Origin of the sequence: Pseudoalteromonas rubra (assembly GCF_005886805.2) — a bacterium.
Classification (GTDB): Bacteria; Pseudomonadota; Gammaproteobacteria; order Enterobacterales; family Alteromonadaceae; genus Pseudoalteromonas; species Pseudoalteromonas rubra_D.
The window spans coordinates 4,091,148-4,321,833 of sequence record NZ_CP045429.1; the positions used below are offsets into that span (position 1 = coordinate 4,091,148).

Genomic DNA, 230,686 nt, shown 5'->3' on the forward strand with positions numbered 1-230,686 from the left:
ATCCGCCTCGGGATTTTCCCCATAGGTAATTGCAGGTCTGGCGAACCGTGGCAATAGCTCTTTGGCTACCTCCGAGTCAGTACACACCACCGCCAGGCCATAGAACGGCAAGTTATGTATAAATTCGACATAGGTGTCTTTCATCTTTTCGAAATCACCATCATACGTATCCATATGATCCGCTTCGATGTTCGTGATCACCGAGACCATGGGCTGCAAATGCAGGAATGATGCATCACTTTCGTCCGCCTCTGCGATTAGGTAATCGCTACTCCCAACCTTCGCATTACTCCCAGCACTGTTAAGCAAGCCGCCAATAATAAAGGTTGGATCTAACCTGGCTTCAGCAAAAATACTGGCAATTAAACTGGTCGTTGTGGTTTTACCATGTGTGCCCGCCACCGCAATACCATGACGAAAACGCATCAATTCAGCCAACATCTCCGCACGGCGAACAACTGGCACCCGGGCACGCTTGGCTGCCTGGATCTCAGGGTTGCTGGTATCGATAGCACTGGAGACCACCACGACATCAGCATCCTTAATATTATTCTCATCATGGCCAATAAAGACTTCAGCCCCAGCACGAATAAGACGCTCCGTCATCGCATTCTGAGCAATGTCAGAACCCGTAATTCGGTACCCTTCAAAGGCCAATACCTCCGCAATACCGCCCATACCAGCGCCACCAATTCCGATGAAGTGGATGGTATTAATGCGCCTCATGGCTCTGCGTCTGTTAATTTCTTTCACTGTTATCTCTTTTAATTCGTTACTTCTTCGCAAATCGCTGCGACTGACTGAGTTGCAGACAGCTGAGCGCAGGCTTTTGCTTTATTCGCTTTTTCCCAGATCAGGGCATGGTCACGACAATAAGGTACCAAAGTGTCACATAAATGCTGTGCAGATAAGTCAGACTGCGGGATCAACAAGGCCGCCGACTCATCCACTAAGAAACGCGCATTAGCAGTCTGATGGTCATCAACGGCATGAGGCAAAGGCACAAACACCGCCATTTTGCCCGCGGCCGCGATCTCACTGACAGTCAAAGCACCTGCGCGACACACCACCACATCGGCCCAATCATAGGCCTGGTCCATGTCATCAATAAACTCTGCTACTTTGGCCTGCAGGCCACAGCGCTGATAGTCAGCCTCAAGGCCGGTATCATTCCCCCTGCCACTTTGATGCCAGACTTGTAAATCACACGATGTCGCCTCAATAAGCAGCGCCATAGCCTCAGGCACTGTATCATTCAACACCTTAGCCCCCAAAGAGCCGCCCACCACTAACACGTTGACAGCCTGACCTGGTCGCTTTGGACTTATCTGAGCCACGCCTGAGCGTACAGGATTACCGACAACCTCATGGCTGCGCTCGGCAAAAGCGTGGGGAAATGCAGCCAATACTCTGCTTGCAATACGTGCCAGCAATTTATTGCTCAGTCCGGCCACTGCATTTTGCTCATGGATCACCAAAGGGACCCCAGCCAACTTGGCAGCAAGGCCAACAGGTCCGGTCACATAGCCTCCCATTGCAAGAATCACATCCGGGCGGCGGTTGCGAATAATCGCCTTAGCTGCAAACACAGCTTTAAGCACCATTAACGGGGCAGTGAGCAAACGTTTAATGCCATTACCACGCACGCCTTTGACATTAACAAAATCGATGTCAATCCCATGCGCAGGTACCACTTGCGCCTCCATCCGATCTGCGGTGCCGATCCAGGATACTTGCCAGCCCTGTGCCTCAAGAGCTTTGGCCACCGCAATTCCCGGGAAAATATGTCCGCCAGTTCCACCAGCGACCACCAGTAATCGTTTGGTCATTTTTTACCTCCGCGCGAGGTTGCCTGACGCGTCGACAGCTTAGTCTCAAAGTCAATGCGCTGTAACAAACCAGCTGCAATGGTCATGATCAATAAGCTCGAGCCTCCATAGGAGATGAAGGGCAAAGTCAGCCCTTTGGTTGGTAGCATACCCGCACTGGCACCGACATTAACCACGGTCTGGAACGCAAACCAGATCCCAATACCAAGCGCTAAATAGCCTTCGTATTCTTTACCTGCTTTGAGTGCTTTTTGCCCGATGAGCAGAGCTCTGAAGACCAGTGTGGCCAGCGTCATCAAAACACAAAATACGCCGATAAACCCGAGTTCTTCAGCGACCACGGCAAAGATAAAGTCGTTATGTGCTTCCGGTAAATACTGTAACTTCTGAACGCTGTTACCCAACCCCTGACCAAACCAGCCCCCCTGGCCATAGGCCATCAGTGATTGCACTAACTGATAGCCTTTACCAAAGGGGTCTTCCCAGGGTTCAAGGAAACCAACCACACGCGCCATACGATAGGGTTCAAAAATGATCAACATCACCACCAGTAACACACCGGTCAGCATCAGAGCAAAAAACTGCCAAAGTTTTGCACCGGCCAAAAACAACAGCCCGACGGTGGTGACAAACATCACCACAACAGTCCCCAGGTCGGGCTGCATCAGGATCAAAAAAGCATACACAGCAAACACAATAATGGGTTTTGCAAACCCTTTGAGGTTTTCCTGTACTTCATCCCGTTTACGGACCAAATAGCCGGCAATATAACTAAAGAAAAACAGTTTCGCGGCTTCAGCAACCTGAAAACCGATTGGGCCAACGGGCAACCAGCGCTTTGATCCATTCACTTCGCGTCCCACAACCAGCACAACGGCCAACAGTACCAAACCCAGTAAGAGTAAATATGGATTAAATCGCTTCCACCAGGTCATGGGCACTGTGGTGCTCAGCCAGAACAACACCATTGCCATTACCAGGAACATGCTGTGGCGCGTAACAATGTGGTACGGATTATCATACAAGCGCTCAGCCACCGGCATAGATGCACTGGTCACCATTACAAACCCAATCCCAACCAGGCACAACATGGCGTACAGCAACGGTACATCGAACAACGAATCCGAAGAGGTTGGGGTGAAGTTGTGTCGCAGTGCGGTCATACTCAGCATGTCTGCCCCTCAACTAATCGACAGAACTCTTCACCACGGGCCATATAGTTGGCATACATGTCAATGCTGGCACAAGCTGGTGCCAGTAATACCAGATCTCCGGCCGTTGCCTGCTGAGCAGCCAGCGCCACCGCTTCACTCAGATTGCTGACCATTTGGCTGCGAGGGTGTAATGGCATAAAGTCAGCGCCATCCTTACCAAAACAAAAAATCGTTTTACAGTAGTGCTGTAGGGGGGCTTTGAGTGGCGACAGATCAGCCCCTTTAGCGTCCCCCCCCACAATCAACAGTATCTGGCCTTGTTCACCAGCCAAACTTTCCAGGGCCGCGACAGTCGCACCCACATTGGTTGCTTTGGAATCATTAAAATAACGTACGCCCTGTACATCAGCAACCAGCTGGCAGCGATGTGGCAGCCCTTTGAAAGTACCAAAGGCTGAAGTGAACGCGCTATCAGGTAGCCCCAGAGGAGATAATAATGCGATCACAGCCAATGCATTAAACTGGTTGTGTCTGCCTGGCATTGCCAGCACCTCTGTCGGACAAAGCTTTTTGCCATGTAATGCAAAGTAAGTCTGCCCACCTTCTTGTATTAAACAACAGTCAGCCTGCTCAAGCGCGACACTCAACGCGTTGTCATGGGGCACAAACGTCCGCGAATCTTCAGCGTTATAGACCAGACAATCGACCTGCTGATAGATACGCAACTTTGCTTTGCAATACGCAGCAAAGTCCGGGTATCTGTCCATGTGATCTTCGGTAATATTAAGGATCATTGCACTCAGACAGTGCAAACTGTGCGTCGTTTCCAGCTGAAAGCTCGACAGCTCCAATACAAATACATCAAAGTCCTGCTCCAGCAGGTCAAGCACAGATGTACCAATATTGCCACCTAACCCGACCTTCAGACCAGCTTGCTGACACACTTCAGCAGCCAGACTCACAACGGTAGATTTACCATTTGAGCCAGTCACGGCAATCACTGGCTTTTCATTCAGCCGTGCAAATAACTCCACGTCGCCGATCACTTCGACGCCAGCGGCGATAGCGTGAGCAACGCAGGTCTCGTATAACGGCACACCAGGACTGATCACAACCAGATCGGTGGCACTCAGTGCAGCCTCAGCAAGCGGGCCAAATACCGCTTCACATTCTGGCAGATTATGGTTCATCCAGTCTGCCCCTGGCGGCACAGGTCGAGAGTCAACAACTTTAGGCGTAATACCGTGGCGCACCAAAAAGCGCACAATGCCCAGACCGGTTACACCCAGTCCGAGCACAGTAATGTGTTTATTTTTTAAGGTTTCTAAATAACCCATATCAACACCTTAGTGTACTGCTTTAGCGGATCTTTAAGGTTGCCAGCCCCGCCAGCACTAATATGATTGAGATAATCCAAAATCGCACAATCACCCTGGGCTCCGGCCAGCCTTTTAGTTCATAATGATGGTGGATCGGGGCCATTCGGAAAATCCGCTGTCCACGCAGCTTGTAGGAGCCCACTTGTAAAATCACCGACAAGGCTTCCATCACAAATACACCACCCATAATGACCAGCACCAACTCCTGACGCACCAAAATGGCGATGATACCTAGTGCGCCACCTAACGCCAGCGAGCCGACATCACCCATAAAGACTTGTGCCGGGTAGGTGTTGAACCACAAAAACCCTAGCCCAGCGCCAACAATCGCCGTACAGACCACCACCAGTTCACTGGCAGAGGCTATATGAGGAATGTGGAGATAATTTGCAAACACGGCATTACCGGTGACATAAGCGATAATGGCAAGGGCGGATGCCACTAAAATGGTCGGCACAATGGCCAGACCATCGAGCCCATCGGTCAAGTTCACCGCATTGGACGTTCCCACCAGCACGAAATAGCTCATCACCAGATAAAACAGCCCAAGCTGAGGGAGTACATCTTTGAAAAAGGGCACCACCAGCACCGTTTCAGACGGGTCCGTAGAAGTGAAATAAATGAACGCAGCTACGGAAATCGCAATCACGGACTGCCAGAAATACTTCCATCTGGCTATCAGGCCCTTACTGTCTTTGCGTATCACTTTACGATAATCGTCAACAAACCCAACGACACCCAATGAACCAATCACAAATAAGGTGACCCAGACGTATTTGTTGCCTAAGTCGCCCCACAGGAGCGTACTGGCAAAAATAGCACCTAAAATCAATAACCCACCCATGGTGGGAGTACCTGACTTAGATAAATGTGATTCCGGACCGTCGTCTCTAACAGTCTGGCCAATTTGCATTCTCTGTAAGCTTCGGATCAATTTAGGTCCGAAATACAAAGAGATCATTAACGCAGTCAGGATCCCCAGGATCGCGCGTAATGTCAGATAAGAGAAAACGTTAAAGCCGCTATAGTACTGCGTCAGATATTCTGCTAACCAGGCTAACATGGTTTTTCCTCTTCACTATCAGCATCGTTGTTTTTCACTTTTGAAGCCTCAACCAGATCAGCGACCAGTAGCTCCATACGTGCACTGCGCGACCCCTTCACCACCACAGTGCAGATGTCATCGCGCTGCGCCAGTAATTGCTGAATTGCCAGTAGCATATGCTCTCGCTGAGAAAAGTGACGATTCGCAGTTTCAAACACATCGCTGGCATAGCGGCTCAACACCCCTAAAGAAAACAGCGCTTCAATGCCTTTTTCTTTAGCATATTCGCCCACTTCTTCATGATATTGCCGCGCCTCTTCGCCCAGCTCGCTCATATCACCCAGCGCAAACACCCGATAGCCTGGCATACTTGCTAGCAAGTCTATGGCAGCCTTTACCGATCGAACATTAGCGTTGTAGCTATCATCTATTACCCGCAGCGTATCTGACACTTCGATCAGATTAACCCGACCTTTGACCTCTGCCATATTTTCCAATGCCACTTTGACATCTTCCAGCGTCGCACCCAACTGCAGGGTACAAGATGCCGCAATCAAGGCATTCATCACATTGTGTTCACCAGGTAATGGGAGTGTGATAGTAACGTGTTGCGTCCCCTGACACAGTGAAAAGGTAGCGCGGCCCAATGTATCCAGATTGATATCCTCTACCCACAGATCAAGCTGTTGTTCCATTGAGAAACGACTGATACGCTGAGTGGTCAGAGTTTGTTCCCACATTGGCGCAAAGCGACAGTCGCAGTTCAACACAGCGACGCCGTTGTCTTTGAGCCCGGAGAAAATTTCCCCTTTCGCCTGACCAACCCCTTCTATTGAGCCGAAACCTTCGATATGTGCTGGTGCAACATTACACACCACAGCCACATCAGGATTGACCAGATCGCTGGTATAAGCTATCTCACCTATATGGTTTGCACCCAATTCAATGACCGCAAACTCATCGTCTTCACTGAGTCGTAATAAGGTCAATGGTACGCCAATGTCATTGTTGAAATTTCCGGCCGTGGCCAGCACTTTGCCCAGACGGGAAAGAATAGCCGCCGACATTTCTTTAACCGTGGTCTTGCCCACACTGCCAGTAATCGCCAGAGTTTTTGGCGACACTTGGCGTATAACAGCCTGGCCAAGTTGTCCCAGCGCAAGCCTGGTATCTTTTACAACCAGCTGAGGAATATCAACGTCGACTGGATGGTCCACAATGGCGGCAATCGCGCCTTTTTGTTGCGCTTGAGCAACAAACTTATGGCCATCAAAATTTGGCCCTTTGAGTGCCAGAAACACTTCGTTTTCGCTAATTGTACGTGTATCTGTATTTACATTTGAAACACTGCGGTTTTGCCCGTCAAAAGGGGCGTTCAGTACATCCGCAAGCCAAGAGAGATCCATCTTGATCATGCACTTTCCCCTGATAATATTGTCTGAGCCCAGCTAATATCACTAAAAGCCAGGCGTTGGTTACCTATGATCTGATAGTCCTCATGCCCTTTGCCGGCAATCAGGATCACGCTGTGTTGATCAGCCCCCTGAATTGCCTCGCGTATGGCAGTTGCCCTATCAGGCTGACAAAGAGCATACTCAGGCTTACTGAGCCCAGCCTTAATGTCGTTAATAATGGCGAGAGGATCTTCCCCCCGTGGGTTATCACTGGTGATCACCACGGTATCCGCATACCGTTCAGCCGCCTGCGCCATCAGCGCGCGCTTACCTTTATCACGCTCACCACCACAGCCAAACACACAGGTCACTTTGCCTGGAACATGCTGTTGCAGTGCCTGCAGCGCCAGTGCCAGTGCATCTGGTGTATGGGCATAATCCACCACACACGTTGGCTTTCCAGCCACTTCAATAGCTTGCATGCGGCCAGTCACGGGCTGCAATTTCGCCGCCCCCTCAATCAACTGCGTTAAAGGGATCCCCTGAGTCAGTAAAACTGCAAATGCTGCGCTCAGGTTATACAGGTTAAATTCACCAAACAGGGGAGTTCTGATCTCAGCGTCACCCCAGCTGGTATGAAATCGGCAGTGGATCCCCTGACTGTTAAATTGCGCCTCACTAAAATATACAAACTGGTGTAACGTTTCATGTAATTGATCATCAGCCGGCTTGCGACCAAAACCCACCGGATTGGCGATTTTACTCGCTTGTAGCCAGCGTTGTGCCCAGGGATCATCAATATTAACCACCCCAAAATTCGGCTCACAGTGACTAAATAGTTGTAGTTTCGCCTCGGCATAATTTTCCATTGTGCCGTGGTAATCAAGATGGTCGCGACTGAGATTGGTAAACACTGCCACATCAAACTGACACTGGGCCACCCTCCCCTGCACGAGCCCATGGGACGATACCTCCATAGCAGCCAGCTGATAACTGTGACGCAACTCATTTAAAATACGTTGCAAATCCACATGAGACGGAGTGGTATTATTCAGCGGCGTGAGCAAATCAGGTGCACCATAACCTAGGGTGCCAATCACGGCACCTGGCAAACCACATACACTGGCCAGGTGCGCTATCATCGCCGTTGTGGTGGACTTACCATTTGTCCCCGTCACACCCACCAAAGTCATGGCATGACTGGGCTCACCATAAAATAGCGCAGCCAGCTTAGCCACTTTGGCTGCCAGCCCGGAGATCTGCAATACACGCGTATCTTCTACATCAACAACACAGTTTGCATCCGCCAACACCAATGCAGCACCACGACTCAGCGCCGCTGCAACAAAGTAGCCGCCATCTTGCTGATGACCGCGAAGTGCAATAAAGCAATCGCCCGGACCCACTTCACGGCTGTCCAGGCGCAATTCATTAATCACTGTCGCTGGGTATGAAACCCCGATGTAAGCCAGTGCCTGGCTCAGGTCACGTGTCATTGTCAGGCCTCGATAAATAAGCAACGCGGTCTTTGTCCGGCGCCACATTTAAAATTCTCAGTGCATTAGAGACTATCTCAGCAAACACAGGTCCTGCCGTATGACCTCCGTAATAAACATCGCCACCTGGTTCATTGATCATAACCACCACCGCAAGACGAGGGTCACTGACCGGTGCAACACCGGCAAAATAACCCACGTACTCGTCACCATACCCGCCGGCAATCGCCTTTTCCGACGTACCAGTTTTAGCAGCAGCCCGATAACCATCAACAATCACATTGGATGCAGTGCCCCCTTTTTCAAAGACCGACTCCATCATCTCAACAACTGCCAGTGCGTCTTCTTCACGGAACAGCCGCTCGCCAGGCACCGGTCCGTCCTGCTTCATAATGGTCAGCGGCCGGGAGATCCCCCCCGCGCCAAACGTCGCATAGAGCCTGGCCACTTGTGCGGTACTGACAGAAACAGCGTAGCCATAAGACAGGGTCGCAATCTCAAAGTCTGACCACCGGCGATTAGGATAGAACAAGCCTGAACTCTCGCCAATCATCATAGTACCGGTGTCTTCACCAAAGCCAACCTGTTGATATAGTCCAACAAAATACTCTTTTGGGAGCATCTGGCTGATTTTAGCTACTCCCATGTTACTGGAAATTTTAAGAATTTCGCGCAGTGTCATTTCACCGTGATTGCGCTCGTCCTTAACCAGGCCTCCGTTGAGGCGCATCCAGCCTGGATAGGTATCTATGGTGTCGTCTGCCTGGATAACACCATGGTCCAGGCCCGCCAATACAGCCAGAGGTTTAAGTGTCGACCCCGGTTCAAACAGGTCGGTAATGGCCCGGTTGCGACGTTTATAGGGCGCTGCATCGCTCATATCATTGGGATTAAAGCTCGGACTGTTGACCATCGCCAGGATCTCACCGCTATGCACATCGACCACCATGGCCGATCCCGATGTTGCCTGATAGGTCAATACCGCCGATTTCAATGCCTGATACGCGATAGCCTGGATCCGCAGATCGATACTCAGGTGCACATCTTCCGGCTCTACCCGTTCTTCTTCTGCCAGTACCTGGACCTCACGCCCCTGCGCATCCTTACGAATGGTGCGGCGCCCTTCGGTGCCCGTCATCGCTTTATCATAGAGCTTTTCAATACCTTCGATGCCAATACCATCAATGTTGGTTACACCCAGCACATGCGCTGTCACTTCACCATTGGGGTAATAACGCTTAGATTCATCAAGCAAATGGATCCCAGGCAGGCGCATCTGACGAATATAATTGGCAACCGCGGGCGTCACCTGGCGCTTTAAATAAACAAAACGACGCTTGGGATTATCGCGCAGGCGTTTGTCTATTTTTTCTTGTTTAATCTGCAGCACATCTGCCAGCTCGCGCCAGCGTACTTCATCTTGATAAAATGCCTGTTTACGGGCACTCAGTTCGGCCGCATTATCGGCCAAAGCTTGCGTATCTTCACCGTTGCGCCGGGCTTTTCTCAGCACTTTTTTCGACAATGCCTTATCCAGCGCTTTAGGATCGGCATAGACGCTGACCACAGGCACACTGACTGCCAGCTCTTTCCCGTTACGGTCGAAGATCATACCGCGCTGCACCCGCACGGTTTCAACCCGGACCGTCCGTTTAGCATTCTCCGAGCGGGCTTTATCGGGCTCAATCACCTGTAAATAGGCAGCACGAGCGATCAGCGCGGCAAACACCAGCACAAGCATCACGCTGACCAGCGCAAAGCGCCAGCTGATTAAATTGACTGAGGTCTTTTTCGCCGGGCTCATGGTAATACGATCACCTGCTCTTCTTTACTGGTTGGCCGCTTCATTTGTAACTGAGTTCTGGCCACTTCTTCAATGCGCGCGTGCTGTGAGTAAAACTCTTCCTCAACCAGCAAATAACGCCACTCCAGATCCAGCTCGTCGCGTTTTTGTAATAACCTGTCCTGTTCTATCAGCTGTTGGCGAGTCAGGTGAGTTACCTGCACCACCGCAAGCGCCGACCCTAAGGTCACAGCCAGCAGAACAAACGTCAGCTTGTTGGCCAGTAACAACTGGCACATCTCTAAGAACAACTTCGGCTGACGCTGATGCTTTTTCATTACAGTTTCTCGGCAATTCTCAGTACCGAGCTACGTGCTCGCGGATTGGCATCAATTTCGGCCTGACTGGGTTTAATGGCTTTACCTATGGCCTTCAACGTCAGGTTTTGTTTTAACTGCGCGTCTGTCAGTGGCAAACCGCGCGGCACAGCCTCCCCTTTGCTTTGTTTCTTGATAAACTGCTTAACAATGCGATCTTCCAAAGAATGGAACGAGATCACAACCAAGCGACCCCCAGGTTTCAGTACCGCCAGTGCGGCTTGCAATGCCGTCTGGATTTCTTCCAGCTCACTGTTGATGTAAATACGGATGGCCTGAAAGGTACGTGTTGCCGGATGCTTATACTTGTCTTTTACCGGCACCGCTTCATCGATTAACTCTGCCAGCTGTTTGGTGGAAGTGATCTCAGTATGCTCACGGGTTTCAATGATCTTGGTCGCAATCCGGCGGGCAAATTTTTCTTCGCCATATTTTTTGATCACAAACACCATATCTTCCAGCTCAGCTTCCGCCAGCCACTGCGCAGCACTGCGGCCAGCCATCGGGTTCATCCGCATGTCCAGCGGACCATCTTTCATAAAGCTAAAACCACGTTCAGCGTCATCCAGCTGAGGGGACGACACACCAATATCCAGCAAAATACCATCGACCTGACCCAACAGGCCGGCCTCACGGGCAACGCTCTCAATGTGCGAGAACCGATTATGGGCAATACTAAAACGCGGATCGTCGGCAAATTTCTGAGCGGCCGCAATCGCTTGCGGATCCTGATCGATGGCCTGTAACTTACCCTGCTCGTTCAGCCGCTTCAGTATTTCACCCGAGTGACCCCCGCGGCCAAATGTGCCGTCGATATAGGTACCATCGGGTTGGATATTCAATGCATCCAGCGTTTCAGCCATCAGCACTGAAATATGTTGCCATTCTGTCGCCATAAAATTTGGTTTTCACCCCAGTTATAAAGAAAAGTCGTCCAGCTCAGGGCACGCTTCCACGTCACCACTGCGCTCTATCTCGGTATCGGCCTGCATTTGCTCATACCAGCGAGCTTCGTCCCAAATCTCAAATTTGTTAAGCAATCCCACCAGCATTAGCTTTTTGCCAAGACCAGCATGAGCACGCAACGTGGGCGCCAGCAGAATACGGCCATTTTTGTCCAGCTGATACTCTTCCGCATGTCCTAATAACATGCGCTGCCAGCGTCTGACTCTGGGGTTAGTATTGGATAGTCGTTGTAATCGGGATTCAATTTCGCGCCACTCCGACAACGGATAAAGCCACAGGCATGGTTCATTGATCGCAATAGTACAGATCACGGCTCCCTGTTCTTCAGACAACAGCGGTTGGCGATACCGGGTAGGTATCGAAAAGCGCCCTTTGTCATCGAGACTCAGAGAGTTTGCGCCGCGGAACATAATTACCCGCTTGGCCTGTTACGATAAGCTAATCTTTGATCCAATTTGATCCACTCTAACCCACATTTTCCCACAGGATGACAGTCTAGGGCTTGACAAGCCTTTTTGTCAAGTTGGATCACACGGCTTAACTCGTCTACAGGCCAGAAAAATCGCGGGTTTTGCGGAACTCCATGAAATCGGTGGGAAAATGTGGGCAGACAAATAATCTGGGATCATTGCACACAAAAACGTCCCTTTTTTGATTACTGGAGAATATTTCATTCATGAAATTTTTAGCCACTGTGGTGTTACCAAAAGGCCGAAAAATTAATAACTCTCGACTAGTATTTAGCTTAAACGGGTTGGTTAAAGCGCCCTGCGCTTGTATCATGCCGCCACCTCAAACCCAGGCGAGCGTTTATTATTAAAGAAATATCAATAAAACAGCGATTTTACCGATTGATGCTAGTACTCAGTCTGCCTGGTCTTTTGCTGATCCTGGCGTTGCTGTTCGCACAGCGCAGCAATATGCTGCAGCTACAAGAGCAGCAAGCCCTGATGTATGCCAATCAGGTTGCCACCCTGCAACACGCTGAAATCGCCGCTACACGCCGGCTGCTGCAACAATTGGCCTACCAGCCCAAAAATCTGCAACATCAAAGCGGTCATTGCCCTCAGTTGTTGTCGAGTGCACAGCACCTGTCTCCCAGCTTCGCCAATTTTGGCCTGGCAACACCCGATGGCACGGTAACCTGCTCTTTGTCTAAGATATCTGGTCCCATCTCCATCGCCGATCGACCCTATTTTCAACAAGCGATAGATGAAGGCACCTTTAGTATCGGTGAATATCAACATGACAGGAGCATTAACACCGCCACACTGAACTTTGCCCACCCGGTTTATCAGGATGGCCAGCTCGCGATGGTGATCATTGCGGTAAAACGTCTATCGCACTGGAGCCGTTCCCTGTCCCGGTTGACGCTGCCACAGGGCACACGCGTGATGGTTGCTGATCACACTCGCGCCATTGTCGCCGAATACCCATACAGCAATGAGCCGCTAGGCAGAGCCGTTGCCGAAGATTGGCCTGATGGTCTGAATGAACAGGCAGCATTGCTGAGTGATGCCAATGGTCATCACTATGTTTATATTCGCCTGCCGTTACTTGCCGCACGCGGCGAACTGACCATCTACTTTGCTTTCCCGTTCGAAGCCGCATGGCAACAAACACAGCGTCACTTTGCGCTGGTCCTGAGCAGCTTTTTTGTTTTGTTATGCCTGCTTATTTGGCTGGCACGTCATCGCCTGCACAAAACCCTGTTACACCCATTGACCCAGTTCAAACAGGCCATCGCAGCACTGGCACAGGGGCGCTCAGTAGACCTCACCAGTCACACCATGCCGCAGGAACTGGCAAAGCTGGGTGAACATTTTGAAAGCATGGCCAATGTGCGCCTGCAAACCGAGCAACAGTTAAGCCATAAACACACCGAACTACAAACGCTACTCTCGGCATTACCCGACAGTTATTTGCGCGTTAGTGCACAGGGCCAAGTACTTGCTAAACACGGCTCCTTGGTACAACAGGGCAATACTCTGAGCGAGTTGTTTCCAAACCACATCCATAAACGGATCCGGGTTGCGCTGACACTCCTTAAAGATCAACCACACCTGTTGCTGGAATACACCCAGGGTGACACCCAGCAAGGGTATGAAGTGCGCGTTCAGGGTATGAACCATGGTGAAGAGGCCGTTATCGTGATCCGAGATATCAGCCACCGTAAACGTCAGGAAGAGGCGCTCAACCTGGCTGCACTGGTGTATAACAACTCCAGTGAAGGCATGGTCATCACCGATGCTCATGGCTACATCCTGGATGTGAATCTGGCATTTGAGACCGTGACCGGATTCTCCGCACAGGAAGCAATTGGAAAAACCACTGCGATCCTCAACTCAGGTAAACATGATCGCGCTTTTTATCGCCAGATGTGGCATGCCCTCAACGAGACAGGTCGTTGGCAAGGTGAGATAGTCAACCAACGCAAAAATGGCGAACTGTATACTGAGTGGCTCACCATAGATACGGTCTATGATGAACAAGGTTCGTCTTATCGCAGAGTGGCCATTTTTACGGATATTACCGACAACAAACTGAAAGATGAGCAACTTTGGCGACAAAGTCACTATGATTCACTGACCGATCTACCCAATCGAAATAGCCTTAAAAAGCACCTTAATACTTTGCTTGCAACACCTGATACCTCGCTGGCCATCCTGCTGCTCGACCTCGATCACTTTAAGGATATAAACGACACTTTAGGGCACTATTATGGCGATCAGTTACTGGCCCAGGTTGCCAAAGTATTGCAGTCACTGGAGCAACCTGGCGTGACCTTGTCGCGGATCGGTGGCGATGAATTTGTCATTATCTGTGAACACTGCCGCACTGAAAGCGATGCCATTTCGCTGGCAGAGCGCGTGCTCAACTTGTTTAAGCAAGACTTTACCCTCGACGGAGAGCATTGTCACATAGGTGCCAGTATAGGTATTGCGCTCAGCCCCAGAGACGGCGATAGCAGTGAGCTGCTGCTGAAGGCCGCAGATCAGGCCATGTATCGGGCGAAAGCTCTGGGTCGCAATGGTTATGCCTGTTTCGACTCTGCCTTACGCCAACAGAGCGAACAACGCTTGCTGATGCTCAGAGACATGCGCCAGGCCTTATCCGACGAGCAGTTTGTGATGTACTATCAGCCAATTGTAACGATGCATAATCAGCAAATTCATAAGGCCGAAGCACTGATCCGCTGGCAACACCCCAACAAGGGCATGATCAGCCCCGGACATTTTATTCCGCTGGCAGAAGAGACCCAGCTGATCCACCAATTGGGTGAATTTGCCTTCCAGCAAACCCTGCAAACACTCAGCCACCTGCAGCAGCAACATGGTGCCTTTCAGGTCAGCCTGAACGTATCGCCGGTTCAATTCAATGCCAAACATACCGGCTTGCTGAAGTGGCAAGATCAGCTTAACAACGCTGATTTGAAGCCTGAAGATGTTGTCATTGAGATCACAGAGGGCCTGATGATGCAGGGGGAAGGCCGCAGTCAGGCACGCCTTGCCCAGCTGATCCAGCAAGGCTTTTCAATTGCGCTGGACGACTTTGGTACCGGTTACTCCTCCCTTGCTTATCTTAAGCAGATGGACACCGACTTTATCAAGATAGACAAACGCTTTGTTGACGGTATAGAGCATAATGAAGACGACCTGGTACTGTGTGAAACCATGATCATGATGGCACACCAGTTGGGGCTCAAAGTGATTGCTGAGGGAATAGAAACCGCTACGCAACATGAGCTACTCAAACAGGCTGGCTGTGACTTTGGCCAGGGGTACTTTTACGCCAAACCTATGAGTCAGGCTGATTTAGAGGCTTTGCTGTCAGAAAAATTACGGTAGCGGCAATTAAGAGACACCACTGTGACCCTCTTTAAAGCATATCCGTGAGAACTAATGGCGAAAGAACATGGGTGGTGTCAGGTGGCGCAACACAGCCAAAGCATGGGGTTTAATTGACAGAAGACCCAGCAAAGTACAGCCACTGCGCAGGATCTTACCGACAAAATATTGTGGACTGCTCACCGTCATGAAGCACTGTCCACAATCTGACGACAGGGCACACCCACTCTGTAAAAACAGTCAGTGACTGACTTATCTTGTAGCCATCTTGTCCGTTTCTAATTCCCTTAAGAAGGGGCCCATATACATCACTCAATAGCGCATTATCAATAAAGTGGTTATAACCAATATTTCCACTCAGTTTATCCCCTCTTTCTTCCAGTATGCACTCGACAGTTTTTCACTCTTTTTATAAATCCCTTTTTCAATGAAGTAGGCAATTAAGTAGGTGGCCTGAGCAGAACCCGCTTTCCAGGCATCCACCAGATTTTTAAGCGCTAGTTTTCTGTTTTTCTTTTCAAATTTTCCCTGCAATAATGCCAGCGCACGAAGAACATGGTATCGATTCATCACCTGAGCACTACGCTCAGCTGTTTGGCGCAACAAGGCTAAACCTGCATGCATCTGAAGCGCATTTTCCGCACGTACAATTAAAAACACGCCACCAAGCTCTCCACCCGAAATCGAGCCATAAGAAGACGCCAGCAGCCAAAACTCTATCGCAAGTTTAGAACGACCCCTTTTATACAAACAGCGTGCAACAGTATCTAGCTGACTTACAAAAAGCGAATCTGCATAAGGTCTGGATAAGTCGGGCTCTCTTTGCTTAACTCCCTCTTCAATAAACTTATCACACACCTCTTTTGTGGGTGTAAAAATATCCCCCTCGAAACTGGTCGCATTAACTACTTTCGATGTAAGGACAACGAATAAAAGCAAAACAGCATAAATAAGCTTCATATCTCAATTCCTAATAACTTCTTCAGTAAGCTCCTTCGGGGTTCCAAAACATATCAGTTCTTCAGGCACAGTCGTAATATATCTAACACAAACTTCGATAAGGACATAAACGTGCTCCATTCAGATACTGACTTTTAGCTGTTCTGTTTGAACTTTTTAAATTTTGATTGCAAATAGATGAAAAAAGGTAAGATAAGTATCAACTTAACAAACTGACCTGAGAAAAAGTATATCCCGAAAAAACTCACCGAAATCAATATACCGGCAATTTGGATACCTTCAAAGCTGTGCTGAATTAAGTGAAAGCGTGTGACATCCACAAACCAGAGTGTTGTACAAATGAGTAAGTACAAAAAGATAAAAACATCTAACATCATTTCACCGCTTTTAGCTACTCGGCTCCCGCTTTCACTTTATATACAGAAAATAGTGGTCAGAATCTTTGTAAATTCCCCACTCAACAAAAAAGGCCACAGCAATGCTGTGGCCCAATAAGATCTGACGATCTTTTATGTTTGTTATTATGGATTATCCTTAAAAACCGGTGCTTACTCAGCGTCAGCCAAGCCCAGTGCTTTAATCATCTTAGTGCCGATGTCAACATGGTGCTGTAATGTTGAGAACTGCTCAGTAACACCTTGCGGACCAAAGGCATAGACAGGTACTGGTGCAGCTGTGTGAGTACCAGTGCCCCATACTACGTTTTGCTGCTTCGCCACAACACGACCAATTTTTGCTGTAAAGTCTTCAGTGTCATAGACATAGAAGTCAGAGAAGTCTTCAAATTTAGGCAATGGGTAGTTGCTGCTATTCAGAGTGTCAGACGCATTCACTTTTGCCGCTTCTTCTAATGTCACTGTGTATGGCGTGTACTTCTCAATGGCTGTTTTCCATTGCTGATCTGTCGCATCACTATAGTTATAGTCACCATTCACTTCACCCAGTACATCGTAGAAAGTGCCCGCTTGCGCATACAAAGTATCCAGGATGCCTAATCCACCAAAGTTAAACTTCGGCTTATATTCAGCGCCTTGCATGCCATCACCAGGCAACATAACGCCCTCTGGCTTGTTATGGCTTGAGTAACTAAAACCAAAGCTACCAGTTTCATGGTCAGCGGTGACCAATACCAGCGTATCGGTGCGTTCTTTCGCCCACTCATGAACAGCTTCAACCGCTTCATCGAACTTCAGTAGTTCATTCAGCATCCAGCCGGCATCATTTGCATGGCCTGCCCAGTCAATCTGGCCGCCTTCAATCATCAGGAAGAAGCCGTCTTCATCTTTGGACAGAATATCCAGCGCTTTAACCGTCATCTCTTTTAGAGACGGCTGTGTACAGCTGTCATCTGCTTTACAGTCTCTGTAAGCAATACCATCCGCCATACCTGAGTTGGCAAACAAACCAAGCAGTTTGTTGGTATCCGTTTTCGCTAATTGCGCCTTATCAAATGCTAGCGCATAGCCATGCTTGTCTTTCGCTTCAACAACAACATTACGGTCATCACTGCGCTTAGATTTTTTATAGACACTGGCAGGCATGCCCAGATCCGCCAGTATTTGCTGATCAGCAGCATCTTCTTTGATATCAGAAGGGATAAAGACACGTGCACCACCAGACAACATAACATCAACCATGCCACTTTCTACCATTTCAACAGCAATTTCAGGCTCTAATGAACGGTGTGGCTGGTGCGCGGCAAACGCCGCTGGCGTTGCGTGTGTTAAGCGGGTATCAGATACCAAACCTGTCGCTTTGCCAGCTTTTTTCGCTTTTTCAAGGATTGTTTCAATAACGTAACCCTGGTCATCCAGGCCAATCATCTCTGAGCCCGATGCTTTACCAGTTGCCAGCTGAGTTGCAGAACACGCCGAGTCTACAACCAGGCTGCCATTTTCACCATGAGGTGCGTTAAGAGATAAGCCCAGATGGCCACCGGCAGCAAGTTTGGACAGAGCAGTTTGGTTGTTTTTGTTATTATATGTTGAGTTAGGTGCGCGACGAGCATACTCTTCAAGTAAACCCACCTGCTGAGCACCCATACCATCGCCAATCATCAAGATAACATTCTTAACCTGAGTGACAGGCGTCGGAGGCACTTCTACCTCTTTCTCAACTTCTTTAACTACTTCAACTTCCTGAACGACTTCGACTTCTTTAACCACTTCTTTTGCAACTTCGACTTCCTTTACGACTTCGACCGTTCTGGTATCGTCATCGTTACATGCGGTCAATAAGACGGCAGATACCGCCACTGCTAATAGCTTTTTATTCATTGTAGTGTTCCTAAAACGTAATCATCTGAGCCGCGGCACAGTCTAGGGACACTTAATGACTTTTTTATTTCACCTGAGTGACATTTTTTGTTTCGGCACTATTGTTTTTTAATCAAAAAAGCACCAGCAAGGTGACCGCTCACACCGAAAATAAAGATACTCAGCAACACAGTGGCAATCGTAATTTTAGTGATGAAAAGGCTGTGAGGGAGGTCTGAGCCTAGCAGCATCAGGCTTAATACAACAGAAGCCAGCCCTTTCGGCCCGAACCAGGCAAGCACCACGCGCTCGCGCCAGCCCAGCCTGGAAGCCAATAATAACAAAATTACGGGAAAGAACCGAAATACGGCCACAGCCAGCGTAGCATATGCCCATATCCGCCAGTCAAACGTCGTAAACAGCAAAATACTGGCACTGATCCCAAAGATAACCCACAAAACATAAGCGGCCAGCTCAGCTATCTGTTCGCTTTCTTCTATCAGTTTGTCTTTAAGATCATCACGAAAGCCATAATCAAACAACAAACCACTGATAAACACCGCGATAAACCCGCTCCCACCGAGTAATTGCGTGACAGAAAACACCGCTATAGCAATGCCAATAAATAAAAATGGACTGCTTTTAGCAGCAAAGAAATGATGACGATAGGTCAACTTTATCAGGTAAACAGCCACAAATGTTAACAATAATGCAACAACAAAAGCAAGACCCACCTCGTGGAAAAATAACGCTGCCAGTGAGCGCTCGGCGGGTTGCTGGGTATACAGGCTGCTACCCAGTAAAAACAGAAAAACCGGTACACATAGGCCATCATTCAGGCCGCTTTCAACATTAATGGCCTCACGAAGTTGAGCCGGTACTCGCTTTTCCTGAATGAAGCTCTGGCACAAGGCCGCATCAGTGGGAGTCAGCATAATCGCCAGAATAAAACAGCTCAACCAGGGCAAAGACAACAACGCATAAGCGCCGAGCGCCGCAACCCCCATAGTCAACGGCAGCGCAAGCAGCAGTAACAAGGGCAGTTGATAGGAATGTAATAAGACCCTGAGCCGAGTTTTTGCCGCATCAGAAAACAAAAAAATAGCCAGGATCAATTCAACCAAAAGCAAAAACTCGCGCAACGTGCCCACCTTCAGAGCCAGCGAGTCCTGAAAATACCAACCCAGGGCACAACCAAACAGCACGAACCACATTGGTCCGGTAAATTCAGCCCGTTGCAACTGACGAATGATAATGGAGTAGAGAAAAATGGCCAGCCCCAGCCAGGCCAGCACCAGATAGGTTGTTTCCACTCAACGCCTCCTTGGCAATGTTATAATCACGAGTAGATAATAGGTTTACTTATCACCTATTACACAGGCGGACTTGCAACTTAGCCTCATTTTGGCTCAAACTTGCGATACCACAAATCAACGGGTTGGCCATCTTGCTCACGAAAATGCAACACCGGTAAACCGAACTCATCAAACATAAAGAGTTCTTTATCTCCTCGCTCATCAATCCGGGTCCAAACCCCATCGTCATAACTGATATGATACGGTCCGCCAGCAGGCGCGTGTTGCTGAAGCTTGACCAGTTCAATCTGTTCATTCAGGTACAATTTCCCCTGAGGGTTTTCAGGTGATAACTGAAGTAAGCTGTTTGTCAGTACATCTGCCGTCACCAATGGAGTTATCTCCTGTTCACACTTTCCTAATTTATAGAGACACTTGCCAGGCGTATACTGATAACTAAAGGCGGCACTTAATTTCATCTCTGAGTCACTCAATACCTTACCGTCACGAGAGCGTTTCTCAAAAAGCGCTCCCCTCAAGTTGTTTGAGTGCAATGCAAAAGTAGCGATGTCATTCTCCATACTGCGTAGCTCATACATCACGCTCCGGTCAGCCAAAGAAGTATCAATCCATCTAAAATGGAAACCTATGGGGAGTTTACTCAAGTCTATATCATTCACATTACCCGGGGTTAGATAGCGATGATTCAGGGCCAGTTTCAGATCTTGAATACGCGCAGGCAGCTCTTTTGCATTCTCCGCCAAAGACTTATTTTGTATCTCAAGAAACCGCTTGAGTCCGTTTTCCTGACGCTCCTGCTGTGACAATGACTCATCCTTTTTTTCGCACTCTGTACGCTTTCCTTTGTGGTAACAGTATGATTTGTCCTTGGCCATCACCCCAAAATAATACACTCTGAACGTGTCAGGATCGGCCCCCTGCAAAATATTCCCCTGGTAAAAGACGTGTTGATCATTTTTCGCGTATGCACCATCAAACGTCTTGAATCCTTCCGGTGAAATAGTAGTCAGCTGCTCGTGAAAATAAATGTGCTTTTTGTCTTTCGCATACTCAGCGCTTAATTTACGAAAGTCTTTTACATTAAGCCCTTTAACTCTTTTAGTTTGGTAATATACGTGCTGGTGATCGGCCCCATAGTCAATGTACAACCCTCGAAATGATTTTGCTGACGCACCTGTCACGCGCTCCCCTTCGAAAAAGACGCATTCTCGGTCTTTAGCAAATCCACCGACGTCGAAGACCTTAAACGTATCTATATCACAAGGGGTAAAGACTTTGTCTGTTCCCAGATAAACCTTATTATCACTGAGCAAATAGCCCCGATAGCTCCACTTGTCGTCGATTACCTGCACATTATCGGGATTCGCACCACGGACAATTTCCCCCTTGAAATACACATACCGTTTATCTGCCGCATAATACTGTGAGAGTTTACGAAAAGTAGCGGGATCTGCGAACGGGATAGAACCCCCGGATTTAAACACCAGATGCTTGTCTTTGGCATAGCCAAAACGATCGATCACCTCAAAAGTGGCCGGATCAACATTGTTGAGCGACCGAGTAACCGAGGTTTGCCCACCCGGTCCTATCCTGTCTCCATATAGAACCTGATTGGTCTTAGTATTGACGATATAGCCCCGTTCAGGTGCCGTGGTGTTACAACCCACAAGCATAAGGGCTGTCAGCAAGAGTAGCAGTCGATTAGTCATGTCAGGTACCCTGAGCGTCACGAGATGATGTCAGTTTACTCATGGTTTCTCCCAAACGAAACAACATTCCCTTTTAAGGTCCACTGTATAAAGGCCTCTCTATTCACAATCGACTATCACACACCACTTCCCTTCCAGGTCTGACTTGAAAAAGCTGCGATTAGCCCAGCTTATACTGTTATCTTGTGGTTAATTTTTGCTAGAATGGCGACAAATTTTTTTGGAGAACCGTCAATGGCAATGTTTGTAGTGGGACACAAGATCCCAGACTCAGATTCAATTTGTGGTGCAATTGCACTGGCTTACCTGAAGAATCAAATCGGTGAAGAAGCGATCCCAACACGTTTGGGCGATGTCTCTCCTGAGACGCAATTTATCCTTGACCGCTTTGGCTTTGAAGCCCCTGAATTAAAGCTTAGCTACGCTGGCGAAGAAGTGTATATCGTTGACCATACAGAGAAAACACAAGCGCCAGACGACATCGATGAAGCCACAGTAGTGGGTGTGGTTGATCACCACAAACTGGGTGATCTGACTACCTCAACCCCACTTGAGTGCTGGATCCGTCCGGTCGGTTGTAGTAATACCATCATAAAAATGATGTACGACTTCTATGGCGTTGAAATCCCACAGGGGATCGCTGGCCTGATGATGTGTGCGATCCTGAGCGATACCGTGATCTTCAAATCACCAACGTGCACCACCGCAGACATTAAATGTGTGGAAGCACTCGCGGAAATCGCGGGCATCGAAGATTTTAAAGCTCTGGGCATGGAAATGTTCAAAGTAAAATCAGCAGTAGAAGGCACACCGGCGCGCGATTTGGTCATGCGTGACTTTAAAGACTTCAACATGAATGGCAACCTGGTTGGTATTGGTCAGCTGGAGGTCATTGACCTGTCAGTATTCGATGACATCAAAGCCGATCTGGAAGCTGATATTGCCAAGCTAAAAGAAGAAGGTGGCCGTCACTCAGTATTACTGCTATTAACCGACATTATGAAAGAAGGCTCACAAATGCTGATCGCCTCTGACGACGAAAGCATTGTGGCAACTGCCTACCAGGTCACACCTGAAAATAGCCGAGTATGGCTGGATGGTGTGCTGAGCCGTAAAAAGCAGGTCGTTCCACCACTGCAAGATGCATTCGCATAAACCTTGCTAAACAAATCCCAAAAAAGCCCTGATCCAGTCAGGGCTTTTTTTGCCTGGTTGCTGTGCGCAGCAGGCGATGTATGCCCTTCCGTATTGCTAAACTTCCCCTGACACTGATAGACAAAAATTGCACACATGGTGTTGGCCAGGCTTCTCAGGGTCCACGAGTCAAATTTCTGAGCGCTGATCAGATAAGACACTGCACCCCACCAGTTGGCACAAGAGAATTGCGGAGCAAAGCTAGCAACCACATAACGGACCACAACCACAGACTGCAAATGTGTGAGTTTGCTAACCAGTATTAAACTCAGTGCAAAGCTCAAAGCAGCGACAAAAATTGCGACTGAGCTGGAACCACCAGCAGGATATATTGGCAGGCATAAAAGACAGGCAATAAAAAACCCAGCCTGAGCTGGGTTTTTCAAATCTGAAAGCGAATTACTTGATTTTCGCTTCTTTGAAGATCACGTGCTTACGTACTTTAGGATCGTACTTTTTGATCTCCATTTTTTCAGGCATGTTACGCTTGTTCTTGTCGGTAGTGTAGAAATAACCAGTACCAGCAGTAGAAACTAGACGGATCTTATCACGCATGATTTAAGCTCCTTATACTTTTTCGCCGCGAGCACGGATATCAGTCAATACCGCGTCGATGCCTTTTTTATCGATGATACGCATACCTTTAGTAGTAGTGCGTAGAGTAACAAAGCGCTTTTCGCTTTCAACCCAGAAACGGTGTGTTTGCAGGTTAGGTAGGAAACGACGCTTAGTTGCGTTGCGCGCGTGTGAACGGTTGTTACCAACAACCGGGCGCTTACCTGTAACTTGACAGACTTTAGACATGTCTATATATCTCCAATAACTTCGCTCGAGCTTAATTTCCCCTTAGGCCTTCAAACTGTGTGCCCTGGGTAAAATCAAAGGGCGCTCTTTATACAGTATTTACAGGCAGAGTTCAAGGATCTGATGATATCCTAATCAGCTCATTGGTAAATTTGATAGCGGCCAATTATAATGATCCATGGCCGCTTAGGAAAGTAAAAACTGCATTTAAATTAAACTATTTTTAATTTATGCTGGGAAAGCGCGCTGAAACACACCAAATACGGCTCCTCCCCTTGCTACAACAGCCCTCTTTGCGCAAATGAAAGACAACAGCTACCAGCCACAATTAAGTGATCATGTACCTGAATATCCACCAGCGCCAACGCTCGCTGCAATTTATTGGTGATCAATCTGTCAGCTTCACTGGGTTCGGCGACCCCGGAGGGATGGTTGTGGGCAAAAATCAAAGCAGCAGCATTGTACTTCAGCGCCGCCTTCACGACTTCTCTCGGATAGACACTGGCAGCATTAATGGTGCCGGAAAACAACACTTCATCACGGATCAGACGATTCTGGTTATCTAAAAACAGTGCCATGAAAACCTCATGATGCAGCCCTTTAAGCTGTATTTTAAGATAATCGCTGACTGCCTGAGGTGAACCAAACTGCGCATCACGTACCACGTCTTCCAATAAATAACGCCGGCTAAGCTCCAGTACCGCCTGCAACTGCACATATTTGGCTTCGCCAACACCTTTGTATTGGCAAAACTCACTGCACGTTACGTTCATTAACTCCTGCAAAGAGCCGCTTTGATCAATCAGCGACTGAGCCAGCTCAATTGCATTCATCCCCGCAACCCCGGTGCGTAAGAAAATAGCCAGTAGTTCAGCATCACTGAGTGCACTGGCACCACTGCTTAGCAGGCGCTCTCTGGGCCGCTGCATTTTAGGCATTGCCATCAACTGCATGTTTCCTCCTTGTTGGTATCCGTCACGTCACTGTGACTTTCTGAGTGTAGACAGCTGGCAGAATAATTCAAAACCCGGGGTAGGCTATGTTATCTTAGCGCTAGTTTTCATTTGCAGGGGCCGAGCATGAGCCAAACACACAAGCGTATTCTTCTGGGGATCAGCGGTGGGATCGCCGCCTATAAATGTGCCGAACTGGTACGACGATTAAAAGACCATCACTGTGACGTCAAAGTCGTCATGACTGAATCTGCAAAACAGTTCATTACTCCCCTGACCATGCAAGCGGTATCGGGCGAACCCGTCGCAGATTCTCTGCTTGATCCGGCAGCCGAAGCCGCCATGGGCCATATCGAGCTGGCCAAGTGGGCCGATCTGGTTTTAGTCGCACCAGCCAGCAGCAATATCATCGCCAAAATGGCCGCAGGCATTGCCGATGATCTGCTCACAACCTTGTTACTGGCAACCCCCGCACCGGTTGCCATTGCACCGGCCATGAATCAGCAAATGTATGCTCACCTTGCCACGCAAGCGAATCTCTCCACACTAGCAGCTCGGGGCGTAACTATTTGGGGACCAGGCCAGGGCGAGCAGGCCTGTGGAGATGTCGGTAAAGGCCGGATGCTGGAACCCCATCAACTGGTGTCACTGGCGCTGGATGCACTCACCCCTGAAGCTCCCATACTGGCAGGCAAAACGGTGACCATCACAGCAGGCCCAACTCGCGAGGCGCTCGACCCGGTTAGATATATCAGTAATCACAGCTCAGGCAAAATGGGCTATGCACTGGCCGAAGCCGCTGTTGCACTGGGCGCTGACGTGCATCTCATCTCAGGCCCAGTCGCGCTCACACCACCACATGGCTGTATAGTGCACGCTGTAAATAGTGCACAAGATATGCACCAAGCTGCGATGTCACTGGCACCCGATTCAGATGTCTTCATTGGCTGTGCAGCCGTTGCGGATTATCGTGCCGCAGATATCGCCGAGCAAAAAATTAAAAAGCAGGGCGATGAAATGACTCTGACACTGGTGAAAAATCCGGACATCATTGCTGACGTTGCTGCACTAAAAGCACACCGGCCCTATACCGTAGGCTTTGCCGCAGAAACGCAAGATGTGGCCCAATACGCACAAGGCAAACTGAAAAACAAAGGGTTAGATATGATCTGCGCCAATGATGTCAGCCAGGAAGGGATTGGCTTTAATGCTAATAACAATGCGCTGACCCTGTTTTGGGATAATGCGCAACAATCTTTACCACTGGCAAGTAAGTCAGAGTTAGCACTTACTGTCGTCAAAGCAATTGCCGGTAAACTTAATTAAGTTCATGTTAAAAGACTGGAAAGAAGCTGAATAAAGCATTAACATGGCCAGATAATTGAGTTTAGGGCTCTGTAAGTAGTCGCTCAGGCGAGCACAGCGACAGGCCACTATTGAGCCCGCTCCTACTAAAATAACGATAATCATAAAGGAAACCTCATGCCAGCGACTAAACGCAGTAATCGCAAAGAGCAAATACTTCAATCCCTTGCGCAAATGCTTGAAACCAGTCCAGGGCAGCGTATTACCACCGCCAAACTGGCGACAGAAGTCGGCGTATCTGAAGCCGCACTGTATCGTCACTTTCCAAGTAAAGCCCGCATGTTCGAGGGGCTGATCGAGTTTATTGAAGACACTTTGCTGTCACGGATCAATTTAATCCTGGAAAACGAAAAAGAAACCCAAAGTCGTATCTACAATATCCTGATGCTGTTACTCACTTTCTCAGAAAAGAACCCTGGGATCACCCGTATTCTGACCGGAGATGCGCTTCAGGGTGAGCAGGAAAGGTTGCGCGAACGTGTTCAGGGATTGTTCGAAAAACTCGAAACTCAATTCAAACAAGTGCTCCGTGAGCGTAAGTTGCGCGAAGGCAAAACCTTTGCCAGTGATGAAGCGGCTTTGGCGAACTTTTTCTTAGCCTATGTTGAAGGTAAAATGAACCAGTTTGTGCGCAGTGACTTTAAAGCCAAGCCAGCGGCCAACTTTGCCAGCCACTGGCAAGAGTTACAGCGTATCTGGCTGGCGTAACCCGCTTGCTGCAGATTATTGCAAACCTTGTCAGGTGGGCACAGCCCGCCTGGCTTTATCCAGTTTTTTCTCACACCCAACGCAGCACAGTTTAGTCTCTCAGATAAAAGTGTTACAAAGTTACAATTCCTATCGAACAAGAATCATATTATGACGTTTGCCAAATCTTTACTCACGGCCGCCCTGTTTTCAGCAACCAGCCTCGCAGCCAAACCCAGCCTGGAATTCAATGATGTATTTGACTTTAAATACGCCCAGGGCCGGGTCTTGTCAGAAGACGGGCGATTTGTCGCACTAAGCGCGCAACCCTATCGGGGAGACAGCACAGGACAGGTGTATGACCTCAGTAGCAAGAAATTAATTGCCAGTGTCGAACGCGGCACCAAAGCCCACCTCAATCGTGCGGGCAACTGGGCTGCTTTCACTCAAGTTCCAAACCTGCTGACGTCAGAAACCACAGACAAAAAAGCGCGTAAAAAGCTTAAGCGCGCGCTGGTGCTGGTCAATACACACAGTGGTGAACAACGCACTTTTGACGCTGTTAAAGACTATCAACTGAGCGACGATGGCCGCTGGCTGGCCTATCGACAGGATGTGGAAGCCGATAAATCAGATAAAGCAGAGAAAAACACCGACAGTGCGATCCCGGCAGACAAGAAAGACAAAACCTATCCTCTGGTGATTGTGGATTTAACCTCACAGCAGCAGTATCAGTTTGAGCAGGTTGGCCGCTATGCCTTGAGCCCCGCGGAATATGGCGTACTCATGAGCCAGCATAGCGAAGACGGTGCTGATAACCAAATTCAGTATTTTGATTTGAGTCGGGCACAGGCCAGCGTATTAATAGAAGAGCCTGGCATCACTTTGTCCGCGATCGCCTGGCACCCCTACTCATCACTGGTGGCCTTTACCGAAGGCAATTATGTCAATGACGATACACGCCGCCGTGCTTATCAAGTGCGGCTATGGGATGCCAAAGTAGATCGCTTCACACAAGTGCCTCAGCCGCAGGGCTGGTATAGTGCAAAATCTGCCGCATTAAGCTGGTCGGAGCAAGGAGAGCGGCTCTATTTTGAGAACCGCCCGTTACTTTCCACAAAACCTGACGAGAAAAAATATCAGGATCAGGCATCACTGACCGACCTTGATACTATTATGGCTCAATCAGGCCTGAAGGTCTGGCATAATGAGGATGCCCAGATTAAACCCCGGGAGATTAATACCTGGGAGGAAACTAACCGGGAACGCAACTATCAGGCAGTTTATCACCTGGGAAGCCAGCGTGTTGCCCAGCTAAGTGATGACACAGCCCGTGATATAACCTTAAATCCTGAAGCCGACTTCCTGCTGGCCAGCAATGATCAGCCATACCTGAAACAGATCATGTATAAAGGCTTCTATGCGGATTATTATGCCGTACAGGTTGCCACTGGTGCACGCAGCTTTATCGTCAAAGAGACCTCGAATCGTCCAACGCTATCGCCAACCGGTCAGCACGCAGCCTATTTCCTGAATGATCAGCTTTGGCTTAAAGATCTGCATGCACAAAAAGAAACCGCCATTAGCAAGGCCGTTCGCGACGCACTGTTTGCAGATGACCGTCACGACTATCCAGAACCCAATCCAGGATACGGATTTGCAGGCTGGCAACGAGATGGCAGTACACTGTATGCCTACAGTAAATTCGATATCTGGGCCTTTGATAGCAAAACGGCTCAGGCAAAACGTCTGACACGAGGCAAGGAAACCCAGACACAATACCGGGTGATCAAACTGGATAAAGACTTTGTCGGCTTCGCTGCTGATGAACAGGTCTACCTGTCGGCACATAGCCTTGCCAACAAACAAACACACATTGCCAGGCTCAACTTGGCCACAGGCAAACTGACCACCCTGACTTCAGGTGAAGCAAAATACAGCTTACTAGAAAAAGCCAAACAAACGGATACGCTGCTGTTTACCAGACAGAGTTACCATGAATTTCCGGATCTGTGGCAAACCAACAGTACCTTTAGTCAGCGTCATCAAATCACCAACCTGAATCCTCAGCTCAGCACCTTTGCGTGGGGGCAAAAGCCGGAACTGGTACAGTATCAGGGTTATAATGGCGAGCCCTTGCAAGGGGTGCTGATCAAGCCTGCGGACTATCAGCCAGGTAAAAAAGTACCGGTAGTCTTCTACTTCTACCGTTATATGAGTCAGCGTATGTACGACTTCCCACATATGGTACTAAATCACAGGCCTAACTTGCCGATGTTTACCTCTAACGGCTATGCCATCTTCCTGCCAGACATTCGCTTCGAAATTGGTTATCCGGGCCGCTCATCCACCCAAACCTTAGTGAACGCGGCGCAAAAGCTCATTGATTTAGGGATTGCCGATCCAGATAAAATTGGCCTTCAGGGACACTCCTGGGCAGGCTACCAAAGCGCCTTTGCCGTCACTCAAACGGATATGTTTAAAGCCGTGGTGTCCGGTGCGCCGGTGTCGAATATGACCTCGGCCTACAGTGGCATTCGTCTGAAATCAGGTCTGGCACGTCAGTTCCAGTATGAAACCGGGCAAAGCCGCATCGGCAAGACACTGACCGAAGCACCTGAGCTGTATATTGAAAACTCGCCGGTGTTCTATGCTGACAGGGTTAACACACCCATTCTGTTGATGTTTGGTGACAAAGATGGCGCAGTACCATGGCAGGAGGGGATCCAATACTATCTTGCACTGCGCCGTCACAACAAAGATGCTATCTTCTTACAGTACGAAGGCGAGCCGCACCACCTGAAACAATTCCCGAATCAGGTGGACTACTCTGTTCGCATGAAAGACTACTTTGATCACTACCTGATGGGTAAACCTGCTGCCAACTGGATCAAGTCAGGGATCCCTTATCGCAAAGAGAGCAGTGATTAAATTAAAAAAGCCGCTACATAGCGGCTTTTTCTTTACTTTAGGCGCTAGCGTTTTGCTGCGCGGCCTGAGGGCTTGTTCTTGCCCACTCTGGGCTTGGTATTGGCCTGATTAAACTGACCAAAGCCGCTGTGGCGCGTCAGCGCTTTCGTGCCCGGTTTGCGTCGGGTACTCCCTTTGCCTTCGCTGCGACCGGCCTCAGGTACCAAGCACTGTGGCCCGCGACCAATGAGATTCGCCTTGCCCATTTTCTTCAGGGCCTCGCGGATCATCGGCCAGCCAGCCGGATCGTGGTAACGCAAAATGGCTTTATGCAGACGGCGTTGCTTCGCCCCTTTAGGCACAGCCACCACTTCTTTGTTGTTTTTGATGTTACGCAACGAGTTCATCTCGGTATGATAGATGGTGGTTGCATTTGCCATCGGTGACGGATAGAAGTTTTGCACCTGATCCAATTTAAAGTCATGGGCTTTTAGCCATAGCGCCATGTTGACCATGTCTTCATCTTTGGTGCCCGGGTGTGCTGAGATAAAATAAGGGATCAGATACTGCTTTTTACCCGCTTCTTTAGAGTATTTATCAAATAACTCTTTGAACTTGTCATAGGTGCCCATGCCAGGCTTCATCATTTTAGACAAAGGTCCCTGCTCAGTGTGCTCAGGCGCAATTTTTAAATAACCGCCAACATGGTGGGTTACCAGCTCTTTGACATAACGCGGATCTTCAATGGCCAGGTCGTAACGCACACCCGAGGCGATGAGGATCTTTTTCACCCCTTCAACGTCACGTGCCTTGCGATATAGTTCTATGGTCGGAGTATGATCTGTGTCCATGTGCTTACAGATATCCGGATACACACACGACAGCCGACGGCAGGTGCTTTCCGCCTTTTTACTCTTACAGCGCAACTTATACATGTTGGCCGTCGGGCCACCCAAATCTGAAATCACGCCGGTAAATCCAGGCACTTTATCGCGGATCTGCTCAATTTCATCAATGATCGACTGCTCAGATCGGCTCTGAATAATGCGCCCTTCATGCTCAGTAATAGAGCAGAAACTACACCCACCAAAACACCCGCGCATGATGTTCACCGATGTTTTGATCATGTCGTAGGCCGGGATCTTTTCTTCCCCGTAGCTTGGGTGAGGAATGCGCTGATATGGTAAACCAAAGACCTCATCCATTTCGTCCGTTTCAAGCGGATAAGCAGGAGGGTTGACCCACACACTGCGATCGCCATGACGCTGGAACAAGGCCCGGGCACAACCCGGATTGGTTTCCTGGTGCAAAATCCTGGATGCATGTGCATATAGCGGTTTATTGACACTCACTTGCTCGTAAGCAGGCAACTTAACATAGACTTTTTCCCAGGGTTTCAGGCGGGGAGGTTGCACCATAATAGGTTGAGCCTGAGCTGCATCCTGCGCTTTTTCAGCCTGTACAAATTCCGACTTACTACAACCAACATCATCAGCGCCGTAAGGGTTTGGGATAGGATCAATTTTGCCTATTTTATCGATTGCCGTTGAGTCGCTACCGCGCCACTCAGGCAACGGCTCCTTACGGATCACCGCAGTACCGCGCACATCCTGTATGGTGTCAATCGATTCACCATTCGCGATACGATGCGCCACCTCAACCAACGGGCGCTCGGCATTGCCGTAGATCAGTAAGTCTGCTTTGGCATCAAAGATGATACTGCGGCGCACTTTTTCCTGCCAATAATCATAGTGTGCAATCCGACGCAAACTGGCTTCAATCCCCCCAATCACCAAAGGTACGTCTTTGTAAGCCTCGCGACAGCGTTGACTGTATACCACAACAGCACGATCCGGACGTTTACCACCGACATTGCCCGGCGTGTAAGCATCATCGTGACGAATGCGCTTTTCCGCTGTATAGCGGTTTATCATCGAGTCCATGTTGCCCGCAGTCACACCAAAGAACAGGTTCGGTTTGCCCAGACTCATAAAGGCGTCTTTGCTGGACCAGTCTGGCTGCGCGATGATCCCGACACGAAAGCCCTGCGCCTCTAACACCCGGCCTATCACTGCCATACCAAAACTGGGGTGATCCACATAGGCATCACCGGTCACTATGATGATATCGCAGCTATCCCAGCCCAGCGCATCCATCTCGGCGCGGCTGGTAGGAAGAAACGGGGCTGGACCATAACATTCGGCCCAGTACTTGGGGTAAGAAAAAAGCGGGCGCTCGGCCTGTAACGCATTCATGATGACGGCTCAATGCTGAAAAAAGAAGCGGATTATACTAAAAAGCACCATAGCTTCCCAGTACTAGCTTTTCAAATACGCCAGTAAATCGGCTTCAGCCATAGGTCTGGCAAAGAAAAACCCTTGTACTTCATTACATCCCAATGTACGCAAAATATCGGCTTGTTCTTGCGTTTCCACACCCTCAGCAATGGTTTTAAGGCCCAAATGGCGGCCTAAGGAGATCACCAGCTCGGCAATTGCGCCTGAGTCTTCGTGCGGGATCCCTTTCACAAATGCCCGATCAATTTTAAGTCTGGCAAGTGGCAGCTTTTGTAAATAACTCAACGAAGAGAAGCCAGTGCCAAAATCATCAATAGCGACTTCCACCCCAAAGGACTTCAGCTCACTCAAAGTATGTACCACAGTATTAATTTCATCCATCACCACGCTTTCCGTGACTTCAAGCTCAATTTTTTGTGGCTCAACATCATGATCCAGAATGGTTTGTTTAACCTGCTGTGCATAATTGGAGACCTTAAACTGCGGCACAGAGACATTGACGGCCACACTGATATCATGCCCCAGTGAACTCAGCTGCTTCTGCATCATACATGCCTGCTCCAGCACCCACTGGCCAATTTCGACAATCAGCCCGGCATCTTCTGCCAAGGGCACAAATACCGCAGGCGAAATGTAATCCCCCTTGCCGGTGGGCCACCTCAATAAGGCCTCACACCCAATTACCGTCATGGTTTGTAAACACAACTGAGGTTGATACCAGACCTCTAGTTTTCTTTGTTCAAAATCTTGTCGAAGCTGGCGGATCAAACCTAATCGCCAGGCCATTTTTTCTTCCAGATCAGAGCTATACCAGTTGAGCGTTTGGCGCCCTTGCTTTGCCTGGTTCAGAGCAATATAGGCCAGTTTCAAGGTTTCCAGGCCTTGTGGTGAAAAGTCAATTTGACAACATACGCCAATATGAAAATGCATTGTCAGTACATGCTCACCAACCTGGTAGGGCACAGTGAGCGCGTCTAAAAACAGGGTTTCGTCGAAACTTTGCTTGGGTAACAGTACCCCAAATACATCAGCACCAATACGCGACAATAATTCTCCCTGTGGGCATTCCTGCTGCAAGCGCTCTTTAACAGCCAATAGCAGCAAATTGCCCACTTCCTGGCCTAAGCCATTGTTGATATCCGAAAACTGCGCAATATCAATCAACACGAATACCAGCTGATCTTGCTCTGGTTTATAATACTGGGCTATCTGATCGACAAAGTTTGCCCGGTTCGGCAGACGGGTCAGCGCATCTTTATAGGCAACATCGCGCAGTTCATTGATCAGCTTAATATTATCCAGGCCCACACTGACATTGGTTAAAAAGATTTCTGCAAACTGCATCTGCGCCGCATTGGGTGGCTCTGCCAGTTCAAGATAAATAGCGGCACGGCGATTTTTACCTTGTAGTAAAAAGGTCACGTCGTGATCGGTTTGCTGATGAGCATCCATATCAAAGCAGTTTTGTACTTGCATGATCACTCTGCCGTTATCTATCTGCTCCAACCCCTGGCCAATGTGTGCTAAATAAGGTTGTGTACCGCCGAAGACCAGCACCTTTGCGTCTTTCTCTATCGCACCAGCCACCAGACCATGTGGCTCTGAGCCCAGGATCTTAGCCAACTGGTTGACCACAGACAGACCAAAAGAGGGCATATCCGTGTGGCCCAGGATCGCATGAGATGCCTCCAGAATATTGGTCAATGCCACACTTTGTTGTTCGAGCTCGCAGATTTGTTGATATGACCGAATGGCCGTCAATAAAGAGGTAACCAGCTTCCCACGGGTCAGCTCGGTTTTCATTTTGTAGTCATTGATGTCGTATTCACGAATGACTTTTTCTTCGGGGGCATAGCCCGGTTGCCCTGTACGCAAAATAATTCGCACGGCGTAGTTACCGAACTCATCACGCACTTTCTTTACCACCGACAGACCCGCATCATCACTTTCCATCACGACATCGAGTAACAAGATGCAAATTTCGGGATGCTGTGACAAAACCTCAAGTGCTTCTTTGCCCGAATAAGCATGATGAAATTTGAGCGCGCGCCCCCAGAACTCTACGCCGGATAAAGCCAGTTTTGTGACCGAATGGATCTCCGGATCGTCGTCCACAACCAGTACATCCCAATACGCGCTGACCGTTTCTTGTGAGTCATGCGTTGAGTCTTGATCCGCAAACAAAAACTCTTCTTGTTCTGACGCCATCATCAACCTTATGTTCAACTACTTAGTTTCTGCGCACATGGCATATTTGCCTATGTGTTATCTTTTAAATTATGATAGGTTTTTACTATCAAGATCCATACCCGTTAACACTCAAGTAATATTATAGTCGATGTTCAACAACTTGTGCTCGTTAACTAAATAATATAGCGGCTCTATGCAGGTTATGACAGCAACAATTTTTCGGACATTCACGTTCAGCATTGTTTTGATATTCGGCCTGGTTGTGGTCACCGCTTTACTTCCCTCTGACTACCGGGCGCAGACAACACAACGGATCACCATCAATGACCTGCAAACGGTAAAAACCTATTTAGATGCCAACCACTGGCAAGGATTATTGACGCCGCAAGCCGATTTACAGCTGCTCTTTCTGACTAACGCCAGCCAGGTCGGAGGGTATGGTGAATTGCAACACCCCTGGGGGCTGGCAGAAGTCACAGTACTGAGCCTGAGCCAACAGCACGTAACGGTACAACTCAGATTCAATGCTGAGCATGTCGCACATATCGAGCTATTACTCAAGCCACAAGCCGATATATTGGAGCTGCAGCTCAGCGCCCAAGGTGAGAACCACACACCGTTAATCGGAGGACTCTATGCGCGTTTTGCGGCCTATTATACAGAACAACAACTCAAATTAATGATGAACCAGCTGATCAGCCAGTTAAAACTGCGCGCACAAGGAGCGGTATGACAATAAAAAATGCCCAGGCCCGTTCCAGTTTAGCCCTTCTTATTGAAGAGAAACTGGGATATGCCATGATCAAACAGCCCAAAGCTGCGATTCAATCCGAAGACCGACGCTTTGCGCAAACGCCTAACCCCAATCAAAATCAATTTATTGTCCGCAGTGAACATGGGGTGCTCAAACGCGCACTGAAACGCAATCAATTGCAGCGTATTGCACAACAACGCAATATCGAGTCCATTATGGGGATGTCACTGACCTTGTGCCCGGATGTTACCAGCCGGGGGCGTCCGGACCCCGATTGGCTGGAGCATTTTATTGCCCTGGCAGAAGATATTGCCAATAGCGCCATGCAGAAACTCTGGGCGAAAATCCTGGTTGGTGAGTCAATCGCACCGGGCACCTTTTCAATCAAAAGCTTGCAAACATTGAAGCAGATGACACAGAAGGAAGCGGATGCCCTGCAGCGGTGTGCCTCCTTATGTGGCTACCTTGAGAAAGAAGACAGTTATTTAATTTTACTGGGCTTTTATAAAAAGCCTTCGCTGTTTGATTTACTTCGAAAAGGCACAAAAGAATCACTGAATCTGGCTCAGGCAGGGTTGAGCTTTCCTCATATTCTGACGCTAATGGACATTAACCTCATTTATCGACAAGAGATTGAATCTGCCAACCTGCAAAAGGGCCAGTCGCTGACGCTCGCCTATCAGGGTAAACACCTTGCCATCGAAGCCAACAGCAACGATCTGGTGCTGAGTTATTACAAACTGACGCAAACTGGCGATGAGCTGAAAAAGCTGATCAATACACCTGTCAATAAGACCTACAGGCAATTACTTTCAAAAGCTCTGGAAGAGGAGTTTACCCTGACCTGGGGTACCTGAAGAATGGGGAATGTATCAAAGCAACAAACAGCCCCTTGATACATTCCTGCTAAACGGTCTAGTTAGAAGTGCACCTGCAAGCCGGCAAATGGACCTGATGCATCGATATCTGTAGTGATGTCATCAACGTCATCCAATTCGACGACCATAGAGCGATAACCCGCACGAACTGCTACATCGACAGCCATATTATCGATGAACTCCCAGGCGACCCCAATCTGGAAGTCCTGGATCTTACTGTCATCAATTGCCAGCAAGCTGCCTTCAGCAAACACACTCAACCCGGTCAGTGGCAAACCCACTTCCCCTCTCAGATAACCCAGTGGGATAAAACCTGAAAAGTCGACAGTCTCTGTAGTGGTTTCACCATTGGCAAAACCCGTTACGCTGATCTCGCCATCAAAATGCTTAGCATTTAAACCAAAGTCGAACGAAATCAAATCGTTATCAAACAACTCGTAATACAAGATGTAATCCATGTGGTCTAAATCACCCACGGTATTTACCGTACCGCCCACGGTGAAGCTTTTATCACCGAAGTCGAAGGTTTCATTTAGTACCGCAGAACCATCTAGTTGTAACTCGGTATATTTGAGCTTAACGTTCGGGACGAGTGGTACCGGGTGCTCAAGCGCGGCGTAGAAGCTTGAGAAGTTTTTATCAGAAAAGTCAAAGTCTTGCTGATTACCCTTGTTCGCAAAGCTACCTTCAGGCTCTGCGCCCCACGCTTCACCACCTAGGTACAGACCTAACAGAGTGTCTGCTTGTGCTGCAGGTGCGAGGCAGGCCAGAGATAAGGCTGCCGCTAAACAGTACTTTTTCATTTATTTATCCTTGCGCTAAAAGTTCACTGAGTTCAATAAGAGCCGCATTGGCTCGGGAAATATAGTTCGCCATCACCAGTGAGTGATTGGCTACCAATCCAAAACCACTACCATTTAAAATCATCGGGCTCCACACGGTCTCCTGTGTGGCTTCAAGTTCCCGAATAATCTGTTGCAGGCTCACTTTTGCATTTTTCTTCTCGAGCACATCCGCAAAATCGTATTCTACCGCTCTTAAAAAGTGTAACAGGGCCCAGGTGGCACCGCGAGATTCATAAAATACATCATCAATCTTCCACCATGATGTTTTCACTTCATGGTGATTCGCCGCATAGGTTGCCTGATTAGCAGCACTGTCACCTGCCAGATCGGTGTTCAGCCTATCCTGACCGACACTGGCACTCAATCGTTGGCTTAAACTCCCCATCCGTTTTTCCGCTTCTTTTAGCCAGCCTCTGAGATTATCCGCACGGGCATAAAACTGACTAGTTTGATCGGCCGGGTTGGAAATTTGTAGCAGGTAATCATTAAGGTGAGCAATACCAGTACGATACTCCCCTTCTGCACTGGGCCATAACCACGCCGTGGAACTAATGTTAAATTGTGGCTGGGCTTTTTTCAGGCTGGGATGTTCAGTCGATTGCGACTGAGAGCGACTAAAATCTTTGCGCATAGACAAGGCCATATCGCGCACCATCTCAAGCGCACCATATTCCCATGCCGGCATGTTATCCATCATCACACTGGGTGGTAGTACGTCATTAGACAAATAACCACCGGGTTTATCGAGTAAAGTTTGCGATACTGTGATTAAAGTATGGGTCGTCACATAGCCCGTCACCAGCTGGGTATTTGATTGCTCAGCATGACGTTTAGCACTGCCGACCACATCGAACTGGTCGGGCTCAACACTCCAGTAAACTGCGAGGCCATACCCCAGCAGCAATACTGCGACCAGGCCGGCCCAAATCTTACCCATGTGATTGTGTGTGTTGTGATCCATCAATACTCCTAGTGATGCTGATGTCCATTTTTCGCGTTATGCATCTGCGCTTTAAGCGACACCACTTCAATCAAGCCATAGACGCGATTGCCATCAGCAAAATATAGTGTAAGTTTACGATTTTCGCCTACTTTTAATGGTTTGGTCGGCTCAAATGCCATCAGGTGATAGCCACCGGGCTTAAACTCAACTTGACTGTTAGGCGCAATCTCCAGTTTTTCTATCTTTTGCATGCGCATCATGCCATTAACATGTGCGTGTTCGTGGACCTCCACTCGCCCAAGCCCTTCAATTTCAGCTTTGACTAGTGTCACCGCTTGTTGGCTGCTATTGGCAAGTGTGAAGTAACCGGCAGTAGAGCTGGCCGCGGGCAAAAAGTCACGCAGTGTTGCGTGCGTCAGTTGCACTACGCCCTGTTCGGCGTGCGCATGGTGATGAGATTCGCCATGCGTGTGGTCCGGATGTGCCTGTGACATCCAAGGCAATGAACACAGCATAAAAAAGGCTAAATTTTTGATCATAAGCGCTTTCCTTGTTGAGTATAGTCCGTTTACTATACCACATTGCCCCTAGTTTAACGCGCTTTCATCACCATTTCTTTACAGCCGCACGCACTCGCAAAGGTGCTACACCTTAATACAGCACCTCTGGCCAGACGCCTTAACATAGCGCCTGCTTATCGCTCACCAACCAGCCTATTGCAACCAGAAACAATAGCGGAATGGCAATCAGCACCGAGTTAAATAGTAATGCTAACACTAGCCCAATGAGCACAACTAATATCACGCCAAACAACCCTATGCTCAGCAATGCCAGTAAGGCAAAAACGGCGATCATCGCGACAAACAGGCTAAGCATTTCAATCCCGACCCAACTCACATCCAAAATGACCTCTGGCACACTAAACCAGGCCAAGGGAGAGGACACCCAGGAAAACGCCGATAACACAACCAAACCAATCAATAAGATCAATGCCGCTTTCATAATGCCCCCTAAGTGCGCTCCGACAGCATTATCCAGGCGATAAAGTACGCCATCGCAACTAACACAGGTGCTTTTAATGCCAACAACACTGTGATTAGGCGAACCAACCAGGTTGGCATATCCAGTCTGTTTGCCAGCTTGCTACATACCCCACCCAGTTTTTTACGGGGTGGTTGCGAGCGTGTTGTATTGTAATAAGTATCATGTTCTGTCATCAGAGTTCTCCTCATTGCTGCTACACCGGGTACGCTTCAGTTACCTGTGTTGCAAATGCCTAAGCCGGTTGATTTCTTTGTTTCAATTCAGCCAATGCCTTGTCCACCTGCTCTTCTCGAGCGAGGGTTTCCAGTGCCTGCCACTGTGCTTGCTCGTTACTGACCAGTTCATAACTGTCTACCTCAGCTTCTACCCGTTCAACCTTACGCTCCAAATGCTCAAAGCGGGTGAGGGCTGCCGCTATCGACTGTTGACCAGCCACACTGCGCGCTTTCAGCTGAGTGGTGGCAGTGTGCTCCCGGCGAGCCAGCTGCGCCTCTTTTTGTCGCAATTGGGCTAGTTTATTACTCAGCGATTGTGCATCTTGCTCTAATTTGTCGTAGACCTGTTGCAGCTGTGCTGCCTCCTCTTCAATTTGTTGCAGCGCCTGTTGACATGCTTGTTTTTCCATCAGTGCAGCCCGGGCCAAATCTTCGCGGTCTTTTTGCAAGGCATACTCAGCCTGCTGCTGCCACTGTTCAGCTTTTTTATTCACCGCTTGCTCTCGGCGCACCAACGCTTTTTGTTCACAGATCACCTGTACCACAGTACTGCGACACTCTGTCAGTGCCTCTTCCAGCTCAGTCAGTATCTGACGCTGATTTTTCTTGGGATCATCTGCTTTGTCGAGCAACGCATTGAACTCGGCTTTGATTAAATCTTCAATTCGATCGATTAAGGCCATGACAGGCTCCTTGAATAAGCTAATGTTGATTAACTTATTCCAAGGTTTATGCCAGAATTCTCAATACCAAACAAATCAAAAGCTTAGCTAAAAAATTGAAAAGGTGGGAAGAGAAGTAAGAAAGAGAGGTTGGTCAAAAAAGCGCATAATTAGCTTTTTTGACCAAAACAAGAACTATAGTTCCGGAACAAAGGTCAGCGCTTTTTCCATGACACTGATATCGGCGCTTTTACCATGGCCATTTTCCGACAAGTGACGGCGGAAGCCGCGTGCCCCAGGTTGGTTCTGGAAAATCCCCAGCATATGGCGGGCAATATGCCAAAAGTTAGCCCCCTTCGACATCTCTGATTCAATATAGTCATACATACTACGGACCACCTGATGACGGGTCTGGGTAAACGCTGGAGCGCCATACAGAGCACAGTCAACTTCAGCGAGCATAAACGGGTTGCTGTAGGCTTCACGACCTATCATCACGCCATCCAGATGTGCCAGATGGTGCTGACATTCTTCAATGGTTTTAACGCCGCCATTGATACTGATGTGCAGATCCGAATAATCCTGCTTAAGTTTGTACACGCGCGGATAATCCAGCGGCGGAATCTCACGATTTTCCTTTGGACTTAAACCCTGTAGCCAGGCTTTACGAGCATGAATAATAAAGTCATCACAGCCCGCTGTTTTTGAGGCGTCAATCAGGCGAGTCAAAAACTCATACGAATCCTGCTCATCAATACCAATCCGGGTTTTCACCGTAACCGGTATGGAGACTTCACTTTTCATTGCAGCAACACACTCAGCCACCAGCTCAGGCTCTGCCATCAAACAGGCGCCAAAGCGACCATTTTGTACTCTGTCTGATGGACAACCCACATTGAGGTTCACTTCGTTATAGCCGTATTGCTCAGCACGCTTAGCACATTCAGCTAAGGCTTCGGGATCAGATCCACCCAGTTGCAGTGCCACTGGCATTTCGTGCTCACCAAAGTGCAAATAATCGCCTTTACCAAAGATGATGGCACCAGTGGTGATCATTTCGGTATACAGTACCGCATGCTTAGTTAGCTTACGATGAAAGGTCCGGCAATGGCGATCCGTCCAATCCAACATGGGTGCAACGGAAAAGCGACGAAACGCTGAATCGCCTGTATTTACTGCGCTTGTGCCTGAATTATCTGTATTTGTCATACTACCTCTGAAACGCCCGATTGAGCGGTTCCAAACCGCTACCAGCGTCAATAACCGAACCACATCCCAGCCCATGCTCTGCAAGTAAGGCGCAGCTTGTGGTCATCAAAATAGATAAGCCGAGAATTATACACGCTGTTGCGGGGAGTTTCATCCAGCGATGATGCCTTGAAAAGAGAAGCGGCCAAAACAGGCCGCTTTTTGAGGGTTACCCTTTATATCCGTGCGGGTTTTGGCTTTGCCAGCGCCAGGTGTCCTGCATCATTTCATCAATGCCGCGCTCAGCTCGCCATCCCAGCTCGTTAAACGCTTTTTCAGGTGCCGCATAACAGGCCGCGATGTCGCCATCACGACGCGGTTTAATTTCATAATTCACGGGTTTACCTGCCGCTTTTTCAAACGCTTTAACCATGTCAAGCACCGAATAACCATTACCTGTACCCAGATTAAAAATATGCGTCCCTACCTGAGCAGCAATCTTGTCCAACGCTTTGAGATGACCAATAGCAAGATCTACAACATGAATGTAATCACGGATCCCCGTGCCATCATGTGTGTCATAGTCATTCCCAAAAACACCCAGCGTGTCTAACTTGCCCACCGCAACCTGTGCAATATAAGGCAACAGGTTGTTCGGAATACCATTGGGATCTTCCCCTATTCGACCAGATATATGCGCTCCTACTGGGTTGAAATAACGCAAAATCGCAAATGCCCAGCGAGTATCTGACTTAGCTAAGTCTTGTAGGATCATCTCCACCATCAGCTTAGAGGTACCATACGGGTTAGTCGTCCCTCCCACCGGGAAATCTTCACGAATAGGTAAGCTGGCCGGATCGCCATACACTGTCGCAGAAGAACTAAATACCAACTGAAATACGCCAGCATCGCGCATCGCATCCAGCAAGGTTAACGTTCCCTGGACATTATTTTGGTAATATTCAACCGGCTTCTGCACCGACTCACCCACCGCCTTTAATCCCGCAAAGTGGATCACCTGCTTTATCTGGTGCTGTGCAAAAACTCGGTCGAGAAATGCTTTGTCACAAATATCGCCCTGGTAAAACGTCGCGGTACGCCCAGTTAATGCCTCTACACGCTGCAAAGACTGCTGGGAGGAATTACATAAGTTATCGACAACAATCACTTCCTTGCCTTCACTAAGCAACTCCAGCACGGTATGCGAACCAATATACCCGGCACCACCGGTAACTAAGACGGTCATAGTAATTTTCCTAAAAATATATCTGTGTCCATTGTAATTGATCCCAACCAGTGTGTCAGTGTTTTGCACTCAATGGCGACCCTAGCTATGCCTGGTCACACACAAATACCAATCGCGCTCCTTGCTTGCTCAAGCGTGAAATCGTCCCAGGGCAATAGGCTGACAAATTTCGCCAAAGCAAGACCTTATCAGGGTTATCCAGATGTCGGGTATATATACGACCGGCAATGGCATAGGCAATCGTATTGTCATCAAACCAAGTGTAATAATGTACGCTACTTGGTAATGCAAAATGCGGTGTCACCGCCTGAGTTTGTGCATCGAAGCTGGCAAACCATTGCTGACCTTGTGAAGTATAAGTAAAACTATATAGATTCCGCGTAGCATTATAGGCCAGTGTGCGACCGACGTCGCTGGCGACCAATTTGGGTAAATGCCCTTTTAAATCGGTGAATTGTAAAGTGTGCGGCTCACCAAGAATAAACATGACCAGTTGCTCATCCCTACCCCAAGCGTGATAACCGACCGGAGCAATATGCTCAAACACACGCCGTGGTGATTGTGTCTCCGAAAATGGATAAAACCATAGCTTTTGCGAACCATCGGCTTCGACGACCACAGCAGAGAGGCCATCGTCAAAGGGATATATCGTGGGCGAGTATTCCGACACCGGCGTATTGGTCAGGTTTCGAGCCTCATGCGTGGCAAAATCGTAAAAAAACAGGTCGGTCTGGCCCCCGTTCTGGCTCTTTACCTGTTGGGTAAAATACACTCCATTGTCGACAACCAAAGGTTGGTTGTGATAACCATCAGCCGCGCTGATTGGCTTCACCGACAATGAGCCGGATTGCTCTTCAGCCAACCACAACTGCGAGGCCGGCATCGCCTTGAGTGTCCCCATAATGCCCCATAGTAACCCAGTGGCGATGATCTTTTGCAACAGTGTCATTGTGTTATATTCCTTGTTTTTTCAACTATCATACCGAGCGACAGCAGGAACTCAATCATCACAATACAACTCACCGCGAAATGCCTTGCGAATTTTCCCTTATCGAGTAACATCGAAAGGTGTTAATCGGAAGTTACGCTCAGTCCGTCTGAGCCAGGTAAGGGGACAAAATGTCTGCAAAGCATCCAATCATCGCGATCACGGGAAGTTCCGGTGCCGGCACCACAACCACCACGGCCGCGATAAAGCACATTTTTCGCAGCCTGGACGCCAAAGCTGAGATCGTCGAAGGTGATAGCTTTCATCGTTATACTCGCCCTGAAATGGACAAGCTCAAACGCGAAGCCCTGCAAGAAGGTAAACACCTGAGCTACTTTGGTCAGGAGGCCAATGACTTTGCCGCGCTAGAAGCGTTATTTGCGACTTATGGTCAGACCGGAACCGGCCAGGTCCGGCGCTATTTGCATACCTTTGATGATGCCGTACCGTATAACCAGCTACCCGGCACCTTTACGCCTTACCAGGAACTCGATAGCAATAGTGATATGCTGTTTTATGAAGGCCTGCATGGCGGCATAGTGACCGAAGAACATGATGTCGCCCATCATGTCGACCTGCTGATTGGCATGGTGCCGATTATTAACCTGGAGTGGATCCAAAAACTGATCCGCGATACGCACGAAAGAGGTCATTCTCGTGAAGCCGTTATGACCTCAATCGTGCGCAGTATGGATGATTACATTAACCATATTACGCCCCAGTTTTCACGTACCCATATTAATTTTCAACGCGTCCCTACCGTTGATACTTCTAACCCCTTCAGTGCCAAAGACATCCCCTCGCTGGATGAGAGCTTCGTAGTGATCCGTTTCAGGGATATTAAAGATGTCGACTTCCCCTATTACCTGCAGATGATCCAGGGCAGCTTTATGTCTCGCGTTAACACCCTGGTCGTGCCTGGCGGTAAAATGGGCCTGGCCATGGAGCTGGTATTAACTCCATTGATCAAAGACTTACTTACAAAAAAACGAGCTCTGGAGCAGATTGTCCCGCTGGACTTGCCCGTTTAACGACTGCTTACACTTCACCGCTTGCGGGCTTTCCATGGGGTCGTTACACTAGCGATTTTTCAGGGCATCGCAAATGGCAGTTATTAAGATACTTGTCGGGTCTAAGAACCCGGTTAAAATCAATGCCGCAAGGCAGATATTCACGCAGTATTTTCCACAACACGATATTCAGTGTGAGGGCTTATCCGCGCCAAGCGGGGTTGCCGATCAGCCACTGGGTGAAGCCGATACGCTGCTGGGTGCCCAAAATCGTGTGCAATACCTGATTGACCAGCACGCCGCCGATTACTATTGTGCAATGGAAGGCGGTGCCCATCAGTTTTCCTATGGTCCTGCCACGTTTGCCTTTGTCGTCATATCCAATGGCCAGACTGAGAGCATTGGCCGCAGTGCTAACCTACCACTACCACAACGTATTTATGATGCGCTGCTGGCAGGAGAAGAATTAGGTCATGTCATGGACCGCATGTTCGATACCAACAACATTAAACAAAAAGGTGGCGCAATTGGGTTGCTGACCAATCATCTGGCAACCCGGGAAAGTGCCTACACCCAGGCTCTGTTGCTGGCGATGGCCCCCTTTAACCACGTAGAGCTATATTCATGAAATACTCCCATATTCTATTTGATGCCGATGAAACCCTATTCAGTTTCAACGCCTTTCTGGGCCTTAAGGCCCTCTTCGCACGTTATGATGTCACGTTTAGCGAAGCCGATAACGCCGAATACCAGCGCGTCAACAAGCCTTTGTGGGTGCAGTATCAGAACGGCGAAATAGATGCTAAAACCCTGCAAGTAACGCGCTTTCAGTTCTGGGCTGAACGTTTGAATGTATCCGCTGAAACCCTCAATTTGGGCTTTCTTGATGCCATGGCAGAATTGTGTGATCCGCTGCCTGGTGCCGCTGATCTGCTGCATGCCCTGCAAGGCAAAGCAACGCTGGCTATCATCACCAACGGGTTTACTGCCTTACAAGAGAAACGTCTGGCCCATACCGGGTTTAAAGACTACTTTCACAGCATCGTAATTTCTGAACAGGTGGGGGTGGCCAAACCCGATCCGAGCGTATTCGAGCATGCTTTATCACTGCTGGGAACGCCTGATAAGTCTCGGGTGCTAATGGTCGGGGATACCCCTACCAGTGATGTACTGGGAGCCAATCGCTTTGGCATCGACAGTTGCTGGTTACGCCACCCGGGCGCTGAGTGTCCGCCGGAGATCACACCTACTTACGTCATTGATAACCTGGCGCAGCTACAGGCGCTATTGCTGGACCCGGAAACACAAAAGGCAAGCTAAGCTTGCCTTTTTCACTCAATGTGTAGCCAGAAAGTTATTGTGCATTGCGCTGACGCAACACCTCAAACAAACAGATCCCGGTGGCCACAGACACGTTGAGACTGGATACAGTACCAACCATCGGAATTTTTACCAGCACATCACAGTGCTCGCGGGTCAGACGGCGCATGCCATCGCCTTCAGCCCCCATTACCACAGCAATAGGGCCGGTAAGACTGGCATCAAACAAGTCAGTGTCTGTCTCACCTGCGGTTCCAACTACCCAGACACCCGCTTCTTTGATATCCCTGAGCGTGCGGGCCAGATTCGTCACCTGGATCAACGGTACGGTTTCCGCTGCGCCACACGCCACTTTGCGGGCCGTGCCATTTAACTTGGCAGATTTATCTTTGGGTACAATCAGTGCGTGCGCACCAGCGGCATCGGCACTGCGCAAACAGGCACCGAGATTATGTGGATCTGTCACACCATCAAGGACTAAAAAGAACGGCGTCGATTCTCTGGCTAAGATCTCATCCAGGTCGCGCTCATTGAGTACACGGGCAGCTTTTACATTGGCAATGATCCCCTGATGCTGCTCACCATTGGCTTTATTATCCAACGCTTTCCGCTGCATAAATTGCACAGAAATACCAAACTTGCGTGCTTCATTGACGACCGCATTAAGACGTTTGTCGTCTCGTCCCTTAAGAGCATAGATCTCTAAAAAGCGCTCAGGGGTGGTGGATAGAATGGCTTCAATAGAATGGAAACCAAAAATTAATTCATTACTCAAAGTTATGCTCCCGCACTCGATTTGTTTCTTTTACGCGCGTTTTTACCAGGACGCTTTGCCTTAGTTTTGCTGGCACTTTTCTTGGTTTTCTTCTTACCGGTCAAAGTATCAGCTTGTTTGGCTTTTTTAGCCTTTCCTTTAGGTGTGGTCTTCTTAGCCTTTTTCGGTTTTTTGCCGTCGCTTTTAGCGGGTCTTGCGTCTTTGTCTGCTTTGCTGTCTTTTTTATCTTTGCTCGGGATCTTGCCGTCTTTCAACTGCGCACGCACACTTTTTCCGGCATTCTCTGTCGCCGCTTTACGACGCCGTCTGGCATACCGGTCTGGCACCGCCTCTTCGGCCAGCGCCAGATTAATACGTCGTTCATCCAGGCTCACGGAGTTGACGACCACACTCAGCTTATCACCGAGTCTAAAGACACTCCGGCTGTGCTCCCCAATCAGGCAGTGTTTCGCGCCATCAAAATGGAAATATTCGTGACCCAGGTTACTGACATGGATCATGCCATCGATTTGTAACTCATCGAGCCTAACAAACAAACCAAAATTGGTGACCGATGAAATCACGCCAGTGAACTCATCACCCACGTGATCTTGCATAAACTCACACTTGAGCCAGTCCGCTACCTCACGAGTCGCATCATCGGCGCGACGTTCTGTCATTGAACATTGCTCACCGAGCTGATCCGCTTCATCACTTTCATACACATAAGCACCGGACACTTGTTGTCCCTGCTCCGCCAGGATCCCTTTGATCGCGCGATGCACCACCAGATCCGGATAACGTCGAATGGGCGAGGTGAAGTGTGCATACGCCTTCAGCGCAAGACCATAGTGACCAATATTATCCGGTTGATATACAGCCTGTTTCATCGAGCGTAATAGCATGGTCTGGATCAGCTCCAGTTCCGGGCGCTCGCCCAGACCGGCCAGGGCTTCAGTGATCTCCAAAGGCGTTGGCTCATGGCCCAAGGTGCTTTCGATCCCTAAGTCTTGCAAGAATAATCTGAACTGGCTGAGCTTTTCCGGATCAGGCTGATCATGGACCCGGAACAGCGCACTGGCTTCGTGTTTTTCCAGCAACCGTGCCGCCGACACATTGGCCAGGATCATACACTCTTCGATCAGTTTATGGGCATCATTACGCACCACAGGTACGATGGACTCAATTTTACGATGTGCGTTGAAGACAAAACGCGTCTCCAGGGTTTCGAACTCGATGGCACCACGCGCCTGACGCTCAGACTTCAGGGCCATATACATCTGGTGTAACTCGCTAATGTGTGGGTACAGCGCGTTATATTGCTCGCGCAAGGCTTCATCGCCCTGCAACATCGCATGAACCTTAGTGTACGTCAGGCGTGCGTGAGAATTCATTACTGCTTCGTAAAAACGGTAACCTGACAAACGGCCGGCTTCGGACACCGTCATTTCGGCCACCATACAGAGACGGTCCACTTGCGGGTTCAAAGAACATAAGCCATTCGACAGGACTTTGGGCAGCATAGGCACCACTTGCTCAGGGAAGTACACTGAATTCCCCCGAGAGATGGCTTCTTTATCCAGTGCACTGCCTTTAGACACATAGTGCGATACATCGGCAATAGCGACCCATAAACGCCAGCCACCTGACTTTTTGCGTTCACAGTAAACCGCATCATCGAAATCTCGGGCGTCTTCCCCGTCGATGGTGAGCAGTGGCAGATCGCGTAAATCAACCCGGCCAAGTTTATCCGGCTCAGCGACAAATTCCCCGTGCTCTGCGACCTGATCAAGCACCGCCTGCGGCCACTCATAAGGGATTTCGTGGTTTCGTAACGCGACCTCAATCTCCATACCCGGCGCCATATGGTCACCCAGTACTTCCGTCACCTTACCCACCGCATTCATTTGCTTGCTGGGGCTTTGGGTGATCTGAACCTGAACCATCTGGTTATGACGGGCACCATTTTCGCTGCCCGGCAGCACAATAATGTCCTGCGTCAGGCGTGGATCTTCAGGTACGACTACCGCCATGCCATGTTCGACAAAGAAGCGCCCGACTATCGGTGCACGCTCTTTTTCGAGCACCCGCACAATGCGTGCATCCACTTTACCACCTGAGCCTCGGGAACCTGCTTTCGCCAGCACCCAATCACCGTGCAATACTCTGTCCATCTGATACTTAGTGATAAACCAGTCTTTGGCTTCGCCCTCCACCTCCAAAAAGCCAAAGCCATCACGATGTCCAATCACCCGACCTTTGACCAGGCCATCATCCGTTGGGATCACGTAACATTTGAACTTGTTGAAAAACAGCTGACCATCACGCTCCATGGCTCTAAGGCGCCGTTTAAAGGCAATTTGTCGTTCATCTTCGAAGACTTTAAGGTCCTGACAAAGCTGATTGAAATTGGTTTTATTATTGCTTTTTTGAATATGGTCAAGAATGAACTCACGGCTGGGCACCGGGTTATCGTATTTTTCTTGTTCTCGGCTGAGATAAGGATCCTGTTTAGACATTCACTGAGTATGTAGAGAAGTTATACCTGTATTCTAACGCAAATCCAGCCAATGGCCCACCTAACCTTACGCTTTTTCAAGCACTCTGGCATTCATACGTTGATGACAAGATTGCAGTGCCGAGGCACTTTGCTTCGCAAATTGATGCAATGCAGACCAGTCAATATCCCGCTCCTGTGCGGCACGACGGCGAGTCTGATGCAATGCCTGGCGCAATGCATATAACCCCAACTGCTCTACTTCATGCTCCAGTTGTAAAAGCTTTTCTCGCAATGAATCATCGGACTGAATATCAGCCAGTCCACGAAGCTGAGCAAACTCATAATCCAGACGATCGCTCAAATATACGAGCCGTGAGGCAAACTCAGCGCGCACAGAAGATTCACTCAACTGACGCTCGACAAAGGTCAAATCTACGTATGCAGCCTCCGTTGCTGCCAGGCCGCTGCTATTCTGTTTTACAATGCGCTCCAGCGCCTGTCTTAATGCAGTGACACGCAACGGCTTTTCCAGGCAGTCGAAAATTCCGGCTTGCTGATAAGCCTGCCGCGCTTGCTGATCTACATCGCCAGTCAGCGCCATCACAACAGGCGAGTGCGTCAGTGCAAGATCCGTAAAGCGTGTTTGATACCATTCTAAGCCATGGCCGTCCGATAAATGCATGTCTAACAGCACCACATCAAACTGAGCTTGCAATAGTAGCTGCTCCGCATCCGCCAGGGTTTCCGCCAGTTGATAATCCAGCCCTAAATTGTCGAGATAACCACGCACTACTTCCCGGTTCAGGAGATTGTCCTCAATGACGAGTACAGACATATCTCCGAGTGTCGTTGGCTTACTATCGAAAGTGTCTGGTTGCTCCCCGAGTTGCGAGTTAACCTGCATTTCAAAGAAGAATTCACTCCCCTGCCCAGACTCACTTTGCACTTCCAGATCGACCCCCATGTTTTCCAGTAGCTGCTTGCACAAGGCCAGGCCTACTCCGGCGCTATCTGCAATAGCGCGCGGCGCACCAAATGTGACAAAAGGTTCAAAGACCTGTTGTTGCTGAGCGCGACTCAGTCCTATACCTGTATCTTTCACGGCGACCCGCAGTTGATGACGATTGGCACTCAGGGCGTAACCAAAAACGATCAGCTCAACCGAGCCGTGTTCCGTATACTTAATGGCATTAGAAAGCAGGTTTTTAATCACCAAAGTGAAGGGGTCTTTGTCTATCATGACCAGCAGATTGGCATCAACGCCTTGTATTGTCAGGGTTAGTTTCAGGTGTTTTTTCTCCGCCAGAGGCCTAAAAAAGCGGATCTGCTCCTTCAGGTGTGTCGCGAGATTGACTGGCTCCACTATGGTATTGGGCACAGCCCCCCGCGCCTGCAGCAAAATTTGATTTGCCAGATCCGACATCGACATGGCGGTGGCAATAATCACATCACAAAACTGCCCATGCTGCTGCGGTTCCCTGGGTGCCCGTTTAAGTAACTCCGCATGACCAACGATGGCGTTTAAGGGCGTTCTGAGTTCGTGGCTGAGTAACGTCAAAGAGCGCTCTTTGTGCTGCGCAGCAAGTTCTGCGCGATGGCGCAATTCATGTAATTCCTGTTCACGTCGCCCGCTGCACAGTAAGCACAAGGAAAAACACAAAATCAGAGGCATAACGATAACGGACACGGAGAAAAACTGATTTACCCAGTTATTTGTAATCAGGCTGTCATGCTGCGTGTAATGATGGAGCATCAATAAACGCACCGTAAACACGATAAACAGACAGGCACAGGCCAGTGCAAATGCCCAGTGTGCTGGCGAAAAACTTTGCCACTGACGCCTTTGACCCAACCACAAAGCGCGCAGGCACAGAATCATGCTCAGCGCCCAGCCCATGTAATTTAAAATCACCCTGGCGATAAAATTAGCGTCAAGGTATGTGTAATACACGTAGCCCGGAAAAAAGATCCCTGCCAGCAGCCACCAGGGCCAGCTCAACCAGGGGACTGAGAAAAACTGTTCACTGCCGCGACTCAAACAATATAAGCCAATAAAGATCAGACAATTTGAGACAAAAATGGTCCAGGTCACGGACAAAGAAAATGAGGCGATGAAGATGCAACCAAATGCAGTACAGACTGAAAAGCTGGCCCATAAACGGGTTCCCAGCAAACGGCGATGAATAAACCAGTTAACCAGCATAAACAGCGCACACACGCATGACGTCAAAGCCAGGATCTGTAAAAGTTGTTTCGGATCGCCCATACCGCATCAAACATCGTCGTAAAGAACTACTAGTATAGTATTAATTTTATGCTAGCCGGAAGCAAAATCTAATCCATCTGACATTACACGGGATTACACCTCACCCTTTACTCTTAAAAAATCACACTAAAGCAAGCCGATCCAACGTATCGGATCATCTTTTCGGCTGTCATAAGGCTTTAGCGACAACCGCCTAACATGATAAGCTGATGAAAAACTTACCGAGTTCGCTATGCGTCCCGAACAATCCTCCCTCATTAATTTACATCTGGCAGTGCTGCTGTTTGGTGGTACCGCGTTATTTTCCAAGTTAATCTCTCTCTCTGCACTGGACATCACTGTGTATCGCACCGCCATCGCCTTTATCACTCTGGCGTGCATTCTTAAGTTTAAAGGCAGTGTATTCAAACTCAGGGAAACCAAAGACTACGCCATTGTCGTACTGTTGGGTGTCTGTGTAGGGCTACATTGGGTGACTTACTTTGCTGCGATGCAAATGGCCGGGATTGCTGTCGGGGTCATTGCCTTTTTTACATATCCGGTGATCACTGTGCTGCTTGAGCCCCTTTTTTTCAAAGGTAACATTAAACGCAAAGATATCTTTACAGCGGCGGTGGTAATGTGTGGTATTTATTTACTGGTGCCGGGCAGCGATCCAGGTAATCAAATCACTTTGGGCATAGCAACCGGAGTGATTTCCGGGGCACTCTTTGCACTTAGAAATTTACTTCAGAAGAAACTTTTTTCCAGTTACGGCGGGCCACACACCATGTTTTATCAGACCCTGGTTGCCAGCCTCATGCTATGTGCCTTTGTTGAAGTGCCCCCCTCCGATTTAAGTACTGAAAACCTGTTCCTGATTGTCCTGGCTGGGTGTATTTTTACTGCAATCCCCCATGCGCTATTTGCGTCCAGTTTGCGTTACTTATCAGCCACTACCGCGGGGCTGATTTCTTGCTTACAGCCCTTGTATGCGACCGTGTTGGCTTATATGCTGTTGGCAGAAACCATAACACTCTCCACGCTGGCAGGAGGCATACTGGTAGTCAGTGCTGCCTGCTATGAGACGTGGTCGATCACAAGGAATAAGCTATGATCCAGGTTTTTGCACACCGAGGTGCCAGTGGAAATTACCCCGAAAACTCTCTCAGCGCCATTCAGGCTGCACTGGAGGTGGGCGTCGACGGCATAGAACTCGATGTGCAAAGTTGTCTGGATGATTACGCCATCATTCATGATACCTGGCTGGATCGCACCACCAACGGCCGGGGCAAGGTTAACGAAACCAGTCGTGAGCAGCTGTCTCTGTTAAGACTCAGTAACAACGAGCCCGTACCGACACTACAACAAGTGCTGGATACAATCGGCCAACAAACCACTATTAACCTGGAACTCAAACATACCTTCAGCCTGGATAAGTTTGTTGCCACCATAGAAGACAATGTACAGCGTGGGGTGATAGCTCGCCATCAACTGCTCTTGTCCTCTTTTGATCACCATCAGTTGTTGTGGCTCAAGCAAAAGCTGCCCTGGGTCAGGATCGGGGCACTGACAGCCTCCATTCCACTTACATTTGCCCAGTTTGCCCAGCAACTTCATGCCGAAAGCATCCATATGGACAAAAACTTCATTAACCATGAATTTGTTCAGGATGCCAAACAACGCGGCCTTAAAGTCCTGGCTTACACTGTCGATAAAGCAAAAGACATTGAATTAATGTTAGATTATGGCGTAGACGGCATATTCAGTAACTACCCCTGTTACGCAAAAATGGTCGTGCAACAACAACTCAACCATACATCTGAGGTCGATTGACAGAGCTGACCATATGCTGGATTATGCCGCTTGCTAAAATAAATTGCTTAACCTGTAAACAGTTGCACCTGCCAGGTTTACTCTATACTGTATGCTAAACGGCACAGTGAAGAGCCTAATATGAGTTTGTACATGCGCATCTATAATTTGATCGAAGAATCTTTGTTCTTCACCCTGACCCGCAAGATTTTTGGCAATCTGGGGTTTTTGTTAGTTTTTCAAATCATCACATTAGTGTGGCTGCACAGTGAACTAGCTGAGCAAAGCGGCTCTACCGGGGTTTTCTGGTTACTGGCTTTGATATCGGTTGGCGCCTTTATCTTCACCTTTTTCTATATGCGCTACCTGATTGTCCGCCCAGTACAGGCTATGCGCGACACGCTAGAACAGATCAACCGTCAGGATGGCGATCTCACTGCCAGATTGCCACAATTCACGTATGACGAATTCCGTGACCTCAGCGAGCAATACAATACCTTTACGCAACATCTGAGCGAGTTGCTGGCTGCGACCTATCAAAGCGCTGAAGCGGCGAACCGCAGCAATCAGCAGGTCACCGACTCCATGAAGCAAACCGCTTTACTGGGTAGTCAACAAATAGATCAGGGCGACACCATTATCGCAGCCAGCGATCAGGTTACGCATAGCCTGCAAAGCATAGTGCACAACACCGATCAGGTTTATCAGGCCAATACAGAAAGTCTGCATTTTGTGCGTGGCTCTTCACAATCGTTGAGTACCCTGGTTAAAGAGGTTCAGCAAATTACCCACCTGTTGGGCAGCTTTTCATCCACCGTTGCCGGATTAAAAGAAAACAGTGAGAACATTCGCAGTATTTTGAAAATGGTCGAAGAGTTCTCCGATCAGACCAACTTGTTAGCACTCAATGCCGCCATTGAAGCAGCACGAGCTGGAGAAGCGGGTCGTGGTTTTGCCGTGGTGGCCGATGAAGTGCGCAATCTGTCGGTCAAAGTTAACGATGCCACCCGTCAGATCAGTGATTTTATTAACCAAATGGATGTGTTAGTGGGCGAGACTCATCAGGAATCAGAACAACTGATAGATCATTCCAGCTCTGCAGAACAGGCCATCCGCACCACCTCTCAGGGGTTTGCCGATATGTCTGAGGACTTTGAGCGCAACCAGTCCCAGTTGGAAGAAATTGTCAGTGCCGTCCATCAGCTTGAATCAACTCAGCAGCACACCCACGAGTCAGTACACCGCATTGTTGAGCTCGGCCAATCCGCCAAATCACAGATTGATGCAGCATTACAAGATTGTCAGGATGCACAGCAGCGCTCCACGCAAACCCAGCAGGAACTCAAACGCTTCGTCTGAGGGCCTGCTCAGGTCCCGGCTTACGCCCTGTCGACGTCAAATGCTATCACTTCTTTAAGCTGTTTCTTTCCGGTCGCCAGCATCACCAGGCGATCGACCCCTAATGCAACGCCGGCGCAGGCCGGTAATCCTTGTGTCAGCGCAGCCAAAAAGCGCGCATCTTTGGCCACAGGGGCCAGCCCCATCGCTATGCGCTGCGCATTATCTTCATCAAAGCGGGCACTTTGCTCAACGCCGTCGGTTAATTCGTTAAAGCCATTGGCCAACTCCATACCACGATAATAGAGTTCAAACCGACCAGCGACTCTGGGATCCTTATCATTGAGTTGCGCCAGCGCAGCCTGAGAAGCAGGAAAATGGTAGACAAAACAGGGCGCCTGCTGGCCAATCAAAGGTTCAATCTCCATACAAAACAGCAATTGCAGCAGCGTATCACGATGTTGCTCTTGCTCAGCAACGTGCGCATGGCCACGCTGGCTGGCCAGTTGCCTCAATTCCTCCATCGAGGCACTCAGCGGGTCCAGGCCCAGATGGGTAATAAAGGCCTGCTGATAGCTCAATGACTCGGCTTCAGGGCAACCCAGGATGGCCTGCATCAAGTCATTGACTTCCGTCATGAGCCTAAACTCATCGAACCCGGGTCGATACCATTCCAGCATCGTAAACTCAGGGTTGTGATGTCGGCCAGATTCTTCATTTCGAAAGGCTTTGCCAACCTGGTAAATTGCGCCACTGCCCGCCGCTAACAGGCGCTTCATGGCAAACTCAGGTGAGGTTTGCAGATATAACGGCGTGCCAGTGGCGTGACCCGGGCCTACAAAGGTGGTTGCGAACGACGCAAGATGTACATCCGTCACCGAAGCTTGTGACAGACTGGGGGTTTCGACTTCCAATACCTCACGCTCAGCGAAGAAAGTGCGAATTTTAGCGAGGATCCCGGCACGCTGACGCAAAGTATCAATACTGGCACTGGGTGCCCAAACAATATCAGAGACCGGATCAGGCGCTGAATGACTCATAATAACTCCAGACAAAAAATCCCGGCAAGGGCCGGGATCTGTAGGTGGCTTATAGGTCCCGGCCTGCTCGATTTAAGAGCAGCCAGGCCACAAAGTATATAAGCTTACTTTACACGACTCACGTATTCGCCGCTGCGCGTATCTACTTTGATCACTTCACCAATTTGTACAAACAGAGGTACACGTACCACAGCACCTGTGCTCAATGTCGCAGGCTTACCACCGGTACCGGCTGTATCGCCTTTCAGGCCAGGATCTGTTTCTGTGATTTCCAGCTCTACAAAGTTAGGTGGAGTAACGGCAATGGGGTTACCGTTCCAAAGCGTGATAGTACATACATCGTTTTCAACCAACCATTTTACCGCTTCGCCCAGTGCTTTTTCATCAGCTGCGATCTGCTCAAAGGTTTCGTTGTTCATAAAGTGCCAGAACTCACCATCTGTATACAGATAAGCCAGATCTGTGTCCATGACGTCCGCACCTTCAACCGATTCACCAGACTTAAAAGTTTTCTCTAAAACTTTACCTGAGATCAGCTTACGGATCTTAACGCGGTTAAACGCCTGGCCCTTACCGGGCTTGACCACTTCATTTTCCAGGATGGAGCAAGGCTCTCCATCGATCATAATTTTTAGGCCGCCCTTGAATTCGTTGGTGCTATAATTCGCCATCGTATCCTCTAATCTTTGTATTTCGAGTAATAAACCCGCTAATGATACAAATAAATGAAGTAAATTTGCAGACTAACTGGCAAAAAGAATTGGCGAATGTCGTCACCAGTGCGGATGAGTTGCTCAGGCAGGTTGGCCTGGAGAACCATTTTAGTGAACAGGATTTAGCCGCTAAACGTTTGTTTCCATTAAGAGTTCCGCGCCCTTTCATCGCTAAAATGCGTTATGGGGATGCGCAGGATCCCTTGCTGCTGCAAGTGCTCCCTCAGCATCAGGAATTCCTGGCCAAAGCCGGTTTTAACAAAGATCCGCTCGACGAACAGCAGGCTGCGCTGCCCGGGCTACTGCATAAATACCGTTCCAGAGTGCTGTTAATGCTAAAAACCGGTTGTGCAGTAAACTGCCGTTACTGCTTTCGTCGCCATTTTCCGTATCAGGATAATCAGCTCAACAAACGCGCTTTGCAGGCTGTTTTCGATTATCTGAATGCACACCCTGAGATCAATGAGGTCATTTTAAGTGGTGGCGATCCACTGATGGCCAAAGATGACATGCTTACCTGGCTGCTTGAGCAACTCAGTGATATTCCCCATCTGACACGCCTGAGAATACACACCCGATTACCTGTGGTGATCCCGGCCAGAGTGACAGATACACTGTGCGAAACCCTGAGTCATAGTCGCCTGAAACCCGTGCTGGTCAACCACATTAATCATGCCAACGAAATAGATGTGCACTTTTCAGCGGCCATGCAAAAGCTGCGACGCGCTGGGGTGATGTTGTTAAACCAGGCAGTCTTATTGAAAGGAATTAACGACACTCTGGATGCACAACAAGCACTGAGTGAGGCGCTATTTAGCGCGGATGTATTACCTTACTACCTGCATGTGCTGGATAAAGTGGAAGGTGCGAGTCACTTTGATGTGACTGAGCAAACCGCTATTTCGCTCATGCATGACTTGCTCGAAACGCTCCCCGGGTTTTTGGTACCCAAATTGGTAAGAGAAATCGGCGGCGAACCAAGTAAGACGCCGATTGATTTGGGACTGAGCCCAGCCTGATACTGCACATAAGCAAAATGCTTACATATTCAAGTCGGGCGCAATCTATCAGCGCCTACACGTAGACGTTGATATTGTTGCCCATAGTGGCCGTGGTTGATTTTGCTGGTGCGGAATTACCAGCAGACTCAATTAAGGCCAGGGCGGCTTGTCCATCTGCTTTTTGCTGCTTTTTGGCTAGCTGCGCGCTCATTACTTCGCCGCTTTGCCCCGTCCCAGACATAGCAGGTAGGTTACTTCCGGATATATTCATAAGCTTATACCTGACAAGATTGATGGATCCAAGTACAATATCGGCCAATTCCCGTAAGTCTTTAGGAAAAATATGCAAGCCGTTATCGAAAAGCTGAATGAAAATCTAAAACTCGTTTACCGTCAAGCACTTGATGCCGATAAAAAATTAGACGAACTACAGCAGCAAGGTCACGGAAAATTCCAGGCGCTATTTCCTGAAGACGCCGGCTTTGATTTTGCCGCCAAACGTTTCAAGCCTTACGTGCTTGATGTTGCAGCGGACGTCGAAGCATTGAGTCAGGCGCAGCAGCTAGACGAGGCGCAACTGAAAAAGGCAGTCTTCAAGCTACAACAGCTGATCCAATTACTTGCGACTTTCAAGTAAGTGCATGTAAGTTCGGCAATGGCAGCATCATCCTTGCTCTTTTGCCGCAATCTCATTTTTGTACCACGCACTTAGCAGTCGTTTGTCGTAGTAAAACTCACTGTCTCGTCCCGTTCTCACCCGATCCATAAAAGACAGATCTTTCAGCACCTTCTCCTGCGCCTGTGCCACAACCGCGCCGTTATTATCGGTCAGCGTATAGCTTATCTTAAGGCGTGGGAAGAAAATGGGCTTCACGATACGAATATCATGCATGTTGAAGCGCACATCACCCGCCAGATCAATATCATCAAAAGTGATATTTAGCTGGTAGCCATCAGGTGCCTTGGCCATCAACTTACTTAGGTGTTTTTCAAATTGTGAGGCAATCCGTTTGTGATAGCCTGCTTTACTTTCATTGGCCGGTACCACATCACGATAATCATTAAAGTCTCGCCACGTGACATTCGCTTCTCCTGCCAGCGCAGCCAACGGACTCAAGCAAACTAGCGTAATTACATGTAAACATTTCATGGTCTTCTCCTCACGATTGCCAACCCATCTGCGGTCGCATTGATACATTCAACCTCTAAATAGTCTGCATTTTTTGCTGAACGCGCAATGAAAGGTAACATTTGACGACAAATTGATACCAATCCACTGACTTTAGCGGACTGGTATCTATCTCGTGCGTTACGACTTCACCGAAATGCGATACAACAGCGCATATAACACGGGCACAACGCCTAATGTCAGTATAGTTGAAAACAACAAGCCCCCCATAATGGCCAGTGCCATAGGCTCCCACATTTCTCCGCCACCCAGGTAAAGCGGCACCAGGCCCAATACAGTCGTGGCTGTAGTGAGCAAAATGGGACGCATGCGCTGTTGCGCGGCCTGAATAATCGCCAGGACCGGGTCGTCTCCCTGATCCAACTCGTACTTAATCCGCTCCAGTAATACAATGGCGTTGTTAATCACAATGCCTGCCAATGAGATGATCCCCAGTAAGGTCATAAAGCCAAAAAATGACTGCCCAATCAGCAACCCGGCAACCACCCCAATAAAGCCCAGAGGAACCGTTGTCAGCACAATGGCCGACTTACGCAATGAATTGAACTGACCGACCAACAAAATCACGATAATGAAGACTGCTATTGGCATTTTCTCAGCGATAGACTGATTCGCTTTACCAGAAGATTCGGCTTCACCACCCAGCTCATAGCTGTAACCAAACGGCCAGGATTTTTGTTGCTCCTCCAACCAGGGTTTAAGTTTAGAAAAGCCTTCATCAGCGGTGATACCGTCCAGCTGAGCGCCCACAGTGACCGACTTCAGGCGGTCGCGCCGCAAGATCTGGGCGTTCTCCCACACCACTTCAATATCAGCCACCTGCTTCAGCGGCACCGATTTACCCGAAGCCTGAGAATACACCACCATGGCTTCCAGCTTACCGATATCCTGTCTGTCAGCAGCCACCGAACGCAAAGTGACCGGAATAAGCTCATCCCCTTCGCGATAACGGGTGAGCTCCAGACCACTGAGACCGGTTTGCAGTGAACTTGCTATGTCTTTACTAGAGACACCCGCACGCCGCGCGCGCGTCTGATTGATTTTGATCTGTAATTTCTTGATTGGCAAACCCCAATCGTCACTCACGGCTTTCAATCCCGGTGTGTTACGCATTTGTGCTTTAAGCTCATTGACCAGTCCCGTCAGCACGTCGATATCACTGCCAGATAAGCGTACTTCAACAGGGTTATCGATGGGTGAGCCGTTTTCTATCTTACGCTGCTTGATGAGCAAATCGGGATGACGCTGTAATGCATATGTCTCGATTTTTGCCATCAGCTCATCAATATGCCGATATGAGGTGGTCGAGACTATCATCAACGCATAGTTTGAGCTGGCCGGTTCCGGCGTATGCGTCAGCAGGAACCTGGGACCACCATTACCCACATACGACACCCAATCGGTAACCCCTTGTTCACGTGTTTCGTTGACTTTGAGGTCGCGCAGTAAGAAGGCTTCCATATCTTTAACCATAGCTTCAGTCGCACTCAGGCGTGTGCCAATGGGTAGCTCCAATTCGACTTTAAAGTAGTCTCGGTCTGAGGGCGGGAAAAACAACTTAGGCACCAACTGTAATCCCTGCAATGCCAGGAAAAACATCAATACACACCCGGCAAGTGTCATCCAACGATGCTTAATCAGCCCCATCAGGATCTGTTTATAAGTTAAATAGATACCTGCATCGTAATTAGCGGCTTGGGATTTAACCCGAGTAAACAGCACACACAGCATGGGGATCATAGTCATTGCCAGTAACCAGGAGCACAGTAAGGTAATAGTCACCACTTTGAACAGGGATGCGGTGTATTCTCCCGTGGCGGATTCTGCCAGAAAAATCGGTAAAAACGCAGCACCTGTGGTCAACGAAGACACCAGCAGCGGCACTTTTAGCTCATCTGCTGAGTCAACCGCAGCATCAACCGCGGACTTGCCTCGTTCCATCTGCACCATGATGCTTTCTGACATCACAATCCCGTTATCAACCAGCATGCCCAGCGCAATAATCAGCGCAGCCAACGAGATCTGATCGATACTGATGTCAAAAAAGGACATCGCCAATATGCCGAATACCATGCTCATTGGGATCAGGCTGGCGACTATCAACCCAGTTCGCAAACCCAAGCTGAACAGCATCACCACGGTCACCACCAGTACTGCCTGGATCAGGTTCGACACAAAATCATCAACCTTTTGCTCAACCTCTCGCGGTAGAAATGACAGTAGCTTAAAGTCCACCCCTATCGGGTAAACAGATTCAAGATAATGGATCGCATCGAGTACTTGCTCACCCAACAGCAGATTATTACCGCCGTGGCGCATGGAAATGGCAATCGTCATCCCCTCTTTGTCTGCCACTCGCACTTTAACCTTTGCTGGGTCGACATAATCGCGGTACACCCGGGCGATATCACTGAGCAGGATCACCTGCTCTGACCCTGTGATATTAATGATGGTACCGGCAATGTCTTCCACCGATTCAAAGTTACCACTGGGCTCAAGCGCCAAGGTTTCATCATCAATAAAAATGGAGCCGCCTGGATTAACAATATTGCGCGCTGCCAGTTGATCTTTCAGTTGTCCGGGCGAAATCCCGAGTGATGCTAGTTTGGCATTTTCAAATTCAATGAAGACGCGCTGCTCCTGTGCACCGAAAATGTCGACTTTTGCGGCTTCCGGCAACCTCAGCAGCTCATCTCTGACCTGCTCGGCCACTTCTTCCATCTCACGATAGGAGTAACCCTCCGCAGTCAGCCCGATGACAACGCCAAACACATCGCCAAATTCGTCGTTCACTATGGGTTTTTGCGCATCGCTGGGGAGGTCGTTTTCAACGGTTTCAATCTTGCGGCGTAAATTATCCCAGATAGGCCGCATTTCCTTGTAGCTTTCTTTGATATTAACACTGACGATCGAAACACCGGTTTTAGAAGTACTTTTAACAAAGTCCAGCTCCGGAATTTGCTGCACCACCTTTTCAATTTTGTCGGTTACCAGTTCTTCAACCCGCTGCGGGCTTGCACCGGGAAAGTAAGTAACAACCTGTGCGGTTCTGATAATAAAGCCAGGATCATAGTCTTTAGGCATCTTATTGAACGCCACGATGCCGAAAAACACCAGGGCAAAAATCAAAACCCAGGTTGTGCGATTATTCTCTAATGCTAATCGGGTGATGTTCACTCACGACCTCCCTGGAATTTCACAACCTGCTGATCGGTCACTTTGCTCATACCTGCGGTCACCACGTGTGTGCCAGCTGTCACACCGGAGATCACCGGGAAGCCCAGCGAAGAGACCTCTCCAATCTGCACCGGCGTTTTGGTCACTTTACCTTTGCCGTCACCGAGCGAGGTAACCGTCCATACATAGTGGCCTTTGTCGTCTTTCAGCACTGTAGATAAAGGCAAATAGAGGCGGGATAACGCTTCACTGGGTGCACTGGCCATGACTTTGGCCGTCATTCCCGGCAAAATGTTATATCCGGGAGGAGGTAACATGCCGAGCGTGACCTCATAGGTTTTTGTCACCTCATCAGCCTGGGTACTGACCTCTACAAAAGTCAGTTCAAAGCGCTTGCCTTCTATCGCCGCAAATTCTGCAAACACCTGCTTCGGTGTGTCTTTGCTGACGTGGATCATAATACTTTCCGGTACATTTACCTTCAGATTAATATGCTCTATGTCCTGTAAAGTTGCCACGACTTGCTTAGCCTGCACTTCTTCGAATTGTTCAACATGTGTGCGCGCAACAATCCCCGAGAATGACGCCCTGAGCTGGGTATAGTTCAGGTTGTTTCTGGCATTGGCCAGCTTCGTTTTGGCACTGGCAAATTGCGATTTAAGCAGATCATAATCTGACTGACTGATGGTCCCGGTCACAATCAGTTGCTCACCCCGCTTAAAATCGGCTTCTGCTTTTTCAAAAGCCGCTTGCGCTTCCTCCACCGCTAGTTTGTAGTCGGTATCATCTACCTTTGCTATCACATCTCCTTGCGTCACTTCCTGGCCTTGTTTTACATTCAAGTGCGTCAATTCTCCAGACACTTTGAACGACAGATCAGCGGTGCTGGCTGCATCAACCACAGCCGGAAATTCCTGGAGCGGCCCAAAATTATTAACACTGAGCTCGATCGTTCTCACTGGCCGCAATTGTGGTGCTTTATCAGCCGTGGTCTGTGGCTCAGAGCACGCGGACAGAACAGTCGCCATAACGCCGGCTAAAAGGAAGGTGTGCTTTCTTATCATAGGTGATCACCACTATATCGTTTTTGATTTACTGATTGCTGTAACAAAATTATCTATCCAGACGTCGAGTACGGCTTTTACAGCCTGGGCATTTTCATCGCCATTTTGCTTTACGACTGACTCTACCGCTTTGTGGGCAGACATCATCAGAACAGGTTCCTGACTGTCCCCCAAATAAAACATACTCTCCAGTGACACAGATGTCACAACCTCTGACTGTTCGGTTGCCATCAAGTAAGCGCTTTTGCCGGCGCTATATACCAGGCGAACCGGAATAAAGTCGCGTACTTCCATTTCACTCGGTGCAAATTCAATTTGCGTAAACGCACCGCGGATCGTCAGTACATCCGGACCAAGCACCTGTGGCTGCTCAAGCAAAACCTGATAATGCACAGAGAGCTTTTGTTGCAGCTGGGCCTGCATATAGATACTTAATTTGGCCACATCTGCCGGGCTGAGCGAAACTTTAGCTTCGTCATTGAGTTGCAGCCATACTTCAAAATGTGGCAGGTAAATGGTGCGTATCTGTTTCAAAGCACCATTTTTAAGCTGTTCAGATACGTACAACGCGGTATCGGGATACGTATCAGAGGGTTTTAAACGCTGATAATCGGGTAAAAACCCTGAGCGTGTTGTCTGCTGGGTGCTGGCGCAACCGGTAATGAACAGGGCTAGGATAGCCCAGATCGCAATGTGACGCATCGCCAAGTCTCCGTTTGATATTCAATCTGTATTTAATACATCAGTCCCGCGCAACAGTCTGATCTAAGGTGTTAAATGATGTTTTCACAGCTGGGTCATGAGCCTCTTTTAAAAATAGCAGCCTTTTGCCAGTGTGTGGCAACAATTACCAATAATGGTTCAAATTACCGTGCCACCTTTCCTTATCTGGGGACGAATGATGTGGCACAGCCTTTAGTTATTTTTGTTGTCCCCAGCTCTTGCAATTCACAAAGCGCGAACCCAAAGTCTGGGACCCTGAGTCTCCTCCCACCTAAGGCTCGCGCATCCATATTATGGATTGGAATGCGAGTTAAACGCCTTCAACAATCAAACGCGTATCTGGTAAACATGCCAGATGCGGGATCGCTAAATCCGGGCGCTCCATGCGATTAAGCGCATTTAGTGCCGCGGCAATAGCCCCCTCCTGCCAACCAGGTAAAGACGAAAGCTGATCACCAACAATGAAGAAGTTGGGTTGTGTTTCACTGCCGTCTGCCGCTTTCACTGCACTGCCCTGCGCCAATACGTTGAAATGGTGTACAGCCTGATCGCCGACCACATGCCACTGGGCCCAGCCACCTTTGATATATGGCATATTTTGCCAGGCAATCGCCAGACCATGCTCCAGACCATCACCAAATGCCTGACCGAACAACTTCGCACCTTCACGCGCTTTGTCCAGACGCGCCTGCACCGGTAACTTACCCCACTCATAAGCAATTTCAGAGAAGTTATAGGCTCCGGTGAGTACGCCTTTTTGATCATGGTAGGCCGTGGAGGGATACCAGATCTGTGTAATATCGTTGTCCGTCCAGGAGATCCCGCCAAAGATAGGCACTACACCAATTTCAGAGTCCGGCACACTCAACACGTCAACGTTCGCACAATCATCATGCACTTCTTTAACCTGACTACCCTGCCATAAATAACGATCTGCCTGCCAACCCACTTTGGTCGTACATGCCAGGAACTTAGCCTTGTAGCCGCCATGGTCATCGACAAACTGAGACTGATAGACAGCCTGTAATGCAGATTTAAATTCGCTGTTGAGGCCCACCTGGCTATTTGGATCCTGGAGCGTTTCTGACAAGATCTCTTTCAAGAAAGGCATGGCCATGTTGCTGAAGCAGTAATCCGCATAAACAACGTCAAGATCGTCAGTACCTACTTTCGCGATAGAAATCGCAAACTGCTGACGCGATGCATCCCAGTCAATCTGTTTTACCGGACTGTTCAACAAAATGGTGCCACCCAGAGTAGCGACTTGCTGGGCAAAGGCATGCTGCACCTGATCCATCCCGCCGACCGGCTGAAACAGCGTCGACTGCCAGAGGAAATCAACAGGCTGATAAAAACGTGTTTTGTCCCAAAACTCGGAGCCAAGTAAGCTGTCGAAACTCAAAGGCTCCGCAATCGTTCCGGCATCAACGCCTGGCAATTCAGTGTAGCCCGCACGAGAGCGGCCATTTTCCATGCCATCTTCACCCGCCGTCACAACGTATTTCCCCTCATTGGGACCACTGGGTACCAGCTCACCAAAACTGATCATTAACTCCCTCAATTGCTGGGCACGACGCTCAATATCCTGTGTGCCCACGCCACATTCAGTGGTTTTGATCAGCTGCTCAGCATTTTCAAACACCATCTGAGCCAGCCACCCCCGGGTATTGTGATCAAGACGGCGATAAACCAGCGGCAAACCCGCAAAGCTGTCTGACATCTGCACTAAGTTCGACTCGCTGTTCATGACATAGACTTCCACATCCACACTGAATTGCTTCAGATAAGACAGCAGACGTTTGTGGCTGGAGGGAATGCGGCCAGGACCTGCATTGAGATAAGGTTCTGCATCACCCTGAGGTCGGTCAAAACGCACCACCTGTGGCTGTCCGGGTTTAGAATGAAACAGCTGACTGTCAACATCTTCAATTAAGGTATCCCCAGTGCGCAGACTCAAACAACGTCCCCCGGTGCGGTTTTGTGCTTCCAGTACCGTTACTTCCATACCCGACTGTTGCGCTAACAATTCGTAGGCCGTCGTCAGGCCGGATACACCCGCGCCAATGATCACCGCTTTCTTGCCCTGATATTTGTGTTTGGTCAGGGTCACCGGACCCGGTGTGACTTTAAGCTGCTGATTGGTCGCGTCATCGAGCGCAGCATGGGCTCTGGCTTTGGGGTGCTGTTGAAAAAAACGTGCGCGTGATTGGTGTTCTGCCATGAGTTGCTCCTTAATAAACACCTGCTCCAGGCCAACTCGATACACACAATGGCAAGGTTACACTGTCGCTCCATTGAGAGCCGACCTGGAGGTCTGGAAAAATAATTTATCCCTACTACCCACAGACTCCAGTAAGGGTGACTAGCCGTGTTGCTCAGGCTGACATATTGCTAAAGACCTGGTAGCGATCACGGCATAGTAACTCTAGTCCAGTCCGCTCAGTTCTGCTCACTCAACAGGAGAATAACTTGCCACCAGCGACGGCCAACAATATGAATGATGCTATTTAAAATTGGCCATTTGTCGCTATAGCCCGCCCAATATGGCCATATCTATATCAGCCAAGATTGAAAGACCTATCAAATCAACCGATTAAAAATGGAATTTGCATTGCGCGTTATCGTGCAGGCCCATCAGGCAAGGATATTGAGTTTTGGCTAATACGCCCTGGTGGTTGTGGTTTTGTTGGGTCTGTTGATGAGAACGCTGGTTGTGTCACTGTATAGAATGGAATTTATCCTGGCCTAAACATGGTGCCTGTCTGCTATCAGGGTTTGCCATGCTCTTTCAGTGCCCTGCTGTTTGTGGCCGAGTTTATTGTTACTCACTGCGTCATCAAACAACTGCAGGCAGACGCGTTTAGGCTAAGTGCCCTGCGCGTCTGTATAGCGGTTGATCAGTAAACTGGCGACCTGCTGCTTAACCGCACGCTTATCGTCCGGGTCAACGCCAAAACGCTGAGCCAATAAAGCAATTTCTTCATCGGTGAGATTAAACGACAGGCGTTGCCTAGTTTTTTTCGATTTAACCTCTAAATCCAGAATCTTGCGGATCATATCCGACGGCGTTAACTCTTCATCTATTGCCTGCTTCTTCAAGCTTTTCTGAACTTCTGTCGTTAAATCAAAGGCCATTTGGGTGGCCCGCAGCGCCCGTTCCTGACGCTGCCATTTGGCTTGTTTATCTGTCACGAGCTTGCTCCGGGAAACAACTCCACAATATCACTGAGCGGTCGGGTAATCGTCAGGGAAACTTCAGTCTCACCTCCGTCCCAGACCTCAATATTGATACTGTGTTTCTCGTCAGGCGACATCAGTTCTATCACCTCACAGACGGCGCCACTTTCGTCCTGATAACGTGGCAATGTCTGGCCACGATAGTCCTGTTCATAATAATAAGCAACATAAGGGGCTTCACTTTGCTGGTAGCTCTGCCCCAGGAAGCGCTCAAAAGCGGCCGGCTTTGTGTGTGTTTCGAGCTGTGTCAGGGATTCTTCATCGAAGATCCGGGCAAACTCATCGAGGGTAAAAATCGCATCCACATCATCGCGCTGGATCTTCACCGAAAAGTTAGCAAACTCTTCACCATCATCCTGCTCAATCTGCAAAAAAACAGCTCTACCAGATTCTGATTCAAGCACAAATTCATAGTCAGCACTGTGCTGGTATTGATATGTCTGCACTGCGATGACCTTGAGTGTCTGGCCTTTTAGCCAGTCAGGATAAGCAAATGAATCTATCACCGTCAGCATATCACCGACTCGTAAATCGCGGGCATGATCAAGCTGACGCTCAGGAGCCTTTTTAGATTTGAAAAAACCAAACATAACTCACCTTTTAAAAAATTAGAGCAAGCAAAAAAGGAGGCCAGGCCTCCTTTTTTCACTTCGGCCGCATTACTTTGCTTGTTTAGCCTTAATGCGATCCAGAATATCATTGCTCTTTTGGGTTGTACCTATACCAGCCTCCGCCATCTTGGCTTTCAGGTCAGCACCAGTTTCAGCAGCTTCGAGCTCTTTGGCTGCGGCCAGCTGATCTTGTCTGTCCAGCTGACGTTGCTTAATACGCTCCAGAGACTGACGTGCATTCACCATAGACGACTCATTGGTGTTGAGTGTGCTGTTTACTGCCATGGTGGCCTTTTGCACGCTTTCTGTGGTTTTCACCATCGTTAGTTGGCGTTGGTTTTCTTTGATCGACTTTTCTGCATCCTTCACCTGCTGCTTAAGCAGAATAACATGCTTAGTAAAGCCATCCAGCACTTGCTGATGCTCTTCTTTCTCTGTTTCAAATTCACCAATTTTCTCGGCAATTTCTACCGCCAGTGCCTCATTGCCCTGTTGCAATGCCTGACCTGCATAATCTTCATGCTCGGCAATGCTCTCGTCCAGTGCCGCCAACTTACGCTTGGTTTGCATTTCTTTCGCCATCACTTCAGTCAGGCTTTTCTTGGCTTTCGCCAGTGCGTTTTTCGCATCAGCAATTTCTTGCTCAAAAATACGGATACCATTAGCATCGACAATCGACTCACCCACTTCACGGGCACCACCACGCACTGCGGTAAATAATTTCTTTAAGATACTCATCTCACTTCTCCACTATTAATCTTTTAAATACACAGTCACAGCATCCAGGGCTTCAATGGCATTGTCTGCCAACGTGACCAGTTCGTGCGTTATCTCATCGATGGAGGAGGAAACTGCCAGTGCACCAAAGATAGCGTACTGTGCATCAATTTTAGCAAACGCACTCAAAGGGATCGGCACATTGAGTTTTAACAATGCTTCATTTAACTCGTTCAATAACTCAGGCTTCACTTCATTTTCATTAAACAGATAGCTGATACACACTAACTGCTCTTCGGTCTGAGTGACAAAGATCGGTAATTCGTCATTTCCCTCAACAATCACTTGTAATACATCCTGTTCACCTTCATTCGCGATCAGGAAGGATTCGAAGTTAGCACCTTCAGTTTCAAATGATGCCAATTTGATTGATAACTCGTTTAATTCCATCTTTCTTTACCTTTTCGTTTTGACATATTATGTCTGAGTTAAGATTTGCATGTGCGACATAATATGTCAACACTGTTGCGTTAATTTTTATACAACTCATCTTCCGTTTGCCATGCCTGACGATAGTAGTCATACAGTACGCCAGTTCCTAAGCGATTGACCTCAATCTCTTTATTCCTGTCAAAAAAGTGATTTGGAAAAACAAAAGAGGACAGTAAATATTTTTTGCTGACCCAGTTACTGGCAACCGGTAATGCTTCAACTGCTGCAATTCTTGCACTGGCTGACTGACCGGTGGGGGTAGCGATGGTCCATCCCCACTGACCAAATGAAGGAATATTCTGCTGATATTGTTCAACATGGCTAAATCCAGCCTGTTTTACCGTTTTTGCAATGCTGATAAAGGCATTTTTAGCGTGATAGGGAGAAGTAGACTGGATAGCCAGCGCCCCATCCGGTGCGAGTAGTTGCCTGACATGATTATAGAAGTAGTCACTATACAGTTTGTTCAGATCCGGGTGATTGGGGTCGGGTAGATCGATGATAATGGTATCGAACTGCAGACCCCGATCCAGCATGCTTTCGATTTCCAAAAAAGCATCTGCCACAATGACTTCTGCCCTGGGATCATTCAGTGCGTTGTGGTTCAGCTGAACAAGCTTGGCCGTGATCTCTGGGCGTGATTCAAATTCCTGCCCCTGCAGGCCAAATAGCGACAGTAACTGACCATCCAGATCGATCAGGGTGGCACTGTGCACTGGCCACTTAAGTACATCACGCAGCGCCAGGCCATCTCCTCCACCAATGATCAACACCTTGTCGTGCCGGTTTGATGCCAGCATAGCCGGATAGACCAACATAGTATGATAGATTTGCTCGTCTATTGATGAGAACTGTAACCGGCCATTTAAAAATAAATCATTGATGGGTGCCGACTGCGTCCGGCTGAGGCGCTCTGTGATCACCACATGCTGATACTTAGTTGACTCTGAATAAATCACTTTGTCTTTGTATAAGACGTTACTGAGATCCTTCATCCAACCGCTACCCTGCTGCAAGATGACCGCGAAGATGCCCAACAATAAGAGATGACAGATCAACAGCAACTTTGCAAAACGTACAAACGCAAAGTAACGCCATAAAAAAATCAATCCGGCCACGATATTGAATAACGCCGTCCAGGCAGCAGCTTGCATGATCGGTAATGCCAGCATGATTGTCACCCAGATAGCAGCACCTACCCCTGCTCCGATATAGTCAGCGCCATAAATGGTGCCCGCATTATTTTCTAAAAATCGACCGTATACCTGCTGACGGATACGCGCAATTAATGGAATTTCCATGCCAATCAAAATGCCGAGAATGAGCCCAAATATATAAGGTAAAAAACGGGCAAAATCCTGTAGCAGCTGGAGGGGCCTGCCATCGAGTATGCTATCAGGCGGCAAATTATAAAGCGTAGAGAGCGTGTGTGGTAAGGTGTAGGTCAAGGCAATAATACTGGCTATGATTAAAATACTGCTCATGCCTAATAACGCAATCACACTCTCCAGCCAGGCAAAGGCAGTGAAAGGATCTTTAAACCAACGAGCTAAAAATGCCCCAATCCCCATGGCCACTATCATAGTGCCAATCATGGCATAGATGGCGCTTTCCACCGAGCCAAGCACCCTGCCTGCGTAATGCGACAGTAAGTACTCATAGATCAGACCACAGCCAGCCAGAATGGCCATAACACCGATCAGTAACACATCGTGACCAAACAGCGACATGCTGCCGGTCACTTTAGATTGATTTGGCGGTACCGATACGCTCAAGAATTACGCACCTAACAAGGTGGCCATGGTTACACCCACAGCAAAAGAGACAGCGGCAGAGATTGTTGCCACACCAATGTTCTTTTGACGATTAACTTCATCAGAAATATCAGTGCCCGCCAGGATCACCTTGATCATCACCAGATGCAACAAAGCAAACAGCACGATACTGCCCAGTGCAGCAATACTCCAGTAAATCAGGCTACTCGCCATGTTATCGGCAACATACGGTGCCAGACCAGACGCCGCAGTGAGCGCCAATGCAGCCCCAATGAGAAATCCGGCATAACGGATCCCGACCGCAACATTGTTATCCAGGATAGCTTGTTGCAGACAATCGCCATTACGATTAGTACGCTTGAACAGTTGCACACGATATTGACTCACCAGCAACATACACACATTGCCAATGACAAAGGCGACGACCACGATTGGCAAGCCGTACCAGCCTTCAGTCAGCACCCAGAGTAACGCTGAGCGGATCACGATGGCGACACTAACCACATGACCAAAATCAATCAGGGCTGAGGTGATGTTGCCTTTAATGATTTCGCTGTGCAGATCGACTTTACGCAGTGCCACTTTGTCCTGAAAAAAGTGGCCAAGCTTGATCAGTACAATACCAACCAGGCCATAACCCGCCATTTGCATCGCCTCCTGGGTCAGTGTACTGGCAAAGGCACCACTGGTGATCCCCGTCAATACAATGGCCAGTCCGGTCAGGCCACCGGCAAAGCTCAGGCCAAAAGCAAAATTATCTCGCTCGGTAATTTCATCATTGGCATGCAGGTTGGACACCCACCCTTTGATATATTTTAAACTCACGAACAGGGCAATGATCACCGCCATATCGATGAGAAGTGCCTGTAATGTCCAGGCTGTTAATCCGTTAAATTGATACATGTGTTAACTCCGCTATCTGATGCGCTACTTGCCCCGGCTCACGCCGCGAGAGGTCCGGTTTGAACTATTGCGAATTGAGCCCGAGCTCGACTTAGCTCTCGAGTAGCTGCTTCGCGATACTGCTGATGGGGTATGACTGGCACGGCTAAGACCCGAAGCGCCCGCCTTTCTTTTCGCATAAGGACTGGTAAATTGTCGTCCCTGCCGCTGATAAGATTGTCGCGTACGCTGCTCTATTGCGCTTTGACGTTTATAGCCCTGATAACTGGTGTAGCGTTTACGGCCATAGTCGCTGTAATAGCTGTATTTACGGCGTTTGCTCCAGCTGTCATATTCAACATCTCCCACCAAATCACCCAGCATCCGGTACATGCCATACCACATCCAGAAACTGGTGCCATTAGAGTTGGTCTGCCATTCGCCATAGTTGGCATTACCAACCAGTTGGTTCCCTACAGCGGGTTGACCATTACTGGCAGCCTGCTCTGCAGACTGACTAATGGCACCAACCCGAGCCAGCGTCCCATTGGACATATCGGCGAGTACGTTAATGGGATCAGTCAGTGCATCATTAAACAGACTCAAAGAAGCGGCTTCTTTGAGCAAAATTGCCTGTTCGATGATCTCATCACTGCTCATGCCCGGTTGGGGAGATTTCAGCGCCTGATAGCGAGAAAGTAAGCTCTGGTACAAAGGACCACCACTGGTTGCATCCTGTGCAATCAGCTGAGCAATATTGTTCAGTTGCGGATTTTGCTGGCCCAGCACATTGCTATATTCAACCAGGAGGTTAGCATTGCGCACTTGGTTTTTATCCAGCGCATCACCTAAGGTATTGATGGCACGGGACGCGTCCTGAAGTGAGTGGGTAATTGTCTGCTGGATGCGTTCCTCTTTCGACTCACACCCGACCATTAAAAACATGATACAGAGCAGACTTATCAGTTTCCAAACTTTAAAATCGGACATTCATTGTCACCTAATCTACCTTGATACGAATTCAGATTTTCTATTCTACATAATTGCGATGGATAACCAAGCGACAAAATTAGCTCAGGCAATAAACAACATATCCCGGATGCCGATAAAACCTATTCTAGTGGGCCATACTCTTGATTGGTCATATTAAAATGGTGACAAAATGCGAGAGACGAAAATGTAATATATCGACGATAAAACACTTCTCTCGTCTCATATACCGCGAAGCAAATCTCGCAGACATAGCATGTGGGCAGCGTAATCTTGCCCACAGCGATAGTCCGTATAGCAACCTAGAAAGTGACCAACACCTCTACATCATCGCCTGAATATAATGCGGTATAATTGATGATTGCTGGCTTTTCGGCGCCCGGACTCATCATATTGGCACTACACCAAACTTTTTGTAATGCAGTGTCCTCTGAAGACTGAGCAATCTCAGAATATCGCAAATCTTGTTGCTCAACCGCCTCATCGACAGCATCCAGCACCGTTGCCAGCTCGGTTGAACGGCCCTTCACTTCAACCGCACGCTCATATGTGATTTCGCCAGATTTACCAGCTTGTGCCAGCATCACATCAAACAACTGTGATTTGACTTCATCTTTGACGATATCATGGACCAGTTCCATCACATCCTCATCGTCACATTGAGGTAATTCTGTCTGTTGTGAGTCGCTGCCACATGCAGCAAGTAGTAATAACGCCGGGATAGTTAGCAAAGAAGTGAGTGCTTTCATTATCGTCCTTATAATTATCTATAAAATAGTTAAGTGCCTGCGGCATAACTGCCGTGTTGTATGCCGCAGGCTTGGCAATAAAACCTGTCCGTTAGCAATTGTCCTCGAGCAGGTCATAAATCAGATCTTCCAGGTCCTCCAGACTATCTTCGTCGATAACCAGGCGGGCTTTTGATTCATCTAAATCGAGTGCTTCGGCAAAAAAGCCTTTGAATCCCCGAGCTTTGCGATCAATTTCAAAAATAACCTCCAGCTGACTGCCACGGTTGAAAAAGACAATCTCTACTTCATCGAAACGGCCATGAAATTCGCCGGCAAAAGTTTTGAACTCCAGCTCCTGTACGAATGGCAGACGAGAGAAGGAAGCCTCTTCAATGCCTTCACAGTCCGACTCATACAATTTGAAACCCAGTTCTTCCATGCTATCGATAACGGCTTGTTGCAGGTCGGTGGGAACAACGCGGATATAATCTCGGTCGGACTTATCCAGCGCCATGTCGATGTCAAGGTTGGTGGCAATCCAGGTTTGAGACTCACCGACGGTGATAGGCGTTTCCAGGTCTAAATCGAATGCAAAGGGGATATGTTTTTCATCACCAGGCTCAATGGTAAAACGCTCATTAATACGAAACTTGGCTAGGGTGTGTTGCTTAGTGACCGTTTCCGACTCACCTTCATTGTTTTCTCTTTCAATGGTGTAAGTACACATCACTTTGAGATCGATTTTGTTGATCTCCTGAGCGACTTTACCTCCATTAATTTTAACGGTGCCGGAAATTTCCTCGCCAGGTGCAACCTGATGGTGATCTAACAATGTGTCGACTTTTGCCGCGCCAATACCCACAGCGCCAAGTGCTTTTTTGAAAAAAGACATATTCATCCTTATTGATCTTATTTCCCCTCTGTCAGTGAGGGTTTTCAGCATCGATTATAGAAACGAATATAAAATCGTCAACCTCAGTTTTATTTCAAAAATTTGACCACAAAAAACCAAAACCAATAAATACTTAATAAACAGTCATCTTTTATCTTATATTCACATAGTAACAGTACATACAGAGAGATATATACAACATTAAGGTGAGAAATAAATAACCCAATTTTACGCCCACTATTTAGCTATTAATTTATTTATATCCATTCCATTTCGCATGAATCTATTTATACCTATCTATTCAGAGATATCGCACATTTAAGATCAACATTTTCTTCAAGCACTTCGTCAATGCAGGTGTAACTCCCCCATTACTGCACCAGCTCTTGAATAGAACTTCGATTAACATAAGAAGGAAGTTTTACGATGAGGCAAAACAAGTTCATCGAGTCACACATTGTTGTCATGATCAAAGCAGCTGAAGCTGGTGTTTCGGTGCCTGAGAGTGTGCTTGCCTCTTTGGAACATAATCAAGAAAACTGAAATACATCATTCACAGTCGCAATCAGCACGACTTAAACCTAAGCACCTGATATTCCTAAACCTTACAAACAAGTCTAATTAACTTTGCAATAAAAAGTGAACTGAAAACCTTTACATAGTATGTTTTTTGATCAAAATTGTATACTTTATACATTGACAGCGATGTCAAAAGCAAACGATTTCGATACAACATGAGAGACTAACATATGCAAAAAATACATCTTCACTCTATTTATAGTGCGCTGTTGCTCAGCTTAAGCACTCAAGTATCAGCAATAAAAACTATTGACTTGGCTCAATATCGCCAACTATTGCCAACTCATAATGGCAATGTGGATTACCGCATTTTGCTCGCCGACAAAATAACTGTGAATTACCATTGTGAGATCATAGAAACTCCTGACGGAGGGTATGATATTGATAGAAAAGGTTGTAATAAACCTGGCCAGTTTTACCACATTGATTGGTATGCTGAGTTTCCAAACGAAATAAACCTAAGCGTACGAGGTATTCCATCCTCGAATACGATCACCGAACACAAGCTGTGGGCATTAGCCTTTGCCCATGCCAGTGCGTCGAGCCGTGTACAAATGCAATACGGCTTAAAAAAAGGCCCAAATGGTACTTTTGATTTATCCCGACCATTCGCGACAAGTGAACTATTCGGTGACTATTTTGAACGACAAATGAATCCAAACTACTTTGTATCAAAAGGCCTACAAGAAAGCTCCCTTGGTAAGGATCTGCCTGGTGGTGTTGAAGAAGATGATGGCGTGCTACAAATCGAATACCCTGGCAGCGCTTGGTCAGAATTGCAGGGCGTTGTTGGAGGAGGGTTCCCTATTCCGTTTAAAAACCTTGATCCAAAAACAGTACTAAGCTCACATGCGGGACCGGCTCGCAATATACTCGGCTCATCTTTGAGCAGTGGTTTTTATAACGGCTCTGCACTAGCAATAGTAAGTGGTTCTTTACCTTGGAATCAAGGTTCTGACTCCTCTCAAGATTCAATGCATCTCTTTTTACAACAATCTAAAGATCCTGACGCACTGTCTATGCTTATGTCTTTTATGTACAACCGAGGGCCTTATGCTGCAAAAGATCAAGTACTACGCTCACAGGAGGTTTTTGATCACTGTGTGGAAATTGAACAAGACTTAGAAGACGATTGGACTTGTTTCCACAAACAAAATGACTTCGGCGCCCGCTATATTAGACAGATCCCTGATGTAACTAACACGCTTTCTCAAGCCGCGCGCCAAGGAAGCAACTATGACACACAACTAAGTTGGAATGATATAAACAACTATCTAGAGCTATTGCAAAATTATGGCTTTTACTCACAAAAGAACATAGATAAAGCTAAATCTGCTGCTAAGGCCATTTTTGATAACATTAGTACGGATAGCTTAATCTCATATCAAAGCCAATTCGGTAAAATCCTAGAACATATTATTACTAGCCTCCCAATTTACGAATTAGGCGAAGGCGGCCCGTACGATGAACAGGGTAAAAAACAGTTCTACCTTTACAATGAGACACAAAAAACTGTACTTGTTGTCGCCAACAATGAAGCAGGCCAATCCGATGTGAATGAATTTGTCTTGTCAAAGAATAAAATTGCTGTTGATATCAAAGGCCAATTCACGCAATTTAATGTCAGTGATGGAGCATTAAACTGTATAAATGAAGCGAATGATGCACTTGCAAAACTCAAAGCGAGTACTGATGAAAGCTATATATCATTAAGTGCGCAACTCAAGTTTAGTATGACTGACGATCAGCTGTGTCAATTTGAGCAAGGACCACATACACCACCTCCTCCTGTAAAAGATGGCTATTGGGATCCTAGCCAACTATATGACCAACCCGGTAACACCGTTATAGACGCACTCGACTGCCATGAATATAGCAATGAGTGGTACGTTGTTGGGGGACATGCACCGAGTAAAGCTTTCGCCGAGGACCTGTGGGGAGTATGGAGGCGAATCTCACAACGCCCGAACGCAACCTGTTTGAGCGATAAATCTTAATTCAGGAACTTTTGAAATTATTGTAAGCACTTAGCACTCATCATTGATAGGGTTGTTGTATAAAACAGTTAGATTGGGCCGGATTTAATGTCGTTTATATCCAAGATACGACCACATGCTTCTTCATAAGAGTGTCTGCTTCTCTGACACTAGAAGCAATACAGGGGAACTTATTCGACACCCAGTTTATCCCCCTAAAATGATGAAGCTTTAACAAATTCCAGACATAAAAAAACCCTAACATCAAACTGTTAGGGTTTTTCTAAAAAGCGATTTGGGCCGGCTTTTATTACATCATGCCGCCCATGCCACCCATTCCGCCCATGCCGCCCATATCTGGGGCAGCCGCTGCTTCTTCCTTCGGAATTTCAGCAACCATGGCTTCTGTGGTGATCATCAGGCCAGCTACAGACGCTGCGAACTGCAGTGCAGAACGCGTTACTTTAGTTGGGTCAAGGATACCCATTTCGATCATGTCGTCGTATTGACCGTTAGCTGCGTTGTAACCATAGTTACCTTCACCGCCTTTCACTGCGTTAACAACCACAGAGGCTTCATCACCTGCGTTTGATACGATTTGACGAAGTGGTGCTTCCATCGCGCGTAGCGCAACTTTGATACCGTGGTTCTGATCTTCGTTCTCGCCAGTCAGAGATTCGATCTTGCTCGCAACGCGAACCAGTGCAACACCACCACCTGGTACCACACCTTCTTCAACCGCTGCGCGAGTTGCGTGTAGTGCATCTTCAACGCGGTCTTTCTTCTCTTTCATTTCTACTTCAGTTGCTGCACCGACTTTGATCACTGCAACACCGCCGGCCAGTTTAGCCATACGCTCTTGTAGTTTCTCTTTGTCGTAATCTGAAGTGGCTTCTTCGATTTGTGCTTTGATTTGTGCAACACGGCCGTCAATGCCTTCCTGCTCGCCCGCACCATCAATGATAGTCGTGTCATCTTTAGTGATAACAACGCGCTTCGCAGTACCCAGGTCTTCAACTGTTGCTTTCTCAAGCTCCAGGCCAATCTCTTCAGAAATAACCGTACCACCAGTCAGGATAGCGATGTCCTGAAGCATTGCTTTACGACGGTCGCCAAAACCTGGCGCCTTAACCGCTGCAACTTTTACGATACCGCGCATGTTGTTTACAACCAGAGTTGCCAGCGCTTCACCTTCAAGGTCTTCAGCGATGATCAACAGAGGCTTGCTGGTTTTTGCAACTGCTTCCAACGTTGGCAGCAATTCACGGATGTTAGATACTTTTTTGTCAACCAACAGAATGTGTGGGTTGTCCAGTTCAACCTGGCCTTTTTCCGCATTGTTGATGAAGTAAGGAGACAGGTAACCGCGGTCAAACTGCATACCTTCAACAACGTCTAATTCGTTCTGTAGTGACTGGCCTTCTTCTACAGTGATAACACCAGACTCACGACCAACTTTTTCCATTGCTTCAGCAATGATGTCACCAATTTCTTTGTCAGAGTTTGCAGAGATAGTACCTACCTGAGCAATAGCTTTAGCGTCTGAACACGGAACAGATAGCGCTTTAAGTTCTTCAACCGCAGCAATCACTGCTTTGTCGATACCGCGCTTCAGATCCATTGGGTTCATACCCGCAGCGACTGATTTAAGGCCTTCGTTCACGATAGCTTGTGCCAGTACCGTTGCAGTGGTAGTACCATCACCCGCCGCATCGTTTGCTTTAGACGCCACTTCTTTTACCATTTGTGCGCCCATGTTCTCGAACTTGTCTTCCAGTTCGATCTCTTTTGCAACAGATACACCATCTTTAGTAATGGTAGGTGCACCGAATGACTTATCCAGTACCACGTTACGGCCTTTTGGACCCAAAGTTACTTTTACTGCGTCTGCCAGTACGTTTACGCCTTTAAGCATTTTAGTGCGGGCATCGCCTGCAAAACGAACTTCTTTAGCTGCCATGATATTTATTCCTCTAAATTCTTTCGATTAACCGTTAAATGTTGAGTGCGACGACCGGGCTTACTCTACAATGCCCAGGATGTTATCTTCGCGCATGATCAGATACTCCTGACCTTCGATTTTTTCTGTTTTCTCAACGTACGAGCCAAACAATACTGTGTCGCCCGCTTTAACTTGTAATGCTCTCACTTCACCATTGTCCAACACGCGGCCGTTGCCCACAGCAACCACTTCACCACGGGTTGATTTTTCAGCGGCAGAACCAGTTAAAACGATACCGCCAGCAGACTTTGTTTCTTCTTCAAGACGCTTAACAATAACGCGATCATGTAAAGGACGAATGTTCATGTGTTTAGTTCTCCTAACAGTTTCTGAACAATGACAGAATACATAGTGTAAGATGTTTGCCCGCTCAAACAGATTCGTTAAAAAGGGGCTAACTAATTAATTTCTAAGTTGCTTCACGTTATGGGGGTGGGCAAAACAAAATCCAAGCATTTTTTTCAATTTTTTTAGTCTTTACGCTTAAACTCACCCTCTAAGGTGGTGTTCCCTTCATCACGCTGCGATTGCTCATGACCAGAAGTACGGCCGGCAAACGGGTCAAACTGCTGCTCCTGTTGTGCCGAATGTTGATTGAACATGCCACCACTTTGCACCTGAACCGTGGCACGCTGCAACAGAGCCTTTGCCAGCTTCTGACGTATGGCCGGTGTGAGCAACATAAAGCCCAACACATCGGTCATAATACCCGGTGTCATCAGCAGCACACCGGCAATGATCACACAAATCCCGGCAAACAGGTCACTGGCAGGAAGCTGACCTTGTGCCATTTGTTGCTGCACATTCGCGTAAGCACCCAGACCTTGTTGTTTCACCAAACGTGCGCCCAATACCGCTGTCAGGATCACCAGTGCCAGTGTGGCAAATCCGCCAATGACGTCACTGACTTGTAGTAACAGGGCTATTTCAGCGATGGGAATAACAATAAAGAGTAGAAAAAGGACTTTAAACATAAGATCTCCAAAATAACTGAAATAGATGTATGGGTCCTCGGGTCTTATTTCAAGCCCGCGCATCAGGTACTGCAAAGCACGCGACCAATGCGCTGAAAGAGCAGGTGAAGCGCTTGGGATACCCGGCATGTTTGGTTACACTAGAGCAAATTTAGCTCAAGTGAAAGGATAACCATGACGACGCCTTACCGATTGGTCATGACCACCTGTGGCACTCAGGCTCAGGCCCAAGACATTGCCAGGCATTTGGTGGCAAATAAACAGGCAGCCTGTGTGAACATTTTGCCAAGCGTTGAGTCCATCTATGTGTGGCAGGGCGAGGTCACTCAGGACAGCGAGTACAAGTTAATGATTAAAACGCATGCTGACTTAGTCGAGGCTGTCATGGAGACCATTCACCGTTTGCACCAATACGATGTCCCTGAAATTCAGGTCATCGAAGTCTGTGCGGGATCGCGGGACTATTTTAACTGGATTGATGAGGTACTGAATTAATGCGAATGCTGACGCGCTTTTTACCCAGCGGCATACTGGCCGTTTTAACCGCCCTGTTGATGCTGATAAGCACCAACAGCCAGGCGGCAGGCAATGCCACTGTGCTCGATAGCTTGCTAGCTCCTAAGCAGCAAACGTTTTTACCCGTCGAAGAAGCGTTTAAGTTCGACTTCGACCAGCAGGGCAAAGTGCTGTTTACCGGCTGGGATATTGCCCCCGGCTACTACTTATATAAGAAGAAACTGGAGATCATCGCCAAAGGGGCAGACATTTCAGTGCCCGAATATGCACAGGGTGAAATGATCGAAGATGAATTTTTTGGTAAAACCGAAGTGTACTTTGACCAATTTGCGGTGATCTCCCGGCTCAGCAATATCACCGACGGTGCGGTGGTCAAAATACGTTATCAGGGCTGTGCCGAAGCGGGGCTATGCTACCCGCCAGAAGTGATCACTGTCCCTTTAACTGCCTTAGTCAGTGCCGATGATGATGCAACCCCACCCGCTACCAAAGCAACCAGTCAGCCGGATGCCTCTTCTGGTAATGATGACGACCTGAGCTTCACTGAACGCCTGGCACAGCAATCACTACTCACCAACCTGGCAGTCTTTTTTGCGGTTGGCGTGGGTCTGGCATTTACCCCTTGTGTCTTCCCGATGTTTCCAATCCTGTCTAGCCTGATCGCCGGGCAGCAACATCTGTCGACCAAGAAAGCATTTAGCCTGTCTTTTGTTTATGTTCAGGGCATGGCCGTGACTTATGCGGCGCTTGGACTGGTCGTTGCCTATTTTGGTGGCCAGGTACAGGGCTATCTGCAACATCCAGCGGTGCTGATAAGCTTTAGTTTACTGTTTGTATTACTGGCCTTTGCGATGTTCGGCTGGTACGAAATCAAACTACCCAGCTCCATGATGAGCAAGCTGACTGAGATCAGTAATCAGCAAAGTGGCGGCAACTATGTCGGAGTGTTCTCCATGGGCGTATTGTCAGGCCTGATTGCCTCACCTTGTACCACGGCCCCTTTGTCTGCGGCCCTACTTTATGTTGCTCAAAGTGGCGACTTTATGGTTGGCGGCCTGACACTGTACGCGCTAAGTCTGGGTATGGGTCTGCCACTCCTGTTGCTTGGCACCTCGGGCGGAAAACTGCTGCCTAAAGCCGGGGGCTGGATGGATCAGGTCAAAACCCTGTTCGGTTTTGTCATGCTGTTTGTGCCTTTGATCCTACTTGAGCGGATCCTCGACTTTAACATTATTTTGGGCATGGCATCAGTGCTGGCAGTGGCAACCGCTCTGTATTTGCATCACTGGCAAAGCGGACAGGCTCAAGGTAAAGGTAAAACGGTACTCTGGGCAATGGCAACCAGCTTATTTATCGTCGGCTTACTCACCGCAAGAAGCGTGGTTTTTCCGGACACTAACACTGCCCCGGTCAGCATTGCGCAGAATGAAGACAAGCAAGGTTTCCGACTCCTGGACGACCTGGCTGCACTGAACGTTGCAGTCGAGCAAGCCAACAGCAAAGGCAAAATTGCCATGGTGGATCTGTATGCAGAGTGGTGTGTGGCCTGTAAAGAGTTTGAGAAATACACTTTCCCAACCGAGCAGGTGCAGACCCAGTTTGTCTACTTCGATACCTTAAAACTCGACCTGACAGAAAGTAACGACACCACCATAGAGATCATGGAAGCGTTTACTGTGTTCGGTCTGCCCAGTATTTTGTTCTTTGATGCGCAGGGCAATGAGATCCCCGAACTGCGTGTTACCGGGTTCCAGGACGCTGACGAATTCGCCGCGCACCTGGAAAAAGTACGTCAATACGTCCTGTAACCTGCCTTTTTAGCGAGTGATCCGCTCCCCCAGACACAGAGGCCTGAAGATTTGCCTCTGTGTCTCGTCTCTTCTTATGCTGATTAGACCAGTATTTTGCTGCTATTTACCTTGAACTCTCTATAATAGTTCGCGAACGTGAGAAATATTTGCTATTTACTGTGCATACGCTTAAGTTAACAAGGTCTTTGCTAATAAAAGTCGCTTTGTTTTCTAAATAAAGGAATTTCACGCATTATGTCTACAAATTTAAAGATTTTAGTCCTGAATGGCCCAAACCTAAATATGCTGGGCCGACGTGAGCCGGATAAGTACGGCATCCGGACCTTAAAAGACATCATGCAGGACCTCACACAAAGCGCAGTAAATTACGATGTTGAGCTGAGTCACTTTCAAAGCAATAGCGAAGCCGAGCTGATCGATCATATTCACGCACAATATGATCGTGTTGATTGCATCATTTTCAATCCGGCGGCATTTACGCACACCAGTATTGCACTGAGAGATGCCTTATTGAGCGTCAGCATCCCGTTTTATGAAGTGCATTTATCAAATGTCTATGCACGCGAGCCTTTTCGTCACAAATCCTACTTCTCGGATGTGGCGCAGGGGGTGATATGTGGATTAGGTGCGCTGGGCTACGAAGCGGCATTGATGGCCGCCGTAGCCAAGCTGCGCAAACAAGATAACTCAAATTAACTAACAGGCGGGTCAAGTTATGGATATTCGCAAGATCAAGAAACTTATCGAATTAGTAGAAGAATCAGGCATTGCAGAGCTAGAAATCACCGAAGGTGAAGAGTCTGTACGTATCAATCGTCACAGCAGCGCACCGGTTATTGCTCAACCACAGCAGTACTCAGTACCCACTGCGGCACCAGCACCAGTAGCAGCACCAGCTGCGCCAGCTGCCGAGGCACCTGCTGCAACCAATGACACACCAGCTGGCCATCAGGTGAAGTCACCTATGGTTGGTACTTTCTACTCAGCTTCTTCACCAACGGCTGCTCCGTACGTAGAAGTAGGCTCAAAAGTCAACGTAGGCGACACCCTGTGTATCGTTGAAGCGATGAAGATGATGAACCAAATTGAAGCTGACAAAGCCGGTGTTGTGAAGGCGATCCTGCTTGAGAATGGCGACGCGGTTGAGTTCGATCAACCTCTGTTCATCATCGAATAATGCCCCTGGAAGGTTAACACTATGCTAGATAAAGTAGTCATTGCAAACCGAGGCGAAATTGCGCTTCGCGTATTGCGTGCCTGCAAGGAGCTGGGGATTAAAACAGTTGCGGTCCATTCGACCGCCGACCGTGACCTCAAACACGTGCTACTTGCAGACGAAACCATTTGTATTGGTAAACCCGCCGCCAGTGAAAGTTACCTGGATATTCCACGCATCATTGCTGCAGCTGAAGTTACTGATGCCGTTGCCATTCACCCGGGCTACGGCTTTCTGTCTGAGAATGCCGATTTTGCCGATCAGGTTGAACAGAGTGGCTTTATCTTTATCGGTCCAAAAGGCGATACCATTCGTCTGATGGGTGATAAAGTGTCAGCGATTGAAGCAATGCGTAAAGCAGGCGTCCCGTGTGTACCAGGTTCAGACGGTCCGCTAACGGATGACAATGAGCGTAACGTACAGATCGCGAAGCGTATCGGTTACCCAGTGATCATCAAAGCTGCCGGTGGCGGTGGTGGTCGCGGTATGCGTGTTGTACGCTCTGAAGAAGAGCTACTTGACTCAATCGCACTAACACAAACTGAAGCCCAACAGTTCTTTGGTAATGGCATGGTATACATGGAGAAATTCCTTGAAAACCCTCGTCACATCGAAGTACAAGTACTGGCTGACGGACAAGGTAATGCTATCCACCTCGGTGAGCGTGACTGTTCAATGCAACGTCGTCACCAGAAGGTTGTGGAAGAAGCGCCTGCACCTGGTATTACTGCAGAAATGCGTAAGTTCATTGGTGACCGTTGTACGCGTGCGTGTATTGAGATCGGCTATCGCGGTGCAGGTACGTTCGAATTCTTGTATGAAAATGGTGAATTCTACTTCATCGAGATGAACACGCGTATCCAGGTAGAGCACCCGGTGACTGAAATGGTGACTGGCGTTGACCTAATCAAAGAGCAGCTGAAAATTGCTGCAGGTCAACCCTTGTCTATCACTCAGGATGATGTTGTGATCCGTGGCCATGCAATTGAGTGTCGTATCAATGCTGAAGATCCGGACAATTTCATTCCGTCTCCAGGCAAGATCACACGTTTCCACCCAGCCGGTGGATTGGGCATTCGCTGGGACAGCCATATTTATGCTGATTACACAGTACCGCCGCATTACGACTCAATGATCGGTAAGCTGATCACTTACGGTGAAAACCGTGACGTGGCCATTGCCCGAGCGCGTAACGCTTTGAATGAACTTGTGATTGACGGTATTAAAACCAATACCCCGCTACACAAGAAAATTCTGGCGGACGAAAACTTCCAAAACGGTGGCACAAACATCCACTATCTGGAAAAGAAACTGGGCCTGTAAGCCCGTTTACGCAGGAGCCAATGTGCTCCTGCGTGTTTTACCTTCTCTGAGCCCTCTCCTAGCCATTTTCAGAACTTACTCTTTATTTTTCATTGCATCAGGGCGTCTGTTCAGTCACTTTAAGACTATCATTTCTCTCATCCGCAGACTGGCTCTGTAAAAGGGAACCCTATGCCTTTAACCAGCTTTTTACGTTTGATCTGTTTGGCAGCAATCTGGGGCGGTTCATTTTTGTTTATGCGCATTGCCGCACCGACCTTTGGCCCTGCTTATTTAATTGAATTCAGAGTGAGCTTCGCCGCACTGGCGTTGCTCGTGATAGCTTTGTATCTGAAACAATATCTGCACTTTCGCGCCCACGCCCGTCACTATTTTATTTTGGGTTTGCTCAATACCGCGCTGCCTTTCGTACTCTTTGCCTATGCAGCGCAAACCCTGACAGTTTCTATGTTGGCAATTTTGAATGCCACGGCGGCCATTTGGGGTGCCTTAATCGCCTTTTTCTGGCATCGAACACCCCTTTCTATCAAGTCCCTGATCGGCATGGTGCTTGGGATATGCGGCGTTGTCATCTTAGTTGGCTGGGACGAGACACTGGTCTCAGAAAAGCTGATTTGGCCGGTCCTGGCAGGTGTACTTGCTGCGGTCAGTTACGGGGTTGCGAGCAACTATGCTAAAAATGCGCCCCAGATCGCCGCGTTTGATAATGCCCATGGCAGCATGTGGGCCGCCGTCGTCTGGCTACTGCCACTGCTGCCTTTCATACCCATGCGGGCAGTGCCAGATAGCACAGAGATCTCTGCTGTGATCGCCTTAGGCGTGATCTGTACCGGCATTGCTTACTTATTATATTTTCGATTAATCTCAGAGGTAGGCGCGGCTTCTGCGCTATCGGTTACTTTCTTAATCCCCCTGTTTGGCATTATCTGGGGCTATCTGATATTAGACGAGCAGGTTGGGCTTAATACATTAGGCGGGATGGTGCTGGTATTAACGGGGACTATGCTGGTGACGGGTTTTTCACCCGCCACCTTGCAAGCAGATCGCACTGCGCGCTCCCAGTAAAGCATATATAGCTACTGAAAGACCACGTTTTCACTGCCCGGTAAGGGCTTAAAACGACTCAGTAGCTTTTCACAGTCTTCCAGGATCTGTGCTTCAAGACGCTCTTCAGCACGCCAGCGCTGCGCATCCATTTTGTAGATCTCTTTCTTGCTGTACTTTTTACGCGCCTCATGGGTTGGCATTTCTTTGACTTCTTCGTACATCTCATGCACACCCGGATAACTCTGACTCAGCTCGACTTCTTCATCAAAGCTGTACTGAGACATCAGTACCCACACGCGTAAACAGCCCTCAGAGTACTCACACTGTTTCTGCTGCATCGCTTTGGCGATCAGGTTGATACTATCGGATAGTTTAGCATTTCGTTCCTGACGAGAACGCGCCAGCTTCTCTTTTTGCTCCTGCTGCAATTTTGCTATCGTGTCTTTCTGAACTTTCAGCTGCCACAGCAGCTTGCCGGCATAAAAGGCCAAACCGGCAATGATCAACGCGCCTACCACAATCGCGGCTATCCACATAGCTTAACGCTCCTCGTCTTCGTCTGTTAACCACTCATCAGCCAGATCATTACTCATCCACTGATCCAGCTCATCTTCCTGAGCCATATCGGCTTCTTCAAACTCATCATCAATGCCCAGTAACTCACATAACGCCTGGTGACGAGCCACCGACTTATTGAAGTACTTGGCATCTTTGCCTGTCAGTAGCTCACCACGCTCATGACGCTCTAACAGCGCCATCAGACGCTCATCATTTTCCAGCTGTCGTAGCTCTTCTTCCGGTGTTAATGTCACCTGCGCCACTTTCTTCAGCTCCACCTGAGGCTTCAGGTCTCGATTTAACTTAGGCTGACTTGGCTGCTGTACCTGAGGGACCAGAGCGACAGGCTTTTTACTGCCCGCACGCGGATCCTTTTTACTGCCCGTGGTTTGACTCTCCTCCACTTTGGCTTCCTGTGCATTACGCGAGCCAGGCTTTTTACCCTTCAGCTTTTTAGAACGCTGATCTTTCAGTGCTCTGAGCTCCTGCAGCTTTTCTTTGCTGAGTCTGGGAGTACCTATATTACCCACTTTACGGGATTTTTTCTTTCTCGTCATACTAGTCTTTACTCATTCTTCGCTATCGCTTAGTCAAAATGATGACATCATTGCCGATCACTTCAACCTGGGTATTAAATTGCTCTGCAATATAGGCAAACGTCTCCCGACTAAAAAACGCAATATGGGTTTGATCGTTTTTATAATGCCAGGTTGCAAAGCGTGCCGGATCTATTACCAGTTTCGTCATCAATGCTAAAGGCGCACCAGGTTTCAACATGGTTAACAGCCGATGCAGCACTGTGCCTGGCTGAGCCAGATGCTCAATCACTTCACTACACGTGATAAAGTCATACTGGTGGTCCAGCACTTTGGGATCATCGGCATAGTATAAATCATAGACGGCCATCCGGTGTCCCGCCTCGGTCAGCATTTTTGCCAGTAAAGGGCCCGGACCACAGCCGAAGTCCAGCCCGGATTGCGCAGCTGGCAAACGAGCACACAAGGGCTCAGCCAGTCGGGATAAAAACCGTCTGTAGCCAGGATCCGTCAGGCTATTTTCATGGCTATCGTAAATGGCTTTTTCCTGCTCAGCGCTCAATCGCTGTTCGGGGGAGACAGATACCAGCTTGCAGCGCTGACACTGCCAGTAGTCTCTGAATTTGTCCTGATGGTAATGCGTCAGTGAATCGCCTTCACAAAGGCCACAACGCCATGACTGAGGATTTTGCAACTGAGATAAACCGAAATGCCTTAAAGGCTGTATTGTAACAGCAATCAATTAGTGAACAAATATGCACGAAAAAATAAAAAAGCGGCAGAGATTGCTCTCTACCGCTTACTAATCTGAGCGTCACAAACTGGACACTTCTCCCTTCGACTTTTAAGTCATTGTTATTTTTATTGTGGTATCTTCCGTTTTGTTTTTGTTGTCACTTCCGTGAACACTTTCCATATTGTTATTGTTATCAAACTTCCAATGCATTTTTTATTGTCGGTCTTCCTGACGCTTTCTTAATCATCCTGTGTATTCACAACTGAATACTCAACTATGCCACCGACGCTTCCGATACGAATTGTCCCTGTTTTTGTATTATCTGGCGACAACGAATAATCTACGCCGATCTGAAACAGTTACAACTAAACAATAACAAAATTATTACCTGAATATTTTGAAACAACATCAAATCAATTTTATTACAATAGGTTACAACTGAACACAAAATGAAATTAAGTCAAGTCGTACAGATCGCATAGGTACATATCCTACATCATCATTGAGATATATCTCACAATCCAAGATCAAAAAAAGGCAGCTCAGTTGCTGCCTTTTTTACAATACCCAGCGTTTACACTGGGTTAGTTTTTCATCTATACGACTTTAGTGTAGGCCACCCAAGTACTTAGATAATACTTCAATGTCTTTGTCAGTCAGTTTCTTCGCGATATCGCTCATCATACCGTTTGGATCGTTATTACGATCGCCGCTACGGAACTTTTCAAGCTGTGCCTTGATGTACTCAGGGTGCTGGAATGAAATTTTCGGGAACTTAGACAGTGACGTGCCGTTACCACGTGGACCGTGACATGCGGCACAAGACGGAATACCGCGCTCAGCATCACCGGCAGTGTAAAGCTTCTGGCCAACTTCAACCACATCTTCTGGTGTCGTGCCAGAAGACATTGGCAGAGACGCAAAATATGCCGACAGGTCTTTCATGTCCTGATCAGACAATGGCATTGCCATACCGCTCATCACAGGATCCATACGCCCTTCTTTACCACCAGACGTCATACCCAGCTTGAACTCTTTCAATTGCTTGTATAGGTAATCGGCATGTTGGCCGGCGATTTTCGGATACATAGTAACAGGAGCATTGCCATCCGGACCGTGACACGCCGCACAGGTTGCAGCTTTTGCTTTACCGGCTTGCGCATCGCCATCAAATGCTGCGACGTTGCTGGCTGACAAGGACCCTAGCAACATAGTTAAAGTTAATGCTATTTTTTTCATGGTAAATTCTCTGTTTCCGACCCTGTAATTTTGACCCCAGCCGAAAAAGCCTCGTTTCTTTTACTGCGTGGGCAAATCTTATTTGAGACCGACTGACCAAGCTTGCTAAATGTGCACTAATTGGCACAGCCAAAGTCAACGGACTCGAGTTTTACGTTGCAATTGCTACATTCTACACGATATTAATTTCTCTGGCACGTTTTCTGCTCACATTAAGCCCATAAATTATAGGGATTTGACCTGGATTAAGTTTCCCATCCAGGGCATAGCGTAAAAACTCACCCAGGGTGAAGATTTTATCGGCTTTTGCTTTAGCAACCAAGTATAATAAAATAGACAATAATGAGATCAATCCCCTTGAGGAGTCGAAGTGCTAAAATCCCGCATGCCGTATAACCGTGCTCAGTTTGTAACGAGTGCCCCAGATATTTCCCGATTACCCGCCGATACCGGTATTGAAGTAGCGTTTGCTGGACGCTCCAATGCGGGAAAATCCAGTGCACTGAACGCTCTGACTGATCAGAAACTGGCACGGACCAGTAAAACGCCGGGCCGTACTCAGCTCATTAATACTTTCTCGCTGGACGAAGACAAACGCCTGATTGACCTACCCGGTTACGGCTTTGCAAAAGTACCGCTTGAAATGAAAAAGAAGTGGCAAAAATCACTGGGAGAATACCTGCAAAAACGCCAGAGCCTGAAGGGCATCGTGGTATTGATGGATATCCGTCACCCACTGAAAGACCTGGATATGGACTTGATTAACTGGGCCGCAGGTAGCGACATTCCGGTACTGGCACTGTTAACTAAAGCCGATAAGCTCAAGCAAGGTAAGCGTAAAGCAGAGGTACTTCAGGTTCGTAAAGCACTAGCAGAGCTCAATGCCGATATCACCGTCCATGCATTTTCGTCGCTCAAAGGTCTGGGGCTCAAAGAACTTGCCTGGCAGCTGGACGACTGGTTCCTGGGACCATACGTCAAAGAAGACGCAGAGCAGGATACCCCTTCGGCCTAATCATAAGACTCAAAGGCCGCCCCCCTGGCGCGGCCTAGCCAATCACAAATGACGTATTCGCCGACGTCAACACAAACTCGTCATCCCGAGACTGCGCCAACTCAGCCCACTGATAATAGACCGAACGACTAATTCGTGCCGATAAGCCATAATTGAGCATCAAATACGGAACTGGCTGACCCTGATAGGATTTAAGCACCAGAGGAAACTCACTGCAAACAGGCCATAACCGGCCCAAGTTATCCTCTGCGATTAAAGTCGTCGACAAGCCCAAGGTTGGGGCCAGGTTACAATACTGCCAGCTCACAATCACAAAGGGGCTATCTGCAACTTTTACCGGGCACGTCTCTGCGGGTGATTTGAGCAGGTACTGGCCCTGCTCATAACACAACACACTGGCGAACAGCCTGACCAACCCTGCTCGGCTGATCGGGGCGCCTTCGTGAAACCAGCGACCTTGTGCATCAATTTCAAACGCGCCGACACCACATTCATCCGCATGCCAGCGCCCGGTCGGGGCATGCTGCGTGACATAGTGGTCGATCAGCGCCTCAGTTTTACTCACTGAACACCAAATTAAACGTGACAGGTACAGCGGTGGCAATGGTATTCAGACCAGCAACTTTACGCAACGCTTCGATACCTGCATCCAGACCAAAATCACGGCTGTTAATCAGTACGGCACGCAATGGCGTAACCTGAAGTTGTTGAACGCCTTTGTTGACCACCAAATCAACATTCAATGTCGCAACCTGACCATGCAAAGCAAGCGTGACGGGCACTTTACGAAGGATCTGCACACCCGGCTTTAGTGCTTTCAGGTGCTGGCTAACATTCGCAGTGATCTTAGCTTCAGGAAATTTAGCCACGTTAAACAACATTTTTTGCATGCGCTCATTGCGGATTGGGATGAGGCTTTCAATGCTGCTCAGATCTAATCGCAAATCCAGCTCGCCGGCTTTATTAATTGAGCCTGCTAGTTGTTTAAAGTGGTGGTTTTCGGCAACACTGCCCGCCTTAATTGAGGTAAAGCTCACATCGCTGTGTGTTGCATCCAGTTGCCATGCCTGGGCAAACTGAGCGGACAAGCCAAGAACAGAGAAAAGAAGAGGTTTAAGCATGACGTATTCCTTGAGAATGAAAACGCTCATATTAACTGCTTATCTTGAACAGATGCAATGCCAGTGTCCCTAATAATGGCTTGACTTTCGACGGGGTTATTTGCAGATTTTGGGATGAATTAAAAAGAGAAAAATCGGCTCGCACCATTCACATTGCGAGCCGTTATAGCAATCTGGGGAGAAGCTATCAATACACTGTATCTTCACTAGGAGAGATACATCATCAACAGGATGTCCTACAGGAAGAGGACGCGCGCACTGTAGCAAATCACTTAGGGGAAATAAACCATCAAAAGCAAGTTATGCGCCAATTTGATATTTTTTAAACATCAGGCAGCGCATTTTTACCTCTGAGTTACACCAGATACATTTGCAAGGCCCGTCATTACTGGGATCTGAGCAATAAAAAACACGGCCGGGGCCGTGTTTTTTTTACCAATGAGGGAGGTTAGTGGGCTTGTTCCCAGTTGTCGCCATGGTCAGCTTCTACCAGTAACGGAACATCCAACTCGGCAGCTTCACTCATCAGCTGACACACATGCTCACTATACTGCGCCACTTTGTCGGCCTTAACTTCAAAGACCAGTTCATCGTGCACCTGCATCAGCAGTTTAATGTCACTGTCCTGCTGTGTTGCCAGCCACTGAGCCACTTTGATCATGGCCTTTTTAATGATGTCTGCCGCGGTGCCCTGCATCGGGGCATTGATTGCAGCGCGTTCAGCCGCTTTACGACGTGCACCATTACGGGCTTTAATATCAGGCAGATACAAGCGTCGGCCAAAAAGGGTTTCAACATAACCCTGCTCAGCTGCCTTCTCGCGCGTTGACTCCATATATTCTAATACGCCCGGGAAGCGTTCAAAGTACTTATCCATATAATGCTGTGCTTCGTGACGCGGAATATCCAGCTGTCTGGCCAGGCCAAATGCACTCATGCCGTAGATCAGTCCGAAGTTCACCGCCTTGGCTTTGCGACGCATGTCTGACGTCACTTCTTCGAGCGGCACAGAGAAAACCTCTGAAGCGGTTGCACTGTGAACATCTTTGCCCTCAGCAAACGCATTCAGTAGGCCTGCATCCTGAGACAGGTGTGCCATGATCCGCAGTTCGATCTGGCTATAGTCCGCCGCCATGATCACATGATCCTGATCTGCCACAAAGGCCTGACGAATGCGACGTCCGGCTTCGTTGCGGATTGGAATGTTCTGCAAATTTGGATCTGTCGAGCTGAGTCGGCCTGTTGCCGTCACGGCCTGGTGATACGAGGTATGCACACGCTGTGTCTGTGCATTAACCATCTTAGGTAGCTTGTCGGTATAGGTCGATTTCAGTTTGGCCAGACCACGGTGCTCGATGATCAATTTCGGCAGCGGGTAATCATGGGCCAGCTCCTGCAAGACTTCTTCCGCTGTCGACGGGGCACCTTTGGGTGTTTTCTTTAGCACGGGCAGTTCAAGTTTATCGAACAAAATTGCCTGTAACTGCTTGGTAGAACTAAGGTTAAACTCTTCTCCGGCCAGCTCGAAAGCTTCCTGTTCCAGCTCTTTGAGTCGCGTTTCAATGGTGTGACTTTGCTGCGCCAGCATATTGCTGTCGATTTTAACACCGGTGCGTTCAATCTCAGACAACACACTGACCAAAGGCAACTCAATCTCTTCAAAGACGTTTACCAGCGTCGGATGCTGCTGTAATTGCGGCCATAAGTGCTGGTGCAATCGCAAGGTAATATCGGCATCTTCAGCGGCATAAGGTGCGGCTTTATCAAGTTCAATCTGGTTAAAGGTCAGCTGGTTTTTACCTTTACCGGCAATCTCTTCAAAACTGATATTTTTATGACCCAGATACTTCAGTGCCAGCGAGTCCATATCATGGCGCGTGCCCACACTATTGAAGACGTAAGACTCCAGCATAGTGTCAAAGGCAATACCATTGAGCTCCAGCCCGGCACGTGCCAATACGCTCTTGTCGTATTTGAGGTTTTGCCCGACCTTTTTATGTTTGGGATCCGCCAGGATCGGACCAATCAGCTCAAACACCAGCGCCTTATCCAGCTGTTCAGGTGCGCCCATATAGTCATGACCCAGCGGCAGATACGCAGCTTCACCTGCGGCAACAGCAAAGCTCATACCGACCAGCTCAGCCTGCATATAGTCCAGGCTGGTGGTTTCCGTATCAAAGGCAAACAGTTCAGCGTCACGCAGCTTGTCCAGCCAGCGATCCAATTGTGCTCGCTCCAGGATAGTCTCATACGCAACCTCTACCGGTGGCGTCACCAATGACGCTTGCTCTGTATCAGCAGCCGTTTCTGGTGCACTTTGACCATCCAGCAACTCAGCAAGCCAGCGTTTGAACTCACACTGTCCATACAGCGCGATCAGCTGATCTTTATCCATCTCCTGGATCTTGAACTGTTCCAGGTCCTGCTCAACCTCACAGTCCAGTTTGATGGTCGCCAACTCATAGGATAATTTAAGCTGTGCTTCATTTTCGGTCAGCTTTTTCGACATGGTCTTGGAGCCACGGAAACCCAGATCGGCGATTTTGTCCAGGTTAGCGTAAAGCTCGTCAATCGACCCCAACCCCTGAAGCATCGCCAGCGCCGTTTTTTCACCCACACCAGGCACGCCCGGGATGTTATCTACTTTGTCGCCCATCAGCGCCAGATAGTCGATGATCAATTCCGGTCCAATGCCAAATTTATCCACCACCCCTTGTGGGTCCAAAATGGTGTTAGTCATGGTATTGATCAGAGTCACATGCTCATTGACCAGCTGAGCCATGTCTTTATCACCAGTGCTGATCAGCACATGTCTTTGTTGCTCAGACGCCAAACGGGAAAAAGTGCCAATGACATCATCCGCCTCTACCCCTTCAATACTGACCAGGGGCAGGCCCATGGCACGAATAATATCGTGGATCGGCGCGATCTGGGTGCGCAGATCATCCGGCATAGGTGGACGATGTGCTTTATATTCACTGTACATCTCATTTCTGAAAGTCGGCCCTTTGGCATCAAACACCACCACCATATGGCTGGGCTGATATTGCTTGAGCAAGCTTTTCAGCATGTTGATGACACCATAGATGGCGCCTGTGGCTTCTCCTTTTGAGTTAGTCAGGTGCGGTGGCGCATGATACGCGCGAAATAAGTACGACGAACCATCGACCAGGATCAGCGGGTTTTCAGGGATCTGAGACATAGTTATTGGGATCCTAAAATTGGAAGTTTTAAATCTGGGTTAGCATGCCATAAGGGCGAGCATAAAACGAGTCTGATACAATCCAAAACGGCTCATGAAAAATGGGGATGGCCTGTGGATAACTTTGTAGATAAACAGGGGCTATCGGCCCAAATCTCAAAAAAAGATCTAGGAAAGATATGTAAAACAATGAATATAAAAGGAAATTTCTTTTTACTCTTTTATATGCTTTAAGCTAAGATTGTGGACAGTGACTTTGGAGTCAGTTTACAGCCAGTGACTGAGTGGCTATAAATTCACCGCTTTTCCTCAGGCGGAGGCGTATACTAACACAAACGATCAAAGATCAAAGCAGATCCTTTATATTTTTTTCTTACTAGCGTAATGACAAAATTGCATATATTGAAATTTAAAGACCTTAAAAGGAGATCCCGATGAAACAAGTAGCGATCATTTTAAGCGGTTGTGGCGTCTTTGACGGTGCTGAGATCCATGAATCTGTACTCACTATGCTGCACCTTGAGCGCCAGGGCGCCCGTTATCAGTGCTTTGCACCGGACATTGAGCAGCATCATGTGATCAACCATCTCACCGGCGAAGAGCAGGATGAGCAACGCAATGTTCGAGTAGAAGCTGCACGCATTGCCCGTGGCGACGTGGCGTCACTGGATACACTCGATGCCAGTGCCTTTGACGCATTGATCTTACCCGGCGGCTTTGGTGTAGCTAAAAACCTCTCTGACTTTGCTTTCAAGGGCGCTCAGTCTAGCGTTCTGGCTGCAGTCAAAGAAAGTTGTCAGGCTTTTAACCAACTCGGAAAACCGATTGCTTATTTATGTATTGCACCCGCGCTGATTGGTCATATCCACCCTGCTGGCACGCTTGCTACCATTGGTAATGACGAGGCCACCGCACAGGCAGTTGAAGCTTTAGGTGCCAGTCACGTGAATTGTGGTGTCGCTGATATCGTGGTCGATGATACACACAAAGTGATCAGCACACCGGCTTACATGCTTGCAGGCTCTATCAGTGAAGCATCCGCTGGCATTGAAAAGGCCGTGCAAAAGCTACTTGAGTTCGCATAAGTCGAAGCTTAGGCGGTGACACGCCGCCTATCTCTGCGCTTTATGCTCAAAAAACCAGCAAAACTGCGAAATTTCTCCTCACTGAACCCAACGATTTTTTGCCCTAACGCAATAAATTTTATTTTTTAGTCGCTTATAATCAAGTTTACGTTTTATAAATTAGTTGGTGACGTTATAATCGGCTTAATTCCGTCATCCATCGTGATAGATCACGTTCAATTTGAAGTGAGCAAGGTAAATGAAGAAACTTTCAGCAGCACTGTTATTGCTATCTACTGCGGCAATCGCACAGCCATTCGACAATTCTTTAACTGAAGAAGCGATTAAAAAGCGCCTTGAGCCGGTTGGCTCGGTCTACTTGGCGGGTGCCGAAGATACTGCTGCAGCGGCCCCTACTGGCCCACGTACAGGCGAGCAAGTGTATCAAGCTTCCTGTTTCGCGTGTCATGGCACTGGCGCACTGGGTGCACCTAAAACAGCTGATGACTGGGCACCACGTCTTGCTAAAGGCAACGACGTACTGCTAGACCACGCGATCAATGGCTTCAATGCCATGCCTCCTCGTGGTACGTGTATGGACTGTAGCGATGACGAAATTGCAGCAGCCATCGATTTTATGATTAAGTAAATAATCATCGCTTGGGGATGGGCAATACATCCCCTTCAATAGGCGCCTCTTGTCGCAAAGTTCACGACAAATATCACCATATTGTTATTAAAATTTTGCACTTGACCCCTCATTGTAAAAATGAAAATATAAGAACAATAAATAGACAATAACAACTCTTGGTTTCATCATTGGAAGATCCCAGCGTCTTAGTTCGCAAACTGACTCGGAAAAACCATCGTTTAGAGTCCTTGCTGAAAAAATACAAACAACACTCTCACTTGCAGCATGCCCTGATCCAGTTATCCGAGCAGGCCAGCACAGTTGCGGAGTTGACGCTGCTATATCCCGCGATCCATAGCATTTTAGAGCAATACTTACCGAGCAAAAGCTTTTATGTTGTGCTGCAAAACCAGTTCACTCAGGGGCTGGAGCTGTCTTATTTTGTCGATGAAAAAGATGGCATTTCAGTGCCGCTGCATGAAGCAAACCACTTCAGCCAGGGCATAACGGGCTACGTTTTTAAGAACCGACAGACTTTGTACCTCAAGCGCCAGCAGATGGAGCAAATGAGTGCACAAGGCTTGTTTAAAGCACTCGGCACTCAGGCTGAGCACTGGGTCGGTGTGCCTATTTTCCGCGAAAAAACCATTATCGGTGTCATGGTGTCACAAAACTATGCGCCGGATCAGCATTACAGTGAGCAGCAGGTAGAATTACTCGAAGTCATGTCCCTGTACCTGGCAACCGCCATTGAACGGGTTAAAAAGCGCGAGTTGTTAGAATCTGAAGTTAAAATTCGTACCCGTGCTCTAATGCAAAGTAACGAGGCACTTAATACTGAAATAGAGCAACGTAAGCGGGCACTGGAACGCCAGCAAATCCTCTTTAAAATCGCGGAGCTAGCGACTCAGTTCAGTGATATCGACGATGTATACCAGCAAGTTCACCAGATCATGCGGTCCATTACCTTTGCTGATAACCTGTTTATCGCATTGCATGACAAGGCCTCAGACTGGCTCAGCTTCCCGTACAGCGTGGATGAGATGACTCAGTACAAACCGCGTCCATTTGCCAATGGTTACAGCGAGTTAGTGATCACCACTGAACGCAGTCAACTGATAGATACCAAGCGGGCACAGGTATTGATCGACAATGAAATCGTCAAACGCCCGGACAATTATCAGCTACAAAACGCGGCAACCAGCTGGCTGGGCGCACCGCTGAAAACTGCCAAAGGGGTCATTGGTCTCATTGCCTGCCAGGCATATAACCATGAGTACGAATATAATCACGAGGATGTTGAATTAATTTCATTTGTCTCGAATCAAATCGCCTCAGTGTTACAAACGCATCTCGCCAACCAGGCGCTCAAGGCCAGTAATCTGGAACTGGAGCATCGGGTCGCGGAAAAAACCAAAGAATTGCGCCAGACCAATTTACATTTGCAGATGCAAATCGAGGAAAGAAAAAAGATTGAGCAGCAACTCTATCATGATGCCCACCATGACCCGCTGACGACGCTGCCCAACCGGTTGTTATTTTTGACTCAGCTGGAAAAAACCTTACAAAAGTACCAACGTTATCCGGAAAATAATTTTGCCGTGCTGTTTATCGACCTGGATAAATTCAAGGACATCAACGATGAGCTTGGGCATCAGGCAGGTGATCAGTTTTTAATCTGGGTCAGTAAAGCATTTTCAGAATGCATTCGTGAGCACGACTTATTAGCCCGTCTGGCGGGAGATGAGTTTGTGATCCTGCTGGATCATCTGAGCGATCGCCAGCAAGCAGAAGACGTTGCAAAACGCCTGATCAGAGTCATGCAACAACCATTCTGCATGAAAGGCCTGTGCATGCAAAGTGGTGCCAGTATTGGTATCACTTATAGCAACAAAGACTACAAAGATACCGACGAGATTATCCGCGATGCCGACGCCGCCATGTACTACGCTAAAAATGCCGGTCGCGGTCGTTATGAGTTTTATCACCCGCTGCTCAGCGCTGCCAGCACACAAAGTAAACAAACGGAATACCACCACCTGAGTGCCCTGCCGATCCATTTTCGCAGCACTGAAATTGTCAATATGGCCAACCATGGTCAGCACATTGTGATGCTCGAAGCCTTTGGCGAACACCCGGTTCTGGGTAGCACCAGCTTCGATATCCTCAAGAAATTTGCAGCGGCTAAGGATGAGCAGCTAAAAATAGAAATGCAATTGCTCGGCCAGGCACTCGAACAGGCCGGGCGCGTCGCCAAAGCGCACACTGCCGATGTGCTGTTTGCCTGCTCCTGTGCGATCCTCGAAAGCACCACTTTTACAGAGCTTAAACAATTATTGAGTCAACGCACCAGCCACCTGAGCCTGTTGTTTGATGAAAGCGAAATCCGCTACGCCTCCAGTATGCAGCTCGAAAACCTCAAAGAGCTGTGCAGCCTGGGTATCGCCGTGGGCCTCAATGATTTTGCCAAAGATCGCTGCGATCTGGCGCTGCTCAGTCAAATTGATTTTAAATATCTGCTGCTCAGCTCAACATTCAGCAAACGGGTGCTGCAGCAAAACAGCTATGATGTGCAATTGCAGGGGATCCTTGCAGTAACGGCTCTGAAAGCCATTCAGGTCATCGCCAAGGGCCCTGCAATCCTGAACTTCAGAAGTTTACTGGAACGCCACGGCCTGAGTTTATTTTTTGGTAAACAACAGAGCTTATCGAGCACTAAGCCAAGCGAAATGCCCTCCTCACACGAATCTCTGCCGCTTTAACGTTTCAGCATCGCACGCAGGTTCGCAACCCTGGCCTGACCTTTCTCCATACGTTCAGACTGCGACTGTACGGGTTTTTTGCCCTCACTTTGAATGTCATCTTGCGGCATTTCCTGCACAAACCGGCTGAGCTCAGGTGTGATCTGCTCACCAAACTGACGACGACTTTTGGCATAGGTCATGGTCAACGTTTGCTGTGCACGCGTTACGCCCACATAAGCCAGACGCCGCTCTTCTTCAACATTGTCTTCATCGATGCTGGTCTGGTGCGGCAGTAGCCCTTCTTCCATTCCGACCATAAAGACATGGGGATATTCCAGGCCTTTCGAGGCGTGCAGCGTCAACAGTTGCACCGCATCGCTGTCGTCTTCTTCTTCGTTACGCTCCAGCATGTCTCGCAGTGTCAGTTTGCTGACCACCTCAGGCAAAGTCATGGGCGGATTATCCGCATCGCCGGTCAGCATATCACTGATCCAACGATACAGTTCTGAGACGTTTTTCATGCGCATTTCGGCGGCTTTCGCGCTGGGCGATGACTCATACAAATAGGCTTCGTAATTGATTTCTCGCACCATATCTTTGACCGCTTCGAGTGTGTCTCCCCGGGTTGCTCGGTCACTCAGTTCAACCACCCAACGGGCAAATCCCATCAACGCATTCAGACCGCGACCACTGAGGCGTTGCGGCAACTCAGGCTCAAAACACGCGGCAAATAAACTGATGTGTTTATCGTTGGCCAGACTGCCGAGTTTCTCCAGTGTGACGGGCCCTATCTCACGTCGTGGCGTATTGACGATCCGCAAAAAAGCATTGTCATCATCCTGATTTACCAGCAGGCGCAAATACGCCATGATGTCTTTGATCTCACTGCGAGCAAAAAACGACATACCGCCGCTAATTTTATAAGGAATGCGGTTCGCCATCAGGGCTTTTTCGAACACCCTTGCCTGGTGGTTACCCCGATACAGAATGGCGTAATCACGATAGCTGGTCCGCTTCATAAACTTGTGCGAAATGATCTCGGCTACGACCCGTTCGGATTCATGTTCTTCATCTCGGGTCGCAATCAAACGCAGTGGATCCCCATAGCCCAGTTCACTGAACAGCTTTTTGTCGAATTCATGGGGGTTATTGGCGATCAGAATATTCGCTGCTTTGAGGATCCGCCCGGCACTGCGATAGTTTTGTTCCAGCTTAATGAGGCGTAACCCCGGAAAATCTTTGCTCAGCAATACCAGGTTTTGTGGCTTGGCACCACGCCATGAATAAATGGACTGGTCGTCATCCCCTACCACGGTAAAGCGGGCGCGCTCGCCCACCAACAATTTTACCAGCTGATACTGGCTGGTATTGGTATCCTGATACTCATCCACCAGCAGATAACGAAAACGGGCCTGCCAGCGTTCGCGCACTTCGACGGAACTGTTTAGCAATAAGGTGGGGATCATGATCAGATCGTCAAAATCCAGCGCGTTATATGCCCTAAGCTGGGTCTGATAGCGAGCATAAAGCTGTGCAAATAACGCCTTTTGTGCCTCTCTGGCTTCTCGGATCGCGCGCTCAGGCTGGATGAGTTCGTTTTTCCAGTTGCCAATCTGCATTTTCAGCTGATTAAGCAGATCTTTGTCACGATCCAGCTCTTTTTCTGTCAATTCGGCCAGTAACTGATTCGTATCCTGATCGTCAAACAAGGAAAAGCCGGGCTTGTAACCCAACGTTTTCACTTCTTTTTTGATGATCTCCAGCCCCAGCGTATGGAAGGTCGATACCCACAGGCCTTTGGCTTCTTGCTTACCCAGCGTCTGTGACACCCGCTCACGCATCTCTTTGGCAGCTTTATTGGTAAAGGTCACCGCCGCAATGTTACGCGCCTTGTATTCACATTTTTGTACCAGATAAGCAATTTTATTGGTGATCACCCGGGTTTTACCAGAGCCGGCACCGGCCAGTACCAGACAGGGTCCGCTGATATACTTAACAGCTTCGTCTTGTTTCGGGTTCAGTTTCATATTCTGTGATCACCTTTAGTCAATAAGCTGCTAAGTTTACCGTAATGCTCAAGTGGATCCCAAGCGCTTTTAACCGGTGACCGCTTTAGGTAAGATAGAGACAATAATCAAGCTTAGAGGCCAGCCCATGATCAACCCAGCAAAAATTGAAGAAATCGCCAAGCAGATCTCCAGTAACATGCCACAAGGTGTGAAAAACCTTGCAGACACTTTTGAAAGCAAAACCAAACAGGCTATTCAGAATAAACTGACAGAAATGGATTTTGTCAGTCGTGAAGAGTTTGATATTCAGAGCAAAGTACTGATCAAAACCCGTGAAAAACTCACAGAACTCGAAGCAAAAGTGGCCGAACTAGAGGCTAAGCTGGCAGCACAAGACAGCGACCAGCCAGAACAGTAATCCCTACAACTGGTATCGCCTGGCCAGATCGACCAGGGCCCGTTCATAGTGCGCTGCCAGTTGCTCTTCCTGCTCTATCTGAGTATTCAGCTCTTTGAGCAAGCCATCCGCCAGACCATACACCCAACCGTGAATGGTTAACTTTTGGCCCCGCGCCCAGGCATCCTGCACCACATTGGTTCGACAGACGTTTCTGACCTGCTCTATCACATTCAGCTCACATAATGCATCACAGCGTTGGTCAGGGTGTATTTCACTGAGCATCGCCTGATGCATCTCTTTGACATCGCCGACATGGCGTAGCCAGTTATCAATCAAACCCAAACGGGCATCTTCCAAAGCAGCACGTACCCCACCACAGCCGTAGTGACCCACGACCAGTACATGTTCAACTTTCAGCACCTCAATGGCGTACTGCATCACAGACAAACAGTTATGATCGGTATGCACCACCACGTTGGCCACATTGCGGTGGACAAACAAGTCTCCCGGCATCAAATCAACAATCTGGTTGGCCGGCACCCGGGAGTCCGAGCAGCCAATCCAGAGATAATTGGGATTCTGCTGCATGGATAATTTGGCAAAAAACTCCGGATTATTGGTCTGAGTCTGTTTCGCCCACTGGCGATTATTATTGAGCAGATGTTGCAGCTGGCTGTCAGACTGGCACATGGTTTTTCCTTATTTTGCTGATTGACACCGTGTAGCCTGGATCAAGATATTTCTTGGCGTCAGTGATTTATGACAAAACTCCGAGAGGCTGACATCATACCCGGCCTGTTCAAGATATAACACCCTGTCGAGCACCAGCCACACTTCTATGGCGCGACGAAAGGCATGGCGCACCAGCTCGATGCGCTCAGTGATACGCTGACGTGCACGCCCTTGTGCCAGGTAATAGTCAGCATCAAAGTGTGCCGGTAAGTCTAACTGCTTTTGCTCAGCTGCCCAGTGACAGAAATCAACAAACGGTCCGGAAAAAATCGCCTTGTTCACGGAGGGCACACTGAGGTACTGAGTATCGCCAGTCACATCACGGCGCAGCGCATCAAAGGCTAGCCGCCACTGGACCTCTCGTTTACGTACTTTCGCGACTCTTCCTGGCGCAGTAACCGTCTCCTGCAACGCCAGTTTCATGTCACTGTGTGACAAATCCAAAGCACTGTGCGCTGCAACGTCACTCATCGGCTGGTAGGTGGGCTCAGTAAACAGATGATAACAGCAGGGTGACAGGCTGATCTGCTCGCACTGTGCGGCGCTCGCCTGCTCCATAAAGGTCTGATGCAACCTACCGCAGGCATGCAATGCAACAGCCTGCTGCCGTGGTCGAAAATACTGTGTGATCGGATCATTAAGTACATCGGCACAATGAAAGGTCATGGCCAACTTTTGTTGCTCGGCACTGTGCTGCCCTTGCTGACATAAAGCCGCCTGCAACTCAACACTATCGACATGCTCCGCGCCCAGATAAGCCAACAGCCGGCCCAGGTGACCTTTACCCGCGCACCACTCCAGCACCGGCAGCTTTGGCTGATATACCTGAGTAACAAAGTCCTGTAACTGAGCCAACTTGCGGCCCTTGATGCCATTACTGAGCCAAAACGGAAACTCCGGTCGACTCGCAACATCTAGCGACAGCGCCGTCAAAGTCGGGAGCGTTTGCAATGCCGGTATATAAGGTGCAAGAAACACTATCAATGACTCAGGATCCCGATCCAGAGCCGTCACGTCCTCATCACTCAGCGATAACAACGCCTCTTCCAGATCTGGCCAGGGGATGTCGATATGATCGAATGCCAGTAATTGCCAGTAACGACGCGTGTCTGTGAGCAAGGCATCCAGGGCTAAAAACTGAGAAGAAAAGGAACTGTGCATGCGGGCCACCGATACCGAACTAACTAAAGGGCGCTCATTGTATGCGCTTGCGCCCATCTCGCAAAGCACTGCCAGTCATTTTAAGGTAAAACGCCGGTGACGGAAGAAGATCAAATGTATGTACATGGGCACACAGATCACACCCACTATCGCCGCCAGGGTCAACATCCAAGACCAGCTATCTTCTTCCTGATCCGGTTCGGTATAAAGAAACTGATGTTTTTGTTCATGAAAGTCAGCAAGATCGAGCCGATAAAGCTGAGCAATCCACAACCAGCGAGCCTGAGACATGGCACCCAGTGCAATGCCTGGCGCTTTGATAAAGGGCATCAGCTTATCGGCCTCGTTTGCCAGCGCAGAAATGCTCTTGGTGGTTGCATACTCAGCTTTAGTGACCGCCAGCGCTTCATCGGGGTTACTCATGGCATAGCGCCAGCCCTGTAAGGAGGCACGGCGAAAGCGGGCAACCGTTTGCGGGCGATAATTCAGGACATCTTCCGAGGTAAATAAAATGTCCGCATAGACGTTCAGACCAAAGTGCTTAGGGCAGATCTGCCGGGTGGCTATGCCCTGCTGTGCCAGCTTAAAAGGCTCATTGGAAATATAGACCTGCAAGGCATCAAAGCGCCCGGCAACAAAGTCTTTAATCGGTTCCAGCCCGGCATACAAGGGTAACTGCGGGACGTCTATCCCCGCCCGCTCCAGCATCACCACCAGTTCAGCCCCCTCAATTCTTCCAAGGTGGCTGATCTTTTTCCCCGCAAAATCTTTGGGAACATAGATATCACTATCTGCACGTACCATCCAGCAATAGGGAGAAGACTGGAAGATAGCGGCCAGGGCCACCAAAGGCTTGCCCTGCAAGCGTTGTTGTAAAATACCTGAGTGGGTCACGCCAAATTGCGCCTGACCTGACAACACTTTAAATTGCTCATCCGGGTTATCCGGATCGGCAGGCACGATTTTAACGTTTAACCCCTGCTGGCGATAAAAACCTTTGTTGAGGGCCATATAGTAACCGGCAAATTGAAACTGATGGGTCCATTTGAGTTGTAGTGTCACCTCTTCCAATGCGCTAAGCGCACTGCTCCACCACAGCGCTATGGCCAATACAAAGTGATGATAACTCATTGTGATACGCGCCCGGAGCCTGCCCTGTTACAACTATAGAAGGCGCCGGACGGAATGCAAAACTAGCTAACGCGGCGATCCGCCTGCATCATGTCATGCTGAAGGTACTGCCTGAAACACGGATTGTCGGTCTCTTCCTGGTACTGATAACCCAGACGCTGCAAATGCTCATCAAACCGGGCACTGTCTTGTGCGCCCAGTTCAAACGCCGCCAGCACATTCCCCTGCGCGGCACCATGATTACGATAGTGAAACAGGGTAATGTTCCAGTTGCTCCCTAAAGTCTCTAAAAAGCGCGCTAAAGCACCGGGATATTCTGGAAACTCGAAGCGAAACAACCGCTCACTCAATGCTACCGGCGGCTTGCCACCAACCATATAGCGGATATGTAACTTGGCCAGCTCATTGTCGGACAAGTCAGTAAATTGGTAATTTGCTTCACTCAGGCTGGTTTTAAGCTCCTGCAACTCCTGTTCACCGCCACGTAAACCGACCCCTGCAAAGATCTGTGCGGTATCGCCACCGGCGTAACGATAATTAAACTCCGTGATTGCCCGGCCAGACAAAGTGTGACAAAAGCGTTTAAAGCTGCCTTTGGATTCCTCTATGGTCACACCCAGCAGGGCTTCGCTGCGTGCACCCAGTGCCGTGCGCTCAGCAATATACCGTAAGCGGTCAAAATTCAGATTCGCGCCGGACAACACAGCAGCCAGTGTTAAGCCCCGCTCGTCGCGCTCCTGACACCACTTTTTAAGCCCGGCCGTGGCCAGTGCCCCGGAAGGCTCAGCGATGGCGCGGGTTTCAACGAAAATATCCTGTACCGCCGCACAAATTTCATCTGCACTGACCGTGACCACGTCATCGCAGAACTGCTCGGCAAGACGAAAAGTCTCACTGCCAATGCGCTTCACCGCCACACCATCTGCAAAGCTGCCGACTCGCTCCAGCTCCACCGGCCGCCCGGCTTCCATCGCAGCCTTCAGGCAGGCGCTTTCTTGCGCTTCCACGCCAATCACACGGATCTCCGGACGCAAAGACTTGATATAAACCGCCATCCCAGCCAGCAAACCGCCCCCGCCCACGGGAATAAAGACCACATCCAAATGATGAAGTTGCTGCATCAGCTCTCGTGCGACGGTGCCTTGACCAATGATCACCTCTTTATCATCGAACGGTGGCACAAACACACCCCCTTGTGACTGACACAAGGACTGCGCATATTCCTGAGCGGCATCAAAGTGATGGCCATGCAGCACCACTTCGCCTCCCTGATTACGCACTGCATTGACTTTGATCTCAGGTGTCGTGACTGGCATCACAATGATGGCGCGATGGCCCAGGTGTGCGGCGCTCAATGCCACCCCCTGCGCATGATTACCAGCGGATGCTGTAACGACCAAACTGCCAGTAGGAAGCTTGCTCAGTTTGTTATACGCCCCACGCAGCTTGAATGAATAAACGGGTTGTTGGTCTTCGCGCTTGAGCCAGATCTGGTGTCCGAGCCGGGCTGAAAGCCCGCTCAGCTCGCTGACCTCAGTTTCCCGGACCAGCGGCGAGACATTGGCCTGCACTACAGCACGAAAATAATCGAGCTCTTTTGCCACCATAATTAACTCAATGCCTCCAGCTTCTCAAAATCGCGTACTGCACCTTTGTCAGCACTGGTTGCTAATAAGGCGTAAGCTTTCAAAGCCGGGCTGACATAGCGTTGACGATCTAATGGTTTATAAGCCATTTTGCCACGTGCCGCCTGCTGCTCTTTGCGTGTCTCGAGTTGCTGTGCATCCAGCAAGACGTCGATGCTGCGTGCTGGAATATCAATGCGAATGATATCGCCATTTTCTACCAGTGCCAGCGCCCCCCCACTGGCCGCTTCAGGAGAGGCATGGCCTATCGACAAACCAGACGTCCCGCCGGAGAAGCGACCATCCGTCAATAAAGCACAGTCTTTATCCAGTCCCATAGATTTGAGATAACTGGTTGGATACAGCATTTCCTGCATCCCTGGCCCACCTTTTGGGCCTTCGTAGCGGATCACCACGACATTGCCCTTTTTCACCTTGCCACCCAGGATCCCTTCAACGGCATCGTCCTGAGATTCAAACACCACAGCCGTGCCTTCAAAGCACAGCATGTCGTCTTCCACCCCTGCACTCTTAACGATACACCCGTCCAGTGCCAGGTTGCCGGTCAACACCGCCAGCCCGCCATCCTGACGAAATGCATGTTCAACACTGCGAATACAGCCACCCTCGCGATCCAGATCCAGCTCGTCCCAGCGACATTCCTGACTCATTGCTTGGGTGGTGCGTATGCCTGCGGGACCAGCACGATAGAAAGTTTGCGCACGCTCATTGGCCGGATCGGTCGCATCCCAACGCTTGATAACTTCACCCAGCGTGCCACCTGCAACATGGCCCACCGCCAGATCGAGTTTGTCAGCTTTGGCCAGTTCATTAAGGATAGCCATAATGCCACCGGCCCGGTGAACATCTTCGATATGATATTGCGGCGTTGCCGGTGCCACTTTACATAAGAAAGGGGTTGTGCGAGATAAGCGGTCGATGTCAGCCATATCGAACTCAACTCCCCCTTCTATTGCAGCGGCGAGCAAGTGCAATACTGTGTTAGATGAGCCACCCATTGCAATATCTAAGGTCATCGCATTGGTAAACGCGGCCTGATTAGCAATGTTACGCGGCAGTGCCGCCTCATTATCTTTCCCATAATACTCATCACACAACGCCAGGATACGCTTTGCTGCGCCTTCATATAAGAAACGGCGATCGGCATGCGTGGCCAGCGTGGTGCCATTGCCCGGCAATGCCAGTCCCAGCGCTTCCAATAAACAATTCATTGAGTTAGCCGTGAACATCCCGGAACAAGACCCACAAGTTGGACAGGCTGAACGCTCAACTTTATCTGAGTCTTCATCACTGACGCTGGGATCGGCCCCTTTGACCATGGCATCGACCAGGTCCAGTTTAATGTCGATATCAGCCAGGCGCGTTTTGCCCGCTTCCATTGGTCCGCCAGAGACAAAGATCACCGGGATATTCAACCGCAGTGCCGCCAGCAGCATCCCCGGGGTGATCTTATCGCAGTTTGAAATACACACCATGGCATCCGCACAGTGCGCATTGACCATATATTCTACAGAATCAGCAATCAAATCTCGCGACGGCAAGGAATACAACATGCCGCCGTGGCCCATTGCAATGCCATCATCAATAGCAATGGTGTTAAATTCGCGCGGCACGCCGCCGGCTTCGCGGATAGCGTCCGCCATCAATTCGCTGAGTTGGTTGAGGTGCACATGCCCGGGCACAAACTGGGTATACGAGTTCACCACCGCCACAATGGGCTTATGAAAATCACTGTCGGTCATCCCGGTGGCGCGCCATAATGCACGGGCACCTGCTTGTTGTCTGCCTTCAGTGGTTGTTTTGCTGCGTAACTTTGCCATGTTGACCCCTTTTCCAGTTTGCGCTGCCCCATCTGGCAACGGCTTTCCTCATTCCAAAATATGTATGCCGGACCAGTCAGCCCGGCAAGTATGCGTTAATGTGCTGGCCTTAATCGTTTACGTAATCCAGCCAGCCTTGCGGATCCTCACTTTGTCCTTTCACCAGATCAAAGTAAGCCTGCTGCAATTCTGCGGTGATAGGTCCGCGCTGACCATCACCCACCTGGATCTGATCAACACTGCGCACCGGTACCACTTCAGCTGCGGTACCCACCATAAAGAACTCGTCTGCCAGATACAGACCCTCACGCGCGATTGGCTCTTCTCTGACTTCATAGCCACGCGCTTTGGCCAGGTGCATAATGGTGTCACGAGTCAGACCCGGCAGAATGCTCGCCGTGGTTGGCGGGGTATAGATGATACCCTTGCGGATCACGAAGAGGTTCTCACCAGCCCCTTCACTCAAATAACCATTGACGTCCAGTGCGATACCTTCAACATAACCGTGACGCTTGGCTTCTGCGGTGATCAGCTGAGACGACAAGTAGTTACCACCTGCTTTTGCTGCTGTTGGCATCGTATTCGGTGCCAGACGCTGCCATGAGGAAACACATGCATCAACGCCATTCTCCAGGCTACCTTCGCCCAGATATGCGCCCCACTCCATCGCTGCGACAGTGACCTCGGCCCGGTGTGATTTTGGATGCACACCCAGACCAACGTGGCCTAAAAAGGCAAATGGACGCAGATAGGCATTAGTGAAGCCATTCTTTGCCACCGCGTCTTTACACGCCTGCATGATCTCTTCCTGCGTGTAAGGGATCTCAATGCGATAGATTTTGGCCGAGTCAAATAAACGCTGAATGTGATCCTTCAGACGGAAAATAGCCGGACCCTTTGGCGTATCGTACGCGCGGATCCCTTCAAATACGGAGCTACCATAATGAATGGCGTGACTGAGCACATGCGTGGTTGCTTGCTCATATGGGATCAATTCGCCGTTGTGCCAAATGTATTGTGAAGTTTGTGTCATTATTTAAAACCTTATTTATTATATTGCCTGCTGTAGTGTGTGCAGATCGACTGATTGCACTTCAACAAGCTTATTTAATTGTGACGTCAATAGATAGATAGGTTTGTCACTATCTACTGTCATTTTGACGTGAAATAACTCTTCGTGGCCCTGGAGCTCTAGTTGTGTCAGGCGAAACCCGCGATGACGGGCGACGCGCAAAAAACGCTCGACTGCGATGGCTTGATTGTTTACCGCTACGGTGAGTTGATGTTTCATGGTATTCGCTCCGTCAAAGGAAATAAGTTTAGTTTTGCTGCTGCGTTTGCGTCAGCATTTCATGATTAGCCGCGCCTGGCGGTACCAATGGCCAGACATTTTCTTTGTCATCGATGCAGGCATGCAATATATAAGGTCCTGTGGAAGCCAGTAGTGCATCAACTGCACCATCGACCTCATCAGCACGGGTGATGGTCTGCCCCGGGATCCCAAACACAGCCGCCAGTTGCACAAAATCCGGGTTGTCTGACAAATTAGTCTCACTGTAGCGACCATCGAAAAAGAGCTGCTGCCACTGGCGTACCATACCCAGACGTTGGTTATCGAGAATGACAATTTTGACCGGTAAATTATTACGTCGTATGGTTGCCAGCTCCTGAATATTCATCATGATGGAGCCATCACCAGAGACCGTGATCACCATGTCATCAGGCCGGGCAACCTGGGCACCAATGGCAGCCGGTAAACCGAACCCCATAGTCCCGGCTCCCCCACTGCTCAGATGGTTACTGGGGTGACTAAAGCGCATATGTTGTGCCACCCACATCTGGTGCTGACCCACATCGCAACACACCACCCCAGTATCCGGCATCAAACGGCTCAGGCGATTGAGCAAATAAGGTGCAAACACTTTGTCACCGGGATAGTCATAGCGCCAGGCGTGCTGCTCAGCCAGTGCGCTGATATGAGCACGCCACGGCGCCGGGGCCAATTCGCCCTGCAATAAAGGCAATGAAACTTTCAAATCGGCGATCAGTGAAGCCGCGGCAGGTTTACGCTTACCAACTTCTGCCGGGTCAATATCCAGGTGGATCACTTTGGCCGCGGCGGCAAACTTAGCCAGATTACCAGTTACCCGATCGTCAAAGCGTGCACCGATACAAACAAGCAAATCACATTCTTGCACTGCCAGATTGGCAGCCTGACCACCGTGCATTCCCAACATACCCAGGTCGTAGGCATAATCAGGTTTTACACTGCCCAATGCTTTCAAGGTCGACACCGCAGGCATCTGCGTACGCTGCAAAAAAGCCATCAACTCAGCTTGTGCATCTGCACTTTGAACACCGCCCCCCACATAAGCAACCGGCTTTTTCGCCTGAGCTAACAACTCGTTGGCTTTGTCCAACTCAAAGCTCGACAGCGGAGTTGGCTGATGCGCTTCGGCCTGCCAGCCATGAACAGGGACCTGTGCCTGTTGGATGTCTTTAGGGATATCAACCAATACTGGGCCGGGGCGGCCCGACTGCGCAATGTGCATGGCCTGCTGCAACACCTCAGCCAGGTCTTCACCCCGCTCGACCATAAAGCTGTGCTTGGTACAAGACAACGACATGCCCAAGACATCGACTTCCTGAAAAGCATCTGAGCCAATCGCTGCGGTAGGCACTTGTCCGGTGATCGCAAGCAAGGGCACTGAGTCCATCATGGCATCAGCCAGCGCCGTTACCAGATTGGTTGCGCCCGGACCTGAGGTCGCAAAACACACACCCAGCTTGCCTGTGCTTCTGGCGTAGCCAACCGCAGCAAAACCGGCACCTTGCTCGTGACGCGTCAGGTAATGCTTCAGTGGCGCACCGTATAACGCATCGTAAATCGGCATGATGGCACCACCCGGATACCCGAATACTGAACTCACCCCTTGTTTTACTAACATGTCTATTACCAATTGTGCGCCTGTCATTGTTTTGCCCATTGCCCTTTGTCTTTGAATTTGGCCCTAAAACGAAAAAGCCCCCCGAACTTTTCAGTGCGGGGGGCTTTTTGCTAATACTTTTCGAACAGCACTAACCAGCCCCCGCGGTAATAATAATCACCACGTTGATAATCACGACTAGTAGAGAAACTGTTTTTAACATGTCACTGCTCTTCTGAAAAAACGAATACCTTGCACACGCGCTAAGCGCTCTGTTGTGCTCTTTTTCTATTAGTAACCCGTAGGCCCCCGACAAGTCAACCCTAAAAATTATGCTCATTTCCTTAAGCAAATCACGCAAAAACAAAATAAAATTCAAAATAACATCAAAAAAAGGATAAACAATACCAAAATCTAACTCCCTATCTGGAATAAACTAAAGTGAACGTTTTTTCCCACACGATTCATTCTTGCTCATCACAACATTAAATTTTTATGATTTACTCCGGGAATTGATTATGATGTGCCCAGTTTTGAACATTTGGAGGGAACCATGCCTCACTTTATTCGCCTGACACAGTTTGTCTGTGCACTCTTTTTGTTGCTCCTCAGTCAGGTTGCTATCGCGCAGCCTGCACTATGGAGTGTAGAAAAAAACGGTATCACGTCTTATCTGTTTGGTACTGTGCACGTTGGAGATAGCGCAATGCACGGCCTGGATCCGCGTATAAAAGCCGCCATAAAAAGCAGCCAGACAGTGGTCGTCGAACTCAATACCGAAGCCATTAGCCCCCTGGAGCTACAACGCAAAACCTTGCCTTTTATGCAGCAAAAACCGGGGAGTACACTGAAAACCAGCCTGTCTCCGGTGACCTATAAACAAGTGAAAGATTACCTCTCTAAGCGCAAAATCGATATCGCGCTGTTTGAAAGCTATCAGCCCTGGTCCGTTATGCTCACCATTCTGCAACTGGAATATCAACAAGCGGGATTCAGTGAAGATTATGGCATTGATAAGCAAATAATCGAGTATGCCACCCACATCAAAAAGCCCATTATGGAATTGGAAAGCCTGGAGCAACAACTGGGCTTATTCAGTACTTTGGGCGCTCAAAACGACGCCATGATAGCCGATACACTGAAGCAAGTTGAGGACTTTGAGCAATACTTCACCCAAATGATAACAGCCTGGAAACAAGGCAATTATCAGAAACTAAATACCTTTTATAAACTGAGTTTTGATGACTCCGAGTATGGTCAGCATGCCGAGCAAGTCATGCTCATTCAGCGTAATAACAACTGGGTAGCGACATTGACACCCAGGTTGGCCAAATCAGCGCATTTTATCGCCGTGGGTGCGCTACATTTACCCCAGCAGCATGGACTGCTTACTCAGCTAGCTGCACGAGGGTTCACCGTTCAACGGGTCAAGTGATGCACTTAAAAGCGACTTTTTTACGTCGCTTTTAAACCTTTGTGTTTTAGCCCGCGTCATACAGATATCAATACGACAGAATGGAAGAACAACAGGATGAGAAAAAAACTGATAACTGCGGCACTGTTGGTGCTAAGTGCCACCGCTCAGGCTAAAGAGTCACGCACATTAACACACTCCTTTGAACTGGCCGACAGCACAGAGCTCGAGATCCAGTTTCCGATTGGTAAATTAGAAACACACACGCATTCAGGCAAAACCATCGAGGTCACCATTGAACTCGAACCCGTCGAGCATGACATAGATAAAGTGACGGATGCACTGGAAGACGTGCAGCTGGCAAGCCACCGGGCAGGCAACGAGCTTAGCCTGCACCTCAACAGTAAATATGTAAAACAACACTGGACAGTAAAAGTCCCTGAGTCGATGGAGCTGGATGTCGAAGTGGATGTCGGCAATGTCAAACTACTCGGATTAAACAATGATGCCGATGTCGAAGTGGGAGTCGGCAATGTCACGATAGAAACAGACGCCAAAGACTTCCGACGTGTGCGATTCGATTCCGGAGTCGGCAAAACCAAGCTATCCGACTTGCCGGGTAACGCAGAAACGGAACGCAACATGGTCGGTGAAACCTTACGCTATCATGGCCAGGGTGAGCATAGCCTGGACATCGAAGTCGGTGTTGGCAACATTAAGTTGCGTCGCTAAGGGTCAGAATTTTGTGCAGGGCGCGCTCCAGCGCCCCTTTTTCAACAGGCTTAAACAAATAATCGGTCGCGCCAAGCTGCACGGCCGATTTAATGGCCTGCTCTGAGGTATTCGCAGTCAGTACCAAAATTGGCGTCGACAACATCAGCGTCTGACGGATCTCTTTAATGGCTTTAAAACCATCCATAATCGGCATATTCAGATCCATCAGGATCACATCAAAAGACTGGTGTGCCAGTACCTCTATGGCCTGTCCACCATGGCTCGCATGAATACTGGTTAGCTCCATGTTATCCAACATTTTTTCAATAATTTTGGCATTCAATTGATTGTCTTCTACCAACAACACTTTATGGCGGGCCAGTCCGCTTACCGGCTCCGGCTCCGGGAGTCGCTTCAGCGGCAAGCTCAGCGATGCTTTTGTGCCATGCGGTTCACAGGGTAAAAAAGTCAACTCACCAGACATAATCGCCAGCAACAAGTTACAACGAGCTAACCCCAGTTGCAGCCCCTGATAATGGTGCCCGTCCGGGCTAGTCCCCGATGCAGACGATTTGATCTGCGCCACGTTAAATCCGGGGCCACTGTCTTCTACTTCACAGTAAAAACGCCAGTTCAACTCATCTTCTTCCGGATTGACTGGCTCCACGCGGGCGGACAGCCTCACCGTGCCCTGCTCGGTGAATTTAACAGCATTGTCGAGTAGCTGACCAATGACCCAGCTCAGGCGTTCATGATCACAGGCAAATATTTTTTCGGTATGGCTACTAAAGTGATAGCTAAAATCCAGGCCTTTCTCTCTGGCCAACAGACGATAAGTAGCAACAGGCTGACTCAGGGTATCGGTCAGCCTGGCCGGGTGACAATTTAACTCTGGTTGCTGTTCGTCAGACAAGCGATTGTAGTCCTCCACAGACGCGATCAGCGCCTTCAGTTGCTGGGCCGCTTTATTCGCTTGGGCAAGGTAGCTGTCACGCTGTGATTCCTGATACAAATGCAGATACCCCAGCACGGCCTGCAAGGGGGTCCGCAATTCATGACTGGCACGGGCCAGAAACATGGCGCGACTTTGATTAGCATGTTCTGCTTTGAGACGTGTTTGCTGCAAGCGGTCTATCGCGCTTGTGATACTGCGTTCCATGGGGAAGAATATCCACTTAATCTCAGCGAGCAGCAAAGCCAACCCCAGTAACCACATTAGCAGCTGCAGGTTTCTCAGTTTCTCAAGCTTTTCATTGGTGAACTGCTCAAACAACAACACCGCATGATCTAAGTCCTGCAACAACAGTTGAGAGCGGGTATGGATCTCCTGGATCTGATCCAAATTAGGCTGATTAGCAACCCCGGACAACAACGCCACATATTGTCTTAGTTGCTTGTCCAAATCACCCGGCTGCGCGAAATACCATTGATAAAGCTCTGCATTCAGGTGCTTGTATTGCTCGCCATCGCGCAGGAGCAAAAAATCATGGTTCGCTTGCATAAGCTGCAGCGCATTGTTCAGTGCCTGACGATCTGCCGTCACATTGTGTTCGCGCATGATGATGACATACTCCAGGTGCAATGCGGCCTTTTGCGACAACATGCGCTGCATACCTGCAACATTGATCACTCTGGCAACCTGCTTTTGCTGCTCCAGCAGATACAAGGTCAGGCCCGTCGTCATCGTCAACACCAGCAACATGATCACCAGCGCAACCAGGTACTTCAGACGATAGCGTGTAACCAGATTGTCCAAATTATCCCTCCCAAAAACCAGCCGGATCATCCAGGCGCCAGACTCTTTCCCAGTTTAGATTAAATTTCAAACTTTTGCTGAGAGTGACTTGACACCCAGACGGCCAAAATGTTTCAATGCGCCCGTACCCTATTTTATCCAGACGGCCATGCATCTAAAAAGTGTGGACGTCTTAGGGCTGGAAGAGGTGCGTTATTCAGGTATTTGAGTGGAGGAGAGCAAACTCCTGCGAAACTCAAAGAGGGGAATTAACGCCGAGAAGCACTGCGCTTTGCTTGCGTACTGCTTCGGGCGACTGGGTTGAATCCCAGCGACTGTCACCAACACATTTGGTGGAGAGCTTCTGGTCTTAGAAACAATATGGCCAGCAGCCTATTCTTTTTAAGTCCATTGCTCTTCGAATTTTAAACGGTTCGGAGTAGGACACTTTCCTGACTACCGAACCAGCAAGAAGTTCGGTAGAGATGAAATCACACATTCAGTTATCTGATCAGTTATCTGACTACCCGTTATGGACGGCCCTTGTCACGCCTTTTGATGCGTGCGATCAGGTCGATTATCACAGTTTACAGCAACTCGTTGCTCAACAAGTTGAGGCCAACAATGGTATTTTACTGCTTGGCAGTACCGGAGAAGGCCTCGCCCTGACTCTGCCCGAGCAGAAAAAAATCGTTGAGTTTGTCTGTGCGCTTGCGCCTCAGGTACCTATTATGGTTGCCGTCGGCGGCATCAATCTGGCTGCTCAGCTGGAGTGGGTCGAGTTCTGTAATACCCAACAAATCGATGCGCTGTTGCTCGGCTCCCCATTATACGCCAAACCCGGTGTTGTTGGTCAGACCCATTGGTTTGATACGCTACTCAGTGCAGCAAACGTCCCCTGCATGATCTACAACGTACCAGGACGTAGCGCCGTTGCCATTGCACCTGAAGTGCTGACGAACCTGGCACATCATGACAACCTGTGGGCGCTCAAAGAAGCCAGTGGTGATATAGCCACGTTTGAAGCGTTTCGTCGTGCCTTACCCAGCCTGGCGATATACAGTGGTGATGATGCATTGCTGCCTTACTTTGCACAGGCAGGCGCGGCCGGATTGGTGTCTGTGGCATCGAATGCCTGGCCCAGCCAAACTGCCGAATTTGTCCGCCGTGCGCTCAGTGGCACCAGCCCTAACCTATTCACCACCTGGGCCGATGCCATCAGCAGCCTGTTTGCCGTTGCCAACCCTATCCCGGTAAAGACACTGATGCATTTACAGGGCACGCTGACGACGCCCCATCTGAGGCCACCGCTCACACATCTGGAATTAACCAATCATGCGGCACTGAATGCTGCGAACGAACAGATTTTATCCTGGAATTAAGAGGCTCCCTATGACCTGGTCAACACTATTAGATAATTTAGAAAATGGTTCACAACGTGCTGCAAACCAAGACGAACACGGCAACTGGCACGCCAATGTCGAAGTCAAAGAAGGTATTCTGGCGGCTTTCCGTGCGGGTCAAAATACCGAATACCCGGGTGGTTTTGTAGACAAAGACAATCTGGCTCCCCGTGGTTTTGCCGCCGAAGATGCCGTCCGTATGGTGCCCGGAGGCAGCAGCGTACGTCGTGGTGCTTATGTTGCTTCTGGCACTATCATTATGCCACCAGCCTATGTCAACATTGGCGCATATATCGATACCGGTACTATGGTCGACAGCCATGCACTGGTTGGTTCTTGCGCCCAGATTGGTAAAAATGTGCATTTAAGTGCTGCTGTTCAGATTGGCGGCGTATTAGAGCCAGTCGGTGCCAGCCCGGTCGTTGTTGAAGACGATGCGTTCATTGGTGCGGGCTGTGTACTGGTTGAAGGCGTAGTCGTAAAACGCGGTGCAGTGCTGGCACCGGGTGTTCGCCTGTCTGCCAGCATTCCAGTGTATGACTGTGTGAATGAGCGTACCCTGGAAAAAGGGGAAGCCATTCCGCCTTTTGCCATTGTGATTCCGGGGTCGCGTCCAGCATCCAGTGACTGGGCCAAAGCACAGGGGCTGAGCATGTCCTGTGCACTAATTGTGAAATACCGTGACGAACAGAGTGATGCGTCGTTAGAACTCGAAGAGGTACTACGCTAATGACCACACTGAGTACGCCACTGCGTGAGCAACTGACTGCACTGTGCCCTGATCTGGACATCCCATTTTTCGTCTACGACCTGGATGCACTGAGCGCACATGTTAATCACCTGACCACCCAAAACGTGGTCAAGCTCTGGTATGCCGTTAAAGCCAATCCGTTATCCAGTGTCCTCAAAACACTGGACACAGCCGGCTTCAACTTTGACGTTGCCAGCCGGGGAGAGCTCACACAGGTATTGGCCCAGGACATTGCGGCCGAACGCGTACTCAACACCGGGCCGGCCAAGTCCCCGGCCCAGATCCAGCATTTTCTCGATGCTGGTGTCACCACCTTTGTTGCTGAAAGCCTGAATCAAGTGCGCTGGCTGAACAACGCAGCACAGCAGCATCAGCTGACGCTAACTGTGCTACTTCGCGTGCAGCTGCGCTGGCCGGCAGGAGACAAAAATCCACTTGGCGGCGACAGCCTGACCCCATTTGGGCTCGGCTGTGACCAATGGCAGCAACTGACTTTACGCGACTACCCTGCACTGGATTTTGCAGGTCTGCATATTTTTCAATGGGGTAACATGCTCGACGCCACCAAGCTGGCCAGCCTGTGGCAACAAATGGTGCCCCCACTGACTGAGCTGAGCCAGCAGCTGGGTATGACCCTGAGGATCTTAGATCTGGGTGGCGGATTAGGGGTGCCTTACGAGTCAGGCCAGCAGGCACTCGATTGGGATCAAGTCATCGCTAGTCTGGCCAAAATTAAAGCCGAAGCGGGCGTGCAGGAATTATGGATGGAGCTGGGTCGCTACGCCGTGGCGCAGTGTGGCTACTACCTTAACCCGGTGGTGGAACAAAAATGCAATTACGACGAACATCAACTCATCCTTGCAGGTGGCATCAACCACCTATTGCGACCGGCCGTGACCAGTCAGGCTTTTCCGGTGCAGGCACTGCGTGCATCTGACACTGCTCAGCGCCAATATCATTTACATGGCCCATTATGTACAGCCCTAGATCACCTTGGTTCGCATAGCTTGCCTGACGATCTCGACTATGGCGACTGGCTGGTATTTGACCAGTGTGGTGCCTATGGCTTCACAGAAAGTATGCCGTACTTTCTGTGTCATGAGCTGCCCGCAGAGTACGTTTTCACTCAGGGTCAATTGTCCTGTATTCGTCACAGCGAAACCGCCGACTATTATCTGAGGTAACTATGAACACTATCACACAGCAACATATTCAGGTTGGTGAAATCGCCAATGGCCTGCCTTTGACTATCCCGGTCTACCGTTTGCAAGGTAATGGCACAGGCCCGAGCGTCTACATTCAGGCCAATATGCACGGCGCGGAGGTACAAGGCAATGCAGTGATTTATGCACTGCTTGAACAATTAAAACACCTCACTCTGGCGGGTGACGTCACTCTGGTGCCCTATGCCAACCCGATCGGCTGTAATCAAAAATCGGGGGAGTTTACGCTGGGACGATTTGATCCCATTACCGGCATGAACTGGAATCGCATGTACCATGACCACAGTGATCAGGTACAGCGCTGCCTTGCTGAGCACGGTGAAGCTTCCGATGCGGCACTTATCGCGGCCTTCCGCGAACAGCTGTGTCAGGCAACCGATGCGTTGCTTGATGCGCCGGCACATACACTAACAACTGGCAAGCGCATTGCACTCACACTGCAAAAGCTGGCGCATCAGGCTGATATTGTACTGGACCTGCATACTGGCCCTATCTCGGCGAAACACTTATATTGCCCAGAATACGCCACAGACAGCGCGCGCTATTTTGACATTCCTCATGTGCTGCTGATCCCCAATGAATTTGACGGTGCGATGGATGAAGCCAGTTTCTGCCCTTGGTGGCAACTCAGCACAGCCTTAAAGGCACAAGGCCGAGACTTAGCCGTGCCCGTTGAAGCCTTCACGGTCGAATTAGGTTCACAGGAAAAAATTGATCTGGATGAAGCCGTGCATGATGCCAACAGCATCCTCAGCTACCTGACACACAAAGAAGTGATAACAGATGGCAACCATCAACCAAAGAACATCAAACGCTACGCCTGTGCACTGAAAGATTACCTGACCTTCTATGCGCCCATGGGTGGCATGGTGGAGTATAAAGCACAGCTCGGTGAACACATCAAAGCAGGGGAATGCATTGCGCGAATTTTGCGCATGGAGCAGTATTTATCGGAAACGCCTCTGCATAGCCTCACCTTGACACAGGATGCCATTGCGATACTGCATTTTGCCTCAGCCAGTGTCAACCAGGGTACTGAATTATATAAATTTTTCACAAATTACTATGAACTATAGTGGATTCATACGAATTGGTCGGGATCCAGGTTGGATGACGACAGAATGAAGTAACGATTGCGTGAGAGTAGGTGAGCAAATCCTCACTTGCTAAGGTGGGGCGGCAACCTAAGTTGCCGCCGGCCTTTTTATCCCAATTTGCTTAATTAACTGTCCCATTTTGAGGCGAGAAAATATAGTCAATAACGCCGCTCCCGCGTCCTGCTATCGCTGAGGCACCTTCGTCCCTATAGGCGAGGCAAAAATTAGCGAACTTATACCTTAGGTAAAGATTCTAAATGAGAAATTTTTAACACAGATAGCGCCATATTTGCTCCGTCAAATTGAAGACGTATTAAATGAAATTGGTATTAATCTGGCATGCAGATCTCAAAGCGGCCAGAATAACAATCTCCACCAGTCGGACACCCAAGGAACACCGCGGTATCACAACCTAGTGATTCACAAGCCGGATGGCCCGATGCACCACCGGCTACATGCGGTGTCTGAGCCAGGCCCAGTTGTTGGTTATTACTCAGTTGTTTAATACTTTTTTTGTTCAGTGATATTTTCATTTCAATCTCCTTTTATGCAATGTGCTTAATTAACCTAGCGCCAAGATGAACAAAAATCAACCAAACACCACTTGACTAAATATATTGCTGACAATTTTGCCCTTCTTAGTTTTTTCTTTGCCATGATACTATGATGATAATTTGCTTTTGACTAAGGACTGCACTGCCTATGAAACTCAGGATACTCGCTTTTTTATCTATACTAGCCCCCTCTACCCTGCTCGCCAATGAACAAAACGCGCAGGACGACCTGGAGTTGATAAAGCAATGTGTACTGAATGAGATCATTGCGGGTGATCAACAACAAACGATTGAGCAGCTCAAACTCTACTGTCAGAAGCTGCAAGAGACACGCCTCAGCAAACTGGATCGCCGCATGGCACGGGAAATGGTCACGGAAAACAACCGCAATGTGCTGACACCGCACAATCGCAACTATATTCTGCCAGTGACCTATGTCAAAAACCCCAACTCTCGCCCCTTTGATGGCTTAAAGGCCATTCAGGAAGAAGAAGGGGAGCCACTCGACCACATGGAAGTCAAATATCAAATATCGATGAAAGTGCCTCTTTACCGCCACTTTAAAGACAAAGATCAGGCGGTCTATGTCGGGGTCACATTGCAATCTTACTGGCAGCTATATAACAAAGATATCTCCTCTCCGTTCCGTGAAACCAATTACGAACCGGAAATCTTCTGGGTTAACTTCCTGGATGATGACAATGTGCTGTGGGGCGATGAAATGGCCATCATTTTAGGCGCATCACACCAGTCAAATGGCCGCAGCCAGCCTAACTCTCGGTCCTGGAACCGCCTCTATGCAAACTTTATCTGGGAATATGAAGGTTTCGTGTTTAGCTTCAAACCCTGGTATCGCCTGCCAGAGGACGACAAGCCCGAGCCATTAGCGGCAAAAGGGGATGATAACCCGGATATTCACAAGTACATGGGCTATTTTGAGTTCAGTGGGGCTTATCGCCATGGCGACCATGAATTTGGCTTTATGACTCGTAACAACTTCAACAGTGACAACCATGGTGCGGTGCAACTCGACTGGTCGTTTCCTTTGCTTGGCTCCTCACGGGTGCGAGGCTATGTGCAGTATTTTAATGGCTATGGCGAGAGCTTGATTGACTACAACGCACACATTCAGCGGCTGGGTTTGGGTATTGCGGTAACCGATCTGCTCTAAGCACAACCAAGATGGCCTGCATAGGCAGGCCATCCGCGCATTATTTGATGACCACGAACAGGCCTTCAAACTTCGCAACTAACACGTCACCGTCGTAAATGTTCACCGGCACACGATACTTAGCTTTACCCTCTTCGTTGAGCGCATTCAACTCGCCACTGCATTCGGCCAATGTGACCGTAGCACTGGGAGCTGTGGTTAAGGGTTTCAGATACTGAATATTGGCGTCTGCCAGTACAATATTGCCCTCCAACTCGAGCTCTTTGAGCGCCAGATACGTCGCGCCCCACCCGGTTAAAGTGGCCATACTGTAAACCGATCCGGCAAACATCGAATTATGTAGGTTCAGATTCGCTTTCAGATCTGCGCGGGTTGAAAACTGCCAGTCGGTGTAACTTTCAACCTTGATCCCCATCGCATCACTGATAGGGATCGACTCTCGCCAGGTATCCTGTAACACCTGGGTCCACTGTGGATGGCGGAACCAGCCAGGCTCTGAGGGCCGTTGCTTAACCATTTTCCAATGTTGTACATCACCATAAGACAGGTGGGCTTTTTCAATCATCTGATAACCATGGCGCTCATAAAACGCCAAAGCACGTTCACGGGCAAACAGTACCAGCTCTTCCGCCTTCTGCGTCCAGGCAATTTTCTCCAGCTCATGCAGTAATCGGCTACCAAGATGATGACCACGGTGCGCTTCATCAACGGCCATATAACGGACCTGCGCTTGTTGCTGATTGTTAAAATGCAGGCGTGCCACACCCAGCACCTGGCCTTCGTTATTTTTGATATAACGATGCTCCGCTTCCTGCTCCAGATCATCCTGCTCGCTGCCTCTGGGCTGATCCCAGGGTGCCCGCAAAACCTGCCATCGTAGTTGATAATACGCTTGCCAATCTTCACTGCTCTGTGGCGCTGTTATTTGAAACATGGTGACTCCTGTGCTTTTCCTGTCGCTGCGGGATGATGTGCCCGGCTCGTGCAAACTGCTCCCCGTTTCAGCGGGGAACTTTTGTCTAATTTATGGACCTTACCTTACAAGAAAAGAGTGCAACAGGGAATGATCGGCCAGATTTGGTCAATTTGTCATGTAAATTCAACGAAACGCGGTGGCAGAACTGTGAAGCCAAGCTATGCTGATGTAACTATGCAAGATTTTATAACTGAACCCGGCACCATCAGTAACGAGTTTGTGCACCAGAGTCATCAACTCGGGCACCTGCTGTATTGGCATAAGCATGGCAAAGTCAGCATACAGGTACGCCAGGAAAAAACCTTACGCTGGTTACTGATAAACGACACACTGCAATCCGTGATTGAGCTCAATCATCCGGAGCGGCTGCTTTTTCCGCATTTGCAGATATTAGCAGCGCTGTGGCAAAAATGCCCTGCCCCGGGCAAGGTGCTAGAATTAGGGCTGGGTGCAGGTGCTATCCGGGATTATCTGCACATCAGCTATCCGGATTGTCAGATTACCTCTATCGACAATAACCCTGACATTATTCATTGTTATAAGCGCTATTTTGGTGGCGATCCCATCTCCAATGTCAGTTGCAGCGATGCCTATCAGGCACTAGAAAACAACGGCCATTATGACTGGATCATCCTGGATTTGTTCAGTCAGCTTGACGCCCCCCGGTTTTTGTACGAACACAAGTTTTACACACAAATTCGTGCCACTCTCAACGAGGGGGGACGCTTGTATATAAATTTTCTTGCAGAGCACGATTCACAGCTAAAACAGCTCGAACATCTTCTTATTACTAACTTTGGTAAAAAACCCTTCGTACACAAAGTGCCCGACTACGCCAATCACATTATTTCTCTGACGCGCTAAGCGCAGACCTGTTTACACTGATAAATTAAAAGTCACAGGACCATCGTTGCAAAGACTGACCTGCATATCTGCGGCAAAGCGGCCGGTCGCAACACGCAACCCAGATGCCTTTGCTTGAGCCACAAAATATTCGTAAAGCGCCTCAGCCTGGGTCGGCGTCGCTGCAGAGGAAAAGCTCGGGCGCATGCCTTTTTTGGTATCCGCTGCCAACGTAAATTGAGATACCACCAGCAACTCTCCTTCTATGTCTCTCAGACTCAGATTCATTTTGCCCTGTGCATCGGTAAAAATACGATAGTTACTGATTTTATGTAGCAAGCTATCAGCGCTTTTTTGATCGTCGGCCTTTTCCACGCCGAGTAACACCAGGATCCCCTGACCAATTTGACCAACACACTCACCTTCGACCACCACACTGGCCTGACTGACTCTTTGAATTAATCCCTGCACTGTTACCTCAATGGTTTGCGGAAATGATTGATAAAGCCCCTAATGTGCCAGCTTGCACAGCAGCAGATCAGCGGCGCGACGTATGGCTTCGGAATATACTGCATTTGTGACGCAGTGCCCAACTTCTTCGAGGATCAATAACCGTGCATTCAGTTGTTCCGCAAGTGCCTGCGCCATCGCAAAACGACAGACGTAGTCGTGACGACTATGGATCATCCAGACAGGCAGACGCTTGAGTTTGTCAGCATATGCAAAGATCTGCTGCTCCTCGATAAAACAGCGTGAGTGGAAATAGTGCACCATGATCCGAGCCTGCTGGACAACCGCCTGTTCATGGTCCAGCTGATAACGCAATGCCTGGCTGCCAATGCTCAACTGACGGTCCCAGTCATGCCATTGCTGCGCAGCCCGCCTGACGGCGACTTCATCGTTACAGTGCAACAACTGGCTATAACGCGCCAGCACCGCCTTATAATCCCCTTCCCCTTGGCTAAAAATTTGATAACGCTCCGGGTAAAACTGCGCGCCTACACCGCTCACACCATACAGCCACTGTAAATCGCTCTGACACCCCAGAAAGGTCGCCCAGAGAACCAAGCCCTGCACGCGCTCCGGGAAGCGCTGCGCGAACAACAGCGCTAATGTGGCACCCCAGGAGCCACCCGCCAGCACACACTGACCGATCCCTAAATAAGTCAGCAGACAATCTATGTCCTGCAGTAAGTGCTCTGTGGTGTTGTGGATGAGTTGCTGAGGCGAAGACTGGCCGCATCCGCGCTGGCTAAATAAAATGATCCGATAGCGTTGTGGGTTAAAATAACTGGCCGAGCTACGACACAAGCCACTACCCGGGCCGCCATGGCAGATCACCACAGGCAACCCGCTCTCCAACCCAAATTCTTCAACATGTAGCTGGTGCCCATCGGACACCGCCAGATGAAAACTACGTCGCGGAGACTCCAGCCGATATAATTGAGTCATTGCACACCTCTTTATTCTGGTGTGTCTTGTTCCTCACATTCCTTTTCGGACAAACAGGCAGTAAATTCAGCCCCTAACAGCACCACCATCCAGGACAAGTACACCCAAACAAACAGGATGGGCACTGTCGCCAGGGCACCGTAGATCACCTCATACGAGGGGAAATGGCTGATATACAGGGCAAAGCCTTTTTTAGTCAGTTCAAACAATAAAGCCGCAAAAAATGCCCCGGGTATCGCTGCCTGATAAGACACGCGTGTATTTGGTACTAAAGTATAGAGCATAAAAAAGCCTGCCATGGAAATAACATAGGGCAAAAGCTTCAATAAAAAGCCACTAAAGCCCGGGATCCCCTGATCAGCAAACGACACCAATGACACAATATAAGAGGTCACCCCTATGCTGGCTCCCAATAATACCGGCCCCAGTGTCAGTACCATCCAGTATATCGCGAAGGAAATCATCATCGGTCGGGACTTTTCCACTCGCCAGATACGATTGAGTGCTGCGTCCACGTTGCGGATCAGTAACAGGGCAACGGCCGTCAAAAAGCCAATCCCCACCGCAGTCATCTGATTGGCATTGCCGGTAAAGGCACTGATATGGGCTTTAATGGTATCAGTCGAAGTCGGAACAAAATTCGTAAAAATGAAATGCTCTATGGCGTCGCGTGTATCCTGAAAGCCCGGGAACGCCGTAAATATAGCCACCCCCACCGCCACCAGGGGGATCAAAGACAGCAAGGTGACATAAGCCAGATAGCCAGCATTGATCATGAGCTGATCTTGCTGGCAGCGCTGATAAAAGCGCAGCCACCAGAGCGGCTGAGCGTTTAAAAACAGTTTGCTCTGCTGCCTCAAATGCAACAGGCGCTGTAACCATAATTCATTCATCATTACACAGGTTTACAGAGTGAGTTTTGCACATCTTACCAATCCCAGTCATAATTCATAGAGTCTCAATTAAGTATAAGCCGTTCTGTTTCAACCGCATTAGGAAAGCCGATGAACAATTCTGTGATAAAAAAGAGCCTCGTCATCTTCACCCTGTGTTTGCTCAGTGCCTGTCAAAGCGCCTACTATGCCGCCTGGGAAAAAGTGGGCGTGCACAAACGTGAAATCTTAGTCGATCGGGTGGAAAATACCAAAGCAGCACAACAAGCCACGCAGCAGGAGTTCCAGTCTGCACTGGAGCGCCTGACGACCCTAATCAACTTTGACGGTGGCGAGTTACAAAGCGTCTATGAACAACTCAATGATGACTATCTCGCCAGTGAAGCCGCAGCGCAAGATGTCCGTACCAACATAGACAAAGTCGAGGATGTTGCCGAGGCCTTGTTTGCGGAATGGCAGGACGAGCTGACCCAGTATTCAAGTGCCAAACTGAAACGTCAGAGTGAACAAAAGCTCCGTCAGACCCAACGTCAATTTGATAAGCTACTGAGATCAATGCGTGCCAGTGAAGCAAAAATGCAGCCCGTACTGGATTCTCTAAAAGACAATGTGCTGTACTTAAAGCACAACCTCAATGCGCAGGCGATTGCTGCCATCAAAGGCGAGTTTAGTGGGTTAAAACGAGATATTCAGTCGCTGATCACCGATATGAATCGCTCTATTGAGGATTCAAATGCCTTTATTGCCAGCATGAACAATGCCAACCAGCCATAAACGAAACGCCGTGTTTTGCAACGGTTAACGCTGTCAGTTAACCGTTGCTACCGAGCTACTCGGCATAGATCACCTGCAAATCACAGTTAAAGATGGGGATGGCGGCATAACTGCGATGGCCCATTACCTGGTACGTGAGGGCAGGTTTCTCACCAAACATGGTTTTTACGGTATGCGAGGTCATCTGATAGGCCTGCTGCATCGCGCCACGGCCATCATTCCAAATCAGCGTTAAATAGGGGGCATTGTATTGCCACTTACCTTTCGTCACAGTCCCGGCGAGGATCCAGTCTCCGCTCGTCTTCAGCTCAATCTGAAAGGCGTCCATCGCGCAGTCGTGGGAATGGACCACATCAGGCAAGTTCACCGACGTCATTTGCCCCGGAAAATACAGACCGTAATTGCCCTCGCTGAACCGATGAAATTCGCCGTTAAAATCCTGCACATCGAGCCCTGTGTACCCTAACGCATGTACCACCTCAGACAATTGTGAGATCAGAACCGCATTTTGGTCCGCCGGAAAACGATTCAGGCGGACAGTATCACCATCACTGTTATATTCTGGAGGCACCGGCAGGTCGTTCAGGACATAATGTATATTGGCCTGCTCTAACTGGCTGACCAATCTCTGCTGCTGTGTGTCGTCCAAAGATGCCTGGAATACGTGTACCACAGGCACAGTGCTGCAGGCGCTCAATAACACACACCAAGCCACCGGCCATACTTTCATGAAATGTCCTTGTTCTTATTATTATGGTCTGAGTAAACCACAGCAGCGTGACATCTGTCCATTGTGTCGTCGCCACACTCGGTATCAGTGGCTGCGCGTCAGCCAGTTTTGTACCGCCGATTTGGGATAGACAATTTCTTTAAATAAGCGATGACGCTCAAAGGTCAGGTCACTTTCCTGACTGGGTAAGCCGGCCTGTACCTGGCTGTGGTGTTCATTGAATCGTGAGATCAGTGTCAATTTGTCTCGGCCCTGATTGAGCTGAGTATTGAGATAGCCACGCACATCATCTGCTGTCATTAATCCGGATGCCTCTAAGTTCATCAGATCTTTTTTTAATGCAGAACGGATCCCCATGGTGTGTCTCCTGTTGTCATAATTTACAAAAGCCGCAGCGAATGACTGCTAAAAGCGACGGCTCAAAACCGCCCGACTCCGATCGGCGTGCAAGATACACACCAAATGCTGCAATTACATTAAAGACACGGTGATCAGCGAAAAAGTTTCGTGGTTCACCGCAGCGTCGCGCTATACTGTCGCAAAACATCCAGTGAGGTTGTGATATGAATCAAGAATATATCGAAATAGAGCTTGAAGAAGAGCCAATTGAACTTTGTAACCTGTTAAAAGTATTAGACTTTGCAGAAAGTGGTGGACAAGCAAAGCAGCTGATTGCAGCAGGATATGTGGGCGTCAATGGTGAGCTTTGTACGGTTAAACGCAAAAAACTGTACGCCGGAGACACCCTCTATTTTAACGAAGAAACCTTTATGCTGACCCTGGCAGAGGACGCCGTCCCCGCCGAGCGCAGCCAGCCCAAACCACCCGCTGCGCACCAAAGCAGTGCACCTTCAGCCTCTGACAAAGGTAAAAAGCCAAGCCAATCTGGCAAAAAGAAACGCAATAAGCAAAAAAACAATGTCGACAGCGTGACGGGCCGAAAACCTATTTCGTTCGGATAACCCGGGAGCATATTAAGTGAGTATCTGGTACCGTCCAATTACGTTAGCACAGTGTCAAACGCTGGATGAAGGGCTTCATCAAAAAGGCACGTTGATGCAGACACTCGGGATCGCCATCAGTGAAATTGGCGATGATTACCTGGTGGCAACCATGCCAGCGACCCCAGCACACCATAATCCGCTGGGTATGATACACGGTGGGGCCAACGTCGCACTGGCCGAGACCGTTGCCAGTTATGCAGCCAACTTTGTGGTCGACTTCGAGCGCTTTTATTGTGTCGGACAGGAAATCAATGCGAATCACCTTAAAGCATCGCGCAATGGCATCCTCACCGCAACGGCACGGCCTTTACATTTGGGCCGCCGTACCTCCGTCTGGGAAGTGAAAATCGTCAATGCCCGTGGCGAACTTTGTTGCGTCGCCCGTATGACCGCCGCTGTTGTTGAACGGCGATAACAATAACGTCTGTTTGATGTAGCGCAACACTTTTATTGTTTAAAACCGCACAATAAACTTAGCCCAAACCCGGAGGCTAAGATCATGAGCGCACAGTGGCTGACAGAGCAGGGGCCCACAGGTTACGTGTTGGGCGCGGCCTGTATTGCCATTGGCCTGATCTGCTCATTACCGACCAAGATTTACCTGACAATTTTGCTGATGCGCAGAGAAAAGCCAGACTGATCCAGGCTGCACGGTATCTTCCAGCCACACCCAGGCTTTTGCCTATGTGCAGGCATTTCGTTACACTTTTGCCTTTCAGTCGCTCACTCACACAGTATCATGGACCATGTAGAAACAGTCATCATTGGCGCAGGCGTTATTGGCCTGGCCATTGCCGCACGCCTCAGTCAGACTCGCTCCGTCCTGGTCATCGACCAAATGGGACAATTTGGCGAACACACCAGTAGCCGAAACAGCGAAGTGATCCACGCCGGGCTCTATTACGACGAACACAGCCTTAAAGCACGCTTGTGTGTCCGCGGTAAAGCCTTGTTATACGCCCATTGCGCGCGTTTCCATGTGCCAGTAAAACAACTTGGTAAAATCCTGTTTGCCCGCACAGCGGCAGAACACGATAAACTGGCTGCTATCGAGGCGCAGGCAAAGCGCAATGGGGTATACGATCTGACGCCGCTCAGTCAGACCCAGGTTGGGGATATGGCACCAGGATTATCTGCCAGCGCCGCGCTGTTTTCGCCATCCACAGGCATTGTCGATAGCCATCAGTTGATGTTGTCACTGATTCATCAATTAGAGCTAGCAGGTGGCAATCTGGTCTGCCACACACGCTTTGAGTCTGCCGAACACACAGCCAGTGGGTTTCACATTACGCTGGATTGTGACGGGGAAGCCTTTGCGCTTAGCTGCGATACGCTGATCAACGCTGGAGGCCTGTTTGCACAGGATAATGCTAGACGCATCCATGGTCTGGGTGAGCACCACATTCCACAAAGCCACCTGTGTCGCGGTCAGTATTTCTCCTATCAGGGCCATCACCCATTCAGTAATCTCATCTACCCGATGCCTGAACAACATGGTTTAGGGATCCACGCAACGTTAGACATGGCCGGCCAGCTGCGATTTGGACCCGACACGCACTTTATTGATCACCTCGATTACCAGCTTGACCCTGATGCCAAGGCCCGCTTTGTTGAGGCCATACAAAGCTACTGGCCCGCATTGGACCCTGAGCGACTAAAGCCGGACTATGCCGGGATCAGGCCTAAGCTAGCTCGGGACAAAGGACAGGATTTTGTGATTGAGGGACATCAGCACCATCAGATCAATGGACTCATCAATCTGTTTGGTATCGAATCACCCGGACTGACCGCCAGCCTGGCGATCGCCGAGTATGTCGAAGCACAGCTCTGAGGCTATAGTTCCTCCAGCTTTTTACTGCGCTCCTGCATCAGTTTTTCGATGTTCTGCGCGTCCTGCACCAACTTTTTGATGTCGGCCGGGCTCATGTTCGCTGGCAGATCTTTGGGAATGCGGCCGGCATCTTGCTGCACTTTAAGCTGTTTAAGAATGTCGGTGTTTTCAGCTGCCATAATGGTTATTTTGCTGGGGTCTAAAGTCATTTCTTCACTTTGTCCACGGGCATTCGGTCGATCTGAATAGTGCCAGTTGCCTTGTGCGTCCTGCCATTTATAGATTTTGCCAGGCTGCTTCTGTGGTGCCTGCGCATCTGAGCTGCTCACCATATCTACGGCTTTGTCTAATTGTTGCTTTGACTCATCAAGCATGTGCTGAGCCTGGGTTTGTGCTTTGCCCAGAATATCATCCAGGCTCAACCAGGTACGTCCATCAGGACGTTTGAGGACAAACAGTGACGCCACGCCGACCAGCATCACCATAATTAACAGATAACTTGCGTACTTCATTGCGGCACTCCTTTTATATCGAGGCCATACTTTAACAGTATAGAGTGATATTCGGTAGAGTGACGAAAACGCACAAAGAAATCACGAAATTGTGCACAGCCACGTAGCCCCTGTTTGGAGTGATTAAATTGCAATTGCAAAGGCGCGGTATCCACCACTTTATGTATCTTGAGCGCGCTGATAAATTTTGGATTACTCAATTGCAACCAGCGAATAGCAGGTAAGCTCATCAAAGCAAAGCGACGATCTTCTTTCACTGGCGACGCCAGCGCAGCCAGCATCTCTCGCTCTGAGTAAAATAACTTTTGTTGCAACAGTCCCCGTGTCAGAGCCTGCTCAACGGTCGGGTAGGTGTAACCAAACCGGCCAAGCATAATGAACCCCTGATAATCCTGCTCGGGCACAGTTGCCCCCTGATGTGTGACTAATACATCCTCTACCCAATATAGGCCCTGACTCCAACACATGGGCGTATTCCCCCGGTACCAGGATTCAGACTCCATCCGTACTTGAATTTGATCATGACTGATCAGCTTTTTCGACCGCTCTTCCGGGATATACGCTACCTGAACCGGCTGCCCATCTGGAGTAAAGTGTGCCAGCAGCTCAGGTAACACACCTGGACGGGCTGGGTCACCGGTGACAAACGGTGGAAACGCGTTATAGGGCAAAGCGACACGCAATACCGGCAAGTCAGCCCCATTCAGTGACTGAGCACTGACGCTTCCCGAAGCCAGCCACCACAACAGACCAACCAGACAGTATATTGGGCGCATCTCATTTACCTGCTCATTTCCTTCATGAATCACAGTGTAGCTTTTGTGATTCAATAGTGACAAAAAAGCGGACTGAGCTAAGTGGCAAAGTCCGCTGTTTGTCTATGCTATCTGGCAATGCGTTATCAAATGCCGTCGCCATCAATGTGCAAGCCACACTCCCGGTTCAGACCAAAGAAACGCGTATCTTCTTCACTCATACCCGGCTCAAGTTTACGGGTGGTATGGACATCGCCCATAGACACATAGCCCTCATCCCATAGCGGGTGGTAAGACAAACCGTGTTTAGTTAGGTACTGATACACATCACGGTTGTGCCAGTCGATGATAGGGTACACTTTCACCGTGCCACGGCTGATCTCTAAGATCTGCTTGTCCGCGCGGGTTGAAGATTGCTGTCGACGTAAACCACTAAACCAGGTCCCGGCCTGTAACTCATTCAGAGCACGAGTCATCGGTTCTACCTTGTTCAGCGTGTTATAGCGCTTGATGCCCTCTTCACCCTGTTCCCACAGTTTGCCATATTTGGCTTCCTGCCAGGCCGGCCCCTGCGCAGCCCGGTACACTTTCAGATTCAGCTGGAGCTGTTCCGTGAGTTCATCAATAAAGCGATACGTTTCCGGGAACAAATAGCCGGTATCCGTCAGGACCACCGGAATATCCGGACGCTGACGGGTTACTAAATGCAGCATCACCGCTGCCTGGATCCCAAAACTGGACGATAAAATGGGGTTATCTGGCAAATTTTCCAGTGCCCAGATCACGCGGTCTTCAACACTTTTTTGCGCCAGCATGCCATTAGCATCATTCAATAAAGCCTGTTGTGAGGCCTTATCCAACGTCAGGATTTGTTTAAAGTCACTCATTACTCATTCCCAGTATTCCACCACCGCTAAAAGCCGTGGTCAGGGGCGCTGAGCGCCCACTTCATTATGCATGGAAGTCGGTTTTAGATACCTTCACTTCCGCCACAATTTCCTTACGGATCACAAAGTCACCAAAACACTCATCCGGCTGACGCTCTTTGGCCCATTGACCAATCAGCTCATCCAGCGCCGGCAGGTATACGTCTTCACCGACGTTTTCTAAATACAATTTCGGGATCCGTGTACCAGCACGGTTACCACCCAGATACACGTTGTACTTACCCGGTCCTTTACCCACAAAGCCAATTTCTGCCAGCATGGCGCGGCCACAGCCGTTTGGACAACCGACAACACGTAAAATGATGTCATCATCAGCAATTTCATGCTTCGCCAGGATCGCTTCGGTTTTTTCAATCAGGTCAGGCAGGTAACGCTCTGCTTCCGCCATCGCTAGCGGACAAGTCGGCAATGAGACACAGGCCATTGAGTTCTTGCGCTGCTCCGTATGCGCCTCATCGATCAGGCCATGTTCGCGTGCCAGTTGTTCAATTTCCGCTTTTTGCTCTGCCGGTACACCTGCAATGATCAGGTTTTGGTTTGCTGTCATGCGGAAATCCCCCTGGTGGATCTCGGCAATCTTGCGACACCCCGTCTTCAGAGGCTTATCTGGATAGTCCAGGATCCGGCCGCTTTGAATAAAGACCGTCAGGTGGTGCTTACCATCAATCCCTTCTACCCAGCCAATGCGGTCGCCACGGTGGGTGAATTCATACGGACGACTCGGTGCAAAGGTCACACCGGCACGTTTTTCTACTTCCGCTTTGAACGTATCTGTACCAAAGGTATCCAGCGTATATTTGGTTTTCGCATTCTTGCGATTCGCACGGTTACCCCAGTCACGCTGTACACCAACCACGTGTTCGGCTACCGCCAGCGTGTCGTCCAGGCTGATAAAGCCAAAGTCATCCGCCTTACGTGGATAGGTATTTACGTCACCATGGGTCATGGCCAATCCGCCGCCCACCAGGACGTTGAAGCCGACCAGCTTACCGTCTTCGGCAATGGCCACAAAGTTCAGGTCATTGGCGTGCACATCCACTTCGTTATTCGGTGGAATAGTCACTGTGGTTTTGAACTTACGCGGTAAGTAAGTGCTACCCAACACAGGCTCTTCTTCGGTCGTTTCCTGCTTTTCACCGTTGAGCCAGATCTCGGCGTAGGCACGGGTCTTTGGCAGCAAATGCTCAGAAATACGTGCCGCCCATTCATAGGCTTCCTGGTGCAGTTCAGACTCAACCGGGTTGGTGGTACACAGTACGTTACGGTTTACGTCACCCGCAGTGGCGATGGAGTCGATACCCACATCGTTCAGCGTCAGGTGCATTTCTTTAATGTGTGGCTTAAGTACACCGTGGAACTGGAAGGTCTGACGCGTGGTCAGACGAATGCTGCCATACTCAGTTTTTTCTTCCGCAAATTTGTCTATCGCCAGCCACTGATGCGGCTTGATGATCCCGCCCGGCATCCGCGCACGCAGCATCACGTTGTGCATTGGCTCAAGCTTCTGTTTGATACGTTCAGCACGGATATCGCGGTCATCCTGCTGATACATGCCGTGGAAACGGATCAACTGGAAGTTGTCGGCAGTAAATCCACCAGTCAGCTGATCGCCCAGATCGGTTTTAATGGTGCCGCGCAGCAGGTTGCTCTGAGTTTTCAAACGCTCGTTATCAGACAGTTTGGCGTTTGGGTCGAGCTTACTGTTGGGTTTGTAATCGCTATTGCTCATCTTTATTCCTAAATTCTTACACTGTGACGGTGTGTACAGACTAATCCCGCAGGATTAGTACACGTCTTTTTGATAGCGACCCGCGCTGCGTAGCTCTTTGAGATACTCTTCAGCTTCCTCGTCGCTCTTACCTGCATACTGCTTAACGATGTCCACTAATGCCTGATGAACGTCCTTGGCCATACGGCTGGCGTCTCCACATACATAAAAATGCGCACCATTTTGCAACCATGTGTATACGTCCTGACCCTTCTCACGTAAACGGTCCTGAACGTAGATTTTGTCCGCCTGATCACGACTAAAGGCCAGATCAATGCGATTTAGCACGCCCGATTTCACGTACTTTTGTAATTCAACCTGATACAGGAAGTCCTGGGTAAAGTGCGGGTTACCGAAGAACAACCAGTTATCACCCTCTGCATCACGCGCTTCACGCTCTTGCAGGAAAGCACGGAATGGTGCGATACCAGTACCAGGGCCTACCATGATCACCGGTGTGTTGTCGTCTGCTGGTAAACGGAAGTTGTCGTTATGCTCGCTGAACACTTTAATTTGCGTGCCTTCCTCAACGCGATGCGCCAGGTAACCAGAGCAACCGCCCTGATGAGTTTCACCAAAAGCGTCAAATTCCACCAACCCTACGGTCAGGTGCACTTCTTCCTCGACTTCAGCCTGGCTCGATGCAATGGAGTACAAGCGTGGCTGGATCTTACGACAGCTGTCCACGAGTTCCTGTGCACTCAGCGTACCTGGCTGTTGTTTGATGATATCGAAAATCTGGCGCGCTTCGATGTACTCGCGCAGCGCCGCTTTGTCACTCACCAGTGCACCCAATTCTTCATTACTTGTTGCAGCCGCATATTTTTCGACAAAGCCAGGGTAAGACTGCGTCAGTTCCAGTTTTTCAATCAACGCAGTGCGCAGTGTTAGCGTCTCAGTACCCAGTATGACTTCACTGTCCCCTTCCAGCGCAAGCAAGACAATAACTTCGTCGACACGTTGCTCATCGTTAAGGAAGAAAACGCCCAGTGAATCACCTGGCTGATAAGCAATGTCAGACCCTTCCAGTGAAATTTCTACATGGCGTACATCTTTGGTTGAATCACGACCAGTGATCTTTTGTACCACCGAGATTTCTGCGCTGAACGGATTCTGCTTAGTGTATTGGCTGGCATGGGCACCGGCCGTTGCCAGTGGCATAGCGACCACATTAGCACCCGCATCCGCCTGTTGTGCTTTCAGCGCAGGCTCAAACGCATCCAGGGCACTGTCAATCCAGGCTGTTGCCTGATCTTCATAATCGACATCTAAATCAGCACGTGCAACGACAGACTCGGCCCCCAGTTTTTGCAGGCGCTCTTCAAAATCAATGGCAGTCTGACAGAAGAACTCATAGCTTGAATCGCCCAGACCCAGAACTGCGACTTTAACACCATCCAGTTTCGGGGCTTTTTTACCTGCCAAAAAGGCATGCAACGTCTCAGCATCTTCGGGTGGTTCACCCTCACCATAAGTGGACACCGCAACGGCAATAAATTGTTCTTTCTTCAGGGCTGAAGGTTTGTAGTCAGCCATATTAACCAGCTTGGTTTGCAGGCCACGTGCCTTTGCTGCACTCTCTAACTGCGCCGCAACGCCTTTGGCATTGCCCGTCTGAGAGCCATATAAAATGGTCAAAGGCGCCGCTTCAGAAACCGCCGCAGGCGTCTGTCCTAAACTCCCCGCAAGCGCGGCGGTGTTGGCATTGGCAGCCAGATACCCACTGACCCAGGCTTGCTGGATCGGATTAAGATCCGCCACTAACCCCTGTAATTTTTGCAGTTGTTCTTGTGTCAGCGGACTGGCCGCGGCACTGAGTTGACTTAACAACATGATGATTGTTTCCCCATAACCCTTATATAGCTTGCCCCGCCGAATTGCCCCGGCGGTTCCACCCGCGCACATAGATGCAATTCGGTCATTTTCTTAGCATGCAGGATACGCAACTCACCGCGCGACAAAAAGAACAGTATCTGCTTTGTTATTCCATTTGGTTATGGATATTCAAAAACTCCAAATAAAACAGATTAAAAATCATTGTACCGATTTACACAATACATAAGTTAACGACAATGTAACAAAAATCCTTTAAACTCCCACTCGGTTTTTTACAACCAAACAACAATGATAAGTACAAAATAGAACACGGGAATAATAAAATGATTACAAAAAAACAGGCTTCGTGCCTGACAAAGCGTCTGGTGGGCAGTGCCTTAGGCTTGCTCAGTACCATGACATGGGGACAGGTAAACAATGGAGATTTCGAACAATGGCAGCTGGGTAAGCCCAGCAACTGGACCACCATTGACTCGGGTATCTCTTTGACTACCGAACAAAATCGCGTTCAAAGCGGACAGACAGCAGCCGCCGTCAGTGTGCTCACCACAACGCAGGGGAATACGGATCTGACACAATCAGTATCCGTAGAGGCCGGTAAGACTTACACCTTCAGTACCTGGGTGTATCATACTGAAGGCGGTGTCAGAGCTCGCCTGGTAGCCGACGGTTATCACAATTATTCAGACCCACAGCAATTAAACCAATGGCAACAACTGCGCCACGATTATACGGCCACCAGCAATGGCCAAATCACCGTGGGCCTGCGTTTTTACGATGTCAGTGGATTTGACGGCAACGAAACCGTCTATGTCGATAACTTTCAGCCCAGCGGTGCTGCAACCACACCACCGCCAGCCGGAGGAAGCTGCCAGGATCACGCGCTCACTTTCAGCCTGACCACAGACAGGTATGGCGAAGAAACCAGCTGGGTCATTAAGAACGCGTCGAACGCGACTGTGGCCAGTGGTCAAAATTACGGGGCCAGCCAGAACTACAGTGAAGCGGTATGTTTAACAGATGGTTCATACACTTTTACGATATCTGACAGCTATGGTGACGGCATTTGTTGCAGTTATGGAAACGGCTCATATAGCCTGACAGGCCCATCCGGGACGCTGGCGTCGGGTAGCCAGTTTACTTCTTCGGCTTCGCACAGCTTCACGCTGGGCACGGACAATGGAGGTGGCGACGGCGGTGGTGATACCCCGACTGGTTACTATAGTGCCGCAGCAGGGTTAAGCGGTTATGCGCTTAAAACAGCACTTCATAATATCATTGCCAGCCATAACAATCAGGGCTATAGCGCTATCTGGTCGTTCATCGATCAATACGAGCGTGACCGCTACTTCGAGAACAATGGTACTGTACTGGACCGTTACTCAGAAAAACCAACCGGCACCGACAGCCACGAGTTTACGGCGGTGAGCGATCAATGTGGTACCGCCCGTACGGAAGGCGACTGCTACAACCGTGAACATTCGTTCCCGAAAAGCTGGTTTGGTGGCAAGATTGAGCCAATGAACTCGGACATTCATCATATCTTTGCATCTGATGGCTACGTGAACAATCGTCGCAGCAGCTTTCCATTTGGCGAGGTCGGCAGCAGTACGTATATCTCCAGTAATGGCAGTAAAGTAGGGAGTGGTTCTGGCATCGGTTACAGTGGCACCGTGTTTGAACCAATCGACGCGTTTAAGGGAGACTTTGCCCGCGCCTACTTCTATATGGCGACCCGCTACCAGGACCGCATTGCCAGCTGGCAAAGCTACTCCACGAATGGAGATGCCGTGCTCAATGGCAGCAGTGATCAGGTCTTTGAAAGCTGGGTTGTCACTATGCTCAAACGCTGGCACCTGGCAGATCCGGTTGATGCACTGGAACGTGCCCGCAATGACGGTGCCTATCAATTCCAGGGCAACCGCAATCCGTTTGTGGACCACCCTGAATTTGTAGAGAAGATTTGGTAATTCATACCAATTTATTGATATGAATGGGGTTCAGCGCACAAGGCAGTGGCTGAACCCAGCTAACAAAGGCGGACACCTGTCTGCCTTTATTCCACTTTTAGCCCGCCACCGCGTAAAATCAGCCGGACGGTCTGAGTCACTGTCTGGGACAGTATTCCCTGACGGGTTGTCAACCAATGAAACAACGCCCCTACTAAAGCATTGAGCAATGCCTGACTCACCGCTTCTATATGCTGCGCGTCGCCTCTCGGGCCAAGCCAGTGCGCCTCATCCATATCGCCAATAAAAGCCGCGAAAGTATCTCGTGCTTTCTCTAAATCATCCTTGTCCCGTTTAAGCAATGCACTGAACTCATCAGTATATTCACACTTAAACAAAATGACTTCCTGAAAGGCAATCAGTGCTTCTGATTGTTCCAGTGTCTCAAAATAAAAGGCGATTGCATCAATCAGGTTCGCCGGGCTGGGTGTCAGGGTTTCCAGCTTTTGCTGGGCCGCCTCATCCAGCGGCAAGGCATATTCCTGAGTAATGGCCTCCAACACTTCCAGCTTGTTTTTGAAATGCCAGTAAAACGCCCCTTTGGTAACGCCTGCGGCCTTGGAAATGTCCATCAGGGTGGTATGCGCGACCCCTTTTTCACTGAATAATTGTAGCGCCGATTTGATCAGCGCCAACCGCGTCTGTTCGGCTTCTTCTTTGGTTCTTCTGGGCATCAGTTTGTTCCAACATAGTGTTGAGCAGGCTTTTCGGTTACTGGTCGCGAGACTAGCATGTACATTGCCGGTATGACAATCATTGCCACCAGCGTCGATGCCAGTAAGCCAAAGATAATCGCGAAGCACAACGGGAACCAAGTTGGGTCGCTTAATCCCAGTGGCACTAACCCGACTATGGTGGTGATGCTAGTACCAATGATAGGCCTCAGACGTTCCGCTGCACCACGTGCACAGGCCTCGCGCAGCACCACACCCGCTTTGATATGGCCATTGATGGTGTCGAGCATCACTATCGCGTTGTTGACCACAATACCCACCAAAGCTATCAACCCTATCATCGCCGGGAAAGAAAAGGGAATTTGAAACACCCAGAATCCGGTAAAGGTACCTATCAACGCCAATGGAATGGTAAATAGCACCACCAGAGGTTGTTTAAATGAACCCAACGCCAGGGTCAGGACTGCAAACACCATCATGATCGCCAGTACAAACACAATCCCGGCAGAGCCATAGGTTTCCTCTGCATTTTCAGCTTCTCCTGCGTAATTATAGTGATACCCCTCTGGCCAGTTTTGCTGCCAGGCACTTAGCTGTGGTTCAAGCTGTGAGATCACTTCCCCCACAGTGATGCCGTCCACCTTAGCTTTGATGGTGATGGCACGTTGGGTCTGTGCATGAGTATACAGTGGCGGCACCGCATCAATCTCATACTCTACCAGGTTGCCGCCCGGTACCAGCTCTCCACTGGGTGTGAACAGGCTGATCTCAGCATGTGATTTTGGTCCGCCTATATCTTCATCGCGACTTTCCCAATAGGTGCTAAGCCGGATTTTCAGGTCATCTTCGGTCCCTGCCAGTTTAAACTTACCGTACTCATCGGCCTCCATCGCGAGGCGCAGTTGACTGGCAAAGTCTTGCTCTGTAATACCATGAAAATTAAGCGCTTCCCTATCAGCCGTCAACCTAACCTGACTTTGCCAGGCCCCCAGGTTGTTACGCACATCTGTCACCCCATTAATGGTTGCCAGTTGCGGCTGAAGCTCACTGGCATAGGCTGACAATTGCGCCATATCCGGGCCACTGAGTACAATTTGCAATGGATCATCATTGCTCGAACCACCTACCTCCGGCGTAAACAAGACAGTGACCCCCGCCACATCTGCCAGTGCCTCGTTGAGGCCGGTTCTGAGTTCAGGCACATACTCATAGGCTAACTGCTCGCGCGCATGCTTTGGTACAAACAAGGCTGAAAAGCCGACCAGATTAGGGTTTTCATTGAGCAACAGTTGATCACTGATAGAACTGATTGCCCGGGGGCTCTTTTTACCTACGTACATAGTCACGTTTTCGAAGTATGGCCTGGTAGCGAGGTATTCTCCTGCACGTTCGGCCACCGCGCGACTTTGGGCAAGCGTTGCATTCGGCCCCAGCTCAATTGTGATCGCCAAATTTCGGCCATCCCCTTTGGGGTAAAGCAGTGAAGGCAAGGTGCTCATCAAGCCAATCGATATTACCCAGACGAGCATGCTCCCTGCGACCCAGGCACCAGACTGACGACGGCTGCGCAGTGCAAACCGACCTAGCCAGCGCTGTAATGCCTGTCCGGCAGCCTGAGTCAATGTGTCAACGGTACTCATCTGCGTCTCTTTGGCATTACGTAACAGATACTGCGATAGAGGAATACAGATCAAAAAAGCTATCAGGTAACTCAGCACCAGGCACAGTACAGCGGTAATGGGAATGAGCCGGATAAATTTACCATCCACGCCGCCAATCGCCATCATCGGGGCCATTGCCAGAATGGTGGTCAGCTGACCTGAAAACGCCGGCATGGCATAGGTTTTAACAGTTGCCAGCGCCGCGTCCTGAAAACGCAATCGTTTACTATACAAATTGTCATGCATGCCTTCCATCACCAGAATAAACACATCGACCAGCATGCCCAGTGCCAATACCATACCAATGATCATCATGGTATTGAGGGTATAACCGAATAGACCCAGGATCATCAGCGCACCAAGAAACGTAAGTGGGATGGCTGCGCCCGCGATCAATGCTTCCCGCCAGGTGAGTAACACCATCAGAATAATGAACACAGCCAGCATAGCCTGCCAGATATTACCGAAGACATTGGCAAACGACTCATCAATCAGCGCGCTTTCATCACTGATGATCTGCACCTTCAGACCCTCCGGCCAGAACCCCTGTGTCTGATAGTCAGCCATGGCTGTTTTCACTTCATTGATCAGAGTGATGGTGTCGACGCCAGGGCGCTTTTTCACTCCCAGTGACACCCCCTGCGTGAACGGCTCACCCAATTCGGAAAAGTAGGTTTCACTTTTAACTTTATCCAGCCCTTTGTAGACCAGTGCAACCTCTTCCAGACGCACTAAACGGTTATCACTAAGTCTTGCTACGGGCAGCTGTTGCAACGTTTTGATGTCATCAAAACGACCCGCAAGATAAAGACGGTGAATACGATTACCATCGTCATATTCACCCCAGCTAGTATCCAGGTTAGCCTCTTCAATGCGCTGACGAACCAGGCTAGGCGATATTTTCAACGACCTTAACCTGTCAGGTAGCATGCGCACATGCACCACAGTTTCACGGTAGCCGCCCTTATCAACCTTTTTCACCCCGGACATGGCCTCCAGGCGCTTCTCAATGGTTTTAACCACCTGACTAAAGCCCGTATCGTCCAGCGAGCCATACAGCATAAATTCTATAACCGGCGTATCATTCACCGATACCTGTTCGATCAACGGGGTTTTCACCGCACCGGGAAACTCCGCCTTCCCTTCATCCACTTTGGCTCTGAGGCGCTGCATCGCCTCGCTCATCGGTTCGTCAGACTTAAATTCCACCGCAATCACAGCGTAAGAAAACTGCGAACCACTTTGCAGCTTCTTTAGCCCCTGCAAACCATTGAGCGCATCTTCCAGCGGCTTGGTTACTTCCTTCTCAACCTGCTCGGCGGCAGCCCCTGGCCATTCCACTGTGATAATAGCCTGAGGTATTTCCAGGTCCGGGTAATTTTCTTTCAGCATACCGGAGTAAGCCAGTATCCCACCCACCAGTAAAATCGCCAGCAACAGCGTCGAGATGACTTTGTCGACAAACAACTTATACGCCAGTCTTCCCTTAATCATGAGCCGCTCCGACAATGCGTACCTGACTGCCATGCACTAACAAATGCTCACCATTCACCACCACACGCTGACCCGCAGTCAGGCCGGCCACAACTTCAACCCGATATAGGTCTTCAATACCCGTTTCAATTGCAGTCAATTGCGCCTTATTTTCTTGATTGACTACATACACAAAGGGCTGGTTATTACGCATCATCACTGCCTGATGAGGCACACTCAATGCCAGCGGCTTTTCTGCAACGTTTATCCAGGCACTCACGTGCATACCATCTTTAAGCGTATCAGCGCCCTGGAAAGTATGCACTTTAACCTCAACGGCGCGCTTATTCAGGCTGATACTCGGACTCACCGAAAAGATTTTGCCAAGACCAATATCTCGTGTGGTAAACCCACTACGTGCGGCATTTAGCAGCTTCTCATTGCTCCAGCTCAGGTACACAGTTTGTCCCTCAGCCAGTTTATCCGCCGCGTAATAAGGAACGTTGAGCGTCACTTCGTATTGACTGGTGTCTATCACCACCATGGCCGCATGCATTTCACGCTCTTTGTCTGACATAGCGGCCGCCGGACCGGCCCAATAATCTCCCTGGCGAATGTTGACTGCTCTGAGCTGGCCATCAAACGGCGCAAAAATACCGGTTTTCTCCAGATTTACCTTACCCTGATTCAGCTGGGCCTGTGCAGCCAATTTCTGACTCCGGGCAGCAGCCAGTGCCGCTGACGCATTATTCATCGACTGCTGAGTGTTAAGCAGATCGGTTTTTGCCGCCTCATAGCGCTCTTTAGAAATGAGCTGACGCGTCCACATAGATTCGGCACGCTGAAAATTCGTCTGTGCCAGGTGATGATTGTTTTGTGCCTGATGCAACTGTGCCTGAGCCTGTTCAATGCCCAATATGGCACTACGTAATGACGCCTCATACCCTTTTACCGCTTCCGCACCGGTGCGCTCGTCAACCCGGGCAAGCAGCTGACCAAAGCGTTCGCCTGCCTTGGGGCCGCTAACAAAACTGCCGGGACGCAAACGGTTACCACTGTGATCATCCGCCAGAAACACCACTTTACCGCCACTTTCAAAGTTCAGGTATTCACGGCGGATCCCCTGCGCAATCCCCTCGGCAAATGCCCAGTCTCTCACCATTTGTTTGTTCACCGGACTGACTTCAACGGCATAGGCATCCGATAAGGCCTCTGCATAAACAGGTTGAACGAACCACAGACTCATAACTGTGGTTGCAATAACTAGATAGGATTTCACATTCACTCTCACTTTACATACCCTAAGGAAGGTTTAAACTATATACATACTAGAATGTATGTAAAATGGTTTTGTGTGTTTTATACACGGATTATGCGATTGAATGTGCTCTGGTGTGGGAGTTTAAACAAACAGGGAGATCTAACCACCTATGTCCTGATCAACCGCAGCGCTACTCAAAGCCATTGGCAACAACGGCACACCAGTAAGCAGGTCGATGGCTTCTTCAGCTTTAGCCAACCTCAGCCGCAGACAGTGCGGTTGACAGCGGTCGCAGCAATGGCACAACAAACGAAAGCCGACCTGGCGTTCAAACCACGCCTCAAGCGCTGGTGAAAAAAGAAAAAATCAGCAAGTCCTGCGCACACTGATGCAGCCATCTATTCTCACTCATACCAATTTGCTTAATTAAGTGTTCTATTTTAAGGCGAGAAAATAGTGTCGATAACATCGCTCCCGCGTCCTGCTATCGCTGAGGCACCTACATCTAAATAGGCGAGGCAAAAATTGGCGAACTTATACCTTAGGTAAAGGTTGTACATGAGAAATTTGTAACGCCGTTAGCGTGATATTTGCTCCTTCAAATAGAACAAGGTATTAAGTGAAATTGGGTTAATCACAAAACGACAGAAACAAGCGAGCCTGCACTATGGCAGGCTCGCGGGAGAATAAAAAAACCGGTCTAGTCCATTAGACCGTAACCTACTCAACGGGTTGTGAGCTTAATAAGCGAGGCAATAGACAAGCTACTGACGCTTATCTTGGCTCGATAGTTAAGGGAGATAAGGTGATTTTTGCGTTGTTGCTGGCACCCATATAACCGCTGTAATTCTGACCTTCAAATAGGGTATAGAACACATCGACGTAGTCATCGTCATTACTAAACCAGTGATCCGGCATGGCTTTAATCAACTGATTGGTCAACTGCGGAATGATCGCATAACCCTGTACATTTGGATCCGGGATAGTGCGCATTACCTGCGTCACGATATCTAAAAAGGTCGTCGCTAAATCTTTGTAATTGGTGTTGTCATCCTGCTCCATCAGCAGCACGTCAGCAGCCTGCCAGCGATAACGCTCCCAGTGGATAAGGATTTGGTTAGGTGTGTAGTCTGTACCATCATGGTCCAGGTAGGGCATATCAACGATATCCAGTACGGGTTCGTCACGTGATGGGCTCACCCCGGTGACAATCCCATAGACTTCCGCTTTCCCCAGCACCCAAGGTTCCTGATCATTATTAAGGCGAATACGCTTTAAAACGCTGGTTGAAATCGCGTCAGACTGAATACGCACCTCATTGGTTTGCAACATGTCCTGTGCAAAACGCTCAACGGTCTGGGTCTGTCTGGCATGGCTGAAAATGTCCTGCATCACCGCTAATCCTTCACGGCGCACCTGCTGTTGATCTAACTCCAGAACCAACACCGGACGCTGTGGCATTTGCTGCGCATCCAGCAAGTGTAGCTGGCCCTCACTGTCATAAGCCTCAACATGGATCCAGGTTTTATCATCACCTTTAGGGGCAAAGGCGATCAGTGGCATTTCACCTTCCTGCCATTGGTTCAGCATAGTGTCAGATGCCAGGCGCAATTGATATAAATTGCTGTCGCTTTGTGGCAACCCTTTCAATACCCGTGTCTGTGTACTTGCCTGACCAATCAGTGACTGTGCCTGAGCTGATACACCCATTTCCTGCACCGTGAGGCGAGACTGGCTCGCCAGCGTTGACTGCCAGCGCGGACCTTGCTGTGCCAGTTCCTGAGCCAGTGATTTCGCCATCACTTTTTTGATGTCACTGACCTGAAAAGCCTGCGGGTTAAAACGGTCAATCTGCGCCAGTGGTGCTGCCAGATTATTCACAGCGTCAATCGGGGCTGCGGTTGCATTTGCCGCTGCACTCAGGCTCAAAGCCAGTGCAGATAAGGTCATCTGAGATATGCGTTTCATTGTTATAATTCTCCAGAAATAATCCTGTTCTGGCCTCACCTGAACCACGGGAAGCCACCTCTCGTGTGCCAAATCAAGATAAAACACGAAAATCAAATTATCAACATATTAATATAAACTTTACACAAAAAAATTAACATAAAGATATCAAGCTAATGTTTTAAAAGAATTTTAAATGTTAAAATTAAAATAGTTTTTAGATCTAGATTTAAACAAGAGCGAAGACTCTATTTTGTTTGATTCATTATTTTTTGTTGGGAAACAGTGACAGGCAGGCGGTGCAAAGGCGACCAAGGCCTGTGCAACTGAACAGGCCCGGCTCTTTAATAGAGTGAATGTAACTAATAGACGTTGTTATTTTTCAACAGGGTAAAGCGTAATTTCCATACCTGCACCGATGGCGGAGATACGTAACAAGGTGTCTGCGTGCAGCGCCTGAGAATAGCACTTTGGCTGCTCCCCACTGCTGAAGCCGATATCAAAGGTGCGCTTAGAACACCCCAACCACTGCTTGAGCGCTGCTTTAGAGCATGATTCGATCAATTCACACAAATGATTAATGGCTTTATCCGGGCTTGTAACCTCAGCACTGGCCTCAATTCTGGCCAACTGACGATACTCATCCTTATCGTAATGCAGTATCACCGCGTTCTTTTTAAGATCCGCAACCAGGGCAGAAATATCCTGCTTGGATTCTAACTCTAAATCGACATTTAAAAACTGGATTTCTGACATGACGGGACATTTACCTTGTATCTTTATGAGTGGTTCGCTGCCATACCTGCGCCATGTTCAAGCGCCAGAACACATTCGATTGGCAGGTGCGACAATATGTCACTGTTGATTTTACGCGAATTCTCATAAGCTATCAGCAATTTTGACGAAAAAACAGCACTATGAATAAATCCCGCTTCAAACCCATCCGAAAATTCCATAAGCTGACAGGCTACCTGCTGGCATTACAGATCTTTGCCTGGCTGCTCGGTGGTCTGGTCATGAGTGCCATACCACTGGACATGGTACATGGTAAGCACCTGGCCAAACGTGCGCTGGATAACCCGTTTAGCCAGACTGATTACCGCGCCGACCTTAATCACCTGGCACACTCTGTTAAAGGTTTTAACACACTGACATTTAGTCACTTTCTAGATCAACCCATGATCATTGCCAGTGGTGAAGAACGCGCCTATTTCACCGCCACAGGAGCGCCGTTTCCTGCCCCCACCGAAGCGCAGATCCGTGCTAATGCACAGGCCCACTTTCTCGGTGACAGCCCCGTCGGCTCTGCACAGTTGCTCACTACAGGTCCCCGGGAAGTGCAATATCGCCCTCACATATGGCAGGTCACCTTTGCCGACACACTCAGCACAACCCTGTACCTGGATGCTCTTAGCGGTCAGGTGATCACGGTCAGAAGCACCTTGTGGCGCATTTTCGACTTTTTTTGGATGTTACACATCATGGATTATGACGAGCGGGATGATTTCAACAACCCTTTGCTGATCACCTTTGCAGCCTGTAGTGTCGCGTTTTGCCTCAGTGGTATGGTGCTGTTGTTGCAATCCCCTCCCTGGCGCAGGCGCCGCCAACACGCCCGTTAAGCGTCCTGTATAACATCTGACCGGGGCCGGACAAAGAGTATGCGAAAGCGCGCTCGCCTCTGACTCCTGCCTGCCGGTCGTGTCATGTTGTCGCTTTATTCTTGCCTTAGCTGGCTCTGTTAAGCTTTAATGACAACTTACAGTAAACGCACTAATTTATTGGGTTTCATTTTGGCTGAATTGTATGGATACACACCAATTGACACCTGCGCTTACTTTAACTTGCACCTTTGTTATAAAGGAAATAACACCCAGAGGTGATGTAGCAATTTAATAAAAGTAAAACGGAATTCGAAGATGTGCAGTTATGTATCGGATAACCAAGCGAAGCTCAGTATCTGGCTTCAGTCTTTTTATCATATTGCGCTCAGTGGTAGCTTTTCCAAAGCTGCAAAAAAGTTAGGCCAATCGCGCAGTACCCTAACAAATCATGTGTTTGAACTTGAGTCCTTGTATTCCGTTCGGCTTATCAACAGAACCACAAGAAGCTTTTCCCTGAGCCGTGAAGGCGATGCCCTATTTGAGCAATGCAAACGGCTCAATCTGGCCATTTCAGAAAGTCACGAAATGCTCCGTGATTTTTCACAAAACAGCGAAGGGCTACTCAGAGTTAAAATCCCCAGCGTCCTCGATAACAAAGTCTTTCATGCCCTCCTCAGTCAATATAAAAAAAGCCACCCCAACGTCATTTTAGATATTATGGTCGACAACAACCTGGGAGACCTGGTCGCAGAAAAAGTGGATGTTGCTTTACACCTGGGAGAGTTACCCGACAGCAACTATATTTGCAAACGCCTTACGACATTTAATACTTATGTTGTTGCCAGTAAAGAGTACTGGCGCAGCCACCCAAAACCCAGTCATCCAAGTGAGTTAATTAATCACCCGTGTATTCGCTATCGCCACTGTAAAACCGGTAATAAGTGGAGTTTCAGTGATATTGGAAAGCAGTTTTTAGTTGATATAGGGACGTCCCATATCTGTGACAGTGATGAAATGCTGATCTCTTTCGCACTAGACGGCTCAGGTATTGCCACCGCGTTAGACTTTACATCGAAGCAATACATTGAAGACGGGACGTTAGAGACATGTCTTGAGGAGTGGACACACGAAGTGCAGCTCAATGCCTTGTTGCAGCACAGAGACAATATGTCGAGCCGCGTAAGAAACTTCATCGATGCACTTATCACACTGATCCCGAGTCTAAATACTTAACCGGCCAGGAGTGATAATTATATCACTCCGCAACATGATTATTTTTTTCTCTTTATAACACAAAAATTTAACACAAGATGATATACTATATCAGCGGTATATCATGCCTCCTCGCCTTTTCTTGTCTGTACATATATTCCACTGATTGTTCCACTTAGTAACATCTGATGTATGAGATTCTGAACATTACTTCAAGTACCCTTAACCTCAACATACAAGCTCATAATTGAGAATTAACATCATTGGAGGTTAAGGCAATGAGTATCAGCGCAGTTCCAAAAGGACGAGGATTGGAACTTAACTTCAGCAAAGGGTTGACCAGTTCAAATGCCGTGCACAGTTATTTGCAAAGCAACTTGAGCAATTATGATCAAGAAATAGAGCCTTACGTTATTAGTGAAATTGCAAAGCACGTAATACGGCAAAAACTATTTGAAAATCAGTCTATCTTACAAAAAGTGGAAAACTTTGCTGAAGACAATGAATATGACTGGATAATCTTTAACAACTGTTTTGATACATCAGGTATACCATCGACGCCTTGCAATGATAATCCACCTGAACATAAAACATGGAAAATGCCAGCGGCAACATTAATGGGATTAATTTCTCTAACTGGACACAAAGTTGCCAGTTATAAAGGTGAAATGAATGGGCGTTTAGCCCACATGGTGATGCCAGCAAAAAATAACCCGTTATATCAAAGCCGCTCAACAAAACAGCTCAAACCACACACCGAAGTGGTGAATGGGCTTTGGCCTGAAGAAATAAAAACCAATACAGACAAGCACTGTATTGCACCCGACATATTTGGTCTGGCCAGCATCAGGAACCCAACCAATTGCGCTACACGGGTTTGGTATTTGCAAGATCTGTTGGATAGCCTGCCCTACTCAACCATTCGCAATTTAATGCGGCCCGAATTTAGAACCACCAGCCAGTCTAGCTTCGACATTAACTATGTAAACGAAGGGGTGAGCGTCATCGCGGAAATCAATGGCAAGCTCAACATTCGCTTTAGCTATAGCAAGCTGGAAGGGTTAACGCCACGTGCCAAATCCGCACTGACGGAACTCAAGGCATACCTTGATGATGAGCGTACCGTCACACGTCTCGTGCTCAAACCAGGACAAGTCCTCATTCTCAATAACAGAACACTCCTGCATGGCAGAGACAACCTCACCAACCACGCCCTGTACGATGGCAATGACAGGTGGCTAATCCGAATGTATGGGTTTAGTTATGATGGCTGGAGAAAACTGCCGAAAAATGAACGCCTTCAACATGTAGCAACCGTATAAAAAGAGAAGAAAAGGGAAAAAAATGATTTCACCGTTAGTAGGAAGTGATAGGTACTTTGCCAAAAATGATGCACCTATTTTATTTAAAAAGGCAAAGAACTACACAGTGACAGACCAGAATGGCAACCAGTATATCGACTTCATTCTGGGCCTGGGACCCGTCATATTAGGCCATTCTGATGAAGAGTTTGTGCGCAGAGTATCAGAACAACTGAGCAATGGCCTGTCATTTCCTGGTTTTGCCGATGTGCATAGCGAACTTGCCAAAGTGTATGAAGCCCAGTATCAGGATATGCGAGTTGTTACCCTATTCAAAACCAGTTCAGAAGCCGTAACCGCAGCAATGCGCTGCGCCATGCTGGAAACAGGTCGCAGTAAATTCATCCGTTGTGGTTTCTTAGGATGGCACGACAGCCAGATTGCCAACACACCAAGCTGGCACGAATGGCCAGGCAGTGAAAAGCGCGAAGCACTGAGATTCTCACAAGGTATGCGCGGGATTGATGGTGAGCAGGGCGTATTTAACTGGACTGATGGTGATATCGCGAGCCTGACAGCACTGTTGAGCGAACACGGCGACACCACAGCCGCCTTTGCCATTGATGTCTACCAGCTGGCATTCATGACCACTGAAACATTACAACAGGCAACCGCGCTGTGTCGTCAATATGGCATAAAAATCATCATCGACGAAACCAAAACCGCCGGCAGAACAAACCCGGCAGGCATGCTTGATACGCAAGCGATCCCGGCAGATTACATCATCCTTGGTAAAGCCGTGGGCAATGGATTACCACTGGCGGTGCTGCTCGGCAAGCCAGAGCACATCAAAATTTATCAAAGCGCGAGGATTGGCGGTACCCACACTAAAGAAGTCCTGTCAGCGCACGCCGGGATCATAGTCGCAGACATAATGCAGCAACGAGAAGGCTATGCGCGCCTGCCGCTCATCTGCCAAAAGATTGTTGCAACCATCAATGCCGCCATCACCCACTCGGCCACAACCGAGTTACTCAGCGCAACCAGCTTATTAAACGACACCCTGTTTGATCTGCGCTTTTCAGACCCTATGCTGAACAACTTTGCGGCCAGAGAGCAGCTGAAACAGACCATGATCGCTGAGGGTATTTTCATGCTGCAGGGACACAACTCATTCGTGTGTTTAGCCCATGAGCAAATCGATTTTAGCCAACTGGAAGACAAGTTAACCACCTCGCTGCGTAACTGGTCAACACAACTGTAAGCATACCAAGGACGACTCATGAACAAAGAAAATACAATCAAAGAACTACAGGGTTTGTTAGAAAACTACGCGACGACATGCGAGATAGAGGCACAGTATCGGGAGCATATGTTGTCATTCCTGAAAAGCAGTGACGACCCCATTTACAGTAGCAATCAGGCAGGGCACTTTACCGCTTCTGCCTGGGTCTTGTCTCATGATCGCCAGCACGTGTTGCTCACTCAGCATGCCAAAATTGGCAAGTGGTTTCAGCTTGGTGGCCACATTGAGCCAGAAGACAGCTCTTTTATTGATGCCTGCTTGCGAGAAGCAACCGAAGAAAGCGGCATCACCTCACTGTCATCAGCAAACACCTTTGTGCTCGACATCGATATTCACGATATCCCGGAATACAAAGGAATACCGCAGCATCCGCACTATGATGTGACCTGCTACTTTGTTGCCCCGGCGCAGGCAAAAGCGATTAAAAATGCGGAATCAACACAGTTGCAATGGATACCGCTAGAGCAAGTAAAAGCACTCACCGACGACCCGGCGATCCACAGAATGGTCGAGAAAACACTCGAATTAGAGACCTATAAAGACCATGCTTAAATACCATTTAAAAGGTATATCCGCAAACGTCATTTGGGGTTCTCTGCCTTTATATTTTTATTTCTCTGGCGAGTATCCCCCGCTTTTCTTCTTGCTGGCACAAATTATCAGCACCTTTATATTGCTGGGTCTGTACCTAAAGTTAATGAGAGCAGAGGAAACGCAGCGCTTTAGCTTAAAGCTAAACCTAATCCCCGCATTATTATTAATGCTGAATTGGGGTGGGTATGCCGTAGCAATAAAATCAGGTTATGTAATTGAGGCAAGTTACGCCTATCTTTTACTGCCGATTTTATTGCTGTCAGTGAGTATTTTTAGCGGCGAGAGTAATCAGAAAAAGGATTGGTTCTTTTTCTCGCTCTCCCTCTTTATCGTTTTTCTTGAGTTCTATATTAGCGGCAACTTTCCATTTATAGGTCTGCTGATCTCCGTGCCATTTGTGTTGTATTTACTGTGGCATAAGAAGCACAACCTTGATCCATTAACAGGGCTATTTAATGAAACCAAAGCGATGCTGCCGCTGTGTTGTTTATTGTGGTTTTTCATTGATTTTGGATTTATAGAAAGTGTGAAATTAAATGACTGGGCAATGCTATTAATGCTGGGCTTCATTACCCTTTTACCACTCACACTGTTTGTGAGTGCAAGTAAAAAAGTGAGCTTTAATGTGTTGTCTTTATATCAGATTATGTCTCCTATTTTAGGCATGATCATCGGGTTTCATTTATACCACCAGGACATAAGCACTTATAAATTTATCCTGTACTCATCACTGGCTTTGACCTTGATCGTGTACAACATGACAAATCAAATTGGGACAAAAAATGAATCTTACTGATTTACTTGATGAAGTGGTGAAAATTGCAAAGGAAGCAGCACAAATAATAGAGAAATCTAAGCTCAATGCTGAGTTCTCTATGAAAAGTGATAATACGTTTGTCAGTAAAGTGGACATTAACGTTGAGGAGTTCATTAGCCTGGCGCTTAAATCCCTTGATTACAATATCCCCGTGTTTGGCGAAGAGCTGGGTGTATCAGGGATGGAGACACAAGACACTTACTGGCTAATCGACCCCATTGACGGCACAGCCTGGTACCGATTGGGAGTGCCTATTTATGGTTCACTGATCAGCCTGATTGATAAGGGCGAACCCATATTAGGATGTGTGGCGTTACCCGGGATCAATGAAGTGTGCTACGCAGCTAAGGGACACGGCTGTTTTATTGAAACACCTTATCAAGCGGCCACCAGAGTCACCATTAAGGATCCAGTCTCCTCAGTCAAAGAGGCGGTGATCACTGCATCGGGTATTCATGGCACCAACCTGTGGCTTGAAAATGGCAAGTATCCGTGGCGGATCGATAACGTATTTCACGAAGCGCGACTCTTTAAACTGTCAGGTGATTGCATTCAGCATGTCCAGGTCGCCTGCGGCCGAGTCGATGCAGCCATCGATACCATCATGAAGCCGTGGGACAGCGCCGCACTGATTGTGTGTTTGCAAGAAGCCGGTGCTGTGGTCATGGACTTACACGGCAATCAGGATCAGTTATTAAAACGCGACTCTCTGTTGTCAGCGGCTTCCCTGCCCCTGGCACAAGAACTATTAGAAAAACTTTCATATCAATAAGCGAAAAGCAGCGCGGACAGTGTGTCCAGCGCTGCCATCCCAGATCATAAAACATAACAAAAAACTCTTAGAGACGAGGTTGGAATGAACAAGGAAATTTTAGAACTAGCGCAACAGCAACAATGGACTCAGCTAACCACACTTTTGCAAGCAGACAACGTAGCGGTCAATGTGCAAGACGAAAAAGGCTACTCCCCCTTACATTATGCGGCGATTCAGGGGCAGTGTGAGGTCATCGATGCCCTGGTCGCCAAGGGCTGCGCGCTTGAGACGGCGACAGGCAACGGCAGTACCGCACTGCATAAAGCTGCTACCTTTGGTCAGCTTGATGCCATCCATACCTTACTCACGCTAGGCGCCGATTTAGAAGCCAGAACCAACAACCCGGATGTGCCTTCTTTTAGTGCACGTACCCCTTTGCATGAAGCCGCAGTCGAAGGCCATGCCGACGCAGTCACGCTGTTACTTTCACTTGGCGCTGATCAAAACGCCCTGACAGACGCACAGGAAACCGCGCTTGACCTGGCCGTATATTATAAACATACCGACGCCACAGCGGCCTTGTCGCGTTCTTAATTTAAAGTGAACGCATTATGCTTACAGAAATAAAAGCCAGACATTGGCTGTTTGACATTGACGGCACAATCGCCTTTAACAACCAACCCGTCAGTACGGCGTTGACCGACGCCCTGGTCGAATTAAGTGATGACAGCGACGTGATCTTCGCCACAGCCAGGCCGTTTCGGGATGTGTTACAGGTGCTGCCAACCGAGCTACGCAACAATACTATCTCTTGTACCAATGGGGCTTTGCTATTTAAGCAGCACAAAGTTTACGCTGAACAACATTTCACTAAGAACACCAGCATCCGATTGATACATTTGCTCGAGGATCTGGATGCGCCCTATATTCTGGATTGTGCGCAGGGGTTTTACCTGAGTCGCACCAGCCACCCCTTTTTTGAGTACACCCAGGGGAGTTACAAAGCACCCAAAATCTCCCAGCAAGCGGCGTTGGCCCAGGGTATCAATAAAATTCAGGTGTTTGATACCCAGCTCATTGAACTGTTGAACAGAGATGCTGAGCAACTTGGGATCACGGTCTACCCTTATGCTGACGTCGACTTTTTTGATATCTCTCCAACCGGGTGTTGTAAATCCAACCTGTTTCAGCAACTCGATATCGATCCCCTTAATAGTATCGCCTTTGGCAATGATTCAAACGACCTGCACCTGATCAAACAAGCACATGTGGGCGTCTGCATCGGGTCGCACCCGCAACTCAACCAGGCAGCTGACCTGACGCTTAACCAGACCTGCCCGGAGCAAGCATTAATTAACATCATCAGGGAGAGAGCTTTTGAAAACCTATAAGCTAGTCACGTTTGATTTTGATGGTACCTTGTGTGACACCGCGCCTGCCATTATCAGCACACTTCAGCAGCTATTTCCAGGTACTGAACAGACACAGATAGACGCGCAGTTATCCGTGGGTACCCCGCTTAAATCTGTGATTGCCCAGTTACATCAGCACCCACTGTCTGCCACTGAGCTGGATGCACTGTGCCACCAATATCGGGCACTATACAATCAGGAACACCATCAGTTGCAAGTACCATTTCCTCATGCCAGAGACACCATCATGGCGTTCAGACAAGCCGGTGCGCAGTGCCTGATCGTCAGTAATAAGGGCGAAGCCGCACTGAATTCTTTCGTACAGCAGTACGCATTCACGTCGCTCTTTGACGATGTGATAGGAGAGCGCGTCGGCATAGCAGGCAAGCCACAGCCAGATGTCTATGAGCAAGTGATCCGCCCGGCTTACCCTGACATTAAACCCGAGCACATATTGCATATTGGCGACACCACAGCTGATCTGGCATTTGCTCATGCCATCGGTGCCGACAGCGCCTATCTGACCCATGGCTTTGGCGATGATGAGGCAGCCCTGGCGATGCAGCCGACCTGGTATTGCAGTCACTTCGAAGCACTTTCACAACAGTTAGCATTAGGAGGGCAGCATGTTTGATTATAGCCCTGCTAAGCTGCCGTTTGTAAATCAAGCTGACAGAGTGCTTAAGCATAACCATTTCGTCAAATCGTTATTCTGGCAAAGCTGGCATGATTGCTTCGAGCAGCATGCATTGCCCAAGCTGCCTGAGCCGATTGCAAAATTATGGACACACTCCAGGGAAATATTCCAGCTGGCCTTTATCGCCCACCGTTATGGCATGATCTTTTTTGCTTCCCGACGTGAAGTCTCCGCACGGTTGGCAACAATCACGGCAAAGAGCCAACAAATCGATGAGGTTTACCGAGTTTTGTCACAGCGACAACTGCTCAATACCATTTACAACCTGACCATCAATCAGTTTGTCTTTAGCTGGCCCAGTAAAGCAGCGTGTGGGCAGATGATTGCACCAAACCAGTTTCAGCTCAGCAAAGAACAGGTGCTGTACTATCGCGATGACGCATTTTACAGACACAGTGAACAGGTCAAGCGGCTCGGTGATGAGGCGGTGTATGATCTGCATGATTTTGCACACCTGGTCAGCACCCTGTGTAAGCCCACACTATACGGTTGCTATTATCACGACTTGAGTGCCAAGATCACCAACAAGCAATTTCGCAGTATGATTTCTCTACCAGGTAAACGCGACCTGGACAGTCAAATTGTCGCAGACGGGTTTGTCTACACCTGCCTGACCCGACATCTATACGACACCCTAGTGACTGAGCCATTTTCAACCCCGGATGATCTGGTCGAAGCCATCGCAGAACAACTCAGCCGCTACTATCTGGCAGAGCAACCCCTCACCAGCGCGCAAGATGGTAAAACCTACCGATTAAATGCCCCCATTGAAACCGGTCAGCTTGTGATATTGGCCCTGAATAAGCTCTATGAACACTCAGCATCAGAAGTCGAGCACTCCGTATTTATCCGGGCAGAACAAGACAGCGGGGTACTTGAGCTCTCCCCGTCAAACCGCTTGCAGGCACTGGCCGCACCGTTAAAGTGGCTGTACCCCGAAGCGCGCAATACCATTCGCCATCGTGCCCATGCACTGTCTTACATTAAAACAGCCAAAGCGCTGATCCCCATGCGCCCGGCGGAAGCCTCAATTTTAGACCAGGTTGTGCAGTTGCTTGGTGCTGACCCCGCGGCACTGCGCACAATTTTAGAGTTGCTATCACTTAACTCCACGCTCAATAAGGAAGAATTACTATGATCTCACAACACATTGCCATCGTGCAGGACCACCCAAAACCAGGCATTAAATTTCATGACATTACGTCTTTGTTGAGTAACGCCCATGAACGAGACCGGGCTATCACGCAGCTCACCGAGCACTACCGGGGCAAAGTGAACTGTGTGGCAGCCATTGACGCACTGGGCTTTATCATTGGAGCTATGGTGGCAGATCGATTGAATTTAAAATTTGTGCCAATCCGAAAGCCCGGCAAACTACCGCGTGAAACCATCAGCACCGATTACAGCAGTGAATATGCACACAACAGCCTGCACATTCACAAAGACGACATTGACCAGAATGATCACATCCTGCTGATTGATGATGTATTGGGTACCGGCGGGACCTGCCTGGCTGCCATCAAGCTGTGTGAACAACTGGGTGCGCATGTCGTGGGTACCGGCTTCTTGCTTGAACTGCCCAGTCTTGGCGGACGCCACACCCTGGAAGGCTATCATCCTGTTTGCTGCGCCCAGCTGTAATTTAGTGACACCATGACTATGTATGATCATTACACTTTGCCAGAGCACCACCAGCATTTGATCCACGCCGCGATGGCACAGCGCATCGACCAGGCAAGCCCGGCGACGATTGGCGAGCTCATCGCACAGATGCAATCACTAACCTGGTCGGTGTTTATCTCAGGCGGAGCACCAAGAGATTGGGTTGAAGGCCAGCAAGCACAAGACATTGATCTGTCTGTGAACACCAGTTTTGCCGACCTGTACGCATTTTGCCTTAATATATTTCAGCCCCATCAACTGCTCACTGACCCAGATTTTGGGTTAGTGACCGTGCTCGGATCTGAATATAAATTAGACATCAATATACTGCGCGAAGCCGCTTTCTCCATGCCCGTGCCGCCCAGAGTCGGCCTGTCTCAGTCACACCAGCATGACGAAGTGATGCAGTCAGCAACCACCGCTATAACAGGCCTGCAAGCCGATGTCCTGTCACGGGACTTCGCCGTCAATGCGCTCTACTATTGCTTTGACAGCGGGCATATTCTCGACCCTTCACAGCAGGGCTTGTCTGATCTCAAACATCGCCGTTTGTCATTTGTCATGTGTACGCAGCGACTGGCCCACGACAATGTGATCTGTATCAGGATTTTACAGTTCATCGCACGCGGCTTTGAACCCAATGAGGAAGTAAAAGCCTTGCTTTGTGCGCGGCTGGAAACCGCCGTCATGCAACAGCAAGAGTTTCAGGCTTGGCTGGCAGTCTATATCGGGACGGATAAAGCATACTACCCACAGTTTAAGGCCTGCGCCTATCACTATGCTGCCAGTCAAACCGTCAAAAACCGACTTCAACACTATTTTAGCAATATGGAATCCGAGTCGTGAGTAGTCTCTCCAAACGCAATAAAGCCATTGCGCTGTTTATTTTTATCCTGATCACCACGACCACAGTCTGGGCCGTTGCATACAGCCGACTGTACCTGACGATAGACAATGCCCGGGTCAGTGCAGATCTGATCACTATCCGCAGTGAAAGCGATGGTCGCATTGTGATGGCGGATGCGGCACTGCGCTCAGAGCGGGTGCCCAAAGGTCAGCAAATTATCGCTCTGGACGCACGGGAAATTCGCTTGCAACTGCAAGTTTCTGACGCTGAAATCGCTCAGATTGAAGCCGAAAAACAACTCAACCAGCAACGCTATGAGGTCGCCATTGCCAACAACAAAGAGCAGGCAACACAGTTTATCTGGCAGCAGGAGCTACTCAACCGGGAACTGGCGCTCAAGCAAGAAAGCACCCGCTTACAAATGGAGAAAACAGACAATATTCAGAACCTCGCAACCACGGCAGCGGTCTCCAGGCAAGATAAACTCACCGCCCAGTCAGCACTTCAGCAGGCGCTACTAGACATAGATATTCATCAAGCCAGAATTGCGGAACACGCCGTCAATCAGGCCTTGCTGAGTAATGAAAAGCGCCAGGCCGACTTAATTTTACATGAGATTTCCAGGTTAGAGAGTCAAAAGCAAGCCGCTCAGGCACAACGCGCGCTGCTGGAATATCAATTGGAAAAATTGACCTCTTCGGCACCCTTTGATGGCGTGATTGATGAAGTCTTTGTCCGTCATGGTGAATATGTCGAAGAAGGCCAGCGTCTGTATATGATGCATGATCTCAACAGCCTCAAAGTCGAGGCCAACATACTGGAAAGTGACCTTGGCAAAGTGCACCTGGGGCAACAAGTTGAAGTGCAGTTAAGCTATCAGCCCGGACAGACGATTTCGGGAGTGATCACCCGAATTGCGTCAGTCAGCAATGACAAACTGGCGCTGATCCCCACCAGTCAAATGAGCAGCGATTTTGTCAGAGTAAAACAAAGGTTCACGCTGGATATCAAATTAGATAACACCACCTCATCCATGGTCGCACCGGGCATGATGAGTACCGTGATTATTCCACTGTAAAGGATCCCTATGTTTAACAGGCAAACCGTTGCATGTATTTTTACGGTTGGACTCGGCAGCTTTTCCACCTTACTCAGCAGTACCACCATTGAGGTCGCTTTTGTGCAGGTGATGGGAGAACTGGCCATGGACCTGAGTGAAGCGCACTGGACCGTATCGCTATACATGGTGGTGATGACCATTGCAATGTTATTAACCGCGGACTTGGTGAATCGCATTGGTTGCAGATACACGTTTATAGTCAGTTTCATCATCATGATCTCAGGCTCACTGATCGGCGCTTTGGCAGATGGCCTGTTCAGCTTGTTGTGCGGCCGTGCCTTGCAAGGGTTTGCGGCCGGATTGCAGGCCCCACTGGCTACCATTATTTTGGGGCGCATTTTTGCCAGAGAAAAAATGGGCATTGCGATGGGCTTTTTTGGCGCGATTATGCTGTTAGCCCCTGCGCTTGGTCCGGTGATCGGCGGCTATTTAATCGATTTTATGTCATGGCGCGGCCTGTTTGCGTTTCAAATTCCGATGGCAGCCCTGTCACTGCTATGTGCATTGATCTTTTTAAATCCAGATAAACCACACCAGGCCGCGTACGCTTACGACTGGGCGGGTTTGTGTATTTTGACTGGCGTATTGTCTGGCTTTTTCATCAGTTTACAGCTGGTTGAAGAGGTCGGCGTGTATGCCACCGAGTTTGCAATAAGCTGCGGCGTCAGTGCCCTGCTGGCGCTGATGTTCTATTTTTTTGAAAAACAGACCGCTCAGCCTCTGGTCAACTTCGCACTGTTTAAAGACACCGTGTTTAGCGTCAACATCGTGGTGATCTGCGTACTGGGGATCTTTTTGTTCAGCTCCATTTTAATCGTGCCCCTTTACTTACTTGAGATCAGAGGGCTCAGTGCCCGCCAGGCTGGCGAAGCCCTGCTCATTCCGGGTCTTATCATGGCCGTTATGGCGCCTTTTTCGGGCTGGTTATCCGATCGCTTCCCACCCAGAGAAATTATTTTATGTGGTTTGCTGATCAATGCATACGCCATCTGGCTCACCGCACAACAAGATGTTTCAAGTGCGATTATTGCCATTGTGGTGGCCACATCCCTGTCACGCATTGGCATGTCAATTATGCTTCCCAGCTTATATGTGAGTTCGCTCAGACACCTTGAAGGACCTATGCTGGCTTATGGTTCAAGCATGATCAATTTTGCCCGACAAATAGGGGGAGCGCTGGGTGTGATGCTCTTTAGCCTGTTATATGAACGCAGCAAGCTCATTGCATCAGACCAGCTGTGGCAATCCGCAGGCAATGCAATGGAATCAACAGGCTACTTAAGCTTAGATGCCACGAGCAGAGAATATAGCAGGATAGAACAAGGGATCCATGCGTTGTCGGGAACTACCGCATTTCAATCCGTTTTCTATTTGAACCTGCTGATGAATATCATCTGCCTGGGACTGCTGCTGTTAACTTACTTACCCGCCTGGCGGGCGACGTTGCGCAAGTCTCAGATCTCCGACGGCCCCGCTTCGCCCTAGCCGGCATGGGCAACATATTGCGCAACCAGGCACCTACTCTATACTCAAAATAAGGGATAAATTGATTATTTTTGCTGCTGTTGACATTAATTAACAGTCAACCCGGTCTATCTATTGTATTGTAGGAATAGTGTTGATAGTTTTTAGCGCAATGAATATATAGGATAAAACCATGATGCAATTCAGCAACTTACACCTTGCCATCGGATTGGCTTTAACCCTCACAGCGCTCTCAGGATGCGGTGGCGGCGGTACCGAGAGCGGCAACGGCGGTGATTCAGGTACTGTGACTACGCCGGATAACAACAATAATAACGGTTCAGACTCAGGGGGCAGCAGCACCGAGCCCAGCTGGCAGGCCGGTGTGTTTCCACCTGCCACTAACTTCATTAACTACTGCGCTAATCCGCGTACCGGGCAGGATGAATTTAACAATAACCAGCCTTTTCCGGACAGAGCTGGAACGGCCATGCACGAAAAAATGTGGCTTCGCTCATTCAGCCATGAAACCTATTTATGGTACGACGAACTTGCTGACAACGATCCGCAGGACTTCAGCTCAGTGGCTGATTATTTTGCCCAGCTAAAAACCACCCAACGTAATCCGGATGGATCGCTGAAAGATCAGTTTCACTTTTCTAATACCTACGAAGAATATCAAAAAGAGCAACAGTCCGGTGTGACCACCAGCTATGGTATTCACTGGTCTGCTATCAAAACAGCCTCACCGGATCGTAACTTTACCATTGCTTATATCGAGCCAAACTCGCCGGCCGCAGCCACAGGGCTGAGCAGGGGTGATCGCCTGATCAGCATCGACGGTGAGGATTTCGTGGACGGCGACAACGTCACGCTATTCAATGAGGCGCTGTTTCCCAGCGATCCAAAAGCCTATACCTTTGCTTTTCGCTCTGTCGAAGGCGAAGAAAAATCGGCCACGATGACCGCTGCGGATTTTGAACAAACACCGGTGCAGCACACTAAAGTCATATCACACGGAGACAAAACCGTCGGTTATGTGCAGTTTAATCAGTTTATTCCTACGGCACAGGAGCCTCTGATCGCCGCGTTTGAGACCTTTATTGATCGAGGTGTCAATGAGCTGGTGCTGGATATGCGCTATAACGGTGGTGGGCTTATCCACAGCGCGGCACAGCTTGGTTATATGATCGCCGGCGATGGTTCACTCAGCCGCAATTTCGGCGTCACGACCTATAATGATAAGCGCCAGGGTGAGAACCGAATATATACCTTCGAGCCTCGCCGGATAGACTGGACACGGGATGTATTTCTCAACGACACCACATTACCCAGCCTGAATCTTTCTAAGGTATACGTACTGACCACCGATGACACGGCCTCTGCCAGTGAAATGGTTATCAACGGCTTGCGTGGTATTGATATTGAGGTGATCCAGATAGGCACCACCACACGTGGTAAACCCTACGGTTTCTTGCCAGCCCCTAACTGTGGCATGGTGTATTACACCATTCAGTCAAAGTCAGCCAATGAAAAAGGGTTTGGTGACTATGCCAGTGGTTTTATGCCAACGCCAGCCAGCCAGATAAACGGCGAAACCGGATTAGATGGAAAAGTACCGGGTTGCCAGGTGAGTGATGATTTGAGTCGTGCTTTAGGTGACGAAAACGAACAGCTGCTGGCCACGGCACTGCATCATAGCGCAACAGGTACCTGTCTGGTCAACGAAGCGGCGGGGGTCTCTGCCAGACCAGGCGACAATGAACAGGCGGATGAGCATAACACTGTGACGCTGCCGTTCAGACCACTGCGTGATGGCGCAATCCACTCTACACTGAAAGGACAATAATGATGAAATGTTCGGGCTGGTTTGCCACTTTACTAACCTTGCTGCTCAGTGGTTGCCAATACAGCAAGGCAGCGCCTGTGCGTCCGGCTTTAATTGAGCAAACCACACCGGACATGATCCGTGAAATACAACACGTCATCGTCGCCCTCAAGGGCGGCAAGGCGCCCAAACTAGCCAATAATGTGTTTATGCAGCGCTCCACTTTGTTCCTTGAAAAAGGCAATATACTCGATGCCTATGGGCAACCCATCCTCGGCAGCAGAGAAGGTGGCGTAACGGGCTTCGAATTGCAAATACGTGGCGAGCAATGTGTCTTATTTTACCCTAAGACAGGCGAATATCGGGTCTTGCCTGGCATACCTTGTGTGCCCAACCCACAGCAACCGTAGTCCCCTTAATTTTATTCCAGGCTTTGCCCCTGAGTGTGCTTGCAACCCTTCCTTATATCGGTAAACTGGCTGGCACTAATAGAGGGAGCCGTATGTCGTTAACACCAGTCGAACTATTTACACCCCAGCTGCCATTCGTCAGTCACAGTAGTGCTTTTCGCGTTGCCGCGTATCAGGACAGCGACTTTGCCCGTTACACCCAGCCACTGCCGGATAAACTCAGCCGTGCTGTCGCCAAGCGCAAAGCGGAGTACCTGGCCGGACGTCACTGCGCCAGTCAGGCACTCAAAGCGCTGGGACGACCCCATACCATAGTTGCCAGTGCAGACAGTCGTGCCCCCATATGGCCAGAGGGCATTCAGGGCACCATTACCCATACTCAGGAGCTGGCTATGGCCATGGTCAGTGATGATCCATTAGTGCTGGGATTAGGCATCGATCTGGAAAGAAAAATGTCGGATAAGCAAGAGCAGGAGCTACAAAAACAGATCCTGGCAAAGGAAGAGCAAACTGCGTTTGAGCAACTGAGTCAGGTACAGACTTCCCCGCTTACCCTGATCTTCTCCGCCAAAGAAAGTATTTTTAAAGCGCTGTACCCGGTCGTACAACGCTTTTTTGGCTTTGAGGCCGCCTGTCTAAACGACTTCAGTCACAACCAATTGCATTTTACGCTCACAGAGACACTCCATGAAACCCTGCCACAGGGCACTCAAATCAGTGTCTATTACCAGCTCAACGATGAGTTGGTCCTGACCGAGTGCTGCCTGCGCGCTGGCCGTTAAGCCAGCGCTGAGTGTTGTTTCGGCGTCTTAGTACTCGCAGTGATGAGCGGTTCACTGAGACAGCCGTTATCCATTTTCAGTAGCCTGTCGGCTAGATCAAAATACTTATCATCATGGGTGATCACCAGCACGGTTTTACCCTGAGCGCTAAGCTCTGGCAGCAGCTCGCGATAAAAGACATCTTTAAAGACCGGATCCTGATCTGCCGCCCATTCATCAAAGATATAAAACGGTCTGTCTTCCATGTACGCCACCACCAGCGCCAGACGTTTGCGCTGTCCTTGCGACAACTTCTGGGTGGTAAACGCGCCGTCTTTAATGGCCACTTTATGATGCAGGTTGAGCTTGCGGATCAAGGCATTGCCTTTGTCTTCCAGCGCCTGCCCCTCACAGCCCAAGACTCGATCAAAGAGATAAAAATCACTGAAAACCGTACTGAATAACTGACGATAATCATCAAACTGCGCTGCTTGTACTGCTTTTCCATCCACTGAGACTTGCCCCTGCTGCGCCTCAAACAGACCGCACAACAGCTTGGCAAAAGTGGTTTTACCACTGCCGTTACCACCAACCAGATAGATCAGCTCACCTTTGCGCAAGGTCAGGTTGATAGGTGTCAGGGCAAACACCTCATCACTTTGTTCATGGTAATAACCGTGGCTGATGTCCGACAGGGCAAGTTCATCAAAGTCATTCATGGCCTCATTGCTGCGTGGCATCAACGCCATTTCTTCCGTTAACGTGGCAATGGTATTGGCCGAGGCCTTCGCAGCGGCGGCCTTTGGAATCGCGGCCAGCATCACTTCCAGCGGTGTCAGCATGTACAGGAATAACAGCGCAAAGCCCGACATAACTTTTCCGCTATCCGCACCTGGCGAAGAGAGATAAAACAGGGCACCGCCGATAAAGGCAAACACACTGAAGCCCCCCCAGGATGCCGCATAGTGATACATGCTGGCACCCTGCACACGGCGCTTTTGCAGCAAAGTAATGGTGCTGCCAATTACATCCTGAAAGAAAGTCTCACGTTTTTTGCGGTGCAGCTTAAGCTCTTTTGCACCGGCATAAATGGCATCGAACTGATCGTACAAAGAGTCCTGAATTTTTGCCGCTTCGGTTACTTTACGAAAGGCATTGGCATTGGCCAGACTGTAACCCACAGAACCCAGTACCAGCGTCAATAGTGCGAACAAAAACACCTGCCAGTCAAGCCAGGCCATATATACAAAGCTGCCCAGCACCACCATGGCGTTACTGAGAATGTTTGGCAGACTCTGGAAGAACTCCGCAACTTTGAGGCTGTGCTCGGTCAGACACGATTTAATCTTACCGGCCCCCTGCGCTTCTACATGACTGAATTGCGCGCCGATGACGTGCTCTGCTACCTCGCGGCGCACTGTCGCCTGACTTTGCTGGCTGAGTTGCTCTGCGAGTAATTTAGAAGCCAGTTGCAAGCTCACCCCCAGGCAGGCCAGTACGGCAAACCAGACAAACTGCTCAGAGCGGCCATCCTGATTACTGTTAATGATTTCGTTGATCAGCGCGACCAGCGACACGCTGATCAGACCAAACAAAACACTGCTGAGTGCGGTCGCGATAAATCGCCACCAGGTATTACGGATCAATTTTGCAAGCACGGGGTCTCTCTTCTATGCTGACGTAGATTTGCTTTAGGTGGTGACGAACAGAGAGTAAAAAAATTCACCCACAAAACGTCTATGACTAGGTATTTGTAGCAAATCAACCACGAGGTACGCTTGCTTCCAACATTACAGCCGTTTTTTCAGGGGCCCTTCAGGGAATATGGCGAAGCCGTCACTTTGTCACACACCCCGGACTTACCGACTCTGGCACACCAATTTGCCGAGGTGAATGCGTTAAAAAACGCCATCACCCACTGGGCGCTGCACGAGGGGATTGACTCACCCCGGGCACTTGCTTCCGTGTGGCATATGCGCTACTGCGTCAGAGTACTCCCAACGATGTTACTGAGCCACAGTGTGCTCAACCGGGGTCTGCCTATTGCAGCTCAGGACGTGCAGCTGTGTTTAACCACTCAGCGCCTGATGTTGCGCACCTGTGGTCAGCCGTTTATCCCAGGCAGCAGCACAAGGGCCAAATATCACCCGGTGATCTTTACCCACTTTGCCCCGCTTCATAACTTTCTCTCAACCCAGTTTGGCATCGCTGAGCGTGTACTGTGGAGCAACCTGGTGTTTCGCCTGCGCCAAATCAACACCACCGTTGCCAGTGTGCTACCGGATGCCTCTGGGCTGCAACAGGATGTCCGTACCCTGCTGCACCGTGATTGCTGGCAAGACCAGCCTAACCCGCTGTTCAGAGCACAGCGCAATGAATACATGGCAGGTGGAAAACGTGTGCGAGGTGCCTGTTGCTTACTTCACGCTCACCCGCACAAAGACTATTGCGGTGACTGCCCTAAGCGCCCGGAATTCATGGCAGCACGAAAAACAGCCCGCAAGCAAATGGCCTGCAGCACTAAATCTTTTTCACAATGAGTCGTCTTGGTCACATCTCGCTGAACGCAGTTTGCATCAGCGTCGCTACAGACAGAGTTAACAGAGGAAAGTAAATCCATGCATGCTGGTCAATTATCCGAACCTACCCAAACGCACCAACTTGGCGAGTTCCGGCCCGAGCAGGACTGTTTATTTGTTTCCGGACAGTCATGCCTGGTAAGTCGTGGTATGGCCAAACGTTTTACTTTGGCCATTAATGATAACGAGGCGCTGGCAAGTCAGCTGCAACAACAATTAGATGCGCACGCAGCCAGCCACCAGGATCATGCTATCGCCTTTGGAGTGATACCGTTTTGTAAGCAGCAGCAGGCTCAGTTTATCATCCCGGAGCAGGTCAGCACGCTGGATAAACAACTCTTCGCACAATGTCTGAGTGCACAGCATACGAGTACTCAGACACCGAATCGCTTGCAGTCCGTGCACTACAAACAAGACCGGGCACACTTTGAGCAAACCGTGCGCGATGCCAAAGCCTTATTTGCTGACGGTGAGCTGGATAAAATCGTACTCAGTAAACAGGTTGAATTACAGTTTGAGCAACCACTGGATCAGGTTGGCGTACTCGCTCAATTGCTGGCACAAAGCCCCAGTGGTTATCACTTTTCGATCCCCAGTCAGTTGCATGATGCTGATACTGAGCAAGCAGCTGGGGTATTAATGGGCGTCAGCCCTGAGCTATTACTACGCAAATCTGACGGACAAATTTTTAGCAACCCGCTGGCCGGTTCAATCCCCCGGGACCCTTGCCCCAGCGTCGAAGCACAGCGCCGTTCAACCCTGTTCGCATCGAAAAAAGACCGCTATGAACATGCTGTGGTTTTGCAGGACATGGCACAGATCCTCGGCCCGTTGTGTACCCAATTGCATATACCCGAGCAACCCGATCTGCTTAGCACAGCCACCATGTGGCATCTATCAACGGTTATCGAAGGCACACTCACAACCCCACAGCAGCCCGCAATCGCGCTGGCCAACCGCCTCCACCCAACGCCGGCACTGTGTGGTAAACCCACAGCACTGGCGTACCAGCACATCGACACGCTGGAAGGTCACGGCCGCGGCTTATTCTCAGGGATCGTTGGATGGTGTGACAACCAGGGCAATGGCGAATGGGTGGTGGTGATCCGCTGTGGTTACCTGCAAGCCAATCTGGCGACCTTGTTTGCCGGTGCCGGTATTGTGGCTGCCTCCGACCCCAGTTCAGAGTGGCTGGAAACCGAGGCCAAATTAAACACTATGCTGAACGCGCTGGACGTACGGCATGCCTATCACTTAGCAACGAAACACACACTATGAGTATTGAATATACCCCGTGGCCCGAAGAGCTGGCCGCCCACTACCGCGCCCAGGGCTACTGGCAGGATAAACCGCTTACCAGTATTCTAGACGACCAACTGGTGCACAATGGACATGGCATTGCCGTGGCGGATGCCAACCGGCAACTAAGCTATCAGCAACTCGATGAATATAGCACCAACCTCGCAGCCCACCTGGCCAGTCAGGGGTTGCAACAAGGCGATACCGCGCTGGTTCAGCTGCCCAACTGTGTGGAGTTCTATATCAGCTACTTTGCGCTGCTTAAGCTTGGCGTAGCACCGGTTTGCGCGCTGTTTAATCATCAGCGCACTGAATTACAAAGTTATTGTGAGATCCTGCAACCTAAGCTGCTGCTGGTTTCTTCTGCTCAGCCTTTGTTTACAGACGAATCATTCTCTCAGGAATTGTACAATCGCTTTGCCTGTATCAACCACATCATGGTTGACCACAGCAAAGGCAACAGTGAGCTGAAGCAAGCGTATTTACAACCACGCAGCTTCTGTGCACCGAAACTCAACCCCGAAGATGTGGCCTTTTTCCAGCTCTCTGGCGGCAGCACCGGCACTCCGAAACTGATCCCGCGCACCCACAACGACTACCTGTACTCTGTTGTTGCCAGCCGGGATATTTGTCAGCTGCATGGCGATACCCGTTATTTGTGTGCCCTACCGGCACCCCATAACTTCCCCCTCAGCTCACCTGGCGCATTGGGCGTCTTCGCAGCTGGAGGCGCCGTGATCCTGGCTTCAGACCCCAGCCCGAGTAACTGCTTTGCCTTGATTGAACGCTTTGCCATAACCCACACCGCGCTGGTACCGCCAGCACTCCAGCTGTGGTTGCAACATGCACCACACAGCGACCATGACCTGAGCAGCCTGGCGCTGATCCAGGTTGGGGGTGCTAAGCTCAGCCGCACCGTGGCCGAGCAGGTCAGGCCGGTGCTGGGTGCCCAACTACAGCAAGTGTTTGGCATGGCAGAAGGTCTGGTGAACTACACCCGCCATGACGATGATGACGAGCTGGTACTGACGACCCAGGGACGTCCCATTAGCCCGGATGATGAGATCAAAGTCGTTGATGAACACGGCCAGCCGGTCGCCCCGGGTGAAGCCGGCAGACTCATGACCCGCGGCCCGTATACCTTCCGGGGCTATTACAAATCACCTCAGCATAACGCCAGTGCATTTGATGCAGAGGGGTTTTATGCCTCCGGTGATCTGGTCAGGCAACTGCCCTCTGGCCACCTGATTGTGGTCGGGCGAGATAAAGATCAGATCAACCGTGGCGGCGAGAAAATAGCGGCCGAAGAAGTGGAAAACCACTTGCTGGGCCATCAGCACATCGAGCAGGTTGCCATTGTCTCTATGCCCGATGCCACGCTGGGTGAGAAAAGTTGCGCTTTTGTGGTAGCCGCTGAAAAGCTTACCCCTTTGCAACTGCGCAAATACCTGCGTCAACTGGGGATCGCCGATTTCAAAGTCCCCGATAAGTTCCAGTTTGTAACCGACCTGCCCCTGACTGCGGTCGGTAAAGTCGATAAAAAAGCCCTGCGTGCCACGTTCGACGGCCAGGCCTGATTAATAAAAGAAGCAAAAACACGATGAGTATTCCTAAGCTATCCCATTATCCGTTACCCCGCGCTGCGGAGTTACCCGAAAACCGCGTTGACTGGCAGCTCGATGCAAACCGTGCCGCCCTGTTGATCCACGATGTTCAGCACTATTTTGTCGGTTACTACGGTGATAATAACCCGCTGATTGAAACCATGATCAGCCACATTCAGCGCCTCAAGCAATTCTGTTACGACCAGGGTATTCCGGTCTATTACACCGCCCAGCCAATCAAGCAGGGTCAGCATGAACGCGGACTACTGAGCGATATGTGGGGCCCGGGCCTGCAAGACCCGGCGCAACAGCCGATTGTCGATGCATTGGCACCAGGCGAGCAGGATGTGGTCCAGACCAAGTGGCGCTACAGTGCCTTTCAAAAGTGCGACTTTGAAACGCAACTGCGTGAGCGCAACCGTGATCAGCTGATGATAGTCGGTATCTACGGCCATATCGGGGTGATGACCACCGCGGTAGATGCCTTTATGCGTGACATTCAGCCGTTTGTGATTGCCGATGCGATTGCCGACTTCAGCCGCGATGAGCACCTGATGGCACTGAACTTTGTGGCTGGACGCTGCGGTAAAGTGGCGACGGTCGCCGAGATCCTGGGAGAAGAAACGCAGGACATCACCACACTGGAAGGCCTCAAAGCGCATATCCTGCCGCTGATTGATTGTGAGGAGGATGAGTTTGATGAACATGAAAGTCTCATCGACTATGGTCTGGATTCCGTGCAGGTGATGAACCTCATTGCCCTGTGGCAGCAACAAGGCATTGAAACCAACTTTATCGAACTGGCTCAGATCCCGACACTGGCGGCCTGGGTTGAGCTGCTCGAAGAGCGTAAGGAGGACTGATGTCCAGCGCGTTGCCATTAACCGACTCGCAACAGGCGATGTGGCTGCTGCACACCATCAGCGGCCGGGGGACACTGTTTAACGTCGCCGAGTGTATCGAGTTTCAGGGTCAGATCTCCGCAACCATGTTACAACAGGCGCTTGCCCACGTGTGGCAAAGCAGCGATTGTCTGGCGGGCCGGTTTGTCCATGACGCCAGTTTTGTGCCTCAGCTTAGCCCGAATAAGGAGGTGCCACAGATCCACATTCAAACCCAGGACACCCAGCCAGAAGACATTCAGGCTTTTGCCAATGACTTTGTTGCACCGTATATGGCACAGAGTTTTTCATTGCCCGATGAGGCCTTGCTCAAACTGACTTTGGTACGTACCCCAGAGCAAGACCTGCTGTTTATTGTGGGTCACCATTTGCTGCTCGACGGCTATGGATTTGGCTTGTTTACACAGGCACTGAACCGCAGCTATAACGCACTGCAAAAAGGCCGGGCACTGCCCAATCTGCGCTTTGGTACACAAAGCCAGTTGCTCGAATGGCAACGCAGCGAAACCTATTTGGCACGTCAGCAAGTGGCGAAAGCCACCTTGATCTCCTGGCTTGAGAATACCCCGCCCGCAAAAAGTTTTAGCACCAGTGAGGCGGATGTGACTGAGGCTAACCGCCGCCAAAGTGCGACTTTGAGCCGTGCAGACTGGCATACCATTCAGTCGGCAGCCTCCTTATGTCAGGCCGGTCATGCCGAGTTGCTGATCGCCGCCGTGTGCGCCGCGCTGGTCGCCAAATCGGGGCAGTACCATGTCACCCTGGGCATGATCATGATGAACCGCCAGCATCAGGTGGAGCTCAGCACCCCCTGCGTGCAAAGCAACGTGATGCCGCTGCCACTGGTACTGGATGCTGAGATGACCCTCAGTCAGTGCTGCCGGGTGATCAACCAGGGGATCAAATCTCTCAAAGCGCTACAGACCTTTCGGGTTGAAGAGCTCAAACGCGAGCGCAACAAGCAAGGCCTGAGCCCGCACGTATATGGCCCGACCGTCAACCTATTACCGTTTTCCAGTAACCCTAAATACGGCGCCGTTGCGTGTCAGTCGCATATTCTCAGCGCCGGCGCCACCGACGACATCATGTTGCAATGGCACTTGCTGCAGGACCAACCGGCTAAGCTGGATACCGACGCCAACGTCGCCCGCTATACAGACTCTGAGCAGCAGCAAGTGCAGACACAGATCTTCGCCGCAGCCCGCAGCTGGTCAGCACAACCGAATCGCACACTCAACTCGGTCATCAATGAACTCACTGCTGGAGCTGGATATGTCGTTTGATGCCAGACTGCAACAGGAATATCACGAGCAGATCGTGTGGATCAGTGGCGTCGGCCAGGGTATCGGCCTGGCCGCCGCACAGCGTTTTCATGCGCTGGGTGCCAAAGTGATTGGTTTTGATCGCCAGTTTAGCGATCTCAGTGTGCTGCATCGTGCCGTGGAATGTGACCTAAGTGCACCGGAGCTGCTCGCGCAACAGCTGGACAAACTGGTCGCGGAGGGACTTGCCCCATACAACCTGATCAATGTCGCCGGGGTGCTGGAGCTGGGCGACCTGGAGCAATTGACGCTGGCTCAGTGGCAGCACTGTCAAACCGTCAACAGCACCGCAGTGTTTACTTTTTTACGCGCCTGCACGCCGCATTTTAAACAGCAAGGTAAAGGCGCAGTGGTCACTGTTGGTTCCAACGCCGCTGATACCCCACGCCAGCAAATGGCAGCCTATTGCGCCTCCAAAGCTGCGGTGACACAGCTGACGCTGACAGCCGGGCTGGAGCTGGCCAACTTTGGTGTGCGTTGTAATGTGATAGCACCAGGCTCGACGCTGACACCAATGCAGACGGGCATGTGGCAAGATGAAAAGGGTGCACAGCGAGTGATTGATGGCTTTGCAGCGCAGTATAAGCTGGGGATCCCGTTGCAGAAGCTGGCCACTGCAGAAGAAATTGCCGACAGTATTGTGTTTGTGGCATCCAGCCTGTCTTCTCATACCACCTTACAGGTGATCACCCTAGATGGTGGCGCGACGTTTTAACGTCACGCCCTCATTCAAACGATTAAGTTAACGCTTCCAGCTGCTCAACCTGAGCGTCCATCAACCGCTGCGGATCAAGGCAGAACGCCTGGATCACCAACTGGTAAATATGTGCCAGATCAGAAATATCCTGCACGTCTGCCGATTCGTTGACCTGATGGATATTGTCGTTCCTGAGGCCAAATTCAATCACCTGAGTATGGCTGGAGGCAATGAACCGCCCATCAGACGTACCGCCATCTGTGGTCAACACAGGCACCTGATCCACCACCGCCTCTATGGCATTGCAGATCAAGGCGACGAATTCATCCGCCTGATTAAAATAGGGTGCGCAGGGACGTTGCCACTCAATGTCGTAATTTAAATCCAGATCCAGCAAAATGTCGTCGATCATGCGCTTTAACTCCGCCTCATTAAAGCGGCTGCTGTAACGAAAATTAAAGCAGACATCACACGCGCCCGGCACCACATTGTCAACAAACTCACCACTGTTGAGCTGCGTAACCTGAAACGTGGTGCCTGGCATCTGTGGTGTGCCTTTATCCCATTCCAGCGCCAACAAGCGCTGCAATAATCGCGCGGTGTGATGGGTGGCATTATCACAGTTATGCGGATAGGCCACATGGCCCTGACGGCCATAGACCCGAATATGCGCAGACAAGGATCCACGACGACCAATTTTGAGCACATCACCCAACGTCTTGCGGCTTGAGGGCTCACCAACCAGACAGTAATCTGGCAGATGATCAACCCCTTGCTGCTTAAGGTAGCTCATCAGTGCGACGGTGCCATGCTCTGCCTCCCCTTCTTCATCACAGGTGATCAAAAACATCAGGCTGCCACGTGTACACTGCGCCAGGATCGATTCAACGGCGGCAATAAAACAGGCAATCGCGCCTTTCATATCCGCAACACCACGACCATAAAGTCGACCATCCTGAATATTGGCTGCAAAGGGCGGGCTTTGCCACAATTCCATCGGACCTGGCGGCACCACATCCAGGTGTCCGGCAAAAGCCAGTGTTTCACCCGGGCCAAATACCTGTTTGGCCACCAGGTTACGGACCCCCTGACGCGTCACTTCATGACAGTCAAACCCCAGCGACTGCAACTTGCGAACTAAAAAGCAAAAGCTGCCGGCATCGTCCGGGGTAATGGATTTATAACGCACCAGTTTCTGAGTCAGTGCAATGGCCTGTTCACTCAATATCGCACAGCGTTTCAGAGCCGTTCCGGCAACTTGCATATCGCTTTACCCATTCATTCTTAGTTATTGAAATTGTGGACAAAAGTAAAACCTTTGCCCCAGTTGATTAGCTAGACGAGCTGGTGGGTAAAAAATTCATATTAATCGGTGGGTTTTTGCTCTGGATCAAGGCGTTTTTTTTCTCTGTGGTTTGTTGTGATTTCCCCCGACTCAAGCCTAAAGAAACCCCCGTAGCCTTCGTCCTTAAGGGCAAGAAACACTATTTCACGCAGCTATGCGTGTGGTTAAGGTAATCAAAGGCAAAACAATGAAACTATACGACGTGATTGGGATTGGATTTGGTCCCGCCAACCTGGCCCTGGCAATCGCCCTTCAGGAGCAAAACAAACTGAGCGATCGAGTCTGCTTTATCGAAAAGCAACAGGATTTTCTTTGGCATGGCGGCATGTTGCTGGACAACACCACGATGCAGATCTCCTTCTTAAAGGATCTGGTCTCGCTGCGTAACCCTACCAGTCACTTTAGTTTTATTAACTACCTGCACCACAACAAACGCCTCGACAACTTTATCAACCTGAAAACCTTCTACCCATCAAGACACGAATTTAACGATTACCTTGGCTGGGCAGCCAGTCATTTTCGTGATCACTGTCATTTTGGTGAGCAGGTATGTGGCGTAGAGCCGGTGTTACTGGACGGTCAGGTTGATCACCTCAAAGTGATCAGCCGCGACAATGAAGGTCAGCAAAGTGTCCGCCTGACCAAGCACCTGGTGGTCAGCGTGGGTGGCTCGGCGAAAGTGCCTGCTCCGTTCAGCGCACTTCAGGATGCCGATAACGTCTGGCACTCATCACAGTATCTGCATAATAAGGATAAAGTGAAAGACGGTGATCGCGTCGCCGTGATCGGTGCCGGCCAAAGTGGCGCCGAGATCTTCGCTGATCTGGCCGCGATGAACGAGCAACCTGCTGTGGATATGATCATGCGCGCTGGTGCGATGAAGCCGGCCGATTCCAGTCCGTTTGTTAACGAGATCTTTGATCCCAGCTTTACTGACGTGGTGTTCAGCAAGTCATCTGAACAAAAAGATCGTTACTTCAATGAATTCCGCAGCACCAACTATTCAGTAGTGGATGAGCCACTGATCGACCACATTTACGCCAGCCTCTATCAACAGAAGCTTAACGGCACAGATCGACTGGCTATTCGCAACCGCACCAGTGTTAATGGTGCCAGCATCAATGCCCAGGGCAAAGTGGTACTGGAACTGGAAAGTGTCCATGGTGTCAGCCAGGTTGAGTACGATCAGCTGGTACTGGCCACGGGCTACCAGTACCCAAGCCGTTCGCCTTTGCTTGAGCAAGTGAGTGAGTGGTTGCAACCTAACATCACGCGCCAATATCAGCTCGAAACCAGTGAACAGTTCAAGCCCAAGATCTTCACTCAGGGCGTGAATGAGCAAACCCACGGGATCAGCGACTCGCTGCTGTCTATTCTGGCAGTGCGCTCCGCTGAGATTGTCGACGCGCTCGAGCTATAATCTCCCTGCAAACGGGCTTCCATCGCGAAGCCCGTTTGCTTTCTCCACCCCCTGTCCCACCCCTGCTGTGCGACTTTCCTCTTTGTTAATGTTCTAAATGCGCATTCTTTAACACCGTTAGCGTGATACTTACGCTTTCAATTTAAACAGGTATTTCAGTGCAATGGGTATGCTCTGTAAGGCATAAAAAAACCGCTTTACAGCGGCTTTTAAAGGTGTGCGGGAGGATTAGTCCCGCAGAGTAAGTTTGGCTATCAGGTCACTCTGAACTGCCGCTGCACGAATGATCTGCTGGTGATCATCTTCTGTGTGAGTCGCCGTCACTGTAGTACCCAACATGGTTTGATAGGCCGCTGTCGCAGCAGGCTCAGCATCCGTAGACCACCAGGCGTGCGCCCGTTCGGCCACGCCTTCCAGCATATAATCCGGCTGACTCTCTGCCGGCTCCATCCGGGCCAGTCGATACAGCTCATACCCATCGGATAGCAGTTTGCAAAGTTCCTGTTCAGGCAGCAGTAGCAACTCTTCGTTGAACAAGTCAGCAAAGCGAGTGCGATGTGCCACCAGCCAGGCTGCCAGCGTATCGGCATCCTTCAAGTCTTGCTGTAAAGCGGCAGTGAGCTCAGCCACAAACGTCTGATGCAATGCCGTGTCGACCGGCTGAGCAGATCCACCGATCCACTCCAGCGCCCAGTCTGACCAACTCAGCTGCGTGGCGGCAAAGTCACTACACGGGTTCCAGCTGTCCACCAGATATACCTGACGGACAGTTCGTCCCCGTGCTTTCAGCATGCGGGCCACCAGCACCGCCAATGCGCCACCCAGTGACCAGCCCATCAAATGGAAATTCCCGTGCGGCTGCGCCGTCATGAGCGCCTCAGCGTAATGCCCGGCCAGCGCAGTCAGGCCATTAATGTCTGACAGATTCGCCGCCGGGGCGACCCCAACGCAGTTAAACTGACCCGTGAGCTGCTCGGCCAGCGGGCGGTATGGTGCAGTCAGGCCATTCCCTTCATGGAAGCAATACAAGGTCTCGGCATTGTCCGTGTGCGTGTTCAGCGGCTGCAACACAGAATTATCGTCGTTTTGCATAGTCGCCACCAGCGCCGCCAAATCACTCGCCTGCCACAGTTGCTTCAGTGCCAGCGGCTGCTCGCTGCGCTGCTGCCACAGACTAATCACTTTCAGCCCGGAAATAGAATCACCACCCAGCGCGAAGAAGTTATCCCGACGCCCGACCTGTGCCACACCCAGCACACTTTGCCAAATCTGTGCCATCAAAGCTTCACTTTGATTATGAGGTGCCACATAACTGACTTCACTTTGTAGCTCAGCCTTCGGCAGGGCCTTACGGTCTATTTTGCCATTGCTGTTCAGCGGTAAATCGCTCAGCGCCATGATCACCGCAGGCACCATATAATCCGGCAGACTGGCCGTCAGCATGGCTTTGAGTACGGCTTCATCGGGCAGTTCGCCCTTATGGCCACTGACATACGCCACCAGGCGCTTACCACTGGGCGTGTCATCTGCCACCACTACGGCCTGGCGTACTTCCGAGCACTTGCGCAGCAGGGTTTCAATTTCACCCAGCTCAATCCTGAAACCACGAATTTTCACCTGATGATCGGTACGGCCCAGGTATTCCATCAGCCCCTGATCGTTCCAGCGCACTAAATCGCCGGTACGATATAGGCGGCTGCCATCGTTGGCAAACGGGTTGGCCACAAAGCGCTCGGCGGTTAGGTCAGGACGATTCAGGTAGCCCCTTGCCAGACCGATCTCTTCGGCCAGATATAACTCACCTACCTGTCCTGGCAACACCAGATTAAGATGACTGTCGAGCAGCCAGGCCTGACGCTGGCCAACCAGCTCACCGATGGGTGCATAGACGGCATCAAACTCACTGCCCGGCAAAGCTTTCCAGGTCAGTGGCGTGACCACCGTTTCTGTCGGGCCATAACCATTGATGAAGAAGTCGGGTTGCAGCACACGCTGAGCCAGCTCAAAAGTGGCCTGCGGCATGGCATCGCCACCAAAACAATATACCCGGACCGGCGGCGGGTTGCCCACCTGCTCAACATGGGCCGCCAGTTCACGCAGGAACACCGGTGGGAATACGGCAATAGACACCTGCTGCTGATGCAGATTCTGATAGGTTTCGTGTAAGTCCCACTGGCGCTCAGGGCGGATCACCACAGCCGCACCATGAGTCAATACGGTCAACCAGCGCTCATGTGCACCATCAAAACAGAACGACATAAAGATCAGCTCGCGATCACTTGGACGCATTTCATAACGTCGACCAATGCCACGACAATGTGCCGCGATAGAAGCCCGGCTGACCAGCACCCCTTTAGGATTGCCCGTCGACCCCGAGGTATATATCAGATACGCCCCCTGCGCCGGACATACCACTGGCTGCTGCCATTGTTCACTCAGTTTAATGTCAGTAAACGGGTGCAAAGTGGCTGAACCGGCGATGCCGTCAAGGCTGTTATCACTGACCAGAATATGGGCCATCTGGCTGTCCTTGATCATATAGGCCAGACGTTCCTGCGGATAACTCAGATCCATCGGTACATACACAGCCCCAGCTTTAAGAATGGCTAGAAAGGCCAGTGGTAAATCTATGCCTCGCGCCAGTGCCACACCGACGCGCTGCTCAGGCTGGACGCCCTGTTCGCGCAGATAGTGTGCCAGCTGACTGGATTTGTCTGCCAGGACTTTATAGCTGTAGCTGCGACCATCACAGATCACCGCGTCAGCATCTGGCGTTAGCTCTGCCAGGCGGTTGATCGTTGACACCACATCCTGGTATTGCGTTGCCTCAGGTTGAGGCACTTCACCGCCTGGTAAATAAATGGGCTCGACAGGCCCCGGATGCAGCGGCGTAATGGACTCACCAAAGCCCAGCGCCTGCAACGCCTGTTGCTGTGTCTCACTGACCAGTGAAAACTCAGACAAACGCGCCTGTGGTGTCTGTAACATAGCCAGGATCAGTGTTTTGTACTGTTCCGCGAGCGCTTTTACCTCGGCTTCGGCCAGCTCGCTACCCTGATAGCTGAAGTGCAGTCGTAGAGTGTCTTCCTGGATAAAGCTGATGGTCAGCGGGAAATTGGTTTCTTCACGGTCTTCTAATACCTCAAAACGCGTCTCACGTGCTTCCTGTTGCAACATCGCTTCGTCAATTGGGTAGTTTTCAAAAACCAACAGGGTATCGAACAGACCTTCACGGCTGAGTTCAAGGGACTGTGCTGCCAGCTTTTGAATTTCATACAAGGGTGTGAACTCATGCTCACGCACTGCCAGTGCATTAGTTTGCTGCACTTGCAACCACTCATTCAGCGACTGGGCAGGGTCCACCGACGAGACCATAGGCACCGTATTGATGAACATGCCCTGGATGGCGTCATGACCGGCCAAATCGTTCGGCCGGCCTGAAGTCGTAGCACCGAAGCACACGGTGTCGCGGCCCAGGTAACGACAGAGCAGCAGCGCCCAGGCGCCCTGCACTAAGGTATTTTGCGTGATACGATGGTCCTGACAGAAAGCCACCAACTGCGTAAATTCAGCCTCTGACAGGCTCACATCAAAGCCACCGAACTGCCCATTTTTAGGCTTAGTCAAAGTACCACTGAGGTAGCTTGGCTCATGCAATCCTGCCAACTGTTGCTGCCAGAAAGTGCGGTTTTGCGCCTCATCTAACTGTGATAAATAACCAATGTAATCGCCGTACTGACCCGCCACCGGCGGCAAGGTTTGCCCCTCGTAAGCCATCAGCACCTCGCCCAGCATGGCAGCGCGGCTCCAGCCGTCAGTCAGGATATGGTGCATGGTCCAGATCAGAGCGTGGCGACCATCTGAGAGCTCGATAATACGCATTCTGCTTAAACCAGGGTCACGTTGCAGATCAAACCCGCGACGCGATTCCTGTCTGGCAAATGCTTTCAGCGCCGCCTCTGAGACCGTTTGATTACGCCAATCCACGATCTCCCAGTCCAACTGAGCTGATTTAGCAACATACTGCAAAGAGATGCCGTCGACATCGATAAACCCGGTACGTAATGCGTCATGGCGTTCAATGACCTGCTGCCAGGCGGATTTAAAGCGCGCCACATCCAGGCCAGTGACCATAAAGCAGCTCTGGTTAATATAGGTTTCGCCCCCCTGATAGAGGCTCTGGAATAACATACCCTGCTGCATCGGTGACAAAGGATATAACGTACTGACGTCATCAAGTGCCAGGGGCAAGCTATCTATTTGCGCCTGACTCAGACCACTGAGCGGCAGATCAGATGGCGTAAAGGTCGCCTGTGCCACTGCACACTGAGCCACTACCTCTTCCAGGGCACCTTGCAGATGCGCCGTGAAGATATCAATCTGCTGTGCAGGCAGTCGTTGTGGCGCATAGCGGATCAACACCTGTAACTGACCATCGGTGACTTGCGCTGTGATAGACAGCTCAGTGTCCATTTCATAATTCGGGTCCCAGGCCGTACCGGTGGACTCAGTAGCAGGCCGCCAGCCAGCTTCTTTGCTGGCCACGTTATCGAGCTGACCCAGATAGTTAAACTCTATCTCAGCTGGCGTCTGTGCCGCCAGTTCGCTGCGTTGCGAGGCACTACCGTAGTAACGGAAAGCACCGTAACCAATCCCTTTGTTCGGGATGCTACGTAACTGTTCTTTGTTGTACTTAATGGTGTCAGACAGCTCAGGCTGGCGTGTCAACAACACCGGGAACAGGCTGGTGAACCAGCCCACAGTGCGACTCAGATCAACCTCATCATTCCATGGCTCACGGCCATGTCCTTCGAGGTTAATCTGATGCTCAGTTTGTGCCGTCCAGCGGTATAAGGCTTCGCTCAGAGCACTGAGCAACAGATCATTGACCTGAGTTCGATAAGTCTGTCCAGCCTGGGTCAGCAGTGCCGTAGTCGTTGCAGTATCGAGTGTCAGGGTAGATATATCCGCAGCCTGATACTGGCGACTGCCCGCCGGGTTCAGCTCAGGGAAACGGGTCTGCGGCGTCGCCATTTCCTGCCAGTAGGCATATTCAGCCGGATGTGACGAGGCATAGCTTTGGATCTGCTGTGCCCAGAACTGATAGCTGTGACTTTTTGCGCCCAATTGCGCTTGCTCCGACTGCCACAAGGTAGTCAAATCTTCCAGCAAAATGCGCCAGGAAACCCCATCGACCGCTAGGTGATGGATCACCATTAATAAGCGCGCAGTGCCGTCGTCAAGACTCACATGCACCACACGTAGCAGCGGGCCATTTTCCAGCTCCAGACTGCGCTGCGCCTGCTCGGCAATGTCAGTCAGTTCACTGATTGAAGCACGCTGATACCAGATGCTTTGCGCCGCCATATCGGCACTGACATCGCGATAACTTTGTTGCCATTGTCCTGCTGCATCACGGACAAAGCGCAGTCTCAGTGCGTCGTGCTGTGTCAGCAAAGCAATGACATGCTGTGTCAGCTGCTCGGCGGCCAGCGGTGTCGCCAATTCTAGCATCACCGCCTGATTCCAGTGCTGGTAGCGCGCCATGTTACGCTCAAAGAACGCATGCTGAATAGGCAGCAGTGTCACCTGACCACTGACATTCTGCTGTGGTAAATCATCAGCATTGTGCTCAGTCATCAGCGGGGCTAGTTTGGCCACCGTCTGTAATTCAAACAGCTGTTTTGCCGTCACTGAAAAACCAGCCTGACGCAGCCGAGCAATAATCTGCAGGCTCAGGATAGAGTCGCCACCGAGTTCAAAGAAATTATCATCCCGGCCAACCTGAGCAACACCCAGCACACTTTGCCAGCTCTCGGCAAGTAATTGCTCGGCCTTGCCCTGTGGCGCAACATACTGCGCGGTGCTGTTCAGCTCAGGTTTCGGTAGTGCTTTACGGTCGATTTTACCATTGCTGTTCAATGGCAAAGTATCCAACACCATGATCACAGCCGGCACCATATACTCTGGCAGTTGGGCTGCCAACTCAACCTTGAGCGCGTCGACCGCCAGTTCGACGCCCGCTTCGCCCGATACATACCCCACCAGACGCTGTGTCGCGCCATCGCGGTCGGCCACTATGACTGCTTCCCGGACGCCATCAATGGCGTACAAAGCCGCCTCAATTTCGCCCAGTTCAATACGGAAACCACGAATTTTCACCTGATGGTCGGTCCGGCCGAGATAATCCAGCTGACCTTCGCTGTTCCAGCATACTAAGTCGCCACTGCGATACATGCGGCTGCCATCATTGATAAACGGGTCGGCCACAAAGCGCTCGGCGCTCAGATCGGCACGATTAACATAACCCCGTGCCAGTCCTGTACCGGCAATATAAAGCTCACCAGCCACACCCGGTGGGCACAGGTTCAGTGCCCGGTCGAGTACATACAAACGGATCCCCGCAATCGGCGCACCAATCGGCACTGGCAACGCCGGATCGCCGTGACAGGTAAAGTGACTGACATCTACCGCCGCTTCTGTCGGGCCATATAAATTATACAGCTTAGCCTGGGGCAATTTGCTCAGCGCCTGTGCCTGTACCTCGCTGGGCAGGGCTTCACCACTACACAGAATTCGGCGAATGCTGGTCGCGGTATGCACCGACTCATGGCCAATAAACGCCTGCAACATCGAGGGTACAAAGTGCAAGGTGGTGACGCCAAAATGATTAATGGTGTCGAGCAGCTGGGTGCTGTCTTTGTGCGCACCCGGCTCGGCAATCACCAGCTCCGCACCGTACATTAACGGCCAGAAGAACTCCCACACCGACACGTCAAATCCGAAGGGGGTCTTTTGCAGCACTTTGTCGTCTGCGCCAATCGGATAAGCCGACTGCTGCCAGGCGATACGGTTGTAAATCGCGCTGTGCTGATTACCCACGCCTTTGGGCTTACCAGTCGAACCTGAGGTGTAAATCACGTAGGCCAGCTGAGTTGCCGGGATTTCGTGCGCAGGTAACTGCGAGGGATAGTCTGCCAATGATAAACTTTGATAGGTGATGCGCTCAGCCAAATCACTCAGGCTGTCCAGACGCGTCAGAGAGTCATCGCCTAAGAACAGCGATAAACCACTGTTGCTGGCGATATAAGCAATGCGATCCAAGGGCAGTGACGGCTCCAGCGGTACATAGGCCGCACCGGCCTTCACCACTGCCAGAATGCTTATCACCATTTCCAGGCTACGTTCAAACACCAGCGCCACTTTGTCTTCTGCACCAATGCCCCGGGCATTCAGGCAGTGCGCCAGTTGGTTAGAGGCCTGCTCCAGCTCAGCATAAGTCATGCTCTGCTGGGCAAAGCGCAGCGCCACCGCCTCGGGCGTACGCACACTTTGTTCACTGATCAGTGTCGTGATTGGACGCTGATAGTCAAACGCCGGGGTGCCTGTGCCGGTATCCAGCAAGGCGCTGCTCTGTGACGCATCCTGCAACTGCAACAAGGACGCTAACGGTTCCTGTGCAGCGTCCATCATAGTCAACAATAGGGTTTTAAACTGGGTCGCCAGAGCACGGACATCCGCTTCGGCCAGCACGCTGCCCTGATAGCTGAAGTGCAGCTTCAGAGTCTGCTCCTGGATAAAGCTGATGGTCAGCGGGAAATTGGTCTCTTCACGGGCATCACACACCGAAAACTCAGTTGCCTGCTCATCCTGCGGCAATGCTGTCGTGATTGGATAATTTTCAAAGACTAATAAGGTATCGAACAGCCCATGTTGGTCCAGAGTCAGGTGCGTCGCCTGCTTCTGGATCTCATACAGCGGCGTAAACTCATGCTCTCGCCCGGCCAGGTTGGTACCCTGCAAGGTTTGTAACCACTGCGCCAATGTCACTTCAGGTGCTACTTCAACCACCACGGGCATGGTATTAATAAACATCCCCTGAATGCTTTCATGGCCCGTCAGCTCGGTTGGACGACCCGAAGTTGTAGCACCAAAACACACCGCTTCACGGCCCAGATAACGGCTCAACAAGAGCGCCCAGGCGCCCTGCATCAAGGTATTCGCAGTCAGGTGGTACTGCCGCGCAAAGGCATTCAGCGCGGTATTTTGCGCGTCATCCAGCTGCACATCTAAGGCAGCATGCGCGCCGCTTTGTGGGGCTTTAAACGCCCCGCTTAGGTAGCAGGGCTCTTCCAGCATGCCAGTCTGCGTTTGCCAGTAAGCTAGGTTTGCCACCACGTCCTGTTGCTCAAGGTAAGCAATATAATCGCCATACTGAGCCTGCGGTTCGGCCAGTGTCTCGCCGTCATACATACGCAGCACTTCGCCCATCAGAGCAGCACAGCTCCAGCCATCGGTTAAGATATGATGAATAGTCCAGACAAAGGCGTGGCGCTGAGGCGCCAGCTGCACCAGTACAAAGCGCTGCAACCCGGTCTCGGCGTCCATCGCAAAACCCTGTTGGCGATGCGATACGCTCAGTTCAGCCAGCTGACGTTGCTGCTGCGCGCTATCGAGGTGCTGCCAGTCCAGAGTTTCCCATACCGGCTGCACGGTTTTGCGCACAAATTGCAGTGGCCGGGGGTCCAGACTCAAAAAGCCACTGCGTAAGGCATCATGGCGGGCGATTGCATTGAGCCAGGCGGCTTTAAAACGTGCGACATCTAATCGCTTGATCTCTAAACTGGTTTGATTGACATAGGCCTCGCCTTCCTCCACCAGACTGTGGAACAGCATACCTTGCTGCATCGGTGACAAAGGATATAAATCGCTGAGCTCAGCGGTGTCGAGTGGTAGCTGATCCAGCTGTTGCTGATCCAATCCACTCAGCGTCACATCACTGGGCGTCAGACAGCCATGAGTGTCGCAACAGTGTGCTACCAGCTGTACCAGCGCCTCATGCAGATGCGCTGCAAAGGCTTGCATATCGGCCTCACTAATACGCTCACGGCCATAGCTGATAGTCAGCTGCAAGGCCCCGTTACTGACCTGACCATTGATACTCAACTCACTGTGTGGCTCATAGTCCGGGCTGAATGACGCGCCACTGTGCTCACTGGCCAGACGCCAGGGCGAATCGCCCTGATTGAGGGTGTTGTCGAGCTGACCCAGGTAGTTAAACTCGATCTGGCCCAGAGGCTGAGCGGTTAACGTCGCCTGTGCATGCGACTCACCATAGTATTTCAAAGCACCGTACCCGATGCCTTTATTCGGCACGCTTCTGAGGTGCTCTTTGGTATGCTTAATGGTCTCTGACAACGCATTTAAACGCGTCAGATGGACCGGATATAAGGTAGTAAACCAGCCAACACTGCGGCTGAGGTCGGTGTGTGCATCCCAGGGTTCGCGGCCATGGCCTTCGAGGTTGATCACTGCCTCCTGCTGACCCGTCCACTGATAGACGGCTTCACTCAGAGCACTTAACAACAGCTCATTGACTACAGTACGATAAGGCTTGCCTGCTTGTTGCAGCAGACGCTCTGTAGTTGACTGTTCCAGCGTCACACGCACTTCGGCACTGTCTGCCAAGCGTCGGCTTCCTGCTGGGTTTAACCCTGGAATAGTCAACTCCGACGACTGTTGTTGTGTCCAGAATGCCAGTTCCTGCGAATTCAGGCTGGCGTAGTCCGCTACCTGCTCGGCCCAGTACTGATAACTGTGGCTCTTGCTGGCAAACTCGCAAGCCTGCTGCTGCTGCGCTTGTGCATAACCACGCGCCAGGTCATCCAGCAACACCCGCCAGGAAACCCCATCTACTGCCAGATGGTGGATCACCAGCAGCAGCCGGGCGCTGCCATCACTGAGTGTCATGTGAACCACACGTGCCAGTTCGCCGGTTTGAATATTCAGGCTGCGTTGCGCCTGCTCAGCCACCGATGTGATCTCAGCACTTGCCACATTGCGCTCCCAGACACTGGCCACGGCACGCTCGGCATCAAAAGGCAGATAACGCTGCTGCCACTGCCCTGCTTCGTTTCGGTTAAAGCGCAGTCGTAATGCATCATGATGTGCAACCAGGGCCGACCAGACCTGTTGTAGTGCCGCGCCATTCAGCGGCGCGGCCAGCGTCAATAGCAATGCCTGGTTATAGTGATTTTTGTCGCTCAGACTGGTCGCCAAAAACTGCTGCTGAATGGGTAACAGCGTCACCTCACCACTGACTTGCTGCGCAATCCGCTGACTGGCAGGCAGCTCAGTCAATGCAGGTGCCAGCCGGGCGATGGTGTGCAGTTCAAAAATTTGTTTCGGGGTCACCACCAGGCCATGCTCGCGCAAGCCACTAACGATTTGCAGACTCAGGATAGAGTCGCCACCGAGTTCAAAGAAGTTGTCCAGCCGTCCTATCTGCGCCTGACCCAGCACTTTTTGCCATACCTGTGCCAGTGCCAGTTCGCGCTCACCCTGTGGCGCTTCATAGGCCACGCTCGATTCATTATTGGGTTTTGGCAGCGCTTTACGGTCGATTTTACCATTGCTGTTCAGCGGCAAAGTATCCAACACCATGATCACAGCCGGCACCATATACTCTGGCAGTTGGGCTGCCAACTCAACCTTGAGCGCGTCGACCGCCAGTTCGACGCCCACTTCGCCCGATACATACCCCACCAGACGCTGTGTCGCGCCATCGCGGTCGGCCACTATGACTGCTTCCCGGACGCCATCAATGGCGTACAAGGCCGCCTCAATTTCGCCCAGTTCAATACGGAAACCACGAATTTTCACCTGATGGTCGGTCCGGCCGAGATAATCCAGCTGACCTTCGCTGTTCCAGCACACTAAGTCGCCGCTGCGATACATGCGGCTGCCATCATTGATAAACGGGTCGGCCACAAAGCGCTCGGCGCTCAGATCGGCACGGTTAACATAACCCCGTGCCAGTCCTGTACCGGCAATATAAAGCTCACCGGCCACACCCGGTGGGCACAGGTTCAGTGCCCGGTCGAGTACATACAAACGGATCCCCGCAATCGGCGCACCAATCGGCACTGGCAACGCCGGATCGCCGTGACAGGTAAAGTGACTGACATCTACCGCCGCTTCTGTCGGGCCATATAAATTATACAGCTTAGCCTGGGGCAATTTGCTCAGCGCCTGTGCCTGTACCTCGCTGGGCAGGGCTTCACCACTACACAGAATTCGGCGAATGCTGGTCGCGGTATGCACCGACTCATGGCCAATAAACGCCTGCAACATCGAGGGTACAAAGTGCAAGGTGGTGACGCCAAAATGATTAATGGTGTCGAGCAGCTGGGTGCTGTCTTTGTGCGCACCCGGCTCGGCAATCACCAGCTCCGCACCGTACATTAACGGCCAGAAGAACTCCCACACCGACACGTCAAATCCGAAGGGGGTCTTTTGCAGCACTTTGTCGTCTGCGCCAATCGGATAAGCCGACTGCTGCCAGGCGATACGGTTGTAAATCGCGCTGTGCTGATTACCCACGCCTTTGGGCTTACCAGTCGAACCTGAGGTGTAAATCACGTAGGCCAGCTGAGTTGCCGGGATTTCGTGCGCAGGTAACTGCGAGGGATAGTCTGCCAATGATAAACTTTGATAGGTGATGCGCTCAGCCAAATCACTCAGGCTGTCCAGACGCGTCAGAGAGTCATCGCCTAAGAACAGCGATAAACCACTGTTGCTGGCGATATAAGCAATGCGATCCAAGGGCAGTGACGGCTCCAGCGGTACATAGGCCGCACCGGCCTTCACCACTGCCAGAATGCTTATCACCATTTCCAGGCTACGTTCAAACACCAGCGCCACTTTGTCTTCTGCACCAATGCCCCGGGCATTCAGGCAGTGCGCCAGTTGGTTAGAGGCCTGCTCCAGCTCAGCATAAGTCATGCTCTGCTGGGCAAAGCGCAGCGCCACCGCCTCGGGCGTACGCACACTTTGTTCACTGATCAGTGTCGTGATTGGACGCTGATAGTCAAACGCCGGGGTGCCTGTGCCGGTATCCAGCAAGGCCCGAGTTTGTGCGCTTTGCAGCAAGGAGACATTATTAACAGGCTGATCTGGGTCACTCAGGCAGGTATCCAGCAAAGAGACTAGCTGTGTCAGACATTGCACCGCAAAATCCGCATCATACAACTCACTGGCAAACACCAGGTTCAGGCTGGTGCCATCAGTGATGTCTTCAATCACATCCAGTTGCAAGTCAAACGGCATACCAAAGCGGTACATTTGCGTGCCAGACAAGGTAAGTGACTCAAGCTGGCTAAAATTACGCTTGTCACGGCGCAGGTAATTAAACATCACCTGGAAAACCGGATGCACACCGCGCTGTCGCGCTGGCTTTATCGCTTCAACCAGCTTGTCGATTGGTAAGTCCTGGTTACTCTGCGCCACCCGGCTCATTGCGGTATTCTTTTCCAGTAATTGTTGAAAACTGTCGCTGTCACCCACCAGGATTGGCATCACCTGAGTATTAACAAAATAGCCCACCACGTTTTGCGTTTCACTGCGGTGACGATTAGCTATAGGTACACCCACCCGAATATGCTGCCCACCACTGAGCCGGGCCAGTAAGGTTTGCCATGCCGTCAGTAAAATCAGATATGGGGTAATTTGATATTGCGTTGCCATTGCGCTGATCTTTTGCCACAACACCCCTGGCACCGGGCGGGTTTCAAAGCCAACCTGATAATTCAGGTCATGGCGCTGGTGGTCGCGGGCCGGCAGTCTAAGGGTGTCATCGGTCTCCACTAAGTGTGGCAACCAGTTTGCCAGTTGTGTGGCAAATAACTCGGAGCGTTCCTGCTGTTGCTCCCATTTAGCAAATTCTAAAAAGCCCGGTACCGGAGTCCGATCGGCTGTGCCTTGTGCACCATACAGCGCAACAAACTCATCCAGCAATTGCTGCATCGAGGTGCCATCGGTAATGATGTGATGCATAGTCACGATGAGGCTGGTTTGCGTGCCCCGGGTGGCAATCGCAATGCGCAGCAAAGGCGCCTGGCATAAATCGAACGGCTGCTCCACAAAGGCACGGATCGGATCGTCCGGCTGTTCGTCGTGCACCGTCAGTTCAGTCACGTCCAGTTGCTGATATTGACCATCAATCTGATAGACCTGCTCAGCGGCTTCAACAAATCGAATACGTAAACCAGAATGTTTAGCCAGCAGCACATCGAATGCCTGTTTCACGCGCGATGGCTGCAACTGGCCATCAAAATGTAAAGCGCCAGCCAGGTTGTAAGACGCATCTGCCGGGTCCATTTTCCAGGCATACCACAAAATCTGCTGTGCGGCAGTCAGCGGCACCTGCTCACCGGGGGCTACACTCACCGTCAGTTGGCCGGTCGTTTCCGAGGCCTCAGAAATACGGGCCTGCAGGCGTTGTTGATCTTCACTAGAGAGGGACGAAATGGCGCGATTTCTTCTGGTACGTCTTTGCTGTGACATTCTGGCTCCACTGCAGTCAGCTAAATTGGGATTCTAAAATATGACTGCAAGACGAATGGCGGTGGCAAAAATCCACCTTGAAGGGGAAATTTTTCCAGCGTGGCGAAGGAAGGGAAAGTGCCACACTGACAGGCCCGGGCGGCTGTTATTCCAGCCCGGGCTGCACAGGGATTACAGCGTATAGCTAAAGGAGATCCCTACCGTTCTTGGGTCGCTTAAACGCGCGTAACGGAATTCACCTGCAAGGTGTTTATATTGCTCAGTCATGCCGTCATGACGCTCACCACGTAGCAGGCTTTCATTATCAAAGGCGTTGTTCACGTAGGCATTAATGCGCCATTGCTCAGTCACGTACGCTACAGAGAAGTTAACCTCGGTATAATCACCAGCTAAGTGAATATCCTTACCACCCAGCTTACTGTAATACTCGCCGACATAGTTACTACGAGCAGTCAGTTGTAGCTGCTCAGTCAGCCAGTACTCGGCGCCAAACCCCAGAGTGACGTCTGCCGCCATAGGCAAGTCCAGGCCTTCGGAATCTCGGTTTTGCGCATTGGCTTCGTCGATGTTGCTGTCCAGCAAACCCAGGCTAGCAGATAAGGTCAGATCCTCGGTTACTGCCAGGCGCGCTTCGGTTTCCAAACCATAACTTTCAACCTGTGCCAGATTCAGCACTTTACTGTCTCGCGCATCACCACTTGGACCACGGCCTAGCAGCTGGTAATTAGAGTAATCGTTATAGAACAGGTTCGCTGATACCGACAGTTCGCCGTCCAGCAGCGTGGCACGTGCGCCCAACTCAAACGTATCGACATATTCCGGCTCAAAGGTGTAATTGGTGCGCGTAAACCAGTGGAAATCACCGCCACCAGAGGTATAGCCCTTTCTGAAGCTGGCGCTTAGCGTCGTGGTCTCGCCCAGGTCGTGCAACACTGCCAACTTAGGTAAGTAAATGCGGTTATCAACATCAATGTCAAAACGCAGACCCTGAGGCCCTAAACCAAAACCATCAAAGATCCTAAATTGTGATTCGTCGGTCACACGACCACCAGCGACCAAGCGCGTGGTGTCAGTTAATGCGAAGGTCAGCTCACCATAAATGGCCTTTGAGCTGCTGTCGTCCGTGCCCTGATACCAGCTTTCACGGAAAAATGCTTGATCGCGCTCGTTATGATAGTAGCCAAGGTAGCCGCTGATGCCCGCATCGCCGTCATAAGAAATCTTAGCATCATAAGTGCGCCCTTCTTCTTCCATACGCACAAACCAATAGGTGGGATATTGCTCAAAGATATAACTGTAATCGGTATCTGATACCATCAGTTCAAAGTCAAACTGACTGTTGATCTCATATCGGGTACGCAATGACCAACGCTTATAATCCGACGTTTTGTCTCTGGCACCAGACCCCAGCGCAACGAACAGGCCGGTTGCCGGGTTACGAACCCGTTCGTAACCGACTACCCAGTCTGAAATCGGTGCAATTTCAGGCCCTTCAACGGTCCAGTCGCGCTCACCTGTGTCTTCGCTGTCCACATAATGCAGTAACATGTCCAGGCCCTGTATGCCAGCCGGCTGCCACTTCACTTTAATATCTGCACGGGTACTGTCATAAGCATTTGGATCAAATGGGTAGCCCTGATCGTATTGGAAAGTGTGATGCAGATCGCCTACAACGCGCTGTACACTGGCACGCACGCCAAGCTGATCTTCCAGCAGTGGGATAGATACCACACCTGCCAGCTCACTTTGCTCGTTCAGATCGGAATAACCTACTCGCACACCCGCTTCGATATCGGTCAGTGAAGGCTCTTTGGTTTTGATATAGACCACACCCCCGCTGCTGTTACGACCACTGTTAGAAGACTGTGGACCACGTAACACTTCGATCTGCTCCACATCCCACAAACCCAGATCGCCGCTGACTTTTGCAACATACGGCTCTGCCACGCCATCGCGCATAATAGAAATACGTGGCTTTGCGCCCGATGAAAATGACCCAAACCCTTGCGATACACCCTGGCCTTGCTGACCCCGAATGGCTGGTAAGCCACCTGTCACGACCACGTTTGCAATGCCCTGCAAAGCATCCAGGTAAGAATTAACCTGACCACTTTTCAGTTGCTCTTCATCGATCACCGCGATGGAAGAAGTGGTATCTTTTAGTGAATTGCGACTATTCTCACCATAGACCACGATCTGTTCAATCGATTTGACTTCAGCGTCATCGTCGGCCATAACGGCTTGTGACACGGCAAGGGCGAGCGGCAGAATGCTGTATTTGAGTTTGTTCATTATTTCATCCTAGTTGTATTTCCGACAACCAGACGAAGCAAAAATCAGCAAATTTAGTAAAAATAATAATTATTATCAAAAAGATAATGTAACTGTCACAAACTGGGAAATAACTTTCCCTATCCCTCGCTCAGGTGCACTTTCATCTCCAGCAAGCAAGGCCTGAACCCCGCTTTTTCATAGGCCCGTATCGCGCCCTGATTATCACTGTAAACATCCAGATAAAAGTCGCGGATCTCCTGCTGCTTACTCCAGTTCATCAGATGTGTCATGATCGCCTGGTTAAGCCCCTGACCGCGATAATCGGGATCGACATACATAAAGCCCAGATAACCATGGCGCTCATGCGCCAGCTGAGCTTTCGACTGTCGGTGTTGCACATACCCTGTGGCCACAATCTTACTATCTTGCTCACCGACAACCAGCAAACTGTCAGGACAGGCAAGTAGCGCTGGCAAGTCATAATAATAGGCGCCCTTTGCTTTAATGGCTTTATTAAAAGGTCGCTCGGCGGCAATCACGGCTTGCTCTAATTGGCTTAAAGTTGGCAGGTCTTCTGGGGTTGCGGTGCGGATCTGCATGATATGTCCTGTTTACTATTCGTATAGAGCAGGCAGCGTCTCACAAATCGGTCCCAGTGCCAATCTACGGGCAAGAAAAAAGCCACCTGGTTTGACCCGAGATGGCTTACTAACACTACAAAAAAGGTTATGGCAAAATATACCAATTTCACTTAATACCTGTTCAATTTGAAGGAGCAAATATGACGCTAACGGTGTTAAAAATTTCTAATTTAGAACAACTAAATAGCAAAATTTTTGCCTTGTTATCGACGATATTTCCTCGCCTCAAAATGGAACACGTAATTAAGCAAATTGGTATTAGTGTTCATGCTCGTCGTGCGCCGCTTCACTTTTGGCGACCCCCAGCCACACTAGCCTGCTTGGAACAATATCCAGCTCAAAGGTCTGTGACCATTCACCGGCTTCCAAATCGAATTTCTTAATCAGTTTATTCGCCGAATCGCTGACAAATACCGCCTCTTCAGCCTGAGAAAATGCCAATGAGAAGCTTTGTCCGGTGGCCAATGCGCTCTCACTAACCATCACTTCATGCTCGGCTTCCCAGTGATGTTCACCATCATGTTCGTGCGCTGCAAAGACATTCAGCTTACCTGCGCTATCCATCACAATAATGTGCTCACCACTGGCACTGAACCCATAATCGCTGATGCTATGGTCATTGGTTACTTGCCACTCCAGCGCTTCTAACTCAGCGTCATGCGTGTCCAGCATAAACAACTGGTCAGCCACTTTCGCAATATACTGGTCACTGTGATGATGACCTTTCAAAGCGCCAACACGCTGGCCTTCAACAAAACTCTCGGGGTTTGCGATTTTGGTTGCACCGAAGGCCTGGCCTCCTTGGGTGATCAGGACCACACCATCAGTACAACCAAAGACGATTGTTTCTTCATTTTGTGCACTGCCGTGCAATCCGGGACAGCTTACATCAAAAACTTTTTCACTATCAAAATGGTCGCCATGCGCATGGAACAAGCCTATTTGCGAAGGCAGTGTTGACTCACTGCTGCTGTCGCGCAATGTGCTGATCAGGTGCTCACCGCGTGCCTGGGCTGCGCCATGCATATGAGTACTGTACTCCAGCACCGCAACTTCTGTGTTCTGTCCGCTGATGTGCGACTCATTAAAGACCGCCACGGAAGCGCTTTGCTGACTTGCCTCATCGCCATCAGAGAAGACCGCGATACCGCCTTCATTGACCGTGACATGAGTCGGTTTCACCGACTCCAGATGGAAGGATACCGCTGCCGGCGCGTCCTGATGGGCATGGAAATGATCGTCATGCGCTTCCTGGTATAAACCACCATCTAAGAACTCCACTATGCCATCCGTACGTTGTACAGAAATCGCATACCGATGATTCTCCGAACCATATAAGTAATCAGGTATATGCGTCAGGCCAATTGATTCAATCAAGGCCTGATCTGCGATTGAGTAAACATGCAGTACATTACTGTCAGCAGTGCTAACCACCAGACGACCAGCAACATCGGTCACGCCCTCATCGTGGTCATGCTCGTCATGATCAGCTTCTTTTTCAGACTCAGTCGCCTTTGCTTCCTCAGCGACGGCTGGCTGTGCTGTGCGTGTTACATTGTGCTCTGTACCACCACATGCGGACAACAACACGGCTGATACTGCCGCTGCCAGGACCTTTGCTCTGAAAATCATGAATACTACCTTACATCTCAACGTTATATTATAACAATACGGAAATGTTATAATATCACAAAACAGATCGCAAGCCTTGCGACCAAGTAATTCATTAATAAATGCAAAGAGAACAGATCAGCCTGGATAAGAGTGCGGCCTCAAGGTGAGGCCGCAGGGGGAAGTTAGTGTGTTTGCAACTGAGCAACCAGCTGCTCTTCAATCATAAAGGCCAGATTGTCTATGGTCGGATCTTCAAAGAAAGCGGCCGGCTCCAGCTCAACCGAAAACATTTGCTTGGCCTTGGCCAGCATCTGGATCGCCACCAGCGAATCGCCGCCCAGCTCCAGCATGCTGTCGAAAATACCGATCTGTTCAAAGCCCAGATATTCGGCCCACAAGGCCACCAGTTTGTGTTCCAGCTCACTTTCTGGTGCTTCGTATTCCACCGCCAGCTCAGGACGAGCATGACCTTTGGGTTTGTTCAGTCGTGCCAGCAGCGCCTGCTCCGTCGCCCGAGTAGCTGCACACAATTGCGACCATTCGGTACTGGTACAGTAAACCTGAGCCAGATCCAAGCTTAGTGCGGCATCAAACAACTGACATGCCTCACTGTGGCTTAGTCCCAGTCCATCAGCCAAACTAATATTGGCCGTCATCCCCGTGTTCAGCCAGGCATCCCAGTTGAGTACCTGCACGGTAAATGGGTGGTCTTGTTGTGCGACTGCATCCAGATAACTATTAGCGCCACAGTAATCACTTTGCGCAAATGCACCCACGATTGAGGCCAGACAGGAGCACAGCACCATGCGCGTCAACGGCGTATCGGCAAACAGCTGCAATAGCGTTTGTGTGCCCTGCACTTTGGCCGCGGCACTTTGCTGTGCCTGCTCTGCGGAGATCTCCTTGAGCAAGCCACCACCGGGCAGACCCGCAGCATGGATCACCTGAGTGACGGTGCCCACTTCAGCCTGCGCTTGAGTAAGCGCCGCTTGCATCTGCACCATATCCGTTACGTCGGCGCTGATCACGGTAAGCCTGGCACCACTTTGCTGCAACGCATGCAGTTGCTGATAACGCTCACGCAGTTTCTGTGGCTGCTGCTCATCTTCGCTCAACTGTGCCCACTGTGCAGGCTCAGCCATTTGCTGACGCGTTTGCAGCACCAAGGTATGGCCCTGTCCGGCCAGGTGCTTCGCCAGCGCCAGACCGATGCCACCCAAACCACCTGTGATTAAGGTTACCCCAGGTACAGATCCAGCCACGCTTTGCGCGCTCACCTCAATTTGCGTCAAAGCAAAACGATGTGTGCCCCGATAAGCGATTTCCTCGTCACCATGGACCAGATCGGCCACCAGACGGCCAGTTAATTTATTGCTCGGGTTGTTTGCCATCTCCTGTGTCAGTGCCAGTACCTGACAGGTTTGTGAGGCTAGCTCCAAAGGTGCAACCCGCGTGAGCCCTAACATTGAGGCCTTTTCTGCACTGACCGTGTCATCACCCAACACATTAAATAGCTCAGTCGCGACGATACTCAGCGGACGTCCGCCAAGCGACATCAACCACTGCACCACAGGCAACAACGTGTTGTAAGCCAAAGTACCGGACGACTGAGGTAACATAAAGCGGGTGTCTACCACCTGATCAAAGTCACCCACGGCCTGGCTCAGTTCACTCAATTGCGCGCCATCTTGCAAGTTCAGGCGATAAGTCTTCTCTTCTATGACTGAAAAGGTGTCTCCCTGCCAGACCTGTGTCAACTCAGCACCTGCCTGCGTCAATGCCGCACTCAGCTGTGATACCAAAGGGATATCCGCTGCCAGCAACAGCACCCGCTTGCCGGTCAATGACGCTACGGCTTGAAGCGCAACACATTGCTGCCATTGTGGGGCATACAACTGCGCACCTTGCTGACCTGCGCTAGTGCTCGCAACTGGGACCGCCGAGGCGGTTACACCGGGTTCAACCCAATACTCTGTGTCGGCAAACACATATTCCGGCAACAGATTTAACTGGCCATGTGGACGTACTGTTAACTGAGCAAAATCAACCGCACAGCCCAACTGCCATAGCTTAGCCAAAGTTTTGCCAAATGGTGGCAACGGGGCCTTGAGGTCGCGTGCGTGAGACACGGAGTGCAATACAACCTTCTCTTCACTCACTGATTGCTTGGCCAGTTTTTGTAAAGTGTCGCCCGGTCCGGCTTCAATCAAGACATCCGCGTTTTCTGCAAGCACCTTTACGCCAGCCACAAAGTTCACCGGCTGACGAATATGGTCGAGCCAGTATTGAGCAGAGCAGGCCTGCTCTGCTGTGATCCAGGTGCCACTGACGTTAGACACAAACGGGACATTTGGCGCCTGAAGCGGCGATGCACTCAGTACTTGTTCCAGCGTACTGGCAAAGTCAGGCAAGACTGATTCGGTCAGATGACTGTGGAAAGCATGTGACACATGCAGACGCGTCGCGGCAATATCGGCGGCTTTTAACTCACCCTGTAAAGCCTTAATCGCTTCTCGCGTACCAGCAATCACAGTATTAGTCGGGCTGTTCAGTGCCGCAATGTCCAACGCATCATTGAGGTAAGGAGCAATGGCATCGCCATTGGCCATCACCGAAAGCATGGTGCCCGGCGCCATGTTTTGCAATACTTCGCCACGAGCTGCCACCAGTTTGGTTGCAACCTCCAGCGTCATTACTCCAGCCAGACAGGCTGCCGCATATTCGCCAATGCTATGACCCAGCATGGCACTGATCACCACACCATGGGCCTCATAGCATTTCGCCATAGCATAAGCCACTACAAATAAAGCAGGTTGAGTAATACGAGTCTGATTCAGTAACTGGTTAGCCGTCAGGATCTCGCTGTCTGCGGGTGAAAAGACACTGTGTAGCTCTTGCTGCAACGTGTCAGGGAAATAGCCCATCACCTCATCAAAAGCGGCTTTAAACACCGGCACTTCGCGCAGTAACGGCTGTGCCATAGTCACATACTGAGATCCCTGCCCCGAAAACATCAGTGCCACCCGAGGCGCTACCGCTTTATCGCCCTGTGGCTCACGCAGTAACTGTGCGATGGCCTGCTCGGCATTTTCTGCCACACAGGCATAACGCACCGCCAGCGCACTGCGTTTATGCTGTAACTGTGCGGCCAACTGTGCAAACTGCTCTGGTGAGCGTTGCAATGTATCGGCCAGCGCCTGAGTCTGACGAACCAAAGCACTTTGACTGCTGGCACTGATAGGCAGGACTTGCCATGCCGAGTCCGCGCTGTGCTCGGTATCTGGCTGATTGTATTCTTCCAGGATCACATGGGCGTTGGTGCCCCCCATGCCTAGGGAGCTTACTGCCGCACGACGAACGCCTTCACTGTGCCAGGGTTTTAGCTCGGTATTGACGTAGAAGGGACTATTGGCAAAATCAATTTTGCTGTTCAAAGGCTGACTGTGCAGACTGGGCGGCAATTCCTGGTGACGTAGCGCCTGAACTGCCTTAATAAGACCCGTTACCCCAGCCGCGGCATCCAAGTGGCCAAGATTGGTTTTAGCAGAACCAATTGCACAATATTGCTTTACATCACCGGCATAAGCCTGACTCAGCGCAGCAATTTCGATTGGGTCGCCCAGTTCAGTACCGGTGCCATGGGCTTCAATATACCCCACACTTTGCGGGTCAATGTCTGCAAACTCCAGTGCAGCCATAATGGCGTTGGCCTGACCATTCACGCTCGGTGCCGTATAACCGACCTTATCTCGGCCATCATTGTTGATGGCTGAGCCTTTGATCACTGCCAGAATGTGGTCGCCGTCTTCCTGCGCTTCTGCCAGGCGCTTTAATACCACCGCGGCACTACCACTGCCGATCAGAATACCATCTGCCTGCTCACCAAAAGCACTCAACTGACCAGATGGCGACAAGCTACCACCAGCCGGGGCATGATACCCCTGATCCTGAGTCAGATTGAGCCACACGCCGCCTGCCAGGGCTGAGTCGCACTCAAAGTTTTGTAACGCACGACACGCCATATGCACCGCAACCAGTGAGGTTGAGCAAGCGGTCTGAACGGTGACAGCCGGACCTTTGAGATCTAGCTCGTAGCTCACCCGCGTAGCCAGTGAATCTTTGTCGTTACCATTGGTGAGCGCCAGCAGGCTGGTGATATCACGTGACTGTCCTTGCAGCAGATTTTGCATCAAGTAGGCAGGGACACCACATCCGGCATAGACGCCGGTCAGCTCACCCTGTGCCAGTCCGGCATGCGCCATGGCATGCCAGCAAGTTTGCAAAAAGTGACGCTGCTGTGGGTCCAGCTGTTCGGCTTCTTTTGGCGTGTAGCCAAAAAACTCGGCATCAAACTGTGCCAGCCCGTCAAACGGAATGCCGCGTTTCACATAATCCGGGTCGCTCAGGTCAGACTCACTCACGCCGGCACGACGCAGCGCCTCGTCGTCGTAACTTTGGACTGCGCAACGGCCGGCGCGAATATTTTGCCACAAGGCATCGACGTTATCCGCATCAGGGAAACGCCCGGCCATCCCGACGATGGCAATATCCAGTTCACTATAATGCTGTTCTGACATGATTATGATTCTCTTACTTTACGTTTGCGGGCAGCGACGGCGCCCATGCCGCGACGCTGCCGGGCGCCACTCGGGGCGCTGTTTGTTTGTGACTGTGTTGTTTGTGACTGGTCCAGATATGCTGCCAGGCTCGCAATGCTGGGATAGGCAAATAAGTCGGTCAGTTGTAACTGAGCAAACTGTGGCTTCAAATCGTCGAAGACCGCCATCAGCAGTAACGAATGCCCTCCTAAATCGAAGAAGTTCGCATTGCGATCAACCTGACTCATCGCCAGATGCTTCGCCCAGACCGCTTCCAGTGCCTGCTCGGTCTGATTGGCAGCCGTGCTGACTGACGGGGCCTGCGCGGATGTTACTTTTGGTAGTTGCTGACGCTCCAGCTTGCCGCTGGCATTGATGGGCAACTGTGCCAGTGCCACAATCTGCGCCGGGACCATGTAATCAGGTAGCTGCTCAGCCAGCGCTCGCTTGAGCCTGACTACATAGTCTGGATCATCATGACGGTCGCTTTGTACATAGGCTATCAGGCTTAAAGCTTGCGCCTGCTGCTCGGTGATCACCACTGCCATATCCACATCTGGCAGCTGTGTCAGACGGGTCTCAATCTCACCCAGTTCAACCCGGAAGCCGCGAATTTTAACCTGGTGGTCGCTGCGACCATGATAATGCAGCGCACCATTTTGCCAGCTAACCAGATCACCACTGGCGTACATGCGAGCACCAGTATCCGCAAACGGATCGGCGATAAAGCTGGTTGCCGTCTGTGCCGGACGTTGCCAGTACCCGCGCGCCAGGATATCTCCGCCGATATACAGCTCGCCCACCTGACCTTCGGCCACAGGCTGAAGGTTGTGATCCAGTACGTAAAGACGGCGTCCATTCAGGGCATGGCCCAGCGGCACAACCTCGCCCGCATTCAGCGTGCGGCAATCATGAATGGCCGCCTCAACCACAATCTCTGTCGGTCCATAGGTATTCAGCAGGCGAACCTCACCCAGACCTGCTGCGCGCCAGTCCGAAATGCCCTGCTCTGACATCGCCTCACCGCCTGAGTGTACCTGACGCAAATTAGGCAGTGACAATGGCGTGGTGGTCGCCATTCGCGCCCAACTGGCGGCAATGCTGCGCCAATAAGCGGCACTGAGATCCATCACGGTAATACCGTGGCGCTGCGCCTGTTGATAAAGGGTCTCAGCGTCCCACAGCGTATCACCACGCAAAACCACAGCAGCACCCACTGCCCAGCTGGGGAACACTTGCTCCACAAAGGCATCAAAATTAATGGTGGCAAATTGCAGTACAACGTCTTGATGACTCAATGCAATAAAGACTTTTGCCGACTCTATGTAGCTGGCCAGCGCCTGATGCTCAATCGCCACGCCTTTCGCCAGACCCGTCGAGCCAGAGGTGTAGTTTAAATAGGCCAGAGACCGGGCATGATGGACCACAACCGGTACAGTGCTGTGTTCGTGATATTCACTGAGTAACGCCAGTGGAGAAATACAAGACACAGGCAAGGTGATGTCAGTCTGTTCACCCAAGATAGCGGCACAACCACTGTCATTGACCATGTGTGCCAGCTTCGTTTGCGGGAAGTTAGGGTCCAATGGCAAGTAGGCAGCACTGGCCTTTAAACAGGCCAGCACCGAGGCCAGCATCAGGGGTTTTCGTGCCTGCATAATCCCGACCACCTGACCACCCAGACCTTGGCCAATCAGACCATGGGCAAGCCGGTTGGCCGTTTGCTCCAGCCACTCATAGCTATAATGTTGATCGTCAAAGATCACCGCGGTTGCATCCGGGTTACTAGCAGCATACTCGCTGACCGATGTCAGCCACTGAGCAGCCGGCGCCGAAGCTGCAGTCCCCGTTGCTGCCTCAGGTAATTGTGCCTGCTCAGCGCCTAAAGACAGATTACCAATTGCCAACTGTGCTTGTTGTGGCAGCTGATTAAGCAGTTGCTGATACGCCTCGGACAAGCGTGCAATGGTACTCTGTTGATAGAGCGCCTGATTGTACTGTAGTTCAATGCTCAGCTGACCCTGCTCATCCAGCCGTGAGTCGATACTGAGGTCAAACTGCGCCTGCTGTTGCAACGATTGCGCATCGACTGTGGTACAGTCGGCCAGCGTCAGTGTCTTAGCCACATCCTGCTCAAGATGGTTAAACATCACCTGAAACAGCGGCGTCTGTCCCAATGCACGCTGTGGATTCAGCACTTCCACCAGCTTTTCAAACGGATAGTCCTGATAACGCTGTGCGTCCAGTGCCGTTTGTTTGCAAGCTTCCAGCAACTGAGTAAAACTTTGCTCCGGTGATACCGAGCCACGGATCACCTGAGTATTGATGAAAAAGCCAACCAGATTGTGTAACTGCGCAAGGTTACGGTTGGCAACCGCCACGCCAATCTGCGGCTGACGTTTGCCACTGAGGCGATAAAACAACACCTGCAAACTACTCAATAACAGCATGAACAGACTGGCACTTTGACTATGTGCAAGCTGTTGCAGCTTATCGGTGTGTTTGTGATCCAAGGTAAAACGCATCACGCCCATTGGCGCTGCCAAATCACTGCGTCTCGCCTGCTCGGGTGCCAGTAACTCCTCATCCCCTTGGCCATCCAGCCGTTCCTGCCAGTAGTTCAGCTGCGTCGCGGCAGCTTCAGAGGTCAGCCACTCCTGCTGCCATAGTGCAAAGTCCCCATACTGGATGTCATTATATTCAAGCACACCGCCATCCTCGGCGTTGTTACACAACGCGTTATAGTGACGCGAGATCGCCCCCAACAACAAATCGAAGCTCCAGGCATCACTGGCAATATGGTGCATGACCAGCACCAGGCGATGTGTCTGGTCAGACTCACTGATCAATGCAGCACGGAAATTCTCTCCGTCGCCCAGCGCAAACGGCGTTTCATAGCAAGTGCGCTGTAATGCGTCAGCCTGAGTGCTCGCATCTGCGGCATTGCATAGATCATGAAATTGCCACTGTAAGGGCTGTGCAGCAGTGCGCTGACGCCACTGGCCATCCGTCGTTTTAAAATAGGCTTGTTGCAACGCGGGTTGTTGGGCCAGCACCTGAGCACAGGCCTGCTCAAGTCGTTGCGGATCCACTTTACCGGCTAACTGCATGGTCGCACCAATGTGATAAGCGCTGCTATTGGGCTCCAGTTGCCATAAGAATAATTGTCTTTGCTGCTGTGCGCTGAGCGGGTAATCGCTCAACTGTTGAGGGGTGATCTGCACGCTGGGTGCATCTTTTACGTCTCTTACACGCTGACAGAAATCACCAAAGCGATGCGCTGCAAATAAACTGCTAGGGTCGAGCTGACAATCCAGCTCATTCTGGACTCGCGCCAGTAATTGCGCCGCTTTGATTGAGCTGCCTCCCAGCGCAAAGAAATCCGCATCATCATGATTGACCGGATAACGCAGCACACTTTGCCAGCATTGTGCCAGCTGCTGGGTCAGCTCATCCCAGTGTGCGTTGCCTGGCAATGAGCCTTGCGCCGTGAGCTGTTGCAGCTGAGTCAGGTCAAAATCACCATAACTGGCCAGTTCATTGGCGTTACGTAACTTCAAACAGGCACTGCGCTGAAGCTTACCACTAGAGGTTTTTGGCAAGCCCCCCTGATCTAACAGCAATACCAGCTCCGGACAGGCAGCAAAATGCTCAGTAATAAAGTCACGTACAATTAACGCTGTTTGCTGTGCGGGAACCTCATTGCGATAGCTGTTGCTGGTTTCGATTGCAAGGCCAATGCCTTCGCCACTGTCTTCACTGGGCACCGGAAACGCCGACACCCGACCTTTGCGCACAAAGCTCAGTTCAGCCTCAATAGCCCGCTCAATATCCTGCGGATAGACATTGTGGCCATTCATAATGATCAAGTCTTTTTGTCGACCTGAGATGTAAAGTTGACCGTCGAATACGTAACCAACATCACCAGTTCTCAGCCAGCGATGTCCATCGAGCTCAACAAACGTATCCTGGGTGGCTTGCTCATTCTGCCAGTAGCCCAGTGCAATACTGGGTCCGGCAGACCAGATCTCACCAATTTCACCATCAGCCAGTGCGCGATGCGATTGCGGACACGTGATCCTGAGCAGGTGGTTGCTGGCAACCTGGCCACAGCCAACCTGATGGCAGTATGCGTCACTGTCCCGGAGATCACGGGCATCGACTACTTCTGCCCGGCCCGATGCTAGTCCCTGATTGTCAAAGGCACGGATCACGGCACCACCACCGGCCTCTGTGCCAGTCACCATCAAAGTACCCTCAGCCAGACCATAGCATGGGTAAATGGCCGACGCTTGCATGCCCTGCGGTGCAAAACGCTCCGCGAAATCCAACAGGGTATCGTGGCGGATTGGTTCTGCACCCGAGAACGCAACGCGCCAAGTGCTCAGATCCAAATCTGCCAGCTGCTTGTCACGGATCCGCTCCAGACACAGGCGGAAAGAAAAGTCGGGGCCGCCAGAGACAGTGCCGCCATATTCACCGATCAGTTGTAGCCAGCGAGCCGGACGTTCCATAAAGAAACGCGGTGAACACAATACCAACGGATAACCGACGTAGATAGGCTGCAACAGTCCACCTATCAGTCCCATATCATGAAACAGCGGCAACCAACTGACCATCACATCGGATTGAGTTGTTTGCATTCGTTCGGTGATCACCGCTTCATTGGCCAGCAAATTACCATGACTGACCATCACGCCTTTTGGTTTGGCGGTTGAGCCCGAGGTGTACTGTAAGAAGGCAATCTCGTCACTGTGCGCTGAGTGGCGCGGTGCTTCAGGCGCAGGCGTGTTTAATTCGTCTACCACCTGCATAACAATCCCATCCAGTGCCTCGCACATACCCGCGACTGTTTCTGTGAATCGCGAAGTTGTCAGCACCAGGCGAGCACTGGCATCTTCGGCAATCCCCACGGTACGAGCAATATGTTGCGCTTTCGTCGACTCGGGTGGAAAACTAGGTATGGCAGTCACGCCCAAATGCTGACAAGCAAGAAAGCTGGTCACATATTCAATGCCGGTATCCATCAGGATCAAGGCACGATCACCCGCACTGACGTGGTGCTGCAGATGCCCTGCCAGCTGTAAACTCTGTTCATACAACGCCTGAAAACTCCAGCGTGTGTGTGCTTTTTTATCTACGCAGATCAGCGCGGTTTGTTGTGGCTGTTGTGCTGCATGGTGGGCAAGGCGATCCATTATCGTCGTGGCGGTCATGGGGTACTCCGTGAATAAACTGGCAGTGTGGCAAGGCAGTGCGATGGATATTAGCCGCGCACTGGCGCTGTTCAGCATCTAAACTGTTCAGGCGGCGCCGGGAAACTTACTGATCCATCGCCTGGCGAAGGCTTAATGGACGCATATCAGTCCAGTGCGCATTGATGTAGGCCAGGCAAGTCTCTTTATCGCCTTCAACACCCACATCTTGCCAGCCACCGGGCACGCTTTTATAACTGGGCCAAAGTGAATATTGTTCTTCCTGGTTAATCAGGACCTTGAAGGTGCCATTTTCGTTATCAAAGCTCATCGTTTTCTCCAAAAATCAGACTGTCGGCATAGTGACGCGCGACAGTCCGGGTTTTTTAGTCTTTTTTCACGATCAGTTTGGTCGTACTGAGCTTATTGATTGACACCTGCCAGGGATAAAATGGCAATTCGACCAACCCCTGTTGCGCACTATAATGGCGGCTACTGTCACTAAAATGCTCTGAGTCACGATTGGCACTTTGCGAATAACTCAGCAAACCGCGGGCAACCGGACCATTGTCATCAAAGCCCACCACCATCATCCAGCTAGAACCAAAGTTCACACCATAGCCTGCCTCACGTAGTCCAGACCATAATGGTCGCCCATCAACCACACTGGTAAGTGGCGCCGATGGCTGCGCGGCAAAACTGGTCAGATCCATCGTATTGTGGGTTGCAAACACATTGAACCCGCCACTTTGATGTTCAGGCCCAGCCCACGACAAACGCTCCGTGCCCTTTTGCATATACTGGATCTCAGCAAATGGCGCATCCAGTGCAAAACCATAGTGCTGCAGATCAGCCGCAGCACGGAGCAATTTTTTCAGGATCTCAGGGTCAGATTTAATCGTGTGCGGTGTGGTAGTTGGAAACCTGGGATTAAACGGCACCACAAAATCCTGACGCCTGTCGAGCACACGGAAAAATTCGCGCGCCAGATGTGCCGCTTTCGATGTCAGGTCAAAGCGTCCATCCCATTGTGCGAACGCCGCACAGACGGGATCTACATCAACTTCAAGCTGTTCGTTCAAAGCCCAACGTTGGCCCGCATATTGCTGGCATAAGCCGGCGATAACACCGCGCTCACTGGCAAAATAACTGCCGTTACCGAGCATGATATGCTCCAGTTCGTCCAGGTTGAAACGACCATCTCGTCCTGACCCTGAGCGCAATAACGCATAAGCATACCGACTACGCTCCGTTTGTTGTACATCCACCGGACCATACAAAGGAGAGACATTGCGCAGTGGTTGTGAGGCATTGCTCAGCCAGAAAGAATCATTGGAGTTTTGCACATAATCACGACGGCTAAGTGACGGTGCCTCGGCCAGCTCAACGGCACCATCAAACATCATCTCTTCACGATCGCCAGGCAACACCACCTGACCTGTGGCGGCAAAAATAGCAGCAGATTTTGGGTCAGTCTGTAACCAGTGTAGAGCAGCCGCTGACAGGTTAGGGACATTGGAGTCGTCGGTATAGAAGGCGTTACCATATTTATCCGCTGCCAGCGTATTATTAAAAGACAAGCCATTAAACCGCCTTGATGCTTCGCGCAATTGCGCTACTGATGCGGCCCGGTTGTATGACAACCAATGGTCTATTGCTGAGAAGTTATCCAGATTTACATCACTGACGGCATAGGCAACCCCACCCTGCCAGGGGAAGCGCTCAGGATCTTCAAGCATTAAACCAAACTGTGTGGCATACGCAGTATGGGTGTGCGTTTGCATCCCGGTAGCCGTTTTAACCGGAACCTGGATGTGACGTTCGCGCATCGTATGCCACTGACCTTTATAACGATATCGGCGTGGGTTGTCCGGGTCCAGCGTCAGTTCATAAAACACATGATGTAGTGCCGTTGAATAGGTGTGGGTCCAGGCCAGGTTGCGGTTAAAGCCGATATTGACCACACCAGGCATCCCGAGAACGGACGCCCCCATCACATCCAGCTCACCGGGTACAGTGGCGTGATGTGTCCAGAAGCGAAAATTACCATTGAACGGAAAATGAGGGTTGGCGAGCACCATACCTCGTCCATTGTGGCTCAGGGCTTTACCAATCGCCCAACCATTTGACCCCTGTGTGAGCTGCTCAGCGGGTGTCAGTGTCATCGAGTAACTCTGTTGTGCTGGGGTTGTCTCACTATCTGGCCCTGCCTGCACTAGCTGTGGTAGTAGCCTACCCACACTACCCTGCACACCCATAAGCAATACGTTAGCAATCACATCCTGTGCCGTTATCGGCTTAACCCAGGGAGCATCGCGACAAATCTCGTCCAGTTGCGCGTTACCCGCGGCTACTTCCTCAAGATACTGATTGTATCCCGCAGCAAAGCCTTCCGCCAATGCACGCGTACTCGCCGATAAACTCGAATATTGCTGTGTGGCTCGACCGGGCAGGTCCAGAATACGATAGCCAATATCCGACATCAGGAAGTAATTATCTCCCTCATTACGATGTGCACCAAGATATTGCGCCCGCTCTCCGCGCAGTCGCAAGTAACCGTCAGCCAGCAGACAACTATGATCTTGCGCCTGGGCATAAGCATTACCATAGCCCAGCCCATACAAACTGTGTGCTTTGACATGGGCGATACCGAATTGGGTGCGGGTGACGCTTACAGCTTCGTTGCTATGCGGGTTTGTCAGGGCTGGGGGGAAAAGTGGGGCAGCCTGTGTGCTGCCCATCAAAATAGCGAGCCCTGCAAAGCCCAGTGTAAATGATTTCATATTAATCCTTTTGTTTAAAAATACGCAAAAGCCCCAGAAAAGAGAATGAGGGGCTTCCCCTGCTAGACGCGAGATAAAAACAAAAAACCACCCCAATGCGTTCAATCCACAACACCGCGTTATCTCAGGTCTGCAGGTAAACCAGCACAGGCATGATTCGCAAGGTGTGCGCTATCAAGAACCCACTAAAGGGCCAAACGGGAGTAGAAAACTACTTGACGACAAAAGACAAAAGGAAATAACATAATAGTGATAACTATTATCATTCGCCATAACGGATCTAAATCAAATACACCAGGAGAACTTACCGTGCCGCAGTCGTGTGAAAAGTGGTCAAATGTCATTGCAGAAAACGAAGCCAAGCTACTTGCTTATTTAAACAACATTCTGCGTTGCCCCTATCTCGCTGAGGATGCGTTACAAGATACCTTTATTCGCTTGTCTGGTATGTCAGCCTGTCAGAACTGCCAGGTTAAAAATTCGAAGAGTTTTTGCTATCAGGTTGCCCGCAATATTGCCATTGACATGTTGCGCAAACAAAGTCGAGAAAGTCTGGTTGATATGGAATCTGTGCATGGTGAGCACTTTGATGATGAAGAGTCTAATATTGAAACCCGCTTCATTGATGCACAGCTCTCAGAAAAAGTGAATCACACCATTGCGAAGCTGTCTAAGCGCCATCAGAACGTGGTGAGCTTTTATCGTGACGGACGGTTAAAGCAAAAAGAAATTGCTCAGATGTACAGTATTTCACCTACACTGGTGAATTTCCTGATCAAAGAAGCCATTCAGTCCTGCAAAACCGAGTTAGGTACCGCGCAGCTCACTCACTAATCAGTGAGCCCGAGCTGTTGACGGGCAGTGAGTTTGGCTGAGATAAAGTCAGCATGTGCCACGTACAGCAGGCCTGCGATTTTTCGGACCATATGTTCTTCGTGGGGATCTAAACGACCGTCGGCATAGGCCACTAACCAAAGTAATTCAATCACTTCGATACGCTCAAGTTCCCCGGTATGTGCGTTCACAACACGCACAAATCGATGCAAATCAATCGCTTCATCTACCATAGAGATGGCCTGATCGCGAATGAGCCCGCTGGCCTGTGTTGAAATGCCACTATGCTGGGTCAGCAGCCGAGCAATCATATGGCATTCATCCGCGTGGGTTTCACCATCGGCGCGCATAATCTCCACCATCAATGCAGCCAATGCTGTCGTAAAGTCAGGTGCCTGTTGAGACTCTGGCTGTTGAGCCAGGTTATTTATGAACTTTCTCAGTTGTGCAAACAAGCGCACCTCCCAAATATGTTACACTTCATCAAGACGAAGATGGATTATCAGGTTTTATATGGCACAGCTCGGCTTTATGACAACACAGGTGATTAAACAAGTACGATGCACGCTACCAGTAGTTGCACTCACTTTACTTGCCAGTGCCTGCAGCAGCTACACGCCGCCACCTAATGGCGTCGTCGAAAAGTTGTATGACTTTGATCACAAAGTGCACTATGACCAAATTAAGTATAATGACGATCACTACTATTTACAGATAAAATCGGATAGTTATCAACACTTTTTGCAACAAAGTGTGTTTTTACTCAGGCATAGTCAACGGTTGTGCCAGGGTCGTTTGCCACAGCTGGTACTACTCGCAGGCGTGCAGAGTTTTGACCGTTTACCGACTTACCCGAGAGCGTACGAGCCCGACCTGCAAGTAGAAGTACGTTGCGTGAAAAACCCGAAATAATCACACAGCTCAGTATTCACACTGAGCTGTGTAACCCAATTAGTCCTGATAACCCCAGGGTGCTTTAGGTGCCTGAACCGGCTTGGTCAGGTCAAAGTCGACTCTGAACTCACGCCCTTCTCTGACCAGGCGATAGGTGAAACGCTCATCGTAAATATACATCTGCCAGGTGTTGCCCACTGATTGCGGAATACCGCGCTTCACAAATAACTCTTTAGAGTACTGATCAGCAGGAAAAGATTGCACGTTGTCGTAGCCCGCATCGACAGTATGGCCACCATACATAGTCGATTCATCATCACTGCCATCTTTATGACGGTGGTCGTGCTTCAGGCTCAGACCGCTACCAGTCTTGGTAATGATCCAGGTGCGCGAGGCATTTTTTCCAACATGAAACGGAATTTGCAGCTCCTGATCGTTACAACGACGCACATGCATGATCAGGCGCGCATCGCTGAACGCACTGGGTCCCTGATTATCGACCGTCACTTTACCCTCATATGCTTTACCACAATGTTGCTTGAGTTGATCAAAAAACGCATCATGCGTGGGAATAGACACTAAAGGAGCCGGACGCGCCATTACAGTGCCACTGACAAGTAAAGCGGCTGCATAAACGAGTTTCATATCAATGTTCCTAAAAATAATAAAGGCCGCAGCGTAATCCACTTCGCGGCCTTTGCCAATTAAATGCGGCGATCGAACAGCTACTGCCAGGGACGCGCTGCCTGAAGTTGCTGTTCAAACTTGTCTATCTGGGTATTTAGCTGCTCAGTTTCGCCGATAAAGTCCAATCCACTGAGCAAACGAGCTTTGATATCCGGACGGACATCAAACGCGATCGGCGCAAAATGCTCACTGCGTAACTGCTGAGCTGCCAGATCAACTTCAATCTGAATATCGGCCTGACGTTCACACAAGCCAAACAGGCTATCCAGGGTGCTTGCAGGCAGGCTAATGCACAGCATCTGATTATTGCCGCAATTGTTGAAAAAGATATCAGCAAAACTCTGTGCCAGGATCACCGTAAAACCGTATTGTTTTAATGCCCAGGGTGCGTGTTCACGCGATGATCCGCAGCCAAAGTTATCCCGTGTCAGCAGTACACTGGCCCCCTGATATTGAGGCGCGTTAAGGATAAACTCCGGATCCGGCTCTCCCAGATCTGTGTAGCGCCAATCGTAAAAAAGCGCCTTGTCAAAACCGTCCCGGCTGGTGGATGTTAAAAATTGCTTTGGAATGATTTGATCAGTATCGACATTATTTTTATCCAGCGGTGCTAACAAACCGCAGTGAAAGACGCTCATGCCTGCTCTCCTTGAATATCAGTAAAGTGACCCGCAATCGCAGCAGCCGCGGCCATTGCAGGGCTCACTAAATGGGTTCTGCCACCGCGACCCTGACGCCCTTCGAAATTGCGATTGGAGGTTGACGCACAGCGTTTACCCATCCCAAGTCGATCGTCATTCATTGCCAGGCACATAGAGCAACCCGGTTCACGCCATTCAAAGCCGGCTGCCGTAAAAATGTCCGCCAGCCCTTCGCGTTCAGCCTGTTGCTTGACCAAACCTGACCCCGGCACAATGAGCGCTTCAACGCCACTGGCAACCTGTTTGCCTGCTACAACCTGAGCCGCGGCACGCAAATCTTCAATGCGGCTGTTAGTACAAGAGCCAATAAACACCGTATCCACTTTCGCATCGGTCAGCTTCTGGCCTGCCCGAAGTCCCATGTAACGCAATGCACTGCGCATGGCCTCAGCTTTGATCAGATCCGGTTCAATTTCCGGATCCGGAATGGCCTCATCAATCCCGATCACTTGCTCAGGGCTGGTGCCCCAGGTGACCTGAGGTTGGATCTCATCAGCACTGATGATCACTTCGCTATCAAAGACTGCGTCGGGATCGGTGTGCAGAGTTTGCCAGTAGGTGACGGCCTGATCAAACTCTTCGCCCTGCGGTGCGAACGGGCGACCTTTAAGATAATCATACGTCGTCTGATCCGGCGCGATCAATCCAGCCTTAGCGCCCATTTCAATACTCATATTGCACAGTGTCATCCGCGCTTCCATTGACAAGGCCTCAATAGCCGTACCGCAAAACTCCGCGACGAAGCCCGTGCCCCCGGCAGTCCCCAGTTTACCGATCACAGCCATGATCAGATCCTTGGCTGTGACAGTGGGCCGCAATGTGCCTATGATCTCAATTTTCAATGATTTTGCTTTCTTCTGCTGAAGAGTCTGAGTTGCCAACACATGCTCTACCTCAGAGGTACCGATCCCATGGGCCAATGCACCAAATGCACCATGCGTTGAGGTATGACTGTCACCGCAAACGATCGTTGTGCCAGGCAAGGTGATCCCCTGCTCAGGACCCATCACATGCACAATGCCTTGATTCACTGAGCTCAGATCATAAAGCTCAATGCCGAACTCCTGACAGTTCTGTGCCAGAGCCTGAAGCTGGTTTTTACTGACTTCACTTGCCGCATCAATAGAGCGAGTTTTGGTCGACACATTGTGATCCATGGTCGCAAAGGTTTTATGCGGGCAACGTACCGCGCGATTTTTTTCACGTAAGCCAGCAAATGCCTGCGGCGAGGTCACTTCATGTACCAGATGCCTGTCGATATAGAGTAAATCGGTTTGTTCGTTAATACTGGCGACCACATGGGCCTGCCAGATTTTGTCGTATAATGTATGTGCCACTTGCTACATCCTGTTGTTAATCTGAAATCCGCTTAGATCCGCTCGACAATTGCATGAGCCACATCCAACGTAGTGTAGCCCCCTTGTGGATAGATATCCGGAGTCCCCACACCAGCTGCGACGGCTTCTGCGACGGCCTTTTCTATACGTCTTGCCGCTTCATCCTGTGCCAACGAGTAACGCAACATCAGGGCTGCGCTGAGGATTTGCGCAATTGGGTTAGCAATACCTTTTCCGGCAATATCTGGCGCCGATCCGCCCGCTGGTTCATACAAGCCAAACCCAGACTGATTCAGACTAGCTGACGGTAGCAAGCCCATGGAGCCGGTGATCATGGCACATTCATCTGACAGAATGTCGCCAAACAAGTTGTCACACAAAAGTACGTCGAACTGCCCAGGTTGCTTCACCAGTTGCATTGCCGCGTTATCAATATAAATATGTTCCAGTTCAACATCCGGATAATCTTTGCTGATGTCACACACCACTTCACGCCATAAAACACTCGATGCCAGTACGTTGGCTTTATCAACCGATGTGACCCGGTTGCTTCTTAGTCGGGCTGCTTCGAATGCAAAACGAGCAATACGTTCTATTTCCTTACGGCTGTAACGTTGAGTATCAAATGCGGCTTCTTCTGCACCACTGCCTTCACGACCTTTATCGCCAAAATAAATGCCACCGGTTAACTCACGCACGCACAAAATATCAAAGCCCTGCTGGCTAATATCAGCCCTTAATGGAGAGGCGGCGCTCAGCGCTGGCAATAATTGCGCCGGACGCAGATTACAAAACAGCCCGAAATGCTTTCGCAGCGGCAACAAAGAAGCGCGTTCAGGCTGCTCCTGAGGAGGCAAATGTTCCCACTTAGGTCCGCCAACAGAACCAAACAGAATCGCATCTGATGCTTCGCAGGCTGCCAAAGTTGTATCGGGCAACGCAACACCATACGCATCAATGGCCGCGCCGCCTATGGCATGATGTTGGCGCTCTAAGCCAATACCAAATACCTCACTGACTTTATCTAGCACCAGCTCAGCGGCAGCCATCACCTCAGGTCCAATGCCATCGCCGGCTAATACTGCTATCTGATAATTTGATTGACTCATCCTGCTTTCCTTTGTTGTTTCAAACTCGAGACCTTGGCGGCTCGGTGAATTAAGTTATAAACGTGGATCATGGCGTGCACAGACGCTTCCACCACATCGGCTGCCAGCCCAGTACCGTGGTACTGGCGACCATCGTATTTGGCTATCATATCGACCTGCCCCAGTGAGCTGGCCCCCTGCCCGGTTGCATCCAGGTTGTACTCGACAATATCAACTGTCTTCCCAGTAATACGCTCAAGTGCCAGAAATGCGGCTTCCACCGGGCCATTACCCGTAGCAGCTTCCTGTTTTAATTGCTCACCCATAGCAATCCCAACAGTTGCGCTGGCGATCGACTGAGAATTCGATGACGCATTCACAAATTGCAACTGGTAAAAATCATCTTTATCGGTGATCTGATTGAAGTGGATCATCGCTTCCAAGTCATAGTCATATACAGTGCCCTTTTGATCGGCCAAGGCCAGGAAGCTGTCATAGAGAGAGTCCATATCGTAGTCAGATTGCTGATAACCCAATTCGCTCAGTCGATGTTCAATCACATGGCGACCAGAACGCGACGTCATATTTAGCTGATTATTGGGAACACCGACGGTTTCGGGTGACATAATCTCATAGGTATTTTGTGCTTTTAGCACCCCATCCTGATGGATCCCTGAGCTGTGCGCAAAGGCGTTTTCGCCAACAATCGCTTTGTTCGGTTGTACTGGCATATTGCAAATCTTGGCAACCTGACGTGATGCGCGGTAAATCTCTTCACTGCGAATATCACAGCTCACCTGCAAGTGGTCTTCGCGCATTTTTAAGATCATCGCCGCTTCTTCTAATGAGCAATTACCCGCACGCTCACCAATACCATTAATGGTACATTCGATTTGTCTCGCACCAGCCTGCACCGCAGCGATAGAGTTTGCGACAGCCAGGCCAAGATCGTTATGGCAATGGACGCTCAGGCGCGCCTTGTCGATATTTGGGACATTGTGACGAATATGATGGATCATTGCTGCATACTCATCTGGCGTGACATAACCCACCGTATCAGGCAAGTTAATGGTGCTGGCGCCGGCATCGATTGCCCGCTCAACAATGCGGCATAAATCGCCATAAGGGGTGCGACCAGCATCTTCACACGAAAACTCGACATCATCGGTATAGTTGCGTGCCAGCTTGATCGATTTCACCGCCATCTCGGTCGCATCATCCAGCGACATTCTGAGTTTATGTTCCAGGTGCAGGGGGCTGGTCGCAATAAATGTATGAATACGGCGCTTCTCTGCTGGCCTTAGTGCTTCTCCACAAGCCTCAATGTCCTTGCTGACAGCGCGTGCCAAGCCACAGATGCTTGGTCCGGTAATCTCTCTTGCGATACGCTGTACGGCTCGAAAGTCAGCCGGGCTTGAGACCGGAAAACCAACTTCCATCACATCCACATTTAAACGACTAATGGTATGCGCGAGCAGAATTTTATCTTCTTCCGTCAGACTGGCTTTAAGCGCCTGCTCTCCATCTCTTAATGTCGTGTCGAATATCCAAACCTTATCTTGCATACCTGATGTCCTCGTTTAAGCATAAAAAAACCCCGCACAGTGTGCGGGGTTTATCGTGTTGCTGCCCTTACGCGCAACTACGCCCCGCTCTTACAGCTAAGCAGTAAGAGGTTAAGCGATAGTGACAACGTAATAATTTGCATGTGGGCATTGGTCCTGTTGATGAATTGCCTATGTTTTAACATGGTCGAAAAGAACAGATCAAGCATATTTATTCCCACAAACCCAGCAAAGCAAGATCCCACTTGAACTTTTAATTCACATATATAGTAAAATGAAGCATTTTAATACCTTCATTCTTTAGGCATTAGAAGGTGAAGGCCTGAGAAATTAAAACTGAGGAGATTTAAATTTATTTAAAATAGGGGCAATTATTTTTGATCAATCACATAAGTAAGAGAGGTATTCACATACCGACTTATGAGAATGACCACCGGGTCGGTATGTCATTCATATACTCTCCGTGTAGCCTGTGAGTAGTTCCCGCATCAAGTGCGGGATAACGGTGGTGTGGGCTTTGTGAGCGGGCAGTTATACAACTTTTTTAAATCGCACAAAGCAAAAAACCCGCTGCATTGCTGCAACGGGTTTCTTTTATTAGGCCCTGGCGATGTCCTACTTTCACATGGGTGAATTGTGACCGAAGCACCGCTTCGCAGCGCAATGAACGCGAGGCATGGACGCCGAGCAGGGAGCCCTCCACCAGGAAGTGTCCCCAAAGGTTGTTCAGTACAAGTTTTACGATCCAACCCAGCTTCATGGATGAATAGGCGATACTATTCTATCTACAGCTTTTTTAAACTACCCAAAACGCAAAAAAGCCCGACTCTTTCGAATCGGGCTTTCTTTTATTTGGAGCTTGGCAATGTCCTACTTTCACATGGGAAACCCCACACTATCATCGGCGCTATTTCGTTTCACTACTGAGTTCGGCATGGAGTCAGGTGGTTCCAAAATGCTATGGTTACCAAGCATAAACTGTTGCGCAAGATGTTTATCAACATCTCACTAAAATCTGGAAAAGCGTATTAAATTCTTATCGTCTACTTTATTTCTTAACTTCTAACAAACAAAACCACTTTGGCGTTGTATGGTTAAGCCTCACGGGTAATTAGTACGAGTTAGCTCAATGGCTCACACCACTTCCACATCTCGCCTATCAACGTTGTAGTCTTCAACGGCCCTTCAGTTAACTTAAAGTTAAAGTGAGAACTCATCTCGAGGCTCGCTTCCCGCTTAGATGCTTTCAGCGGTTATCGATTCCGAACGTAGCTACCGGGCAATGCCATTGGCATGACAACCCGAACACCAGCGGTTCGTCCACTCCGGTCCTCTCGTACTAGGAGCAGCCCCTCTCAATTCTCAAACGCCCACGGCAGATAGGGACCGAACTGTCTCACGACGTTCTAAACCCAGCTCGCGTACCACTTTAAATGGCGAACAGCCATACCCTTGGGACCGACTTCAGCCCCAGGATGTGATGAGCCGACATCGAGGTGCCAAACACCGCCGTCGATATGAACTCTTGGGCGGTATCAGCCTGTTATCCCCGGAGTACCTTTTATCCGTTGAGCGATGGCCCTTCCATTCAGAACCACCGGATCACTATGACCTACTTTCGTACCTGCTCGACGTGTCTGTCTCGCAGTTAAGCTGGCTTCTACCATTACACTAACCGTACGATGTCCGACCGTACTTAGCCAACCTTCGTGCTCCTCCGTTACTCTTTGGGAGGAGACCGCCCCAGTCAAACTACCCACCAGGCACTGTCCTCAACCCCGATTAGGGGCCTAAGTTAGAACATCAACACTACAAGGGTGGTATTTCAAGGACGGCTCCACGCAATCTAGCGACTGCGCTTCAAAGCCTCCCACCTATCCTACACATGTAGGGTCAATGTTCAGTGCCAAGCTGTAGTAAAGGTTCACGGGGTCTTTCCGTCTAGCCGCGGGTACACAGCATCTTCACTGCGATTTCAATTTCACTGAGTCTCGGGTGGAGACAGCGTGGCCATGGTTACACCATTCGTGCAGGTCGGAACTTACCCGACAAGGAATTTCGCTACCTTAGGACCGTTATAGTTACGGCCGCCGTTTACCGGGGCTTCGATCAAGAGCTTCGCCTAAGCTAACCCCATCAATTAACCTTCCGGCACCGGGCAGGTGTCACACCGTATACGTCATCTTACGATTTTGCACAGTGCTGTGTTTTTAATAAACAGTCCCAGCCACCTGGTCACTGCGGCTCTCGCCTGCTTACGACGCGAAGTCTTCACAAGTAAGAGCGTACCTTCTCCCGAAGTTACGGTACAATTTTGCCTAGTTCCTTCACCCGAGTTCTCTCAAGCGCCTTAGTATTCTCTACCTGACCACCTGTGTCGGTTTAGGGTACGATTCGATATAAACTGAAGCTTAGAGGCTTTTCCTGGAAGTAGGGCATCAACAACTTCACCACCGTAGTGGCTCGTCTCGACTCTCAGCCTTAGCGACCCGGATTTTCCTAAGTCACCAGCCTACAGCCTTTCACATGGACAACCAACGCCATGCTTGCCTAGCCTGCTCCGTCCCCCCATCGCATTTATACCAAGTACGGGAATATTAACCCGTTTCCCATCGACTACGCTCTTCAGCCTCGCCTTAGGGGTCGACTCACCCTACCCTGATTAACATGGGATAGGAACCCTTGGTCTTCCGGCGTGCGGGTTTTTCACCCGCATTATCGTTACTCATGTCAGCATTCGCACTTCTGATATGTCCAGCATGCCTCCCGGCACACCTTCAGCCACTTACAGAACGCTCCCCTACCCCGCATACAAAGTATGCAGCCGTAGCTTCGGTGGTATGTTTAGCCCCGTTACATCTTCCGCGCAGGCCGACTCGACTAGTGAGCTATTACGCTTTCTTTAAAGGATGGCTGCTTCTAAGCCAACCTCCTAGCTGTTTTAGCCTTCCCACATCGTTTCCCACTTAACATACACTTTGGGACCTTAGCTGACGGTCTGGGTTGTTTCCCTCTCCACGATGGACGTTAGCACCCACCGTGTGTCTCCCGGATAGTACTTTACGGTATTCGGAGTTTGCAAAGGGTTGGTAAGTCGGGATGACCCCCTAGCCTTAACAGTGCTCTACCCCCGTAAGTATTCGTCCGAGGCTCTACCTAAATAGATTTCGGGGAGAACCAGCTATCTCCCGGTTTGATTAGCCTTTCACTCCTAGCCACAGGTCATCCCCTAACTTTTCAACGTTAGTGGGTTCGGTCCTCCAGTCAGTGTTACCTGACCTTCAACCTGCCCATGGCTAGATCACCGGGTTTCGGGTCTATACCCTGCAACTTAAGCGCCCAGTTAAGACTCGCTTTCGCTACGGCTCCCCTAAATGGTTAACCTTGCTACAGAATATAAGTCGCTGACCCATTATACAAAAGGTACGCAGTCACCCTCGAGGGGCTCCTACTGCTTGTACGTACACGGTTTCAGGTTCTATTTCACTCCCCTCACAGGGGTTCTTTTCGCCTTTCCCTCACGGTACTGGTTCACTATCGGTCAGTTGGGAGTATTTAGCCTTGGAGGATGGTCCCCCCATATTCAGTCAAAGTTTCACGTGCTCCGACCTACTCGATTTCACTTTAAATAAGTTGTCGTGTACGGGACTGTCACCCTGTATCGTCATACTTTCCAGAATGTTCCACTAACTACATTAAAGCTTAAGGGCTAATCCGATTTCGCTCGCCGCTACTTTCGGAATCTCGGTTGATTTCTTTTCCTACGGGTACTTAGATGTTTCAGTTCTCCGCGTTCGCTTCATACAGCTATGTATTCACTGCATGATGACCCAAAGGGCCGGGTTTCCCCATTCGGAAATCCTAGTCTCAAGTGCCTCTTACTGGCTCAACTAGGCTTATCGCAAGTTAGTACGTCCTTCATCGCCTCCAACTGCCAAGGCATCCACCGTGTACGCTTAGTCACTTAACCATACAACCCAAAATAGTTTTGAATTGCACTGCTAAAGACAGTTTTAACTTCGCCAGAAGTTAAGTAATACTAAAGTAGACGCTAATTAATCACTAAATGATTAATCGGCATTTTTCTTTCGAAAACTCTATAGAACAACAATTTTCATTGTCATTCCGAGAATTTAATATCAGCTTTCCAAATTTTTAAAGAGCAATATCACTCAGTAAGTTACCTTACCAAGCAACAATCATCTGTGTGGACACTTCGAACAAATTAGTTCTAAGTCGATAAGGAGGTGATCCAGCCCCAGGTTCCCCTAGGGCTACCTTGTTACGACTTCACCCCAGTCATGAATCACTCCGTGGTGAACGCCCTCCCGAAGGTTAAGCTATCCACTTCTGGAGCAACCCACTCCCATGGTGTGACGGGCGGTGTGTACAAGGCCCGGGAACGTATTCACCGCGGCATTCTGATCCGCGATTACTAGCGATTCCGACTTCATGGAGTCGAGTTGCAGACTCCAATCCGGACTACGACATACTTTAAGTGATTCGCTTACTATCGCTAGTTCGCAGCACTCTGTATATGCCATTGTAGCACGTGTGTAGCCCTACACGTAAGGGCCATGATGACTTGACGTCGTCCCCACCTTCCTCCGGTTTATCACCGGCAGTCTCCTTAGAGTTCCCGACCGAATCGCTGGCAACTAAGGATAAGGGTTGCGCTCGTTGCGGGACTTAACCCAACATCTCACAACACGAGCTGACGACAGCCATGCAGCACCTGTATCAGAGTTCCCGAAGGCACCAAACCATCTCTGGTAAGTTCTCTGTATGTCAAGTGTAGGTAAGGTTCTTCGCGTTGCATCGAATTAAACCACATGCTCCACCGCTTGTGCGGGCCCCCGTCAATTCATTTGAGTTTTAACCTTGCGGCCGTACTCCCCAGGCGGTCTACTTAATGCGTTAGCTTTGGAAAAGTTGTCCGAAGACCCCAGCTCCTAGTAGACATCGTTTACGGCGTGGACTACCAGGGTATCTAATCCTGTTTGCTCCCCACGCTTTCGTACATGAGCGTCAGTGTTGACCCAGGTGGCTGCCTTCGCCATCGGTATTCCTTCAGATCTCTACGCATTTCACCGCTACACCTGAAATTCTACCACCCTCTATCACACTCTAGTTTGCCAGTTCGAAATGCAGTTCCCAGGTTAAGCCCGGGGCTTTCACATCTCGCTTAACAAACCGCCTGCGTACGCTTTACGCCCAGTAATTCCGATTAACGCTCGCACCCTCCGTATTACCGCGGCTGCTGGCACGGAGTTAGCCGGTGCTTCTTCTGTCAGTAACGTCACAGCTAGCAGGTATTAACTACTAACCTTTCCTCCTGACTGAAAGTGCTTTACAACCCGAAGGCCTTCTTCACACACGCGGCATGGCTGCATCAGGCTTGCGCCCATTGTGCAATATTCCCCACTGCTGCCTCCCGTAGGAGTCTGGACCGTGTCTCAGTTCCAGTGTGGCTGATCATCCTCTCAAACCAGCTAGGGATCGTCGCCTTGGTGAGCCGTTACCTCACCAACTAGCTAATCCCACTTGGGCCAATCTAAAGGCGAGAGCCGAAGCCCCCTTTGGTCCGTAGACATTATGCGGTATTAGCCATCGTTTCCAATGGTTGTCCCCCACCTCAAGGCATGTTCCCAAGCATTACTCACCCGTCCGCCGCTCGTCATCTTCTAGCAAGCTAGAAATGTTACCGCTCGACTTGCATGTGTTAGGCCTGCCGCCAGCGTTCAATCTGAGCCATGATCAAACTCTTCAATTAAAAGTTTTTTGAAACCGAAGTTTCATGCTCAATGAATTCTGATTTTGTCTGTTTCTACTTTTAAAAAAGTAAAATCAAAACGAATTGACTATGTTAGTCACTCAGTTCAGTTGAGACTCTAAATTTTTGTGCGTCATTCAGTAAACTGAAATTCGCTGTTAGAACTCAATCTGTACGAGTGCCCACACAGATGATTGCTTCATATTTTTAAAGAACATAATCCGGTTACCCGGTGCGACTCAATGTCGCTGCGCTGTTAGCGCTGAGGGTTGTGCATTCTAATCACTTCCCATTTTATGTCAACACTTAATTTTGAGAAATTTCAGAATCAAGTTTTATTTGACTCCCAACTCGTTGGCTCGTTGCTTTTCAGCGTTGTGCCCCGTGTCGGTGGATGCGCATTATAGGGAAATCGAAACCCAGCGCAACCCCTTTTTTGAAGAAAAGTGAGAAAAACAGCGCATTCGGACAAAAATAAGGCAAGATGCTCATTTATACACCTTTACTTATGTGTATTTCCTGATTTTCTGTACAAGCTCACTCTTTTTATAGAGAATTCCCGCCGAGTTATTTGATTAAAATAGGAAAATCATGAAAAAGTTCAGTTTGGCTGTATTGGCTGCACTCTCTACAACCACGTATGCATCAGAAGACATCACAAAGCCACTATCCTTCTCAGCAATCGCTGGTTATACCTTCGGTGGTGACACACTAGGGACATTGGTGTACGAAGATGATAGTGACAACAGCGTAAAAGCAGGATCTGGATTAATTCTTGGTGGCGGATTCAACTATGCACTTAGCCACACGTTCGATATTCGTCTGAATGCATCTATTCATCTTGATTCTGCAGACGCAGAAAATGGCGATCTCACATTTAGTCGTTTTGCATGGGAAGCTATCCCTTACTATAAAGCAAATGAACAAATCAAACTGGGGCTCGGTGTAGGCATAGATTCATCAGTTGAGCTAGAAAATGACTTCGGCAATGATATTGAATTTGACAATGCGGGTAAGTTCATCGTGTCAGGTATGTACACATTCGAAAACTGGAGTGCCAGCCTTGAATTAAGATACAGCGTAGTCGAATATGAAGTCTCAAAGATCGGCCGCTATTCTGTTGCAAACGAACTTGCACGTGCCAACAAGATTGATGCGAATCACGTTGGTATTTTATTTCACTGGAACTTCTAAGTCAGTGGATAAGTCTGGTGAAATACTTTTCACCAGACGTAGAAAAGCCGGGCAATGCCCGGCTTTTCTGTGCCTTAACTAGTAAGACTTACTCTGCAGACTGCGCGTCTTCTTGAACTTCTTCAGTCGCAACTGGGCGATCTAGTAGTTCAATGTAAGCCATTGGCGCGTTGTCACCTGCACGGAAGCCACACTTCAGAATACGAGTGTAACCACCTGGACGATCCGCGAAACGAGGACCGATCTCAGAGAACAATTTACCAACTACTTCTTTATCACGCGTGCGAGCAAACGCTAAACGACGGTTTGCTACGCTGTCAGTCTTAGCCAGTGTGATTAAAGGCTCAATTACACGGCGCAACTCTTTCGCTTTAGGCAAAGTTGTTTTGATGATTTCGTGCTTCACCAAAGAACCAGCCATGTTGCTGAACATCGCTTTGCGATGGCTGCTGTTACGGTTTAATTGACGACCACTCTTACGATGGCGCATGACCCTATCCTTCTAACTAAACTAATATAGTAACTTAGATTACTCAGCCAGACTTGCAGGTGGCCAGTTTTCCAGGCGCATGCCCAGAGAAAGACCACGTGAAGCTAGCACGTCTTTAATTTCAGTCAGAGACTTCTTACCAAGGTTTGGTGTTTTCAGAAGCTCAACTTCAGTACGCTGTACTAAGTCACCGATATATTGAATTTGCTCGGCTTTCAGACAGTTCGCAGAACGTACAGTTAGCTCTAAGTCATCGACTGGACGAAGCAGAATAGGATCGAACTCTGGCTTCTCTTCTTTTTCTTCCGGCTCAGAAACATCACGTAGATCTACGAATGCTTCCAATTGCTCAGCAAGAATAGTAGACGCACGACGGATCGCTTCTTCAGGATCCAAAGTGCCGTTAGTTTCCATATCGATGATTAGTTTGTCTAAGTCTGTGCGTTGCTCAACACGAGCTGACTCAACCGAGTACGCAATACGCTCAACCGGACTGAATGATGCATCAAGCAGCAAACGACCGATTGGGCGCTCATCGTCATCAGAGGATAAACGACTAGACGCCGGTACATAACCGCGACCACGCTCAACGCGAATGCGCATACTGATCTCACTATTGTCAGCCGTAAGGTGACAGATCACATGCTCAGGGTTGGCAATAGTCACGTCTCCGTCGTGCTGGATATCAGCCGCAGTCACAGGGCCTACACCAGACTTAGTCAGGGTAAGGAAAACTTCATCTTTACCTTCTAGAGATACTGCCAGACCTTTTAGGTTCAACAGGATTTCAATGATGTCTTCTTGTACGCCTTCTTTCGCGCTGTACTCGTGCAATACACCGTCAATTTCAACTTCTGTCACAGCACAACCAGGCATAGATGAAAGAAGTATACGACGTAGAGCATTGCCTAGTGTGTGGCCGAAACCACGCTCCAGAGGCTCTAAAACTACTTTAGAACGCGTTGAGCTTACAGCGTCGATATCGACTAATCTTGGTTTTAGGAATTCGGTTACAGAACCCTGCATTTTATCCTCTCTTAACTCTTAACTTTACTTCGAGTAAAGTTCGACGATTAGTTGTTCGTTAATGTCCGCAGACAGATCAGAACGCTCTGGTAGGCGCTTGAAAGTACCTTCCATTTTTGAACCGTCAACTTCAATCCAAGTTGGCTTTTCGCGTTGCTCAGCCAACTCTAGAGCAGCGATGATACGCGCTTGCTTTTTAGACTTCTCGCGAATTACTACCACGTCTTCTGGAGTAACTACGAAAGAAGGGATATTAACAACACGACCATTAACCATAATCGCTTTGTGGCTTACTAGCTGACGTGCTTCAGCACGTGTGCTTGCAAAACCCATGCGATATACAACATTGTCCAGACGTTGCTCTAGAAGCTGAAGCAGGTTTTCACCTGTGTTGCCTTTAAGGCGAGCAGCTTCTTTGTAGTAGTTACGGAATTGCTTTTCAAGTACACCGTAGATACGACGAACTTTTTGCTTTTCACGTAGCTGTAGACCGTAGTCAGATAGACGACCTTTACGTGCGCCGTGCTGACCAGGTGCTGTTTCTAGTTTACACTTAGAGTCAATTGCTCTTACGCCGCTTTTAAGGAACAGGTCAGTACCTTCACGACGACTCAGCTTGAGCTTAGGGCCCAAATATCTTGCCATGTTCTTTCTCCTAACCTATTAATTATACGCGACGTTTCTTCGGTGGACGACAACCATTATGTGGGATTGGCGTCACGTCAGTGATGTTTGTGATACGGAAACCAGCAGCATTCAATGCACGAACAGCAGACTCACGGCCTGGACCTGGACCTTTGATGAATACTTCTAGGTTCTTAAGACCGTACTCTTGAGCAGCAGTACCTGCGCGCTCTGCAGCAACCTGTGCAGCGAAAGGAGTAGACTTACGAGAACCACGGAAACCTGAACCACCTGCAGTCGCCCAAGAAAGAGCATTGCCTTGACGGTCAGTGATGGTCACAATCGTGTTGTTGAAAGATGCATGAACGTGAGCCATGCCGTCAACAACCTGCTTTTTGACCTTTTTACGACGAATTGGTGCTTTTGCCATAACTTACCCCACCTTATTTCTTGATAGGCTTGCGAGGACCCTTACGAGTACGCGCGTTAGTCTTAGTACGCTGACCACGTAGTGGAAGCGAACGACGGTGACGTAAGCCACGGAAACAACCAAGGTCCATAAGACGCTTGATGTTTAGTGTAACTTCACGACGAAGATCACCTTCAACGGTGTACTTGCCAACTTCTTCACGAAGAATATCAAGAGTTTCGTCGTTTAAATCGCCGATTTTAGTAGTTTCAGCGATACCAGTCGCAGCTAAGATAGCCTTAGCGCGAGTTTTACCTACACCATAGATGCTTGTTAAACCGATAACAGCATGCTTATGATCAGGAACGTTAATGCCTGCGATACGGGCCACTAACATATCTCCTATAAATAAACCTGATTATCATCTTGCTGGAAAGCCCGTATAGGATACCCAACCGACATTCAGGTTTTACCAATGAAACAGGCTAAGTAAACTACTTAGCCTGCACGACTAGATTTCTTAGCCTTGCCTTTGCTTGTGCTTAGGCTCACTGCAGATCACGCGTACCACACCGGCACGTTTGATAACTTTACAGTTACGGCAGATTTTCTTAACGGAAGCACGTACTTTCATTACTCAACTCCGTAAACAGACCTTAGCGGCCGTAGCCTTTAAGGTTCGCTTTTTTCAGCACAGAATCATACTGATGAGACATCAGATGGGTCTGTACTTGTGCCATAAAGTCCATGATAACCACAACGATAATCAAGATTGATGTACCGCCGAAGTAGAACGGCGTTTGCCACGCCATGGTCATAAACTCGGGCACCAGACAGATAAAGGTAATATACAACGCACCGGCCAAAGTCAGGCGTGTCATTACTTTATCAATGTATTTAGATGTCTGCTCACCTGGGCGAATGCCTGGAATAAATGCGCCAGATTTCTTCAGGTTGTCTGCTGTCTCACGCGGGTTAAATACCAACGCAGTGTAGAAAAAGCAGAAGAAGATAATCGCTGCTGCAAGTACCATCGCATACAGAGGTTGACCGGGAGTCAACACTGCAGAGACAGCCTGCAAGAAGTCAGCAACTGGACCTTCACCTTGACCGAACCAGCTTGCAATTGTACCAGGGAACAAAATGATGCTGCTAGCAAAGATTGGTGGAATAACACCCGCCATGTTAACTTTCAATGGTAAATGCGTGCTCTGCGCTGCGAAGACCTGACGACCTTGCTGACGTTTTGCGTAGTTAACAACGATACGACGCTGACCACGCTCAAAGAACACTACCAAATAAGTAACTGCGAATACGATTACCGAAATTACAACCAAAGCTAATACATTCAGATCACCTTGACGCGCCATTTCTGCTGTCGAACCGATTGCAGACGGCAGGTTAGCTACAATACCAACAAAAATCAGAACAGAGATACCGTTACCAATACCACGCTCTGTGATTTGTTCGCCCAGCCACATCAGGAACATAGTACCGGTCACTAAACTCACCACAGCGGTGAAGTAGAAACCGAAACCAGGATTGACGACCAACCCATCCATCATATTAGGAAGGTTAGTTGCAATACCGATAGACTGGAATGTAGCAAGCACAAGCGTACCATAACGCGTGTACTGACTGATCTTCTTACGACCTTGCTCACCTTCTTTCTTAAGCTCTATCATCGCAGGATGTATGTGCGTTAATAGCTGCATAATAATTGAAGCTGAGATATAGGGCATAATACCCAGCGCGAGTACCGAGGCACGCTCAAGCGCACCACCGCTGAACATGTTGAACATTTCAACAATGGTGCCCTTTTGTTGCTCGAAGAATTCGGCAAGTACGGCGGCATCAATCCCAGGGATCGGCACGAACGAACCTAAACGGTAAATAATGATAGCACCCAATACGAACAGTAGTCGGCGCTTCAGTTCCGCTAGCCCACTCTGTGCGCTTTGCATATCTTGACCTGGTTTAGCCATAGTGTACTTCCTTAGTCTTCTACCTTGCCTCCGGCAGCTTCGATAGCTTCGCGAGCACCTTTAGACACTTTAATGCCTTTAACGGTAACTGCGCGTGAAACTTCGCCAGATTTAACAACTTTTACGAACTGGATGTTCTTTTTAACAATACCAGCTGCTTGTAACGCGCTTACATCTACCGTATCGCCTTCAACTTTAGCGATTTCGTACAGGTTTACTTCAGCAGATACTAGAGATTTGCGAGAAGTGAAACCGAACTTAGGCAGACGACGTTGCATAGGCATTTGACCGCCTTCGAAACCAACGCGTACTTTACCGCCTGAGCGTGATTTTTGACCTTTGTGACCACGACCACCAGTCTTACCAAGACCAGAACCGATACCACGGCCAACACGCTTACCAGCTGTCTTTGCACCAGCAGCAGGTGAAAGTGTATTCAAATGCATCGAATTAACCCTCTACCTTAACCATGTAAGAAACTTGGTTGATCATACCGCGAACTGCTGGCGTATCTTCTAGCTCAACAGTGTGGTTGATACGACGTAAACCAAGGCCACGTAATGTAGCTTTATGCTTCGGTAAACGACCGATTGAGCTACGTACTTGAGTTACTTTTACTGTGTTTGCCATGGTGTCTTACCCCAAAATTTCGTCAACGCTAAGACCACGTTTAGCAGCAATACCCTCTGGAGAATTCATGTTCTCTAGAGCTGAAACTGTTGCACGAACGATGTTGATCGGGTTAGTAGAACCGTATGCTTTTGAAAGTACGTTCTGAACACCAGCAACTTCTAGTACTGCACGCATCGCACCACCGGCGATGATACCCGTACCTTCTGATGCAGGCTGCATGTATACTTTAGAACCAGCATGGCGACCCTTGATAGGGTGCTGCAAAGTATGACCGTTAAGGTCTACTGAGATCATGTTACGACGTGCTTTTTCCATTGCTTTTTGAATAGCAGCTGGAACTTCACGTGCTTTACCGTAACCGAAACCTACTTTACCTGCGCCGTCACCAACTACAGTCAGTGCTGTGAAGCTAAAGATACGACCACCTTTAACTACTTTAGACACACGGTTTACCGCGATTAGCTTTTCAGCCAATTCAGGCTGTTGTGCTTTTGCTTCTACGTTAGCCATTGTCTACTCCTAGAATTGCAGACCGGCTTCACGCGCTGCATCAGCAAGCGCCTTCACACGGCCGTGATATTTAAAGCCACTGCGATCAAAAGCGATTTTTTCAACGCCTTTGTCAGCTACGCGCTCAGCGATTGCTTTACCAACTGCTTGAGCCGCTTCGATGTTGCCTGTGCCTTTAACTGTTTCAGCAATTGCTTTTTCAACAGTAGAAGCAGCAGCCAGTACACTACCCTCAGCGTTGATCACTTGAGCGTAAATGTGACGTGGCGTGCGGTGGATAACAAGGCGAGTTGTGCCCTGTTCGATAATATTTCTACGAGTGCGCTTAGCACGACGTAGACGAGCTGTTTTCTTATCCATCGTCTTACCTTACTTCTTCTTAGCCTCTTTACGACGCACGTATTCGTCAGCATAACGTACACCTTTACCTTTATAAGGCTCTGGCTCACGGTATGAACGAATGTTCGCAGCAGTTTGACCAACAAGCTGCTTGTCTGCGCCCTTAACAACAATTTCAGTTTGGCTTGGAGCTTCGATAGTGATACCCGCTGGGATCTCGAAGTTCACTGGGTGAGAGAAGCCAAGAGTCAAGTCTAATACTTTACCCTTAACTGCTGCACGGTAACCAACACCTACTAGTTGTAGTTTCTTCTCAAAACCTTCGTTAGCACCAATGATCATGTTATTGATCAACGCACGTGCAGTACCCGCTTGAGCCCAAGCGTTAGCAACTTCACGTGGAGTTGTAGTGATAACGTTGTCGTTAAGTGAAACTTCAACCGCAGCATTGATAGTGCGCGTTAATTCACCGTTTTTGCCTTTAACTTTGATGTCCTGGCCGTTAACTGTAACTTCAACACCGGCAGGAACAGTAATAGGAGCCTTCGCTATACGAGACATAGTTCCCCTCCGATTAAGCTACAAAGCCAATGATTTCACCACCAACACCAGCGTTACGCGCAGCGCGGTCTGTCATCAGGCCTTTAGAAGTTGATACGATAGCGATACCTAGACCACCCATTACCTTTGGTAATTCGTCACGTCTCTTATAGATACGTAGACCAGGGCGGCTAACACGCTGGATGTTTTCGATAACAGCTTTGCCTTCGAAGTACTTAAGTTCGATAGTCAATTCTGCTTTAACGTCACCAGATACTGCGAAGTCACCGATGTAACCTTCGTCTTTTAGTACCTTAGCAATAGCTACTTTCAGCTTTGAAGTTGGCATAGTTACAGATACCTTCTTCGCAGTCTGACCGTTACGGATGCGTGTAAACAAATCCGCAATTGGATCTTGCAAGCTCATGTCTTACTCCCGTGATTCTATTACCAACTAGCCTTTTTAAGGCCAGGAATTTCACCGCGCATAGCAGCTTCGCGAACTTTGATACGGCTCATGCCGAACTTGCGAAGGTAACCATGTGGGCGGCCCGTGATGTTACAACGATTACGTTGACGTGAAGGGCTAGAATCGCGTGGTAAAGACTGTAGCTTTAACACTGCATCCCAACGCTCATCATCAGATGCGTTAACATCGCTGATGATAGCTTTTAACGCAGCACGCTTTTCAGCATACTGAGCAACTAATTTAGCACGTTTTACGTCACGTGCTTTCATTGAATTCTTTGCCATAACCCTACCCTTACTTTTTGAATGGGAAGTTGAACGCTTCTAACAACGCACGGCCTTCGTCATCTGTTTTCGCAGAAGTAGTGATTGTGATGTCCATACCGCGAACACGGTCGACTTTATCATAATCGATTTCTGGGAAGATGATTTGCTCACGTACGCCCATAGAATAGTTACCGCGACCGTCGAAAGACTTTGCGCTAACACCGCGGAAGTCACGAATACGTGGCATCGCGATAGAGACTAGACGCTCTAGGAAATCCCACATACGCTCGCCGCGTAGGGTTACTTTACAGCCAATTGGGTAACCTTCACGGATCTTAAAGCCAGCAACAGATTTGCGTGCTTTAGTTACCAGAGGCTTCTGACCAGAGATAGCTTCTAAGTCTGCTACTGCATTCTCTAGAATTTTCTTGTCAGCTAGGGCTTCGCCCACACCCATGTTTAGTGTGATCTTTTCGATCTGAGGGACTTGCATGACAGAGCTGTAACCGAACTTTTCGAAAAGTTCTTTTACTACTTTGTCTTTGTACACTTCATGCAGTTTCGCCATCGTCTACTCCAACTATTAGATAGTTTTACCAGTAGACTTGAAGAAACGGACTTTTTTACCGTCTTCAAATCTAAAACCTACACGATCTGCTTTGCCAGTTTCGGCATTAAAGATCGCGACATTAGATACGTCGATAGACGCTTCTTTCTCAACAATGCCGCCAGCTTGCTGTAGTTGTGGTACAGGCTTCTGGTGCTTTTTGATGATATTGATGCCTTCGACAAATACTCGACCAGTTTCAGTTACAAGTGAAAGCACTTTACCGCGCTTACCTTTGTCTTTACCGGCTAGTACGATTACTTCGTCATCACGACGGATTTTTGCTGCCATGATCGACTCCTTATAGTACTTCTGGTGCTAGTGAAACGATCTTCATGAACTTTTCGTTACGTAGTTCACGAGTCACAGGGCCGAAGATACGAGTTCCGATCGGCTGTAGGCTATCGTTAAGGATAACAGCAGCATTACTGTCGAAACGGATCAAAGAACCGTCTGGACGACGAACGCCTTTTTTGGTGCGCACAACTACTGCGTTTTTAACATCACCTTTCTTCACTTTACCGCGAGGAATCGCTTCTTTAACAGAAACTTTAATGATGTCGCCAACCGCTGCGTAGCGACGGTGCGAACCACCTAAGACTTTAATACACTGCACTTTGCGAGCGCCGCTGTTATCAGCAACGTCCAGCTGAGTTTGCATTTGGATCATCTTGATGAGCTCCGGTGTAATATACAACACGCCTAGATTTTGTTTAAAACCCAAGCATTTAGATTAATTTCCACTCAAATTACGAACGTGTCGTGCTTCAAGGGCGGGCAATTGTAACAGCAAAGCAGCGCTAAAGATAGTTCAATTTTTAATTAATTTGAGCAGGCTGCTGTGCTGAACTTGCTGTAAAACAGGGATATGGGGACAAACCAAATCTTCACAAGTCACACTGCCAAACTAATTATGCAAAACAATTACAAAGGCTATCTACATAACTTCTTATCTGCGAACAAAAAATAGACTAATCAGGTTATTTGCGATGCATTTTTATGTAACTGGCCACCTTTTCGACAGTGTCTACCCAATAACCGTTTTCAGGTGTATTTAAATATTGAATTAATTGTGACAGCACCCTTGCATCGACACTGTAACGGCCGTTTTCGCCCACCTCGTGTCCAGCCAGGATAATCCATTTGTTGTTTTCCCGCAGCGCTTCAAGGGTTGCTTTTAGCTCCTCAAAGGTCAGTCCATCCATTCTTATCCCGGTGAGTTGAGCGAAATCGGTATAAACGGGGTTGTTTGCAGTTTCATCCAGCCAGGTGCGGCCAGTCTCAAAATGCCGGTCAATCAGCGGGACGTAGCTTTTAACCTGTGCGCCCCGGCCAACAAAGGTATTACCACATGGGTAGGCAAAGCTTTTAGGCTCAACACCCAGCTGGGTTTTCAGATACTGGTTGGTGGTTAGAATATCCTGTTCCAGCCAGGCAAGATTAACCTGCTCCAGCCCCTTATCCTGTGCTCTCAGCCAGTCGAAGTTACCGGTGCACAAATGAGACAACGTGTGATTGCCCAGCTCATGACCCATTTTTACCACCTTGCGCCAGTCCTTAAGGCGTGCCCCCACCGGTTCTGGCATCACGTAGAAAGTCGCTTTGATCCCGTGTTGTTCGAGAATAGGGATGCCCACGTCAAGTTGACTCTTTCGGGCATCATCAAAAGTCAGACTAACCGCATTGCGTGCGCCCTGCGGGTATTGGAAAGTCGTCATATGCGATTGTTCAGTCGCACTGTGTGTGTCTGCCAGGACGCACGCATGGCTCAGCATACCGCATAGCAGGGTAAGAAGTTGTCGTTTATTTATCATATGTCACTCCGGGTAAATGGTTCAGGGTCTTGGCGAGGAGGATATGAGTGTGACAAAGCCACGTATACTTCGGGACTTAAGGTTTTCTGAAGGATGCTTATGAAAGTGTTAAGGTTATGAATTACGAGCATAATACACCGGGCAGCAAGGCCCGATGTATTACCTGATTGACCGAGACTATCCGCCAAAAAAGCCCTTTAACTTATCTTTGAGCTTCTCTTTAACCGCGTCTTTGGCTTTGTCTTTGGCCGCGCCACTTAAATCCAACTTAGTCTCCACTTGATGGAATGGCCCCTTAATTCTGACCGGGATTTTAAAGCCAGTGCTGTCATCCTGGCTCTGCTGGCCTTCAATGGTATCTACAATGCCGGTCACGACCCGATAGTTGACGTACGTTTTGGGCAGATCGACTTCCCCTTCTCCGGTGATGCGAATTAATGGACTTGCCAGATTCAGGTCGCGGTTACGACCAACCCCGTTAAGGAACTGGAAGCTTCCGGTCAGCGCAGAGAAATCTGTTTTCTGATCCGGGTCAAAATCGGCGTTCACCCCCTCAGAAACCGAAGAGAAATTCCCTTTGAGCATTTCTTTTCCTTTGCGCACCATCTCCGCTAGGTTTGCTCCTTTGACACCCCCATCTTTAAACTCAAACGCCAGTTCGCCAGCCAGTGCCGAAACAAATTGCTTCTGACTGACACCTCGGGTCTCGAGGTCCCAGTTCAGGCTTCCCTTACCCAATACCTTGTCAAACCCTATTGCATCGGTCAAAAGCGGCTCGGCATTAATACCATTCAGGGCAAAATTGGTGGTCACCTGATAAGGCTTAGACGCGGCATTAACATGCACAACCCCTTTGCCCTGTCCTTCATAGGCAGCAAACTTATCCATCGACAATTTTGCTTTGCCTTTGTTGAGCTGGACTGAGAACTGATTAGCACCCAGTTTAATTTCTCTGGCACGTAAACCACTGGAGCGGATCACGACATTGGCATCCAGCATATTCAACGCCGACAGATCAATTTCACTGTCATCCCAGACAATCGGCTGTGGTTCACCCGGTGCGCTTTTGGGCTGCTCAGGTGCCTCAACCGGCTCTGGTAAATACGGGTTGAGGTCCAGCATCCCTAAATCCACATCCGCATTCACACTCAGGCGTTCGCCTAGTGTGATCTCACTGCGTCCCTGAATGTCCAGCTTGTCCAGTTTGGCTTTTAAAGACTGCAGTGCAAATACGTTACTGGCAAAACGCATTTCTCCGGCTACTTCAAACTGATTAAACGCTTGAGGCTTCGCTTTCAGGTCAACCTTTTGCCACTGGGCAATGTCTTTCACTGAATCGCCAGATAATGTCAGTGCCCCGCCGAACACTTTGCCCTGCTCAGTGATCTGGCCATCAAAGGTCAGATTCACCAGACGCGACTCCAACGCTTGAGAAAAGCTAAAGTCTTTACTTTCTATGGCTTTCGCGGGTGTATCAACCGTCATATTGAGCGCAAACGTTTCACCCTGAAAAGCCACCTTGCCATTTAACTCCAGCGCCTTATACAACGAGGGGAGTGTAATCGTCAGTGCCAGGTCTGAAATCGCGTGCCGCGCACCTGATGTGGCATCGGCGTAAATCAGCTCTCCCCCATAAATAGCAACCTCACCCAGCGCAATATCGAATCCTGTTGGCAGTACCACAGGACCCGACGCGCTCGGAGCCTGTTCTGCTGGCGCATCTGATGCGGTTCCTTTGCCTAACGCCATGACCCAGTTGGCCTGACCTGCAGCGTTCTTTTCAAGCAGAATTTTTGGGTTGCGGATCACAAACTGCTCTAACTGGAACTCCCCTGAAAACAGAGAAACCCAGGGAATGTGCACAGCCAACTGGTCCATCGTCAGCATATGTGGCTGACTGCCCCCAGGCATGTTCTCAAAGCGAACATCGTTGAGGACAATATTCAGGCGCGGCAGAATACTGAGCTCACTGTCGCCTGCAATGTCGAGCTTACGCCCGGTATTTGCTTCGACCTGTTGCTCCAGCTGCGCAATAATGGTCGAGGTCGGGATCAGCATAGGGGCGACCACAACAGCAATCACCAACACAAGTATCAGTGCGCCGACCAATTTGAGCACGCGTTTCATATCTCTTCCTTTATAAATCATCTATGACTCATTCTATGATAGCGATTTGGTTGATAAATTCACCTTCACCCCGGAAGATTTTTCAATCCGCCATATCTCGCATTGCACTTGTTGGAGATCCCGGTATGATCCACGCCCTTGTCAGTTTTACCGACCTTTCGCTAAACTGAATAGTCTGAATTAACCCTCTAGTTGGAGAACCGCTGCGACATGAAGAAGCTGCTCATTTCACCGTCGAATATGGCTTTGGGCGAACAAGAAAGTCAGATTTACCAGAACATCCTGAAACAGGCGACCGAGATCAGTCTCAACCTGATGGCCGTTAAGGTTGAAAATCATCCAGAAGACTTTCTGGGATGGTGCTATGAGCTATTGGATGTAGCTAAGAACCGCATTAATTTTGAGCTGCTGGACGATCATCAGTTGCCTATTGTGAAAAAACTTCAGGACATGCTGATCAGCGCTATCAGCTTTTTGCAGCTAAAAACACTGCGTATTGCGCCCTGGCCGATGATCTGCGAATTCATTCGTCAGCGAGAATCAGAGCTGGCACTGACAGAACAGCTCAAGCTCATTGACTACCTGGCTGCGTTACGTGCTACGCCGTTGCAGGATATGATCAACGAAGACCGCCTAGCATTCAGTGGTAAACATGCTGCCAGCCTGGATACCGGTGTATATCAATTCGATGTGGAGTGGTTTGCCTCAACCAAAAGTGCCAAAGGATTCCATCAACTCCTGGCTGACTTGCCCGGTGAGTTTGATACGGCACTGGCTCATATTCCGCTCGAAGGCGAAGTCACTCAGCAGCACTATCAGGAGTTTGTACTGGCTTACCTGATGGCATTCGGTCACAGCGACGAAAAACCGACTCTGGCGCCTGCCACTCGCCTGCTTGCGATGCGCCGCCCGGATGTATTTACTCCGCTGGTTAACAGCAAACTGGACGCCCTGTGTCAGGCGCTCGGCATTGCTAAGCTAACAAACCGAGATTTCGAACGTTACTGGCAGGATATTGTCGTGACCATTAATAAGATGCCTTGGTTTGCAACGGGCAATGCTGCAGACGAGTTTGAAGCCAGGTTGCGCGCCATTAAAGCCTTATTGCCATGCTTCTTTTTCTATGCGGACAAAGACACGCCACAAAGCTCCAACTACTATAAGCTGTTAAATAAGCCAAAACGGACAAGTTCTGGCAGCACCACCAGAACCACCCGCCGCAGCAAAGAGTCAGCAGAGACCTTAGTCGATCGGGCTCTGAGTGACGACAGCATTCCTGAACATATTCGTGCCAAGCGCGACTCTATCATCGCTGAAGTAGAAAAAGGCCGTAGCGTCGACGAAACCATTTCACTAATGCGTGCAATTTTCGGGTAACCGAACAATTTGTCCCTATGATCAGGTAGTTATAATCTGCCTGATCATTGTGCAACGACGAACAAAAATGCACCAGCGGCGTGCATCCAACCTTTTCCCCCTTATCTAAGCACGCTGCCTGCTTGAAAATATATTCATTTAAATCAAGACAGTAAATTGGAACTTCGTCTTTTCTTCAAGGCTGGCTTAGCCATTGCAACCTCCCGGGCGACAACCACTTTGTGCTCCAGAGGACTCTACATGAACAATAAATACTCATTAATCTGTGCAATCTCACTGCTACTCGCTCACCCACTGGCATTGGCCGATACGTCAGCTTCCGTTAGCGCCAATGTGGCCGCCAGCTCCAATTATTTCTGGCGCGGGATCACCCAATCGGATGATGGTGCCACCGTCTCTGGCGGGCTGGACTATGACAGCGGGAAAGGATTTTATCTTGGTGCCTGGGCGTCCAACGTGGACTTTGGCGATACAGCCAGTACCAGCTATGAGCTGGATCTCTACGCGGGCTTCAGCGGCGAATTCAAACAGCTCAGTTATGATCTGGGTTACATTCATTATGCCTATCCGGATGCAGCTGGCGACATCGACTTTGGTGAACTCTTTGCCTCGGTTGGCTGGCAGTATTTCACTGTCAAACTCAGTCACCTGACCACTGCACAGAGCGACTCAAGCACGGAAGAGGATATGCTATATCTGGAACTCAACGCAGCGTTTGCGGTGTTTTCTGAATCTGAATTGGGCTTACACCTCGGCCGTTCAAGTGGCGATACTGTTATGGAATGGACGGGTGAGGATGACAGCTACATGGATTATGGCGTCAGTCTGAGCACGGGCGGACTCACGCTGGGACTGGTGAAGACAGACCTTGATGCCGATGATGACATCAAGGCGTATGTGAGTTATGCGCTGGACTTTACACTCTAAGTCCGGCGATCTAACTCATTAAGGTACACTATGACCGGTCGATGCCTGCCAGATGCGATACCATTGCTCACGGGATAACGTCAACGTACGTGCCGCCACAGCGGTGCGCACTCGTTCGATGTTGCCGGTACCCAGCACCACGGACGGTTTGCTTGGGTGCATCAGCAACCAGGCATAGATCACCGCATCAATGCCGCTGGCCCCAACTTCCTCAGCCACTTCACTCAGGCACTCACGCAATCGCAGCGCTTTGGCGTCTGCCTCGGCAAATATACGTCCGCCTGCCAACGGTGACCACAGCATAGGATGTATACGCAACTGCTGACACTGGTCTAAAGTACCATCATCCAGTGCTTTCATTTCATAAGGTGAAAACTCGATCTGATTGGTCACAAGCTCAAAATCGAGACGAGACTGCAACAGGCTCAGCTGAGAAGGCGTAAAATTCGACACCCCAAAATGCAATACATCACCATTTTGTTTGAGCCGGGTAAACGCCTCAGCCACTTCATCGGCATCCATCAGATAATCCGGGCGGTGGATCAACAAGGTATCAATGCGATCGGTGCCAAAATGCTGCAAAGACTGCTGCACTGAGGTGATAATGTGGGCCTGACTTGAGTCATAGTGATTCGCCTTACCCGCAAGCC

General features: G+C 49.7%; 195 protein-coding genes, 3 rRNA genes and 1 riboswitch (2 of these 199 only partly in view). Of the genes, 72 read left to right on the forward strand and 126 right to left on the reverse strand.

Translation table 11 applies throughout. The features are described 5' to 3' along the window. The 11 genes in view from murC to mraZ are tightly spaced (at most 38 nt apart) and all read right to left on the reverse strand, a layout consistent with a single transcriptional unit that may run on beyond the window. On the reverse strand, positions 1 to 726 hold the 5' portion of the coding sequence (gene murC / locus CWC22_RS17540; protein ID WP_125559181.1) for a UDP-N-acetylmuramate--L-alanine ligase. Its footprint begins 684 nt before the window's first position; the window shows 726 of its 1,410 coding nt (coding positions 1-726); the start codon lies at positions 724 to 726; its stop codon lies off the left edge, out of view. Positions 727 to 764: 38 nt separating this feature from the next. Next, positions 765 to 1,829: an undecaprenyldiphospho-muramoylpentapeptide beta-N-acetylglucosaminyltransferase gene (murG, locus tag CWC22_RS17545; RefSeq protein WP_138537424.1), complete on the reverse strand. Its 1,065-nt coding sequence runs from the start codon at positions 1,827 to 1,829 to the stop codon at positions 765 to 767. Beyond that, positions 1,826 to 3,001, reverse strand: coding sequence for a cell division protein FtsW (gene ftsW, locus CWC22_RS17550; RefSeq protein WP_010383646.1), 1,176 nt, complete (start codon positions 2,999 to 3,001; stop codon positions 1,826 to 1,828). The genes murG and ftsW overlap by 4 nt, the downstream gene beginning before the upstream one ends. After that, entirely contained in the window at positions 2,995 to 4,320 is a 1,326-nt protein-coding gene (gene murD, locus CWC22_RS17555) for a UDP-N-acetylmuramoyl-L-alanine--D-glutamate ligase (RefSeq protein ID WP_138537422.1), read from the reverse strand. The genes ftsW and murD overlap by 7 nt, the downstream gene beginning before the upstream one ends. A gap of 22 nt (positions 4,321 to 4,342) precedes the next feature. After that, entirely contained in the window at positions 4,343 to 5,425 is a 1,083-nt protein-coding gene (gene mraY / locus CWC22_RS17560) for a phospho-N-acetylmuramoyl-pentapeptide-transferase (RefSeq protein WP_058796498.1), read from the reverse strand. Next, a complete protein-coding gene (locus CWC22_RS17565; protein ID WP_125558916.1) occupies positions 5,419 to 6,822 on the reverse strand; it encodes a UDP-N-acetylmuramoyl-tripeptide--D-alanyl-D-alanine ligase in 1,404 nt (467 codons plus the stop codon). The genes mraY and CWC22_RS17565 overlap by 7 nt, the downstream gene beginning before the upstream one ends. Further along, positions 6,819 to 8,297 (reverse strand): UDP-N-acetylmuramoyl-L-alanyl-D-glutamate--2,6-diaminopimelate ligase, encoded by a 1,479-nt coding sequence (locus CWC22_RS17570; RefSeq protein ID WP_138537420.1) that lies wholly within the window; start codon positions 8,295 to 8,297, stop codon positions 6,819 to 6,821. The genes CWC22_RS17565 and CWC22_RS17570 overlap by 4 nt, the downstream gene beginning before the upstream one ends. Beyond that, positions 8,287 to 10,101, reverse strand: a complete 1,815-nt coding sequence (locus CWC22_RS17575; protein ID WP_138537418.1) for a penicillin-binding transpeptidase domain-containing protein — start codon at positions 10,099 to 10,101, stop codon at positions 8,287 to 8,289. The genes CWC22_RS17570 and CWC22_RS17575 overlap by 11 nt, the downstream gene beginning before the upstream one ends. Continuing rightward, positions 10,098 to 10,418, reverse strand: coding sequence for a cell division protein FtsL (ftsL, locus tag CWC22_RS17580; protein WP_125558909.1), 321 nt, complete (start codon positions 10,416 to 10,418; stop codon positions 10,098 to 10,100). Before ftsL ends, CWC22_RS17575 begins: the two co-directional genes overlap by 4 nt. Beyond that, positions 10,418 to 11,353, reverse strand: coding sequence for a 16S rRNA (cytosine(1402)-N(4))-methyltransferase RsmH (gene rsmH / locus CWC22_RS17585; RefSeq protein ID WP_138537416.1), 936 nt, complete (start codon positions 11,351 to 11,353; stop codon positions 10,418 to 10,420). The genes ftsL and rsmH overlap by 1 nt, the downstream gene beginning before the upstream one ends. A gap of 21 nt (positions 11,354 to 11,374) precedes the next feature. Next, a complete protein-coding gene (gene mraZ, locus CWC22_RS17590) occupies positions 11,375 to 11,833 on the reverse strand; it encodes a division/cell wall cluster transcriptional repressor MraZ (protein ID WP_040644569.1) in 459 nt (152 codons plus the stop codon). Between the two features lie 444 nt (positions 11,834 to 12,277). On the opposite strand from mraZ, the gene CWC22_RS17595 reads away from it, so the two are divergent. Beyond that, entirely contained in the window at positions 12,278 to 15,271 is a 2,994-nt protein-coding gene (locus CWC22_RS17595; RefSeq protein WP_138537462.1) for an EAL domain-containing protein, read from the forward strand. A 51-nt stretch (positions 15,272 to 15,322) separates the two neighbouring features. Here the strand turns inward: CWC22_RS17595 and CWC22_RS17600 are convergent, their stop codons facing one another. The 5 genes from CWC22_RS17600 to CWC22_RS17620 form a co-directional block, all read right to left on the reverse strand. Beyond that, the gene (locus tag CWC22_RS17600) at positions 15,323 to 15,460 is read right to left on the reverse strand and encodes a hypothetical protein (RefSeq protein WP_171045019.1); all 138 of its coding nucleotides are present in this window, start codon (positions 15,458 to 15,460) and stop codon (positions 15,323 to 15,325) included. Between the two features lie 168 nt (positions 15,461 to 15,628). Next, complete coding sequence (locus tag CWC22_RS17605; protein WP_138537414.1) at positions 15,629 to 16,231, reverse strand: hypothetical protein; 603 nt, start codon at positions 16,229 to 16,231, stop codon at positions 15,629 to 15,631. Between the two features lie 548 nt (positions 16,232 to 16,779). Further along, the gene (locus tag CWC22_RS17610) at positions 16,780 to 18,507 is read right to left on the reverse strand and encodes an alkaline phosphatase (protein ID WP_138537410.1); all 1,728 of its coding nucleotides are present in this window, start codon (positions 18,505 to 18,507) and stop codon (positions 16,780 to 16,782) included. 98 nt (positions 18,508 to 18,605) lie between these two features. Next, positions 18,606 to 19,799 (reverse strand): cation:proton antiporter, encoded by a 1,194-nt coding sequence (locus CWC22_RS17615; protein ID WP_138537408.1) that lies wholly within the window; start codon positions 19,797 to 19,799, stop codon positions 18,606 to 18,608. An 86-nt stretch (positions 19,800 to 19,885) separates the two neighbouring features. Next, the gene (locus CWC22_RS17620) at positions 19,886 to 21,511 is read right to left on the reverse strand and encodes a DKNYY domain-containing protein (protein WP_138537406.1); all 1,626 of its coding nucleotides are present in this window, start codon (positions 21,509 to 21,511) and stop codon (positions 19,886 to 19,888) included. Between the two features lie 234 nt (positions 21,512 to 21,745). On the opposite strand from CWC22_RS17620, the gene CWC22_RS17625 reads away from it, so the two are divergent. Then, positions 21,746 to 22,666: a manganese-dependent inorganic pyrophosphatase gene (locus CWC22_RS17625; RefSeq protein WP_010383675.1), complete on the forward strand. Its 921-nt coding sequence runs from the start codon at positions 21,746 to 21,748 to the stop codon at positions 22,664 to 22,666. A 438-nt stretch (positions 22,667 to 23,104) separates the two neighbouring features. Here CWC22_RS17625 and rpmG read toward each other — a convergent pair whose 3' ends face one another. The 3 genes from rpmG to radC all read right to left on the reverse strand — a co-directional run bounded on the left by rpmG (position 23,105) and on the right by radC (position 24,462). After that, positions 23,105 to 23,260, reverse strand: a complete 156-nt coding sequence (gene rpmG, locus CWC22_RS17630) for a 50S ribosomal protein L33 (RefSeq protein WP_005493124.1) — start codon at positions 23,258 to 23,260, stop codon at positions 23,105 to 23,107. Between the two features lie 12 nt (positions 23,261 to 23,272). After that, positions 23,273 to 23,509, reverse strand: coding sequence for a 50S ribosomal protein L28 (rpmB, locus tag CWC22_RS17635; protein ID WP_010383680.1), 237 nt, complete (start codon positions 23,507 to 23,509; stop codon positions 23,273 to 23,275). 278 nt (positions 23,510 to 23,787) lie between these two features. Then, positions 23,788 to 24,462, reverse strand: coding sequence for a RadC family protein (gene radC, locus CWC22_RS17640; RefSeq protein ID WP_138537404.1), 675 nt, complete (start codon positions 24,460 to 24,462; stop codon positions 23,788 to 23,790). Positions 24,463 to 24,588: 126 nt separating this feature from the next. Here radC and coaBC point away from each other — a divergent pair, with 126 nt between their 5' ends. The 3 genes from coaBC to CWC22_RS17655 all read left to right on the forward strand — a co-directional run bounded on the left by coaBC (position 24,589) and on the right by CWC22_RS17655 (position 29,445). After that, positions 24,589 to 25,788: a bifunctional phosphopantothenoylcysteine decarboxylase/phosphopantothenate--cysteine ligase CoaBC gene (coaBC, locus tag CWC22_RS17645; RefSeq protein WP_138537402.1), complete on the forward strand. Its 1,200-nt coding sequence runs from the start codon at positions 24,589 to 24,591 to the stop codon at positions 25,786 to 25,788. Positions 25,789 to 25,944: 156 nt separating this feature from the next. Continuing rightward, complete coding sequence (gene slmA / locus CWC22_RS17650) at positions 25,945 to 26,535, forward strand: nucleoid occlusion factor SlmA (protein WP_010383685.1); 591 nt, start codon at positions 25,945 to 25,947, stop codon at positions 26,533 to 26,535. Positions 26,536 to 26,685: 150 nt separating this feature from the next. Continuing rightward, the gene (locus tag CWC22_RS17655) at positions 26,686 to 29,445 is read left to right on the forward strand and encodes an alpha/beta hydrolase family protein (protein WP_138537400.1); all 2,760 of its coding nucleotides are present in this window, start codon (positions 26,686 to 26,688) and stop codon (positions 29,443 to 29,445) included. A 44-nt stretch (positions 29,446 to 29,489) separates the two neighbouring features. Here CWC22_RS17655 and CWC22_RS17660 read toward each other — a convergent pair whose 3' ends face one another. Together CWC22_RS17660 and CWC22_RS17665 are read right to left on the reverse strand one after the other, a co-directional pair. After that, positions 29,490 to 31,679, reverse strand: a complete 2,190-nt coding sequence (locus CWC22_RS17660) for a YgiQ family radical SAM protein (protein WP_125558885.1) — start codon at positions 31,677 to 31,679, stop codon at positions 29,490 to 29,492. A 63-nt stretch (positions 31,680 to 31,742) separates the two neighbouring features. Next, complete coding sequence (locus tag CWC22_RS17665) at positions 31,743 to 33,929, reverse strand: EAL domain-containing protein (protein ID WP_125558883.1); 2,187 nt, start codon at positions 33,927 to 33,929, stop codon at positions 31,743 to 31,745. A 184-nt stretch (positions 33,930 to 34,113) separates the two neighbouring features. On the opposite strand from CWC22_RS17665, the gene CWC22_RS17670 reads away from it, so the two are divergent. Then, positions 34,114 to 34,644 (forward strand): hypothetical protein, encoded by a 531-nt coding sequence (locus tag CWC22_RS17670; protein ID WP_125558881.1) that lies wholly within the window; start codon positions 34,114 to 34,116, stop codon positions 34,642 to 34,644. Then, positions 34,641 to 35,522 (forward strand): TIGR03899 family protein, encoded by an 882-nt coding sequence (locus CWC22_RS17675; RefSeq protein ID WP_125558879.1) that lies wholly within the window; start codon positions 34,641 to 34,643, stop codon positions 35,520 to 35,522. The genes CWC22_RS17670 and CWC22_RS17675 overlap by 4 nt, the downstream gene beginning before the upstream one ends. A 62-nt stretch (positions 35,523 to 35,584) precedes the next feature. On the opposite strand, the gene CWC22_RS17680 is transcribed toward CWC22_RS17675, so the two are convergent. The 9 genes from CWC22_RS17680 to CWC22_RS17720 form a co-directional block, all read right to left on the reverse strand. Further along, a complete protein-coding gene (locus CWC22_RS17680; RefSeq protein ID WP_125558877.1) occupies positions 35,585 to 36,346 on the reverse strand; it encodes a TIGR04219 family outer membrane beta-barrel protein in 762 nt (253 codons plus the stop codon). 4 nt (positions 36,347 to 36,350) lie between these two features. Then, positions 36,351 to 37,349, reverse strand: coding sequence for a DUF2333 family protein (locus tag CWC22_RS17685; protein ID WP_138537398.1), 999 nt, complete (start codon positions 37,347 to 37,349; stop codon positions 36,351 to 36,353). An 8-nt stretch (positions 37,350 to 37,357) separates the two neighbouring features. Further along, the gene (locus CWC22_RS17690) at positions 37,358 to 37,870 is read right to left on the reverse strand and encodes a copper chaperone PCu(A)C (protein WP_138537396.1); all 513 of its coding nucleotides are present in this window, start codon (positions 37,868 to 37,870) and stop codon (positions 37,358 to 37,360) included. 139 nt (positions 37,871 to 38,009) lie between these two features. Then, complete coding sequence (locus CWC22_RS17695) at positions 38,010 to 38,333, reverse strand: hypothetical protein (protein ID WP_125558871.1); 324 nt, start codon at positions 38,331 to 38,333, stop codon at positions 38,010 to 38,012. Between the two features lie 8 nt (positions 38,334 to 38,341). Continuing rightward, positions 38,342 to 38,548, reverse strand: coding sequence for a PspC domain-containing protein (locus CWC22_RS17700; RefSeq protein ID WP_125558869.1), 207 nt, complete (start codon positions 38,546 to 38,548; stop codon positions 38,342 to 38,344). 59 nt (positions 38,549 to 38,607) lie between these two features. Then, positions 38,608 to 39,273: a PspA/IM30 family protein gene (locus CWC22_RS17705; protein ID WP_125558867.1), complete on the reverse strand. Its 666-nt coding sequence runs from the start codon at positions 39,271 to 39,273 to the stop codon at positions 38,608 to 38,610. A gap of 174 nt (positions 39,274 to 39,447) precedes the next feature. Further along, complete coding sequence (gene dusA / locus CWC22_RS17710) at positions 39,448 to 40,461, reverse strand: tRNA dihydrouridine(20/20a) synthase DusA (protein ID WP_138537394.1); 1,014 nt, start codon at positions 40,459 to 40,461, stop codon at positions 39,448 to 39,450. Positions 40,462 to 40,669: 208 nt separating this feature from the next. Further along, positions 40,670 to 41,686: a UDP-glucose 4-epimerase GalE gene (gene galE, locus CWC22_RS17715; protein WP_125558863.1), complete on the reverse strand. Its 1,017-nt coding sequence runs from the start codon at positions 41,684 to 41,686 to the stop codon at positions 40,670 to 40,672. A gap of 85 nt (positions 41,687 to 41,771) precedes the next feature. Next, positions 41,772 to 42,635, reverse strand: a complete 864-nt coding sequence (locus tag CWC22_RS17720) for a hypothetical protein (protein ID WP_138537391.1) — start codon at positions 42,633 to 42,635, stop codon at positions 41,772 to 41,774. 170 nt (positions 42,636 to 42,805) lie between these two features. On the opposite strand from CWC22_RS17720, the gene CWC22_RS17725 reads away from it, so the two are divergent. The 3 genes from CWC22_RS17725 to yjjG all read left to right on the forward strand — a co-directional run bounded on the left by CWC22_RS17725 (position 42,806) and on the right by yjjG (position 45,004). Beyond that, positions 42,806 to 43,705, forward strand: coding sequence for a phosphoribulokinase (locus CWC22_RS17725; RefSeq protein ID WP_010383702.1), 900 nt, complete (start codon positions 42,806 to 42,808; stop codon positions 43,703 to 43,705). A 73-nt stretch (positions 43,706 to 43,778) separates the two neighbouring features. Then, positions 43,779 to 44,312, forward strand: a complete 534-nt coding sequence (gene yjjX, locus CWC22_RS17730; protein ID WP_010383704.1) for an inosine/xanthosine triphosphatase — start codon at positions 43,779 to 43,781, stop codon at positions 44,310 to 44,312. Further along, complete coding sequence (gene yjjG / locus CWC22_RS17735; RefSeq protein ID WP_138537389.1) at positions 44,309 to 45,004, forward strand: pyrimidine 5'-nucleotidase; 696 nt, start codon at positions 44,309 to 44,311, stop codon at positions 45,002 to 45,004. The genes yjjX and yjjG overlap by 4 nt, the downstream gene beginning before the upstream one ends. Before the next feature lie 34 nt (positions 45,005 to 45,038). Here yjjG and rlmB read toward each other — a convergent pair whose 3' ends face one another. The 3 genes from rlmB to CWC22_RS17750 all read right to left on the reverse strand — a co-directional run bounded on the left by rlmB (position 45,039) and on the right by CWC22_RS17750 (position 50,524). After that, a complete protein-coding gene (rlmB, locus tag CWC22_RS17740) occupies positions 45,039 to 45,779 on the reverse strand; it encodes a 23S rRNA (guanosine(2251)-2'-O)-methyltransferase RlmB (protein WP_138537387.1) in 741 nt (246 codons plus the stop codon). A gap of 2 nt (positions 45,780 to 45,781) precedes the next feature. Beyond that, a complete protein-coding gene (gene rnr / locus CWC22_RS17745) occupies positions 45,782 to 48,277 on the reverse strand; it encodes a ribonuclease R (RefSeq protein ID WP_125558857.1) in 2,496 nt (831 codons plus the stop codon). 66 nt (positions 48,278 to 48,343) lie between these two features. Beyond that, positions 48,344 to 50,524 (reverse strand): ATP-binding protein, encoded by a 2,181-nt coding sequence (locus CWC22_RS17750; protein WP_138537385.1) that lies wholly within the window; start codon positions 50,522 to 50,524, stop codon positions 48,344 to 48,346. Between the two features lie 232 nt (positions 50,525 to 50,756). Between CWC22_RS17750 and CWC22_RS17755 the strand changes: the two genes are divergently transcribed. From CWC22_RS17755 to CWC22_RS17765, 3 genes are all read left to right on the forward strand, one after another. After that, on the forward strand, positions 50,757 to 51,620 hold the full coding sequence (locus CWC22_RS17755) for a DMT family transporter (protein ID WP_138537383.1): 864 nt from the start codon (positions 50,757 to 50,759) through the stop codon (positions 51,618 to 51,620). Further along, positions 51,617 to 52,339 carry a glycerophosphodiester phosphodiesterase gene (locus CWC22_RS17760; RefSeq protein ID WP_138537381.1) on the forward strand — a complete coding sequence of 241 codons (723 nt, stop codon included), beginning with the start codon at positions 51,617 to 51,619 and terminating at the stop codon, positions 52,337 to 52,339. The genes CWC22_RS17755 and CWC22_RS17760 overlap by 4 nt, the downstream gene beginning before the upstream one ends. A 120-nt stretch (positions 52,340 to 52,459) precedes the next feature. Further along, positions 52,460 to 53,677 (forward strand): methyl-accepting chemotaxis protein, encoded by a 1,218-nt coding sequence (locus tag CWC22_RS17765; RefSeq protein WP_171045018.1) that lies wholly within the window; start codon positions 52,460 to 52,462, stop codon positions 53,675 to 53,677. A 20-nt stretch (positions 53,678 to 53,697) separates the two neighbouring features. On the opposite strand, the gene epmA is transcribed toward CWC22_RS17765, so the two are convergent. Together epmA and efp are read right to left on the reverse strand one after the other, a co-directional pair. Continuing rightward, positions 53,698 to 54,696 (reverse strand): elongation factor P--(R)-beta-lysine ligase, encoded by a 999-nt coding sequence (gene epmA, locus CWC22_RS17770; RefSeq protein WP_138537379.1) that lies wholly within the window; start codon positions 54,694 to 54,696, stop codon positions 53,698 to 53,700. A 104-nt stretch (positions 54,697 to 54,800) separates the two neighbouring features. Continuing rightward, on the reverse strand, positions 54,801 to 55,367 hold the full coding sequence (gene efp / locus CWC22_RS17775; RefSeq protein WP_010383714.1) for an elongation factor P: 567 nt from the start codon (positions 55,365 to 55,367) through the stop codon (positions 54,801 to 54,803). Between the two features lie 41 nt (positions 55,368 to 55,408). On the opposite strand from efp, the gene epmB reads away from it, so the two are divergent. Beyond that, the gene (gene epmB / locus CWC22_RS17780; protein ID WP_138537377.1) at positions 55,409 to 56,428 is read left to right on the forward strand and encodes an EF-P beta-lysylation protein EpmB; all 1,020 of its coding nucleotides are present in this window, start codon (positions 55,409 to 55,411) and stop codon (positions 56,426 to 56,428) included. A gap of 55 nt (positions 56,429 to 56,483) precedes the next feature. On the opposite strand, the gene CWC22_RS17785 is transcribed toward epmB, so the two are convergent. Continuing rightward, the gene (locus CWC22_RS17785) at positions 56,484 to 56,681 is read right to left on the reverse strand and encodes a hypothetical protein (RefSeq protein WP_040644570.1); all 198 of its coding nucleotides are present in this window, start codon (positions 56,679 to 56,681) and stop codon (positions 56,484 to 56,486) included. 72 nt (positions 56,682 to 56,753) lie between these two features. Between CWC22_RS17785 and CWC22_RS17790 the strand changes: the two genes are divergently transcribed. Then, positions 56,754 to 57,047, forward strand: a complete 294-nt coding sequence (locus CWC22_RS17790) for a prephenate dehydrogenase (RefSeq protein WP_138537375.1) — start codon at positions 56,754 to 56,756, stop codon at positions 57,045 to 57,047. Positions 57,048 to 57,074: 27 nt separating this feature from the next. On the opposite strand, the gene CWC22_RS17795 is transcribed toward CWC22_RS17790, so the two are convergent. From CWC22_RS17795 to CWC22_RS17860, 14 genes are all read right to left on the reverse strand, one after another. Continuing rightward, positions 57,075 to 57,560: a DUF3016 domain-containing protein gene (locus tag CWC22_RS17795; RefSeq protein WP_010383719.1), complete on the reverse strand. Its 486-nt coding sequence runs from the start codon at positions 57,558 to 57,560 to the stop codon at positions 57,075 to 57,077. 159 nt (positions 57,561 to 57,719) lie between these two features. Then, positions 57,720 to 60,776 (reverse strand): efflux RND transporter permease subunit, encoded by a 3,057-nt coding sequence (locus CWC22_RS17800; RefSeq protein ID WP_138537373.1) that lies wholly within the window; start codon positions 60,774 to 60,776, stop codon positions 57,720 to 57,722. Further along, the gene (locus CWC22_RS17805) at positions 60,773 to 61,840 is read right to left on the reverse strand and encodes an efflux RND transporter periplasmic adaptor subunit (protein WP_228553263.1); all 1,068 of its coding nucleotides are present in this window, start codon (positions 61,838 to 61,840) and stop codon (positions 60,773 to 60,775) included. The genes CWC22_RS17800 and CWC22_RS17805 overlap by 4 nt, the downstream gene beginning before the upstream one ends. Before the next feature lie 12 nt (positions 61,841 to 61,852). Further along, entirely contained in the window at positions 61,853 to 62,542 is a 690-nt protein-coding gene (locus tag CWC22_RS17810) for a DUF3313 family protein (protein ID WP_125558844.1), read from the reverse strand. 331 nt (positions 62,543 to 62,873) lie between these two features. Then, positions 62,874 to 64,784, reverse strand: coding sequence for a flavin monoamine oxidase family protein (locus tag CWC22_RS17815; protein WP_138537371.1), 1,911 nt, complete (start codon positions 64,782 to 64,784; stop codon positions 62,874 to 62,876). 644 nt (positions 64,785 to 65,428) lie between these two features. After that, positions 65,429 to 65,698, reverse strand: a complete 270-nt coding sequence (locus CWC22_RS17820; RefSeq protein ID WP_228553276.1) for a hypothetical protein — start codon at positions 65,696 to 65,698, stop codon at positions 65,429 to 65,431. A 53-nt stretch (positions 65,699 to 65,751) separates the two neighbouring features. Next, the gene (locus tag CWC22_RS17825) at positions 65,752 to 66,390 is read right to left on the reverse strand and encodes a DUF4178 domain-containing protein (protein ID WP_138537370.1); all 639 of its coding nucleotides are present in this window, start codon (positions 66,388 to 66,390) and stop codon (positions 65,752 to 65,754) included. A 69-nt stretch (positions 66,391 to 66,459) separates the two neighbouring features. Further along, a complete protein-coding gene (locus CWC22_RS17830; protein ID WP_010383728.1) occupies positions 66,460 to 67,149 on the reverse strand; it encodes a PspA/IM30 family protein in 690 nt (229 codons plus the stop codon). A 15-nt stretch (positions 67,150 to 67,164) separates the two neighbouring features. Further along, positions 67,165 to 67,578, reverse strand: coding sequence for a DUF2170 family protein (locus CWC22_RS17835; protein WP_138537368.1), 414 nt, complete (start codon positions 67,576 to 67,578; stop codon positions 67,165 to 67,167). An 80-nt stretch (positions 67,579 to 67,658) separates the two neighbouring features. Beyond that, positions 67,659 to 69,350, reverse strand: coding sequence for a polyamine aminopropyltransferase (locus tag CWC22_RS17840; protein ID WP_138537458.1), 1,692 nt, complete (start codon positions 69,348 to 69,350; stop codon positions 67,659 to 67,661). A 48-nt stretch (positions 69,351 to 69,398) separates the two neighbouring features. Then, positions 69,399 to 70,298: a DUF350 domain-containing protein gene (locus tag CWC22_RS17845; RefSeq protein ID WP_010383731.1), complete on the reverse strand. Its 900-nt coding sequence runs from the start codon at positions 70,296 to 70,298 to the stop codon at positions 69,399 to 69,401. Positions 70,299 to 70,322: 24 nt separating this feature from the next. Then, positions 70,323 to 71,267 (reverse strand): CHAD domain-containing protein, encoded by a 945-nt coding sequence (locus CWC22_RS17850; protein ID WP_138537366.1) that lies wholly within the window; start codon positions 71,265 to 71,267, stop codon positions 70,323 to 70,325. A 302-nt stretch (positions 71,268 to 71,569) separates the two neighbouring features. Continuing rightward, on the reverse strand, positions 71,570 to 72,016 hold the full coding sequence (locus CWC22_RS17855; RefSeq protein WP_125558835.1) for a hypothetical protein: 447 nt from the start codon (positions 72,014 to 72,016) through the stop codon (positions 71,570 to 71,572). Between the two features lie 91 nt (positions 72,017 to 72,107). Continuing rightward, the gene (locus tag CWC22_RS17860) at positions 72,108 to 72,890 is read right to left on the reverse strand and encodes a sporulation protein (protein WP_125558833.1); all 783 of its coding nucleotides are present in this window, start codon (positions 72,888 to 72,890) and stop codon (positions 72,108 to 72,110) included. Positions 72,891 to 73,639: 749 nt separating this feature from the next. Between CWC22_RS17860 and CWC22_RS17865 the strand changes: the two genes are divergently transcribed. Further along, on the forward strand, positions 73,640 to 75,466 hold the full coding sequence (locus tag CWC22_RS17865) for a hypothetical protein (protein WP_138537364.1): 1,827 nt from the start codon (positions 73,640 to 73,642) through the stop codon (positions 75,464 to 75,466). 289 nt (positions 75,467 to 75,755) lie between these two features. Here the strand turns inward: CWC22_RS17865 and groL are convergent, their stop codons facing one another. The 3 genes from groL to CWC22_RS17880 all read right to left on the reverse strand — a co-directional run bounded on the left by groL (position 75,756) and on the right by CWC22_RS17880 (position 78,421). After that, on the reverse strand, positions 75,756 to 77,405 hold the full coding sequence (gene groL, locus CWC22_RS17870; RefSeq protein WP_138537362.1) for a chaperonin GroEL: 1,650 nt from the start codon (positions 77,403 to 77,405) through the stop codon (positions 75,756 to 75,758). 60 nt (positions 77,406 to 77,465) lie between these two features. Then, positions 77,466 to 77,753 carry a co-chaperone GroES gene (locus tag CWC22_RS17875; RefSeq protein ID WP_010383739.1) on the reverse strand — a complete coding sequence of 96 codons (288 nt, stop codon included), beginning with the start codon at positions 77,751 to 77,753 and terminating at the stop codon, positions 77,466 to 77,468. Positions 77,754 to 77,917: 164 nt separating this feature from the next. Beyond that, on the reverse strand, positions 77,918 to 78,421 hold the full coding sequence (locus CWC22_RS17880) for an FxsA family protein (protein WP_138537360.1): 504 nt from the start codon (positions 78,419 to 78,421) through the stop codon (positions 77,918 to 77,920). A gap of 174 nt (positions 78,422 to 78,595) precedes the next feature. Between CWC22_RS17880 and cutA the strand changes: the two genes are divergently transcribed. From cutA to CWC22_RS17910, 6 genes are all read left to right on the forward strand, one after another. Beyond that, complete coding sequence (gene cutA / locus CWC22_RS17885; RefSeq protein ID WP_125558827.1) at positions 78,596 to 78,916, forward strand: divalent-cation tolerance protein CutA; 321 nt, start codon at positions 78,596 to 78,598, stop codon at positions 78,914 to 78,916. Continuing rightward, entirely contained in the window at positions 78,916 to 80,745 is a 1,830-nt protein-coding gene (locus CWC22_RS17890; protein ID WP_138537358.1) for a protein-disulfide reductase DsbD, read from the forward strand. Before cutA ends, CWC22_RS17890 begins: the two co-directional genes overlap by 1 nt. Positions 80,746 to 80,982: 237 nt before the next feature. After that, entirely contained in the window at positions 80,983 to 81,444 is a 462-nt protein-coding gene (gene aroQ, locus CWC22_RS17895) for a type II 3-dehydroquinate dehydratase (RefSeq protein WP_138537356.1), read from the forward strand. Between the two features lie 19 nt (positions 81,445 to 81,463). Then, positions 81,464 to 81,925: an acetyl-CoA carboxylase biotin carboxyl carrier protein gene (accB, locus tag CWC22_RS17900; RefSeq protein WP_125558823.1), complete on the forward strand. Its 462-nt coding sequence runs from the start codon at positions 81,464 to 81,466 to the stop codon at positions 81,923 to 81,925. A gap of 21 nt (positions 81,926 to 81,946) precedes the next feature. After that, positions 81,947 to 83,287 carry an acetyl-CoA carboxylase biotin carboxylase subunit gene (gene accC, locus CWC22_RS17905; RefSeq protein ID WP_125558820.1) on the forward strand — a complete coding sequence of 447 codons (1,341 nt, stop codon included), beginning with the start codon at positions 81,947 to 81,949 and terminating at the stop codon, positions 83,285 to 83,287. A gap of 171 nt (positions 83,288 to 83,458) precedes the next feature. After that, complete coding sequence (locus CWC22_RS17910) at positions 83,459 to 84,352, forward strand: DMT family transporter (protein ID WP_138537354.1); 894 nt, start codon at positions 83,459 to 83,461, stop codon at positions 84,350 to 84,352. An 11-nt stretch (positions 84,353 to 84,363) separates the two neighbouring features. Here CWC22_RS17910 and CWC22_RS17915 read toward each other — a convergent pair whose 3' ends face one another. The 4 genes from CWC22_RS17915 to CWC22_RS17930 form a co-directional block, all read right to left on the reverse strand. Further along, entirely contained in the window at positions 84,364 to 84,870 is a 507-nt protein-coding gene (locus tag CWC22_RS17915) for a DUF2489 domain-containing protein (RefSeq protein ID WP_125558816.1), read from the reverse strand. Between the two features lie 3 nt (positions 84,871 to 84,873). Continuing rightward, the gene (yihI, locus tag CWC22_RS17920; RefSeq protein WP_138537352.1) at positions 84,874 to 85,449 is read right to left on the reverse strand and encodes a Der GTPase-activating protein YihI; all 576 of its coding nucleotides are present in this window, start codon (positions 85,447 to 85,449) and stop codon (positions 84,874 to 84,876) included. Positions 85,450 to 85,471: 22 nt separating this feature from the next. After that, positions 85,472 to 86,122: a class I SAM-dependent methyltransferase gene (locus CWC22_RS17925; protein ID WP_138537350.1), complete on the reverse strand. Its 651-nt coding sequence runs from the start codon at positions 86,120 to 86,122 to the stop codon at positions 85,472 to 85,474. Positions 86,123 to 86,770: 648 nt separating this feature from the next. Next, positions 86,771 to 87,403: a c-type cytochrome gene (locus tag CWC22_RS17930; RefSeq protein WP_010383752.1), complete on the reverse strand. Its 633-nt coding sequence runs from the start codon at positions 87,401 to 87,403 to the stop codon at positions 86,771 to 86,773. A gap of 370 nt (positions 87,404 to 87,773) precedes the next feature. On the opposite strand from CWC22_RS17930, the gene yihA reads away from it, so the two are divergent. Beyond that, the gene (gene yihA / locus CWC22_RS17935; RefSeq protein WP_049866241.1) at positions 87,774 to 88,418 is read left to right on the forward strand and encodes a ribosome biogenesis GTP-binding protein YihA/YsxC; all 645 of its coding nucleotides are present in this window, start codon (positions 87,774 to 87,776) and stop codon (positions 88,416 to 88,418) included. A gap of 34 nt (positions 88,419 to 88,452) precedes the next feature. Here the strand turns inward: yihA and CWC22_RS17940 are convergent, their stop codons facing one another. The 3 genes from CWC22_RS17940 to polA form a co-directional block, all read right to left on the reverse strand. After that, positions 88,453 to 88,983 (reverse strand): DUF1285 domain-containing protein, encoded by a 531-nt coding sequence (locus CWC22_RS17940; protein ID WP_138537348.1) that lies wholly within the window; start codon positions 88,981 to 88,983, stop codon positions 88,453 to 88,455. Then, entirely contained in the window at positions 88,976 to 89,539 is a 564-nt protein-coding gene (locus tag CWC22_RS17945; RefSeq protein ID WP_125558808.1) for a YceI family protein, read from the reverse strand. The genes CWC22_RS17940 and CWC22_RS17945 overlap by 8 nt, the downstream gene beginning before the upstream one ends. A 448-nt stretch (positions 89,540 to 89,987) precedes the next feature. Continuing rightward, positions 89,988 to 92,741 (reverse strand): DNA polymerase I, encoded by a 2,754-nt coding sequence (polA, locus tag CWC22_RS17950; RefSeq protein ID WP_138537346.1) that lies wholly within the window; start codon positions 92,739 to 92,741, stop codon positions 89,988 to 89,990. A 434-nt stretch (positions 92,742 to 93,175) separates the two neighbouring features. On the opposite strand from polA, the gene elbB reads away from it, so the two are divergent. From elbB to CWC22_RS17965, 3 genes are all read left to right on the forward strand, one after another. Beyond that, the gene (gene elbB / locus CWC22_RS17955) at positions 93,176 to 93,826 is read left to right on the forward strand and encodes an isoprenoid biosynthesis glyoxalase ElbB (protein WP_138537344.1); all 651 of its coding nucleotides are present in this window, start codon (positions 93,176 to 93,178) and stop codon (positions 93,824 to 93,826) included. A gap of 238 nt (positions 93,827 to 94,064) precedes the next feature. After that, positions 94,065 to 94,454, forward strand: a complete 390-nt coding sequence (locus CWC22_RS17960; RefSeq protein ID WP_010383759.1) for a c-type cytochrome — start codon at positions 94,065 to 94,067, stop codon at positions 94,452 to 94,454. 170 nt (positions 94,455 to 94,624) lie between these two features. Continuing rightward, positions 94,625 to 97,198 (forward strand): diguanylate cyclase domain-containing protein, encoded by a 2,574-nt coding sequence (locus tag CWC22_RS17965; RefSeq protein WP_138537342.1) that lies wholly within the window; start codon positions 94,625 to 94,627, stop codon positions 97,196 to 97,198. Here CWC22_RS17965 and rep read toward each other — a convergent pair. Beyond that, positions 97,195 to 99,207, reverse strand: a complete 2,013-nt coding sequence (gene rep / locus CWC22_RS17970) for a DNA helicase Rep (RefSeq protein ID WP_138537340.1) — start codon at positions 99,205 to 99,207, stop codon at positions 97,195 to 97,197. The genes CWC22_RS17965 and rep overlap by 4 nt on opposite strands. Before the next feature lie 127 nt (positions 99,208 to 99,334). Here rep and ubiK point away from each other — a divergent pair, with 127 nt between their 5' ends. Further along, positions 99,335 to 99,607 carry a ubiquinone biosynthesis accessory factor UbiK gene (gene ubiK, locus CWC22_RS17975; RefSeq protein ID WP_138537338.1) on the forward strand — a complete coding sequence of 91 codons (273 nt, stop codon included), beginning with the start codon at positions 99,335 to 99,337 and terminating at the stop codon, positions 99,605 to 99,607. 3 nt (positions 99,608 to 99,610) lie between these two features. Here ubiK and can read toward each other — a convergent pair whose 3' ends face one another. From can to ilvG, 8 genes are all read right to left on the reverse strand, one after another. Continuing rightward, positions 99,611 to 100,279: a carbonate dehydratase gene (gene can / locus CWC22_RS17980; RefSeq protein WP_125558795.1), complete on the reverse strand. Its 669-nt coding sequence runs from the start codon at positions 100,277 to 100,279 to the stop codon at positions 99,611 to 99,613. A gap of 9 nt (positions 100,280 to 100,288) precedes the next feature. Then, on the reverse strand, positions 100,289 to 101,482 hold the full coding sequence (locus CWC22_RS17985) for a methyltransferase (protein ID WP_138537336.1): 1,194 nt from the start codon (positions 101,480 to 101,482) through the stop codon (positions 100,289 to 100,291). A 75-nt stretch (positions 101,483 to 101,557) separates the two neighbouring features. Next, complete coding sequence (locus CWC22_RS17990; protein ID WP_125558791.1) at positions 101,558 to 102,613, reverse strand: ABC transporter substrate-binding protein; 1,056 nt, start codon at positions 102,611 to 102,613, stop codon at positions 101,558 to 101,560. Positions 102,614 to 102,675: 62 nt separating this feature from the next. Then, positions 102,676 to 104,220 carry a threonine ammonia-lyase, biosynthetic gene (gene ilvA, locus CWC22_RS17995; RefSeq protein ID WP_010383769.1) on the reverse strand — a complete coding sequence of 515 codons (1,545 nt, stop codon included), beginning with the start codon at positions 104,218 to 104,220 and terminating at the stop codon, positions 102,676 to 102,678. Between the two features lie 2 nt (positions 104,221 to 104,222). Continuing rightward, a complete protein-coding gene (gene ilvD / locus CWC22_RS18000) occupies positions 104,223 to 106,079 on the reverse strand; it encodes a dihydroxy-acid dehydratase (RefSeq protein WP_138537334.1) in 1,857 nt (618 codons plus the stop codon). 109 nt (positions 106,080 to 106,188) lie between these two features. Beyond that, positions 106,189 to 107,112 carry a branched-chain amino acid transaminase gene (locus CWC22_RS18005; RefSeq protein ID WP_125558785.1) on the reverse strand — a complete coding sequence of 308 codons (924 nt, stop codon included), beginning with the start codon at positions 107,110 to 107,112 and terminating at the stop codon, positions 106,189 to 106,191. 18 nt (positions 107,113 to 107,130) lie between these two features. Further along, complete coding sequence (gene ilvM / locus CWC22_RS18010; protein ID WP_010383772.1) at positions 107,131 to 107,370, reverse strand: acetolactate synthase 2 small subunit; 240 nt, start codon at positions 107,368 to 107,370, stop codon at positions 107,131 to 107,133. Between the two features lie 28 nt (positions 107,371 to 107,398). Further along, entirely contained in the window at positions 107,399 to 109,054 is a 1,656-nt protein-coding gene (gene ilvG / locus CWC22_RS18015; RefSeq protein ID WP_138537332.1) for an acetolactate synthase 2 catalytic subunit, read from the reverse strand. 505 nt (positions 109,055 to 109,559) lie between these two features. Between ilvG and CWC22_RS18020 the strand changes: the two genes are divergently transcribed. Further along, positions 109,560 to 110,441 (forward strand): TraB/GumN family protein, encoded by an 882-nt coding sequence (locus CWC22_RS18020; RefSeq protein ID WP_138537330.1) that lies wholly within the window; start codon positions 109,560 to 109,562, stop codon positions 110,439 to 110,441. Positions 110,442 to 110,537: 96 nt separating this feature from the next. Further along, positions 110,538 to 111,152: a hypothetical protein gene (locus CWC22_RS18025; protein ID WP_125558777.1), complete on the forward strand. Its 615-nt coding sequence runs from the start codon at positions 110,538 to 110,540 to the stop codon at positions 111,150 to 111,152. Here CWC22_RS18025 and CWC22_RS18030 read toward each other — a convergent pair. After that, on the reverse strand, positions 111,136 to 112,890 hold the full coding sequence (locus CWC22_RS18030; RefSeq protein ID WP_171045017.1) for a response regulator: 1,755 nt from the start codon (positions 112,888 to 112,890) through the stop codon (positions 111,136 to 111,138). The genes CWC22_RS18025 and CWC22_RS18030 overlap by 17 nt on opposite strands. 174 nt (positions 112,891 to 113,064) lie before the next feature. Then, positions 113,065 to 113,241, forward strand: a riboswitch (Lysine riboswitch). 113 nt (positions 113,242 to 113,354) lie between these two features. On the opposite strand from CWC22_RS18030, the gene dapA reads away from it, so the two are divergent. From dapA to CWC22_RS18050, 4 genes are read left to right on the forward strand one after another with little or no spacing between them, the layout of a single operon-like run. Beyond that, complete coding sequence (gene dapA, locus CWC22_RS18035; protein ID WP_138537326.1) at positions 113,355 to 114,251, forward strand: 4-hydroxy-tetrahydrodipicolinate synthase; 897 nt, start codon at positions 113,355 to 113,357, stop codon at positions 114,249 to 114,251. Between the two features lie 10 nt (positions 114,252 to 114,261). Next, positions 114,262 to 115,002, forward strand: coding sequence for a 2,3,4,5-tetrahydropyridine-2,6-dicarboxylate N-succinyltransferase (locus tag CWC22_RS18040; protein WP_010383780.1), 741 nt, complete (start codon positions 114,262 to 114,264; stop codon positions 115,000 to 115,002). Then, complete coding sequence (locus tag CWC22_RS18045; RefSeq protein WP_138537324.1) at positions 115,002 to 116,207, forward strand: PLP-dependent decarboxylase; 1,206 nt, start codon at positions 115,002 to 115,004, stop codon at positions 116,205 to 116,207. The genes CWC22_RS18040 and CWC22_RS18045 overlap by 1 nt, the downstream gene beginning before the upstream one ends. Positions 116,208 to 116,209: 2 nt before the next feature. Further along, positions 116,210 to 117,322, forward strand: a complete 1,113-nt coding sequence (locus CWC22_RS18050) for a succinylglutamate desuccinylase/aspartoacylase family protein (RefSeq protein ID WP_138537322.1) — start codon at positions 116,210 to 116,212, stop codon at positions 117,320 to 117,322. A gap of 350 nt (positions 117,323 to 117,672) precedes the next feature. Here CWC22_RS18050 and CWC22_RS18055 read toward each other — a convergent pair whose 3' ends face one another. Next, the gene (locus tag CWC22_RS18055; protein WP_138537320.1) at positions 117,673 to 117,876 is read right to left on the reverse strand and encodes a hypothetical protein; all 204 of its coding nucleotides are present in this window, start codon (positions 117,874 to 117,876) and stop codon (positions 117,673 to 117,675) included. A gap of 169 nt (positions 117,877 to 118,045) precedes the next feature. On the opposite strand from CWC22_RS18055, the gene CWC22_RS18060 reads away from it, so the two are divergent. After that, complete coding sequence (locus CWC22_RS18060) at positions 118,046 to 119,068, forward strand: phospholipase A (RefSeq protein ID WP_138537318.1); 1,023 nt, start codon at positions 118,046 to 118,048, stop codon at positions 119,066 to 119,068. Positions 119,069 to 119,108: 40 nt separating this feature from the next. On the opposite strand, the gene CWC22_RS18065 is transcribed toward CWC22_RS18060, so the two are convergent. Further along, the gene (locus tag CWC22_RS18065; protein WP_138537316.1) at positions 119,109 to 120,002 is read right to left on the reverse strand and encodes a bifunctional GNAT family N-acetyltransferase/hotdog fold thioesterase; all 894 of its coding nucleotides are present in this window, start codon (positions 120,000 to 120,002) and stop codon (positions 119,109 to 119,111) included. A 216-nt stretch (positions 120,003 to 120,218) separates the two neighbouring features. Here CWC22_RS18065 and CWC22_RS18070 point away from each other — a divergent pair, with 216 nt between their 5' ends. After that, positions 120,219 to 120,908 (forward strand): spermidine synthase, encoded by a 690-nt coding sequence (locus CWC22_RS18070; RefSeq protein WP_040644601.1) that lies wholly within the window; start codon positions 120,219 to 120,221, stop codon positions 120,906 to 120,908. 12 nt (positions 120,909 to 120,920) lie between these two features. Here CWC22_RS18070 and dtd read toward each other — a convergent pair whose 3' ends face one another. Genes dtd through CWC22_RS18085 form a run of 3 tightly spaced genes read right to left on the reverse strand, consistent with a single transcriptional unit; the run spans position 120,921 to position 123,235 of the window. Beyond that, entirely contained in the window at positions 120,921 to 121,358 is a 438-nt protein-coding gene (gene dtd, locus CWC22_RS18075) for a D-aminoacyl-tRNA deacylase (protein WP_125558761.1), read from the reverse strand. Between the two features lie 39 nt (positions 121,359 to 121,397). After that, positions 121,398 to 122,339 (reverse strand): alpha/beta fold hydrolase, encoded by a 942-nt coding sequence (locus tag CWC22_RS18080; RefSeq protein ID WP_138537314.1) that lies wholly within the window; start codon positions 122,337 to 122,339, stop codon positions 121,398 to 121,400. An 11-nt stretch (positions 122,340 to 122,350) separates the two neighbouring features. After that, positions 122,351 to 123,235 (reverse strand): virulence factor BrkB family protein, encoded by an 885-nt coding sequence (locus CWC22_RS18085; protein ID WP_010383791.1) that lies wholly within the window; start codon positions 123,233 to 123,235, stop codon positions 122,351 to 122,353. A 108-nt stretch (positions 123,236 to 123,343) separates the two neighbouring features. Here CWC22_RS18085 and CWC22_RS18090 point away from each other — a divergent pair, with 108 nt between their 5' ends. Continuing rightward, a complete protein-coding gene (locus tag CWC22_RS18090; protein ID WP_010383792.1) occupies positions 123,344 to 124,006 on the forward strand; it encodes a DUF2959 domain-containing protein in 663 nt (220 codons plus the stop codon). Positions 124,007 to 124,061: 55 nt separating this feature from the next. Here CWC22_RS18090 and CWC22_RS18095 read toward each other — a convergent pair whose 3' ends face one another. Further along, positions 124,062 to 124,736, reverse strand: a complete 675-nt coding sequence (locus tag CWC22_RS18095; protein WP_138537312.1) for a hypothetical protein — start codon at positions 124,734 to 124,736, stop codon at positions 124,062 to 124,064. A gap of 84 nt (positions 124,737 to 124,820) precedes the next feature. Continuing rightward, complete coding sequence (locus tag CWC22_RS18100; RefSeq protein WP_010383794.1) at positions 124,821 to 125,093, reverse strand: hypothetical protein; 273 nt, start codon at positions 125,091 to 125,093, stop codon at positions 124,821 to 124,823. A gap of 206 nt (positions 125,094 to 125,299) precedes the next feature. Here CWC22_RS18100 and CWC22_RS18105 point away from each other — a divergent pair, with 206 nt between their 5' ends. From CWC22_RS18105 to CWC22_RS18120, 4 genes are all read left to right on the forward strand, one after another. After that, positions 125,300 to 125,698: an RNA-binding S4 domain-containing protein gene (locus tag CWC22_RS18105; protein WP_125558755.1), complete on the forward strand. Its 399-nt coding sequence runs from the start codon at positions 125,300 to 125,302 to the stop codon at positions 125,696 to 125,698. Between the two features lie 16 nt (positions 125,699 to 125,714). After that, complete coding sequence (locus CWC22_RS18110) at positions 125,715 to 126,155, forward strand: PaaI family thioesterase (protein WP_138537310.1); 441 nt, start codon at positions 125,715 to 125,717, stop codon at positions 126,153 to 126,155. A gap of 84 nt (positions 126,156 to 126,239) precedes the next feature. After that, positions 126,240 to 126,380: a hypothetical protein gene (locus CWC22_RS18115; protein ID WP_171045016.1), complete on the forward strand. Its 141-nt coding sequence runs from the start codon at positions 126,240 to 126,242 to the stop codon at positions 126,378 to 126,380. A gap of 99 nt (positions 126,381 to 126,479) precedes the next feature. Beyond that, positions 126,480 to 127,571: an NAD(P)/FAD-dependent oxidoreductase gene (locus CWC22_RS18120; RefSeq protein WP_138537308.1), complete on the forward strand. Its 1,092-nt coding sequence runs from the start codon at positions 126,480 to 126,482 to the stop codon at positions 127,569 to 127,571. A gap of 2 nt (positions 127,572 to 127,573) precedes the next feature. On the opposite strand, the gene CWC22_RS18125 is transcribed toward CWC22_RS18120, so the two are convergent. From CWC22_RS18125 to CWC22_RS18145, 5 genes are all read right to left on the reverse strand, one after another. Beyond that, entirely contained in the window at positions 127,574 to 128,083 is a 510-nt protein-coding gene (locus CWC22_RS18125) for a DUF4124 domain-containing protein (RefSeq protein WP_010383800.1), read from the reverse strand. Next, entirely contained in the window at positions 128,080 to 128,859 is a 780-nt protein-coding gene (locus CWC22_RS18130) for an amino acid ABC transporter substrate-binding protein (protein ID WP_138537306.1), read from the reverse strand. The genes CWC22_RS18125 and CWC22_RS18130 overlap by 4 nt, the downstream gene beginning before the upstream one ends. A gap of 125 nt (positions 128,860 to 128,984) precedes the next feature. Continuing rightward, positions 128,985 to 129,725, reverse strand: a complete 741-nt coding sequence (locus tag CWC22_RS18135) for a phosphoadenylyl-sulfate reductase (RefSeq protein ID WP_049864117.1) — start codon at positions 129,723 to 129,725, stop codon at positions 128,985 to 128,987. Positions 129,726 to 129,789: 64 nt separating this feature from the next. Continuing rightward, positions 129,790 to 131,514 carry an assimilatory sulfite reductase (NADPH) hemoprotein subunit gene (cysI, locus tag CWC22_RS18140; protein ID WP_138537304.1) on the reverse strand — a complete coding sequence of 575 codons (1,725 nt, stop codon included), beginning with the start codon at positions 131,512 to 131,514 and terminating at the stop codon, positions 129,790 to 129,792. 54 nt (positions 131,515 to 131,568) lie between these two features. Continuing rightward, complete coding sequence (locus CWC22_RS18145) at positions 131,569 to 133,386, reverse strand: assimilatory sulfite reductase (NADPH) flavoprotein subunit (protein WP_138537302.1); 1,818 nt, start codon at positions 133,384 to 133,386, stop codon at positions 131,569 to 131,571. A gap of 326 nt (positions 133,387 to 133,712) precedes the next feature. Between CWC22_RS18145 and CWC22_RS18150 the strand changes: the two genes are divergently transcribed. Further along, positions 133,713 to 135,359, forward strand: a complete 1,647-nt coding sequence (locus CWC22_RS18150) for an endonuclease (RefSeq protein ID WP_138537300.1) — start codon at positions 133,713 to 133,715, stop codon at positions 135,357 to 135,359. Positions 135,360 to 135,445: 86 nt separating this feature from the next. Here the strand turns inward: CWC22_RS18150 and CWC22_RS24570 are convergent, their stop codons facing one another. The 3 genes from CWC22_RS24570 to CWC22_RS18165 are packed head-to-tail and all read right to left on the reverse strand — an operon-like array spanning position 135,446 to position 140,485. Then, positions 135,446 to 136,072, reverse strand: a complete 627-nt coding sequence (locus tag CWC22_RS24570) for a TetR family transcriptional regulator (protein WP_125558740.1) — start codon at positions 136,070 to 136,072, stop codon at positions 135,446 to 135,448. Next, the gene (locus CWC22_RS18160; RefSeq protein WP_171045015.1) at positions 136,072 to 139,227 is read right to left on the reverse strand and encodes an efflux RND transporter permease subunit; all 3,156 of its coding nucleotides are present in this window, start codon (positions 139,225 to 139,227) and stop codon (positions 136,072 to 136,074) included. Before CWC22_RS18160 ends, CWC22_RS24570 begins: the two co-directional genes overlap by 1 nt. Continuing rightward, positions 139,220 to 140,485, reverse strand: a complete 1,266-nt coding sequence (locus CWC22_RS18165; protein ID WP_138537296.1) for an efflux RND transporter periplasmic adaptor subunit — start codon at positions 140,483 to 140,485, stop codon at positions 139,220 to 139,222. The genes CWC22_RS18160 and CWC22_RS18165 overlap by 8 nt, the downstream gene beginning before the upstream one ends. Positions 140,486 to 140,584: 99 nt before the next feature. On the opposite strand from CWC22_RS18165, the gene CWC22_RS18170 reads away from it, so the two are divergent. Next, positions 140,585 to 140,821 carry a hypothetical protein gene (locus tag CWC22_RS18170; protein ID WP_138537294.1) on the forward strand — a complete coding sequence of 79 codons (237 nt, stop codon included), beginning with the start codon at positions 140,585 to 140,587 and terminating at the stop codon, positions 140,819 to 140,821. A gap of 420 nt (positions 140,822 to 141,241) precedes the next feature. Here the strand turns inward: CWC22_RS18170 and CWC22_RS18175 are convergent, their stop codons facing one another. Further along, positions 141,242 to 142,435, reverse strand: coding sequence for a DUF3103 family protein (locus CWC22_RS18175; protein ID WP_138537292.1), 1,194 nt, complete (start codon positions 142,433 to 142,435; stop codon positions 141,242 to 141,244). 354 nt (positions 142,436 to 142,789) lie between these two features. Next, entirely contained in the window at positions 142,790 to 143,170 is a 381-nt protein-coding gene (locus CWC22_RS18180; protein ID WP_010383815.1) for a hypothetical protein, read from the reverse strand. Positions 143,171 to 143,331: 161 nt separating this feature from the next. Between CWC22_RS18180 and CWC22_RS18185 the strand changes: the two genes are divergently transcribed. From CWC22_RS18185 to CWC22_RS18270, 18 genes are all read left to right on the forward strand, one after another. After that, positions 143,332 to 144,036 (forward strand): hypothetical protein, encoded by a 705-nt coding sequence (locus tag CWC22_RS18185; protein WP_138537290.1) that lies wholly within the window; start codon positions 143,332 to 143,334, stop codon positions 144,034 to 144,036. 297 nt (positions 144,037 to 144,333) lie between these two features. After that, a complete protein-coding gene (locus CWC22_RS18190) occupies positions 144,334 to 145,251 on the forward strand; it encodes a LysR family transcriptional regulator (protein WP_010383817.1) in 918 nt (305 codons plus the stop codon). A gap of 257 nt (positions 145,252 to 145,508) precedes the next feature. Continuing rightward, positions 145,509 to 146,552, forward strand: a complete 1,044-nt coding sequence (locus CWC22_RS18195) for a TauD/TfdA family dioxygenase (protein WP_010383819.1) — start codon at positions 145,509 to 145,511, stop codon at positions 146,550 to 146,552. 22 nt (positions 146,553 to 146,574) lie between these two features. After that, positions 146,575 to 147,795 carry an aminotransferase class III-fold pyridoxal phosphate-dependent enzyme gene (locus CWC22_RS18200; RefSeq protein WP_138537288.1) on the forward strand — a complete coding sequence of 407 codons (1,221 nt, stop codon included), beginning with the start codon at positions 146,575 to 146,577 and terminating at the stop codon, positions 147,793 to 147,795. An 18-nt stretch (positions 147,796 to 147,813) separates the two neighbouring features. Further along, a complete protein-coding gene (locus CWC22_RS18205; protein WP_195879833.1) occupies positions 147,814 to 148,389 on the forward strand; it encodes an NUDIX hydrolase in 576 nt (191 codons plus the stop codon). Further along, entirely contained in the window at positions 148,382 to 149,227 is an 846-nt protein-coding gene (locus CWC22_RS18210; protein WP_125558722.1) for a hypothetical protein, read from the forward strand. The genes CWC22_RS18205 and CWC22_RS18210 overlap by 8 nt, the downstream gene beginning before the upstream one ends. Next, positions 149,214 to 150,020 (forward strand): inositol monophosphatase family protein, encoded by an 807-nt coding sequence (locus CWC22_RS18215; protein WP_125558720.1) that lies wholly within the window; start codon positions 149,214 to 149,216, stop codon positions 150,018 to 150,020. The genes CWC22_RS18210 and CWC22_RS18215 overlap by 14 nt, the downstream gene beginning before the upstream one ends. A gap of 84 nt (positions 150,021 to 150,104) precedes the next feature. After that, positions 150,105 to 150,596 (forward strand): ankyrin repeat domain-containing protein, encoded by a 492-nt coding sequence (locus CWC22_RS18220; protein ID WP_125558718.1) that lies wholly within the window; start codon positions 150,105 to 150,107, stop codon positions 150,594 to 150,596. A 17-nt stretch (positions 150,597 to 150,613) separates the two neighbouring features. Beyond that, positions 150,614 to 151,393 carry an HAD family hydrolase gene (locus CWC22_RS18225; RefSeq protein ID WP_138537284.1) on the forward strand — a complete coding sequence of 260 codons (780 nt, stop codon included), beginning with the start codon at positions 150,614 to 150,616 and terminating at the stop codon, positions 151,391 to 151,393. Next, positions 151,380 to 152,048, forward strand: a complete 669-nt coding sequence (locus CWC22_RS18230) for an HAD family hydrolase (protein WP_138537282.1) — start codon at positions 151,380 to 151,382, stop codon at positions 152,046 to 152,048. The genes CWC22_RS18225 and CWC22_RS18230 overlap by 14 nt, the downstream gene beginning before the upstream one ends. Continuing rightward, positions 152,041 to 153,249, forward strand: a complete 1,209-nt coding sequence (locus CWC22_RS18235; protein ID WP_138537280.1) for a hypothetical protein — start codon at positions 152,041 to 152,043, stop codon at positions 153,247 to 153,249. Before CWC22_RS18230 ends, CWC22_RS18235 begins: the two co-directional genes overlap by 8 nt. Continuing rightward, on the forward strand, positions 153,246 to 153,752 hold the full coding sequence (locus CWC22_RS18240; RefSeq protein ID WP_138537278.1) for an adenine phosphoribosyltransferase: 507 nt from the start codon (positions 153,246 to 153,248) through the stop codon (positions 153,750 to 153,752). The genes CWC22_RS18235 and CWC22_RS18240 overlap by 4 nt, the downstream gene beginning before the upstream one ends. A 12-nt stretch (positions 153,753 to 153,764) precedes the next feature. Continuing rightward, positions 153,765 to 154,619 (forward strand): hypothetical protein, encoded by an 855-nt coding sequence (locus tag CWC22_RS18245; RefSeq protein ID WP_138537276.1) that lies wholly within the window; start codon positions 153,765 to 153,767, stop codon positions 154,617 to 154,619. Continuing rightward, the gene (locus CWC22_RS18250; RefSeq protein ID WP_138537274.1) at positions 154,616 to 155,698 is read left to right on the forward strand and encodes an HlyD family secretion protein; all 1,083 of its coding nucleotides are present in this window, start codon (positions 154,616 to 154,618) and stop codon (positions 155,696 to 155,698) included. The genes CWC22_RS18245 and CWC22_RS18250 overlap by 4 nt, the downstream gene beginning before the upstream one ends. Before the next feature lie 9 nt (positions 155,699 to 155,707). After that, on the forward strand, positions 155,708 to 157,225 hold the full coding sequence (locus CWC22_RS18255; protein WP_138537272.1) for a DHA2 family efflux MFS transporter permease subunit: 1,518 nt from the start codon (positions 155,708 to 155,710) through the stop codon (positions 157,223 to 157,225). Between the two features lie 172 nt (positions 157,226 to 157,397). Beyond that, complete coding sequence (locus tag CWC22_RS18260) at positions 157,398 to 159,053, forward strand: S41 family peptidase (protein WP_138537270.1); 1,656 nt, start codon at positions 157,398 to 157,400, stop codon at positions 159,051 to 159,053. Next, complete coding sequence (locus CWC22_RS18265; RefSeq protein WP_138537268.1) at positions 159,053 to 159,442, forward strand: hypothetical protein; 390 nt, start codon at positions 159,053 to 159,055, stop codon at positions 159,440 to 159,442. Before CWC22_RS18260 ends, CWC22_RS18265 begins: the two co-directional genes overlap by 1 nt. A gap of 92 nt (positions 159,443 to 159,534) precedes the next feature. Beyond that, entirely contained in the window at positions 159,535 to 160,224 is a 690-nt protein-coding gene (locus CWC22_RS18270) for a 4'-phosphopantetheinyl transferase family protein (protein ID WP_138537265.1), read from the forward strand. Here the strand turns inward: CWC22_RS18270 and CWC22_RS18275 are convergent. Then, positions 160,221 to 161,861: a cyclic peptide export ABC transporter gene (locus tag CWC22_RS18275; protein ID WP_138537263.1), complete on the reverse strand. Its 1,641-nt coding sequence runs from the start codon at positions 161,859 to 161,861 to the stop codon at positions 160,221 to 160,223. The genes CWC22_RS18270 and CWC22_RS18275 overlap by 4 nt on opposite strands. A 120-nt stretch (positions 161,862 to 161,981) precedes the next feature. On the opposite strand from CWC22_RS18275, the gene fhuF reads away from it, so the two are divergent. The 6 genes from fhuF (at position 161,982) to CWC22_RS18305 (ending at position 168,624) form a co-directional block, all read left to right on the forward strand. Continuing rightward, a complete protein-coding gene (gene fhuF, locus CWC22_RS18280) occupies positions 161,982 to 162,743 on the forward strand; it encodes a siderophore-iron reductase FhuF (RefSeq protein WP_138537261.1) in 762 nt (253 codons plus the stop codon). A gap of 78 nt (positions 162,744 to 162,821) precedes the next feature. Then, complete coding sequence (locus CWC22_RS18285; protein WP_138537259.1) at positions 162,822 to 164,060, forward strand: isochorismate synthase; 1,239 nt, start codon at positions 162,822 to 162,824, stop codon at positions 164,058 to 164,060. Then, positions 164,057 to 165,658, forward strand: coding sequence for a (2,3-dihydroxybenzoyl)adenylate synthase (locus CWC22_RS18290; protein WP_138537257.1), 1,602 nt, complete (start codon positions 164,057 to 164,059; stop codon positions 165,656 to 165,658). The genes CWC22_RS18285 and CWC22_RS18290 overlap by 4 nt, the downstream gene beginning before the upstream one ends. Positions 165,659 to 165,681: 23 nt before the next feature. Beyond that, positions 165,682 to 166,548, forward strand: a complete 867-nt coding sequence (locus tag CWC22_RS18295; RefSeq protein WP_138537255.1) for an isochorismatase family protein — start codon at positions 165,682 to 165,684, stop codon at positions 166,546 to 166,548. Then, the gene (locus tag CWC22_RS18300) at positions 166,548 to 167,870 is read left to right on the forward strand and encodes a condensation domain-containing protein (protein ID WP_138537253.1); all 1,323 of its coding nucleotides are present in this window, start codon (positions 166,548 to 166,550) and stop codon (positions 167,868 to 167,870) included. Before CWC22_RS18295 ends, CWC22_RS18300 begins: the two co-directional genes overlap by 1 nt. Beyond that, positions 167,836 to 168,624 carry an SDR family oxidoreductase gene (locus tag CWC22_RS18305; protein ID WP_230090590.1) on the forward strand — a complete coding sequence of 263 codons (789 nt, stop codon included), beginning with the start codon at positions 167,836 to 167,838 and terminating at the stop codon, positions 168,622 to 168,624. The genes CWC22_RS18300 and CWC22_RS18305 overlap by 35 nt, the downstream gene beginning before the upstream one ends. Positions 168,625 to 168,646: 22 nt before the next feature. Here the strand turns inward: CWC22_RS18305 and dapE are convergent, their stop codons facing one another. Beyond that, on the reverse strand, positions 168,647 to 169,870 hold the full coding sequence (gene dapE / locus CWC22_RS18310; protein WP_138537251.1) for a succinyl-diaminopimelate desuccinylase: 1,224 nt from the start codon (positions 169,868 to 169,870) through the stop codon (positions 168,647 to 168,649). A gap of 268 nt (positions 169,871 to 170,138) precedes the next feature. Here dapE and CWC22_RS18315 point away from each other — a divergent pair, with 268 nt between their 5' ends. Continuing rightward, complete coding sequence (locus CWC22_RS18315) at positions 170,139 to 171,371, forward strand: lysine N(6)-hydroxylase/L-ornithine N(5)-oxygenase family protein (RefSeq protein ID WP_125558685.1); 1,233 nt, start codon at positions 170,139 to 170,141, stop codon at positions 171,369 to 171,371. A 228-nt stretch (positions 171,372 to 171,599) separates the two neighbouring features. Here the strand turns inward: CWC22_RS18315 and CWC22_RS18320 are convergent, their stop codons facing one another. From CWC22_RS18320 to CWC22_RS18355, 8 genes are all read right to left on the reverse strand, one after another. Continuing rightward, entirely contained in the window at positions 171,600 to 184,715 is a 13,116-nt protein-coding gene (locus CWC22_RS18320; protein WP_195879834.1) for a non-ribosomal peptide synthetase, read from the reverse strand. A 171-nt stretch (positions 184,716 to 184,886) separates the two neighbouring features. Then, positions 184,887 to 187,007, reverse strand: a complete 2,121-nt coding sequence (locus CWC22_RS18325; protein ID WP_138538872.1) for a TonB-dependent receptor — start codon at positions 187,005 to 187,007, stop codon at positions 184,887 to 184,889. A gap of 119 nt (positions 187,008 to 187,126) precedes the next feature. After that, the gene (locus CWC22_RS18330) at positions 187,127 to 187,588 is read right to left on the reverse strand and encodes a GNAT family N-acetyltransferase (RefSeq protein WP_138538871.1); all 462 of its coding nucleotides are present in this window, start codon (positions 187,586 to 187,588) and stop codon (positions 187,127 to 187,129) included. Between the two features lie 300 nt (positions 187,589 to 187,888). Continuing rightward, a complete protein-coding gene (locus tag CWC22_RS18335; RefSeq protein WP_138538870.1) occupies positions 187,889 to 189,262 on the reverse strand; it encodes a hypothetical protein in 1,374 nt (457 codons plus the stop codon). 164 nt (positions 189,263 to 189,426) lie between these two features. Next, positions 189,427 to 193,821 (reverse strand): type I polyketide synthase, encoded by a 4,395-nt coding sequence (locus CWC22_RS18340; RefSeq protein ID WP_138538869.1) that lies wholly within the window; start codon positions 193,819 to 193,821, stop codon positions 189,427 to 189,429. Between the two features lie 2 nt (positions 193,822 to 193,823). Beyond that, positions 193,824 to 199,058 carry a non-ribosomal peptide synthetase gene (locus CWC22_RS18345; RefSeq protein WP_138538868.1) on the reverse strand — a complete coding sequence of 1,745 codons (5,235 nt, stop codon included), beginning with the start codon at positions 199,056 to 199,058 and terminating at the stop codon, positions 193,824 to 193,826. Positions 199,059 to 199,164: 106 nt separating this feature from the next. Next, positions 199,165 to 199,368 (reverse strand): MbtH family protein, encoded by a 204-nt coding sequence (locus CWC22_RS18350; RefSeq protein WP_125558671.1) that lies wholly within the window; start codon positions 199,366 to 199,368, stop codon positions 199,165 to 199,167. A gap of 55 nt (positions 199,369 to 199,423) precedes the next feature. Continuing rightward, complete coding sequence (locus CWC22_RS18355) at positions 199,424 to 201,820, reverse strand: penicillin acylase family protein (protein WP_138538867.1); 2,397 nt, start codon at positions 201,818 to 201,820, stop codon at positions 199,424 to 199,426. A gap of 309 nt (positions 201,821 to 202,129) precedes the next feature. Between CWC22_RS18355 and CWC22_RS18360 the strand changes: the two genes are divergently transcribed. After that, positions 202,130 to 202,654, forward strand: a complete 525-nt coding sequence (locus CWC22_RS18360; protein ID WP_010383862.1) for an RNA polymerase sigma factor — start codon at positions 202,130 to 202,132, stop codon at positions 202,652 to 202,654. Here the strand turns inward: CWC22_RS18360 and CWC22_RS18365 are convergent. Further along, positions 202,651 to 203,115, reverse strand: coding sequence for a TerB family tellurite resistance protein (locus tag CWC22_RS18365; protein ID WP_326838524.1), 465 nt, complete (start codon positions 203,113 to 203,115; stop codon positions 202,651 to 202,653). The genes CWC22_RS18360 and CWC22_RS18365 overlap by 4 nt on opposite strands. A gap of 52 nt (positions 203,116 to 203,167) precedes the next feature. Between CWC22_RS18365 and CWC22_RS18370 the strand changes: the two genes are divergently transcribed. Next, positions 203,168 to 203,566 (forward strand): hypothetical protein, encoded by a 399-nt coding sequence (locus CWC22_RS18370; protein ID WP_138538865.1) that lies wholly within the window; start codon positions 203,168 to 203,170, stop codon positions 203,564 to 203,566. A gap of 39 nt (positions 203,567 to 203,605) precedes the next feature. Here the strand turns inward: CWC22_RS18370 and CWC22_RS18375 are convergent, their stop codons facing one another. The 8 genes from CWC22_RS18375 to CWC22_RS18410 form a co-directional block, all read right to left on the reverse strand. Beyond that, positions 203,606 to 204,193, reverse strand: coding sequence for a hypothetical protein (locus CWC22_RS18375; protein ID WP_010383865.1), 588 nt, complete (start codon positions 204,191 to 204,193; stop codon positions 203,606 to 203,608). Positions 204,194 to 204,273: 80 nt separating this feature from the next. Then, positions 204,274 to 204,873, reverse strand: a complete 600-nt coding sequence (gene leuD, locus CWC22_RS18380) for a 3-isopropylmalate dehydratase small subunit (protein WP_125558662.1) — start codon at positions 204,871 to 204,873, stop codon at positions 204,274 to 204,276. Beyond that, the gene (gene leuC / locus CWC22_RS18385; protein ID WP_138538864.1) at positions 204,870 to 206,273 is read right to left on the reverse strand and encodes a 3-isopropylmalate dehydratase large subunit; all 1,404 of its coding nucleotides are present in this window, start codon (positions 206,271 to 206,273) and stop codon (positions 204,870 to 204,872) included. The genes leuD and leuC overlap by 4 nt, the downstream gene beginning before the upstream one ends. Before the next feature lie 32 nt (positions 206,274 to 206,305). Next, entirely contained in the window at positions 206,306 to 207,382 is a 1,077-nt protein-coding gene (gene leuB / locus CWC22_RS18390; RefSeq protein ID WP_125558658.1) for a 3-isopropylmalate dehydrogenase, read from the reverse strand. Continuing rightward, positions 207,379 to 208,926, reverse strand: a complete 1,548-nt coding sequence (gene leuA, locus CWC22_RS18395) for a 2-isopropylmalate synthase (protein WP_138538863.1) — start codon at positions 208,924 to 208,926, stop codon at positions 207,379 to 207,381. Before leuA ends, leuB begins: the two co-directional genes overlap by 4 nt. Positions 208,927 to 209,783: 857 nt before the next feature. Beyond that, positions 209,784 to 209,898 (reverse strand): 5S ribosomal RNA (rrf, locus tag CWC22_RS18400). A 118-nt stretch (positions 209,899 to 210,016) separates the two neighbouring features. Next, a 23S ribosomal RNA gene (locus CWC22_RS18405) occupies positions 210,017 to 212,896 on the reverse strand. 270 nt (positions 212,897 to 213,166) lie between these two features. Next, positions 213,167 to 214,699: ribosomal RNA gene (locus tag CWC22_RS18410) — 16S ribosomal RNA — on the reverse strand. The 16S, 23S and 5S rRNA genes sit together here, the layout of an rRNA operon. Before the next feature lie 591 nt (positions 214,700 to 215,290). Here CWC22_RS18410 and CWC22_RS18415 point away from each other — a divergent pair. Next, complete coding sequence (locus CWC22_RS18415; protein ID WP_138537694.1) at positions 215,291 to 215,893, forward strand: hypothetical protein; 603 nt, start codon at positions 215,291 to 215,293, stop codon at positions 215,891 to 215,893. 88 nt (positions 215,894 to 215,981) lie between these two features. On the opposite strand, the gene rplQ is transcribed toward CWC22_RS18415, so the two are convergent. The 19 genes from rplQ to CWC22_RS18510 form a co-directional block, all read right to left on the reverse strand. After that, the gene (gene rplQ, locus CWC22_RS18420) at positions 215,982 to 216,383 is read right to left on the reverse strand and encodes a 50S ribosomal protein L17 (RefSeq protein ID WP_010386932.1); all 402 of its coding nucleotides are present in this window, start codon (positions 216,381 to 216,383) and stop codon (positions 215,982 to 215,984) included. Positions 216,384 to 216,422: 39 nt separating this feature from the next. After that, positions 216,423 to 217,409, reverse strand: coding sequence for a DNA-directed RNA polymerase subunit alpha (locus CWC22_RS18425; protein WP_010386933.1), 987 nt, complete (start codon positions 217,407 to 217,409; stop codon positions 216,423 to 216,425). Between the two features lie 24 nt (positions 217,410 to 217,433). After that, entirely contained in the window at positions 217,434 to 218,054 is a 621-nt protein-coding gene (gene rpsD, locus CWC22_RS18430; protein WP_046006900.1) for a 30S ribosomal protein S4, read from the reverse strand. 22 nt (positions 218,055 to 218,076) lie between these two features. Next, positions 218,077 to 218,463, reverse strand: a complete 387-nt coding sequence (rpsK, locus tag CWC22_RS18435; protein ID WP_010386935.1) for a 30S ribosomal protein S11 — start codon at positions 218,461 to 218,463, stop codon at positions 218,077 to 218,079. 13 nt (positions 218,464 to 218,476) lie between these two features. Continuing rightward, the gene (gene rpsM / locus CWC22_RS18440) at positions 218,477 to 218,833 is read right to left on the reverse strand and encodes a 30S ribosomal protein S13 (protein WP_010386936.1); all 357 of its coding nucleotides are present in this window, start codon (positions 218,831 to 218,833) and stop codon (positions 218,477 to 218,479) included. A 129-nt stretch (positions 218,834 to 218,962) separates the two neighbouring features. After that, positions 218,963 to 219,076 carry a 50S ribosomal protein L36 gene (rpmJ, locus tag CWC22_RS18445; RefSeq protein ID WP_002959476.1) on the reverse strand — a complete coding sequence of 38 codons (114 nt, stop codon included), beginning with the start codon at positions 219,074 to 219,076 and terminating at the stop codon, positions 218,963 to 218,965. 22 nt (positions 219,077 to 219,098) lie between these two features. Then, on the reverse strand, positions 219,099 to 220,427 hold the full coding sequence (secY, locus tag CWC22_RS18450) for a preprotein translocase subunit SecY (RefSeq protein ID WP_010386937.1): 1,329 nt from the start codon (positions 220,425 to 220,427) through the stop codon (positions 219,099 to 219,101). A gap of 11 nt (positions 220,428 to 220,438) precedes the next feature. Further along, entirely contained in the window at positions 220,439 to 220,873 is a 435-nt protein-coding gene (gene rplO, locus CWC22_RS18455) for a 50S ribosomal protein L15 (RefSeq protein WP_010386938.1), read from the reverse strand. A 4-nt stretch (positions 220,874 to 220,877) separates the two neighbouring features. Further along, a complete protein-coding gene (gene rpmD / locus CWC22_RS18460; RefSeq protein ID WP_010378276.1) occupies positions 220,878 to 221,057 on the reverse strand; it encodes a 50S ribosomal protein L30 in 180 nt (59 codons plus the stop codon). Between the two features lie 6 nt (positions 221,058 to 221,063). Next, the gene (gene rpsE, locus CWC22_RS18465; protein WP_010386940.1) at positions 221,064 to 221,570 is read right to left on the reverse strand and encodes a 30S ribosomal protein S5; all 507 of its coding nucleotides are present in this window, start codon (positions 221,568 to 221,570) and stop codon (positions 221,064 to 221,066) included. Between the two features lie 9 nt (positions 221,571 to 221,579). After that, the gene (gene rplR, locus CWC22_RS18470; RefSeq protein WP_049865984.1) at positions 221,580 to 221,930 is read right to left on the reverse strand and encodes a 50S ribosomal protein L18; all 351 of its coding nucleotides are present in this window, start codon (positions 221,928 to 221,930) and stop codon (positions 221,580 to 221,582) included. Between the two features lie 9 nt (positions 221,931 to 221,939). After that, positions 221,940 to 222,470, reverse strand: coding sequence for a 50S ribosomal protein L6 (gene rplF / locus CWC22_RS18475; RefSeq protein WP_010386942.1), 531 nt, complete (start codon positions 222,468 to 222,470; stop codon positions 221,940 to 221,942). A gap of 13 nt (positions 222,471 to 222,483) precedes the next feature. Beyond that, on the reverse strand, positions 222,484 to 222,876 hold the full coding sequence (rpsH, locus tag CWC22_RS18480; protein WP_010386943.1) for a 30S ribosomal protein S8: 393 nt from the start codon (positions 222,874 to 222,876) through the stop codon (positions 222,484 to 222,486). Positions 222,877 to 222,896: 20 nt separating this feature from the next. Then, a complete protein-coding gene (gene rpsN, locus CWC22_RS18485; protein WP_010386944.1) occupies positions 222,897 to 223,202 on the reverse strand; it encodes a 30S ribosomal protein S14 in 306 nt (101 codons plus the stop codon). 10 nt (positions 223,203 to 223,212) lie between these two features. Next, the gene (gene rplE / locus CWC22_RS18490) at positions 223,213 to 223,752 is read right to left on the reverse strand and encodes a 50S ribosomal protein L5 (RefSeq protein WP_010386945.1); all 540 of its coding nucleotides are present in this window, start codon (positions 223,750 to 223,752) and stop codon (positions 223,213 to 223,215) included. Positions 223,753 to 223,767: 15 nt separating this feature from the next. After that, positions 223,768 to 224,082, reverse strand: a complete 315-nt coding sequence (gene rplX / locus CWC22_RS18495) for a 50S ribosomal protein L24 (protein ID WP_010386946.1) — start codon at positions 224,080 to 224,082, stop codon at positions 223,768 to 223,770. 10 nt (positions 224,083 to 224,092) lie between these two features. Further along, positions 224,093 to 224,461, reverse strand: a complete 369-nt coding sequence (gene rplN / locus CWC22_RS18500; protein ID WP_010386947.1) for a 50S ribosomal protein L14 — start codon at positions 224,459 to 224,461, stop codon at positions 224,093 to 224,095. Between the two features lie 310 nt (positions 224,462 to 224,771). Continuing rightward, positions 224,772 to 225,605, reverse strand: coding sequence for a polysaccharide deacetylase family protein (locus tag CWC22_RS18505; protein WP_138537695.1), 834 nt, complete (start codon positions 225,603 to 225,605; stop codon positions 224,772 to 224,774). Between the two features lie 177 nt (positions 225,606 to 225,782). Further along, the gene (locus CWC22_RS18510) at positions 225,783 to 227,732 is read right to left on the reverse strand and encodes an AsmA family protein (protein WP_138537696.1); all 1,950 of its coding nucleotides are present in this window, start codon (positions 227,730 to 227,732) and stop codon (positions 225,783 to 225,785) included. A 210-nt stretch (positions 227,733 to 227,942) separates the two neighbouring features. On the opposite strand from CWC22_RS18510, the gene CWC22_RS18515 reads away from it, so the two are divergent. Together CWC22_RS18515 and CWC22_RS18520 are read left to right on the forward strand one after the other, a co-directional pair. Then, a complete protein-coding gene (locus CWC22_RS18515; protein WP_138537697.1) occupies positions 227,943 to 229,109 on the forward strand; it encodes a hypothetical protein in 1,167 nt (388 codons plus the stop codon). A gap of 240 nt (positions 229,110 to 229,349) precedes the next feature. Continuing rightward, positions 229,350 to 230,036: a TorF family putative porin gene (locus tag CWC22_RS18520; RefSeq protein ID WP_138537698.1), complete on the forward strand. Its 687-nt coding sequence runs from the start codon at positions 229,350 to 229,352 to the stop codon at positions 230,034 to 230,036. 18 nt (positions 230,037 to 230,054) lie between these two features. Here CWC22_RS18520 and CWC22_RS18525 read toward each other — a convergent pair whose 3' ends face one another. After that, a protein-coding gene (locus CWC22_RS18525) for an aldo/keto reductase (RefSeq protein WP_138537699.1) crosses the window boundary here: on the reverse strand, positions 230,055 to 230,686 show its 3' portion. Its footprint extends 256 nt past the window's final position; 632 of the gene's 888 nt are visible here — the last part of the coding sequence; the start codon falls outside the window, past its right edge — the gene reads right to left on this strand; the stop codon is at positions 230,055 to 230,057.

Bases quoted from the DNA above. Each gene is read 5' to 3' on its own strand.
- murD (WP_138537422.1), bottom strand. From the start codon at position 4,320: ATGGGTTATTTAGAAACCTTAAAAAATAAACACATTACTGTGCTCGGA.
- CWC22_RS18300 (WP_138537253.1), top strand. From the start codon at position 166,548: ATGTCCAGCGCGTTGCCATTAACCGACTCGCAACAGGCGATGTGGCTG.
- CWC22_RS18025 (WP_125558777.1), top strand. From the start codon at position 110,538: ATGAGAAAAAAACTGATAACTGCGGCACTGTTGGTGCTAAGTGCCACC.
- CWC22_RS17785 (WP_040644570.1), bottom strand. From the start codon at position 56,681: ATGAATATATCCGGAAGTAACCTACCTGCTATGTCTGGGACGGGGCAA.
- CWC22_RS18040 (WP_010383780.1), top strand. From the start codon at position 114,262: ATGACCTGGTCAACACTATTAGATAATTTAGAAAATGGTTCACAACGT.
- CWC22_RS18220 (WP_125558718.1), top strand. From the start codon at position 150,105: ATGAACAAGGAAATTTTAGAACTAGCGCAACAGCAACAATGGACTCAG.
- rnr (WP_125558857.1), bottom strand. From the start codon at position 48,277: ATGTCTAAACAGGATCCTTATCTCAGCCGAGAACAAGAAAAATACGAT.
- CWC22_RS17600 (WP_171045019.1), bottom strand. From the start codon at position 15,460: ATGACGGTGAGCAGTCCACAATATTTTGTCGGTAAGATCCTGCGCAGT.
- CWC22_RS17605 (WP_138537414.1), bottom strand. From the start codon at position 16,231: ATGAAGCTTATTTATGCTGTTTTGCTTTTATTCGTTGTCCTTACATCG.
- CWC22_RS17890 (WP_138537358.1), top strand. From the start codon at position 78,916: ATGCGAATGCTGACGCGCTTTTTACCCAGCGGCATACTGGCCGTTTTA.
- CWC22_RS17660 (WP_125558885.1), bottom strand. From the start codon at position 31,679: ATGAATGCGTTACAGGCCGAGCGCCCGCTTTTTTCTTACCCCAAGTAC.
- CWC22_RS17655 (WP_138537400.1), top strand. From the start codon at position 26,686: ATGACGTTTGCCAAATCTTTACTCACGGCCGCCCTGTTTTCAGCAACC.
- murG (WP_138537424.1), bottom strand. From the start codon at position 1,829: ATGACCAAACGATTACTGGTGGTCGCTGGTGGAACTGGCGGACATATT.
- CWC22_RS18020 (WP_138537330.1), top strand. From the start codon at position 109,560: ATGCCTCACTTTATTCGCCTGACACAGTTTGTCTGTGCACTCTTTTTG.
- CWC22_RS17945 (WP_125558808.1), bottom strand. From the start codon at position 89,539: ATGCTTAAACCTCTTCTTTTCTCTGTTCTTGGCTTGTCCGCTCAGTTT.
- CWC22_RS18520 (WP_138537698.1), top strand. From the start codon at position 229,350: ATGAACAATAAATACTCATTAATCTGTGCAATCTCACTGCTACTCGCT.
- CWC22_RS17755 (WP_138537383.1), top strand. From the start codon at position 50,757: ATGCGTCCCGAACAATCCTCCCTCATTAATTTACATCTGGCAGTGCTG.
- CWC22_RS18325 (WP_138538872.1), bottom strand. From the start codon at position 187,007: ATGAACAAACTCAAATACAGCATTCTGCCGCTCGCCCTTGCCGTGTCA.
- CWC22_RS18200 (WP_138537288.1), top strand. From the start codon at position 146,575: ATGATTTCACCGTTAGTAGGAAGTGATAGGTACTTTGCCAAAAATGAT.
- mraY (WP_058796498.1), bottom strand. From the start codon at position 5,425: ATGTTAGCCTGGTTAGCAGAATATCTGACGCAGTACTATAGCGGCTTT.
- ftsL (WP_125558909.1), bottom strand. From the start codon at position 10,418: ATGAAAAAGCATCAGCGTCAGCCGAAGTTGTTCTTAGAGATGTGCCAG.
- CWC22_RS17570 (WP_138537420.1), bottom strand. From the start codon at position 8,297: ATGACACGTGACCTGAGCCAGGCACTGGCTTACATCGGGGTTTCATAC.
- CWC22_RS18190 (WP_010383817.1), top strand. From the start codon at position 144,334: ATGTGCAGTTATGTATCGGATAACCAAGCGAAGCTCAGTATCTGGCTT.
- CWC22_RS18085 (WP_010383791.1), bottom strand. From the start codon at position 123,235: ATGATGAATGAATTATGGTTACAGCGCCTGTTGCATTTGAGGCAGCAG.
- CWC22_RS18515 (WP_138537697.1), top strand. From the start codon at position 227,943: ATGAAGAAGCTGCTCATTTCACCGTCGAATATGGCTTTGGGCGAACAA.
- CWC22_RS18415 (WP_138537694.1), top strand. From the start codon at position 215,291: ATGAAAAAGTTCAGTTTGGCTGTATTGGCTGCACTCTCTACAACCACG.
- CWC22_RS17915 (WP_125558816.1), bottom strand. From the start codon at position 84,870: ATGTGGATAGCCGCGATTGTGGTAGGCGCGTTGATCATTGCCGGTTTG.
- leuD (WP_125558662.1), bottom strand. From the start codon at position 204,873: ATGAGCGTCTTTCACTGCGGTTTGTTAGCACCGCTGGATAAAAATAAT.
- galE (WP_125558863.1), bottom strand. From the start codon at position 41,686: ATGACCGTCTTAGTTACCGGTGGTGCCGGGTATATTGGTTCGCATACC.
- rplF (WP_010386942.1), bottom strand. From the start codon at position 222,470: ATGTCTCGTATAGCGAAGGCTCCTATTACTGTTCCTGCCGGTGTTGAA.
- CWC22_RS18175 (WP_138537292.1), bottom strand. From the start codon at position 142,435: ATGAAACGCATATCTCAGATGACCTTATCTGCACTGGCTTTGAGCCTG.
- CWC22_RS18045 (WP_138537324.1), top strand. From the start codon at position 115,002: ATGACCACACTGAGTACGCCACTGCGTGAGCAACTGACTGCACTGTGC.
- yjjG (WP_138537389.1), top strand. From the start codon at position 44,309: ATGAAATACTCCCATATTCTATTTGATGCCGATGAAACCCTATTCAGT.
- CWC22_RS17685 (WP_138537398.1), bottom strand. From the start codon at position 37,349: ATGGATCACAACACACACAATCACATGGGTAAGATTTGGGCCGGCCTG.
- CWC22_RS17665 (WP_125558883.1), bottom strand. From the start codon at position 33,929: ATGGCGTCAGAACAAGAAGAGTTTTTGTTTGCGGATCAAGACTCAACG.
- CWC22_RS17820 (WP_228553276.1), bottom strand. From the start codon at position 65,698: ATGGCCTTTGATTTAACGACAGAAGTTCAGAAAAGCTTGAAGAAGCAG.
- cysI (WP_138537304.1), bottom strand. From the start codon at position 131,514: ATGAGCAATAGCGATTACAAACCCAACAGTAAGCTCGACCCAAACGCC.
- ftsW (WP_010383646.1), bottom strand. From the start codon at position 3,001: ATGCTGAGTATGACCGCACTGCGACACAACTTCACCCCAACCTCTTCG.
- CWC22_RS18005 (WP_125558785.1), bottom strand. From the start codon at position 107,112: ATGACACAAACTTCACAATACATTTGGCACAACGGCGAATTGATCCCA.
- CWC22_RS18425 (WP_010386933.1), bottom strand. From the start codon at position 217,409: ATGCAGGGTTCTGTAACCGAATTCCTAAAACCAAGATTAGTCGATATC.
- polA (WP_138537346.1), bottom strand. From the start codon at position 92,741: ATGTCTCAGATCCCTGAAAACCCGCTGATCCTGGTCGATGGTTCGTCG.
- CWC22_RS18295 (WP_138537255.1), top strand. From the start codon at position 165,682: ATGAGTATTCCTAAGCTATCCCATTATCCGTTACCCCGCGCTGCGGAG.
- rpsH (WP_010386943.1), bottom strand. From the start codon at position 222,876: ATGAGCTTGCAAGATCCAATTGCGGATTTGTTTACACGCATCCGTAAC.
- rplR (WP_049865984.1), bottom strand. From the start codon at position 221,930: ATGGATAAGAAAACAGCTCGTCTACGTCGTGCTAAGCGCACTCGTAGA.
- CWC22_RS17880 (WP_138537360.1), bottom strand. From the start codon at position 78,421: ATGTTTAAAGTCCTTTTTCTACTCTTTATTGTTATTCCCATCGCTGAA.
- CWC22_RS17865 (WP_138537364.1), top strand. From the start codon at position 73,640: ATGCAAAAAATACATCTTCACTCTATTTATAGTGCGCTGTTGCTCAGC.
- CWC22_RS17795 (WP_010383719.1), bottom strand. From the start codon at position 57,560: ATGAAATGTTTACATGTAATTACGCTAGTTTGCTTGAGTCCGTTGGCT.
- CWC22_RS18180 (WP_010383815.1), bottom strand. From the start codon at position 143,170: ATGTCAGAAATCCAGTTTTTAAATGTCGATTTAGAGTTAGAATCCAAG.
- CWC22_RS18245 (WP_138537276.1), top strand. From the start codon at position 153,765: ATGACTATGTATGATCATTACACTTTGCCAGAGCACCACCAGCATTTG.
- yjjX (WP_010383704.1), top strand. From the start codon at position 43,779: ATGGCAGTTATTAAGATACTTGTCGGGTCTAAGAACCCGGTTAAAATC.
- CWC22_RS17610 (WP_138537410.1), bottom strand. From the start codon at position 18,507: ATGAATAAAAAGCTATTAGCAGTGGCGGTATCTGCCGTCTTATTGACC.
- CWC22_RS17845 (WP_010383731.1), bottom strand. From the start codon at position 70,298: ATGTATCAATTTAACGGATTAACAGCCTGGACATTACAGGCACTTCTC.
- CWC22_RS17700 (WP_125558869.1), bottom strand. From the start codon at position 38,548: ATGACAGAACATGATACTTATTACAATACAACACGCTCGCAACCACCC.
- CWC22_RS17960 (WP_010383759.1), top strand. From the start codon at position 94,065: ATGAAGAAACTTTCAGCAGCACTGTTATTGCTATCTACTGCGGCAATC.
- CWC22_RS18285 (WP_138537259.1), top strand. From the start codon at position 162,822: ATGCATGCTGGTCAATTATCCGAACCTACCCAAACGCACCAACTTGGC.
- groL (WP_138537362.1), bottom strand. From the start codon at position 77,405: ATGGCAGCTAAAGAAGTTCGTTTTGCAGGCGATGCCCGCACTAAAATG.
- CWC22_RS17750 (WP_138537385.1), bottom strand. From the start codon at position 50,524: ATGGGCGATCCGAAACAACTTTTACAGATCCTGGCTTTGACGTCATGC.
- rplO (WP_010386938.1), bottom strand. From the start codon at position 220,873: ATGCATTTGAATACACTTTCACCTGCTGCTGGTGCAAAGACAGCTGGT.
- CWC22_RS17805 (WP_228553263.1), bottom strand. From the start codon at position 61,840: ATGATAAGAAAGCACACCTTCCTTTTAGCCGGCGTTATGGCGACTGTT.
- CWC22_RS17840 (WP_138537458.1), bottom strand. From the start codon at position 69,350: ATGTCGCTGTTTGGTCACGATGTGTTACTGATCGGTGTTATGGCCATT.
- CWC22_RS18065 (WP_138537316.1), bottom strand. From the start codon at position 120,002: ATGTTTCAAATAACAGCGCCACAGAGCAGTGAAGATTGGCAAGCGTAT.
- coaBC (WP_138537402.1), top strand. From the start codon at position 24,589: ATGAGCCAAACACACAAGCGTATTCTTCTGGGGATCAGCGGTGGGATC.
- rplE (WP_010386945.1), bottom strand. From the start codon at position 223,752: ATGGCGAAACTGCATGAAGTGTACAAAGACAAAGTAGTAAAAGAACTT.
- CWC22_RS18100 (WP_010383794.1), bottom strand. From the start codon at position 125,093: ATGGGGATCCGTTCTGCATTAAAAAAAGATCTGATGAACTTAGAGGCA.
- CWC22_RS18090 (WP_010383792.1), top strand. From the start codon at position 123,344: ATGAACAATTCTGTGATAAAAAAGAGCCTCGTCATCTTCACCCTGTGT.
- CWC22_RS17910 (WP_138537354.1), top strand. From the start codon at position 83,459: ATGCCTTTAACCAGCTTTTTACGTTTGATCTGTTTGGCAGCAATCTGG.
- CWC22_RS17720 (WP_138537391.1), bottom strand. From the start codon at position 42,635: ATGACACTGTTGCAAAAGATCATCGCCACTGGGTTACTATGGGGCATT.
- CWC22_RS17875 (WP_010383739.1), bottom strand. From the start codon at position 77,753: ATGAACATTCGTCCTTTACATGATCGCGTTATTGTTAAGCGTCTTGAA.
- CWC22_RS18105 (WP_125558755.1), top strand. From the start codon at position 125,300: ATGAATCAAGAATATATCGAAATAGAGCTTGAAGAAGAGCCAATTGAA.
- CWC22_RS18055 (WP_138537320.1), bottom strand. From the start codon at position 117,876: ATGAAAATATCACTGAACAAAAAAAGTATTAAACAACTGAGTAATAAC.
- rpsN (WP_010386944.1), bottom strand. From the start codon at position 223,202: ATGGCAAAGAATTCAATGAAAGCACGTGACGTAAAACGTGCTAAATTA.
- CWC22_RS18335 (WP_138538870.1), bottom strand. From the start codon at position 189,262: ATGATTTTCAGAGCAAAGGTCCTGGCAGCGGCAGTATCAGCCGTGTTG.
- epmA (WP_138537379.1), bottom strand. From the start codon at position 54,696: ATGAGTCATTCAGCGCCTGATCCGGTCTCTGATATTGTTTGGGCACCC.
- CWC22_RS18240 (WP_138537278.1), top strand. From the start codon at position 153,246: ATGATCTCACAACACATTGCCATCGTGCAGGACCACCCAAAACCAGGC.
- CWC22_RS17695 (WP_125558871.1), bottom strand. From the start codon at position 38,333: ATGAAAGCGGCATTGATCTTATTGATTGGTTTGGTTGTGTTATCGGCG.
- rpsD (WP_046006900.1), bottom strand. From the start codon at position 218,054: ATGGCAAGATATTTGGGCCCTAAGCTCAAGCTGAGTCGTCGTGAAGGT.
- CWC22_RS18290 (WP_138537257.1), top strand. From the start codon at position 164,057: ATGAGTATTGAATATACCCCGTGGCCCGAAGAGCTGGCCGCCCACTAC.
- CWC22_RS18205 (WP_195879833.1), top strand. From the start codon at position 147,814: ATGAACAAAGAAAATACAATCAAAGAACTACAGGGTTTGTTAGAAAAC.
- rplX (WP_010386946.1), bottom strand. From the start codon at position 224,082: ATGGCAGCAAAAATCCGTCGTGATGACGAAGTAATCGTACTAGCCGGT.
- CWC22_RS17790 (WP_138537375.1), top strand. From the start codon at position 56,754: ATGCAAGCCGTTATCGAAAAGCTGAATGAAAATCTAAAACTCGTTTAC.
- CWC22_RS18370 (WP_138538865.1), top strand. From the start codon at position 203,168: ATGGCACAGCTCGGCTTTATGACAACACAGGTGATTAAACAAGTACGA.
- rplQ (WP_010386932.1), bottom strand. From the start codon at position 216,383: ATGCGCCATCGTAAGAGTGGTCGTCAATTAAACCGTAACAGCAGCCAT.
- rpsE (WP_010386940.1), bottom strand. From the start codon at position 221,570: ATGGCTAACGTAGAAGCAAAAGCACAACAGCCTGAATTGGCTGAAAAG.
- ilvM (WP_010383772.1), bottom strand. From the start codon at position 107,370: ATGAAACATCAACTCACCGTAGCGGTAAACAATCAAGCCATCGCAGTC.
- accC (WP_125558820.1), top strand. From the start codon at position 81,947: ATGCTAGATAAAGTAGTCATTGCAAACCGAGGCGAAATTGCGCTTCGC.
- CWC22_RS17860 (WP_125558833.1), bottom strand. From the start codon at position 72,890: ATGTCTTTTTTCAAAAAAGCACTTGGCGCTGTGGGTATTGGCGCGGCA.
- CWC22_RS18210 (WP_125558722.1), top strand. From the start codon at position 148,382: ATGCTTAAATACCATTTAAAAGGTATATCCGCAAACGTCATTTGGGGT.
- CWC22_RS18115 (WP_171045016.1), top strand. From the start codon at position 126,240: ATGAGCGCACAGTGGCTGACAGAGCAGGGGCCCACAGGTTACGTGTTG.
- CWC22_RS18160 (WP_171045015.1), bottom strand. From the start codon at position 139,227: ATGATTAAGGGAAGACTGGCGTATAAGTTGTTTGTCGACAAAGTCATC.
- rpsK (WP_010386935.1), bottom strand. From the start codon at position 218,463: ATGGCAAAAGCACCAATTCGTCGTAAAAAGGTCAAAAAGCAGGTTGTT.
- CWC22_RS17985 (WP_138537336.1), bottom strand. From the start codon at position 101,482: ATGCACAGTTCCTTTTCTTCTCAGTTTTTAGCCCTGGATGCCTTGCTC.
- CWC22_RS18060 (WP_138537318.1), top strand. From the start codon at position 118,046: ATGAAACTCAGGATACTCGCTTTTTTATCTATACTAGCCCCCTCTACC.
- CWC22_RS17835 (WP_138537368.1), bottom strand. From the start codon at position 67,578: ATGGAATTAAACGAGTTATCAATCAAATTGGCATCATTTGAAACTGAA.
- CWC22_RS17765 (WP_171045018.1), top strand. From the start codon at position 52,460: ATGAGTTTGTACATGCGCATCTATAATTTGATCGAAGAATCTTTGTTC.
- CWC22_RS17815 (WP_138537371.1), bottom strand. From the start codon at position 64,784: ATGGCAGAACACCAATCACGCGCACGTTTTTTTCAACAGCACCCCAAA.
- CWC22_RS18505 (WP_138537695.1), bottom strand. From the start codon at position 225,605: ATGATAAATAAACGACAACTTCTTACCCTGCTATGCGGTATGCTGAGC.
- CWC22_RS24570 (WP_125558740.1), bottom strand. From the start codon at position 136,072: ATGCCCAGAAGAACCAAAGAAGAAGCCGAACAGACGCGGTTGGCGCTG.
- CWC22_RS18070 (WP_040644601.1), top strand. From the start codon at position 120,219: ATGCAAGATTTTATAACTGAACCCGGCACCATCAGTAACGAGTTTGTG.
- rplN (WP_010386947.1), bottom strand. From the start codon at position 224,461: ATGATCCAAATGCAAACTCAGCTGGACGTTGCTGATAACAGCGGCGCT.
- CWC22_RS17855 (WP_125558835.1), bottom strand. From the start codon at position 72,016: ATGAAAGCACTCACTTCTTTGCTAACTATCCCGGCGTTATTACTACTT.
- ubiK (WP_138537338.1), top strand. From the start codon at position 99,335: ATGATCAACCCAGCAAAAATTGAAGAAATCGCCAAGCAGATCTCCAGT.
- radC (WP_138537404.1), bottom strand. From the start codon at position 24,462: ATGCAGTTGATGGCAATGCCTAAAATGCAGCGGCCCAGAGAGCGCCTG.
- CWC22_RS18270 (WP_138537265.1), top strand. From the start codon at position 159,535: ATGTCGTTAACACCAGTCGAACTATTTACACCCCAGCTGCCATTCGTC.
- CWC22_RS17565 (WP_125558916.1), bottom strand. From the start codon at position 6,822: ATGATCAAGATGGATCTCTCTTGGCTTGCGGATGTACTGAACGCCCCT.
- CWC22_RS18510 (WP_138537696.1), bottom strand. From the start codon at position 227,732: ATGAAACGCGTGCTCAAATTGGTCGGCGCACTGATACTTGTGTTGGTG.
- cutA (WP_125558827.1), top strand. From the start codon at position 78,596: ATGACGACGCCTTACCGATTGGTCATGACCACCTGTGGCACTCAGGCT.
- CWC22_RS18080 (WP_138537314.1), bottom strand. From the start codon at position 122,339: ATGACTCAATTATATCGGCTGGAGTCTCCGCGACGTAGTTTTCATCTG.
- ilvA (WP_010383769.1), bottom strand. From the start codon at position 104,220: ATGGTGGCAAAAGAGCTCGATTATTTTCGTGCTGTAGTGCAGGCCAAT.
- CWC22_RS18305 (WP_230090590.1), top strand. From the start codon at position 167,836: ATGAACTCACTGCTGGAGCTGGATATGTCGTTTGATGCCAGACTGCAA.
- CWC22_RS18185 (WP_138537290.1), top strand. From the start codon at position 143,332: ATGAATAAATCCCGCTTCAAACCCATCCGAAAATTCCATAAGCTGACA.
- CWC22_RS18135 (WP_049864117.1), bottom strand. From the start codon at position 129,725: ATGAGTGACTTTAAACAAATCCTGACGTTGGATAAGGCCTCACAACAG.
- CWC22_RS18260 (WP_138537270.1), top strand. From the start codon at position 157,398: ATGATGCAATTCAGCAACTTACACCTTGCCATCGGATTGGCTTTAACC.
- CWC22_RS17625 (WP_010383675.1), top strand. From the start codon at position 21,746: ATGGCAATGTTTGTAGTGGGACACAAGATCCCAGACTCAGATTCAATT.
- accB (WP_125558823.1), top strand. From the start codon at position 81,464: ATGGATATTCGCAAGATCAAGAAACTTATCGAATTAGTAGAAGAATCA.
- CWC22_RS18355 (WP_138538867.1), bottom strand. From the start codon at position 201,820: ATGAAATCATTTACACTGGGCTTTGCAGGGCTCGCTATTTTGATGGGC.
- CWC22_RS17595 (WP_138537462.1), top strand. From the start codon at position 12,278: ATGCTAGTACTCAGTCTGCCTGGTCTTTTGCTGATCCTGGCGTTGCTG.
- mraZ (WP_040644569.1), bottom strand. From the start codon at position 11,833: ATGTTCCGCGGCGCAAACTCTCTGAGTCTCGATGACAAAGGGCGCTTT.
- rpmD (WP_010378276.1), bottom strand. From the start codon at position 221,057: ATGGCAAACACAGTAAAAGTAACTCAAGTACGTAGCTCAATCGGTCGT.
- CWC22_RS17690 (WP_138537396.1), bottom strand. From the start codon at position 37,870: ATGATCAAAAATTTAGCCTTTTTTATGCTGTGTTCATTGCCTTGGATG.
- CWC22_RS17825 (WP_138537370.1), bottom strand. From the start codon at position 66,390: ATGTTTGGTTTTTTCAAATCTAAAAAGGCTCCTGAGCGTCAGCTTGAT.
- dusA (WP_138537394.1), bottom strand. From the start codon at position 40,461: ATGACAAATACAGATAATTCAGGCACAAGCGCAGTAAATACAGGCGAT.
- slmA (WP_010383685.1), top strand. From the start codon at position 25,945: ATGCCAGCGACTAAACGCAGTAATCGCAAAGAGCAAATACTTCAATCC.
- CWC22_RS18050 (WP_138537322.1), top strand. From the start codon at position 116,210: ATGAACACTATCACACAGCAACATATTCAGGTTGGTGAAATCGCCAAT.
- CWC22_RS17620 (WP_138537406.1), bottom strand. From the start codon at position 21,511: ATGACTAATCGACTGCTACTCTTGCTGACAGCCCTTATGCTTGTGGGT.
- CWC22_RS17810 (WP_125558844.1), bottom strand. From the start codon at position 62,542: ATGCGTCACATTGCGATCTGGGCTATCCTAGCCCTGTTCATTACCGGT.
- CWC22_RS18340 (WP_138538869.1), bottom strand. From the start codon at position 193,821: ATGTCAGAACAGCATTATAGTGAACTGGATATTGCCATCGTCGGGATG.
- CWC22_RS18125 (WP_010383800.1), bottom strand. From the start codon at position 128,083: ATGAAGTACGCAAGTTATCTGTTAATTATGGTGATGCTGGTCGGCGTG.
- rsmH (WP_138537416.1), bottom strand. From the start codon at position 11,353: ATGGCGACAGAATGGCAACATATTTCAGTGCTGATGGCTGAAACGCTG.
- CWC22_RS18195 (WP_010383819.1), top strand. From the start codon at position 145,509: ATGAGTATCAGCGCAGTTCCAAAAGGACGAGGATTGGAACTTAACTTC.
- CWC22_RS18255 (WP_138537272.1), top strand. From the start codon at position 155,708: ATGTTTAACAGGCAAACCGTTGCATGTATTTTTACGGTTGGACTCGGC.
- epmB (WP_138537377.1), top strand. From the start codon at position 55,409: ATGATACAAATAAATGAAGTAAATTTGCAGACTAACTGGCAAAAAGAA.
- ilvG (WP_138537332.1), bottom strand. From the start codon at position 109,054: ATGACAGGCGCACAATTGGTAATAGACATGTTAGTAAAACAAGGGGTG.
- elbB (WP_138537344.1), top strand. From the start codon at position 93,176: ATGAAACAAGTAGCGATCATTTTAAGCGGTTGTGGCGTCTTTGACGGT.
- rep (WP_138537340.1), bottom strand. From the start codon at position 99,207: ATGAAACTGAACCCGAAACAAGACGAAGCTGTTAAGTATATCAGCGGA.
- CWC22_RS17850 (WP_138537366.1), bottom strand. From the start codon at position 71,267: ATGTCCGATTTTAAAGTTTGGAAACTGATAAGTCTGCTCTGTATCATG.
- ilvD (WP_138537334.1), bottom strand. From the start codon at position 106,079: ATGGCAAAGTTACGCAGCAAAACAACCACTGAAGGCAGACAACAAGCA.
- rpmJ (WP_002959476.1), bottom strand. From the start codon at position 219,076: ATGAAAGTACGTGCTTCCGTTAAGAAAATCTGCCGTAACTGTAAAGTT.
- CWC22_RS17725 (WP_010383702.1), top strand. From the start codon at position 42,806: ATGTCTGCAAAGCATCCAATCATCGCGATCACGGGAAGTTCCGGTGCC.
- CWC22_RS18120 (WP_138537308.1), top strand. From the start codon at position 126,480: ATGGACCATGTAGAAACAGTCATCATTGGCGCAGGCGTTATTGGCCTG.
- CWC22_RS17705 (WP_125558867.1), bottom strand. From the start codon at position 39,273: ATGGCCTTAATCGATCGAATTGAAGATTTAATCAAAGCCGAGTTCAAT.
- CWC22_RS18375 (WP_010383865.1), bottom strand. From the start codon at position 204,193: ATGAAACTCGTTTATGCAGCCGCTTTACTTGTCAGTGGCACTGTAATG.
- leuB (WP_125558658.1), bottom strand. From the start codon at position 207,382: ATGAGTCAATCAAATTATCAGATAGCAGTATTAGCCGGCGATGGCATT.
- CWC22_RS17760 (WP_138537381.1), top strand. From the start codon at position 51,617: ATGATCCAGGTTTTTGCACACCGAGGTGCCAGTGGAAATTACCCCGAA.
- secY (WP_010386937.1), bottom strand. From the start codon at position 220,427: ATGGCTAAACCAGGTCAAGATATGCAAAGCGCACAGAGTGGGCTAGCG.
- CWC22_RS18145 (WP_138537302.1), bottom strand. From the start codon at position 133,386: ATGTTGTTAAGTCAACTCAGTGCCGCGGCCAGTCCGCTGACACAAGAA.
- leuA (WP_138538863.1), bottom strand. From the start codon at position 208,926: ATGCAAGATAAGGTTTGGATATTCGACACGACATTAAGAGATGGAGAG.
- CWC22_RS18150 (WP_138537300.1), top strand. From the start codon at position 133,713: ATGATTACAAAAAAACAGGCTTCGTGCCTGACAAAGCGTCTGGTGGGC.
- yihI (WP_138537352.1), bottom strand. From the start codon at position 85,449: ATGACGAGAAAGAAAAAATCCCGTAAAGTGGGTAATATAGGTACTCCC.
- rpmG (WP_005493124.1), bottom strand. From the start codon at position 23,260: ATGCGTGATAAGATCCGTCTAGTTTCTACTGCTGGTACTGGTTATTTC.
- dapE (WP_138537251.1), bottom strand. From the start codon at position 169,870: ATGCAAGTTGCCGGAACGGCTCTGAAACGCTGTGCGATATTGAGTGAA.
- CWC22_RS17830 (WP_010383728.1), bottom strand. From the start codon at position 67,149: ATGAGTATCTTAAAGAAATTATTTACCGCAGTGCGTGGTGGTGCCCGT.
- CWC22_RS18330 (WP_138538871.1), bottom strand. From the start codon at position 187,588: ATGCAGATCCGCACCGCAACCCCAGAAGACCTGCCAACTTTAAGCCAA.
- CWC22_RS17990 (WP_125558791.1), bottom strand. From the start codon at position 102,613: ATGAGTTATCATCACTTTGTATTGGCCATAGCGCTGTGGTGGAGCAGT.
- CWC22_RS17575 (WP_138537418.1), bottom strand. From the start codon at position 10,101: ATGAGCCCGGCGAAAAAGACCTCAGTCAATTTAATCAGCTGGCGCTTT.
- CWC22_RS18320 (WP_195879834.1), bottom strand. From the start codon at position 184,715: ATGTCACAGCAAAGACGTACCAGAAGAAATCGCGCCATTTCGTCCCTC.
- CWC22_RS18350 (WP_125558671.1), bottom strand. From the start codon at position 199,368: ATGAGCTTTGATAACGAAAATGGCACCTTCAAGGTCCTGATTAACCAG.
- CWC22_RS18235 (WP_138537280.1), top strand. From the start codon at position 152,041: ATGTTTGATTATAGCCCTGCTAAGCTGCCGTTTGTAAATCAAGCTGAC.
- CWC22_RS18265 (WP_138537268.1), top strand. From the start codon at position 159,053: ATGATGAAATGTTCGGGCTGGTTTGCCACTTTACTAACCTTGCTGCTC.
- CWC22_RS17930 (WP_010383752.1), bottom strand. From the start codon at position 87,403: ATGAAAAAAATAGCATTAACTTTAACTATGTTGCTAGGGTCCTTGTCA.
- CWC22_RS18215 (WP_125558720.1), top strand. From the start codon at position 149,214: ATGAATCTTACTGATTTACTTGATGAAGTGGTGAAAATTGCAAAGGAA.
- CWC22_RS18315 (WP_125558685.1), top strand. From the start codon at position 170,139: ATGAAACTATACGACGTGATTGGGATTGGATTTGGTCCCGCCAACCTG.
- CWC22_RS18095 (WP_138537312.1), bottom strand. From the start codon at position 124,736: ATGAAAGTATGGCCGGTGGCTTGGTGTGTGTTATTGAGCGCCTGCAGC.
- aroQ (WP_138537356.1), top strand. From the start codon at position 80,983: ATGTCTACAAATTTAAAGATTTTAGTCCTGAATGGCCCAAACCTAAAT.
- efp (WP_010383714.1), bottom strand. From the start codon at position 55,367: ATGGCGAATTATAGCACCAACGAATTCAAGGGCGGCCTAAAAATTATG.
- CWC22_RS18130 (WP_138537306.1), bottom strand. From the start codon at position 128,859: ATGCGCCCAATATACTGTCTGGTTGGTCTGTTGTGGTGGCTGGCTTCG.
- dapA (WP_138537326.1), top strand. From the start codon at position 113,355: ATGAAATCACACATTCAGTTATCTGATCAGTTATCTGACTACCCGTTA.
- rpmB (WP_010383680.1), bottom strand. From the start codon at position 23,509: ATGTCTAAAGTCTGTCAAGTTACAGGTAAGCGCCCGGTTGTTGGTAAC.
- CWC22_RS18345 (WP_138538868.1), bottom strand. From the start codon at position 199,058: ATGACCGCCACGACGATAATGGATCGCCTTGCCCACCATGCAGCACAA.
- CWC22_RS17670 (WP_125558881.1), top strand. From the start codon at position 34,114: ATGACAGCAACAATTTTTCGGACATTCACGTTCAGCATTGTTTTGATA.
- CWC22_RS17675 (WP_125558879.1), top strand. From the start codon at position 34,641: ATGACAATAAAAAATGCCCAGGCCCGTTCCAGTTTAGCCCTTCTTATT.
- CWC22_RS18225 (WP_138537284.1), top strand. From the start codon at position 150,614: ATGCTTACAGAAATAAAAGCCAGACATTGGCTGTTTGACATTGACGGC.
- CWC22_RS17680 (WP_125558877.1), bottom strand. From the start codon at position 36,346: ATGAAAAAGTACTGTTTAGCGGCAGCCTTATCTCTGGCCTGCCTCGCA.
- can (WP_125558795.1), bottom strand. From the start codon at position 100,279: ATGTGCCAGTCTGACAGCCAGCTGCAACATCTGCTCAATAATAATCGC.